This is a genomic window from Paenibacillus sp. FSL F4-0087 (assembly GCF_038020215.1).
GTDB lineage: Bacteria > Bacillota > Bacilli > Paenibacillales > Paenibacillaceae > Paenibacillus > Paenibacillus taichungensis.
This window is the reverse complement of the sequence record NZ_JBBODJ010000001.1, coordinates 4,037,006-4,267,691: the sequence shown is the minus strand read 5'-3', so window position 1 is coordinate 4,267,691 and position 230,686 is coordinate 4,037,006. Positions and strand designations below refer to the sequence as shown.

204 protein-coding genes, 11 tRNA genes, 3 rRNA genes, 1 pseudogene and 2 other annotated features (1 of these 221 only partly in view) are annotated in these 230,686 nt (G+C 47.6%); of the genes and pseudogenes, 23 read left to right on the top strand and 196 right to left on the bottom strand.

Annotated features, from left to right (window positions below; all coding sequences use genetic code 11):
• The 4 genes from MHB84_RS19675 to MHB84_RS19660 all read right to left on the bottom strand — a co-directional run.
• Positions 1 to 163: the 5' portion of an HAD family hydrolase gene (locus MHB84_RS19675; RefSeq protein WP_076287778.1), read on the bottom strand. Its footprint begins 623 nt before the window's first position; only the first 163 of its 786 coding nucleotides appear in the window; its start codon is at positions 161 to 163; the stop codon falls past the left edge of the window.
• 61 nt (positions 164 to 224) lie between these two features.
• Complete coding sequence (locus tag MHB84_RS19670; RefSeq protein WP_076287777.1) at positions 225 to 992, bottom strand: alpha/beta fold hydrolase; 768 nt, start codon at positions 990 to 992, stop codon at positions 225 to 227.
• 87 nt (positions 993 to 1,079) lie between these two features.
• Positions 1,080 to 1,745: a bifunctional 2-keto-4-hydroxyglutarate aldolase/2-keto-3-deoxy-6-phosphogluconate aldolase gene (locus MHB84_RS19665; RefSeq protein ID WP_063566860.1), complete on the bottom strand. Its 666-nt coding sequence runs from the start codon at positions 1,743 to 1,745 to the stop codon at positions 1,080 to 1,082.
• 86 nt (positions 1,746 to 1,831) lie between these two features.
• On the bottom strand, positions 1,832 to 2,797 hold the full coding sequence (locus MHB84_RS19660) for a sugar kinase (RefSeq protein WP_063566859.1): 966 nt from the start codon (positions 2,795 to 2,797) through the stop codon (positions 1,832 to 1,834).
• Between the two features lie 221 nt (positions 2,798 to 3,018).
• On the opposite strand from MHB84_RS19660, the gene MHB84_RS19655 reads away from it, so the two are divergent.
• From MHB84_RS19655 to ilvD, 3 genes and pseudogenes are all read left to right on the top strand, one after another.
• Positions 3,019 to 4,071 carry an acyltransferase family protein gene (locus MHB84_RS19655; protein ID WP_076287776.1) on the top strand — a complete coding sequence of 351 codons (1,053 nt, stop codon included), beginning with the start codon at positions 3,019 to 3,021 and terminating at the stop codon, positions 4,069 to 4,071.
• Positions 4,072 to 4,183: 112 nt separating this feature from the next.
• Positions 4,184 to 4,432: pseudogene (locus MHB84_RS19650) on the top strand (KGG domain-containing protein); the annotation flags it as partial.
• A gap of 317 nt (positions 4,433 to 4,749) precedes the next feature.
• A complete protein-coding gene (gene ilvD, locus MHB84_RS19645) occupies positions 4,750 to 6,435 on the top strand; it encodes a dihydroxy-acid dehydratase (RefSeq protein WP_076287775.1) in 1,686 nt (561 codons plus the stop codon).
• A 107-nt stretch (positions 6,436 to 6,542) separates the two neighbouring features.
• Here the strand turns inward: ilvD and MHB84_RS19640 are convergent, their stop codons facing one another.
• Positions 6,543 to 7,943, bottom strand: a complete 1,401-nt coding sequence (locus MHB84_RS19640) for a polysaccharide deacetylase family protein (RefSeq protein ID WP_076287774.1) — start codon at positions 7,941 to 7,943, stop codon at positions 6,543 to 6,545.
• A gap of 186 nt (positions 7,944 to 8,129) precedes the next feature.
• Between MHB84_RS19640 and MHB84_RS19635 the strand changes: the two genes are divergently transcribed.
• Positions 8,130 to 9,326, top strand: coding sequence for an AI-2E family transporter (locus tag MHB84_RS19635; RefSeq protein WP_076287773.1), 1,197 nt, complete (start codon positions 8,130 to 8,132; stop codon positions 9,324 to 9,326).
• On the opposite strand, the gene MHB84_RS19630 is transcribed toward MHB84_RS19635, so the two are convergent.
• The 15 genes from MHB84_RS19630 to cymR all read right to left on the bottom strand — a co-directional run bounded on the left by MHB84_RS19630 (position 9,305) and on the right by cymR (position 25,812).
• On the bottom strand, positions 9,305 to 11,113 hold the full coding sequence (locus MHB84_RS19630) for a peptidoglycan D,D-transpeptidase FtsI family protein (protein WP_076287772.1): 1,809 nt from the start codon (positions 11,111 to 11,113) through the stop codon (positions 9,305 to 9,307). The two genes, MHB84_RS19635 and MHB84_RS19630, sit on opposite strands and share 22 nt — an antisense overlap.
• Before the next feature lie 123 nt (positions 11,114 to 11,236).
• A complete protein-coding gene (locus MHB84_RS19625; protein WP_076287771.1) occupies positions 11,237 to 13,519 on the bottom strand; it encodes a methyl-accepting chemotaxis protein in 2,283 nt (760 codons plus the stop codon).
• Between the two features lie 235 nt (positions 13,520 to 13,754).
• Positions 13,755 to 15,083 carry a peptidase U32 family protein gene (locus MHB84_RS19620; RefSeq protein WP_076287770.1) on the bottom strand — a complete coding sequence of 443 codons (1,329 nt, stop codon included), beginning with the start codon at positions 15,081 to 15,083 and terminating at the stop codon, positions 13,755 to 13,757.
• A gap of 17 nt (positions 15,084 to 15,100) precedes the next feature.
• On the bottom strand, positions 15,101 to 16,030 hold the full coding sequence (locus tag MHB84_RS19615; protein WP_076287769.1) for a peptidase U32 family protein: 930 nt from the start codon (positions 16,028 to 16,030) through the stop codon (positions 15,101 to 15,103).
• A gap of 15 nt (positions 16,031 to 16,045) precedes the next feature.
• Positions 16,046 to 17,086, bottom strand: coding sequence for an endolytic transglycosylase MltG (gene mltG / locus MHB84_RS19610; RefSeq protein WP_256716733.1), 1,041 nt, complete (start codon positions 17,084 to 17,086; stop codon positions 16,046 to 16,048).
• A gap of 79 nt (positions 17,087 to 17,165) precedes the next feature.
• Complete coding sequence (locus tag MHB84_RS19605) at positions 17,166 to 17,480, bottom strand: DUF1292 domain-containing protein (protein ID WP_024633076.1); 315 nt, start codon at positions 17,478 to 17,480, stop codon at positions 17,166 to 17,168.
• A complete protein-coding gene (locus tag MHB84_RS19600; protein WP_024633075.1) occupies positions 17,481 to 17,780 on the bottom strand; it encodes a DUF1292 domain-containing protein in 300 nt (99 codons plus the stop codon).
• A gap of 12 nt (positions 17,781 to 17,792) precedes the next feature.
• On the bottom strand, positions 17,793 to 18,209 hold the full coding sequence (gene ruvX / locus MHB84_RS19595) for a Holliday junction resolvase RuvX (RefSeq protein WP_076287768.1): 417 nt from the start codon (positions 18,207 to 18,209) through the stop codon (positions 17,793 to 17,795).
• 125 nt (positions 18,210 to 18,334) lie between these two features.
• Positions 18,335 to 18,595, bottom strand: a complete 261-nt coding sequence (locus MHB84_RS19590; RefSeq protein WP_024633073.1) for an IreB family regulatory phosphoprotein — start codon at positions 18,593 to 18,595, stop codon at positions 18,335 to 18,337.
• A gap of 242 nt (positions 18,596 to 18,837) precedes the next feature.
• Positions 18,838 to 21,468, bottom strand: a complete 2,631-nt coding sequence (gene alaS / locus MHB84_RS19585; protein ID WP_076287767.1) for an alanine--tRNA ligase — start codon at positions 21,466 to 21,468, stop codon at positions 18,838 to 18,840.
• Between the two features lie 422 nt (positions 21,469 to 21,890).
• Entirely contained in the window at positions 21,891 to 22,958 is a 1,068-nt protein-coding gene (locus tag MHB84_RS19580) for an AI-2E family transporter (RefSeq protein WP_076287766.1), read from the bottom strand.
• Between the two features lie 252 nt (positions 22,959 to 23,210).
• Positions 23,211 to 23,420 carry a hypothetical protein gene (locus tag MHB84_RS19575; RefSeq protein ID WP_024633070.1) on the bottom strand — a complete coding sequence of 70 codons (210 nt, stop codon included), beginning with the start codon at positions 23,418 to 23,420 and terminating at the stop codon, positions 23,211 to 23,213.
• A 10-nt stretch (positions 23,421 to 23,430) separates the two neighbouring features.
• Positions 23,431 to 23,952 (bottom strand): PRC-barrel domain-containing protein, encoded by a 522-nt coding sequence (locus MHB84_RS19570; RefSeq protein ID WP_024633069.1) that lies wholly within the window; start codon positions 23,950 to 23,952, stop codon positions 23,431 to 23,433.
• A 164-nt stretch (positions 23,953 to 24,116) separates the two neighbouring features.
• Entirely contained in the window at positions 24,117 to 25,268 is a 1,152-nt protein-coding gene (locus MHB84_RS19565; RefSeq protein ID WP_076288261.1) for a cysteine desulfurase family protein, read from the bottom strand.
• 124 nt (positions 25,269 to 25,392) lie between these two features.
• On the bottom strand, positions 25,393 to 25,812 hold the full coding sequence (cymR, locus tag MHB84_RS19560) for a cysteine metabolism transcriptional regulator CymR (RefSeq protein ID WP_076287765.1): 420 nt from the start codon (positions 25,810 to 25,812) through the stop codon (positions 25,393 to 25,395).
• 323 nt (positions 25,813 to 26,135) lie between these two features.
• On the opposite strand from cymR, the gene mnmA reads away from it, so the two are divergent.
• Positions 26,136 to 27,257 (top strand): tRNA 2-thiouridine(34) synthase MnmA, encoded by a 1,122-nt coding sequence (gene mnmA / locus MHB84_RS19555; protein ID WP_076287764.1) that lies wholly within the window; start codon positions 26,136 to 26,138, stop codon positions 27,255 to 27,257.
• A 141-nt stretch (positions 27,258 to 27,398) separates the two neighbouring features.
• Here the strand turns inward: mnmA and crcB (MHB84_RS19550) are convergent, their stop codons facing one another.
• Genes crcB (MHB84_RS19550) through MHB84_RS19535 form a run of 4 tightly spaced genes read right to left on the bottom strand, consistent with a single transcriptional unit; the run spans position 27,399 to position 30,424 of the window.
• Positions 27,399 to 27,758: a fluoride efflux transporter CrcB gene (gene crcB, locus MHB84_RS19550; protein ID WP_076287763.1), complete on the bottom strand. Its 360-nt coding sequence runs from the start codon at positions 27,756 to 27,758 to the stop codon at positions 27,399 to 27,401.
• Complete coding sequence (crcB, locus tag MHB84_RS19545; RefSeq protein ID WP_076287762.1) at positions 27,755 to 28,156, bottom strand: fluoride efflux transporter CrcB; 402 nt, start codon at positions 28,154 to 28,156, stop codon at positions 27,755 to 27,757. The genes crcB (MHB84_RS19550) and crcB (MHB84_RS19545) overlap by 4 nt, the downstream gene beginning before the upstream one ends.
• A 28-nt stretch (positions 28,157 to 28,184) precedes the next feature.
• On the bottom strand, positions 28,185 to 29,492 hold the full coding sequence (locus MHB84_RS19540) for a replication-associated recombination protein A (RefSeq protein ID WP_076287761.1): 1,308 nt from the start codon (positions 29,490 to 29,492) through the stop codon (positions 28,185 to 28,187).
• Between the two features lie 53 nt (positions 29,493 to 29,545).
• The gene (locus MHB84_RS19535) at positions 29,546 to 30,424 is read right to left on the bottom strand and encodes a LysR family transcriptional regulator (RefSeq protein WP_076287760.1); all 879 of its coding nucleotides are present in this window, start codon (positions 30,422 to 30,424) and stop codon (positions 29,546 to 29,548) included.
• Positions 30,425 to 30,587: 163 nt separating this feature from the next.
• Here MHB84_RS19535 and MHB84_RS19530 point away from each other — a divergent pair, with 163 nt between their 5' ends.
• The gene (locus MHB84_RS19530; RefSeq protein WP_076288260.1) at positions 30,588 to 31,328 is read left to right on the top strand and encodes an SDR family NAD(P)-dependent oxidoreductase; all 741 of its coding nucleotides are present in this window, start codon (positions 30,588 to 30,590) and stop codon (positions 31,326 to 31,328) included.
• A 28-nt stretch (positions 31,329 to 31,356) separates the two neighbouring features.
• Positions 31,357 to 32,259 carry a DMT family transporter gene (locus MHB84_RS19525; RefSeq protein WP_076287759.1) on the top strand — a complete coding sequence of 301 codons (903 nt, stop codon included), beginning with the start codon at positions 31,357 to 31,359 and terminating at the stop codon, positions 32,257 to 32,259.
• A gap of 132 nt (positions 32,260 to 32,391) precedes the next feature.
• Here the strand turns inward: MHB84_RS19525 and MHB84_RS19520 are convergent, their stop codons facing one another.
• The 12 genes from MHB84_RS19520 to MHB84_RS19465 form a co-directional block, all read right to left on the bottom strand.
• Positions 32,392 to 34,578, bottom strand: a complete 2,187-nt coding sequence (locus MHB84_RS19520) for a HelD family protein (protein ID WP_076287758.1) — start codon at positions 34,576 to 34,578, stop codon at positions 32,392 to 32,394.
• Between the two features lie 175 nt (positions 34,579 to 34,753).
• Positions 34,754 to 36,547: an ABC transporter ATP-binding protein gene (locus MHB84_RS19515; RefSeq protein WP_076287757.1), complete on the bottom strand. Its 1,794-nt coding sequence runs from the start codon at positions 36,545 to 36,547 to the stop codon at positions 34,754 to 34,756.
• A 70-nt stretch (positions 36,548 to 36,617) separates the two neighbouring features.
• On the bottom strand, positions 36,618 to 37,916 hold the full coding sequence (locus MHB84_RS19510; protein WP_076287756.1) for an NCS2 family permease: 1,299 nt from the start codon (positions 37,914 to 37,916) through the stop codon (positions 36,618 to 36,620).
• Positions 37,917 to 38,260: 344 nt separating this feature from the next.
• A complete protein-coding gene (locus tag MHB84_RS19505; RefSeq protein WP_076287755.1) occupies positions 38,261 to 39,019 on the bottom strand; it encodes a tRNA threonylcarbamoyladenosine dehydratase in 759 nt (252 codons plus the stop codon).
• A gap of 18 nt (positions 39,020 to 39,037) precedes the next feature.
• Positions 39,038 to 40,816 (bottom strand): aspartate--tRNA ligase, encoded by a 1,779-nt coding sequence (gene aspS, locus MHB84_RS19500; RefSeq protein WP_063567716.1) that lies wholly within the window; start codon positions 40,814 to 40,816, stop codon positions 39,038 to 39,040.
• A 201-nt stretch (positions 40,817 to 41,017) separates the two neighbouring features.
• Positions 41,018 to 42,271: a histidine--tRNA ligase gene (hisS, locus tag MHB84_RS19495; protein ID WP_076287754.1), complete on the bottom strand. Its 1,254-nt coding sequence runs from the start codon at positions 42,269 to 42,271 to the stop codon at positions 41,018 to 41,020.
• A 606-nt stretch (positions 42,272 to 42,877) separates the two neighbouring features.
• Complete coding sequence (locus tag MHB84_RS19490) at positions 42,878 to 44,146, bottom strand: SEC-C metal-binding domain-containing protein (protein ID WP_076287753.1); 1,269 nt, start codon at positions 44,144 to 44,146, stop codon at positions 42,878 to 42,880.
• 616 nt (positions 44,147 to 44,762) lie between these two features.
• Positions 44,763 to 45,209, bottom strand: coding sequence for a hypothetical protein (locus tag MHB84_RS19485; RefSeq protein WP_076287752.1), 447 nt, complete (start codon positions 45,207 to 45,209; stop codon positions 44,763 to 44,765).
• Between the two features lie 114 nt (positions 45,210 to 45,323).
• Entirely contained in the window at positions 45,324 to 45,830 is a 507-nt protein-coding gene (locus MHB84_RS19480) for a type 1 glutamine amidotransferase domain-containing protein (protein ID WP_053779112.1), read from the bottom strand.
• 285 nt (positions 45,831 to 46,115) lie between these two features.
• A complete protein-coding gene (locus MHB84_RS19475; RefSeq protein WP_160319650.1) occupies positions 46,116 to 46,283 on the bottom strand; it encodes a hypothetical protein in 168 nt (55 codons plus the stop codon).
• 77 nt (positions 46,284 to 46,360) lie between these two features.
• The gene (gene dtd, locus MHB84_RS19470; RefSeq protein WP_076287751.1) at positions 46,361 to 46,822 is read right to left on the bottom strand and encodes a D-aminoacyl-tRNA deacylase; all 462 of its coding nucleotides are present in this window, start codon (positions 46,820 to 46,822) and stop codon (positions 46,361 to 46,363) included.
• 12 nt (positions 46,823 to 46,834) lie between these two features.
• Positions 46,835 to 49,018, bottom strand: a complete 2,184-nt coding sequence (locus MHB84_RS19465; protein ID WP_063567711.1) for a RelA/SpoT family protein — start codon at positions 49,016 to 49,018, stop codon at positions 46,835 to 46,837.
• A gap of 376 nt (positions 49,019 to 49,394) precedes the next feature.
• On the opposite strand from MHB84_RS19465, the gene uraA reads away from it, so the two are divergent.
• Positions 49,395 to 50,711 (top strand): uracil permease, encoded by a 1,317-nt coding sequence (gene uraA, locus MHB84_RS19460; RefSeq protein WP_076287750.1) that lies wholly within the window; start codon positions 49,395 to 49,397, stop codon positions 50,709 to 50,711.
• 195 nt (positions 50,712 to 50,906) lie between these two features.
• Here uraA and MHB84_RS19455 read toward each other — a convergent pair whose 3' ends face one another.
• The 6 genes from MHB84_RS19455 to MHB84_RS19430 form a co-directional block, all read right to left on the bottom strand.
• Entirely contained in the window at positions 50,907 to 51,419 is a 513-nt protein-coding gene (locus tag MHB84_RS19455) for an adenine phosphoribosyltransferase (RefSeq protein ID WP_024633046.1), read from the bottom strand.
• A 37-nt stretch (positions 51,420 to 51,456) separates the two neighbouring features.
• Complete coding sequence (recJ, locus tag MHB84_RS19450) at positions 51,457 to 53,865, bottom strand: single-stranded-DNA-specific exonuclease RecJ (RefSeq protein ID WP_076287749.1); 2,409 nt, start codon at positions 53,863 to 53,865, stop codon at positions 51,457 to 51,459.
• A 39-nt stretch (positions 53,866 to 53,904) separates the two neighbouring features.
• Positions 53,905 to 54,870, bottom strand: coding sequence for a cation diffusion facilitator family transporter (locus tag MHB84_RS19445; RefSeq protein ID WP_076287748.1), 966 nt, complete (start codon positions 54,868 to 54,870; stop codon positions 53,905 to 53,907).
• 74 nt (positions 54,871 to 54,944) lie between these two features.
• A complete protein-coding gene (secF, locus tag MHB84_RS19440) occupies positions 54,945 to 55,853 on the bottom strand; it encodes a protein translocase subunit SecF (protein WP_076287747.1) in 909 nt (302 codons plus the stop codon).
• Entirely contained in the window at positions 55,843 to 57,093 is a 1,251-nt protein-coding gene (secD, locus tag MHB84_RS19435) for a protein translocase subunit SecD (protein ID WP_076287746.1), read from the bottom strand. Before secD ends, secF begins: the two co-directional genes overlap by 11 nt.
• 90 nt (positions 57,094 to 57,183) lie before the next feature.
• Positions 57,184 to 57,423, bottom strand: a complete 240-nt coding sequence (locus MHB84_RS19430) for a post-transcriptional regulator (RefSeq protein WP_175383441.1) — start codon at positions 57,421 to 57,423, stop codon at positions 57,184 to 57,186.
• A 223-nt stretch (positions 57,424 to 57,646) separates the two neighbouring features.
• Here MHB84_RS19430 and spoVB point away from each other — a divergent pair, with 223 nt between their 5' ends.
• Positions 57,647 to 59,248, top strand: coding sequence for a stage V sporulation protein B (gene spoVB / locus MHB84_RS19425; RefSeq protein WP_076287745.1), 1,602 nt, complete (start codon positions 57,647 to 57,649; stop codon positions 59,246 to 59,248).
• Positions 59,249 to 59,251: 3 nt separating this feature from the next.
• Here the strand turns inward: spoVB and MHB84_RS19420 are convergent, their stop codons facing one another.
• A complete protein-coding gene (locus MHB84_RS19420; RefSeq protein WP_076288259.1) occupies positions 59,252 to 59,968 on the bottom strand; it encodes a DUF421 domain-containing protein in 717 nt (238 codons plus the stop codon).
• Positions 59,969 to 60,196: 228 nt separating this feature from the next.
• Here MHB84_RS19420 and MHB84_RS19415 point away from each other — a divergent pair, with 228 nt between their 5' ends.
• Positions 60,197 to 60,589, top strand: a complete 393-nt coding sequence (locus MHB84_RS19415; RefSeq protein WP_076287744.1) for a TIGR04086 family membrane protein — start codon at positions 60,197 to 60,199, stop codon at positions 60,587 to 60,589.
• Between the two features lie 132 nt (positions 60,590 to 60,721).
• Here the strand turns inward: MHB84_RS19415 and yajC are convergent, their stop codons facing one another.
• The 65 genes from yajC to MHB84_RS19090 all read right to left on the bottom strand — a co-directional run bounded on the left by yajC (position 60,722) and on the right by MHB84_RS19090 (position 126,103).
• Positions 60,722 to 61,033: a preprotein translocase subunit YajC gene (gene yajC / locus MHB84_RS19410; RefSeq protein WP_063567705.1), complete on the bottom strand. Its 312-nt coding sequence runs from the start codon at positions 61,031 to 61,033 to the stop codon at positions 60,722 to 60,724.
• Between the two features lie 67 nt (positions 61,034 to 61,100).
• On the bottom strand, positions 61,101 to 62,237 hold the full coding sequence (gene tgt, locus MHB84_RS19405) for a tRNA guanosine(34) transglycosylase Tgt (RefSeq protein WP_062325081.1): 1,137 nt from the start codon (positions 62,235 to 62,237) through the stop codon (positions 61,101 to 61,103).
• A 45-nt stretch (positions 62,238 to 62,282) separates the two neighbouring features.
• Positions 62,283 to 63,311, bottom strand: coding sequence for a tRNA preQ1(34) S-adenosylmethionine ribosyltransferase-isomerase QueA (gene queA / locus MHB84_RS19400; protein WP_076287743.1), 1,029 nt, complete (start codon positions 63,309 to 63,311; stop codon positions 62,283 to 62,285).
• 7 nt (positions 63,312 to 63,318) lie between these two features.
• A complete protein-coding gene (locus MHB84_RS19395) occupies positions 63,319 to 65,421 on the bottom strand; it encodes a SpoIID/LytB domain-containing protein (protein WP_076287742.1) in 2,103 nt (700 codons plus the stop codon).
• 51 nt (positions 65,422 to 65,472) lie between these two features.
• Positions 65,473 to 66,483 carry a Holliday junction branch migration DNA helicase RuvB gene (gene ruvB, locus MHB84_RS19390; protein ID WP_053779099.1) on the bottom strand — a complete coding sequence of 337 codons (1,011 nt, stop codon included), beginning with the start codon at positions 66,481 to 66,483 and terminating at the stop codon, positions 65,473 to 65,475.
• A 56-nt stretch (positions 66,484 to 66,539) separates the two neighbouring features.
• Positions 66,540 to 67,154 carry a Holliday junction branch migration protein RuvA gene (gene ruvA, locus MHB84_RS19385; protein WP_076287741.1) on the bottom strand — a complete coding sequence of 205 codons (615 nt, stop codon included), beginning with the start codon at positions 67,152 to 67,154 and terminating at the stop codon, positions 66,540 to 66,542.
• Entirely contained in the window at positions 67,151 to 67,654 is a 504-nt protein-coding gene (gene ruvC / locus MHB84_RS19380; RefSeq protein ID WP_053779097.1) for a crossover junction endodeoxyribonuclease RuvC, read from the bottom strand. Before ruvC ends, ruvA begins: the two co-directional genes overlap by 4 nt.
• Before the next feature lie 293 nt (positions 67,655 to 67,947).
• Positions 67,948 to 68,640 (bottom strand): BofC C-terminal domain-containing protein, encoded by a 693-nt coding sequence (locus MHB84_RS19375; protein WP_076287740.1) that lies wholly within the window; start codon positions 68,638 to 68,640, stop codon positions 67,948 to 67,950.
• 239 nt (positions 68,641 to 68,879) lie between these two features.
• Positions 68,880 to 68,953: transfer RNA gene (locus MHB84_RS19370), tRNA-Pro, on the bottom strand.
• 7 nt (positions 68,954 to 68,960) lie between these two features.
• Positions 68,961 to 69,039 (bottom strand) — tRNA-Leu (locus MHB84_RS19365).
• Between the two features lie 14 nt (positions 69,040 to 69,053).
• Positions 69,054 to 69,130, bottom strand: a tRNA-Arg gene (locus MHB84_RS19360).
• A gap of 6 nt (positions 69,131 to 69,136) precedes the next feature.
• Positions 69,137 to 69,211, bottom strand: a tRNA-Gly gene (locus tag MHB84_RS19355).
• 24 nt (positions 69,212 to 69,235) lie between these two features.
• Positions 69,236 to 69,313: transfer RNA gene (locus MHB84_RS19350), tRNA-Asp, on the bottom strand.
• A gap of 27 nt (positions 69,314 to 69,340) precedes the next feature.
• Positions 69,341 to 69,414, bottom strand: a tRNA-Met gene (locus MHB84_RS19345).
• 20 nt (positions 69,415 to 69,434) lie between these two features.
• Positions 69,435 to 69,510: transfer RNA gene (locus MHB84_RS19340), tRNA-Val, on the bottom strand.
• A 9-nt stretch (positions 69,511 to 69,519) separates the two neighbouring features.
• Positions 69,520 to 69,591 (bottom strand) — tRNA-Glu (locus MHB84_RS19335).
• Between the two features lie 4 nt (positions 69,592 to 69,595).
• Positions 69,596 to 69,671 (bottom strand) — tRNA-Asn (locus tag MHB84_RS19330).
• A gap of 84 nt (positions 69,672 to 69,755) precedes the next feature.
• A 5S ribosomal RNA gene (gene rrf, locus MHB84_RS19325) occupies positions 69,756 to 69,872 on the bottom strand.
• Between the two features lie 81 nt (positions 69,873 to 69,953).
• Positions 69,954 to 72,879, bottom strand: a 23S ribosomal RNA gene (locus MHB84_RS19320).
• 243 nt (positions 72,880 to 73,122) lie between these two features.
• Positions 73,123 to 74,674: ribosomal RNA gene (locus tag MHB84_RS19315) — 16S ribosomal RNA — on the bottom strand.
• Together the 16S, 23S and 5S rRNA genes with 9 tRNA genes alongside form the textbook arrangement of a ribosomal RNA operon.
• A gap of 507 nt (positions 74,675 to 75,181) precedes the next feature.
• Entirely contained in the window at positions 75,182 to 76,807 is a 1,626-nt protein-coding gene (locus MHB84_RS19310; protein WP_076290766.1) for a LysM peptidoglycan-binding domain-containing protein, read from the bottom strand.
• 194 nt (positions 76,808 to 77,001) lie between these two features.
• The gene (gene ilvE, locus MHB84_RS19305; RefSeq protein ID WP_076290954.1) at positions 77,002 to 77,886 is read right to left on the bottom strand and encodes a branched-chain-amino-acid transaminase; all 885 of its coding nucleotides are present in this window, start codon (positions 77,884 to 77,886) and stop codon (positions 77,002 to 77,004) included.
• 138 nt (positions 77,887 to 78,024) lie between these two features.
• Complete coding sequence (gene pheA / locus MHB84_RS19300; RefSeq protein ID WP_076290767.1) at positions 78,025 to 78,906, bottom strand: prephenate dehydratase; 882 nt, start codon at positions 78,904 to 78,906, stop codon at positions 78,025 to 78,027.
• Positions 78,903 to 79,871, bottom strand: coding sequence for a homoserine kinase (gene thrB, locus MHB84_RS19295; protein WP_076290768.1), 969 nt, complete (start codon positions 79,869 to 79,871; stop codon positions 78,903 to 78,905). Before thrB ends, pheA begins: the two co-directional genes overlap by 4 nt.
• Entirely contained in the window at positions 79,868 to 80,938 is a 1,071-nt protein-coding gene (gene thrC / locus MHB84_RS19290) for a threonine synthase (RefSeq protein ID WP_064635832.1), read from the bottom strand. Before thrC ends, thrB begins: the two co-directional genes overlap by 4 nt.
• Before the next feature lie 126 nt (positions 80,939 to 81,064).
• A complete protein-coding gene (locus MHB84_RS19285; protein WP_076290955.1) occupies positions 81,065 to 82,351 on the bottom strand; it encodes a homoserine dehydrogenase in 1,287 nt (428 codons plus the stop codon).
• Between the two features lie 94 nt (positions 82,352 to 82,445).
• Entirely contained in the window at positions 82,446 to 82,883 is a 438-nt protein-coding gene (locus tag MHB84_RS19280) for an ACT domain-containing protein (RefSeq protein WP_024633956.1), read from the bottom strand.
• Positions 82,884 to 83,116: 233 nt separating this feature from the next.
• Positions 83,117 to 84,427 (bottom strand): GTPase ObgE, encoded by a 1,311-nt coding sequence (gene obgE / locus MHB84_RS19275; protein ID WP_076290769.1) that lies wholly within the window; start codon positions 84,425 to 84,427, stop codon positions 83,117 to 83,119.
• 17 nt (positions 84,428 to 84,444) lie between these two features.
• Entirely contained in the window at positions 84,445 to 85,182 is a 738-nt protein-coding gene (locus MHB84_RS19270) for a Spo0B domain-containing protein (protein WP_063568125.1), read from the bottom strand.
• 151 nt (positions 85,183 to 85,333) lie between these two features.
• Entirely contained in the window at positions 85,334 to 85,645 is a 312-nt protein-coding gene (rpmA, locus tag MHB84_RS19265; protein ID WP_024633959.1) for a 50S ribosomal protein L27, read from the bottom strand.
• A gap of 23 nt (positions 85,646 to 85,668) precedes the next feature.
• Positions 85,669 to 85,998 carry a ribosomal-processing cysteine protease Prp gene (locus tag MHB84_RS19260; protein ID WP_076290770.1) on the bottom strand — a complete coding sequence of 110 codons (330 nt, stop codon included), beginning with the start codon at positions 85,996 to 85,998 and terminating at the stop codon, positions 85,669 to 85,671.
• A 13-nt stretch (positions 85,999 to 86,011) separates the two neighbouring features.
• The gene (gene rplU / locus MHB84_RS19255; protein ID WP_062328098.1) at positions 86,012 to 86,323 is read right to left on the bottom strand and encodes a 50S ribosomal protein L21; all 312 of its coding nucleotides are present in this window, start codon (positions 86,321 to 86,323) and stop codon (positions 86,012 to 86,014) included.
• A gap of 14 nt (positions 86,324 to 86,337) precedes the next feature.
• Positions 86,338 to 86,422, bottom strand: a sequence feature (ribosomal protein L21 leader region).
• A 56-nt stretch (positions 86,423 to 86,478) separates the two neighbouring features.
• Positions 86,479 to 87,729 (bottom strand): Rne/Rng family ribonuclease, encoded by a 1,251-nt coding sequence (locus MHB84_RS19250; protein ID WP_076290771.1) that lies wholly within the window; start codon positions 87,727 to 87,729, stop codon positions 86,479 to 86,481.
• Positions 87,730 to 87,833: 104 nt separating this feature from the next.
• Positions 87,834 to 88,694, bottom strand: coding sequence for a site-2 protease family protein (locus tag MHB84_RS19245; RefSeq protein WP_076290772.1), 861 nt, complete (start codon positions 88,692 to 88,694; stop codon positions 87,834 to 87,836).
• On the bottom strand, positions 88,687 to 89,571 hold the full coding sequence (locus tag MHB84_RS19240) for a M23 family metallopeptidase (protein ID WP_076290773.1): 885 nt from the start codon (positions 89,569 to 89,571) through the stop codon (positions 88,687 to 88,689). The genes MHB84_RS19245 and MHB84_RS19240 overlap by 8 nt, the downstream gene beginning before the upstream one ends.
• A 226-nt stretch (positions 89,572 to 89,797) precedes the next feature.
• Complete coding sequence (minD, locus tag MHB84_RS19235) at positions 89,798 to 90,592, bottom strand: septum site-determining protein MinD (protein WP_053783092.1); 795 nt, start codon at positions 90,590 to 90,592, stop codon at positions 89,798 to 89,800.
• Between the two features lie 3 nt (positions 90,593 to 90,595).
• Positions 90,596 to 91,258, bottom strand: a complete 663-nt coding sequence (gene minC, locus MHB84_RS19230) for a septum site-determining protein MinC (protein ID WP_076290774.1) — start codon at positions 91,256 to 91,258, stop codon at positions 90,596 to 90,598.
• Between the two features lie 73 nt (positions 91,259 to 91,331).
• Positions 91,332 to 91,865 (bottom strand): rod shape-determining protein MreD, encoded by a 534-nt coding sequence (locus tag MHB84_RS19225; RefSeq protein ID WP_076290775.1) that lies wholly within the window; start codon positions 91,863 to 91,865, stop codon positions 91,332 to 91,334.
• The gene (gene mreC, locus MHB84_RS19220; protein ID WP_076290776.1) at positions 91,865 to 92,737 is read right to left on the bottom strand and encodes a rod shape-determining protein MreC; all 873 of its coding nucleotides are present in this window, start codon (positions 92,735 to 92,737) and stop codon (positions 91,865 to 91,867) included. Before mreC ends, MHB84_RS19225 begins: the two co-directional genes overlap by 1 nt.
• A 188-nt stretch (positions 92,738 to 92,925) precedes the next feature.
• The gene (locus tag MHB84_RS19215; RefSeq protein WP_076290777.1) at positions 92,926 to 93,960 is read right to left on the bottom strand and encodes a rod shape-determining protein; all 1,035 of its coding nucleotides are present in this window, start codon (positions 93,958 to 93,960) and stop codon (positions 92,926 to 92,928) included.
• Positions 93,961 to 94,154: 194 nt separating this feature from the next.
• Complete coding sequence (radC, locus tag MHB84_RS19210) at positions 94,155 to 94,844, bottom strand: RadC family protein (protein ID WP_024633970.1); 690 nt, start codon at positions 94,842 to 94,844, stop codon at positions 94,155 to 94,157.
• A 35-nt stretch (positions 94,845 to 94,879) separates the two neighbouring features.
• Positions 94,880 to 95,491: a Maf family protein gene (locus MHB84_RS19205; protein ID WP_076290778.1), complete on the bottom strand. Its 612-nt coding sequence runs from the start codon at positions 95,489 to 95,491 to the stop codon at positions 94,880 to 94,882.
• Between the two features lie 93 nt (positions 95,492 to 95,584).
• Positions 95,585 to 95,827 carry a DUF4321 domain-containing protein gene (locus MHB84_RS19200; RefSeq protein WP_024633972.1) on the bottom strand — a complete coding sequence of 81 codons (243 nt, stop codon included), beginning with the start codon at positions 95,825 to 95,827 and terminating at the stop codon, positions 95,585 to 95,587.
• Positions 95,828 to 95,972: 145 nt separating this feature from the next.
• Entirely contained in the window at positions 95,973 to 97,169 is a 1,197-nt protein-coding gene (locus tag MHB84_RS19195; RefSeq protein ID WP_076290779.1) for an SPOR domain-containing protein, read from the bottom strand.
• Positions 97,170 to 97,288: 119 nt separating this feature from the next.
• Positions 97,289 to 98,608, bottom strand: a complete 1,320-nt coding sequence (gene murC, locus MHB84_RS19190; protein ID WP_256716891.1) for a UDP-N-acetylmuramate--L-alanine ligase — start codon at positions 98,606 to 98,608, stop codon at positions 97,289 to 97,291.
• 56 nt (positions 98,609 to 98,664) lie between these two features.
• The gene (locus MHB84_RS19185) at positions 98,665 to 100,041 is read right to left on the bottom strand and encodes a bifunctional folylpolyglutamate synthase/dihydrofolate synthase (RefSeq protein WP_076290781.1); all 1,377 of its coding nucleotides are present in this window, start codon (positions 100,039 to 100,041) and stop codon (positions 98,665 to 98,667) included.
• Between the two features lie 77 nt (positions 100,042 to 100,118).
• Positions 100,119 to 102,785: a valine--tRNA ligase gene (locus MHB84_RS19180; RefSeq protein WP_076290782.1), complete on the bottom strand. Its 2,667-nt coding sequence runs from the start codon at positions 102,783 to 102,785 to the stop codon at positions 100,119 to 100,121.
• Between the two features lie 58 nt (positions 102,786 to 102,843).
• Positions 102,844 to 103,123, bottom strand: a binding site (T-box leader).
• A 158-nt stretch (positions 103,124 to 103,281) separates the two neighbouring features.
• Entirely contained in the window at positions 103,282 to 104,757 is a 1,476-nt protein-coding gene (locus MHB84_RS19175; protein WP_076290783.1) for a LysM peptidoglycan-binding domain-containing protein, read from the bottom strand.
• Between the two features lie 136 nt (positions 104,758 to 104,893).
• Entirely contained in the window at positions 104,894 to 105,802 is a 909-nt protein-coding gene (locus MHB84_RS19170; protein WP_076290784.1) for an RluA family pseudouridine synthase, read from the bottom strand.
• Positions 105,799 to 107,103, bottom strand: coding sequence for a glutamate-1-semialdehyde 2,1-aminomutase (hemL, locus tag MHB84_RS19165; RefSeq protein WP_076290785.1), 1,305 nt, complete (start codon positions 107,101 to 107,103; stop codon positions 105,799 to 105,801). Before hemL ends, MHB84_RS19170 begins: the two co-directional genes overlap by 4 nt.
• A 112-nt stretch (positions 107,104 to 107,215) precedes the next feature.
• Positions 107,216 to 108,217 (bottom strand): porphobilinogen synthase, encoded by a 1,002-nt coding sequence (gene hemB, locus MHB84_RS19160; RefSeq protein ID WP_076290786.1) that lies wholly within the window; start codon positions 108,215 to 108,217, stop codon positions 107,216 to 107,218.
• Between the two features lie 107 nt (positions 108,218 to 108,324).
• Complete coding sequence (gene cobA / locus MHB84_RS19155) at positions 108,325 to 109,887, bottom strand: uroporphyrinogen-III C-methyltransferase (protein ID WP_076290787.1); 1,563 nt, start codon at positions 109,885 to 109,887, stop codon at positions 108,325 to 108,327.
• 4 nt (positions 109,888 to 109,891) lie between these two features.
• Positions 109,892 to 110,848, bottom strand: coding sequence for a hydroxymethylbilane synthase (gene hemC, locus MHB84_RS19150; RefSeq protein ID WP_076290788.1), 957 nt, complete (start codon positions 110,846 to 110,848; stop codon positions 109,892 to 109,894).
• 2 nt (positions 110,849 to 110,850) lie between these two features.
• Complete coding sequence (locus tag MHB84_RS19145) at positions 110,851 to 111,501, bottom strand: precorrin-2 dehydrogenase/sirohydrochlorin ferrochelatase family protein (protein WP_076290789.1); 651 nt, start codon at positions 111,499 to 111,501, stop codon at positions 110,851 to 110,853.
• A 5-nt stretch (positions 111,502 to 111,506) separates the two neighbouring features.
• A complete protein-coding gene (gene ccsA / locus MHB84_RS19140) occupies positions 111,507 to 112,334 on the bottom strand; it encodes a cytochrome c biogenesis protein CcsA (RefSeq protein WP_371121670.1) in 828 nt (275 codons plus the stop codon).
• Positions 112,335 to 112,348: 14 nt separating this feature from the next.
• Positions 112,349 to 113,737, bottom strand: a complete 1,389-nt coding sequence (gene hemA / locus MHB84_RS19135) for a glutamyl-tRNA reductase (RefSeq protein ID WP_076290790.1) — start codon at positions 113,735 to 113,737, stop codon at positions 112,349 to 112,351.
• Between the two features lie 576 nt (positions 113,738 to 114,313).
• Entirely contained in the window at positions 114,314 to 114,904 is a 591-nt protein-coding gene (locus MHB84_RS19130) for a non-ribosomal peptide synthetase module (RefSeq protein WP_076290791.1), read from the bottom strand.
• 266 nt (positions 114,905 to 115,170) lie between these two features.
• Complete coding sequence (gene yihA / locus MHB84_RS19125) at positions 115,171 to 115,824, bottom strand: ribosome biogenesis GTP-binding protein YihA/YsxC (protein ID WP_076290792.1); 654 nt, start codon at positions 115,822 to 115,824, stop codon at positions 115,171 to 115,173.
• Between the two features lie 156 nt (positions 115,825 to 115,980).
• Entirely contained in the window at positions 115,981 to 118,320 is a 2,340-nt protein-coding gene (gene lon, locus MHB84_RS19120) for an endopeptidase La (protein WP_076290793.1), read from the bottom strand.
• Between the two features lie 86 nt (positions 118,321 to 118,406).
• On the bottom strand, positions 118,407 to 120,161 hold the full coding sequence (gene lonB / locus MHB84_RS19115; protein WP_076290794.1) for an ATP-dependent protease LonB: 1,755 nt from the start codon (positions 120,159 to 120,161) through the stop codon (positions 118,407 to 118,409).
• Between the two features lie 169 nt (positions 120,162 to 120,330).
• On the bottom strand, positions 120,331 to 121,428 hold the full coding sequence (ispG, locus tag MHB84_RS19110) for a flavodoxin-dependent (E)-4-hydroxy-3-methylbut-2-enyl-diphosphate synthase (protein WP_076290795.1): 1,098 nt from the start codon (positions 121,426 to 121,428) through the stop codon (positions 120,331 to 120,333).
• Between the two features lie 123 nt (positions 121,429 to 121,551).
• On the bottom strand, positions 121,552 to 122,805 hold the full coding sequence (gene clpX / locus MHB84_RS19105) for an ATP-dependent protease ATP-binding subunit ClpX (RefSeq protein WP_063566713.1): 1,254 nt from the start codon (positions 122,803 to 122,805) through the stop codon (positions 121,552 to 121,554).
• A 12-nt stretch (positions 122,806 to 122,817) separates the two neighbouring features.
• Positions 122,818 to 123,408: an ATP-dependent Clp endopeptidase proteolytic subunit ClpP gene (gene clpP, locus MHB84_RS19100; RefSeq protein ID WP_024633993.1), complete on the bottom strand. Its 591-nt coding sequence runs from the start codon at positions 123,406 to 123,408 to the stop codon at positions 122,818 to 122,820.
• 376 nt (positions 123,409 to 123,784) lie between these two features.
• Positions 123,785 to 125,125 carry a trigger factor gene (gene tig, locus MHB84_RS19095; RefSeq protein WP_076290796.1) on the bottom strand — a complete coding sequence of 447 codons (1,341 nt, stop codon included), beginning with the start codon at positions 125,123 to 125,125 and terminating at the stop codon, positions 123,785 to 123,787.
• A 135-nt stretch (positions 125,126 to 125,260) separates the two neighbouring features.
• A complete protein-coding gene (locus MHB84_RS19090) occupies positions 125,261 to 126,103 on the bottom strand; it encodes a hypothetical protein (protein WP_076290956.1) in 843 nt (280 codons plus the stop codon).
• A 325-nt stretch (positions 126,104 to 126,428) separates the two neighbouring features.
• Here MHB84_RS19090 and MHB84_RS19085 point away from each other — a divergent pair.
• A tRNA-Arg gene (locus MHB84_RS19085) sits at positions 126,429 to 126,502 on the top strand.
• 294 nt (positions 126,503 to 126,796) lie between these two features.
• Positions 126,797 to 128,029, top strand: a complete 1,233-nt coding sequence (locus MHB84_RS19080; protein WP_076290797.1) for a CynX/NimT family MFS transporter — start codon at positions 126,797 to 126,799, stop codon at positions 128,027 to 128,029.
• Between the two features lie 241 nt (positions 128,030 to 128,270).
• Here the strand turns inward: MHB84_RS19080 and MHB84_RS19075 are convergent, their stop codons facing one another.
• The 3 genes from MHB84_RS19075 to MHB84_RS19065 form a co-directional block, all read right to left on the bottom strand.
• Positions 128,271 to 132,260, bottom strand: coding sequence for a S8 family serine peptidase (locus tag MHB84_RS19075; RefSeq protein ID WP_076290798.1), 3,990 nt, complete (start codon positions 132,258 to 132,260; stop codon positions 128,271 to 128,273).
• 382 nt (positions 132,261 to 132,642) lie between these two features.
• Positions 132,643 to 133,437 carry a class I SAM-dependent methyltransferase gene (locus MHB84_RS19070; protein WP_256716880.1) on the bottom strand — a complete coding sequence of 265 codons (795 nt, stop codon included), beginning with the start codon at positions 133,435 to 133,437 and terminating at the stop codon, positions 132,643 to 132,645.
• A 162-nt stretch (positions 133,438 to 133,599) separates the two neighbouring features.
• A tRNA-Arg gene (locus MHB84_RS19065) sits at positions 133,600 to 133,673 on the bottom strand.
• Positions 133,674 to 133,954: 281 nt separating this feature from the next.
• Between MHB84_RS19065 and MHB84_RS19060 the strand changes: the two genes are divergently transcribed.
• Positions 133,955 to 134,248, top strand: a complete 294-nt coding sequence (locus MHB84_RS19060) for a DUF4870 domain-containing protein (RefSeq protein WP_076290799.1) — start codon at positions 133,955 to 133,957, stop codon at positions 134,246 to 134,248.
• A 78-nt stretch (positions 134,249 to 134,326) separates the two neighbouring features.
• Here the strand turns inward: MHB84_RS19060 and MHB84_RS19055 are convergent, their stop codons facing one another.
• From MHB84_RS19055 to MHB84_RS19045, 3 genes are all read right to left on the bottom strand, one after another.
• On the bottom strand, positions 134,327 to 134,455 hold the full coding sequence (locus tag MHB84_RS19055) for a hypothetical protein (RefSeq protein ID WP_256336669.1): 129 nt from the start codon (positions 134,453 to 134,455) through the stop codon (positions 134,327 to 134,329).
• Positions 134,456 to 134,546: 91 nt separating this feature from the next.
• The gene (locus tag MHB84_RS19050) at positions 134,547 to 134,903 is read right to left on the bottom strand and encodes a hypothetical protein (RefSeq protein WP_053783121.1); all 357 of its coding nucleotides are present in this window, start codon (positions 134,901 to 134,903) and stop codon (positions 134,547 to 134,549) included.
• 25 nt (positions 134,904 to 134,928) lie between these two features.
• Complete coding sequence (locus tag MHB84_RS19045; protein ID WP_076290800.1) at positions 134,929 to 135,228, bottom strand: hypothetical protein; 300 nt, start codon at positions 135,226 to 135,228, stop codon at positions 134,929 to 134,931.
• 195 nt (positions 135,229 to 135,423) lie between these two features.
• Here MHB84_RS19045 and asnB point away from each other — a divergent pair, with 195 nt between their 5' ends.
• Entirely contained in the window at positions 135,424 to 137,268 is a 1,845-nt protein-coding gene (gene asnB / locus MHB84_RS19040; protein WP_076290801.1) for an asparagine synthase (glutamine-hydrolyzing), read from the top strand.
• A gap of 179 nt (positions 137,269 to 137,447) precedes the next feature.
• On the opposite strand, the gene MHB84_RS19035 is transcribed toward asnB, so the two are convergent.
• The 8 genes from MHB84_RS19035 to MHB84_RS19000 all read right to left on the bottom strand — a co-directional run bounded on the left by MHB84_RS19035 (position 137,448) and on the right by MHB84_RS19000 (position 145,698).
• Positions 137,448 to 138,311 (bottom strand): STM4011 family radical SAM protein, encoded by an 864-nt coding sequence (locus MHB84_RS19035; protein ID WP_076290802.1) that lies wholly within the window; start codon positions 138,309 to 138,311, stop codon positions 137,448 to 137,450.
• On the bottom strand, positions 138,308 to 139,705 hold the full coding sequence (locus MHB84_RS19030; RefSeq protein WP_076290803.1) for an STM4012 family radical SAM protein: 1,398 nt from the start codon (positions 139,703 to 139,705) through the stop codon (positions 138,308 to 138,310). Before MHB84_RS19030 ends, MHB84_RS19035 begins: the two co-directional genes overlap by 4 nt.
• Positions 139,706 to 139,758: 53 nt before the next feature.
• A complete protein-coding gene (locus MHB84_RS19025) occupies positions 139,759 to 140,544 on the bottom strand; it encodes an STM4013/SEN3800 family hydrolase (RefSeq protein ID WP_076290804.1) in 786 nt (261 codons plus the stop codon).
• Positions 140,537 to 141,901 (bottom strand): STM4014 family protein, encoded by a 1,365-nt coding sequence (locus tag MHB84_RS19020; protein WP_341143058.1) that lies wholly within the window; start codon positions 141,899 to 141,901, stop codon positions 140,537 to 140,539. The genes MHB84_RS19025 and MHB84_RS19020 overlap by 8 nt, the downstream gene beginning before the upstream one ends.
• Entirely contained in the window at positions 141,902 to 142,744 is an 843-nt protein-coding gene (locus MHB84_RS19015; RefSeq protein ID WP_076290805.1) for an STM4015 family protein, read from the bottom strand.
• 368 nt (positions 142,745 to 143,112) lie between these two features.
• Entirely contained in the window at positions 143,113 to 143,736 is a 624-nt protein-coding gene (locus MHB84_RS19010; RefSeq protein ID WP_076290806.1) for an XTP/dITP diphosphatase, read from the bottom strand.
• A 1-nt stretch (position 143,737) separates the two neighbouring features.
• Positions 143,738 to 144,496, bottom strand: a complete 759-nt coding sequence (gene rph, locus MHB84_RS19005) for a ribonuclease PH (RefSeq protein ID WP_053783129.1) — start codon at positions 144,494 to 144,496, stop codon at positions 143,738 to 143,740.
• Between the two features lie 146 nt (positions 144,497 to 144,642).
• Positions 144,643 to 145,698: a GerMN domain-containing protein gene (locus MHB84_RS19000; RefSeq protein WP_076290807.1), complete on the bottom strand. Its 1,056-nt coding sequence runs from the start codon at positions 145,696 to 145,698 to the stop codon at positions 144,643 to 144,645.
• A 214-nt stretch (positions 145,699 to 145,912) separates the two neighbouring features.
• On the opposite strand from MHB84_RS19000, the gene MHB84_RS18995 reads away from it, so the two are divergent.
• Positions 145,913 to 146,479: a phosphatidylglycerophosphatase A family protein gene (locus MHB84_RS18995; RefSeq protein ID WP_076290808.1), complete on the top strand. Its 567-nt coding sequence runs from the start codon at positions 145,913 to 145,915 to the stop codon at positions 146,477 to 146,479.
• A gap of 131 nt (positions 146,480 to 146,610) precedes the next feature.
• Here MHB84_RS18995 and MHB84_RS18990 read toward each other — a convergent pair whose 3' ends face one another.
• From MHB84_RS18990 to MHB84_RS18970, 5 genes are all read right to left on the bottom strand, one after another.
• The gene (locus MHB84_RS18990) at positions 146,611 to 147,264 is read right to left on the bottom strand and encodes a ferric reductase-like transmembrane domain-containing protein (protein WP_076290809.1); all 654 of its coding nucleotides are present in this window, start codon (positions 147,262 to 147,264) and stop codon (positions 146,611 to 146,613) included.
• 33 nt (positions 147,265 to 147,297) lie between these two features.
• A complete protein-coding gene (locus tag MHB84_RS18985) occupies positions 147,298 to 148,341 on the bottom strand; it encodes an FAD:protein FMN transferase (RefSeq protein WP_076290810.1) in 1,044 nt (347 codons plus the stop codon).
• Positions 148,338 to 148,733: a hypothetical protein gene (locus MHB84_RS18980; protein WP_076290811.1), complete on the bottom strand. Its 396-nt coding sequence runs from the start codon at positions 148,731 to 148,733 to the stop codon at positions 148,338 to 148,340. The genes MHB84_RS18985 and MHB84_RS18980 overlap by 4 nt, the downstream gene beginning before the upstream one ends.
• Before the next feature lie 168 nt (positions 148,734 to 148,901).
• Positions 148,902 to 149,891 (bottom strand): MBL fold metallo-hydrolase, encoded by a 990-nt coding sequence (locus MHB84_RS18975; protein ID WP_076290812.1) that lies wholly within the window; start codon positions 149,889 to 149,891, stop codon positions 148,902 to 148,904.
• 18 nt (positions 149,892 to 149,909) lie between these two features.
• Complete coding sequence (locus MHB84_RS18970) at positions 149,910 to 150,653, bottom strand: class I SAM-dependent methyltransferase (protein WP_076290813.1); 744 nt, start codon at positions 150,651 to 150,653, stop codon at positions 149,910 to 149,912.
• A gap of 315 nt (positions 150,654 to 150,968) precedes the next feature.
• Here MHB84_RS18970 and MHB84_RS18965 point away from each other — a divergent pair, with 315 nt between their 5' ends.
• Entirely contained in the window at positions 150,969 to 151,844 is an 876-nt protein-coding gene (locus tag MHB84_RS18965) for a DUF72 domain-containing protein (protein WP_076290814.1), read from the top strand.
• Between the two features lie 126 nt (positions 151,845 to 151,970).
• On the opposite strand, the gene MHB84_RS18960 is transcribed toward MHB84_RS18965, so the two are convergent.
• The 7 genes from MHB84_RS18960 to MHB84_RS18930 all read right to left on the bottom strand — a co-directional run bounded on the left by MHB84_RS18960 (position 151,971) and on the right by MHB84_RS18930 (position 164,753).
• Positions 151,971 to 154,148 carry a glycoside hydrolase family 88/105 protein gene (locus MHB84_RS18960; RefSeq protein ID WP_256716882.1) on the bottom strand — a complete coding sequence of 726 codons (2,178 nt, stop codon included), beginning with the start codon at positions 154,146 to 154,148 and terminating at the stop codon, positions 151,971 to 151,973.
• 56 nt (positions 154,149 to 154,204) lie between these two features.
• Positions 154,205 to 155,026: a polysaccharide deacetylase family protein gene (locus MHB84_RS18955; protein WP_076290816.1), complete on the bottom strand. Its 822-nt coding sequence runs from the start codon at positions 155,024 to 155,026 to the stop codon at positions 154,205 to 154,207.
• Between the two features lie 73 nt (positions 155,027 to 155,099).
• Positions 155,100 to 158,408 carry a glycosyl hydrolase gene (locus MHB84_RS18950; protein WP_076290817.1) on the bottom strand — a complete coding sequence of 1,103 codons (3,309 nt, stop codon included), beginning with the start codon at positions 158,406 to 158,408 and terminating at the stop codon, positions 155,100 to 155,102.
• 230 nt (positions 158,409 to 158,638) lie between these two features.
• Complete coding sequence (locus tag MHB84_RS18945; protein WP_076290818.1) at positions 158,639 to 160,144, bottom strand: extracellular solute-binding protein; 1,506 nt, start codon at positions 160,142 to 160,144, stop codon at positions 158,639 to 158,641.
• A gap of 18 nt (positions 160,145 to 160,162) precedes the next feature.
• Positions 160,163 to 161,050 carry a carbohydrate ABC transporter permease gene (locus MHB84_RS18940; protein ID WP_024632531.1) on the bottom strand — a complete coding sequence of 296 codons (888 nt, stop codon included), beginning with the start codon at positions 161,048 to 161,050 and terminating at the stop codon, positions 160,163 to 160,165.
• A gap of 39 nt (positions 161,051 to 161,089) precedes the next feature.
• Positions 161,090 to 162,019: an ABC transporter permease gene (locus MHB84_RS18935; RefSeq protein ID WP_076290959.1), complete on the bottom strand. Its 930-nt coding sequence runs from the start codon at positions 162,017 to 162,019 to the stop codon at positions 161,090 to 161,092.
• Between the two features lie 331 nt (positions 162,020 to 162,350).
• Positions 162,351 to 164,753, bottom strand: coding sequence for a helix-turn-helix domain-containing protein (locus MHB84_RS18930; protein ID WP_083679037.1), 2,403 nt, complete (start codon positions 164,751 to 164,753; stop codon positions 162,351 to 162,353).
• 230 nt (positions 164,754 to 164,983) lie between these two features.
• Here MHB84_RS18930 and MHB84_RS18925 point away from each other — a divergent pair, with 230 nt between their 5' ends.
• Positions 164,984 to 166,339 carry a dipeptidase gene (locus MHB84_RS18925; protein ID WP_076290820.1) on the top strand — a complete coding sequence of 452 codons (1,356 nt, stop codon included), beginning with the start codon at positions 164,984 to 164,986 and terminating at the stop codon, positions 166,337 to 166,339.
• Between the two features lie 30 nt (positions 166,340 to 166,369).
• On the opposite strand, the gene MHB84_RS18920 is transcribed toward MHB84_RS18925, so the two are convergent.
• The 5 genes from MHB84_RS18920 to MHB84_RS18900 all read right to left on the bottom strand — a co-directional run bounded on the left by MHB84_RS18920 (position 166,370) and on the right by MHB84_RS18900 (position 170,066).
• Positions 166,370 to 166,573: a hypothetical protein gene (locus MHB84_RS18920; protein ID WP_341143057.1), complete on the bottom strand. Its 204-nt coding sequence runs from the start codon at positions 166,571 to 166,573 to the stop codon at positions 166,370 to 166,372.
• 199 nt (positions 166,574 to 166,772) lie between these two features.
• Positions 166,773 to 167,144, bottom strand: a complete 372-nt coding sequence (locus tag MHB84_RS18915) for a hypothetical protein (protein ID WP_076290821.1) — start codon at positions 167,142 to 167,144, stop codon at positions 166,773 to 166,775.
• Between the two features lie 114 nt (positions 167,145 to 167,258).
• Positions 167,259 to 168,473: an N-acetylglucosamine-6-phosphate deacetylase gene (gene nagA, locus MHB84_RS18910; protein ID WP_076290822.1), complete on the bottom strand. Its 1,215-nt coding sequence runs from the start codon at positions 168,471 to 168,473 to the stop codon at positions 167,259 to 167,261.
• Positions 168,470 to 169,198 (bottom strand): glucosamine-6-phosphate deaminase, encoded by a 729-nt coding sequence (nagB, locus tag MHB84_RS18905; protein WP_076290823.1) that lies wholly within the window; start codon positions 169,196 to 169,198, stop codon positions 168,470 to 168,472. Before nagB ends, nagA begins: the two co-directional genes overlap by 4 nt.
• 4 nt (positions 169,199 to 169,202) lie before the next feature.
• Complete coding sequence (locus MHB84_RS18900; RefSeq protein WP_076290824.1) at positions 169,203 to 170,066, bottom strand: MurR/RpiR family transcriptional regulator; 864 nt, start codon at positions 170,064 to 170,066, stop codon at positions 169,203 to 169,205.
• Between the two features lie 243 nt (positions 170,067 to 170,309).
• Here MHB84_RS18900 and MHB84_RS18895 point away from each other — a divergent pair, with 243 nt between their 5' ends.
• Positions 170,310 to 170,663 carry a hypothetical protein gene (locus MHB84_RS18895; RefSeq protein WP_076290825.1) on the top strand — a complete coding sequence of 118 codons (354 nt, stop codon included), beginning with the start codon at positions 170,310 to 170,312 and terminating at the stop codon, positions 170,661 to 170,663.
• A gap of 510 nt (positions 170,664 to 171,173) precedes the next feature.
• Here the strand turns inward: MHB84_RS18895 and MHB84_RS18890 are convergent.
• From MHB84_RS18890 to MHB84_RS18865, 6 genes are all read right to left on the bottom strand, one after another.
• On the bottom strand, positions 171,174 to 171,398 hold the full coding sequence (locus MHB84_RS18890; RefSeq protein WP_017692532.1) for a helix-turn-helix domain-containing protein: 225 nt from the start codon (positions 171,396 to 171,398) through the stop codon (positions 171,174 to 171,176).
• A gap of 309 nt (positions 171,399 to 171,707) precedes the next feature.
• Positions 171,708 to 172,688: a YhcN/YlaJ family sporulation lipoprotein gene (locus MHB84_RS18885; RefSeq protein ID WP_076290827.1), complete on the bottom strand. Its 981-nt coding sequence runs from the start codon at positions 172,686 to 172,688 to the stop codon at positions 171,708 to 171,710.
• Between the two features lie 234 nt (positions 172,689 to 172,922).
• A complete protein-coding gene (locus MHB84_RS18880) occupies positions 172,923 to 173,948 on the bottom strand; it encodes a DUF4340 domain-containing protein (RefSeq protein WP_076290828.1) in 1,026 nt (341 codons plus the stop codon).
• Entirely contained in the window at positions 173,945 to 175,339 is a 1,395-nt protein-coding gene (locus tag MHB84_RS18875) for a GldG family protein (protein WP_076290829.1), read from the bottom strand. Before MHB84_RS18875 ends, MHB84_RS18880 begins: the two co-directional genes overlap by 4 nt.
• Before the next feature lie 4 nt (positions 175,340 to 175,343).
• Complete coding sequence (locus MHB84_RS18870; RefSeq protein WP_076290830.1) at positions 175,344 to 176,060, bottom strand: ABC transporter permease subunit; 717 nt, start codon at positions 176,058 to 176,060, stop codon at positions 175,344 to 175,346.
• Positions 176,057 to 177,187 (bottom strand): ATP-binding cassette domain-containing protein, encoded by a 1,131-nt coding sequence (locus tag MHB84_RS18865; RefSeq protein WP_083679039.1) that lies wholly within the window; start codon positions 177,185 to 177,187, stop codon positions 176,057 to 176,059. The genes MHB84_RS18870 and MHB84_RS18865 overlap by 4 nt, the downstream gene beginning before the upstream one ends.
• 239 nt (positions 177,188 to 177,426) lie before the next feature.
• Between MHB84_RS18865 and MHB84_RS18860 the strand changes: the two genes are divergently transcribed.
• On the top strand, positions 177,427 to 178,500 hold the full coding sequence (locus tag MHB84_RS18860) for a glycosyltransferase family 4 protein (RefSeq protein ID WP_175381168.1): 1,074 nt from the start codon (positions 177,427 to 177,429) through the stop codon (positions 178,498 to 178,500).
• Between the two features lie 75 nt (positions 178,501 to 178,575).
• Here the strand turns inward: MHB84_RS18860 and MHB84_RS18855 are convergent, their stop codons facing one another.
• Positions 178,576 to 180,063: a DHA2 family efflux MFS transporter permease subunit gene (locus MHB84_RS18855; protein WP_076290832.1), complete on the bottom strand. Its 1,488-nt coding sequence runs from the start codon at positions 180,061 to 180,063 to the stop codon at positions 178,576 to 178,578.
• Between the two features lie 262 nt (positions 180,064 to 180,325).
• On the bottom strand, positions 180,326 to 180,673 hold the full coding sequence (locus tag MHB84_RS18850; RefSeq protein WP_076290834.1) for a hypothetical protein: 348 nt from the start codon (positions 180,671 to 180,673) through the stop codon (positions 180,326 to 180,328).
• Between the two features lie 187 nt (positions 180,674 to 180,860).
• Here MHB84_RS18850 and MHB84_RS18845 point away from each other — a divergent pair, with 187 nt between their 5' ends.
• Entirely contained in the window at positions 180,861 to 182,099 is a 1,239-nt protein-coding gene (locus MHB84_RS18845) for a glycosyltransferase family 4 protein (protein WP_076290835.1), read from the top strand.
• Positions 182,096 to 182,269, top strand: coding sequence for a hypothetical protein (locus tag MHB84_RS18840; RefSeq protein WP_170867946.1), 174 nt, complete (start codon positions 182,096 to 182,098; stop codon positions 182,267 to 182,269). The genes MHB84_RS18845 and MHB84_RS18840 overlap by 4 nt, the downstream gene beginning before the upstream one ends.
• A 137-nt stretch (positions 182,270 to 182,406) precedes the next feature.
• Here MHB84_RS18840 and MHB84_RS18835 read toward each other — a convergent pair whose 3' ends face one another.
• The 19 genes from MHB84_RS18835 to MHB84_RS18745 form a co-directional block, all read right to left on the bottom strand.
• Positions 182,407 to 183,123, bottom strand: coding sequence for a glycosyltransferase (locus MHB84_RS18835; protein ID WP_076290836.1), 717 nt, complete (start codon positions 183,121 to 183,123; stop codon positions 182,407 to 182,409).
• A 230-nt stretch (positions 183,124 to 183,353) separates the two neighbouring features.
• Positions 183,354 to 184,070 (bottom strand): glycosyltransferase, encoded by a 717-nt coding sequence (locus MHB84_RS18830; RefSeq protein WP_076290837.1) that lies wholly within the window; start codon positions 184,068 to 184,070, stop codon positions 183,354 to 183,356.
• Positions 184,067 to 185,008, bottom strand: a complete 942-nt coding sequence (locus MHB84_RS18825) for an NAD-dependent epimerase/dehydratase family protein (protein ID WP_076290838.1) — start codon at positions 185,006 to 185,008, stop codon at positions 184,067 to 184,069. Before MHB84_RS18825 ends, MHB84_RS18830 begins: the two co-directional genes overlap by 4 nt.
• Positions 184,990 to 185,817: a dTDP-4-dehydrorhamnose reductase family protein gene (locus MHB84_RS18820; RefSeq protein WP_076290839.1), complete on the bottom strand. Its 828-nt coding sequence runs from the start codon at positions 185,815 to 185,817 to the stop codon at positions 184,990 to 184,992. Before MHB84_RS18820 ends, MHB84_RS18825 begins: the two co-directional genes overlap by 19 nt.
• Positions 185,814 to 186,800 (bottom strand): polysaccharide biosynthesis protein, encoded by a 987-nt coding sequence (locus MHB84_RS18815; RefSeq protein ID WP_076290840.1) that lies wholly within the window; start codon positions 186,798 to 186,800, stop codon positions 185,814 to 185,816. The genes MHB84_RS18820 and MHB84_RS18815 overlap by 4 nt, the downstream gene beginning before the upstream one ends.
• Positions 186,793 to 187,884, bottom strand: a complete 1,092-nt coding sequence (gene wecB, locus MHB84_RS18810) for a non-hydrolyzing UDP-N-acetylglucosamine 2-epimerase (protein WP_076290961.1) — start codon at positions 187,882 to 187,884, stop codon at positions 186,793 to 186,795. The genes MHB84_RS18815 and wecB overlap by 8 nt, the downstream gene beginning before the upstream one ends.
• Before the next feature lie 14 nt (positions 187,885 to 187,898).
• Complete coding sequence (locus tag MHB84_RS18805; protein ID WP_256716884.1) at positions 187,899 to 189,536, bottom strand: glycosyltransferase family 4 protein; 1,638 nt, start codon at positions 189,534 to 189,536, stop codon at positions 187,899 to 187,901.
• Between the two features lie 18 nt (positions 189,537 to 189,554).
• The gene (locus MHB84_RS18800) at positions 189,555 to 190,694 is read right to left on the bottom strand and encodes a CgeB family protein (protein WP_246317951.1); all 1,140 of its coding nucleotides are present in this window, start codon (positions 190,692 to 190,694) and stop codon (positions 189,555 to 189,557) included.
• 63 nt (positions 190,695 to 190,757) lie between these two features.
• A complete protein-coding gene (locus MHB84_RS18795) occupies positions 190,758 to 191,852 on the bottom strand; it encodes a CgeB family protein (protein WP_076290841.1) in 1,095 nt (364 codons plus the stop codon).
• 56 nt (positions 191,853 to 191,908) lie between these two features.
• Positions 191,909 to 192,088, bottom strand: coding sequence for a hypothetical protein (locus MHB84_RS18790; RefSeq protein ID WP_125477307.1), 180 nt, complete (start codon positions 192,086 to 192,088; stop codon positions 191,909 to 191,911).
• A gap of 22 nt (positions 192,089 to 192,110) precedes the next feature.
• Positions 192,111 to 192,452, bottom strand: coding sequence for a hypothetical protein (locus tag MHB84_RS18785; RefSeq protein ID WP_076290842.1), 342 nt, complete (start codon positions 192,450 to 192,452; stop codon positions 192,111 to 192,113).
• Position 192,453: 1 nt separating this feature from the next.
• Positions 192,454 to 192,753, bottom strand: a complete 300-nt coding sequence (locus MHB84_RS18780) for a hypothetical protein (protein WP_076290843.1) — start codon at positions 192,751 to 192,753, stop codon at positions 192,454 to 192,456.
• Positions 192,750 to 193,088 (bottom strand): restriction endonuclease subunit S, encoded by a 339-nt coding sequence (locus MHB84_RS18775; RefSeq protein ID WP_076290964.1) that lies wholly within the window; start codon positions 193,086 to 193,088, stop codon positions 192,750 to 192,752. The genes MHB84_RS18780 and MHB84_RS18775 overlap by 4 nt, the downstream gene beginning before the upstream one ends.
• Positions 193,089 to 193,111: 23 nt before the next feature.
• Positions 193,112 to 193,399, bottom strand: coding sequence for a hypothetical protein (locus tag MHB84_RS18770; protein ID WP_024632560.1), 288 nt, complete (start codon positions 193,397 to 193,399; stop codon positions 193,112 to 193,114).
• A 121-nt stretch (positions 193,400 to 193,520) separates the two neighbouring features.
• The gene (locus MHB84_RS18765; protein ID WP_064635771.1) at positions 193,521 to 194,273 is read right to left on the bottom strand and encodes an amino acid ABC transporter ATP-binding protein; all 753 of its coding nucleotides are present in this window, start codon (positions 194,271 to 194,273) and stop codon (positions 193,521 to 193,523) included.
• On the bottom strand, positions 194,270 to 194,980 hold the full coding sequence (locus MHB84_RS18760; RefSeq protein ID WP_076290844.1) for an amino acid ABC transporter permease: 711 nt from the start codon (positions 194,978 to 194,980) through the stop codon (positions 194,270 to 194,272). Before MHB84_RS18760 ends, MHB84_RS18765 begins: the two co-directional genes overlap by 4 nt.
• A 4-nt stretch (positions 194,981 to 194,984) precedes the next feature.
• Positions 194,985 to 195,728 (bottom strand): amino acid ABC transporter permease, encoded by a 744-nt coding sequence (locus tag MHB84_RS18755; RefSeq protein ID WP_076290845.1) that lies wholly within the window; start codon positions 195,726 to 195,728, stop codon positions 194,985 to 194,987.
• Between the two features lie 26 nt (positions 195,729 to 195,754).
• Positions 195,755 to 196,594 carry a transporter substrate-binding domain-containing protein gene (locus MHB84_RS18750; protein ID WP_076290846.1) on the bottom strand — a complete coding sequence of 280 codons (840 nt, stop codon included), beginning with the start codon at positions 196,592 to 196,594 and terminating at the stop codon, positions 195,755 to 195,757.
• 294 nt (positions 196,595 to 196,888) lie between these two features.
• Entirely contained in the window at positions 196,889 to 197,218 is a 330-nt protein-coding gene (locus MHB84_RS18745) for a hypothetical protein (protein ID WP_063566659.1), read from the bottom strand.
• A 265-nt stretch (positions 197,219 to 197,483) separates the two neighbouring features.
• On the opposite strand from MHB84_RS18745, the gene MHB84_RS18740 reads away from it, so the two are divergent.
• Positions 197,484 to 198,020 (top strand): GNAT family N-acetyltransferase, encoded by a 537-nt coding sequence (locus tag MHB84_RS18740; RefSeq protein WP_076290847.1) that lies wholly within the window; start codon positions 197,484 to 197,486, stop codon positions 198,018 to 198,020.
• A 143-nt stretch (positions 198,021 to 198,163) separates the two neighbouring features.
• On the opposite strand, the gene modB is transcribed toward MHB84_RS18740, so the two are convergent.
• Positions 198,164 to 198,847: a molybdate ABC transporter permease subunit gene (gene modB, locus MHB84_RS18735; protein WP_076290848.1), complete on the bottom strand. Its 684-nt coding sequence runs from the start codon at positions 198,845 to 198,847 to the stop codon at positions 198,164 to 198,166.
• The gene (gene modA, locus MHB84_RS18730) at positions 198,844 to 199,716 is read right to left on the bottom strand and encodes a molybdate ABC transporter substrate-binding protein (RefSeq protein ID WP_076290849.1); all 873 of its coding nucleotides are present in this window, start codon (positions 199,714 to 199,716) and stop codon (positions 198,844 to 198,846) included. The genes modB and modA overlap by 4 nt, the downstream gene beginning before the upstream one ends.
• Before the next feature lie 262 nt (positions 199,717 to 199,978).
• On the opposite strand from modA, the gene MHB84_RS18725 reads away from it, so the two are divergent.
• Entirely contained in the window at positions 199,979 to 201,037 is a 1,059-nt protein-coding gene (locus tag MHB84_RS18725) for a substrate-binding domain-containing protein (protein ID WP_076290965.1), read from the top strand.
• A 141-nt stretch (positions 201,038 to 201,178) separates the two neighbouring features.
• Here MHB84_RS18725 and folE2 read toward each other — a convergent pair whose 3' ends face one another.
• The 28 genes from folE2 to MHB84_RS18585 form a co-directional block, all read right to left on the bottom strand.
• Entirely contained in the window at positions 201,179 to 202,123 is a 945-nt protein-coding gene (gene folE2 / locus MHB84_RS18720; protein ID WP_076290850.1) for a GTP cyclohydrolase FolE2, read from the bottom strand.
• A 45-nt stretch (positions 202,124 to 202,168) separates the two neighbouring features.
• Positions 202,169 to 202,501, bottom strand: coding sequence for a DUF3024 domain-containing protein (locus MHB84_RS18715; RefSeq protein ID WP_076290851.1), 333 nt, complete (start codon positions 202,499 to 202,501; stop codon positions 202,169 to 202,171).
• A gap of 27 nt (positions 202,502 to 202,528) precedes the next feature.
• Positions 202,529 to 204,199 (bottom strand): nucleoside recognition domain-containing protein, encoded by a 1,671-nt coding sequence (locus MHB84_RS18710; protein ID WP_076290852.1) that lies wholly within the window; start codon positions 204,197 to 204,199, stop codon positions 202,529 to 202,531.
• Positions 204,193 to 205,329, bottom strand: coding sequence for an NAD(P)/FAD-dependent oxidoreductase (locus tag MHB84_RS18705; RefSeq protein ID WP_076290853.1), 1,137 nt, complete (start codon positions 205,327 to 205,329; stop codon positions 204,193 to 204,195). The genes MHB84_RS18710 and MHB84_RS18705 overlap by 7 nt, the downstream gene beginning before the upstream one ends.
• A 5-nt stretch (positions 205,330 to 205,334) precedes the next feature.
• Entirely contained in the window at positions 205,335 to 205,604 is a 270-nt protein-coding gene (gene rpsN / locus MHB84_RS18700; RefSeq protein ID WP_076290854.1) for a 30S ribosomal protein S14, read from the bottom strand.
• 31 nt (positions 205,605 to 205,635) lie between these two features.
• Positions 205,636 to 206,832 (bottom strand): GTP-binding protein, encoded by a 1,197-nt coding sequence (locus MHB84_RS18695; protein ID WP_076290855.1) that lies wholly within the window; start codon positions 206,830 to 206,832, stop codon positions 205,636 to 205,638.
• A 102-nt stretch (positions 206,833 to 206,934) separates the two neighbouring features.
• On the bottom strand, positions 206,935 to 208,149 hold the full coding sequence (gene cntE / locus MHB84_RS18690) for a staphylopine family metallophore export MFS transporter CntE (protein ID WP_076290856.1): 1,215 nt from the start codon (positions 208,147 to 208,149) through the stop codon (positions 206,935 to 206,937).
• Complete coding sequence (locus MHB84_RS18685; RefSeq protein ID WP_076290857.1) at positions 208,146 to 208,910, bottom strand: ABC transporter ATP-binding protein; 765 nt, start codon at positions 208,908 to 208,910, stop codon at positions 208,146 to 208,148. Before MHB84_RS18685 ends, cntE begins: the two co-directional genes overlap by 4 nt.
• A complete protein-coding gene (gene cntD / locus MHB84_RS18680) occupies positions 208,876 to 209,721 on the bottom strand; it encodes a staphylopine uptake ABC transporter ATP-binding protein CntD (protein ID WP_076290858.1) in 846 nt (281 codons plus the stop codon). Before cntD ends, MHB84_RS18685 begins: the two co-directional genes overlap by 35 nt.
• A complete protein-coding gene (cntC, locus tag MHB84_RS18675; RefSeq protein ID WP_076290859.1) occupies positions 209,702 to 210,589 on the bottom strand; it encodes a staphylopine uptake ABC transporter permease subunit CntC in 888 nt (295 codons plus the stop codon). Before cntC ends, cntD begins: the two co-directional genes overlap by 20 nt.
• Positions 210,589 to 211,521: a nickel/cobalt ABC transporter permease gene (gene opp1B / locus MHB84_RS18670; protein WP_076290860.1), complete on the bottom strand. Its 933-nt coding sequence runs from the start codon at positions 211,519 to 211,521 to the stop codon at positions 210,589 to 210,591. Before opp1B ends, cntC begins: the two co-directional genes overlap by 1 nt.
• 13 nt (positions 211,522 to 211,534) lie before the next feature.
• Complete coding sequence (gene cntA / locus MHB84_RS18665) at positions 211,535 to 213,124, bottom strand: staphylopine-dependent metal ABC transporter substrate-binding lipoprotein (RefSeq protein ID WP_076290966.1); 1,590 nt, start codon at positions 213,122 to 213,124, stop codon at positions 211,535 to 211,537.
• A 299-nt stretch (positions 213,125 to 213,423) separates the two neighbouring features.
• Positions 213,424 to 214,725, bottom strand: coding sequence for an opine metallophore biosynthesis dehydrogenase (locus MHB84_RS18660; RefSeq protein ID WP_076290861.1), 1,302 nt, complete (start codon positions 214,723 to 214,725; stop codon positions 213,424 to 213,426).
• Positions 214,726 to 214,755: 30 nt separating this feature from the next.
• A complete protein-coding gene (locus MHB84_RS18655) occupies positions 214,756 to 215,550 on the bottom strand; it encodes a nicotianamine synthase family protein (RefSeq protein WP_076290862.1) in 795 nt (264 codons plus the stop codon).
• 27 nt (positions 215,551 to 215,577) lie between these two features.
• Positions 215,578 to 216,411, bottom strand: a complete 834-nt coding sequence (locus MHB84_RS18650) for a diaminopimelate epimerase (protein WP_076290863.1) — start codon at positions 216,409 to 216,411, stop codon at positions 215,578 to 215,580.
• A gap of 470 nt (positions 216,412 to 216,881) precedes the next feature.
• Positions 216,882 to 217,145 carry a hypothetical protein gene (locus MHB84_RS18645; RefSeq protein ID WP_175381156.1) on the bottom strand — a complete coding sequence of 88 codons (264 nt, stop codon included), beginning with the start codon at positions 217,143 to 217,145 and terminating at the stop codon, positions 216,882 to 216,884.
• Between the two features lie 71 nt (positions 217,146 to 217,216).
• Positions 217,217 to 218,332 (bottom strand): amidohydrolase, encoded by a 1,116-nt coding sequence (locus MHB84_RS18640; protein WP_076290967.1) that lies wholly within the window; start codon positions 218,330 to 218,332, stop codon positions 217,217 to 217,219.
• 207 nt (positions 218,333 to 218,539) lie between these two features.
• Complete coding sequence (locus MHB84_RS18635) at positions 218,540 to 219,601, bottom strand: LLM class flavin-dependent oxidoreductase (protein ID WP_076290864.1); 1,062 nt, start codon at positions 219,599 to 219,601, stop codon at positions 218,540 to 218,542.
• Positions 219,602 to 219,671: 70 nt separating this feature from the next.
• Positions 219,672 to 220,544, bottom strand: a complete 873-nt coding sequence (locus MHB84_RS18630) for a LysR family transcriptional regulator (RefSeq protein WP_063566647.1) — start codon at positions 220,542 to 220,544, stop codon at positions 219,672 to 219,674.
• A gap of 67 nt (positions 220,545 to 220,611) precedes the next feature.
• Positions 220,612 to 221,160: an NADPH-dependent FMN reductase gene (gene ssuE / locus MHB84_RS18625; RefSeq protein ID WP_076290865.1), complete on the bottom strand. Its 549-nt coding sequence runs from the start codon at positions 221,158 to 221,160 to the stop codon at positions 220,612 to 220,614.
• 24 nt (positions 221,161 to 221,184) lie between these two features.
• Positions 221,185 to 222,102, bottom strand: coding sequence for an ABC transporter permease (locus MHB84_RS18620; protein WP_076290866.1), 918 nt, complete (start codon positions 222,100 to 222,102; stop codon positions 221,185 to 221,187).
• 54 nt (positions 222,103 to 222,156) lie between these two features.
• Positions 222,157 to 223,089: an ABC transporter permease gene (locus tag MHB84_RS18615; protein ID WP_062324145.1), complete on the bottom strand. Its 933-nt coding sequence runs from the start codon at positions 223,087 to 223,089 to the stop codon at positions 222,157 to 222,159.
• A gap of 42 nt (positions 223,090 to 223,131) precedes the next feature.
• Positions 223,132 to 224,775: an ABC transporter substrate-binding protein gene (locus MHB84_RS18610; RefSeq protein WP_076290867.1), complete on the bottom strand. Its 1,644-nt coding sequence runs from the start codon at positions 224,773 to 224,775 to the stop codon at positions 223,132 to 223,134.
• 199 nt (positions 224,776 to 224,974) lie between these two features.
• Positions 224,975 to 226,315, bottom strand: coding sequence for an LLM class flavin-dependent oxidoreductase (locus tag MHB84_RS18605; RefSeq protein WP_064635749.1), 1,341 nt, complete (start codon positions 226,313 to 226,315; stop codon positions 224,975 to 224,977).
• A 308-nt stretch (positions 226,316 to 226,623) separates the two neighbouring features.
• Entirely contained in the window at positions 226,624 to 226,899 is a 276-nt protein-coding gene (locus MHB84_RS18600) for a glutaredoxin family protein (RefSeq protein WP_063566643.1), read from the bottom strand.
• A gap of 201 nt (positions 226,900 to 227,100) precedes the next feature.
• Complete coding sequence (locus MHB84_RS18595; RefSeq protein WP_076290868.1) at positions 227,101 to 228,048, bottom strand: phosphotransferase family protein; 948 nt, start codon at positions 228,046 to 228,048, stop codon at positions 227,101 to 227,103.
• A gap of 217 nt (positions 228,049 to 228,265) precedes the next feature.
• Positions 228,266 to 229,831 (bottom strand): glycosyltransferase family 2 protein, encoded by a 1,566-nt coding sequence (locus MHB84_RS18590; protein ID WP_179087204.1) that lies wholly within the window; start codon positions 229,829 to 229,831, stop codon positions 228,266 to 228,268.
• 64 nt (positions 229,832 to 229,895) lie between these two features.
• Positions 229,896 to 230,657, bottom strand: coding sequence for a GT-D fold domain-containing protein (locus MHB84_RS18585; RefSeq protein ID WP_256716886.1), 762 nt, complete (start codon positions 230,655 to 230,657; stop codon positions 229,896 to 229,898).
• Positions 230,658 to 230,686 lie beyond the last annotated feature (29 nt).

Here is a 230,686-nt window from a genome sequence, read left to right as displayed (position 1 = left end):
CCGTGAACGAGGCACCAAGCTCTGACAGCTGTGATTCCAACTGATTCAGCAAAGACTCCGCCCAGGGTCCCCATAGCTGTAAGAAATCCAGCAGCGTTCCATCCTTATCAAAAAGAATGCCTCGGCAGGTAACTTGCTTACCACGGATTTGCAGCATGGACATACGTATCACCTCCAGTTTCCGTCTGCTATGGATTAGTCCCTTTCACCGTTGAACTTGCAGCCTACTTGATTGTATCCAGCCAACCTACAGTCGTTTTAACCGTTTGGGACAGCTGCTCCTCTTCACTTACCCCAGCTTCACCGTCACCGCTCTGGTGGCCATAGTCACCAAACTGCGAATGGTTACCACCTTCGATAGTGTAATACACCGTATCTTCTGGCAAATATGCCCGACCATTCTGATACTTTGTGGCATTCACCACTTCATCATTAGTACCCAGTATGGATAACGCGGGTATCCCCAGTGACTTCACACTGCCTTTTTCATCCGGATAAGATGCGAGGAAAAAGATGCCCTGAAGTGCATCTGGATGGGAAGCCGCATAACGTGCCGCCATCGATCCACCAAGAGAATGCCCTCCCATAACAAATTGTTCATCCGGATAGGCTGTAATAATATCATCTGCGAGATTCTGCTTGAGTACCGCCAGATTAACCGGCATTTTCGCAATAATAGTATGATGTCCTGCTGCCGCAAGCTCATGGGCAAGAGGTGCATAACTTTCCGGTTTAACCAGTCCACCTGGATAAAAAATAACACTCACCCCAACAGATTTGTCCGGCACAAAATCAATCCAGTTGTCTTTTTCAGTTACAGTCACCTGATTTGCAGTTTCCATGGCTGTCTGAGCCATCTCTTGTGGTCCATAAGGCGTAAACAGCTTCCAGGCCACAAACCCACACCCAATGACAATGAGCGCCAGAAGAACGAGCAGGAATTTCCCGATGCCCCTCTTCTTGCGCCCTGTATTATATCGGTTTCTCAACATTCATCACCTTTCTGCACTTCCGCAGGTGCCGCGGCTTGCAGAACGGGAGCCTTCATTCCTGAGGCTCCCCTTCTACATCATTCATCGCTATTCAGCCTTGGCCTTGCGGTATGCATCCATATATTGTTCCGCTTTGCGGCGAACATGACTCAAGTCCCCCGTCTTCACTGCTTCCGCTGTAAGGTCCGAGCCAATCCCTACAGCAACAGCGCCTCCCTTAATCCAGTCACCTAGATTGGACAAGGACACCCCACCGGTCGGCATAAAATTCGCTTGTGGCATAGGTCCCTTCATCGTTTTGATAATGGACGGATCGTAGAGATTACCCGGGAACAACTTCACAATATCCACGCCAAGTTCCAATGCACGTTGTACATCCGCAATGGTCATCACCCCTGGAAGAATCGGAATCCGGTACAGGTTGCAGATTTTCACAGTGTCCGGGTTCAGGGAAGGACCCACAACAAACTCGGCCCCTGACATAATCGCGGCACGCGCTGTCTGGGGTTCAAGCACCGTTCCAGCTCCAATAATGGCAAATTTCTCTGGATCTTGTGTGTTCCAATGGTATACACGGCTTAATTTCTCGATGGCTTTGAGGGCACTAGGCACAGTCATCGTAATCTCGATAATCTTGATGCCACCCGCGATGGCTTGTTCGGCCATGGCGATAACCTGATCAGCAGAATCTGCACGCAGAACCGCAACAACCCCACTGTCCGTTATTTTTTGTAGCAGCTGAAGCTTCTTCATTTCATTCTCTCCCTTGTCAATGTGGTTGTCTATTACAAGCCTTACATTAAAGAACGAAGATGAGACCTATATGATATCAGCAGCGACTAGCGCTCAACATGAGCTACATTGTTCAGCTTGGCCTCGACCTGCTCCCACGTCGGGAGCGCCTCCCAATCGCCAACAGCCTGTATTACCATGGAACCGGTCAAATTCCCGAGACGGGTCGCCTCCTGCGGAGAATATCCTTTGATAAGGCCGGACAAAAAGCCCGCACAGAATCCATCTCCTGCCCCAACCGTATCCAAGACATGATCTGCCTTGAAGTACGGAACTTCCGTTAGGGTACCATTCACCAATACGTAGGTCAAATCAGGGCCGCCCTTCACGATACAGACTGCATTCATCGCTGACAACCGCTCAAGTACTTTTTGATCATCTTCTTCGTTATACAGAAGTTTCATCTCATCCAGACCCGGCAAGAAATAATCCGCTTGCTCAGCCAGACGAAGCAGTACGGGACGAGCCTCTTCAGCTGACCACAGTTTAAGACGCAGATTAGGATCAAAACTCACTTTCACACCAGCCTGTTTGGCTATATGTATAGCAGCTTCAACAGTAGCAAGTCCCGACGCGCTTATTGCTGCGGTGATGCCTGTAACGTGAAGGATTTGCGCACCCGCGATATAATCCGTGTCCAGATCTTCAGGGGTAATCGCACTTGCAGCGGATAGCTTCCTATAATAGTGCACCGAGGCTTTCCCGGAAGCGTTCTCACGAATCATCAAACCGGTGGGCTCTTTGTCGCTCATCCTTGCTCTGGATACATCTACACCTTCACCACGAATAGCCTTCAAGATCATGTTACCGATCGGATCATTACCCAAGCGGCCAAACCATCCGCTGGTATGCCCTAGTCGGGATACACCAATCGCCAGATTACTCTCCGCGCCCCCAAATGATTTGTCTAATGTCGCTGCATATTCGAGACCTCTTGTATCCTTTGCTGTCAGCAAACCCATGCTTTCGCCAAACGTAACAATTTCCGGGCTAGGGCGGGTATTCGTCGACATGAATTCTCCCCTCCTTATATTTACAATTTCTCATCTTCTTTCCCCATTGTCAGCCTCTATGCAACCGTTGTCAATCCCGGAGCGTTCATTTTGTTGTCACAGCTTTGAGAAAGGATAGCGCTTTCTCATGTGAAATATATCACAATTAATGTTACACATTCATATTACCCTTATTACAGTACCAGATTGCAATCGCCAAGGGTTATCAGGGGGGCTACAACATGAACAAACCGACCATCATTCACGACGATCAGGATTCCTTTTTTTATAACTTACGCTTTATGCTCATTGTCTGTGTACTAGCGGGCAATGCTCTTGAACCAATCATTACACGTTTTGCAGGAGCAGAGGCTATGTTTCTGTGGATATATACGTTTCACATGCCGCTATTTGTATGGGTAACTGGCTACTTTGCCAGACATTCACTCAAAGGTACTTCTGGCCGCAATGTGCTTAAGCAAATTGCATTACAGTACCTGCTGTTTCAGTCTCTTTATGCAGTAATGGATTACACCGTATTCCACACACCGCATATGCGGTTGTCTTTCTTTGCACCTTATCTATTGCTCTGGTTTCTGGCAAGTCATTTCTGCTGGCGGCTGTTGCTTCGTCTTACACTCTCCTGGAAACCAATCTACAGATTACTCGGTGCCGTGATGCTGGGAGTATGTGCCGGATATTTGCCCATTGACGGTTTCTGGCTGAGCTTAAGCCGAACGTTTGTATTTCTTCCTTTCTTTGTTATCGGGTATGACTACGGAGCGTCCATCCGCTCCCATTTGCGATCCGGCTGGGGCCGAAGAATTGCAGCTACGTTATCTGCTGCTCTTCTTGGTTGGATTGGACTTGGAGGGCTCAACATTTCACCAGGCTGGTTACTGGGAAGCATGACATACGCAGAGCTTGGACATCATGAGTGGTTTGCAGGAATTTACCGACTTGGAATCTATGCACTTGAAATTGGATCAGGAGCATTATTTCTCGCATGGGTCCCTTCATTAACATCCAGATTGACTGATTTGGGACGACGCACTCTGTATGTGTTCCTTTTACATGGATTTCTCGTTCGCTTGGCGGTCTGGTCCGGGGTTTACAACTATATGGAGACCAGCTTGTACATTCCGGTAATTGTCTCCATTGCGTTATTGTTCGCTATAACGCTGGCCCACCCAGCCGTCCGTCATGCCTTTCGGCCACTCATTGAGCCAGATATTGCCCGCTTTCACTTCAATCGTCAGGGGGTATTAAAACGTTCAGCATCCTGGTTTAGATGAACTGTAATCCTGCTCCTTTTCATCAACATCGACTTGTTTCAGGCTGGAAATTATGTGGTAAGTAGGAATACGCGCTACAACAATCTACTTATGATATAAGGAGTGATTTGTAATGGCACGTCCACAGACGTCTGAACACAAAATGAGTCGCGAGGAAGCGGGTAGATTAGGTGGCAAGGCCACATCCAAAAAACATGATCGGAGCTTCTACCAAATGATAGGTAAAAAAGGTGGAGAAGCGACTTCAGATGCGCACGATTCTCAGTTCTATAAGGAAATTGGACGTAAGGGTGGAGAAGCAACTTCCGACACTCATAATAAAGAATTCTATCGGGAGATTGGCCGCAAAGGCGGGAGTAGTTAGCCAATCCCCATGGGTAGCGGTGAAAGATCACTTGAGGCAGTGCATCAAAATCAAGAAAGCTTCATTCCACTAATGGATTGAAGCTTCTTTCTATTGAATTGTAGAAATATGACGACGGTTGTGATAGACTCTATAGAAAAACCGGGTTGTTCACGGGTTTAAAGCAGCAAAGAACTTCACAAACTACGGGAAGCTCGAAACCAGTATCACTGGTCTATTTTTTTAGAGTACGGATGAAATTAAACGACAGATGCACTGCCATTTATATTTCCATTCATGTTGCTCAATATTATAAATTTGGGGGGAAATACACCATGTCAGCCAAGAAGATGCGTTCCGATATGATCAAAAAAGGTTTTGACCGTGCACCGCACCGCAGTTTGCTCCGCGCAGCGGGCGTTAAAGAAGAGGACTTTGGCAAACCATTTATTGCCGTTTGTAACTCTTACATCGATATCGTGCCCGGCCATGTCCACCTGCAGGAATTTGGTAAAATTGTAAAGGAAGCTATTCGTGAAGCCGGTGGCGTTCCATTCGAATTCAACACCATCGGAGTTGACGACGGAATCGCCATGGGACACATTGGTATGCGTTACTCGCTGCCAAGCCGTGACATTATCGCGGATTCCGTGGAAACCGTTGTATCTGCACACTGGTTCGACGGCATGGTATGTATCCCGAACTGTGACAAAATCACACCAGGCATGATGATGGGCGCACTCCGCTGTAATATCCCTACTGTGTTTGTCAGCGGCGGTCCAATGAAGGCAGGTCGTGACAGCAACGGTAAAGCTCTGTCCCTGACTTCCGTATTTGAAGGCGTAGGTGCTTATCAAGCTGGTAAAATCGATGACAAGAGCTTGCTTGAACTTGAACAGTTCGGCTGTCCAACATGTGGATCATGCTCCGGTATGTTTACCGCGAACTCCATGAACTGTCTGGCTGAAGCGATGGGACTGGCTATGCCAGGTAACGGAACCATCCTGGCTGTTGCTCCTGAGCGTCGTGAGTTTGTTAAACAATCTGCTAAACAACTGATGGAACTCATCAAAATGGATCTGAAACCACGCGATATCGTTACTGTAGAAGCCATCGACAATGCTTTTGCACTGGATATGGCTATGGGTGGTTCCACGAATACGGTACTTCATACATTGGCACTGGCTCATGAAGCAGGCATCGATTATCCAATCGAGCGAATCAATGAAGTTGCTAACCGCGTTCCTCACTTGGCCAAATTGGCACCTGCTTCCGATCTTCACATCGAAGATGTTCACAATGCGGGTGGCGTAAGTGCAGTTCTGAACGAATTGCTCAAGAAACCAGGTGCAATTCATGGCGACTGTATCACAGTAACAGGTAAAACGATCCGTGAGAACGTTGAAGGTCAGGAAATCCAAGATACAAATGTCATCCACCACCTGGATAACCCGCATTCCGAAAAAGGCGGCTTGGCTGTATTGTTTGGTAACCTTGCACCTCAAGGTGCCATCATCAAGGTTGGTGCTGTTGACGCTTCGGTTGGCGGCTATCACAAAGGTCCTGCTATTTGCTTCGACTCCCAGGAACAAGCGCTGGAAGGTATTGCGAACGGCAAAGTAAAAGAAGGACATGTTGTTGTTATCCGTTATGAAGGACCAAAAGGCGGACCAGGTATGCCTGAGATGCTCGCTCCTACTTCTCAGATCGTAGGTATGGGCCTTGGTGCCAAAGTAGGTCTGATCACCGACGGACGCTTCTCTGGGGCATCCCGCGGAATCAGTATCGGACATATCTCTCCGGAAGCTGCTGAAGGCGGTCCAATCGCTTTTGTTGAAGAAGGAGACATCATTGAACTTGATCTGAACAACCGCATCATTGAATTGCATATCAGTGACGAAGAATTCGAACGTCGTCGCGCAGGTTGGAAAGGCTTTGAGCCGAAAGTAAAAACCGGTTACCTCGCTCGTTATTCCAAACTGGTAACGAATGCAAGCAACGGCGGCGTACTGAGTATCTAATTCAAGTATGAGATATCCGGTGAATTTCTATATCGGAAACATAAATAAAGGGTTGCTCTTCAGCCGACTTCGGCGAAGGGCAACCCTTTTCTTTATTTATTTCGCATTCAGTTTCGTTCAGGTACAAAATCCTGTTCAGGAACCAACAATTCCTCTGAGGACTGTTCCACTGTCGCTGCTACCATTGCGTGCTGACCATATCGATCCAGCAGTACATCAAGCGGCATGGCAATCATTTTGGGAACCAATTGTTCGGATCGCTGCTTCAGACGTTTCGTTCCAGCCGGATGAATGACGCTTAGCAGAAGTTTCAGATATACTTTGGATGCAGAACTGAACGGACCAGGAGCTAACTCCCGAACCGTAAACCCAAATTTCTCCGGTCCCCGGTTAATCATACTCACACCGTATAGAGCCTTGGCTGAACGAAGTTCAGGTTCAAGTGCGACCTGCCGGGCCAAATCAGGAAGCTGCTGTTCCATGGCCCGAATCATGCGAATGGCCAGATGCATACTTGAGCGTGAAGTCATACCTAGATCGAAAAGCTTTTTATTATCAAAATGAAGTTCTATAACCGGATCTCCGTTACGAATCACATGACCGTCATTCATTTCAACCAATGCTCCATGATATACGCGGGAGCGGTAGTGTAACAATGGGTCCTCTGGCGATGCTGTATGCAAATGATATACCCAATGAAACAACTTCTCCCAGCCTAGCCATAACGCCACAACCATACGTTTCCAAGGTGATAAATGTGTTTGTGGTTGACCTGTACTTTTAGATTCGCTCACCGTAACGCCTCCCATCAACGTATCGATGCGTACACTGTGCAAATGCTGCCTGTTTGCTTCCTGCAATACGACTTCGAGCGCCTGAAGCATCTGCTCCGGCGCGTGTGCATCAGCGCCTAGAGTAGTCCCTCGATCATGCAGTAACATGACCTCTCCGCCCCTTAGCTCCTTCAACATCCGTTCCGTCAATTTCTCAACGCCCACACTGCTTCTCCAGTCCTCAAACATGGACGACCACAGAATAATACGGCGATCTTTTTTACTGAAGAAATCAAACAGATTCATAATGCCCCATGGTGGACGATAATAACAAGTTTTTACCCCCGTTACCCCTTGAATAATCTGACCTGTTCGTTGAATTTGATCTCGAACCGTACGCGGCCGCATCAACCAATTCGTTTTATGAATATAATTATGAATTCCGAGAAGATGACCTTCCTCATGTATACGCTGAATAAGCTCGGGATGACGGGCTGCATGCTCGCCGACTACAAAAAACGTTGCCTTTGCTTCATACTGACGCAGTAAATCAAGCAATCTGGGTGTGTATTCCGGGTCCGGCCCATCATCAAATGTTAAGGAAAACTCCGTCTCACTTCTCCCGCGCCTGAACACACGAAAACCGAAAAGTCTGCTAACTAAACTCGGAATAAAGGCGTAAAACGATGAAATGTACAATAACCACAGTAATATGCTCTGAAGTAAATTTGTCATGCTACAAACTCCCCGCTTCTCTTGCTGAATTACCGTGCCATAATATAGCACTAACCAAAATAAACCGCCTTTAATTTTATCATAATTCAGCCTTTTCTTGAATCCTCTTTTCCCAAAAAGATAGCTATCGTGTACAATAAATGCATCCTAATTTTTACCTTAATGACGTATAAAGGAGCCCTGCCCATGCTGCCGCTTTACAAAAAATACGGGCGCACCGTCTTTGACATTGCGCTACTCGTATTAACCGTGTACTTTATCATGTACGGTTTCAGTCGATTATATCAATTGGCTGCGCCAGTTTTTCTTTCATTTATAGTGTATTGGATGATCGAACCTCTGGCAAGATTTCTGCATCGCAAAGGATTGCCCAAAACCTTGGGTGCCGCCATTTCAGTGTTATTGTTTCTTGCAGTTATTGTTGCTGCCTTTTTTGGATTGGGATTAATTATCGTATCCCAAATTTCTAATTTGCAAGATAATTTCCCTTATTATATCGAGATGATTCAGCGTGAATTCACCAATCTGGTTTATTTCATCCAGGACAAGTCTGATGCCTTACCTGACGGAATAACCGATAAGGTTAATGACTATTTTGCTACACTGACCGGATTCCTCTCCAAATGGGTAACCAGCGGTGCGCAATTCGTCATCGGTTTTCTCAGTTCATTTTCTTCCTTTATTACTAATTTCGGGATTGCCATTATTCTCGCGTTCTTTCTCAGCATTGAAATTGAATCCTGGCGGAAATTTGCCCGGGCCAAAACGCCAAAAACGTTGAAGCTGGCTATTGATTTTATGCGTAATCATGTATTCAAGACGATCCGTTCGTATTTGAAGGCCCAGATGATTATGATGCTGATTACTTTTGTATTGATTTATGCAGGCTTGTTAATTCTGGGAACTGCCAATGCCTTCACCATCGCAGCCATCTGCGCCGTTTTTGACCTTGTACCTTTACTGGGTGTTCCAGTTATATTCATTCCGTGGATTGTGTATCTGTTCATTGTGGGGAATAGCAGCCTTGCGATTGGCCTAATTGTAGTTCTTGCTGTAACCATGCTGACACGCCAATTGCTGGAGCCCAAAATATCGGGTAATTCAATCGGAGTCTCTTCCGCTTACTTGATGCTTTCTTTTATGCTGATCTCGCTCTCCGTCTTTGGCCTAGCCGGTGTGGTATTGTCTCCGGTGCTGCTGATTCTGCTCAAAGAACTACTGCAACAAGGATATCTCCAGCAATGGATTCACTTGCCGAAGGATGAATTCGAATCTTCCCCATTAGTGATGGACACACCGGGTAGCACCACCTCTGGTATGAATGCTGAGCCTTCGGTGCAAGAACCTGCTCCTCCCGGTAATTATGAGGATTCAGCTAAATAGTCCATCACTTTTCTGAACATCGCCGTTGCTTGATGACGGCTACTTGGAGCAACGTTTTGGACAAGGACAGCTACAGCATATTTGGGATGTTCCGTAGGCCCATATCCGATAAACCATTGATGGTTACGTTTCTCTCCGCGCTGCTGTACCTGTGCTGTGCCTGACTTCCCTGCCACCTGCCACCGTGCATGTTGCAGGGATTTTCCCGTTCCGTCACTAACGACCTTCTTCATCCAAGATAACAGCTGATGCGCTGTAGCTGGAGAGATCCGTCCTGCTGAAGATGGTGAATCATGTATCGGCATATCCAGCATCGTATCGCCATCAGCATATCGGATACGCTGAACAAGGCGTGGAGCACTCACCTTGCCATCATGCAAGAGTGTAACGATCAGATTGGCCGCTTGTAATGGAGTCACCAGAACGTCCCGCTGACCGATAGCCGTCTGTACCTTGGCTCCTTCATCCTGAGGAGACACGGATGGCAGTCTCACTCTTCCTGCTTCCTCGTGATCAAAATGATGCAGTACCGACATACCTGCGACCTGCTTCCCCTCCCAGCCAACTGGACGCGCCAATCCCAAAGCATCCGCCGTACGTTCCAACTGCTCCATACTTAACCGACGAGCAGTTTCAGCAAAAACAATATTGCAGGATTCGGCAAATCCCTGCTCTAGATTCAATGTACCATGTCCATGCTCCTTCCAGCATGACAGACCATATTTCCCCCACTCACCACCACAATGGAAAGTCTCCCCTTTGGATACAGCGTGATATTCCAACGCTGCCGCTGCTGTAACGATTTTGAATATGGAACCCGGTACAGCCCCCTGCACGGCACGATTTGACCAAGCCGTTTGTTTGGGGTCCACATGCTGCGGATCATAGAACGGCGCCGAAACCATTGCACGTACGTCTGCATTGGCTGCATCCAGCACAACGATAGCTCCTTCCTTCATTCCGGACTTCTTCACAATCTGCTCTATCCCTTGCTGCACATCGATATTGATCGTCGTCTCTGCATGCAATGGATAGTGTGTATTGGAGGGGGCAATCACGCGTGGCTGGATATCCGGAATAACTTCTCCTGAACCTGTAACCATGCGTGTTAACAGGGTAGGCCCAATGCCCATCAATAGAGGCTCCAATGTTCTTTCCAACCCAGCTGCTCCAGATTTCATGGCAAAAGGCTGCTTCACCTCATTTTTGTGACCCGACTGCACATTCGAGAACCCAGGCTGTTCAGCAAGATAACCCAACCATTGCATGCCCGTAGCTGCTTGTCCATAACGTGTCATGAGAGGATACACACTCGCTCCGTCTGCCTTCAATTCACGTAGTCGGGCAACCTGAGAATCGGTCAACGTACTCGGCTGGTTGGCACCTGCTGTCCAGAAATGGGGTGCGTTTCCTTGACTCCATTCCTTTTGTAACGACTTCACATCAGTATGTAAGAGAGCCGCCAATTCATTAACTTCCGAATTTGCCATTGTGGATAGATATGCATGACTTGTTTGATCTGAATGCGGAAAAAGGACCAACCCCCATTCCAGCTTGCCTGTTAGGGGCTGCCCCTTATAATCGGTAAACTGTCCTCGTCCCGTATCCAGAACCACTCCACGCTCTCGCTGCAATACAGACATTTCACGAACGGTACGTTGAAATCCTGGCATCGTGCGGTTGATTTGAATGCCCTGAACCCAAGCCAAACGAATCATAAGCAAAATAAACAAACCCGTAAGAAGAATACATGTAATATAAATGCGCCGCTTCAGTTGTACATGCATCAGGACACCCCGTTCAGCGTTTTGGCATAGTATTCTTTATTCGGAATGGAATTATTCGGAAACAACAAGAAAACCTGTCCCTTATTAGGGACAGGCTTCTCAAATGAAGCAAACAGGTTCAAATTAGACTGTAAAGCGAGACAATGTATCTTTCAATTCTGTCGATACATTCTCTAGTTTTGCTGACAAATTCACCAGTTGGTTGCTGATATTTTGTTGTTCACTGCTCAAGGAGGCAACTTCCTGGGACGTTGCAGAAGATTGTTCAGCTACTGCGCTGACATTACTCATCGCTTCGGACAACGTACCTTGAGATTGATTCAAATCTCCGATTGAGCCAGTGACCATGCTCAGACTCTCAACAAAAGCACCCATTTGTTGCTGTACTGAAGCAAATATTACATTGGTATCTTTTACGGCATCCATCTGTTCCTTAAATAATGGATAAGCTGCAGACAGTTGATCTACCGTCTCATTCATTTCGGTCATAATCTTGTCTGTAATGTCGCCGACCATATCAATGGACTGTCTGGATTGTTCAGCCAACTGACGAACCTCATTTGCTACCACCATGAACCCGCGTCCAGCTGTACCAGCACGAGCGGCTTCAATTGTTGCATTCAAGGAGAGAATGTTCGTTTGTTTGGTAATATTCTGCATGACGTCAAGCACCTTCAGAACAGAGGATGTGCTCTCTTTCAAGGAATCCACCTTGTTTACCAACGCACCAATCATTTCTTCTGTCTTCTGTGTTTTGGTCATCAACTGGTTCAGATGCTGTGTACCTGTCTGACTGGATTTCTCTACATGGCGGGCTGAATCACCCATTTGTTCATTTGCGGCGACCACACTCTCCATCTGACGGGAGATATTGTCGGTCAATTCGTTTCCACGCTCCGCTTCTGTTGCCAAACTGCTTGCTCCACCTGCAATTTCTTCAGTGGCAACGGCAATCTCTGAAGCAGAGACTGCTGTTTTCTTGGATGCACTGCTTAGCTCAGAAGCAGTATCCAATACTTCCTGTGCAGATCGGTTGGTTTGCTCCACGAGTTTCGTAATTTGCTCCATCATCAGATTGAATGCAGCCGATAATTGGCCAATTTCATCCTGGGAGCTATAAGGTGTACGCACCTTGAGGTTCCCTTTTGCACCTTCTTGCATCAGATCTTTCAATTTGCCCATTGGGCGGGCAATCATGCGAACCATCCAAATACCGATCAGTATCGCAATAACGGCATCAATCAATGCCATCCACAAAGTCAGTGTAAGAATACCCTTGGCATCTTTCACCAGGATCGAAGTTGGAACCATCCCAATCAGTTTCCAATCGGATGTATCCATGGTGCTGTATGAAGCCAGCATATTGGTTGAATTTCCATCCACCGTATACTCCGTATTCGTGCTGCCGGATTTTTCTTTCAACTCTTTTATAAATGCCAAATCTGTATCTTTCCCTGTACGATCAGCAATCGTTGAAGCTACTACCTTGTTGTCTGGAGCAATGAGCTGGAGGACTGCGCCTTCACCCAAGTCAAGTGATTTCAATTGCTGCTCCAGAACCTCCAATTTCAATTCAATGATTAACACATAGGACTGGGTTGTCCCCTGCAGGTTCTTCATTGAACGGGCAATTCGGAACGTTGGTGTGCTGCCATCCTCTTTGACTTCCGTTGGAAGCCAGCGATATCCACCTGCTTGTACCAACTCGTCGTACCAGCTCTCATTCCGAATGTCGCCCATGGAAGAACTGCTGCTACCTGTGCCCATGGTAGACCTTGTTTCGTCTGTAGGCACAAGATAAATCGCTTCCATAGATTTATTCGTAAAAGCAATATTCGATAATTGTTTGTTAATGGAGCTTGAATTCACAAACGTATCATATGCTGACAAATTCTTATCAGACATTTTTTGAAGCAAAGACTGCATTTCCGGATCGAAGAAAATTTGTGTAGATGTGTCTACAAACCGTTCCAGGATAATGTCCATTTTTTGTTTGGTTTGTTCAATCGTTTCCTGATTTGATCGGGATGCATTCTTCTCAATCGTATCTTTGGCTTTAGCATAGGATAATAGACCTAAACCAATAACAAAAAACATGATTCCTACAAAAAAGACCAAAAACAGCTTAACGCCTACCGATTTAACCGGATTAGCCTTCTTAATCTGTGTAAACGTGGTTCCCCCAACATTTTTCCAGTTCTGCTTTTTCAATTGGGTTTTTGTCTTGTTCCACCCCGACTTCAGCTTACCTGAGTTCAATGTAAAAGACTTTTTGCTTGAAGCATCCCCTGTCTTACTTTTAACACCTTTTTCTTTCTTCACTTTCTGAACCTTCTCGGGCTTAACCTTCTCGGGTGTTGTCAACTCTTCCCCACTGTCCTTCTGCTTCTTTTGAACCAATCCCATTCACCTGCCAGTAATTTACTTGTTAGATTTTTCTTTCTCTCCCCTATAAATATGTAGTATTCGACAGCTTTCTCCTTTCCCCTTTCGTTTTTTCGAAATTTATTACAACTTTTTTCCTATTTTTCTATAAAAAAAAGACCCCCATATACCGATATACGGAGGTCGAATTTGTAAATTTTATAACACTATATTGTTAAAACATAATATTATTTTGTTAAAAACTAGGCATTTGAACCTACTTCTTTTTTCTCATCATATCAAAGTAGGACACAGGCTGATCCACCTTCATTTTTACACGCTGTAACGGGTGACGGGCTGCATCGATTACGTTGCCTTCTTCATCCTGCAATTCCCCAACCACCTGTTTGAAAAAGTGGCCTCCCGGACCGAAAAATTCGATCTCCTGTCCAGGTTTGAAATGATTGCGCTGTTGAATGGTCGCCATTCCTGTAGCCGCATCATAGTCCATAACCAATCCAGCAAAGTCAAAAGGTACCGCTTTTTCTTCCGGTTCATAGATGTGATCCTCATGATCCGGTGTATCATAGAAAAATCCGGTATTCAGTGGACGATTCGCTGCCTTATTCATTTCCTCTACCCACTCAGGCTTCAATACATAGTTCTCCGGGTCAGCCATATAAGAATCGATAGCCTGACGATATACGTTAACCACGGTAGCCACGTAGTGAATCGACTTCATGCGGCCTTCGATTTTGAAGCTATCCACACCAACATCAATCAGCTCAGGAATATGCCCAATCATACACAGATCCTTCGAACCCATGGAAAAAGAATTGTCCTGTTCCTGGAATAGGGGCAGCTGGTTCTCGCCCAATTTGAATGGTGCAGGTGCCTGCATTTGCATTTCTTCTTCGCTGACCCACACGGTATCTTCCCGGGCATCTTCAAAGAGATCATACTTCCAGCGGCAGGATTGGCAGCAGCCACCCCGGTTGGAGTCACGATCCGTAAAATGGTTGGACAACACACAACGTCCGGAATATGACGAACACATCGCTCCATGAATAAAGGCTTCGATCTCGATATCCACATTGGCTTTGATTTCTTCAATCTCCTCAAAGCTTGTCTCACGACCAAGAACGACGCGTGGAAGACCTTCATCCTTCCAGAACTTCACAGCTTGCCAGTTCAGAGTGGATTGTTGTGTACTCAAATGCACTTCCAGACCCGGTACTGCACGCTGAGCCACTTCAATAATTGCTGGATCTGCTACGATAATAGCTGCTATTCCTGCATCATACAAGTTTTGCAAATACGCTTGAATACCTTCGATATCTTCATTATGAGCATAAATATTGGTTGCCACGAAAACTTTGGCTCCATATTTTTTGGCGAATTCCACACCCTCGCGCATTTCTTCAAAGCTAAAGTTATCCGCGTTGGAACGCAATCCGTATGCCTGTCCACCGATATACACAGCATCCGCACCATAATGGATTGCAAATTTAAGTTTTTCCAGATTGCCCGCCGGAGCAAGCAACTCCGGTTTGTCCAGACGGTTACGTTTACCCGAGAACTTCCGCTGTACCGCCACTGTTTCCATGTTGTTCACCTCGTCTATTAATACACCTGTTCTTTATAGAAAAATCCAAACGACAATTCCCGTTCAGGGTCCTGCAATTGACGAACCTCGTCCAGCCATTCTTCACAAAATGCATAAGCATCGGCATCAGCCGCATAACTATCCAGAGCTATACGGTATGCACGTACAACAGCTTCGTTATACGCAAGTGGTTTTAACATGCCTTCGATTTTAAAGCTTTGTACCCCGGCCTCCATCAACAGATGAAGATCTTCGAGAATACAGATATCCTCGGAGCTCATAATGTGAGTTCCGTTTACATCTTCATAGATCGGGAACTTCTCATCCCGACGTTCGGCCTCGATCAGAAATAAACCACGCTCTTTACCCAAATGCCCTTCTACAGGACGCCCTTGATGGGACATATAACTTTGCACCAGACTCCGTTTGGAATGATAAATGTTCGTCATGCCATGCACCTGAACCTGGGCTTCTACCTTCAGAAATGGAACCATTTCCGTCAGCTCGTCCATATTCAACTCCCGAGCAAGCACAACACGACTCGCGCCTTTGGTTCCCCAGTAGTTGGCTGTTGCATAGTTGGTCGATGTCATCTCAGCGTTCCAGTGCAGCTGGATATGAGGAGCATGTTCCTTAATAGCGGCGAGCACAGATGGGTCGTTGAACTCCACCCCATGAACACCGATTTTACCCAGTGCTTGAACATATTCAGGTAATTCCTTTAACAACTCATTGGACATCAGATTGTTCATAGACACGTATACACGAGCCTGATGTTTCGCTGCAACGGCAACGACCTCTGCTGTTTCTTCCACACTGAAGCTGCCGGGAAGACGCATGCCGAAGCGATCATCCCCAATTAACAAAGCATCTGCTCCTGCTTGGAGCAGCACCTCTGCCTCTTTCACATTTGCCGCCGTAACGAGCAGTTCATGTTTCGTACTCATATACATCCCCTCCGCTTATTGCGCAGCCTTACTTTTGGCTATATTTTGCTGATGTTCCTTATACGTTTTGGCAAACAGATGTCCAGACGAGCCATCCTTTTTCGTCACATAGAACAGATACTCCGAAGCTTCCGGATTTAGCGCTGCCTCAATGGACGGAAGACTTGGACTGGCAATTGGACCTGGTGGCAACCCTTTGTTCAGATACGTATTATAGGGACTCTGTACCTTCAGATCCTTGAAAAACAACCGCTCCTTCGGCTTGTCGAGCAGATATTGCACGGTAGCATCAATCTCCAGCTTCATATCCTGATTAATCCGATTGTAGATTACCCCGGCAACCAGAGCACGTTCCTCATCCACTACAACTTCTTTTTCCACCAGTGACGCAATGGTCAGCAGTTCATGCAGGGGAAGGTTCTTCTCTTGGAGCTTGGCTTCCAAATCAGGAATGGAATTAATCTTGGTCTGAAATTCTTCCAACATCCGTTGCATCACATCATGCGTGGAACTTCCCTTTTTCAGCTCATACGTTTCCGGGAACAGATACCCTTCCAATACGTAGCGAAGTTCTTCATCCACTGGAATATTTTTGACGAAATCTACATCAAAGGCCGAAGGATCATTAGCCAGCTTGATGAATTCATCTCGATCTACGACATGCTCATAAGAAAGCTTACCCGCCATTTGCAAAACGGTATAACCCTCCGGAATCGTAAATTTCACCATTTCCTCAGGCACAACTTCACCGTTACTTAACTTATTAATAATCTCATCATATGACACACCTGGATTTAAGGAATATGTACCTGCCATAAAATTCGATCCTTGTTTCTTCCATTTCAGGTATCCCTTAAATGCTAAACCACTTCGAATCAGACCTTCCTGCTCCAACTGGTCGGCAATTTTGGAAGTTCCTGATCCGCTCTTGATCTCGAAAACGATCGGTTCTGTGGATGCTTGTACGGGACGCATCATGTTCCAGACATATACGCCAGCGCCTCCAGCAACAACCACGATGATAAGCAGAAAGACTAAAATCGCTTTTCCTTTCAAAAAAGACACAACTCCTTTACACAACCAAAAAGAGCGGACTTCTCCGCCCTTCCGGTTTCTTCAATTTGAAGCTGATCAATCAATCTTCGTCAATGGGGAGTGTACACTCATCATACAGTTCAGAGATGTTCTCCCATTCATCATCATCGTCAATCGTAACTAATTCCGGCATGATCTGGCCTTCACTTCCCGGTAAAACCCGCAGAAGTTCAACTTCGTCATAAGGACGTAATGAACTGCGGAGCACCGCATACTGTTGGCCCTTCACTTCAAACTCAGCCAGCAGGTCATACGGATGCGATTTACCGTTCTCTTCTTCCAGCTCAACGTGAGCACCAAAAGCCAGACGCAGCGAATCTGTCCATTTCAAGTCTTCGCGGCTGTATTCTGTCATTTAGTTCGCTTCCTCTTCATCTTCTGCAAGAAATGTATTAAACGTCTCCTCGACGATATCCCATTCGGCATCATCTTGGATGACGAAAAGTTTGATATCGTCGCCCTCTTCTTCATAACGGAATGCATAAACATCCGTCTCTCCATCTTCGGGTTCAACCGGAGCAACCATCATGTACTTGGCCTCCGAACCGTCCACTTCGAATTTCATGATGACTTCGAATTCCTCTTCATTACCCTCGTCATCCGCAATGTAAATAATCTCCGATTCTTCTTCCATACCCAGTTGATCTTCAGCCATTGTTGATCCCCCTCACCTTTTACTATTGGCATCCAAATAATTTTGCAAAATCAAGCTTGCGGCCATTTTGTCCACAACCTGCTTGCGTTTTTTGCGACTGACATCCGCTTCAAGCAACGTTCGTTCTGCTGCCATGGTTGTCAGTCGTTCATCCCAAAGGTGAACAGGTAAATTCAGTTCGCCCCGCAGGCGTTCGGCAAAAGCAATGCATATTTCACCACGCGGCCCTACGGTGCCGTTCATGTTTTTGGGAAGTCCGACAACAATCTCGCCGATCTCATGCTCACGCACAAGCTCCGCAATCCGAGCGAACTCACCTTCATCCCGGCGGCGTTCAAGTACTTCCAATCCCTGGGCAGTCCAACCGAAGGCGTCACTAGCGGCAACTCCGATTCTCCGGTCCCCATAGTCCAAACCTAATATTTTCATCCATGCTCTCCCATCCTCAAGCCTGCTCAGGTCGAACAATATTCGCCTTCTCAAGCTTCAGGCTGTCTTCTGTCGGTTCATTTCCCGCTGCCTGCATAGCTGCATCACAGCGGAAGCGGTGTACATTACCGGTGATTGGCCAGATAAGAACGAACAAGCTCTTCAATCAGCTCATCACGCTCTTTTTTACGGACCAGACTGCGTGCATTGTTGTGACGAGGGATGTATGCGGGGTCTCCAGAAATCAGATACCCGACAATCTGGTTAATAGGATTATACTCCTTATCCACCAGTGCATCATATACCGTGAGAAGAATCTCTTTGGAGGATGCTTCCTGCTCGTCGGCTTTCACATTAAATTTAACCGTCTTATCCATGGAGTCCATTGATGACACCTCGCTCCTGCATGAACATGGGGACCATGTCCTGCCGAATTGATTTCTGCTTATATAATAACATATTCTGACTGCCACAAGTAAACAAAGGATAAGCCAATTGTGTTTTTTGCTTGTCCTTTACTGGCTTCAGCATATTGCATCATTCGATTCCACTCGCTCTCGGGTACAAAATATAAACGAACAGAACCATTTCGATTTATATTTTGAAGATTGAAAGCCGCTCAATGGATTTATGCAATATGCCCGCTAACCAATGAAACCGCCAGTTTCAACGCTTCATCCAGCTTACTTGCATCCTTGCCTCCGGCTTGCGCCATATCAGGACGTCCGCCACCTCCGCCGCCGCAAACTGCCGCAACTTCCTTGACGATTTTACCTGCATGCAGCCCTTGTTTTACCTGTTCAGCAGGGACAGCTACAACGAAATTCACTTTGCCGTCAGCTGGAGCACCCAGTACGAGTACTGCATTCGGCAGTTTTACTTTTAATTCATCAGCCACTGTACGCAGTGCATCCATGTTCGGAGCATCCACACGAGCTGCAAGCAATTGTGTGTTTCCTGCTTGTACGACTTGATCTGTCAATGCGCCTGCTTCCATGGCACTCAGCTTGCTTTGCAGTGATTCAGTCTCTCTCGCTGCTTCTTTCAATTGCTGATTCAGACCTTCAATGCGTTTAGGTACATCCGCCACATTTGCTTTGAGCAGGGATGCGGATTGTTTGAGCAAATCAAGCTGACTTTCTACATACAGATACGCGCCACGGCCAGTAACAGCTTCGATCCGACGTACACCGGAGCCGATTCCGCTCTCGCTCACCAGCTTGAAGATACCGATCTCTGATGTATTATTTACGTGACAGCCGCCACAAAGTTCCAAACTATAATCTCCGACTTGTACCACACGTACGATATCGCCATATTTTTCACCGAACAATGCCATTGCGCCCATTTCTTTGGCTTCATCAATAGCTTTCAGTTCAATGTTTACGTTCAGACGATTCCAGATCTGTTCGTTTACCTGACGCTCGATCTCTGTTAATTCTTCCGGCGTAATGCTGCCGAAGTGCGAGAAGTCAAAACGCAAACGTTGAGGCTCTACGAGTGATCCTGCCTGATTTACATGTGTTCCAAGCACATCTTTGAGCGCTTTGTGCAGCAAATGGGTTGCGGTATGGTTTTTGATAATATCGCCGCGTTTGGACGCATCCACTTCAGCTTTAACCACATCACCTATACGCAGTTCACCGGACTCTACAGTCACCAAATGTACGTGTTGTCCCAGCGGAGCTTTGAACAGGCCTTGCACTTTCGCCGTTACACTTGCTCCGCGCAGCAAGCCCTGATCACTCACTTGTCCGCCACTTTCCGCATAGAACGGTGTCTTGTCAAGGATGACCTGGCATGTCTGTCCTTCGCTTACGGAGTCTACCAGTGCGTCACCAGCAACGATGGCTACCACTTTAGCTTCCGTCAACAGGTCATTATAACCAACAAACTCGCTTTTAACCGCCAGATCAGCAAGCGGTCCGCCTTGAACCTTCATGCTCTCGTTTTCCTGGCGTCCTGCACGACCAAGTTCACGCTGCTTCTGCATGGAAGCATCAAAACCTTCACGATCTACCGTCAAACCATGCTCTGCTGCATAATCTTCTGTCAGGTCAAACGGGAAACCGTACGTATCATACAGTTTGAACGCTTCAGGCCCGCTAATAACCGTACGTCCTTCGGACTTGGCTGTGCTGCTGATATCAGCCAGAATAGCCAGACCATCTGTGAGTGTTTCGTGGAAACGCTCTTCCTCGGTTTTGATCACTTTAGCGATAAACTCCTGTTTGTCCACGACTTCCGGATAGTACATCCCCATCACTTCACCAACAGTCGTTGTCAGTTCATACAGGAATGGACGGTCGAGTCCCAATACTTTTCCGTAACGTACGGCACGACGGAGCAAACGGCGAATGACATATCCGCGTCCTTCATTGCTTGGCAGAACGCCATCACCTACAGCAAAGGCAACGGTCCGAATGTGGTCGGCAATAACTTTCAGTGCAACGTCAATTTCTACGCTGTCATTATATTTCACACCGGCAAGTGCCGCTGTTCTCTGAATCATCGGTTGGAACAGGTCTGTGTCGAAGTTGGAATCCACATTTTGCAGAATCGAAGCAAAACGCTCCAAACCCGCACCTGTATCAATATTTTTGTTAGGAAGCGGTGTGTAGCTACCATCTTTGTTATGGTTGAACTGGGAGAATACCAGGTTCCACACTTCCAGATAACGTTCGTTTTCCCCACCTGGATACATTTCAGGATCATTCATGTCGTTGCCATAAGCTTCGCCGCGATCATAGAAGATTTCAGTACAAGGTCCACACGGGCCTTCGCCGATATCCCAGAAGTTTTCATCCAGTTTGATGATACGCTCAGCAGGCAAGCCTACTTTTTCGTTCCACAGTTTGAAGGCCTCTTCGTCTTCAGGGTATACCGTTACGGAGAGACGTTCCGGATCAAAACCGATCCACTCTTTGCTTGTGAGAAATTCCCATGCCCAAGTAATCGTCTCTTCCTTGAAGTAGTCTCCAATGGAGAAGTTACCGAGCATTTCGAAGAACGTATGGTGACGGCGAGTTTTACCGACATTTTCAATATCGTTGGTACGAATACATTTTTGGGAGTTGGCGAGACGCGGATTCTCCGGTTTCTCCCGACCGTCAAAATACGGTTTCAATGGTGCCATACCCGCATTGATCCACAGAAGGGATGGATCATTATGAGGTACAAGCGATGCGCTTGGCTCGATTTTGTGACCTTTACTTGCAAAAAACTCTATCCATTTGGACCGGATTTCACTGGCTTTCATACGGTGTGCCCCCAATTAATTATAATAGTCCGGTGCATATTCGCTCCGGGTTGTTAAAAAGTAAAAACAAACACAAAAAACGCCCCTGATAGTCAGGGACGATTATAATCGCGGTACCACCCTGGTTATTGCTGTTCATCCGCAGATGAAACAAACAATCTCCTCGTTGATGCGAAATAACGGTCGCTCCCGGCAGGGTTGTCCTGCACTCCGAAATCAGCTTTCCGCCGTTTCAACTTTCAAGACTCTTCCAGCCATCGGACTCAGATTACATCTGATCCGAAGAAGTCTATTCTCTGAGGAAAGGAACCCTCGGCGTACTTCATTTCATCATCGATTTCTTGTTCTAAACATACCCCTCCATTATATCGATATGCCTATATGGTGTCAACGCACCCTTTAGGACTAAACTGTTGCTACGATCAGTCCGTTCTTCGTTTGATGTAATAGGCAAAAAAGTGCTGCACAATGACTTTCAGAACAGCAAAGACTGGCACCGCCAGAATGAGACCCACTATGCCCGCCAGTTCGCCTCCCACAAGGAGCGCGAAGATAATCGACAACGGATGCAAATGCAGAGTCCTCCCTACCACTTGAGGGGAGATGACGTTGCTCTCCAGCACCTGACACAGTGTGTTCACAATGACAACGAAGAGCACCATTTTGAACGATACCGTAGACGCCATCACTACTGCTGGAGCAGCTCCAAGAAACGGCCCCAAATAAGGCACGATGTTAAATACAGCGACAATGCTTGCGAGCAGAAGCGCATAAGGCATATCAATGACGATGTAACCGATATAGGCAAAGATGCCCACAATCACACAGACGATAAACTGTCCGCGAATATAGTTTCCCAAGGCCGTATCAATCTCTTTCATAACCGAAACAATGGCCTTGCGCCGTGAGCGGGGCAGGTACGCCACAATCGTACGCTCGAACACCTCAAAATCTTTTAACATATAGAAAATGAGAAATGGCACGATAAACACATTGAACAACACATTAATGGTTGTCCCGATATTATCCATCAGCTTTGTAATCCCCTGGGTCAGCCGATCCTCCATCTGGAAAAACCAGCTGTTCATACCTGTGCGCACACTTGGCGGCATTAATTTGTGATCCATATTGTTCATCAGACTCTGGGCACGCATCGACAGCTCCGGCATATGCTCGTTCAGTTCCTCCAACTGTTCAATCAACACTGGAATGACATTCATCAGGATGACCCCGATACAGGTGAGGAAAAAAGCATAGATTAACAACACGGCAATGGTTCGAGGGACTTTGCGCCCTCCCAGCATGCTTACAATCGGATTGAGAACATAGGATATGATGAGAGCCACGATAAATGGTGCCAGCACTGTTTTCAGAAATCCATATATATGAAGCAGTAATGGCCGCAGCAGCCAGATAAAATACAGAATAATCAATCCGAGCAGCAGCCAGATGGCATAACGGAACAGCTTGTTTTTGGTTAATTGCTCCACTTGCATCTCTCCCTTTTGGACTGGCTCTGAAAGTCAGTATATGTAAGGAAGGGAATATTTATTAACGCACAAAAAAAAGCGCCCCCTTCATGATGAAGGAGACGCATCTTGTGATCAGGGTTAGCATATATTCATACAAGTTCCCTTGAACCACTATGTAACCGCAGCTATATACATCTGTCATCATTTCATGACAGCATTCAATGACAGTCTTTGTCATGAAAAAGCATATAGAAGAAGTTAAACTTCTTATTAAGAAGAAGCATGAAGATGAGGGAAGTCTTGCGGCAGCTCTTCCCCGAAGAAAAGATCATCGAGGGAACTGAGCGTGCCGTCTTCTTCCACTTGGTATACAGACATTTTCTCACCGTTCACTGTTAATTCGATAAAGCATCCCCAGCAATAAAACTGGTGGGAACCGATTTTCCCAATATCTTTGGAACTACAGTTTGGACATTTCATATTCATTCACCTATCCATTAACAGAATGAATGGCATTTTCCAAGCGCTGTTCACTCAGCGGCGGCACCATAATGGCACTTTCCCCAATAGACATATCGCTTGTACATGGCAGCCATTTGCGGCCCTCAATCAAATCGGACACAAAACCGTCCGTAATTTCAATCCCTATTATTGTATTTCCCAACTCCTGGTCAAAATAAACATCAGAGACACGTCCAAGCAGCAAACCTTCTTCGGTGAGCACGGACATCTCCTTCAATTTAGACTGGCCGAGGAGGTACGTGTGTTTTATGTCGTCGGCTCCCGTTTTGCGGACAGCCTGTTGATTACGGATCATGACGGCATCTTCGCCGTAGGCAACAATATCTTGCCACTGCACGATTTTGACATGACTGGTAAACAGGCCTTTGTTTTCAAGTTCAATGCCTTCAATTTTCCAATCGTCATTCACAATGAAATCCTGGATTTTACCGACCTGCTTCCCATCCTCAACGTCAAAAACGGCAAGTCCGATCATTTCCTGAAGCTTCATCGCAGGGTCCCCCTCATCTTCTTATCATTAAATAGTCGCGGCGCTATTGCTAGGTATGCCCAAAGTTGATGAGTGGCAATCAGACGCCGATCATCAAAACCGCTTCTATCCAACCGATGAAATGGAACTTCTTCCCTCCTTCTGTTCCATGTGCAAAGAGCCCCTTAGGCTCTATTACGCAGTCGCCCAAGAATGGTTCCAATTTTTTCGGCGGTTATCATGATTTCTTCCGTAGTATTACCCAACCCCCAGCTAAAACGAATCGCGGATTGCAAAAATGTCTCCGGCAACTTCATCGCTTTGAGTACATGGGATACTTCGAGGGAACCGGAAGTACATGCCGAACCGCTCGCAACTGCGATGCCGTCCATATCCAGATTCATGAGCATCGTCTCCGTTGATACTTCCGGAAAGCTGATGTTCAGGATATTAGGCAGCGTAAATTCCGGATGTCCATTGACGTGGAATTGTTCCAACCCTACATGCTGCTCCAATTGTTCCAGCAGTAATGATCGCAATGTCAGATCATGTTCAAGGCGTGCCTCCGCTTGTTCTCCTGATATTTTCAACGCCTCCGCAAAGCCAGTGATACCCGCTATATTCTCGGTACCTGCACGTCGTTGCCGTTCCTGAAGGCCACCATGAGATCTCGCTTCTAGGACAATTCCGCGCCGTACGTATAGTGCACCCACGCCTTGAGGGCCATTAATTTTATGAGCAGAGAAGCTGATCATATCCACAGGCAGTTCCTTGCAGGAAATTTCTTGGGTGCCAAGAGCCTGAACTGCATCGGTATGGAACAAAATATCATGTTGACGAGCCAGTTCACCAATTTCGCGGATAGGCTGAATCGTGCCCACTTCATTATTGGCGTACATCATGGTGATCAGCACTGTATCTGGCCGGATGGCATCTTTCAGCTCTTCCAGACGTATTCTTCCGTATTCATCTACAGGCAAATAGGTCACGTCATAGCCTTGTCGCTCCAGTTCCTGACAAGTATGCAGTACCGCATGATGTTCAATGGCTGTTGTAATAATGTGCCGTCCCCGTTCGTTTCTCGCTGAAACTGCGCCAAATATCGCCAGATTGTCACTTTCCGTGCCGCCTCCGGTAAATACGAGTTCATCTGGGAAACAACCCAAAGACGCCGCAATGACATCCCTTGCTCCACTGACGGTCCGTTTGGCTTCACGCCCAAAGGCATGGATACTTGATGCATTGCCATATTGCCCTGTCATAACTTTCATCATCGCTTCCGCGACTTGTGGGTGCATAGGTGTCGATGCGGCGTGATCCAAATATATTCTTTTCATTGATTTCACCCCGTTATATGTTGGACTTTCATATTTTTCAAACCATAAAGAAGCTTGTTGCACGGCTAAAGCCCCCAATATGGGGGCTTTAGTGTGTCGTCTGTGATGCTCATCATCAACTATTTTAGATATAGAACATGTAGGAGTCTTTTTGTTCTTGATCCTGGAATGTAATCAGATCCTTCAGCGTTGTTGAATCCAATACTTCTGCAATGCTGTCACGGATGCGCAACCACAAGTCGCGCTTCGCCGGATCATCTTCCTCTGTGAAATCCACTGGAGAGATTGGACCTTCCAGTACACGAATAACATCCCCTGCCGTTACGGTAGCAGGATCGCCTGCCAGAATGTAACCGCCGTAGGCGCCACGGATACTTTTGACCAGTCCTGCATTACGCAGGGGAGCGATCAATTGCTCCAGATAATGCTCCGAGAGCTGGTTGCGCTCGGCAATACTTTTCAAAGATGTCGGGCCTTCGCCTGTTCTGGCTGCCAGCTCCATCATGATTGTGAGCCCATAACGGCCCTTTGTCGATATTTTCAAAGGAGTCACCTCTTTCAATTTTCGAAAAAACAAGTTGTGAAACATAAAATAACAGGATGTGGTCCAAGACCGTCTTTCCAGGATCCGCCACAGCGGGATATGAAAAATACAGACCTAGTCCCTCTAATCCTCCGTATTCCGATCATAACCCTCAACTAATGTTAACATATCTGCATGCTTTATGGAAAAGAAAGATTGACGAAATTCCAAAATGTGCGCCTGTGGTGGACACTATCCAAAGTTGGCCGGGTGTATCGTAACTTGAGTCAGGTTATGCTAGAATAAGAAACGAAACACATTTATATAGAGAAATGGTGATAACGATGTCCAAAACAATTGAAAATACACGGGTCGTCGTTGGCATGTCCGGAGGTGTCGATTCTTCCGTCACCGCACTGCTGCTGAAGGAGCAGGGTTACGATGTCATCGGCATTTTCATGAAAAACTGGGATGACACGGACGAGTTCGGCCACTGTACCGCTGAAGAAGATTCAGAGGACGTACGCCGGGTTTGCGAACAGATCGGCATTCCTTACTACACTGTCAACTTCGAGAAAGAGTACTTTGATAAAGTATTTTCCTATTTCCTTGATGAATATAAGTCGGGTCGGACTCCGAATCCTGATGTCATGTGTAATCGTGAGATCAAATTCGGCGAATTCCTGAACAAAGCACTGGATCTCGGTGCTGACTATGTGGCTACAGGCCACTATGCTCGCCTCATTGAAGAAGATGGAACGTTCAAACTGCTGCGCGGTGTGGACAGTAACAAAGACCAAACGTACTTCCTCAATGCACTGAATCAGAACCAGCTGTCCAAAGCCATGTTCCCAATTGGTCATCTTCCTAAACCGGAAGTGCGCAAGATTGCAGAAGCAGCTGGCCTGTACACCGCGAAGAAAAAAGATAGCACAGGTGTCTGCTTCATCGGCGAGCGCAACTTTAAAGAGTTCCTGAGCAACTATCTTCCAGCCAAAGGTGGAGACATGGTTGATATTGCAACCGGAGAAGTGAAGGGCCGTCATGATGGTCTGATGTACTATACGCTTGGACAACGTCAAGGTCTCGGCATTGGCGGTTCCGGTAATGGTGAACCCTGGTTCGTGGCAGACAAGGATCTGGAGAAAAATCAACTGCTTGTCGTTCAAGGCGACGCACATGCAAGCCTGTATTCAACCGGTCTGACTGCAACAGGTGTAAACTGGATCGCAGGTGCAGCACACATGCCTAACGTACCATTCCGTTGTACCGCCAAATTCCGCTATCGTCAGCCGGATCAGGGTGTAACCCTGACATGGCAGGAAGATGGCAGCGTGGATGTACAGTTCGACCAACAGCAAAAAGCGATCACGCCTGGTCAAGCCGTTGTGTTTTATGATGGAGATGTATGTCTCGGCGGCGGAACGATCGATCAGGTTCAAAAAGTTCCTGTACCGGCGCTGTAATATTCAATAACAGAAATGAATCCATCCCCGTATGGATTTTGCACAATACCCTGTATTCCTATAACAAAAGCCATCTTTCATGTATACCATGACGGATGGCTTTTTTCCTTCTTTTTCCTGCAAAAAAATAATTATTTTCAATTATGCAGCCAGCCACACTCCTGTAAAAGAGGCCGCAACCCCCATCAGTACCGAACTTGTGACGTATATAACTGCTCTGAAGTAACGTTCCTGCCCCATCAGACCAAGGGTTTCATATCCAAACGTAGAGAATGTGGTATACGCTCCGCAAAATCCAGTACCCCCTATCACCCAGACTGCGTCTGGGATTGAAGCTGACTGATGCCAGCCATAGAGCAATCCAAGTAACAGAGAACCACTGATATTAATAACCCATGTCCCCCATGGGAAGGCCGTTCCGAGCGAACCGGATATCCATCGACCCAAACTGTAGCGAAGCACCGCACCTAGCATTCCTGCAAAACCAATCCAGATGATCATCGTGCAACACCATCCTGCGTCGGTTTACCCAGCATTCGCTCACCAACCTTAATCCCCAATGCACACAGTAATAACCCTGCGAGTAAACTCACAACGAGATATATAACAGCCTTACCCCACATTCCTCCTTCAGATAAACGGACCATATCGAGAGTAAAAGTGGAGAATGTGGTGAATGCCCCGGTAAACCCCGTTCCAATCGCAAGACGAAGTTGAGGCGTTATTTTACCTGGAACAGCTATGGTGAAGAACCAACCCAAAAACAGGCTCCCAATGGCATTGATCAGCAGCACTGCCCAAGGAAAGCCTTCATTGGCTGCTGGCATCCATAACTGTATCCCATATCGGCATAATGTACCCAAAATTCCGCCGATTCCAATATAGAATATTTCTTTCATTGTTCAAGCATCTCCCGGGTCATCGGTCTTACAGCTCTCTGCGCCGCTGCTGGTTCAGACGAATCTTCGATTCATTGCCTTGTTCTGTTGCTTCATAGAAAATGCGCCGTGAGAGCTGTTTCGGTAAATATTCCTGCTTCACATAATGGCCCGGATAATTGTGAGGGTATTGGTAGCCTTCATGCCCCAGCTTCACTGCACCGGAATAATGGGTATCCCTCAGATGAAGAGGGACCTCAGCCGATTTCACCTCATCGATGGCATTCATTGCTTTCGAGATCGCAGTATACACCGCATTGGACTTCGGACTTTCAACAGCAAACAGGATCGCTTGGGCAATGTTCAGCTTGGCTTCAGGCCAGCCATTATTGCGATAAGCATCCAGCGCCCCAATGGCCTGGGTCATCGCTTGCGGATTCGCAAGTCCAATATCTTCACTGCTCGCTGCAATCAGACGACGTATAAACGTCATCGGATCCATGCCCAGCTTCTCTACCGCATACAAAAACCAGAACAGTGCTGCATCACTGGAACCCCGGATGCTTTTATGAAATGCCGACAGTACATCATATTGTGTCGATTCATCTGCCTTCACAATCGGACGGCGTATGGATTCTTCAGCTACATCAAGTGTAATGTGAATCGAGCCATCCTTCTCTGGCGGAGTAGTCAGTGCAGCAAGTTCCAAGGCATTCAGCGCACGCCGAATATCGCCATTTGCCATCGTCGCAATATGCTCCAATGCCTCGTCATCTGCCTGCAGGTCCATGAATCCCAAACCTTTATCCACATCCACCAGTGCCCGGCGCATTGCAATCAGGGAATGCTCTTTGTTCAAAGACTCCAACTGAAATAGCGTGGAACGGCTCATCAAGGCCCCATTCACATAATGAAAGGGATTCTCTGTCGTAGCACCGATAAAAATAATCGTGCCCTTCTCTACTGCAGGCAGCAGTGCATCCTGACGTGAACTATTAAACCGGTGTACTTCATCAAGGAACAAAATGGTTTTTGTTCCATACAACTGCTTGTTCGTTTGCGCCTGCTCAATGACTTCACGTACATCTTTGACAGAAGCATCCACCGCATTCAGACGGACGAACTGTCCTTGGGTATGCTGGGAAATAATATGTGCCAGTGTTGTCTTGCCACATCCCGGAGGACCATAAAGCAAGATGGACGAGATCTGATCCGCTTCAATGGCGCGCCGAAGTAATTTTCCCGGTCCAATAATCTGCTCTTGCCCAATATATTCATCAAGCCGCTCTGGCCGCATACGGTCAGCAAGCAGTCTTGCTTGAGGTTCTGAATCTTGCTGAAACGAAAATAAATCCATTGCTCATCACTTCCTTAACGGATTGCCTTTACTTGTTCCTTATTAAATTCTGTTTAATCGCTATTCTCTATCATATCATACTCCCGCGGCAGCATACCCATAAATGCGCCAAGCGCACTGCTGACAAAGGCATCCTTGCGCGTAATAAAATGAGTCATCATACGATTCATGCCTACCGGGAGGGTGTGCTTGCGCAGTAATCCATTTTCAATCTGATTCCGAATGACGATTTCGGGTAACAGTGAAATTCCCATGCCGGATGTCACCCCGCTAATAATCGCTTCAAGGGTTCCAAATTCCATAATGACCGGACGGGTTACACCGCTAACCGATAACCATTCCTCCAAAATCTGTCGATACGAACATCCCATGCTGTAGACCAGAATCGGTTTACTGGTGAGTTCTTCGTCTTCCGGTCCCATCCCAGAGGAGACAACGAATAGTTCTTCATCGAATACGGGAGTAGAAGAAATATCAGGGTGATCACATGAACAACCGATAAACGCCCCTTCCAATTCATACCCAATAACCTGATCCATAAGCACTTGGGAGTTACCTGTAGTCAAAGATAAGGAGACAGCCGGATGCTGTTTATAATATTTGGAAAAAAGCTCAGGTAAACGGACCGCTGCGGCAGTTTGCGTGGAGCCTATGCGTAGTGGTCCGGAAGGTTCAATTGTAGAGCTCAACGCTTTACCTGCCTCATCGAGCAGGCCTACAATTTTATCCGCATACGTCAGTAACATCTCACCGGCTGGAGATAACGTCATCCCCCGATTATGACGGATAAATAGCAGTGTCCCTACTTCGGATTCCAGATGTCGTATCCTTGCTGTGACATTGGACTGCACGTAACCGAGGCGCTCCGCAGCTCTGGTCAGATTCCCTTCTTGTGCGACACATTGAAATATCCTTAAATCCCCACTCTCCATTGTAAACCTCCCAGCTATGACTATATCCATCCAGACATCATTCAAAATGATATCCAATCCATTAACAATCATTATACAGTATAGCTGCTTCGAGCTAAAATCGTGGTAATCAGAACACAGCAACTTACTACTCGCTGAGTTCACTTAAGGAGTGTTAATGATGATGAACTGGACGAACACCGTAGCTTTGGTAACCGGAGGTGGTACAGGTATAGGCCGAGCTACCAGTATACTGCTCGCTAATGTTGGAGCCACCGTCGCCGTTAATTACTCTCGCTCTCAAGAAGAGGCCGAAGAGACAGTACAACATATTCTGAATGCGGGAGGTCATGCTTTTGCAGTTCGGGCCAATGTTGCTTCCGATGCCGAGGTTCGTCAAATGGTGTCCTTGATCACTGAAAAAGTTGGACCGGTGACCGCACTCGTAAATAATGCCAGCATTACGCATCATATCCCAATGATGGATCTGGAATCCGTAACGGATGACATATGGAATGAACTATATGACGTCAATGTTAAAGGCATGTTTTACTGCGCACGAGCAGTAGCGAAAGGAATGCAGCAAGCAGGCCAAGGCACAATTGTTAACCTTGGCAGTATAGCTGGCAGCACAGGATCAGGGTCATCCCTTCCTTACGCAGTTTCCAAAGCAGCAGTACACGGTTTGACGAAGTCTTTGGCACATGCGCTATCCCCCGCTATTCGGGTTAACGCCATCATTCCGGGTGCAGTCGCGACCCGTTGGTGGGCTGGAAAGGAAGAACAGATGCATCGTCTGGGCGGTGAGTTATTATTGCAGCGAATAGCGGCAAGCGAAGATATTGCACATATGATATGCGCCGCGCTAGAGCAACCATCCATGACCGGACAACTGATTACAGTAGATAGTGGTCAGACGTTATGAGCACGGGAAGCAAAAGGGAGGAAGCCAGATGAAGTCTTTAAAATATACGTTCCTGATCCTCGTGACCACGCTCATCATGGGAACCTCGTTTCCCGTAGGCAAAATCGGTATGATGTATGCTCCTCCCTTTTTGTTAATGGGACTTCGCTATATATTGGCAGGAGCATTACTAGCGTGGATCACCAGAAAACGTCCCATGCCTGTGGGGTGGAAACAGTGGATGCAAATCGCCGTAATCGGTCTGTTCCAGTCGGCGGGAGTGATGGGCTGTGCCTACTACAGCATGAACTGGATTAGTTCGGGAGAATCCGCCATTATCACGTTTACGAATCCTTTGCTTGTCATCATCCTGAGTGCTGCTCTATATGGTGTGTCCTATCGTTTTAGCCAGTGGACCGGTGTGGCTCTCGGATTTGTCGGAGTGGCGTTAACCTTTGGATTCCATCTGAGTATGAGTCCTGGAACGTGGATTGGCTTTGGCGGCGCTGTCTCTTTTGCTGTATCTACGTTGCTCATTAAACGCTGGGGAGCTGCTCATGATACATTCGTACTTACCGCTTACCAAATGCTCGCTGGAGGCGCAGTACTGCTTCTACTGAGTGTGTTTACAGAGCAGCCTCATTTTATCGTAAATACAACATCCATCGTTGTCCTGGTATGGCTGACCATTTTCTGTTCCATCATTCAGTTCACCCTCTGGTTTTATTTGCTGCAAAACACAGATCCGGCCAAAACCAGTTCCTTTCTTTTTCTGGCGCCGCTGTTTGGACTGCTATCGAGCTTCGTTTTGTTGGAAGAGCATGTCGGCTGGATTGTGGGTGCAGGCGGTCTAATGATCTGCCTGGGCATTTTCCTGGTTAACCGTCATCCCGCCAGTCATAAGTCAGTTCTAGATAAACCGGGTTTGACCCAACGCACACCTACAAGTTGACCAGTAGAAGAATAACAGCGAAACTTTAGGTGAGCCACTCGATAATCATCATCTGAAAAGTACAAAAAAGAGCATGGTGCTTTAACAGCGCCATGCTCTTCCTATATTAATGCTATGTTCAACAATAAGGATTCAATCTGCTTCGCTGTCAGGCCAACCCTGAATGGCAACAGACTCGCCTTCCGGATTGTGGGTTGCAGCAGCATAGTCTGGCAATGAGCCGTCGTGGAATAACCACAGTTCGTGTAACGCCCGTGTACAGCCAACGTATAACAGTTTCGCATCACCCGCATTGGGCAAATAATGTTTCTCATCACTATCCGCTACGATAACTGCATCAAACTCCAACCCTTTCGACAAATAAACAGGTAAAACGGAGTGACCGCCTGTGTACTGTTTTTTGCCGCCGTCAATCAAGTTCAGATCCCAGCCTGCCGCTTGGAGCTCCTGATGAAGCTCCTTTGCCTCATGCAGGGTACGGGTCAGAATGGAAACTGTACGATAGTCTTTGACCGTTAAGAGCTTAAGAGCCTGTTCAAGGCTCGCTGTGCGCCCTTCAACCCCATAGGACAATGTCCGTACGGGATCACCACTCCGGAATACAGGAATCGCCGTTATGCCGCTCTTGACGCCCCGCTCCAGAATCGTATTGGCGTAATCTATAATTTCCATCGTCGAGCGATAACTCCGGGTCAGTGCAAAGTATGCATTCTGCTCCTCAGGAAACAGGGAACTCATCTCTTCCCACGCATGAACACCACGATACTCATGAATACCTTGGGACAGATCGCCCAGTATGGTGAAGGAATGCCCTTTGACAAACTGATCCAATAACGCCACATGAAAAGGAGAAAAGTCCTGCGCTTCATCAATGACGACGTGATCGAAGCGCTCGGAGCCGTCAATATCATGAACCAAGGTATGAATGTACACCAATGCAGGCAAATCCTCTTCACGGATGATATCCTGCTTCAGATCTGCAGCCGTTTGCTTCATCACCAATTTGGGAATAAGACCGCTGAGCGAGGCAGGTACCGAACCGCCTTTAACAACCTTGAACAGTTGTTTGTAAAGCGTAAGTGGTTCATATTGAGGCCATTTTTTGGCATAAGCCTTCTCACGGGTTGCCGCTTTCTTTTTACGCTCTTTGCGAACAGCTTCCGGGCAAGGTTTCTTGAGTTCCATCTCAATCCAGCGGTGAATACGCGCCATAACCCGCTCTTTGCGTTTCGCCAGCGGATAATGTTTGTACTCTTCCCCAAACCAGTTCTCAATCTCGGCTTTGCTGAGCACTGCACCATCCCATGGACTGAAGTCCATATCAGGTACGGATTCCTCTTCCATCCCGGATAGCCACTCCCGGATCAGTTCCATGAAGCGGATCGAGCCTTTGTAACGCCCAGGCACATCATCATTGAGCTCAGGACGTGCATCCGGCGTTTCAAACCAGGTGTTCAATGTCTCCGACGTGTCTGCCAAAGGTAGGTCCAGCCCCAGCAGGTTCATCGCCCAATCCGGGAATGTACGCTGCTGAATGTCCCCTACACCGAGCTCCGGGAGTACATCCGATATGTAATCCAGGAACATATGGTTGGGTGCGAAAATAACCATTTTCTCTGCAGATACCTGCTCCTTGTACTGATACAGCAAGAAGGCAAGGCGATGCAGTGCGACGGTTGTTTTACCCGAACCGGCCACACCCTGAATAATCAATGCGGTGTTTCTTGCCGCACGAATGATCTGATCCTGCTCCGCCTGAATGGTAGATACGATATCACGGAGTTTGTTATCTTTGTTCTCACCCAATCGATACACGAGGAATTCATCCGATACGGCTGGCTGGTCACTGTCCCGATTGTACGTATCTGCCACACGTTCCAATATACGCTGCCGAATGACAACGTTTCGTTTCAGATAAACCAGGCCCTCAATGAGTCCTTCCGGGGCTTCATACGTTGCGGAGGCTTCCCCTCCGGTAAATGAGTAAAACAGGCTTGCGACAGGAGCACGCCAATCGATGACGAGCGGATGCTCTCCCACCTCTTCGCGGTCTACGCCGATTTTGCCAATATACAGCGGTTTCCGTGCACCACTGCCTTGTTCTTCGAAATCCAAGCGTCCGAAATAGGGTTGCTGCGCGCTCTTGGACAAGGCGGTGCGGCGTTCTTCACGTCCGGCCTCCAGCACTTGCTCTGTGAAGTCGTGGCCGGTGTATACCGGAATGTTCTGCAGCCGTTCCAGCTGACTGTCCACTTCCTTCATCGTTCGCTCTAACCTGTACTCTTCTTCTTGATAGGCACTTTGAAAGCTGTCTGACATGTTTCAGTTACCTCCTAAGAATATGTTTTTCTGCATAGTCAATCACTGACGACACAAAAGGATACCCACTATATCATATTGATGTACAAAAAGCTACAGTAACCCGGATAGCCAAATGAAAGAAACCGCTGTTCTTGTTCGCAAAGAACAGAAGAACAACGGTCACCCTTTTACATCATTCCGGTTCAGAATCCGGCTTCCCATCCTGTGCTACAAACTGTTTCTGTGCCAGTTCACGGTATACCCGATGGTTGCTAATTAGCTCCGCATGGGTTCCAGTTCCCGTCACATGTCCCTGCTCCAGAACAACAATCTGATCAGAGTCGACGACGGTGGACAATCGGTGTGCAATGACTACCGTCGTTCGTCCTTCCATCAGATTGGACAGGGCTTGCTGCACTTCATGTTCGGAGGTGCTGTCCAGACTGGACGTCGCTTCATCCAGCATCAGAATATCCGGGCTGCGCAGCAGGGCCCGAGCAATAGCGATCCGTTGGCGTTGACCACCAGAGAGCTTGATCCCGCGTTCTCCCACTTCCGTATCGTAGCCCTTAGGCAGTTTATCAATAAAAGCTGAGGAATACGCCATTTCTGCCGCGTGTCTAATTTCATCCATACTCGCCTCACGGCCCAGCCCGTATGTCATGTTTTCCTTAATCGTGCCCGCCATCAGAGGGCTCTCCTGTGATACATATCCAATCTTGCTTCGCCAAGAGGCTAATGAATAATCGGTTATGGCTTGTCCGCCATACGATATACTGCCCGACTCTGGAAGATAGAACTGCTCCAACAGGGAGAACAGCGTTGATTTCCCACTGCCACTTGGTCCAACAATGGCCGTTACTTTACGGGCTGGAACAGTCAGATTAATCCCATGCAGTACCTCTTCCCCTGTTACATAAGAGAAGTGCAAGTTATTAAATGTAATCGTCTCATTGCCCTTGGGAGCAATTGCTGTGCTATGACGAGGTTCTTCTTCATGTGCCAGAATAGCCTGAATCCGTTCTGTCGCACCTACAACCTTTTGCAGACGTGAATACAGTGTCGTAAATTGGCCCATCGGCATAATCACCTGGAACAACAACAGAATGAAGGCGACCAGTTCACCCGGAGACAGTAAGCCAGAAGCCACCCGCATACCGCCAACACCCAGAATTACAACCAGTACAGCCGTCATGACAAACGTAAAGAGTGGACCGATCAACGCCAAAATCCGCGCTTCCTGTAGTCCAAAAGCAAACATCTTCCCAATACGAGAATCGCCTGCTTCCGCCTCCTGTTTCTCTGTACCATAAGCTTTCACCAAACGAATCTCGCCAATAACTTGGCTGAGCACCGAAGTAAGCCCTGCCATTTCGTCCTGCTGCTTTTTGGAGATTTTGTACATTTTACGACCAACAGGCAACAGGATCAGCAACGTTAGCGGCACCAGACTCAGAATAATGAGTGACATGACCCAGTCCAGATAGAAAAGCAACGCTACTCCGCCCACAACCGCAACGATATTGGATACAAAAGAAACGAGATAATCCGCAATTAGCGTCATAATCTGACTTGTATCATTCGTGATTCGACTCATCGTATCACCCGTACGATTCCGGTCGAAATATGGCATCGGCAAGGATAATACCTTGTTCCACAGCTTCGTTCGCAATGTCGCAACCACTCGTTGACCCGCATAGTTCAACATATAGATGCTGATGCCTGAAGCGATGGCCTGAATAACAAATGCCCCCAGCAGCAGGAAAATAACGGATTTGTTCAGCGCAGACATCGTAAGCCCATCAATCAGGCCTTTGGTCATCAGCGGGACAATCAGTCCGGCTGTCGTCTGAATGAGTGTCAGGATCAACGCTATGATTAGAATAAGCTTCGGTGGATTTGTGGCAGCTATCAGCTTCACAAAATCCTTGAATCCTTTTTTTCCTATTTTCGATTCAGCTTGACCTGTCTGTTGTTGCTCTTCCATTACCGTTCCCCCGTTCTCCCCTTGTTCACCAGAGATCATACGTATGAACTTACATTACGTTTCCTGTCTTTTACAATATCCCATGCAGCACAAAATTGGCCAAAAACAGGATGGCAATGCCGTACATGACTTTAGGTACCTGTTTGCCCTGACCCGCAGCGAGCTTCGCCACCGGATACGCAATGAATCCAAATGCCATACCGTCCACGATGCTATACGTAAATGGAATCATGACCATAATCAGAAAAGCCGGAAAAGCTTCCGTGAAATCACTGAAATCCATATCCTTCACACTTTGTACCATCAAGCCGCCAATAATGATCAAAATCGGTGCAATAGCACTGTCCGGAATATAACCCAACAGTGGAATAAAGAAGAACGTTGCACCAAAAAACACTGCGGTAACCAGTGGAGTCAAACCTGTACGACCACCCGCCGCTATGCCCGCAGTTGTCTCCGCCGCAGCTACAGGAGGACTACTTCCGAATACACCTGCCAATACGGTACTGATGGATAATGCACGTAAGCTCCCCTTGAACCGCTGGGGACGACCAATAAGATGAGTCTGAGCTGTAATCAGTCCAATATTTTCAAATACAACAATTAGCAGCAACAGGAATACTGCAATCCAGAACGCCAAATCCGCCAGCTTCACCAAAGAAAGCTCTCCAAACAAGCCGCCATATTGACGTAATGCTTCTAGTGCTGACACCGGCTCACCAGGATTTACGGCACCGAGTACATATGCAAGACCTGTCCCTGCAAGAATGCTGATCAGGAGTCCGCCCTGTACATTGCGTATAAATAAAATCAAGGCGATCACAAGAGTAACACAAGCAGTGATAACTCCCGGATCATTAAAATGTCCGATCGCCACAAACGTGGTCTGGTGTGCGATGACGATTCCGCTTTTTTGCAGACCGATGAACGTCAGGAACAAACCAATCCCCACCGTAATGCCATGCTGCAGGTTTTTCGGAATGGCCTCACTAATCATTTTATATAACGATGTAAAAGCTACGACTGCAAACAGCACACCTGTGACAGATACAACCGCCAAGGCTTCCTGCCAGCTCAATTTCATCGAATGTACGAGTGTATAAGTGAAAAATGCATTGATGCCCATGCCAGGTACAACGATAATCGGCGACTTACCGCCAAATGCCATCAGCAAACAACCTGCAATGGACGTCAGCAGAGTACCCACCATAGCCGCCTGTAGCGGCATTCCGGCATCAGCCAGAATTGTTGCATTGACCATTACGATATATACCACGGCAAAATAGGAAATGGCTCCCGCCACAATTTCCTTTTTCCACTGGTCCCCCGGCTCCATGCCAAGACGTCTGGTCATCCATCCTTGTTTCATTCGTTCCGTTCCCCTCTCTCTATGTAAGCCGAACAAAAGTATTTACACTCTACCACTACACGGACAGAACAACCTTCCGATGCAGCTTTCTTTCAGAAAGCTTTTAGGCGCACGCTTCGCTTCTCCAGTTTTTTTCTGTCCTCTTCGTTCTTGTGTAAATCTTATATTCATCTTATATAGCTGCGATTTCTCTATGTATTTACCATCATTTCGCACAGCACCACATATCATACACGCTTTTGGGATTGAAGTACATCACGTAACCCTGACATTTGTTAAGGTTTGCGCATGCAAAAAAAAGCGCAGGTACCTTGTCGGCACCTACGCTTTTCATTCACAACAGATTACTGCTGCTTATTCTCTGCAATTTCGATCAGTTCCTTGACGGCCACACTGACCATGATCAGTCCGGCTACCGGAGGAACAAAGGCGTTACTCGCTGGCGGCTGTTTGGCCTTGCGAATCTCCGGCGCATTCTCAGGAACGATTTTTTGCGTTACATCTGCGCGCGGTTTCAATGGTTCTTCGGTGGAGAAGACCACTTTCACACCTTTTTTGATGCCTTCTTTCCGCAGTTTTGTGCGGACAACACGGGCAATCGGGTCCATGGTCGTTTTCGAAATATCCGCAACCTGGAATTTCGTCGGGTCCATTTTGTTCGCTGCACCCATGCTGGAGATCACCGGAATCTTCCGTTTCAGGCATTCCTTGATGAGGTGGATTTTGTAAATGATCGTATCCGAAGCATCCAACACATAATCCAGCTCATACTTGAACAATTCCTCATACGTTTCTTCCGTGTAAAACATATTCAGCGCAATTGCATCGCACTCTGGATTGATAAGCTTCACCCGCTCTACCATCAGATCTGCTTTTTTCTGCCCAACGGTCGTGGTCAAAGCATGAATCTGCCGATTGATGTTGGTGATGTCCACCACGTCTTTATCAATCAGAATGATACGTCCAACACCGCTACGGGCAAGAGCTTCTACTGCAATACCGCCCACGCCGCCGATGCCGAGCACAGCTACTGTACTATTTTTCAAAGCATTCAGACCTTCAGGTCCGATTGCCAGTTCTGTTCTTGAAAATTGATGGAGCATTGAGAATCGATGCCTCCTTTATTTCTTTTCCGCCACCGGTTTACGGGCTACGCGGATGTGAAGTTGTTCCAATTGGGAGTTATCCACTTCAGAAGGTGCATTCATGAGCAGATCCGTTGCACTTGCCGTTTTCGGGAAGGCAATCGTTTCACGCAGATTCGTGCGACCTGCCAGCAGCATCACCAGACGGTCGAGACCAAAAGCGATTCCGCCGTGTGGTGGCGTTCCATATTCAAATGCTTCGAGCAGATATCCGAATTTCTCGTTGGCTACTTCCGGAGAAAGTCCCAGAGCAGCGAACATTTTTTCTTGAACATCACGTTTGTAAATACGCATCGAACCGCCGCCCACTTCATAACCATTCAGAACGAGGTCATAGGCTTGAGCGCGAATAGCACCCGGATCTGTATCAAAAAGATGTACATCTTCGTCTTTAGGACGTGTGAATGGATGGTGTTCTGCTACATAACGTTTGGCATCTTCATCGTACCCGAGCAATGGGAAGTCCACAACCCATGCAAATTTGAATTTGCTGTCATCGATCAAGCCCAGTTGACGACCGATTTTCAGACGAAGTGCGCCCAGTACATCTGCAACCACTTTTTTGGTGTCAGCAGAGAAGAGCAACAAGTCGCCTTCTTCAGCGCCAGTACGTTCTTTGACTGCTTCGATCTCTTCTGGCGTAAAGAACTTCACGATTGGTCCTTTGAACTCGCCATCTTTTACTTGAATCCATGCCAATCCTTTTGCACCGTAACGCGCTGCGAATGGTCCGAGATCATCGATTTCTTTACGGCTCCATGTACCACAGCCTTTGGCGTTCAATACTTTCACTTCTCCACCTTTTTCAATGACAGAAGCAAATACTTTCACACCACTGTTCGCTACGATATCGTTCATTTCAACCAGTTCCATGCCAAAGCGCAGATCCGGTTTGTCTGAACCGTATTTGCCCATAGCATCTGCATACGTAATCCGTTGGAAAGGCAGTTCCAGCTCAATACCTTTCGTTTCACGCAGCAATTTGGCCATCAGTTCTTCCATCATTGGCAGCAGGTCATCCTGTTGCAGGAAGGAAGTCTCAATGTCGACTTGGGTGAATTCCGGTTGACGGTCCGCACGCAAATCTTCATCACGGAAACAACGAGCGATCTGATAGTAACGCTCAAGTCCGCCGACCATCAGCAATTGTTTGTAAATTTGCGGTGATTGCGGCAGGGCGAAGAATTCACCTTCATGCACACGGCTTGGTACGAGATAATCACGTGCACCTTCCGGGGAGCTCTTGGTCAGGATTGGTGTTTCTACTTCAACGAATTCTTCTCCATCCAGATAATCACGGAACACTTTGGATGCTTTGGAACGCAATTTCAATGTTTCAAACATTTCCGGACGACGCAAGTCCAGGTAACGATATTTCAAACGAAGGGACTCGTCGACTTCCACACCATCTTCGATGAAGAATGGAGGAGTTTTTGCCGCGTTCAGTACTTCAATCTCGGTAATTTGCACTTCGATTTCGCCTGTAGGCAAGTTTTTGTTTACGGTCTCTTCGTCACGTTTAACCACTTTACCAGTTACTGCGATAACGTACTCGCTCCGCACTCTGTCAGCGATTTGCAATGCTTCGCCAGAGTAAGCCGGGTTGAAAACAACTTGTACAATTCCGCTGCGGTCACGCAGATCGATAAACAGTACGCCCCCCAGGTCACGGCGGGTCTGTACCCAGCCGTTCAATGTTACGGTCTCACCGATGTGTGCGGGTGTTAAGGCGCCGCAATGATGACTTCTTTTCATAACCAAACTCCTCTTATGTGAATTTCCGTTCTGTATGGGCGGGCAGAGCCCGCTTTTCAACAGTGCGGTTGCGTGAAGACGATTTTATTCGAAAAGGCATGTTACCTCCGACTCACCAACTTCCGATTAAACGGAAACATTGGTGAACTTCAGTAATTTTGCCGGATCAATTGTTGCTATTTTAGAGTTTCAAACTCGTGCTTATTTACTTTCGCGTATAGCAGATACCAGATCATCCAGCTTCACGGTTTGTTGTTCACCTGTATCCATGGACTTCAGGGCAATTTCCCCGCGCTCCAGCTCATCATCACCCAGAATGGCAGTGTAACGGGCTTTGAATCGGTCAGCAGATTTCATCTGAGCTTTCATCTTGCGACCGAGATAGTCGCGTTCACCGGACAGACCGGATTGACGAAGCTTAAACAGCTGACGGTTGACTTCACGATCGGCAGCTTCACCGAGAGCAACAAAATACACATCCAGTGGAGCAAGGGAACTAACATCAATGTTCTGGTGTTCCAGAATCAGTTGAATACGCTCCAGACCGATACCAAAACCAATACCAGGCTGATCCGGTCCACCGATATCTCCAACGAGGCCATTGTATCTGCCGCCACCGCCGACTGTATCAATCGCCCCAATACCTTGGGCTTTCAGTTCAAAAGCAGTCAATGTGTAGTAATCCAATCCGCGTACCAGACGATTGTTCACCGCGTAATCTACGCCAAAATCATCCAGATACTCTTTCAGCTTGGCAAAGTGGTTCAATGATTCTTCATCCAGACTATCCAGTATGGACGGTGCCCCTACGAATTTGTCCTGATCAACTTTGCAGTCGAGCACACGCAGCGGATTACGTTCCATCCGGGATTGGCAGTCCTTGCACAGGCTGTCCTTCATCGGTCTGAGGAATCCAAGCAATTTTTCGCGATATTCTGCACGGCTAGTTGGGTTACCCACCGAGTTGATCTCGACTTTGACATCTTTCAATCCCAGTTCTACACACAGTTGATACCCAAGCGCAATGACTTCAGCATCAATCGCTGGATCAAGGGCTCCGATAGCTTCTACACCGAACTGGTGGAACTGACGCTGGCGACCTGCTTGCGGACGTTCATAACGGAACATCGGACCGATGTAATAGAGCTTGCTCACATCCGGTTCGCCATAAATTTTATTTTCCACATAAGCGCGGACAACACCCGCTGTACCCTCCGGACGAAGGGTCATGCTGCGGTCGCCTTTATCATTGAAGGTGTACATTTCTTTTTCAACAATATCGGTTGTTTCCCCAACGCCTCGTACAAATAAAGAAGTCTGTTCGAAGATCGGTGTGCGGATCTCGCGGTAATTAAAACGGCGACACAGATCACGTGCTTTTTCCTCTACGAACTGCCACTTTTCCACAACACCAGGCAGCAAGTCCTGCGTTCCAGTCGGTTTTTGAAAAGCCATCTTTCATCCCTCCAGCATCTATTTTACTCTGTATAACAAAAAAATCCCTCGCCCTGTCGCTGTATAAACAGCAAACAAAGGGACGAGGGATTGTGTTTACACATTCACCCGTGGTACCACCCACATTCCGGAATCCCTGACACTTTAGCCGTTCAGGTGATCATGTGATGATCTAAGATTGCTCCAGGCAATCCGATCAAACAAATCATTCCGCTCTACGTATAACGCACGCCCTGCGCAGGCCAGCTAATGACAATCAGATATAAATCCAATGTGTTCGCTGTCTGTTCTCGGGGAAGTCATTCGTCCGCTCATCAAGAGAATCCTTACAGCCAAGGGATTCCTCTCTGTTCATGTGGGCACGGAGTACTTGGTCCCGTCATCAAATCATCAAGTTATATGATTACATGTTATTATATAACGTTTAAAGTTAATTTATTTTCTGATTGTAATGAACCGCAGTGCTAAAGTCAAGGGTTAACACAAAAAGATAGCATTAGAAAAAAATTCTCACATGCCGTACGAGATGCGGAGTCCACAGAAATCAAAGCTAATAGAAGCTGGATTCATCAAATGAATTCCAACTTCTATTGTTTTCTTATATCTCTATTGTTTCAGCATCCACTTCAGCAAATCCGGCACATTCGCCCATAGACGGGAGTGTATAATGACATATTCAATCGCTTCGTCAGAATTGCCCATTCCGACAAAATCAGGGAGGTTATGCGGCAGCCGCTTCAAACCCAGCAGATAATCAGGCACATGTTTGTTCACACCCTGGGCCACACGGTACAGCCTTTTGAGCTGGGAGGTGATTCCGCTCCTCTTATACTCCAGAATGATCTTGTCATAGGCAAAGGCGGCTGTGGCGTCACCTTTCCCATACTTCTCCATCAGTTGCTCTGCCTGCTCCAATTGGTTGCTGTACAAATACACAGCAGCGAGCAGGTAACGCGCTCCGGTATTGTCTTCCGTATTAAGCTCCAAAATATGCTCCAGGATTTGTGCCGCTTCTTTGGCATCTCCACCAAACCAGCAGGATTCGGCGTAGCTTTTGCATATCCTGATATATGGACGAGTCTCATGAAGCGCCCAAAAGTTACCCTTATTCTTCTCAAAAAACAGTTCGCCCAGTTCGTGTTCGCCAGCAGCGATTCCGGCCTTGAGGTAAGCTCGTGCATCAGACTCATTGTCCGATTCCTCAGCCAGAATACGATATGCATCAGAGCTGTCAGAATACATCTCCAGGGCCGTTTTCGCCAGCTGTATTCTGCGTTTGGAAGAACTGGATTCCATCGCCTTATGTAGCAGAGCCTGCGCTTTGTCCTTCGATGTGCCTGGGCTGTTCAGAATCATCAGCTCGTCCGTTTCGCCACCCATGCCGTATTCTTCGATGTACTCGAACATCTCCTTAACCTTTCGGGAGATCGTTGATGTCGTCACCTCATATTTACCTGACAGCTCAGCCTTTGAGACATTGAAGCCGTACTCCTCGGACAACAAATACTCGATTGCGGCGCAGAACGAGCCAGTCTTCTTGACAGTAGGGCGGGTCTGACGGGAATAGCCATTCCATAGCACCAGAGCTTCCAATATCAGCTCCCGCTCGTAATGGTTCCTCATGTTCTCAATAAGCTCCAGGGCCAGCTGTTCGTGAGCCGGATGCTCCCATTTCAGTTCGCTCGCCACCATCTTTTTCAGCTTGGTCAGGGTCAGTTTGCTCTCAGGCTGAATCGAGGCTTCCTGAACTGGTTGCTCCGTTGATATCAGCCCCAGTATGGATTCTACCGCAGAAGGCTCCTTGCCCAGACAGCATTTCTTATATTTTTTCCCGCTTCCGCACGGGCATAAATCATTTCTTCCAACCTTACTCAAAACTAATTCCCCCTTAAATCTGTCACTAGCCATTTGCATGAGAATACTGTTGCTTTAGCACTATAGGTGTCAATTCTCCTACAAGGCATTCTATATAATTTACAATTTCCAGCATCAAGCAGAAACGGTTGCCCCGCTCTTATATAAGGGCGGGGTCGTTCAGCGAGTATATGTTCATCTGGAATATGACGATCACTCTGGCTATGAATTCCTCACACTCTTTATCATAGGATTGGATTCGCCTGAACCCAATCGTTGGAAGCTTGATTTACCGTCCATTGTAGCCCAACTATGAAAACAAATCGCTTTAAAATACTTAAACCCATTTCTCTATTCTATCAAAAATTTAAATAAGGGGTAAGCTTCGCCCAAAACATATAAATTTTCATCTCAAAAAAAAAAACCTGCACACGGTGTGCAGGCTCAAAGGATATATAAAAAAAGGGGGTCATGTGTGTTATTATAAACGGGCTATGTTAAAGGCTTATGTAACTAATATTACAGTAGTATTACAAAAATGATAGCGCTTTATAATTTGTTGTTTTCTCCATTATTAAAGCCCCTGCAGAGTGTCCTGACATGGAAGTCAGACCCCGCAAGGGCTTCATACTACGTATTAATTCAATTCTTCCACATAAGCTTGGTTGGAACGAAGTTTATGAACGATTTCCTCATAATCCTCATCCCTTACTTTGGCAGACAAAACATAATGCAGATCGTCATAATCAGCCGAGGACACATCCGCCGCATCCAACATATCGCCATCCTCATTGACATTATCTCGGGTACCTCTCTCGGTATCACGATCTACATTGCTGACGACCGGGATTACATTTTCGCTGGCGGGAACCCCAGGTGCTGCACCCACACCCATGGCTCCATTGGTTCCTACGCCACCCGCTGTGTTATAAGGCACCAGAGGTACCATAATCCGTTTGTCTCTGCCAACCGCGCTATCCAGTTGCCCTACTTCCAAATGCTCTGTACGGAACGTCTGAAGTGAGGTTCTTGCCCCCTCTGCCTCGTCCTCGGTCCGAAAATACGCCTGAATATGTTTTGTCATGTCAAACCCTCCTTTATCGGAATAAATGCTTGGTGAAACTAAAACTTAGAAGCTTTGAGCTTCAATCTACATTTTAATCAATAATCACATTAACGTACGGCCCGTCCCAAGTCATTAAATGACTTTTAACAACTCGCGGACAAATGCCGGTTCATCGGCAGGCGTACGGGATGTAATATAATTGCCATCTACTACAGCTTCATGATCCTTGAATTCTGCCCCTGCGTTCACCATATCATCCTTGAGCGGTGGATAGGATGTAATCGTACGGCCTTTCAACAAATTCGCACTTGCCAGAATTTGCGGGCCGTGACAGATCGCAGCGATTGGTTTCTTCGCACTATTGATCTCCGTTACGAATTTCAGGATATGTGCGTCTGTACGTAAATTTTCAGGAGAAGATCCACCTGGAATGACAACTGCGTCGTAATCTGAAGCCGAAACCTCAGCGATCGCTTTGTCCGAAGTATAGGAGGCTTTACCACCTTTACCTTTCAGCGTCTCTCCTGCTTTCAAGCCGATAATTTCCACGTCGTGTCCGGCTTTTTTCACCTCATCATATGGAACCTGCATTTCCGAATCTTCAAAATCATTCGCCAATAAAAAAGCAACTTTACTCATAACGTATGTTCTCCTTTCCGTGTTCGAAATTTCTTGAAATCGGGTATTCGCAGAAATTGTTGGTGTACATTTCTTGTTCATTGCCCGTAATAAATACTGAACCTGGCACGCCATCGTGCCTCGTTCTGTTATTACCCTAACCAGAGCCGTTTATAACATGACGAACCTGTATTATTTTGACTATGATCAGACCATCCGATTCATCAACAGTTAAGCTCCATGACAAAAAAAGCCCTGATTCGATCATCGAATCAAGACTTTTCATTCATTACAAATGGTCAGCACTCAGTCACGCGGAAGACGGCTCTGTTCCCCTTTGTCCGAATCCTGAAGGGCCCAGATCGTTGTTGCACACTCGGCAGCAGCGCGGGCAAGTTTCAGAGACTCATACAGGTTTCCAGGCAGAAGCAGAGGTTCTATTCGGGAGCGTGTTTCCTTGACGGATTGGCGCATAATGGTTGGGATACTCCTTTGATCATCTTATGTTAATGAACCGAATTATCCCTCATTATGGCCTGTTCCCCAATCAATTATGCATGCGTTTCTTGACGAATAGGGCTTTCGAGCATTAAAGTTACGGGTCCCCAATTCGTGAAAGTCACATCCATCATCGCTCCGAAACGTCCGGTTTCCACCTGAATTCCTTTATCACGTAACAGCTGATTAAACGTTTCATACAACAATTCTGCCGCTTCAGGTCTGGCTGCAGCTGCAAAGCTTGGGCGTTTTCCTTTACGACAATCTCCGTACAATGTAAATTGTGAGACAGATAATACAGCCCCGCCCACATCGATCAGACTAAGATTCATCTTTTCCTGCTCATCCTCAAAGATTCGAAGTCCAGCGATTTTGTCTGCCAAATATATAGCATCCTTCTCCGTGTCCTCATGTGTAATTCCCACAAGCAACATCAACCCGGATTCAATTCTCCCCGTCAGCTCGTCTCCAACGGTCACCTGAGCCTCTTTACAGCGTTGTACAAGCACCCTCATCTTACAGGCTCCTTACTGCATAATCCGATGCACAGAATAGACATCTTTCACCCGTTTGATCCGTTCCACAACCGAATGCAGATGCTCCGTATTACGAATCAGAATTGTAACGTGCACCAATGCTAATTTATTTTTATCTGTACGTCCGGTGACGGCAGATATATTGGTTTTACTTTCGGAAACAGCCTGAAGCACTTCATTGAGCAAGCCGTTGCGATCATGACCCGTAATCTCAATATCCACACTGTAGTTGGCTTCAATATTCTCTTCCCACTCGACTTCAATGACGCGAGCTGCTTCTTCCCCATCCGTACTGGAAGGAATATTTGGACAGTCCGTTCGATGCACCGAAACCCCACGTCCACGTGTAACATACCCGATAATAGCATCCCCTGGTACAGGGTTACAGCAGCGCGCAAAACGAACAAGCAAATTGTCTATACCTTTGACACGAATGCCATTCGTCGGACGGTTTTTGCGTTCAGGTGCAGGCTTCAGCTCACGCATCTCGGAGTTCAGCTCAAGCAAGCTGGATTCTTCCTGCTCCTTGCGAAGTTTCTCCGTTGCTTTGGTCACGATCTGTGCAGCCGTAATGCCACCGAATCCAACAGCTGCGAGCATATCTTCAATATCATTGAAGGCATACTTTTTGGCTGCTTCCTGCAACTTATCGTCTGTCATCCAAGCAGATGGATCAAGTCCCATGCGCTTGAGTTCACGTTCACAACTGTCGCGTCCTTTTTCAACGTTTTCTTCCCGCCGTTCCTTCTTGAACCATTGCTTGATCTTCGCTCGTGCGTGAGAGGATTTTGCAATTTTAAGCCAGTCCTGACTCGGTCCGTAAGAATGTTTGGACGTCAAAATTTCAATGATATCACCCGTTTTGAGATGATAATCGAGTGGAACGATACGACCATTTACTTTGGCACCAATCGTCCGATTACCCACCTCTGTATGGATTCTATATGCAAAATCCAATGGAACAGATCCAGTAGGCAATTCGATAACTTCCCCTTTTGGCGTGAATACAAAGACCAGATCCGAGAAGAAATCCATTTTAAGCGATTCTACAAATTCAGACGCATCCTGCGCTTCATTTTGAAGTTCAAGAATCTCGCGGAAGAACGTAATTTTATCTTCAAAATTATTTCCGTTTCCGTTCGCAGCGCCTTCCTTGTAGGCCCAGTGAGCAGCAATACCGAATTCAGCGGTGCGGTGCATATCCCATGTCCGGATTTGGACTTCAGTCGGTTCCCCATTCGGACCTACGACTGTGGTATGCAGCGATTGATACATGTTCGCCTTCGGCATCGCGATATAGTCCTTGAAACGTCCAGGCATTGGTTTCCATAACGTGTGTATAATGCCGAGGGTAGCATAACAATCCTTGATGTTATCCACAATAATACGAATCGCAAGCAGATCATAAATCTCGTTAAACTGTTTGTTTTTCGTTGTCATTTTTTTGAACACGCTGTAGATGTGCTTAGGACGTCCCGACAGATCTGCCTGAATTCCCATCTCATCCAGCTTGCTTGTAATACCGTCCATAACCGTATCAATATATTGCTCACGTTCCGCACGCTTCTTGTGCATCAGGTTTGCAATCCGGTAATATTGCTGCGGATTCAAATAACGGAGGGCGATGTCCTCCATTTCCCATTTGATCGCAGAGATACCCAGACGGTTCGCAATCGGACAGAAAATCTCCAACGTTTCATATGAAATACGGCGCTGGCTTTCTTCCGACTGAAACTTGAGTGTCCGCATATTATGCAGACGGTCAGCCAATTTGATCACGATGACACGGATGTCCTGCGCCATGGCGATGAACATTTTGCGGTAGTTCTCGTTCTGCTGTTCTTCCTTGGAGCGGAACTGAATACGTTCCAGCTTCGTCAAGCCGTCAACAAGCATGGCACACGTATTGCCGAAATGATTGCGGATTTCTTCAAGTGAAACCGTAGTATCTTCTACTACATCATGAAGAAGCGCTGCAATTATGGAGATGGTGTCCATCTGCATGTTTACAACAATATCGGCAACCGCAAGCGGATGCAGAATATACGGTTCTCCCGATTTTCGCGTCTGTCCATGGTGGGCCTGATCAGCAAATTCGTAAGCTTCTCGTATGCGCACCAGATCGGGTTCTTTGATATATGCCCCGGCCTTCTCGAGTAATTGCTCTATGCCCATTCTGATCTGTTCCGTGTCCTTTCTATACAAAATGGAACCCGTGACATAATATCAACACAGGTTCCCCGTAAAAGTAATTTCCTATAATTATGACGCTTCGCCCGTTTCCCGTCAACTACTGACGAATAAGAGCACATATCCAATTTTTTTATACGTTATGTGCCATTCCCGAAAGATGTTGCCCGATATTCAACAGAGGTCGGAAATCCTCCTCATTTATTATGTATTATTACCGTTATTTGCCGAAATAGAAGGATCCATTCGCAAAATAAAAATGGTTTAGCAGTGCTTAGTGGAAAAATGTTATTGCTAAATGAAGAGAAACTCTGTACTATATTGAAGATTTGTGTTTCGGAAAAAAGGAGATGAACATTCATTGCAACGTGAAATTCAGGTTAATCAAAAAATGCCGCTTGGCTCAGGATCGCTGCTGAGTCTCCAGCATTTGTTCGCCATGTTTGGCAGTACGGTACTCGTGCCGAACCTGTTCGGTGTCGATCCAAGTATGATCTTGCTTATGAACGGTATTGGAACATTGCTGTACATACTCATGTGTAAAGGAAAGATTCCGGCCTATCTTGGGTCAAGCTTTGCTTTTATCGCACCTGTTTCTTCCGTGTTAATCGCACACCCTGATAACGGATACTCCATGGCACTTGGAGCGTTCATCGTAACAGGCGTTGTTTTCTGCATTGTAGCTCTTATCATCAAGTATGCGGGGACAGGTTGGATTAACGTGGTATTCCCGCCAGCGGTTATGGGTGCTATTGTTGCCCTAATCGGTCTCGAACTTGTACCTGTGGCAGCAGGAATGGCTGGTCTGATCAATTCAAACCCTGCTGAGAACCCAGACTGGGTACCTCAAGCCAAACCAATTATTTTAGCCATGGTTACTCTTGGTATCACTGTTATTGGTGCAGTAACCTTCCGTGGGTTCCCCAAGATCATTCACATTCTAATCGGGATTGTATCCGGTTACGGGCTTGGGTACTTTATGGGTGAGGTAAAAACCGAGAATATAGTGAACGCTGACTTTATCTCGCTGCCTACTGTAACGACACCGACATTTGACTGGTCTGTCATCTTTACCATTTTGCCTGTCGCCCTTGTTGTCATTGTTGAACACATCGGACATCTGCTTGTAACGAGCAGCATTGTGGGCAAAGATCTATCCAAGGACCCAGGTCTGCATCGCTCCCTGCTTGGGAACGGCGTTTCAACTATTCTTTCCGGTTTTGTAGGATCCACACCGAATACAACTTATGGTGAGAATATTGGTGTTATGGCTCTGACACGGGTTTACTCGACGTATGTTATTGGCGGCGCTGCCGTTATCGCGATCGTGCTTTCGTTCTCAGGTACGTTCTCGGCACTTATAGCTAACATTCCCGTTCCGGTTATGGGTGGTGTGTCTTTGCTTCTGTTCGGAGTAATTGCGGCATCTGGTTTGCGTATTCTGGTCGAACAGAAAGTGGATTTTGCCAAACCTACCAACTTGTTGCTAACTACCCTTGTACTCGTCATCGGACTCAGTGGTACTGAGATCACATTTTATGGTATTCATCTCAAGGGAATGGCTCTGGCAACCATCGTCGGAATTCTGCTGAGCTTGTTGTTTAAATTATTTGAAGTACTGGGTTGGTCGAATGATCAAACGGAGAAACAGCCTTTAACCGAGAAAACTCCGGATTGATTTCTTGCCGACTAATTTTGAACGAACAATGTTTATTCATTCTTCATCTTATACATCGTACAATGCAAAAAGCCTGCTCTCTAACCTTAACGGGTTGAGGGACAGGCTTTTTTGTAAATAGTTAATGCTGTATATTATTTCCCGGGAAACGGGAGATCCAGTTCACATGATTTAACAGCAATAAATGCCAGAATTCTAGTAGTTCATCAATGTAAATACATCAATACCCGGCAATTTTGCACGTCCATTTAAATCAGACAGCTCAATCAGGAATGCTGCACCTACAATCTTGCCACCCAATTGTTCAATCAGGTTAATGGAGGTAGCAATAGTTCCGCCTGTCGCCAGCAGATCATCCGCAATCAGGACATTTTGTCCTTTTTCGATCGCATCTGTATGCATAGCAAGCGTATCTTTGCCATATTCAAGATCATAACCGACTTCGATCGTCTCTCCAGGCAATTTTCCACTTTTACGGATCGGAGCAAAACCGACACCCAGAGCGTACGCCAGAGGAGCGCCCACAACGAATCCACGTGCTTCAGGTCCAGCAATAACGTCAATTTTGAGATCCGAAACCATTACTTTCAGCTCATTGATCGCCTTGCGGTACATTTCTCCATCCTTCAACAATGTCGTAATGTCTTTGAAGCTGATTCCCGGTTGTGGAAAGTCAGGAATGACACGAATATAATCTTTAAAATCCAAAATAATCTCCTCCTAAAATAAATAGCACAACTTCTATCTAAGATACGCCCTTCATCCGGGATATCATCCATTGTGTCAGTTGAGGGGTCGATGCATCCAGCATCACCTGCTCTGTCTCGGCCATGCTCTCCAGCGCCTGATATTGACGCGAAGCGGTTAGCTCACGCTTGGGTGGGTTATCCACAAACACAATCTTTCCAGCTTCTCGGGTTATGAACGATAACTCCTCAAAAACATCCAACATCATAGTAATCATGCGCGGCGAGCAGCCACACTGACGACTGAGCACAGGAGTGATCTCTTGTTCCTCCACGGGTTCAGCTCTCCATTTGGACACCAGCATATAAATACGCTTGAAGAGTTCTCTGGAAGGCATCTGAAGGCGATCTCGGCGGTTGCCTGATCCGTGCAGAAGGATGATATTCTCGGCTCCGCTGAATAAAGCCAGCATTGCATCAAGTTGTTCCGGGGTTTCCGGCGTATCAAACACAAATAACGTCCGGACCTGTTCCTGCCCATAATGCTGCGCGGCAGCATTGCACGGAAACAAACCGACCTTTCTATCATATACCCAAAGGCACGGTTCATACAATGAATTTCCCTCGGAAACATTCGTTTCTTTCCGAACGATGGCACCAATTGAGCCTGACTTGTATCGCAAATGTATTTCAAGTGAACTCAAGAACTGCTTCATCGCGTTCAGAGGCTCCGTACTACCTCGCAAATCAAAAACTTGCGCATGTGGAACCTGAATATCCTGCAGCATTAATTGTGGTTTCCTCATCCCGTTCCACTCATTTACAGACAACTCGCCCATAACATCAATGATGGAGCCTGGAGGCAGAAACTCAGCCAATGCTCCTTTGCCAAAAGCGACCGTCTCCAATTGCAGGCCATCCTGCTCCAAAACCAGTTTCAGATGACGTTTTTCTCGTCCCATCGTCCGTGTTTCTTTTACAGTCACATTGCGCAATACAAAACGTGGAGATGGATTACTCATGCCAAACGGCTGGAGTCTGTCGATCTCTTGAATGACCTGCAATGGTACATCACTGATTCTGCATTCGTCATCTGCAAGACGATGGGGCACAAAGTCCTCCTCTGTCAGTACGGATGCCGCAAACTCATTCAGTCCGGCTTCCAGCTCTTTAAGTTGATCACGATGAAGGCTCATGCCTGCTGCAGCTGGATGACCACCATAATGGTCCATCGTGTGTTTGCAAGCAGTTAATGCCTCATAGATGTCCAGACCCTCTATGGAGCGTGCTGAGCCTTTACAAGCGCCACTCTCCGGGTCAATGCCCAGGATAAGCGTTGGCCGATAATACCGTTCAAGTAACTTGGAAGCAACAATACCTACAACTCCAACATTCCAGCCTTCTCCCGCCAAAACGATGACATCCGGCACTGCTCCGGAATTAAGCTGGATTTTCTGCTCCAACTGGGTTGTCGCTTCCAGAAGTATGCCCTCAACAACCTGTTGCCTTTCACGATTCAGCAAGTCCAGTTGGCCTGCCAACGTGTGTGCCTCATCCAGATCCTCGGTTGTAAGCAGCGATACGGCTCTGCCAGCATGATCCAGACGTCCGCTTGCATTAATACGCGGAGCCATGGCAAAGGCAATATTGATTGAGGTGACCTGAGTTTGATCCACACCACTAATTTCAAGCAGGGCACTAATACCAGGCAGACGTGTACCTCGCATGGACTCAACACCATAACTAACGATAACCCGGTTCTCGCCTTCCAAAGGCATCAAATCGGCAACCGTACCAATAGCGGCAATTTCCATCCATTCTCCAGGCACTTCTCCAATCAATGCCTGAGCCAGCTTCAACGCTACACCCGCACCAGCTAACCCTTTAAAAGGGTAAGGACAGTCCGGAAGCTTGGGATTAATAAGCGTATAAGCCTCAGGCAAAACTTCAGGTGGTTCATGGTGATCCGTCACAATGACTTCCATTCCCAGTGTTGCAGCATAAGCAATCTGCTCTACCGCACTGATTCCGGTATCAACCGTAATCACCAGCGTGACTCCTTGTTGATGAGCCCAATCTAAGGCATGATTGTGTAACCCGTAACCTTCATTGGAACGATGAGGGATATAAATATCATAAGAAGCACCAAGATAACGCATCAGATGGATCATCAGGGATGTACTGGATACTCCGTCCGCATCGTAGTCCCCATATATTAAAATGTGTTCTTCACGCTCAATAGCCAGCTGGATTCGGGGCACAGCTTCTTTCATGCCTAGAAGCAGATAAGGATCATGCATCTGATTCAGATCAGGATGCAGAAATTGTTCTGCCTCTGATTCATTATGAACCCCTCGACTGACCAGCAAACGTCCAACAAGTGATGAAACGGAAAGCGCCTGCGAGAGTCCCGCAGCCGCCTCCAAATCGATATTCGGTGTGTTCCACCGGTATTGCGAATAAAGCAATGATAACGCTCCTTTCCTGATCTACTGGACCAAGCTTCATTACTGAATTAATGTCGCTTCAGGATCTGGCAGTTCATGATTGGATTTATAAGGATATCCAGGATCATAAGGTACAGCCTGGATCTGTACTTCTTTCACATGACTGAAACGAGTTAAGAGAAGTGTCTTCGCCCGATTCGCAATCTCTTGTGCCTCAAGCACGGAAATTCTAGGGTTCACACTAATGACCAGTTCAATTGTAACATCATGTTCCTGTTCACGTGCTACCAGATGTTCAATCGTAATAATGCCATATACACGCTGCACCGTCTCTTTGAAGTCAAGTGCTTCTTCCTGTTCCAATTCCTGAACAAGTGAACCATATACGGTATCCACAATCATTCTGTAGCCTTTGTGAAGCACAAAACAGGAAGCGATCAATGCAGCTGCGGGATCCATATATCGAAGAATACTCCACCCCATCGTTTCTCCTGTCATGGAACCTACAATACCGACCAAGACGATAAGCGAACAGTAGAGTGCACGACGATGCTGCTGTGCATAAGCTAGAGCCTGCGATTGATTTCGTTTACGGAAATATCGGTATTGATATTGAAAGATTGCTTCTTTCACAGCTAATGCTGCAAAAGCTACCACAAGTGCATGAGTATATTTCTCAAGCGATTCTGGTACATCTCCGGACAGACTACCCAAAGCGGAGATGGCGATCTGCAAACCTCCCATAAGGATAAGCACAGATAATAATACCGAAATTCCAGGTCTCGCGATACGTGAATGTTCCTTTGACCGCTCCCTACGAGCCTTTCTTTTTGTTTGTACAGACTTCGAGGGAAAGAGGCCGGACAATGAAGAAGCAGCTTCTGAAGCAGAGTGCAGGCCGTCTGCAAGCAACGATTTGCTGTTTGCCATATAACCGAACCCAGCCTTAATTACTGCAAGTGTCAAATTCCCGGCGATCCCGCTCCACGTGGCAGCGTGAACAGAAGGGAAACGTTCTCTGGTCATGGCGATGCCCCCCTTAATACTCTACCTAAAGTTGCAAAACCGCGCCTGGCAGACGCGGCTTCACAATACAATGTTTAGTTGGATGCTTTGACAGCTGCTTTAGGTTTCTCTGTTTGTTTACCTTTGAGCGCCAGCCACAATGGAGCGGCGATATAGATCGAAGAATATGCACCGAACAATGTTCCGATGACCATAGCAAGTGAGAACATGCGAATGGATTCTCCACCAAAAATAAACAAGCAGAGCGAAGCGACAAACACGGTGAATGTTGTATTCAGGGAACGTGTCATCGTTTGGGCCAAACTGCGGTTGACTACTTCACGCAAATCGGCTTTCGAAGTCTTTTTAGCAAAACGCATATTCTCTCGAATCCGGTCGAAGATAACGATTGTATCATTGATCGAGAATCCGACAATGGTCAGTACAGCCGTAATGAAGGTCAAATTCACTTCCAGTCGGAAGATCGAGAACACACTAATCACTACAAATGCATCATGGAAGAGCGCAATTACAGCAGCCAAACCAAACCGCCATTCAAATCGGATGGCTACATAGATCATAATCCCGATACTTGCGATAAGAACCGCGTATATGGCATTGCGTTCAAGTTCTTTAGCCATCTCCGGGTCAACCGTGTTGACTTCATAAGAAGCGGTTGTATCCAGCTTGGTGAACTCTTGCTTAAACTTACTTTCCTGAGTTTCATCCAGTACGTTCGAGAAACGAACGTTAACCCGATCAGCACCAGGTGTAATATGAACATCTTTTGTGTCAACACCAAGATCACTAACAATGGGCTTAATTTGTTCCGTTGTGATGGCTTTAGACACCGTAATATCTACATTAGAACCCGAACGGAAATCTACCGCATAATTCAATCCCAGGGCCAAAATACTGATGATCCCTGCAATCGTCAGAATGATGGAAAAGGCATAGGCAATTTTACTGCCTTTAACATAATCAAAATTCCAATTAAAGCGCACGAATTTCACTCTCCTTCACTCCGAAGTACTTAGGCTTCTTCAACACGTTAGCCCGCACAAGCAGGGTCAACAGGAAGCGGGAGAAGAAAATATTCGTGATAATGCTGGTCACGATGTCAAAAATCAGCACGAGTGCGAAACCTTTAACCGCACCTGTACCCATGAAGAACATAACTGAAGCGGCAATGATCGTTGTGATGTTGGAGTCGATAATTGTACGGAAGGAATGTTTACCTCCTGCTTTAACCGAAGACAATATCGACTTGCCACTGCGCATTTCTTCCTTGATCCGCTCGTACGTGATGATGTTGGCATCCACGGCCATCCCTATACCCAGGATAAATGCCGCGATACCCGGAAGGGTAAGTACGAATTCTCCCATATAGAAGATTGCAAGTACCAGCCATGTATGTGTAATCAGGGCAAAGCTCGCAATAATCCCCGGAATACGGTACAGACCAATCATGAACACCAGGATAATCACGGAACCAATTAATCCCGCTTTAATCGTCTGGTCCAGAGATAGTTTACCAAGCGTTGCACCAACGCTTTGAGAGTACTTCTCTGTCAGTTTCAACGGCAACGCGCCCAAATTAATGGTATCGCGAAGCTGATTGGCTTCCTCACGTGAGTAGTTACCCGTGATCTGTGCAGAGCCATCACTCAGCTGCTGCTGCACGGTTGGAGCGGATAACAGCTGATCATCCAGATAGATGGCCAAGGGTTGTCCAATCAAACGTTTGGTAATTTCAGCAAACTTCGCTTTGTCTTTAACCTGGATATCGATCATCGGTGCGTTCAACTGGCTGAATACTACTTTGGCACCATTCTCCACGAACTCATTTCCCCGAAGCTCGATTTTCGTGTATTCGCCTTCTTTGTCATTCTCAGCTTTACTGCGGAAGGTCATGACAGCAGGTTCTTTCATTTTGGCTCTGACTTCAGCCTCGTCGGTAACCCCGGCCAGCTTCAAACGGATCCGGTTTGTTCCTTCAGTTGTTACTTCCGGCTCGCTTGTTCCGAGCGCATTGGCACGGCTCTCCAGACTTTTTGCTGTTTGCACCAAAGATGCTTTGGTGACTTGTTGTCCTTGTTCCAGCGGCTCTGCTTCATATAAGATCTCGTAGCCTCCTTTTAAATCGAGGCCCAAGCGTATATTTTTGAGCAGCCCTGGACTTGTGCCCAACATTACTCCTGCGGTCACAAGCACGACCAAAATGAAACTGACGATTCTTTTCATGCCGTTCCTAGATCCCCTTTCGTTCTCAATATTCCCATTATAGCGATGCCGTAAAAAGCAGTCAATTTCCAACAAAAAAGATCCCTTTCGCTAGAAAGAGGACCCCCGGTATGCAGACACGGTCATAAAGTTCATAAAGCTTGTTGCTTTCAGTGACAATATGTCGTTCACCAGTTGGTGAAGCGGTGGAATGCCCTGCTTTTCATATTTATGACTGATGCAATTCCAGACATCTTTGCTGGTGACATATTCGTAACCGACAAGCCTTAGTTCCTCTGCTTTGCTACGGCAGAGCATCTCTATAGACTGTTCCAACTCCACATCATTCATTTCTTCCAACGGGGAGCCTCCCTTCATACATCCAAGCCTTTATGCGGCATCAATATTACATCATTCGACTTTACCCGATCATATTCCTTCTTGCTGGTGATGGATCTTTTTGTTAATCGTGTCCAAGTTGTCATGAGAAGATATTGGACTGGCATAGGATGAAGAACGACGGCTTTGTCCCGTTTATGAATATCTGTACTCCAACCGGGAAAGAGGGGTAGTCTTGAAGAAACAGACATTTATCCAGGGAGCCATGATCCTGCTCGCCGCAGGCATCATTAATCGGATTCTCGGGTTCATCCCGCGCATTGCGCTGCCACGGGTTATCGGTGCAGAAGGAGTTGGCATCTACCAACTGAGCTATCCCTTTTTCATCGTACTCGTCACATTAATCACTGGCGGTATTCCATTGGCTGTAGCCAAGCTCGTAGCCGAAGCGGATACAGGTGCCAACCGTTATTCACCCCAGCGAATTCTTCAAATCAGCCTGAGCTTCACACTGACCCTTGGCGTTGTGTTTATGTTTTTGTGCATTATCTTCGCTCCATGGGTCACCCGTTATGTGCTGACCGATGAGAGGGTCTATCACACGTTTGTCAGCATGAGCCCTATGATTGCCATCATCGCCGTATCTGCAGTCTACAGAGGATATTTCCAGGGAAAGCAAAACATGATGCCTACGGCTGTTTCATCTATCGTAGAAACGGTCATTCGTATTATCTGTGTGATCTGGTTTTCCTGGCTCCTCTTACCCCGAGGAATTGCTCAAGCTGCTGCAGGAGCCATGCTTGGAGCACTCGTCGGAGAATTCGTCGGTATGCTTGTATTACTATGGAACTATGCTAGGCAGAAGAAATATATGGATCAACATCTGCCCATACTCGAATCTCCAATCGAACCCAAACCTGCTATTTCAAAAAACTCAATTGGCTCAGAACCTGGACTTCTTCGTCGTTTACTCGCGATCTCTGTACCTGTAACTGCCGGGCGATTAGTTGGTTCCCTCTCCTATCTCGCTGAGACGATTGTAACCGCACAGAGTCTAGCTATTGCAGGTATCTCCAAAGGGCTCGCCACGGCCCAGTATGGTGCATTACAAGGCATGATTATACCGCTACTTCTACTGCCGGGAGCATTAACGTCCTCGCTAGCCACGTCACTTGTCCCTTCATTGTCTGAGGCCTCGGCTCAAGGTGACCGTGCGCTCATACATAAACGGATGCATCAGGCGCTGCGGCTAGCACTTGTAACAGGTGCTCCATTTTCTGTTTTTATGTATGTGCTTGCCGAACCGATGTGTCTTGTTCTGTATAATGATGCATCGATTGGAAGCATGCTTAAGCTCATGGCTCCTTTTGCTTTGTTTATCTACATTCAAGCTCCTCTTCAAGCCGCCCTTCAAGCATTGGATCGTCCGGGAAAGGCACTGCTCAATACATTTATTGGTGCTGTCATCAAAATCACATTGATTTTGGTACTCGCCTCCCGACCAGAATACGGTATATTTGGTGCGGTGATTGCCATTTGTGTGAATTCAACGGTCGTTACCCTTTTACATGCAAGAAGTGTACGCAACCTTTTACAGTTCCGTTTCAAGGTAATGGATTGGGTCAAAACGGGCACTGGTATGGTTATCATGGGCGCCGCTACTCTGGTCATATATGAACAGACTGCATCTTTGCTTCCATTTTGGATCAGAATGCTTCTCGCGCCCCTTGTTGGTCTAATCGTTTATTTCATTGTTATGGGCTGGACCAAAATGATTGATTTTCACGATCTTTCCCGTGCTCCCATTATTGGTTCCTGGTTTAAACGTCGTTCTTAGACGTCAGTTATCTTTGTCATCTTTGGAACTTACATAAACTTTCTCGTTATGATCGATGGAACAGATAAACACATCTTTGAAGTCCGTAATACCTTTTTGCTGGATCTGATTTTTAAGCCAAAATCTCGTTTTCTGAATCAGTTCAAGGTTCTGATCCTGAACTTTGCCATCCATGATCAAAGGCAATGGCAGCCCTTCATATTTGATATTTTCAAACCCATCTATTTTATTTTTTCTTGCTTTTTGTTTGGAATTAAATCCTGTCGAACCAGTACCTGATGAGCCGCTATTACCGTCTGAAGAACTCTGCCCTTTTGAAAAAACAGTCAGCTTGCCTGTCGTCTCCAATATGGCGAAGTCAACTTCACCAATGCTGTCTACATTCTGTTCGCGAAGTTGCTGCAGCAAATCGTCCAGATTGTAACGCTGCTTGCGCATCTCATCTCGATGCAATTTACCTTTGGAAATTAACACGGTCGGCTTGCCATCAATCATCAGCCGCAGCTTCCGGCTCTTGAGACTGAGAAAAGCTATGGCAATCTGTACTACCAGTACCGTCAGCATCGGTACAATACCATGGAATAACGGCTTATTGATATCTTCGATGACAAATGCCGCAATTTCTGCAAGCATGATAGATACGACCAAATCAAACATGGACAGCTTTCCAATCTCACGTTTACCCATGATCCGGATAGAAGCATAAACAATAAAATACATGAGTATGGTTCGAAAAATATGTGCTCCGACATCTGAGAAATTCACAACAGGGTTCCTCCTTCGGATCTGAATTTTATACAGGTACCTGAAGCGTAATCCCTATTTTGACCTGAAGCTTACATGCTCATGCAAATATAAACTGTTCATTTAATGGAAAATTCAGTTCATAAGTAGGAAGGCTTGACCATACACTGTATTAATTTCAAACTTGTACAAGGGGGTTGCTTCATGCAGTTGATTCGCCGAATGGTTTCATTTCGAATGTCTAACCCAGTTCTTTCGGGCCTCTGTCATGCTTTTGTGTGGATGATGTTAGGCGCACTGATCCTATCCTTCTTTCTCTGGATGACCGGAATGCGGGAACAGGATCTTTCCCTGTATACTTATGTTGTCCATGGCTTGTCTTTACTGGTTGGTGGATTTGTATCTGGCAAGAGGTCAGGTGAGCGAGGCTGGTACCACGGAGGTATTACCGGAATCGTCTACGGACTAATCGTATTGCTGATTGGGTTTCTGGCACTTGATGCCTCATTCAATTGGAAAGACAGTCTGCAGCTTGCAAGTGCATTCCTGATTTCTGCACTAGGCGGCATATTTGGAGTCAACACACGAAGATCATAGAAGATCGGGGTGTAACGGTTATAAGTAAAAAAGAAAAAGAGAACCGGGTCTCCAAAGAGATCCAGTTCTCTGATAGTGAAAAATACGCTGCAAACGTACTCATAGCCTTACAGGCTTTTAAACATCTATGGTCTATTCAGCCGTTTCACGTGCAACTGCACTGCTAATTGCATTACGATCGAATGTCAGTTTAGTAACATCGTTTACACGCAATACAACCACATCGTCTGTGATTTCAGCAATCGTTCCGTGAAGACCGCCGATTGTAACAATTTTATCGCCTTTTTTCAATTGTCCTAACATGGAATTACGTTGCTTTTGTTTTTTGTTCTGTGGACGAATCATCAAGAAGTAAAAAATTGCAACCATGAGTACCAAAGGTACAATCAAAGATACAATTCCACCGCCAGCATTAGCGGTTGTAGCTGGTAATGCTTGGAACATTCAAACTCCCCCTTATCGACTATACGTACAGATAATACTTGTTACTTCGGTTCCGCAAAAAACCTGATCAGAAACCTTTGTCATTGTCATGAAGACCATATTGATCGAAAAATTCATCCCGGAAATCAAGCAAACGATCTTCCATTATGGCTTTACGCACATTGCGCATCAAATTCTGCAAGAAATGAAGATTGTGGATGGTCGTCAAACGTAAGCCAAACGTTTCATCCGCTTTGATTAAATGACGCAAATAGGCTCTTGAATAGTTACGACAAGTATAGCAATCACATTCAGGGTCTAGTGGCCCAAAATCGGTTGCAAACTTGGCATTACGAACTACCAGACGTCCTTGGCTGGTCATCGTTGTTCCGTTACGGGCAATTCGGGTAGGCAAAACACAATCGAACATGTCCACTCCGCGAATCGATCCCTCAATCAATGCATCGGGTGAACCTACACCCATTAAATAGCGTGGTTTATTGGACGGCAACAAAGGAACGGTGTAATCCAATACGCCATACATCAAATGTTTCGGTTCTCCAACACTCAGTCCACCAATAGCATAACCCGGGAAATCCATGGAAGTCAAATCTGCCGCGCTTTGGCGACGAAGATCTTCATGCATGCCTCCCTGTACGATGGCAAACAGCCCTTGATCATTCGGACGAGCATGACTTTCCAGACAACGTTCTGCCCAGCGGCTCGTTCTTTCAAGTGATTTTTTTACATATTCATACTCAGCCGGATACGGCGGACACTCATCAAATGCCATCATAATATCGGAGCCCAGTGCATTCTGGATTTCCATTGCCACTTCAGGCGAGAGGAATTTTTTATCTCCGTTTAGATGGGAGCGGAAGTTAACGCCTTCCTCCGTAATTTTGCGCATCTCACTCAGAGAAAACACTTGGAACCCGCCACTGTCAGTCAAAATCGGGCGATCCCAGTTCATAAATTTGTGCAGGCCGCCTGCCTGACGAATAATTTCATGTCCGGGTCTCAGAAACAGGTGGTACGTGTTGCTCAAAATGATCTGAGCATCCATTTCTTTCAACTCTTCGGGACTCATCGTCTTCACCGTCGCCTGTGTTCCTACAGGCATAAAGGTTGGTGTCTCAATAATACCGTGAGGTGTATGTACACGTCCCAAACGGGCTCCGGATTGTTTACAGGTTTTGATATGTTCGTACGTAATTGCTGCCATTGGTTTTAATCATCCTCTAAAAATTAATCGTAATACCTTCACTTCTCAATAAATCAACATAGCATCGCCAAAGCTGAAGAAACGGTACTGTTCTTTAATTGCTTCCTCATATGCATGCATGATTTGTTCTCTACCCGCAAGCGCACTGACCAGCATGACCAATGTGGATTTGGGAAGATGAAAATTCGTAAGCATCCCGTCGATCACTTTGAACGTATATCCCGGATAGATAAAGATTTTGGTCCAGCCGCTGCTTTCTTGCAACTGCCCGTCTTCAAACTTGCTTCCAACCGTTTCAAGTGTTCGACAACTTGTCGTTCCTACAGCAAATATACGGTTGCCACGTTTTTTCGTTTCATTAATTAGATCCGCTGTCTCTTGTGACAAAGAGTAATATTCCTCATGCATAACATGCTCTTCAACTTTGTCAACTGACATAGGCCGAAATGTTCCGAGTCCAACGTGAAGCGTGATGAAAGCTACATTAACGCCTTTATCCCGAATCCGATTCAGCAGTTCTTCTGTAAAATGTAATCCTGCTGTCGGCGCAGCGGCGGATCCTTCATGTTTCGCATATACCGTTTGATACCTTTCACGGTCATCCAGCGTCTCTCTGATATAAGGAGGCAGCGGCATTTCACCCAGACGATCCAGAATCTCTTGAAAGATTCCATCATAGGAGAACGTAAGCAAACGCGCACCCATTTCGCCTTCCTCATCAATGACTGCCTTGATCTCGTCACTAAAAACGATGACCGAACCAGCTTTCAGCTTCTTGCCTGGTTTAACCAGAGCTTCCCAACGATCGCCCTCTACGTTTTTGAGCAGAAGTACTTCCGCCTTTGCCCCGGTGTCCTCTTTGGTTCCAAACAAACGCGCTGGAAGAACACGTGTATCATTCAGCACCAGTGTATCTCCAGGCTGAAGGAAGTCGATAATATCAGGAAACGTGTGATGGTTAACCTCACCATTTTCCTTATTTAAGGTAAGCAGCCGGGACGCCGTGCGGTCAAGCAGTGGCGTCTGTGCAATTAATTGCTCCGGCAATTCAAAATCATATAAGTTCACATTCATATTAGATTCATTCCTTAACAATAGTCACATTTTGATAATAGTGTTTCAATATTGCCTGGTAATCATACCCTTCATCTGCCATACCTTTGGCACCCCATTGGGACAAGCCTAATCCGTGCCCATTACCCTGACCGATGATCATGAAGCTTTGGCCCTGAGTTACAGCTCGAGCTTGACCATCACCACTCATAACCACAAGTGCATTACTGGATGAAGTTCCTGTGCCCGAGGCAGATAGTACAGCAGCACCCTGTGAGCCGGTTTTACTTGCTGTTTTGCCGTCAGCGCCTAATACAGTATAACTTCCGGTCCCTGCAATATCAAATAAAGTACTAGGTAATCCACCTAAAGCAGAGCGGTAGGTATCTGCATATTTTACCGTCATAGGCTGGCCGTTGGCTGTAACTTCAAGTGCTCTTCCTGATGGCCCGCGCTTGGTCACTTCGAGCGTTGAGATCGAAGATGGAACAGTTGAAGTCGTTTTACCCTGTAGGGTTTTAACCAACTGGGCTGACGTGAATGGTCCTCTTACCCAAGCATAATCATTGGACTGCGGCACTTTGGCCAGAACAACAGCTTCGTTGCCTGGATTTATTTTCGCTACCGGTTCAACATTGGATTGAATTAACGGAACGGGACGCACATTGGTATTTTGGGCAGTAACCGTCACTTTGGCTAAACCCGCATCTGTTTTGGTCGTTAATTCTTTTACATTATCCTCGCGGATATATCCGCTGACTCCTGTACTCAACAGCACATGATACCATGTCTGTAATCCAGCTTGGGCTGATGTATCTCCCTGGCTGTCCACATTACTGAACACATCCCCGCCTCCATTCCATACTTCGGATGGATGTGCAGTCTGTCCGCCTGCATTGGAAGAGAATACGGCTTCTACGATTTTACCACCGCTCTTGATGACTTCTCCAGAGGTGGCGTCAACCGCACTGGAGACTTTATCATTCTCTGAACCCATTCCGTTGTAAGCCTGACTGAGCGTGGTATCCACAACATTGGCAATTTTAAAACGATCTCCCTGTTGAAGCGCATAAGAGCGAGCAGCGACAGCTTGTACTTTCAGCGCTTCTGCTGGCCAGGATGAATACACTTCTGCACCAACAACAGAGTATAAATATTGCTCCAGTGGAACTACATTAACCAAAGCCAAATCGCCGTTTACAATGCTAATTTCCATGTCACCGCGATACGTCCGTCCGGAACGTTCCACCACTTTGATTCCACTGCCGTCTCCTTGTACAAAGGCTTTAGCTTCACTGCGGACAATAGTGTAATGCGGGGCTACTTTAAGTGTATCCGTGCTTAACCCAGCATCCTGGCGGATGATAAGAGCAGCACTATTACTGTTTACCGGTGATAGACTTACTCCTGGAACACTGGCCTCCACACTCTTCTTGAATGCAGACAAATCAGCTTCTGATGAGGCCTCACCCACCCATACAGCATAGCCTTGACTGCCTCCATCCAGTTGAAGCACCGTATAGGAACTAACTCCTGCCGATGCAAAAGATGCTTGTGCCGCTTCGGCCTCTTGAAGTGAACTGTATACTCCTGCAGACAGACGCTTGCTGCCTGTTACCGCTGGTTTTTGTCCGCCTAGTTGGGCTGCAGCCACTTTTTGTACACGGGCTACCGCTTGACCAGCCAACGCTTCTGTTGCATAGTTTCCTGTGTAGAGCTGATAGGTCGCTTTACCATTTAAAGAAGTTGTAAACAACAACGGTTTATCACTAGTGGCCTGCAACAATTTTGCGGCTGCTGCCGCCGTTTTGAAATCCCCTGTTTCCAACACTTTGACGCGGAATCCGTCCGCACTGAAACGGATTTGTCCTGCCGGAAGAGTTATACTTGCCCCGCGCTCCGAACCGATATTCCATTTCCCACTCGACTCAAGCGTAATCAGTGGTGTAGTCGATTTATACGTACTTCCCAGGTTCGCAAACATAGCAACCCGGATTATCTGCCCATCACTTTCAGCGGCATAAACCGGCACTTGCAGGCATCCTACCGTCAGCAGAGCTGCGGCCAATACCTTCAAACGCCGACTCCACTTCTTTGTTTGTGTTGCTTTCACGATCAGTCTCCTCTCCATGTTTGTCCCAAGTTGTATATTAAGATGAATCTCACTGATATATAATCAAAATTATTTGGCGTCTCTCGGTGGAACTGGCAAGCCCAGATGATGATAGGCCAGGTCCGTTACAATTCTGCCCCTCGGTGTGCGTTGAAGCATGCCAATCTGCAATAGATACGGCTCGTAGACATCCTCAATGGTCTGACTCTCCTCACCAATCGTAGCGGCAATCGTATCCAGACCCACAGGGCCTCCCCGGAAACTGTTAATCATTGATTTGAGCATCTTGTGATCGATCTCGTCCAGACCACGCGGATCAATCTGAAGACGTTGCAGCGCTTCTTCCGCTAGAGCCTGTGTGATAATACCATCACCCCGTACCTGGGCAAAGTCACGCACTCTTTTCAGCAATCGATTGGCAATCCTCGGTGTCCCACGGGAGCGCAATGCGATCTCTTCTGCTGCATTACCAACAATCTCCACCCCTAGAATCTCTGAGGCCCGTGAGACGATGTAGGCCAGCTCATCCACCGTGTAGAACTCCAGCCGACTGATAACACCAAACCGATCTCTCAGAGGCGCAGACAGCAAACCTGCACGGGTTGTAGCACCAATCAGCGTAAAGGATGGCAGATCAAGACGTACGGAGCGGGCACTTGGGCCTTTTCCGATCATAATATCCAACGCGAAGTCTTCCATGGCGGGATACATCACTTCTTCTACCGTCCGATGAAGGCGATGAATTTCGTCAATAAACAGGACATCCCCTTCTTGCAGGTTTGTAAGCAATGCAGCTAGATCACCTGGGCGTTCAATCGCAGGTCCCGATGTTGTGCGTAAGTTAACACCCAATTCATTGGCAATGATATTGGCAAGTGTTGTTTTACCAAGTCCAGGCGGTCCATATAACAACACATGATCGAGCGCCTCATTACGCATCTTAGCCGCTTCAATGTATATTTTCAAATTCTCCTTGACCTGGTTTTGCCCGATATATTCATTTAAATACCGAGGACGAAGACTAAGCTCCACAGCTTGATCCTCCATCATCAGGTTCGCGGAAATAATCCGGTCATCCATGTTCATCCCTACCTTTTTTATGCGGTTTACTGCTCTATTATAGAGGCAAAATTAATTTATCCCGTAAACAGCATTTGCAGTGCCCGTTTCATCAACACATCAACAGAATCGGCCGAAGTAACATCTTTCTTCAGTTTGAGCCAAACTTTATCCAGTTCACTGTCGGTATACCCCAGCGCTTTAAGTCCTTCACGAGCCTCATCCCAGGCAGAGCCGCTTCCTGCTTCTTCCGAAGGAGGAGCAAACAAACCTGTTGCATACGTGGCAGCACCGAAACCATCCAATTTGTCCTTAAGGTCCAGTATCATGCGCTGCGCTGTTTTCTTACCAATCCCCGGCAGTTTGGTCAGGAACGTTAGATTCTCTTGATATATGGCCGTCACGACATGGTCCGGCGTACCGCCAGCGAGTATACCCAGAGCAACTTTGGGTCCAATACCTGATACCTCGATCAGCTTGCGAAATAACTTCTGTTCCTCACGAGTAGCAAAGCCAAACAGCAACATCGCATCTTCACGTACATGGTGATGGGTATACACCATAATTTCGCCTTCTTGCTTCGCAAATGCAAAAGGATTCGGACAGAATACACGATAACCAACGCCATGCACATCAAGCACAATATATTCATTCTCCAGATGTACGAACTGTCCTCTTAGAAAATCAATCATTTTCGCAATACCTCATTCAACTTGGAATTTAATGTATATGAGTGTGCATGACACACTGCTACAGCCAAAGCATCTGCTACGTCATCCGGCTTCGGGATCACCTGTAAACGCAAAAACATTTTGACCATCTCCTGCACTTGCCGCTTTTCCGCTTTTCCGTATCCCACAATCGCCTGCTTAATCTGCATCGGCGTATACTCGGCTATAGGCAGTCCCTTCTGGGCAGCAGCCAGTACCATGACACCTCTAGCCTGACTTACAGACATCGCTGTTGTGACGTTACGATTGAAAAAAAGTTTCTCCAGCGCTACTGCGTCCGGTTTATATTTATCAATCAGCTGTACCATACCCTCATATACATGAAGCAGCCGTTCCTCTTCAGGGGTGTGAGCTTCTGTCTGAATACAGCCATATTGTACAGGTGTTACCTTACTGCCGATTTTATCCACAAAACCAAAACCGACAATCGCAATCCCCGGGTCAATTCCCAAAAAACGCAAATCCATCTCTCCCTTACAAAAGCGAACATATGTATCGTTCATTTCATTATAACAAAAGATAGACCCTACGGCAGGAAAAACTTTGTCCTTTCATATACTCGCCTGAATTCGTGTATAACCTACAATCGCAATCTCCTATATTCAGGTGTTTCAGTCATGGAACGACAAAAAGGACATCTTTCGATGTCCTTCGGTTCACTTCGTATGTTGTATAATCTGCGAATCCTACGATTAGGAACTTCTCCTCTAGGCGATGTAAACAAATAAATTTCAATGCAGATCAGCCTGTTTTTTTATCCGCCATTACGGATTTCTTTATTGGCCTCATCTACCGCATAATCGCTGAACGTAGAGATTACACTATCATACTCATCCTTGTCCTGGATACGAATACCTTGCTGCAACTGCTCCAACACACCTTCAGGCAATGATGTCTCCAACGTGCCTACGTCCATTTGAAAAAAAGTACGGATGACTTTCTCTTCTGTGGGCCGTCCTTCATACAGGTTAAGATTACCCACAGCATCTATGCTAATATATGCCTGCTCTTTACATAATGGAGAAAGATCATCCACATGTTGCTTAATGTGTAAAACTTCTGCCGATTCAACTTGAGCATCCCAATCCGGATGTTGAACGAGCAGCATCTTCAATTGAGGAATCGCCATCTTACCTAATTGTTCCGTCTCTACCCCACAGATATATTGCGTCTCCAATACAACACTCGTTAAACGGTCCGGATCAGGCCCAAGTTGTTCCATCAAAGTCTGAATTTCTTGCTCAGACCTTTGTTCACTCGCAGCAGGCCCCATTACAGATACAGCCTCACTGAAATTGGTCGTGAGTAAACGCTCGATCGCAGAAGAAATCGGCAAACCACTGTAAGCCAGTATAGCTACAGCAACTAACGCTGAAGTCATCCACACTGTTCTTTTCCAACGGCGCCAGCGTCTCTTGAATTGTTTTTTGAAGTTAAACGTGTTCACATGAACCCCTTCTATCACTTTTTAAACCTATTGTGACCGAAAGCACTGGGCTTTATGCAAAATTAACCTAAGGCACCAGCAATACGCCACGCTTGAGCCTAATAAGATGAAAGCTATATTTATTCCTTATTAAAGGTTGTCATGAATTAAGAGGTCATGATTGCTTAAAACACAATCAACTTTTAGACATAAATAAAAAGACGGACTATCTATAAATAGATAATCCGTCTTTTTTGAGATCGGGATGACACGATTTGAACATGCGACCCCCTGGTCCCAAACCAGGTGCTCTACCAAGCTGAGCTACATCCCGTTATATATACCGGCGAGAGGACTCGAACCTCCACGGTTTCCCACTCGATTTTGAGTCGAGCGCGTCTGCCATTCCGCCACGCCGGCGTATGAAGTTGTAATGGCGCGCCCTGAGAGATTCGAACTCCCGGCCTTTTGATTCGTAGTCAAACGCTCTATCCAGCTGAGCTAAGGGCGCAAATATTGGAGCGGAAGACGGGAATCGAACCCGCGACCCTCGCCTTGGCAAGGCGATGCTCTACCGCTGAGCCACTTCCGCATACGGTATTAATAAATATAAAAATGGCGGAACCGACGGGATTCGAACCCGCGATCTCCTGCGTGACAGGCAGGCATGTTAGGCCAACTACACCACGGTTCCAGATCACTTTCTTGATAGAAAGTATAATTGCGGGGGCAGGATTTGAACCTGCGGCCTTCGGGTTATGAGCCCGACGAGCTACCGGGCTGCTCCACCCCGCGTCGTTATTCAAAAAATGATATGGTGGAGGCTGAGGGGATCGAACCCCCGACCCTCTGCTTGTAAGGCAGATGCTCTCCCAGCTGAGCTAAGCCTCCATGTATAAATGACCCGTAGGGGATTCGAACCCCTGTTACCTCCGTGAAAGGGAGGTGTCTTAACCCCTTGACCAACGGGCCTTAATGGCTCCCCGAACAGGGCTCGAACCTGTGACAACTCGATTAACAGTCGAGTGCTCTACCAACTGAGCTATCAGGGAATACTAAGCATCTGCAGTGCAAATGCAATTCATCGTACAACATCAACATACAAAATCTGTTTTCTATGTAAGATGAAAGAGTTCGCTTGGCGGCGTCCTACTCTCCCAGGACCCTGCGGTCCAAGTACCATCGGCGCTAGAGGGCTTAACGGTCGTGTTCGGGATGGGTACGTGTGGAACCCCTCCGCCATCGCCACCAAACGCATAGCTTAGCTTACATCTCAGAGTTTGTTCTCTGAAAACTAGATCCGAAACGAAATGTGCGATTTAAAACTTGCATATTTGGATAAGCCCTCGACCGATTAGTACTGGTCAGCTCCATGCATTGCTGCACTTCCACCCCCAGCCTATCTACCTCGTCGTCTTCAAGGGGTCTTACATACTGGGAAATCTCATCTTGAGGGGGGCTTCACGCTTAGATGCTTTCAGCGCTTATCCCTTCCGTACATAGCTACCCAGCGGTGCTCCTGGCGGAACAACTGGTACACCAGCGGTACGTCCATCCCGGTCCTCTCGTACTAAGGACAGCTCCTCTCAAATTTCCTACGCCCACGACAGATAGGGACCGAACTGTCTCACGACGTTCTGAACCCAGCTCGCGTACCGCTTTAATGGGCGAACAGCCCAACCCTTGGGACCTACTTCAGCCCCAGGATGCGATGAGCCGACATCGAGGTGCCAAACCTCCCCGTCGATGTGGACTCTTGGGGGAGATAAGCCTGTTATCCCCAGGGTAGCTTTTATCCGTTGAGCGATGGCCCTTCCATGCGGTACCACCGGATCACTAAGCCCGACTTTCGTCCCTGCTCGACTTGTAGGTCTCGCAGTCAAGCTCCCTTATGCCTTTGCACTCTTCGAATGATTTCCAACCATTCTGAGGGAACCTTTGGGCGCCTCCGTTACTCTTTAGGAGGCGACCGCCCCAGTCAAACTGCCCACCTGACACTGTCCCCGCACCGGATTACGGTACCAGGTTAGAACCTAGATACGATCAGGGTGGTATCCCAACGGTGCCTCCACAGAAGCTTGCGCTCCTGCTTCAAAGGCTCCCACCTATCCTGTACAGATCGTACCCAAATTCAATATCAAGCTGCAGTAAAGCTCCATGGGGTCTTTCCGTCTTGTCGCGGGTAACCTGCATCTTCACAGGTATTAAAATTTCACCGGATCTCTCGTTGAGACAGCGCCCAAGTCGTTACGCCATTCGTGCGGGTCAGAATTTACCTGACAAGGAATTTCGCTACCTTAGGACCGTTATAGTTACGGCCGCCGTTTACTGGGGCTTCGGTTCACAGCTTCGGATTGCTCCTAACCGCTCCCCTTAACCTTCCAGCACCGGGCAGGCGTCAGCCCGTATACTTCGCCTTACGGCTTCGCACAGACCTGTGTTTTTGCTAAACAGTCGCTTGGGCCTTTTCACTGCGGCCCCCTCGTGCTATTCACACTACCGGGGCACCCCTTCTCCCGAAGTTACGGGGTCATTTTGCCGAGTTCCTTAACGAGAGTTCTTCCGCGCGCCTTAGAATTCTCTTCTCGCCTACCTGTGTCGGTTTGCGGTACGGGCACCATCACCTGGCTAGAGGCTTTTCTTGGCAGTGTGAGATCATGACCTTCGCTACTATAATTTTCGCTCCCCATCACAGTCTAGCCTTACGATGTGCGGATTTGCCTACACATCAGCCTCACTGCTTAGACGGACATCCATCAGTCCGCGTCACTACCCTGCTGCGTCCCCCCATTGCTCATAACGGCTTACGGTGGTACAGGAATTTCGACCTGTTGTCCTTCGACTACGCCTTTCGGCCTCGCCTTAGGTCCCGACTTACCCTGAGCGGACGAGCCTTCCTCAGGAACCCTTAGGCTTTCGGCGGATCAGATTCTCACTGATCTTTTCGTTACTCATACCGGCATTCTCACTTGTATAATGTCCAGCGCTCCTTACGGTACACCTTCAACCCTTATACAACGCTCCCCTACCCCTGATGCAAAGCATCAAGCCATAGCTTCGGTGGTGTGTTTAGCCCCGTTACATTTTCGGCGCAGAGTCACTCGACCAGTGAGCTATTACGCACTCTTTCAATGGTGGCTGCTTCTAAGCCAACATCCTGGTTGTCTGTGCAACTCCACATCCTTTCCCACTTAACACACACTTGGGGACCTTAGCTGATGGTCTGGGCTGTTTCCCTTTTGACAATGGATCTTAGCACTCACTGTCTGACTCCCGGAAGTAAGTCTATGGCATTCGGAGTTTGACTGAGCTTGGTAACCCTTGCGGGCCCCGCACCCAATCAGTGCTCTACCTCCACGACTCTGTTTTCCGAGGCTAGCCCTAAAGCTATTTCGGGGAGAACCAGCTATCTCCGAGTTCGATTGGAATTTCTCCGCTACCCCCACCTCATCCCCGCACTTTTCAACGTGCGTGGGTTCGGGCCTCCAGTGCGTGTTACCGCACCTTCACCCTGGACAGGGGTAGATCACCCGGTTTCGGGTCTACGTCCACGTACTATGTCGCCCTATTCAGACTCGCTTTCGCTGCGGCTCCGGCTCTTCACCTTAACCTTGCACGGGAACGTAACTCGCCGGTTCATTCTACAAAAGGCACGCCATCACCCCTAAAACGGGCTCTGACTTTTTGTAAGCACACGGTTTCAGGTTCTATTTCACTCCCCTTCCGGGGTGCTTTTCACCTTTCCCTCACGGTACTGCTTCACTATCGGTCGCTAGGAAGTATTTAGCCTTGGCAGATGGTCCTGCCGGATTCATACGGGGTTTCACGTGCCCCGCACTACTCGGGATACATCTCGGAGAGAACCAACTTTCAAGTACAGGGCTTTTACCTTCTTTGGCGGGCCTTTCCAGACCTCTTCGTTTAACCGGTTCCTTTGTAACTCCATGTGAGATGTCCCACAACCCCAAAGAGCAAGCTCTCTGGTTTGGGCTTCTCCGCGTTCGCTCGCCGCTACTGACGGAATCACTATTGTTTTCTCTTCCTCAAGGTACTTAGATGTTTCAGTTCCCCTGGTATGCCTCTACATAACCTATGTATTCAGTTATGAGTAACTGGAAATTACCCCAGCTGGGTTTCCCCATTCGGACACCCCCGGATCAAAGCTTGCTTACAGCTCCCCGAGGCAGTTTCGTTGTTCGCCACGTCCTTCATCGGCTCCTAGCGCCTAGGCATCCTCCGTGTGCTCTTAGTAGCTTAACCAATTGCTCAGATGAGCAAATGCAATCTACCGTTTTTATTGAAACTTGTTTAACACAAGTTCAGCTTAAAAAGGAATGTTCTAATTCGCAATTTTCGTTTCGATATCTAGTTTTCAAAGAACAAGCTCCATGCAAAAGCAAGCTGTTTGAGAGTTTGAGCTCTCAAAACTGAGCAACGAGTGAGTAGTTTTTGCAGCTAAGCTGCGGTTTTGAATGTTTCCACTCGGGAAACGATTCTCCATAGAAAGGAGGTGATCCAGCCGCACCTTCCGATACGGCTACCTTGTTACGACTTCACCCCAATCATCTATCCCACCTTCGGCGGCTGGCTCCTTGCGGTTACCCCACCGACTTCGGGTGTTATAAACTCTCGTGGTGTGACGGGCGGTGTGTACAAGACCCGGGAACGTATTCACCGCGGCATGCTGATCCGCGATTACTAGCAATTCCGACTTCATGCAGGCGAGTTGCAGCCTGCAATCCGAACTGAGACCGGCTTTTTAGGATTCGTTCCACCTCGCGGCTTCACAGCCCGTTGTACCGGCCATTGTAGTACGTGTGTAGCCCAGGTCATAAGGGGCATGATGATTTGACGTCATCCCCACCTTCCTCCGGTTTGTCACCGGCAGTCACCTTAGAGTGCCCATCCGAAATGCTGGCAACTAAGATCAAGGGTTGCGCTCGTTGCGGGACTTAACCCAACATCTCACGACACGAGCTGACGACAACCATGCACCACCTGTCTCCTCTGTCCCGAAGGAAAGGTACATCTCTGTACCGGTCAGAGGGATGTCAAGACCTGGTAAGGTTCTTCGCGTTGCTTCGAATTAAACCACATACTCCACTGCTTGTGCGGGTCCCCGTCAATTCCTTTGAGTTTCAGTCTTGCGACCGTACTCCCCAGGCGGAGTGCTTAATGTGTTAACTTCGGCACCAAGGGTATCGAAACCCCTAACACCTAGCACTCATCGTTTACGGCGTGGACTACCAGGGTATCTAATCCTGTTTGCTCCCCACGCTTTCGCGCCTCAGCGTCAGTTACAGCCCAGAGAGTCGCCTTCGCCACTGGTGTTCCTCCACATATCTACGCATTTCACCGCTACACGTGGAATTCCACTCTCCTCTTCTGCACTCAAGTCACCCAGTTTCCAGTGCGATCCGGGGTTGAGCCCCGGGATTAAACACCAGACTTAAATGACCGCCTGCGCGCGCTTTACGCCCAATAATTCCGGACAACGCTTGCCCCCTACGTATTACCGCGGCTGCTGGCACGTAGTTAGCCGGGGCTTTCTTCTCAGGTACCGTCACCTTGAGAGCAGTTACTCTCCCAAGCGTTCTTCCCTGGCAACAGAGCTTTACGATCCGAAAACCTTCATCACTCACGCGGCATTGCTCCGTCAGGCTTTCGCCCATTGCGGAAGATTCCCTACTGCTGCCTCCCGTAGGAGTCTGGGCCGTGTCTCAGTCCCAGTGTGGCCGATCACCCTCTCAGGTCGGCTACGCATCGTCGCCTTGGTGAGCCGTTACCCCACCAACTAGCTAATGCGCCGCAGGCCCATCCCCAAGTGACAGATTGCTCCGTCTTTCCAGTTCTCTTCAGGAGAAGAAAACAACTATTCGGTATTAGCTACCGTTTCCGGTAGTTGTCCCAAACTTGAGGGCAGGTTGCCTACGTGTTACTCACCCGTCCGCCGCTAACTATCAGAGAAGCAAGCTTCTCATCAAGTCCGCTCGACTTGCATGTATTAGGCATGCCGCCAGCGTTCGTCCTGAGCCAGGATCAAACTCTCCAATAAAGTATTGAAAAGAGCGATAAGCTCATTTTGAAACTGACGAGATTAAAAATCTCATTTATTTTGCTTCAAAATCATACAGTCCGAAGACGTGTACCGATTTCTCAGCGTCGATCTTGCAAGCAAGATCGTTACTCACTCGTTGTTCAGTTTTCAAAGATCAAACTTGTTTGTGTTACTCTTTTCGTTGTCAGCGCTGTGTTTCAGCGGCGACTTAAATAATATATCATACTGATGAAACCAATGCAATAGTTTTTTCAAAAAAACTTTTAATAGATTCTAAGCCCCCAGTGCCCCCACTAAAAACTTTAGCGAATTTGGAGCTCTATTCCCCCAACAATCCCGTCCACATTAAGAGTTTTCTTTCTTGATATCTACTAAAGAACCTTACAAGCGTGACACTTCCATACTGCATTAGGATTACCCTACTCTCCATACAAAAACTCAAAAGGCCGGCTCTTCTCAGAGTCGACCTTTTGAAGATTTACGGTTTTCCGTTACTTTACAGTGTTATTGCTGTATCCAGGGATTTCTACGCTTTTTGTTGTCAGAACTACGTTTAGTGGTTATCCCTGTGCGTTCTCTTGATTGTTTCCCGGATACAGATACTTTAGATTTAGCTTTGGCAGCAGGTTTGGCTGTTCTGCGTTTCGCAGTTCCTGTTTTGGCTGCTTGTTTGGGCTTCGCATCCAGATTGAACTCAGTCTCACTCTCTGTAGAAGACTGGCTTAAGTTAGCCTCGTCACGTCCACCCTTTTTGCCTTCCCCCTTACCTTGTGGAGGATACAGTTCACCAAATGCACCTAATGGAGACGGCGGCACCATGTTCTGAGTAGGGTATGGATTTTGATAGGCATACTCCAATGGCTGATTAGGCATCATGGATGTGGTCATTTCAGGTTGCATCCCATAAGGATTGTATGTGCCCCACGCTGGGTTCTGGTAGTTATGTGAGGGATGTGCGTATTGATGGTTGGGCATGTGATGGTTGCCACATCCACATGGCGGGTACGGAAGCATAGAGTAGGGAGAAATATGAGGCGGTTGGTGGTTCATATGCTCATTGGCTGCAAATGGAGGGTATGGGCTGTTCACTTGACCTGATGGAGCGATCGGATATGAGTTGTTCTGCATCTCAGCAGATACGTTCGGCATAACGTTGTTATGATTATACTCCGTGCCGGTCCAAGGCATGTTGGATGTATGACCTATGGAGTACGGACTCACTTCAGGTATACCTGGGAATGTAGCATTGTCGTTCGCCCCAGCCGTATACATGTTTTGTGGAGTAGTGTATACCTCTTGTGCAGGTACAGGAACTTGGGCATATGGATGCTCGGCAGGAGCATGCAGCATTTTACTACCGCAACCACATGGAGCTTTGGTCGCAGGAGCTACTTCTGTAGGCCATTCCGTGTTGTTAGGTATTACAGGTAAAGGCAGGACTTCAGGTGAGATATTAGGCATCGTATACGTCGGCGCTTCAGTTATCGGTTTTAATTGCACTTCGGATTTGGTATTTTCTTTCTTCTGAGCTTCCTTCTGCGGCTTCTCTTCAGGAATTTCAGGTAACTGTGGTAACACTTCCACTTCTGGCTTGATATTAGGTAGGACCGGATTTGCAGGTACAGGAGCCGGAACCGCATTGGAGACTTCCGGTACAGGTGCTGGTACAGGCACTGGGACTACTGGTACGACTGGAGCCGTTTCTTCTTTAACTCCCGTGTATTCCTTCCCTTCAGGAGACAGCTTCTCATGAGCAACATTGGGTGATGTACCATTTTCTGAAGCCGTGTTCCCTGGTGCATTCGCAGATGGAATGTACACGGTCTCCCCTACAAGAAGAGCATTAGGATTTTTCAATTGTGGGTTCGCATTGATCATATCTTTCAACGGAACTCCCCAAGCCTGTGACAACTTCCATAATGAATCGCCTTGCTGGACTTTATGACTGTGCAACACGCCTTCTGGCTTTGGTGTTACAGGCTCCGCAGGAATTTTGACCTTCATGCCGATCTCCAACTTGTCAGGATTTGAAATTTGCGGATTAGCTGCGATAATTTTGTCCAACGCTACATTATATTTTTGGGACAGCAGATATAATGTGTCGCCTTTTTTCACCATGTGTATTTTCACTTGGAACTAACCTCCTAGACGTGATACTTGGGCAGTGCATCCGCCCATACCGTTACTACATCCTATGCAGAAATTGGGCCAATGACATCAACTAAGCAAAAAAAATCCTCCTCGCCCTAAAAACCGCATACTTCAGGTATGCTGAGTTTCTGAGACAAGAAGGACTTCCTGCTTCCCTATTCAGTTCGTTCCAATTAATCTTCCCAAACTTTGTAACCATCTTTGTCGACAATTTGACGGAATGCTTCCAGCAGCCTCAAGGTTACAGGACCTGCAACACCCGTTCCAATCGTTCTGCCGTCCACCTCATAAGCAGCAATAACTTCTGCAGCTGTTCCAGTGAAAAAGACTTCGTCGGCAATGTACACATCATGTAGCGTAAATGGAACTTCTTTTAATTCAAGATCCAGCTCACCGCACAGATCGATAATGGCCTGACGTGTAATTCCCTCTAATGCACCAAGATAACAAGGTGGCGTATAAACTACACCATTTTTGATGATGAAGATGTTATCACTTGAACCCTCAGTAACGTAACCTTGGGAATTCAGCATAATCGCTTCACCAGCACCTGAATAGTTAGACTGAATTTTAACAAGAATGTTGTTCAGATAGTTCAATGATTTAATCTTTGGATTCAATGCGTCCGGGATGTTACGGCGCTGGGATACAGACACGGCTTTTAGCCCAGTAAGATACGCTTCCTCCGGATAGATCGCCAGTTGCTCTACAATGATGATTACGGACGCTTTAGGGCAGCGCAGCGGATCAAGACCCAAGTTACCAGGTCCACGTGAAACGATCAGACGAATATAACCGTTACGCATATCATTGCGACGGACCGTTTCAGCCATCACTTCCAGCATCTCATCATAAGACAGTGGAATGTTCAGACTGATGGATTTAGCTGAATCGTACAAACGATCCAAATGCGCTTTGCATCTGAAAATGTTACCGTTATAAATCCGAATACCTTCGAAAATACCGTCTCCATACAAAAATCCATGATCATATACCGAAACGGTTGCGTTCTCTTTGGTCACATATTGACCGTCCAAATAAATCCATTGTTCTGACACCGATGACTGCACCTCCATAAAATTTCCATTCCTAGATTCCGAAACTACATTTATCTCGTTCATTGTACAACAAATGACAAGCTATTTCTTGCTCATTTACCCAGTCTTATGACAACCTTCAACAATATACGTCCTGATTCAGGTCGTTTTCAACGAAGGATATGTATAACACGGATAGCTGCCAAGAATACGTACCTGACAATTCAAAGCCTCAATCTCAGCCATGGCTGCGGTAAGCAATACCGAATCTGCACTTTCCTCAACATCAATGTAAAAATAATAACTCCCCAACCTTTTCTTCGTTGGACGAGATTCCAGTCGGGTCAGGTTCAGCTTCCGCCAGGCAAAAGCCGACAACACCTGATGTAATGCACCCGGTGCATCTTCAGGCAATGTAACAAGCAAACTGGTTTTTACATGATCAGGCTCTCGTGGTATCTGAACAGGTTCATGACCTATTAGCACAAAACGAGTATAGTTGTTGTCATGGTCGGTAACCCGTTCAGCCATAATGTCCAAACCGTGCTTCTGTGCAGCCAGCCTGGTGCCAATCGCGACCCAGCCTTTGCCAGGGTTTTTTTTCACAATTTCTACAGCTTCCGCTGTACTGTTTACACCCTCAAGGTCTGCTCCAGGTGAATGTAAGCGAATAAAATTCTGGCACTGCGGAATCGCTACAGGATGGGACATGATCTTTGTAATTTTCCCGAAATCATATTCACCACTCTCTGCCCTGAACTCGGAGCCATGTCCAATGACATTCTGGATGGATGGATAAACCCATTCTGCTTGCATCGGAATATCAACTTCGTTAACCAGCCAGTCCATATGCAAACTAACGGAGCCTTCAATCGTATTCTCAATGGGTATGACACTGTACTGGGACTTCCCACTATCCGTAGCCCGGAAAACATCAGAAATCAGCTTGGAATGAAGCAATTCCAAAGGCTCCCCATTAAACAGAAAATCTACTGCTTCATGGGAAACTGAACCTTCAGGTAATACTGCAATTCGTTTCATGCGTTAACTTCCCCTTTAACTCTGTCCATAAAAGGACTTTCATCTTGATCAGGCAGTACGGTAACACCGTCCAGATCCGGATCCAACCACAATGCAGAAGCAGTGATGCCTTCACGGTTCATTGTGTCTATCAAATATTGCTCCAGTTCGAGCTTACGAGTATCATGACGATCTACCAACGTCAAAACGGTAGGTCCGGCTCCACTCAATGCAGCCCCCAGGGCTCCATGACTGACTGCATGTTCAAGGATTTCAGCCATACCAGGTACCAAAGATGCCCTGTAGGGTTGATGAATCCGATCAGACATCGCCTTTTGAATCATGTCCAATCTCCCACTTGCCAAAGCTGCAACGAGCAAGGATGATCTGCTTATGTTGTGAATGACATCAGACTTGTCAAACTGCTGTGGAATTACATTTCTTGCTTTCGAAGTGGACAACTCGAAGTCCGGTACGATGACCAACGTCTGCAAGTCCTGATGCGGCTCAATGCGAATATGGTCTACCCGACTGCCATCCCACGCTGCTGTAATGATACCTCCATATAGGGAAGCTCCTACATTATCCGGATGTTTCTCCAGCGACGTAGCCATGTCCAGAAGTTTGGCATCAGATAAAGGAGTGCCTATTAAAGCATTAGCAGCAGCCAACGCGCCCACGATGGCGGATGCACTGCTTCCCAGTCCCCGAGTAAGCGGAATATCGGAATACATGGAAATCTCCAACTCCGGCACGGAGATTCCGGCTTCGTTGAAGACCATCTGCGCGACTTCATATAACAAATTGGATTTATCTGTTGGCAAACCCGTCAGATGATCTCCATGTAAATGGAATGTTGTCTGCTCAGCCGGTTTCATCTCAAGCCATGCATACAGAGACAATGCCATGCCCAGGGTATCAAACCCTGGACCCAGATTGGCTGTACTTGCAGGTACCTTAACAGTTACCCTTTGCTTCAAACTCATACGGATTGTTGCTCCAATTGTGCAATTGCCGCCATAACCGCTTCTTCAGAATCTTCCACAACAAGTGGTTCAGTCGCTACCGTTTTGATTGCAATATTAGGGTCTTTTAGACCATGTCCTGTCAGAACACAAACCACAGTCTCTCCACCTTTAAAGTATCCTTCACTCTTCAGTTTGTATACACCAGCAACGGAAGCAGCGGATGCAGGTTCAGCAAAAATCCCTTCACGAGCGGCGATCGTACGATATGCTGTCAGAATTTCTTCATCAGTTACATAATTAATCTGTCCGCCAGACTCTTCAGCTGCAGCTACAGCTGTTTTCCAACTTGCAGGATTACCAATTCGAATAGCCGTTGCTACGGTTTCAGGCTCAAGGATCGGTTCACCTTTGACAATTGCCATTGCGCCTTCCGCTTCAAAACCAACCATACGTGGCAGGGAGTTCGATTTGCCTGCTTCTTTATACTCTTTAAACCCTTTCCAGTAAGCCGAGATGTTCCCTGCGTTGCCCACTGGAATGGCAAGTACATCAGGTGCTTGACCAAGCTGTTCAATGACTTCAAACGCAGCCGTTTTCTGTCCTTCAATCCGGAACGGATTCACGGAGTTCACGAGCGTAATTGGATGCTTGGCTGTAATTTCACGCACAATTTCCAATGCACGGTCAAAGTTGCCATTAATCGCAATAACTTTAGCTCCATATATCATAGCCTGAGCTAGTTTACCCAGCGCAATGTTGTTATTCGGGATCAAAACAATACAATTCAGACCAGCACGAGCCGCATAGGCTGCTGCAGCCGCTGAAGTGTTACCTGTCGATGCACACATGATCGTGCGGCTACCTTCTTCCATCGCTTTAGCAACAGCCATAACCATTCCGCGATCTTTAAATGAACCAGTCGGATTCAGACCTTCATATTTGAAATATAAATTCAATCCAAGCTCCTCAGACAAATTCTCCGCATGAACCAGGGGCGTGTTTCCTTCATGAAGCGTAAGCAGGGGCGTGTTTTCATTAACCGGAAGGTGCTCTCTATACGTTTGCAGTAATCCTTGATATCTCATTGTGGGTAAACTCCTTTGTCGTTAATAATCCGAATATGATTAATATGATTGCATACCTCAATATGGTTAGGCGTGTATCTTAAACTTAGCTTAGACCTGAAATTCAAACCGGAATTTGGGGGCGAGTTATCCTTCTACCCGGTACACACTCTTAATGCGACGAATGACAGCAAGTGATTCAAAGTGTTTCAATACTTTATCCATACTTGCCTTGCTAGCGTTATGCGTAACAATGATGATCTCAGCATCTGGGTTGTGTTCGTTCGGCTGTTGCACAACTGAAGCCAGGCTGACTTCGTATTCAGCGAAGATTTGGGTAATTTGCGCCAGTACCCCTGCCTTGTCATCCACATGCAGCAAAATAAAGTTTTTCGACATAATGTGTTCGTCACTTTGCAGACGCTTCTGTTTATAAGGCACAATCGCTTTGAGACCATTCACACCCAGCTTCAGGTTTTTGATCACAGCCACGATATCCGCTACTACAGAAGTTGCCGTCGGAAGCTCGCCTGCACCCGCACCGTAGAACATCGTCTCACCTACAGCTTCGCCATGTACATACACTGCGTTGAACACGCCATTGACGGAAGCAATTGGATGATTCTGTCTTACCATCGTCGGCTGAACACTTATGGTGATCTCATCATCTCGACGATCTGCGATACCCAGCAGTTTCATTTCATAACCAAGTCTTTTGGCATACGTAATATCTTCACGGGTTACGGAAGTAATCCCCCTAACGGTCACATCTTTCAGTTCCACATTGGTTCGGAAGCCCAAAGTACCCAGAATCGCCATTTTGCGAGCTGCATCGAGTCCTTCGACATCCGAAGTTGGATCGGTTTCTGCATATCCGAGTGCTTGAGCCTCTGCCAGAACCTCTTCATATGAGGCACCTTCCTGGCTCATTTTGGTCAAAATAAAGTTCGTTGTTCCGTTCACTATCCCCATAATGCGGGTAATCCGGTCGGATGAGAAACCTTCAATCAACGTGCGGATGATCGGAATGCCACCAGCCACACTCGCTTCGTAGAATACATCACATTGCTTTTCCTGTGCCTTGGCCAAGATCTCGGAACCATGCAAAGCCATTAAATCCTTGTTCGCGGTTACGATATGCTTGCCCCGCTCCAGTGCTTCAAGGATGTACTCTTTGGTCTGATCAATGCCGCCCATAACTTCCACGATAACATCTATATCTGGGTGACGAATGACTTCCCAAGGATCTTCAGTGAGCTTGGCACGGTCTACAGCAATGACACGATCCTTCTCCGTATTCTTCACTGCAATCTTCTCAATAACGATCGGTGATCCAACCTGACTGCTCAGATCCTCCTGATTTCCTTCCACGATGCGAACGACCCCAGTACCCACCGTGCCCAGACCCAACAGTCCCACTTTTACTGGTTTCACTAACGATCTACCCCCAATGTCTTTTTCTCCTTCACCCCTGAACGATTTAACCATACATAGATCTTATTCCTAAACGTTTTACGTTAACGTCTAATTAGCCTTGGCCAACAATGCGCGTGCGTCGAACTCCGGGCATATCCTGCATCCGATCGAGCATTTCTCCGATTTCCCCATGAAGATGTGATGTCTCCACTGAAATGACGACATTGGCTCTTCCCTGGAGCGGGATACTCTGATTAATGGTTAGCACATTGGCTCCATAACCAGCTACATGTCCGAGCACACGAGACAATATTCCTGACTGATGCTCCAAATCAATGGAGATCGTTACAATTCGCTCCCGTTCAAGCTGATTGATCAAATGGATGCCATCCTTGTACTTATAAAAAGCGCTCCGGCTTAATCCAACCTGTTCAACCGCCTCATGGACTGTTTTGACATCCCCGGAAGCTAGCAGTTCTTTTACCTGCATGGTCTTCACCACAGCCTCTGGCAAAATGTCTTCCCGTACTAAGTAATAGCGTTCATTCACAGAACGTCCTCTCCTCAAAGACTCATGTATTCATATAGTGGACATTATATAGGATCTATCTCAAAAGGGCAATACCTCACATGTCTATTTTTGAAAAACTATTCCTAACAGTATACAAGTTTATCCCACGTGCAGGTAAGGAAATATAAAAAAAACGCAGAGCAGCGGGTTATCTCCCACTACTCTGCGTATATGTTTTAAGCCTTTATATTCGTAAAGGTTGCACTTCTATCTTAATAGTAGCTGCTACCTTCCACAAATTCGAACTCAAAGTCGCCAATGCGCACAATGGTGCCTTCTTCAGCTCCGCGTTTACGAAGTTCCGCATCCACACCCATATGACGCAATGTACGCGCCAGTTTGAGAATCGCTTCATGCGAATTCAGCTGCATCCGTTTCATCATACGTTCAATCTTGGCACTTTCGACAACGAAGATTTCATTCTCCCGTACAATACGGAAGCCATCGTCCTCTTTTTTGTCCAAGCTGTATACTTTGCGTTCAGATAAGTCAGCAACTTCTTCAACCATTGGCTCGTCCGGAATTTGATCCAGCAGATCAGCCGCACGATACAGGAGCTCTTGAATCCCTTTCCGTGTCAGGGACGAAATAGGCATAACTTCAATATCCGGTTGAACTTCACGAGCCTTCTGCAAAAACTCTTCCAGATTAGCCTCGGAATCCGGCATGTCCATTTTATTCGCTGCTACAACTTGTGGTCTCTCAGCGAGGACAGGATTGTACAATTTGAGTTCCTCGTTGATTTTCTGCCAGTCTTCGAACGGATCACGTCCTTCTGAACCAGACATATCAACGACATGAACGATAATGCGTGTACGTTCTACGTGACGCAAGAACTCATGTCCAAGCCCAATACCTTCGTGGGCACCTTCAATCAGGCCCGGCAAGTCGGCCATAACAAAGCTGCGACCTTCACCCACACCAACAACACCCAGGTTAGGAGTAATGGTTGTAAAATGATATGCTCCAATCTTTGGCTTGGCTGCCGAAACAACAGACAACAGTGTGGATTTCCCGACACTTGGGAAACCAACCAAACCGACATCTGCCATGACCTTAAGCTCAAGTACGATGTAACGTTCTTGACCTTCTTCTCCATTTTCGGCCAGTTCTGGCGCTGGATTGTTAGGCGTGGCAAAACGAATGTTTCCCCGTCCGCCCCGTCCGCCACGAGCAACAACAACCTGTTGACCATGACGCGTCAAATCAGCCAGTACTTCTCCACTGTCTTCATCCAAAATGACGGTTCCAGGTGGAATACGTACAATCATGTTCTCAGCGTTCGCGCCATGCTGACTTTTATTACGTCCCTTCTCACCACGAGGGGCCTTGAAGTGACGCTGGTAACGGAAATCCATCAACGTACGCAGACCTTCATCCACACGGAAAATGATGTCAGCTCCTCTGCCTCCATCACCCCCGGCAGGTCCGCCGTTCGGTACATACTTCTCACGACGAAACGAAATAATTCCGTCCCCTCCGTCTCCGGCTTTCACATAAATCTTCGCTTTATCTACAAACATTGGTTAACCCCTTCTTCCTATATTCCGCAAGGCATTCTGAATTGTATAAACGTATCCTCAGACGGAAGCTGCTCCGTTCTGACTTTTTTTCCTTTGAGTACGGCATTGAGCTGCCGCAATGTTTCCGGATCGGGTGTTTGATCCCCATCCAGCCGGACAACCACATCTCCGTGATCCTGTCCGAAGTTCAAGGTCAGTTTGCGAACCTCTCCCCAAGACGACCGGCCGCCGCCATATTGATAGGCTCGAATCGCATCGGCAATCGCCCCCGTAAGCGACTCGCCATCCTCGGGAGAGACCAGAGCACTAAGCTGCAACTCTTCCTCTACGACCACATGCAATTCCAGAGCGACTCCACTGGTCCGGAAAGATTGAAGATAAAATACGAGTGAAGGAATACCCAATCTGGAGATTCGGCTTTCTTCGTTAACCCGCTCTACTATTCTTTCCACACATTGCACTGATTTATCAAGTTTGCCCAGTCTAAGATATCCATACAATACCTGAAGATCGTTCATCCAATCATGCCTATGATGATTTAATGATGCAATTGCTGTCTTTTCCATAGATTGTATGATGGTTCTGCGTTCCGCCTCTGCCTGTCTCTTCATCACATTCACAGAAACAAAAAGCACCGCGACGGACCACAATGCGTATACAGCAATTGAAATAATCACTGGATACAGCATAACGAAAACCAAAGGAATCAGAAGTGAACATGCCGCAATCCAGGGCACTCTTTTCCAAGATTTCATGGCTTCTCCCCGTTCTACAAAACTCGGTTGGTTTAAACCCCACCGTAACCAAGTATAACATGTCTTTTCTGCCAGTTCATTATCGAATAACCTATAAATACAAAAAGCCTCCGGCAAAAATGCCGAAGGCTCCTTAGGCGGAATGCCGATATTATGCTTCTACTGCAGCTGCTACTGGAGCAACATTCACAGGGTAGATGCTTACTTTTTTACGATCGCGTCCCCAACGTTCGAATTTCACAACGCCGTCAACTTTCGCAAACAAAGTGTCATCTTTACCGATACCCACGTTAGTACCTGGGTGAATTTTCGTTCCGCGTTGGCGAACGAGAATGCTACCACCAGTTACTGTTTGTCCGTCAGCACGTTTAACACCAAGGCGTTGTGCGTTACTGTCACGACCATTCTTCGTGGAACCTACACCTTTTTTCGATGCGAATAACTGAAGATTTAATTTCAACATGATTGGTTGTCCTCCTTCTTTAATTATTTGACTTGCTCTATCTGAATATACTTTCCGTATGACTCTGCAATATCAGTGAGCATAAGCACCATGGATTCGAGTAGCAATTGTACCTGGGACCAAGTTCCGTCTTTCTCCAGCACCGGTAAAGAAGCGCTTAAAAAGCCATTCTTCATCTTGGCGTCCATTTCGACACCAGTCAGTGTTTCAATCGAGTTCACCGTACCCACTGTAACAGCGGATACCCCGGCACATACGATGTCTTCTCCTCGCTTGGCAAAATTAGCATGCCCTTTGATGGAGAAACGCTCGATGCTCCCGTCATCATTACGAAAGATTTGAACGATAATCACTTATCGCACCTTCTTACGCTTTGATTGCTTCGATAGTTACTTTTGTATACGGTTGACGGTGACCTTGCTTCACATGGTAGTTCTTTTTAGGTTTGTATTTGTATACAACAACCTTTTGTCCTTTGCCATGTTTCTCCACTTTAGCCGTTACAGTTGCTCCGGAAACCAATGGTGTACCTGCTGTCAAACCTTGATCGTTAGATACAGCCAGGACACGGTCGAACGTTACGCTTTCGCCATCGTTCGCAGTCAATTTCTCGATGAACAGAACATCGCCCTCTTGGACTTTGTACTGTTTGCCACCTGTTTCAATAATTGCGTACATTTGCCTTGCACCTCCTCATGTCTCAGACTCGCCCGGTCTCAGGTGACAGTGTCCTTGCGGAACTGTTCTTGTACCCGGCCAGTGCGGTTACAGCATGTGCAAGACCAATAGGCTAAACACATACCTGATGATTATACCACCAACCATACTAAAAATCAATGCAACGGCGAAATATATCTTTTGCCTGTCCCATGACAGGAAGAACACGGCTCCACGTAAGGGAGCGTGCTCTCTTCTCGTACCTTCTTACGGGTAAGTTCGAGCAACCCCAGCTTGGTCCAACCCATCACAAAAGCCTTGGTTCGATCCTTCTTGAGTTCATTTTCCAGCGTTGCCGCAACTTCATGCCGATTCATCGCTTCCTCCATATCAATGAAGTCCACAATAATCATGCCGCCGATATCCCGAAGACGCATTAAACGGGCGATCTCAACCGCTGCCTGCATGTTCGTTTCCGTTACGGTCTCTTCCAGACTGTCACCGCCTGCTCCCGTGTACTTGCCTGTATTGACATCGACTACAGTGAGCGCCTCGGTATGATCAATGACAATATAGCCGCCACCAGGCAGCCATACCTTACGGGCGAAATCCCTGTTCAACTGCTCCTGCACTCTATAAGCAGCAAAAATTGATTCTTCTCCCCTGTACACCTGTACTTTAGGTTGATGGCCTGGACAGATTTCCTCCAGCAAAGCACTCAATTCACGGGCTTGTGCTTCATTATCCGTTATGACTTCATCACTGCCAGGCGTATACACATCACGAATGATCCGCTGAACCATACTGTGGTCTCGATGCAGCAGGCTTGGTGAAGGCAAACTATCCGCTTTTTCACGAATCAGACGCCATTGCTCACGTAATGTTTCCAGGTCGGCCTGAATAGCTTCCCTCTGTTCCTCTGCGGATACGGTTCGTATGATAAGCCCCTCTTCGTTCCGTCTCAGCTGTTCACCCAACGTTTTGAGGCGGGATCGATCACCCTCACGGGCAATTTTTTTGGAGACGGCCACATAATCCGCTAAAGGCATGTAGACAAGCCAGCGGCCCGGCAGCGAATAATGAGTCGTCACCCGGGCTCCCTTGCTTCCTACTGGCTCCTTCAGGACCTGGACGATTACATCCTGACCTGGACGAAGCAGCTCCGAAATTGAAGGCTTCACTTTGGGTTGTTTCTCCAGATTGGGATGCAACACATCGTCCACATACAGAAAAGCATTCTTTTTCTGACCGATATCCACAAAAGCAGCTTGCATACCTGGTAACACGTTCACTACCCGTCCTTTGAAATACGAACCCAGCAGTCCACGCTCGCGTGTACGCTCTGCCATGAATTCTACAGCTTTGCCTTCTTCCAGAAGCGCCATTTGCATGAGGTTATGTTCATTATGTACAATCATTTGTTTCATGGCTTCACCTCTAGAAGACAATTCAATTCATCCACATCCATTCTGTATCTTTGCATACTCATTGTACATGTATTAACCCAATTCAGGACATATCCACCAAGATGCTACAACTTATCCGTGTCTTGTTTGAAATAAGAACCGATGATTCGCTGCTCGGGCAAAACAGCCATGATTCTTCCCTGTCTATTCATCACATATATCATATGGTATCTTTCTCTCTTTAATAGACGCAAAATAGTCTCCAAAGGTTTCGCCGGAAATGAGATAATCGGCTGCGCCAAACTACCTGTAGCTGCATGTCGGGTGAATGCACTTTCACGATTCATTAGAAATCGGATAAAACGGTATGGAATATTTCGGTAATCCGTCACATTGGAATAGAACAGAAAAATTCCGACCAACAGAATATTTAAAGGCAGCCCGTAATCACCGGTAAACCACCGACCGATGGCAACCAAGATAACCCCTGCACTACACAGAATGCTGATTCTGTAAGTCCACATCAATGTCGTATAGTAGGGAGCAGCAAGACTAACGAGTGCCTGTACAATTTTACCGCCATCCAGCGGCAACACCGGTAGCAGGTTAAATAGGGCAATCAGCAGATTCCCCTGTATAATATAATCCAAAAAAAGCGGGTCTCCCAGGTTCCCGTACTTCAGCAACAAAACAACTCCAACCATGAGCATATTTTGAAAGGGACCTGCCAAAGCGATAATAATCTCCCGGCGGGCTGTAATATTCCCGGCATCTTCAATAACGGCGACGCCGCCAAAAGGAAGCATCTGTATCGAAAGGACACGGCAGCCCAGAAGGGCTGCCGCTGCAGCATGTCCACATTCATGAATAAAAACGATGGCAAACAACGTAATGAGTTCAATAAAGTTCCCGGTCAGCAGGGAAGCCATCATGATAATCACAAAAAAAGGATGAAACGAGATACGTACACCCCACAACCTAATCAAGGGCAACCACTTCCGCAGGGTCCACGTACTGCTCGCCCTCTTTTACAGCGAAATACAATGTGGCAGGTTGATCATTTCCAGTCTTCTTTAGGCTGCCGACCGCATCACCCGCTTCTACCCAATCATTCACCTGGACTTCACTTTCGTTCAAACGTCCGTATATGGCTGTGACTTGACCAGAGTGCTGAATTACAACCGTTGTCCCATTTTCCGGATCATCCAATACTTGAAGTACTCGTCCCGCATCTGAACTGACTACTTGAACAAGTCCCGTACCGCCAGCTTCGGGAACAATCTCAATGCCTTTCATGCTCAGTGCAAAAGGCTGAACGACGGTTCCCGAGATCGGTTTGCCGAGCAGGTGTCGAATACCTGAGCTGTTCACAGGATCGGTGGTATGTCCAAGAACAGGCAGGAATGATGGTGTTCCGCCAAAATGCCGTTCGTACCAGGCAGCAGCATAGGCAAAATCCATGTCCCGATGCAGCATATCGGCTATTACGGTTTTGGCAGGTGTCGTCCACGAAGTGTTCAACTGAAACAATCCCCAGACACCGCCAAATAATAAAATGCTAACCACCGTTCGTCCCACGAATGACTTCATCAGATTAAAACGCGGATGACCGCCAGGACCATAATGTCCGTTCTCTTTTTTCCACAGCCATTCCGGATCTCTTTCCGGTTCTGCCAACGAAGATCTTGCCGTTCGGAGATTTTCTTGTATATCCATAGACGAGAAGGGATTACGTTGCGAAGATGTACGCTTGTCGAATACCGAGCCCGATTCTCGCTGCTGCATCATTTCTTCCGTAGCCCCATCCATTAACCGCCGAATGCGTTCTTCTCTTCTCTGCTTGATTCTGAGTTTCGTATTCATGGAATGTCCTCCCGCCGAGGCTTGTTTACTACATCCTATGAGGGGCTCGTTCATAATATGAACAAGCTTCGGTTGGAAGCAAAAATAACCCCACAACGTGGAGTCCTCCTGTGAAGTACATATCCTGTTCTAAACAAGACGCCTTTAATAAAATGCTCCATAATATTCAAAAAGCCGGGCTTGAGGGCCACGGCTATCATACATGAATGTGATGAGAAAGAGCGAGTTAACCCATTCCAAAGAACTTCTTAAAACGTGTGAAAGCACCTTTTTTTTGCTCCAATTGCATCAGAGGAACGGTGTCTCCCAGAATACGACGGGCAATATTACGATAGGCAATGGCCGCAAGTGAATCCGGATTCATTACTGTGGGCTCTCCCGAGTTGGCTGCCTTAATGACAAGTTCATCATCAGGAACGATCCCGATCAGATCAATATTAAGTACTTGTAAAATACCGTCAATGTCGAGCATGTCGCCTGATTTGACCATATTGTTGCGGATACGGTTCACAACCAATTTTGGTGATTGAATGTGCGAACTCTCCAGCAAACCAATGACACGGTCCGCATCACGCACAGCCGCATTTTCTGGTGTAGTGACCACAATCGCCTGGTCAGCTCCTGCAACCGCATTTTTGAACCCCTGCTCAATTCCGGCTGGACAATCAATAATGACGTATTCAAAATCTTTTTTCAATTCGAGAATAATGTCCTTCACCTGTTCTGGTGACACAGAGTTCTTATCTCTCGTTTGTGCTGCAGGCAGCATATATAATTCTTCAAAACGTTTATCTTTGACCAAAGCCTGATTCAGTCGGCAGCGGCCGTCTGCAACGTCGCACAGATCATAAATGATCCGGTTTTCGAGTCCCATCACGACATCCAGATTGCGAAGGCCGATATCGGTATCTACCAGACAAACCTTTTTACCGAGCAGCGCCAGCGCTGTCCCGATGTTTGCCGAGGTGGTTGTTTTACCAACGCCGCCTTTACCCGAAGTGATCACGATCGCCTCTCCCATGAGCTACACTCCTTTAAACACATTAAAATCTCGGCGCAACCGAACGATATTGCTCATCTTGTCGATCTGCATCTGATTGTCCTGTAAATAAGCAAATTCCATACCGGTCTCTCGGCTCTCCCACTCATCGGGAGGACGGCTGATGATGTCAGCGATCCGCAGCTGCGTTGGTGCAAACACCGAAGCAGCAATGATCGAGTCTTCGTCCCCACCAATTCCAGCGTGAGCCATGCCTCTGAGTGAACCCAAAACATATATATCTCCGGTACACGTTACTGTGCCCCCCGGATTGATATCACCAAGAAACAGTAGATTCCCTTCATGATGAAGCACCTGACCCGAACGTACCATACCACACATAGTTACAATTGGCGGCGGCCCTTTAACCTCTGGTTTAAGGGCCGGTGAGTCTATGGAACGAATGAGCAAATTCCCTTTTTGTTTCAATATATCAAGAATTGCTTCTTTCTGGTTCTCCGTCACTTCCCGGTTGCCCAGTTTGATATCCACATGAACTATCGGTCCGGTCAAAATATTTTGATGGCTGTGTTCCAGCTTATAGCGGAGCTCGTAGAGCAATTCCTCGAATTCACATTGATCGTCCAACAGGAAAACCAGGCCGTCTCGGATGCCTTTAATCGTTACGTGATTCGATTTTACCGTCATAAGCCTGTCCCTCCCATCTCATTACATTTCGTGCCCGGGTCCCCAAGTTCCTGCTTCTCACTCCATAAATGTATCAAGAAGCTTCTTGTGCTTTGCTCTTTCTCTTACCAATTCGCTCCAGTTGTTTCCGAAGAGGAACATAAATGATCAGCGCGAACACAAAATGAATGAACAAGTTGGGAATCATGTATTCAAGCAGTGCCCAGTCAAATGTCACATGATTGAGTTGGAAGAGCTTGTACAGAAAGAATAACATGGTGTCATTCAGCAGACTTCCCAAAAGGACGACGGAAACCATAACCGGCAGTGGTGCGCGCGGCGCTTGAAAAATAAGTCCCATCATATATGCCGATAATCCCATCGAGAATCCGTATGGTCCAATCATTTCGCCGTAAAATACGACATCGTGCAAGAGTCCAAATAATATGCCAAGCACCAACGCCGTGTGCCGATGATGATATACAGCAATAAACAAAATCACGATATAGACCAGGTTGGCAGAAATACGCATTTGCCAAGCCGAAGGAATGAGCAGCGGAAGGATCGTTCCTTCAACAATGAACAAAATGAACAGTAACAGGAATAAGACTTGCTTGCGCGTTATCATTATTCTTTTACCTCAGGTGGGATAATCACAATCAGCTCTTTCCAGTCCAGAAAGCTTGCATATGGCTTAATAATCGCAGTCCGTGTCAAGCCATATTCCCCAACTTCAACCTTCTGCACTTCTCCGATACGCATGTACTTTGGAAAATTGTTGATAATCCCGGAGGAGATGATTTCATCACCCTTTTTGATATCTGAATCTTCCGAGATCTTGGTCATTTTGAGCATGCCGGTCTTTGGATCATAACTCTCAATCATACCAAACACTTTTTCTTTACCAACCGCTGTAGCTGCAATGGCATTGGAAGTAGGATCATTAGCATCCATGGATGTTAACAGGTTAACGGTTGACGTGTATGAACTGACATGACTGACAACCCCAACCAGCCCCTCTTGCGAAGTGACAGCCATTCCAGCCTTAATTCCCGCATTTTCACCAATGTCGATATTAATCGTTCTGCTGTTCGGGTCAGAGTTAGCACTGATGACCTGAGCAATTCGTGAACCGTAGTTATACCGATTCTTTTGTTCTTCGGTAAAATTGAGCGCTTTCTGGAGCTGTTCATTCACCTGCTCCATATCATTGTATTTCAGCCGATCCCGGGTATAGTGACCCATCGCAATACGAAGCTCTTCATTTTCTTGATATACCGTACGCATGTTCGCCAAATCTTTGAAAAAGCCCGCTACAGAAGAAGCGGGCTTGTAAAATACGTATTGTACAAATCCGACTGAATCCTTCAGGAATTTCTCCGGCCAGGATAGAGCGGTTCGCGGACCGAGCGTAAAGCCCATTAACGCGATAAATGTAACAAGGCCCACCAGCAAAACAAAAAGTCTTTTGTTACCCAGCAGTTTAAACAGTTCGACCACCCTCTAACATCCATTATTCTCTTCCGAGCCATGCCCGGCGGGGAGACTGTCAGACTTATAGTCCCATCGAGAATATCAGCTGATTCTCCCCGGGTATGCGGGTAATAGCTCTCCCGGGGTTAACCGGGTCCTCTTCGTTGATATCATGCTCCTTGGTCGTGAAGCGAACCAAGCAAAGCGTATATCAATTAACGTTTGGAACGAACTGCCGAACTGCTTCTGCTCTTGAACAAATGAATATTCTCAAGCGCTTTACCTGTTCCGATTGCAACGCAATCGAGCGGGTTCTCTGCTACGATAACAGGCATTCCTGTCTCACCAGCAAGCAGCTTGTCCAGATTGCGAAGCAATGCGCCGCCACCTGTGAGAACAATACCACGGTCCATAATATCTGCTGCCAGCTCAGGAGGACATTTCTCCAAGGTTACTTTTACAGCTTCAACAATGGCATTCACCGTATCCGCCAGAGCTTCGCTGATTTCATCCGAAGTAATCGTAATCGTCTTCGGCAAGCCTGTAACGAGGTCGCGTCCACGAATTTCCATTGTTTCCACTTGCTCAAGCGGCATAGCTGATCCAATATCCATCTTCAACTGCTCCGATGTACGTTCACCGATCATCAAATTATACTGGCGTTTAATGTATTGAATCACGGATTCATCCATCTCGTCACCCGCTACACGAACCGAACGGCTTGTTACAATACCACCAAGAGAGATGACAGCCACTTCCGTTGTACCACCACCAATATCGACAACCATACTACCCGTTGGTTCCCATACAGGCAGATCTGCACCAATGGCAGCTGCAAAAGGCTCTTCAATTGTATAGGCTTCACGTGCTCCAGCCTGTTTGGTTGCATCTTCAACCGCGCGTTGTTCTACTGCAGTAATCCCCGATGGTACACATACCATCACATTAGGATGACGTTGGAACATGGAGCGTTGTTTCTGCGCCTCACGGATGAAATATTTGATCATCGTTGCCGTTGTATCGAAATCGGCAATAACGCCGTCTTTCATTGGACGAATGGCACGAATGTTACCTGGTGTACGTCCAATCATTTTTTTGGCAGATTCACCTACTGCCTCAATGCTTTTTGTATCTGTCCGTATAGCGACAACCGAAGGTTCGCGCACCACAATTCCTTTTCCACGTACATAAACCAGCGTATTCGCTGTCCCCAAATCAATACCCAAATCTTTCGTAAAACCACCAAACATGACGTAATCTCCTTTTCTGCCTCATATAGCCGCCCCAGTGAATCAAGAGCGTTTCATTTTCATTCCCACCATAGTGGTGGAGCTAATATTCGCATTTGTTTTGTGTTGCATTGTTTTGCATTAGTAAAGTGAACCTATCTTCTACGGACAACGCCGTCAACATTCATAGGAAAACATCAACGCCAACCATTATATTATACTAAGCCCTTCTCCTTCAAACTTACGTACGTTCCATCTCCGATAATAATGTGATCCAGCACATCTATGCCAACAATTGCACCGGCCTCGATCAGTCTTTTGGTTATTTGGATGTCCTCTGGACTAGGCGTAGGATCACCACTGGGATGGTTGTGTGCGCACACAATAGAGGCGCTGCTGCATTTGATGGCAGCCCGGAACACTTCACGCGGATGAACAATCGAAGCGTTAAGGCTACCCATGGAGAGTGTTTCCTGGGCAATAATGTGGTTTTTGCTATTTAGGAAAAGACACACAAAGTGTTCTTTCTGCAAGTAACGCAGTTGTTCAGTAAGGATGTCGGCCGCATCACGAGGGGTACGAATTGAAGTTGACTGTGTAAGTCTGCTCTTCGCAATTCGATGACCAAGCTCAATGCTGGCTTTCAGCTGTACAGCCTTGGCCATGCCGATTCCCTTCATCGCAGTCAATTCTTCCAGGCTCAAATCCATCAACGAGCGAATTCCACCCGCTTCGGTCAGAATCCGCTGTGCCATATGCACTGCGGATTCCTGTCTTGTACCAGTTCGAAGTAAGATCGCCAGCAATTCAGCATGGCTTAAGGCGCCCGCCCCGTATTCCATCATGCGTTCTCTCGGGCGTTCTTCCTGGGGGATGTCGCGCATCATATATTGAGGCGACTCCATATATTCCCTCTTTTCAGATCGTCAATTGCGGAATTTCATGTACGTGGCAGTACATGTACGCCGAATCCATCCAGCATATCGCTAAGCAAGGACAATGGTAGGCCCACCACATTGAAATAACATCCTTCAACACGTTCTACCAACGAAGCACCAATGCCCTGAATGGCATATGATCCTGCCTTGTCCGAAGGCTCTCCAGTCTGAACATACGCACGAATCGTAGCTTCAGACAGTTCCTTCATCGTTACATCGGTCTGCCGGTACTGAACCATGGATTGTCCATTACTTGCATCGATACAAGCTACTCCCGTGAAAACACGGTGTACACGCCCCTGTAGACGAGATAACATTCGTTCAGCGTCCGCTTCGTCTACGGGTTTACCAAGAATATCACCGTCCAGAACGACAACAGTGTCACTACCAACAATAACAGCATCCTGTTCACGGCCTTCCAGCCCGCGATAAACGGCAAGCGCCTTACGCATCGCAAGCTCCTGTACCGTCTGTTCGGGAGTCCATTCCGGGGGTGTATCTTCATCAGCGTGACTTGGTATTACTTCAAAAGCTAGATGGAGTGATGCGATCAGTTCTTTACGCCGCGGCGAGGTGGAAGCCAGAATAATGCGACGCTGTTGTGTTTTATCCAAAATAACCGGCCCCTTATGCTACGGCGACATCCTGTCGGATCACGCTAGTAGATATCATTTTTTTTAGTTTCTTCGTCAAAATTCGTCATTCTCCTATAACCTGCGATACAGCCATACAGCAGCAATAATACCGATCAGACTCAGGAGGCTCATTTGAAATTGAAGTGAAATATCATAACTGATAATATCCAGATCAGCCTGCGGCGACCAACGAATGGTCGTGGCTTTCGTTAGAAAGGCAACGGCCTTTACAGGCTGCAGTGCCTTGGCGATCCACGCACCGGCCAGCCAGCCGAGCAGTAAAAACAGCAATAACATGCCGAAGTTTTTTTTCATCGGTGATCTTCCCTCGCCATTTTTTGACACCCACATTATTATACGGGGTTTTGTACGTCAATACAAACACAAATCCGGCAAGGGGAACTATTTCCAGTTCCTTGCCGGATAGGTATTTCAAGGCCGTGTTATGGGAAAGTGGTAATTACTGTTTTATCGCTTCAAGCCATTTTTTTTGCTGTAATACATATTCCATCAGATCGGACTGTACAGACCACATATGCACATTAGCCGGATTTTTGTTGTATTCGGCAATTGCCGTTACCGCACTCGCCATCGATTTTTCCATCGCGGATACATAGGGTTGTACGTCTGCACTCAAACCTGGTGCAATACTATTCAAACCGGTCAGCCAGAGCTGATGCTGATTTTGTAATGAGGTCATCGTTTCGGTTGAAACGGCTTCAGGAACGGACTGACCAAGTTGCTGGATCGAAAGGGTAGACAGTTGTTCAACCAAAGCCGCCCCGCTTGCGAAGAAATGCTGTACATCCTCTGCTTTTCCGCCGAATACTGCCGGGTTCACTTCAGGATTGACAATTTCCTTGACGTACAGCTCCACACCTTCGGCCTTAAGCCTTGAGCTGAGCAGCTTGGCCTCCTCACGGTCAGCCGAAATGCCTGCATATACCCGATTACCATCCTCCGGATCGGAGCCTGCCGCTATGCCTGCCTGGGACAGCTCCACCTTCGCCTGTTCTGCGCGTTCAGGAGAACTGAATACACCATATTGCAGTGCATAGTAGCTGCCGCCTGTAGTTGTTGCCTGAATCTGCTGTTCCGAACCTGCCACTCCCTGCTGACCTGTTACAGTCGATACCGCCTGATTGGCGGGGATCTTGCTCCCAGGATCCACGGCCCCTTCCCGATTAAAAAAAGAAAGAATAACCATGCCGAAGAGGGCCCCGGTTACAAGTGCACCCGTTACTGAACCAATCATTTTCCAGCCCCTCGGGGGACGATTTCGCTTATAAGAGTGTTCACTATTTGCAAGCCAATCATGGCCTCCATAATTCTCGTCCGACCTGTTCTCGTCCTCATCTTCGGGATACGCAGTTAGATGATTATAACTGTATCCAGGCTCATCGAGTTTCGAATCTTTGTCCGTTCTTTGGTAAGGTTCAGGTACAGTGGAGCCTGTCAGCATCGTCTCTCCCCAGTCACCGGGAATATCCTCTGGTGTCCATGAAGGCGCTGTATTCAACTGCGTTGGTGTTGGTGTTGGACTGTGCGGAATTTCTTCACTCAAAGCTGCAAATGTGCTGGATGTGGGTATCCCCTTGTTTTCAGGCTTGTCCGACTCGTTATCCCCAAAGCGAAACGTCATTCTAGCATTGCTCACCCCGTACCCTCTCCTTTGTCCCATTTATAACAGCTATATGCGGAGAGAATCTGAAACATTCCATTTCATGCAAAAAACCGCCTGCTTCGCAATGAAGTCAGACGGTTTTACAATTGTAATTAATTCAACCCTTTGGCAAGTGTATCGCCAACTTTCCAGATATCACCTGCACCCATCGTGAGCACAAGATCGCCTGGCTGAAGACGGTTCTGCAAATCTGCAACAACTTCTTCCTTTGTCGGCAGATAACGCGCAGAAGCATTGCTGTTTTGAACAATGAGTTCAACCAGTCTAGCCGAGTGAACACCTTCAATCTGTTTTTCACCCGCAGGGGAATAGATATCGGTAATGAGAACCTCATCCGCTTCTGCAAAGGCACGACTGAACGCATCAAGCAGGAAGAACGTACGTGTGTAACGCTGAGGCTGGAATACCGCAATAATACGTTTCCCCGTTGCTTTGGCCGCACTGATTGTAGCCTCAATTTCAGTCGGGTGATGAGCATAGTCATCAATAATCAACATATCACGTGCTTCACCCAGCACCTGGAATCTGCGTTTCGCTCCATGGAACTGGATAATAGCGGCTGTAATTTTCTCAAATGGAATACCTGCTTCGAGACAGGTAATAACCGTAGCCATGGCATTATAAACGTTATGTTTACCTGGGACTGACAACTCCACCGTACCCAGCACATTGCCCTGATGGCTCATCGTGAAGGAAATTCGGCGGTCGCCAAGCACGATATCTGTTGCCGTATAATCAGCAGCATAATCAATGCCGTATGTGGTTACCCGTGATTTCAGCTCAGGCAAAATGGCTTGAACATTCTCGTCGTCAGCACACACAATGGCCGTGCCTTCTGGACGAATCTGACTCAGGAACTGCACATAAGCCTTTTTGAGTTCCTCAAAATCACTGTTGTAGTTCTCAAGATGATCTGCTTCAATATTCGTTACAATACCGAGCCAAGGGTGATACTGCAAAAATGAACCGTCGCTCTCGTCTGCCTCGGCAACGACCCAGTCGCCTTGGCCTGCCTTGGCGTTGGTCCCCACGTTCATGATTTCCCCGCCAATGATGTATGTCGGGTCTGTATCACATTTATCCATAACAAGTGCAATCATGGATGACGTGGTTGTTTTGCCATGAGCACCGGCTACAGCCACACCTTTGCGCTCGTTCAGCAAACGTGCGAGCATCTGGGCGCGATGCAGAATCGGGATGTTCAACTTTTCAGCTGCCACCCGTTCCACATTATCAGCTGGAGCTGCCGTAGAGTAGACAACCAGGTCTGCCCCATTTACGTGCTCTGCCGTATGTCCGATATATATTTTCGCTCCCTTGGCTGCCAGCTTCTCGGTCAACTCCTGTGAAGCGACATCCGATCCGGTAACGGTGTACCCCATCTCAAGCATAACTCTCGCGATGGCACTCATGCCATATCCGCCAATCCCTATAAAATGAACGTGTTCCGATGTATTTAACAAAACTTTCACCAACCTTTTTCAGAATCGGTTTGATGCAAAAGGGCTGCCCGCACATCTGCAATCAGGTACAATGTGCCGGACACCACCCCCAGATCTTCCGCTTCCGTCCGTGACTTCAATAGATCAAGTGCCTTTGCCCATTCGGGCTCGACGATGATTTCCAGCTCCGGTTTCGCAATGGCGGGACGTACCCGTTCGACGAGCTGCAGCAATTTGGCTGCATCCATTTTGCGTCGGAAATCTGGCTCGGTCAGGATCAGCGTATCCACTAGTGGCAGTATATGCTGCAAATACGCTTCGTGATGCTTATTCGCCAGCATGCCCATCATCAAAATTAACTTGTTGTGAGGATATACGTCGATAATGCTCTTGGCCAGCGATTCGGCCCCCTCCGGATTATGTGCACCATCCAGAATAATGCGGGGCTGATCAACCACTTTCTCGAACCGTCCTGCCCAGAAGGCATGTTCCAGTCCAAGCGCAATATCTTCATCATCCAGCATAAATGCCATGTATTGGCGAAGCAACTCCAGTACCATAAGTGCGCCCGCTGCATTGTCGCATTGATGTACACCCTGCATGCGAATACGAGCGTCCAGATCACGGAACGGTCCTGTAAAATGAAAAGATTGTCCGTTCTCATCACTGTCCAGTCTATGATAGGAGAAACGATCTCCCGCCAGATACACGGTTGAACGCAGCCGCTCTGCCGTCTCCTGGATCACCTTCACAGCCTCTGGCTGCGTGGCACAGGTAACAACGGGTACCCCCGCCTTAATAATACCTGCCTTCTCTCCAGCAATCGCCTCAATCGTATCTCCCAGTACATCCGTATGGTCCATACCGATATTAGTAATGACCGATACCACGGGTGTAACAATATTCGTTACGTCCATCCTTCCCCCGAGCCCTGTCTCCCATACCACAATGTCCGGGTAGCACTCTTCCGCATAATACAGAAGGGCGATTGCTGTAGACACCTCAAACATCGTAGGTGATCCAAGGGGAGTTGAAGCCATCTCTTGAACCAATGGATAAAGCCGGTTTGAAAGTTTGAGCAACGTTTCTTCCGGGATATCCTCACCGTTGTACTGAAAACGGTTTGTGAATTTGGTGATATAAGGGGATGTAAACGTTCCAACATCATATCCCGCCTGAAGAAGCACTGACGTCAAAAAAGCGCAAGTCGAACCTTTGCCGTTCGTTCCCGCGACATGAATAAATTTGAGACGCTGGTGAGGATTGCCCAGCAATGACATCAATCCCTCGATTCGTTCCAATCCAGGTCGGATGCCAAAAGGAATAAGGCCATTGATCCAGTTCACAGCCTCGTCATAGGTAAGTAAAGGAGATGCTATTTCTGTCCCGTTAAGTTCCGTCATATGATTCACCTTTAGTTTGAGTTTGGTTGAAAAAAGCGGCCGGATGGCGCAGAAGCACTCCATCCGACCCGAATATATTAACCTTTCAGTTCCTTGATTCGTGCAATCACCTTATCCCGTTTATCGGAATAGTCCGCTTGCTTGGCGCGCTCTTCTTCAATAACTTTGGCAGGAGCCTTGGCAACAAAGCCTTCGTTCGCCAACTTTTTCTCCACACGGAGTACTTCGCCCTCAAGGTTCTGCAACTCTTTCTCCAGACGAGCCACTTCCTGATCAATATCAATAAGACCCGCCAGCGGCAAGTACAGCTCAGCCCCAGTAATGATAGCAGTCATTGCTTTATCCGGTGAGCTCAGATCCAGGCCGCTGTCGAACTCGGACGTATTACAGAAACGTTTGATGTAATGGCTGTTGCGTTCAATGATGCTGGATGTCTCTGCGTTGTTCGCTTTCACCATTAATTCAATTTTCTTGCTCATTGGTACGTTTACTTCTGCACGGATGTTTCGCACTGCACGAATGGTATCCATAAGCAGGTTCATCTCGGCAACCGCTTCTGGGTTCTCCAACGCAGGGTCATACACCGGCCAGGAAGCCAACGTAATCGTCTCGCCTTCATGCGGCAGATGCTGCCAGATCTCTTCCGAAATGTACGGCATGAACGGATGAATTAGGCGCATAGTCTGATCCAGCACATAAGCAAGCACCGATTGTGTTTTCTTCTTGGCAACCGGATCTTCCCCATAGAAGGACAACTTCGCAAATTCAATATACCAGTCACACAGGTCATCCCAAATAAAGTTATACAGCAAACGGCCTGTTTCTCCAAATTCATATGCTTCGATTAGACGCGTAATATCACGAGAAGTTTCGTTCAGGCGGTGCAAAATCCAGTAATCCGCTGTTCCAAGGTCTCCACTAATATCACGATCTTCATAGGTGAACCCTTCCAGATTCATCAAAGCGAAGCGCGATGCATTCCAGATTTTATTGGCAAAGTTACGAGCCTGTTCAACCCGCTCCCAGCGGAAACGGAGATCCTGACCCGGAGTGCTGCTTGTAGAGATCATGTAACGCATTGCATCTGCACCATATTTCTCAATCACATCCAACGGATCAACACCATTGCCTAGCGATTTGGACATCTTCCGTCCGTCTGCATCACGAACAAGACCGTGCATCAGCACATCCTTGAACGGAACCTCTTCCGTGAACTCCAGAGCGGTAAAGATCATACGCGCCACCCAGAAATAAATAATGTCATACCCTGTTACGAGTACACTTGTTGGGTAATAACGTTTCAGATCTTCCGTATCTTCCGGCCAGCCTAATGTAGAGAATGGCCATAATGCGGAGCTGAACCATGTATCCAGAACGTCTTCATCCTGTCTCAGCTTACGTCCAGCGTATTCTGGCAATGTTGTCGGATCTTCAGCAGATACAATAACTTCTCCAGTCTCCTCGTCGTACCAGGCAGGAATACGATGACCCCACCACAATTGACGAGAGATACACCAGTCACGAACATTCTCGATCCAGTTCAGATACGTTTTCTCAAAACGATCCGGAACAAAATGAACCCCTTCACCGCTTTGTTGCTTCTCAATCGCTTTTTCCGCGAGTGGCTTCATCTCAACAAACCACTGTGTCGACAAATACGGCTCAACGACAGCTCCTGTACGTTCGCTGTGTCCAACCTGATGCGTATGATCCTCGATGTTGATCAATACGCCCTGTTCTTGCAGGTCGGCAACAATCTGCTTACGGCAGTCGCTGCGATCCAGTCCCTGATATTTGCCTGCTTCGGCATTCATCGTACCCGTCTCATCCATCACCGTAATCTGTGGCAGATCATGACGAAGGCCCACTTCGAAGTCATTCGGATCATGAGCAGGCGTAATTTTCACGGCGCCGCTTCCGAAATCTTTATCCACATACTCATCTGCAATAACCGGAATTTCGCGTCCGATAATAGGCAGAACAAGCACCTTGCCAATCATATCTGCGTAACGCTCATCCTTCGGATGAACAGCAACTGCCGTATCTCCCAGCATCGTTTCCGGGCGAGTTGTCGCTACTGTAACATACCCACTTCCGTCTTTGAGCGGATAACGCAGATGGTACAAGTGACCCTGAACTTCTTTATATTCAACCTCAATGTCGGACAGTGCAGTCCGGTTCACCGGGTCCCAGTTAATAATTCGTTTGCCTCGATAAATGAGGCCTTTTTCATACAGTTGAACAAACACTTTACGTACAGCCTGGGATAGACCTTCGTCCAGTGTAAAACGTTCACGTGAGTAATCGAGCGACAAGCCCATTTTGCCCCATTGCTGACGAATGGTTGTTGCGTATTGATCCTTCCAGTCCCATACCTTCTCCAAGAACTTTTCGCGTCCCAGATCATAACGAGTCTGACCTTCTTCACGCAATTTCTGCTCTACTTTAGTTTGTGTAGCAATACCTGCATGGTCAGATCCCGGCAGCCACAGTGCATCATAGCCCTGCATCCGCTTGGTACGAATCAGAATATCCTGCAGTGTAAAATCGAGCGCATGCCCGATATGGAGCATTCCGGTTACGTTCGGGGGTGGAATTACAATCGTATAAGGTTCAGCATCTTTACGCTGACCCGCCTTAAAATATCCATTTTCCATCCAAGTGGAATACCATTTTTGTTCCGCAGCTTTCGGATCATATGTGGTTGGCATTTCTGTTGCAGCTGAATTTTTTTGTTCAGACATGTGTCATTCCTCCGTTACTTATTCATCATCGCCAAAAAACAAAAAAACCTTTCATCCATCAAAGGACGAAAGGTTAGCTTTCGCGGTACCACCTTTGTTTCACGCAGATAGAAAGATAAACTACCCCTTCTATACTTACGTGACACTTCAAGCAGATAACGGCTGCGACCGGCCCATCCTACCTTAGGAATGAATGATACTAAAGTTACTCATCCCTTGTATTCAAACAGGCAACTCCCGGGCGACTTCGATCAGTTGGTTCCTACGGAATTTCCCAGCGCTACAATTCCGCTCTCTGAAAGGTCATACTGTCTACTACTCCCGATCCACGTTGTTCTTCAAAAAACCTAAACACATCATACCCTGCCCGTGCCCGATAGTCAACCTGACAACAGCGGAAAAAGCGCGCTGCAATGCAGGTTGAGGGCAGACAAAGCAAAAACCCGCCATCCTCAAGGGATCACGGGTCGAAATGGTCATTAAACCTGCCTACAGGTTAAGGGATATATAGAATCTGTCCTTCTTCCACAACCTGTTCGGAAAGACGATTATACAACTGGAGCTCTCGGGTACTTAACTGATATCGGTCTGCAATGGTATCGAGCGTCTCTTCACGCTGTACAATGCATAACTTTACTTTACGGAACGGGGTCTGGTCGACAATGGTGCCGAGAAACAGGTTCTTCCACTCGACATCTTCAGGCTGATATGCTTCTTCCTGCAGGACTCCAGCAAGTGCCTCTTGCTCTCGTTCTGCCTCCGCCTCCCGTGTTACTCTGCCAGAGGATAACAAGGAGGAGATGCCTACGCCCTCTTCCTGTTTGAGTGCAGATTCTCTCTTGCTGCCAAAAGCAACCTTAAGCTCCGGCTTGTCTTCCGTCTCAGCCACAGGTTCAGGGATAAACGATTCTTTTTCAGCGGGCTCATTCGTCTCTACCGCTTCAAGAGGAGGTCTGTCTTCCTCCGAAATTTCCGATTCAGACGCTGCAAAGACATCCTGCCAGTTCTCTGACTGCGAACTTGCCGGAACATCTGCAACTGCGTGCTCCTCCTGCTTTGGTTCAGATCGAGCAGATTCAAAATGCCATACGTCCGGTGCTGCCAGTTCATCCGAATGCTGCAGTTCCAGTTTGGAATCGGCCTGCTCCGAATTCCTTAAGTTCGTATGTAAGGTCTCGACGGAAGGCTCGGACCAAACAGACTGCTCTTCAGCCAGAGGAAGCAAAGGCTCCGATTCAGGGTAAGAAGCCAACCTGTCGGCTGTCTCCGCCAAAAAAGACGAAACTGGAGAAGGCGTATCGGACAACACATTCGCTTGCGCTTCATCCTCCTTGTCCCTCAAGGACGAGGACTCTTCGTTTTCAGCTACTATTTTGCTTTGCTCCGCGTTCCCATCCCCTTGCTGCCAGGACTGAAACGGTTCGGAAGAAGCTTGAAATAGATGTTCCTGCTGCAGCTCCTCTTCGCTCCGTTGAAGCAGATACTCCTGAGCAAAAGCATTGGGATAGCTGCCTGTCTGCTCTGTTTCAGCGGAACGGTCGCCCTGCTGAGGGTCGGGCGAATGTACAACGGTAAACTCATCTGCTGACCAGACCTGCGGTTCCTCCACGGGAAAGCCCTCAATACCGCGAAGTGACAATACCCCTGTAATGTTTAGACTTCGGTTGGATAACAAATCGACATCAAAATTTTCGATCTCAATGGAAATATCCTCAAGCGATCTTACCCGGTTCAGGGGTACCGTGATCTCCACCGGAATAAAATGTTTGAGTTCCTCCGAGATCTCGTTCTCTCCCCGATACGCACCTGTTAGCAAAAGATGGCCTCGCAATGTTGCATGATCATCCTGACCTATCACCTGAATGCGGGGATATAACTCAATTTCCTCCAGTTCCTCAATTGCAGGGACTCCCTCTGACAAATGAACGCGCTCATAAATATCGAACCGCAAACCATAAGGTTGATTCAACAAAGGTGGCGTCCTCCTTTCGGCATATGTTCACCATGATCCTTCTCATGGGACTGATCCATGGTCCAAATCCTTCGTTACCCCATCTATATGCCTTGAATGAGATGAGCATGCCACCTTTTATGCAAACCTTCCCAGTTTATTGGTCCTTGCCTTTACGTTGTGCCAGTTGTTCGAAATCCTGTGGCCAAGGGTCTGCCACTTCAATTCGTGCCCCTGTCAGTGGATGACTAAAAATCAGTGTCTCACCGTGGAGCGCCTGCCGACCAATAGAATCCCTTCTGCCTCCGTATAACTCATCTCCAACGAGGGGATGTCCCACATAACTTAAATGCACCCGAATCTGGTGTGTGCGCCCTGTATCCAGTGTCAGCCTGATAAGGGTCGCCCTATCCCATACCTCCACGATCTCTACGTGAGTTACAGCGTCCTGCCCACCTTCAGAGACACGTCTGCGCTGCTTGTGATGCCTGTCCTTCCCAATCGGAGCATCAATCCTATTCAGCTCCGTGGATATCTTACCGCCTGCAATGGCGACATAATGCCGTCCAATGTCTTTACGCCGCATGGCTTCATCCAGTTTGGTGAGAGCAAAAGCATTTTTGGCATATAAAACAGGCCCAGTTGTGTCCTCATCCAGACGGTGAACATGGCGTACATTCGCCTGAACCCCATTCATTTCGTAATAGGAGGCCACCGCGTGATCCAGCGTAATTGCTTGATCCGTCCGGCTTCCATCGGGATGAAGCTTCATTCCGGCCGGTTTGTGCACAACCAGACAGAAGTCATCTTCATACAGGACATCGATATCCGCCCAACGCGGTTCAACATCGATCGGCTGAGACGCAAAAAGGGCCAGCCGAAGCCGGTCCCCTGCGAGTTGTATGCCCTGGTTGGTCTTTAGCTGACGCAACATTTTTTCTGGTAACTGAAGCTCAGACAAGAGCCATTGTTCTGCAGCCGTTTGCCTGTCTGAACTGCCTGTCACCGCTTTGCCTGGCATCAGCTCAAGCCATTCCCCACGGCGTTTCCAACTTTTAATGGTCATAGTGATTGAAGAGCCTTACGGTTCGCCTCAATCGTATCGTCAATATCCTGCTCCGTATGCACGCCAGAGACAAACATACCTTCGTATTGGGAAGGAGCAACACTTACACCCTGATCAATCATGGCCGCAAAGTAACGACGGAATTGATCCAGATTGCTTTCTTTGGCAATATCATAATTTGTAACTGGAACTGCACTGAAAAATGGACATACCATCGAACCAACACGGTTAATTGTTATGGCTACGCCGGTCTCCGCTGCATTCTTTTCAAACCCAGCCTGCAAGCGTGCAGACAATGTCTCCAGACGATCATAGACCTCCGGTGTCAACAATTTGAGTGTGGTATAACCTGCTGCCATAGCCAGCGGATTACCGCTCAGTGTACCTGCTTGATAGATTGGTCCGGTCGGAGCAATCTGTTCCATCAGATCACGTCTGCCGCCATAAGCGCCCACCGGAAGCCCGCCACCGATCACTTTACCCAGACAAGTCAGGTCAGGTGTAACGCCATATCGTCCCTGTGCACAGTTCAACCCTACACGGAAACCAGTCATGACTTCGTCAAAAATGAGCAAACTGCCGTATTGCGACGTCAAATTGCGCAGGCCTTCAAGGAAACCCGAAACGGGTGGTACAACTCCCATATTACCTGCAACAGGTTCCACAATGACGGCGGCCAGTTCTTCACCATAACGTTCAAAAGCAAGCTTCACCGACTCCAGGTCATTGTATGGGACCGTAATCGTATTTATAGCCACACCTTCAGGAACACCCGGGCTGTCAGGCAGACCCAGTGTTGCTACACCAGATCCTGCTTTGATCAATAAGCTGTCGGCATGCCCGTGGTATGATCCTTCAAACTTCAAAATTTTACTGCGTCCGGTTACACCACGTGCCAGCCGAATCGCACTCATGGTTGCTTCCGTACCGGAATTCACCATTCGTACAATATCGATCGAAGGCACACGCTCACAGACGAGTTTAGCCATCTCTGTCTCCAGCAGTGTTGGCGCACCAAAACTTGTTCCTTTAAGGGCTGTCTCACGCAAAGCTTCTACAACGTCAGGATGCGCATGTCCCATAATAAGCGGACCCCAGGATCCCACATAATCAATAAAAACATTGCCATCAATATCATAAATTTTGGAGCCTTCTCCGCGCTCTGCATAGATTGGGGTAAGCCCGACCGATTTGAACGCCCGAACGGGACTGTTCACACCCCCAGGTATGTACTGCTTGGCTTCTTCAAATGCGCTGCGTGAGCGCTCATCATTGCGACGAGTTCCTTGTTGTGCAGTCATGAACATCCTCCTTAGTGATGAGGCCCCTCCATACCTATTAGAGGAGCCTATTATATAATTTTGATAAACCATAATCCGCTTTGTTCGTCCTTGCTGTTATGGGAGCAAGCTATTATTTCTCGGCCAACCAGCGTGAAGCATCTTTTCCGTAGTACGTAATAATCATATCTGCACCCGCACGTTTCATACTCAGCAGAATTTCCATGGCCACTTTTTTCTCATCAATCCAGCCTTGAATCGCCGCTGCCTTCACCATGGCATATTCTCCACTTACGTTGTAAGCAACCAGTGGAAGATCGAATTGGTCCTTGATCGTACGCATGACATCCAGATAGGACAGTGAAGGTTTCACCATCAACATGTCCGCTCCTTCAAGCACATCGGTTTCGGCTTCACGCAATGCTTCACGAGCGTTCGCCGGGTCCATCTGATACGACTTGCGATCTCCGAATTGTGGCGTGGAATCCGCAGCTTCGCGGAATGGACCATAGAATGCCGACGCATATTTTACGGAGTAGGACATAATCGGAATATGACTAAAACCATTCTCATCCAGTCCGGCACGGATCGCTTGGACAAATCCATCCATCATGTTGGATGGTGCAATGATGTCCGCTCCAGCTTTGGCCTGGGATACCGCTGTTTTCACGAGCAGCTCCAGTGATTCGTCATTGAGAACATCTCCGCAAATGTGACCGTCCAATTCCACGGTGTGCACCATACCACAATGACCGTGATCCGTGAATTCGCACAGACAGGTATCAGCCACAACGAGCAGCTCAGGATACCAGGACTTAATCAGCTTCGTTGCTTCCTGTACAATGCCATCTTCTGCAAATCCAGACGAACCAACACTGTCTTTGGTTTCGGGAATACCGAATAAGAGCACAGCTGGAATACCCAGATCGGCAATCTCCTTCACTTCTTCCTGCAGACGATCCAGCGAGAAGCGGAATACGCCTGGCATCGATTTGATTTCAGATTTTACATTTTCACCATAAGTAACATAGATAGGTTGGATAAAGTCATCCACAGTTAAATGGGTCTCTCTCACCATATTGCGGATACCTGTGGATTGACGTAAACGGCGATGCCGCACAATTGGAAAACTCATACGTGTGAAACCTCCCTGAATAGTGATGTGGAGCAAAAAGCGAAGCGCGCCGGTATCGTAACGAATTCAGCACGCTTCATCTATCGATTGCGGTTCAATTTATATGTTTAACGGGGAAATGCAGCTTCTGTGGCAGGCTTTCGTTTCCACTCAGACAACACAGAAATCAGACTCTCAATGGTTGCTTCTTCAGCCATCATTGTGACCTTCAAGCCTGCTGCTTCTGCCGTCTTCGCTGTAACAGGCCCGATACATGCAACCTCTACATTTTCCAATAAAGGCAAGGGGTCCTGCAATCCCATCCGTTTCAGAATGCTCATAAAATTGGTGACGGTAGATGAACTTGTGAAGGTCATCGCATGAATGCCGCCCTCTTCAAGCAGCTTCAGCAGTTCATCGTCATCCTCGCCAGCCAGAATGGTGTCATAGATAATCGCCTCGGTAACCAGAAGTCCTCGTTCCCTTAACTGTTCAGGCAACCAGGAGCGTGCGAGATCTCCATGCGGTAAAAGAACCCTTTGCCCTTCCTTCAGTTCACTTTCAAAAGCTTCAAGCATACCTTCGGCCTGAAATGGTCCTTGGATGACTTCCGCAACGATACCATATCTACGCAAAGCATCCCCAGTTGAAGGCCCCACCGCCGCAACTCTCGCTTGATGAATGGAGCGAATATCTTTCCCCTGTTGCTGCAAATGACGGAAGAAGAATTCCACCCCGTTTACACTCGTGAAAAATACCCAGTCAAACGTATTTAACGCACCAAAGGCCTGTTTGACACTTTCCTGTGCCGACTCCCCTGATGGCATCACGGTCTCAATTACCGGAAACTCGTAAGGTTCACCGCCAAGTTCCTCGATCCGGTTCACCAATTCACTAGCCTGACTGCGTGCCCGCGTTACCAAAATGCGTTTGCCAAACAGCGGCAGTGCTTCCGCCCATTTCAACTGTTCGCGCTGGTTCACCACCTCACCAACTACAATGACAGCGGGTGGTTGAAAATTCGCAGCGATGACTTTTGCTTCGATATCTTCAAGCGTACCTGTGATCGTATCTTGCTCTGCTCTTGTGCCCCAGCGAATCAATGCCACTGGTGTTTGCGCCGGGCGTCCGTGACGAATCAACTGTTCGCTGATATATCCAATTTTGGATACGCCCATCATAAATACCAGTGTACCTGTTGCATTCGTCACTTTATCCCAATGAATACTGCGGTCAAGCTTGTCCGGACTCTCATGCCCCGTAATGATGGAAATAGAGGAAGCATAGTCGCGGTGGGTCACAGGTATTCCAGCGTAAGCAGGTACACTTATTGCTGAGGTTACACCAGGTACGATTTCAAAAGGAACGTCGTTTTTGCGCAGCAGATCAGCCTCTTCACCCACGCGTCCGAATATCGTCGGGTCTCCCCCTTTAAGCCGGACCACAACTTTGCCTTCCAGTGCGAGATCAACCAGCAGCTGGTTGATTTCTTCCTGCTTCATCGTATGTCGATCCGGCCGTTTACCCACATATATCTTAACCGCGCCGGGCTTCATTTGTTTGAGTAATCTTGGACTAGCCAACCGATCGTAAACAACAGCATCCGCTCGACCGATCGATTCCCAGCCTTTTACCGTAATCAGCTTGGCGTCACCTGGACCTGCACCAACCAAAAAGACCTTCCCCACCATGTCTTCATCCCCTAACTTCTGCCAGTATCTGCTCTGCTCCCCGTTCAATCAATCTCCAAGCCACTTCTTCTCCAAGACGAACCGGATCTTTGCCCGTCATCGCTTCTTTAAGAATCAGTCCACCGTCTGGCGTACCGACCATACCTGTTAATTGTAACGTGTTTTGTCCATTCGGGGAATCTGCATCTTGCTGTGGCACCCATACGGCATGAGCTCCAATCGGAACCTGACAGCCCCCATTCAACACACTAAGGAAGCGACGTTCAGCCAACACAGGAAATGCGGTTTCCGGATCGTTATACAACTGCAACAGATGGAGCAGTTCGGCATCATCTTCACGGCATTCAATGCCGAGCGCACCCTGACCAACTGCGGGAAGACAAGCTTCCTCTGACAGATACTCCGTAATCCGATCCTGCCAGCCCATTCGATACAAACCAGCGGCAGCCAAAATAATAGCGTCCAAACCTTCTGTCTCCAGCTTGCGCAGACGGGAATCAATATTGCCACGAAGCGATTCGAGTTTCAAATCCGGACGGTATGCTTTCAGTTGACTGGATCGACGCAGACTGCTCGTCCCCACTCTTGCACCTTCTGGCAATTGATCCAATGTGAGTCCACCATTCGAAATCAGTGCATCACGAGGATCCGCACGACGCGGAACAGCCCCGTTCGTCAACCCTTCGGGCAGCTCAGAAGGCATATCCTTCATGCTATGAACAGCCATATCAATCGTGCGATCCATCATCGCCTGTTCAATCTCTTTGACAAATAGTCCTTTGCCTCCGACTTTGGACAGGGTTACGTCGAGAATCAAATCTCCTTTTGTAACAATTTTATGTACTTCAAAATCAAAAGCTAATCCTTCCCGTTCACAAATATCACGTAAATCTTGAATTACATGGCCTGTCTGGGTCAAAGCAAGTGCGCTTTGTCTGCTTCCCACTTTAATTGTCCGCATGTCTACACGTCCTCCTGATTATGGGATATCCAGTCCCCAATTTGTTCTTCGGTCCACCACTCAAACTGACCTGTACGGATCTTTTCCAGCACATCCATTTCGGTTAAACGACGAAGTAATTTAGCTCTGACACCTGAAGAATATACACGCGCCTTTACTTCCATCCTCATCTGATACAAAAATTCAATATATGTCTCGTACTCATCTCCGAATTGCTGCTCCAAGGTGTCACGAATTTCTGCTGCGGCCACGGGTCCTGCCCCAGCGGTTGATATCGCAATGCTCAGTCTTCCACGCCTGACCACACTTGGTGTAATAAAGGTGCTACGCTCAGAAGATATGGCGTCATTAACCAGTATACCCGCATCTTCAGCTTCTTGGACAACAGCTGTGTTCACTTCACTATGGTCCGTTGCTGCATATACGAGAAAGGCCCCCCGCAAATCTCCATTGCGGTAGGACCGGGCCAGCCATTGAATTCGGGAATCATGATGCAATTGTTGTAACGTTGGCGTAACTTCCGGACTAATCACCTTGATTTGCGCTTCCGCATGAAGCAAACCTTTTATTTTCCGTTCAGCAACACGTCCGCCTCCAACCACGCAGCAAGATTTCCCTGATATATCCACAAATATTGGCGTGTACCGTTCCATCCCCTTCACTCTCCCGTCCAACGATGAAACGCTGAATACGCATTGGATAAAAAACTGATAATGACAAAGCCGTATCCGATCAGCGTCCATCTCGCCATAATAACTGTGGAAAACTGTTTTCTTCTCTTAAAGACGAAATATCCCACATAGATCGCTATGGCCAGTCCCGTTGCAATAACCTTGAGATCCAAGAGCAGGCTCCAGCGCGTTTCAGCTACAATGGACAATACCGCGAGCATGATAGAAACACCAAGAAGTGGTGTGCCTATCAGTGTAGCCCCATCCATATATTTGCCGATCACTTCGAGGCTCGGCAGACGGCGTACGGTATCATTCCATTTCTTATTCTTCAGCTTACGGTGCAAGAACAGATATAACATTGCAAATACAGCACCCACCGTCAGAGCCGCAAAACCAAGATTGGCCAACGTAATATGCATAATAAGCAATCCATGCACAGTCTGCCAGTTATGCAGAGATATCTCACCTGCTGTAAACCACAATCGGTTCAACACCGTAACGGAGAAACCTACCACGTTCAGCAATAAAATGACAAATTCGGAACGCTGAATACGAGTCATTACGAGAGACATCAACACAATACTAAATGAAAAGATAAACAAAAAATCAAACGTGGTGTAGATTGGAAAATGCCCTTCAGTTAACATGCGTAAAATGACATGGAACACCTGAAGTGCCCACACTACAACAAGAAACCCTGTGCCTGTCCGCTTCGCCCCCGCATTGCGTCGAATGCAGTCCGAGAAATAGAACAGTAGGCTCAGGGCATACATATAGATTAAAGCTTCATAGATTTGTTCAGCTAGGGTCAAGCTGCCCACCCGCCTTATACGCCTGCCGGAGCATAAGCCGGCACGGGGTCTTGCCGGGAATCGTTAAGATGAACGGCATCCGGTTTGCGCAGAGCCGTGGCATCACTCTGACTTACTTTCTCAGCGGCCACCTCTACTGCATCCTCCAGAGCAAAGATCTGAGTAAACATGCGCAGCGCTTCATCACCGTGCTTGGTACCCGCCATTTCCTTAATCCGGTTAATCGGATCTGTCGTCATTTGATTGACGATGCTTTTCGTCAGACGGCGGATAACTTTACGTTGATGTTCATCCAGTTCAGGCAATTTATTAAACAGACTATCCATCGTCTCTTCATGAATGGAAGCACCTTTTTCCTGCAATGCCCGAATGACAGGACGAACGCCCAAGGTTTTGAGCCATTGATAATAATCTTCCATCTCAAGTTCAATCATTTTCTCGATCTTAGCAGCTTCTACCTTACGCATCTCCAGATTGCTCTCCACGATTCCTTCCAAATCATCAATATCATAAAGGAATACATTGGATAACTCGCCGATTGCCGGATCAATATCCCGTGGAACAGCAATATCAATGAGGAACAGTGGACGCGATTGACGACGCTTCATGCTCTCCCGAACAACAGTGGCATCCAGTACATATCTTTCGGCCCCCGTCGAACTGATGACAATATCAACCTCGTTCAGTCGTTCTAGTGCCTGTTCCATCGTACAAGGGGTCCCCCGAAACTTCGCTGCCAATTCCTCAGCACGCGCAAGTGTCCGATTCGCCACAATGACTTCGGAGGCTCCGTTGGTATACAGGTGTTTTACTGTAAGTTCACTCATTTTGCCGGCACCCAGAATCAGCACCTTCTTATCCGTGAACATACCAAAGATACGCTTGCCTAGTTCTACAGCAGCATAACTTACAGATACCGCACTCTCTCCAATCGAAGTCTCCGAATGTGCCCGTTTGCCCAATGTAACAGCCTGTTTGAACAGCATGTTAAACCAGGTCCCCGTAGCTTTCTCTTCCTGTGCTTTGAAAAAAGCCTGTTTCACCTGTCCAAGAATCTGAGTCTCGCCAATAACCATTGAGTCCAGCCCACAAATGACACGGAACAAATGGCGCATGGCTTGATCATCTTCATATATATATAAGTGTTGCGTAAATTCTTCCCGCGGAACATTAAACCATTGTTCCATGAACGTCCGAATAAAATAACCACACATGTGAAGACGGTCTACCACAACATACAACTCGGTACGGTTACATGTGGCTACGATTACACCTTCCAATACACTCTTGGTCAGCTTGAGCTGCTGCAGCGCTTCAGACAAGTCCTTTTCTGCAAATGTGAATCGTTCCCTAACCTCTACAGGCGCCGTGCGATAATTCAAACCAACGACAACGATGTGCATTGCAAGTTCACCTGCCTAATAAATTTCCAATCAAAGTGTTTTCTACATATGTTCATCCATTTATGATTGACATGGTTAATTATATCACACATCCATAGTATGACTGGGCCATTTTTATGAAATGTTTATGAAATCCCCATGTAAATCATCTTATGCATTGTCATTTATTGTAGTGTCTCACCAATCTTCACCGTTATGCGTTAAATACTTGTTTTAATGATAAAGATTCAGGAAAATCCCATATAAAACAAATAGCCATGGATGGCTCCATGACTATTCAGGTTTGGGATGATCTTCGTTCCATCCCGATATGTGAACATTATTCATGCTGTCGAATTAAATCATGTATAACATTTCATTTGGTTTCATTTCTGGTAACTCCATTTGCAATTCGAGATTAAAAATAACATCTATCCAAAGGGAATGCAACCCCTTTTAGGAAGATCAAAAAATAAAAGATTCGTGTCCATCAAGCTCCCAAAATCAAGAAATCCCCTTTCGCTTCTGCCTGGAATATGCCAGATCAGAGCATTAGGGGATGGTTAGTTAGATACTTGTATAATTCACTCTTTTGAGTCAGTAGGCTTCAAGCTCAAACAGCCGTTTCTGGTGGCGCGCAAGCTTTTCATCAATCTGCTGAACTTGATCAGAAGTAGATGCATCCAATCTTGAATCGAGTAACGAATCAACCTCGGCGTATAACCTGTTTATCTCGCGTTCAATATCTCGAGCCTGGAACACACGTTGCAATTCAAGCAACGTATTTTTGTATTCGTAGATGACACGGGTATTCTCGCCGGTCTGCTCCACAATTTTACGGACAACGCCCTGAGTATAAACATACGTCATGGTGAACTCCTCATAAATGCGATGAACAACGCCATCACCCTTAAAGGTCATAAAGAGCTTCCGAACTACGTTCGTCAGATAATGGTTTACCAGGCGGCAAGATAACTCACAGATGTAAAACCCTTCCCTACGGTCAAAAGGGAAATGAACTTCTTCTCCACTCACATCCACGAGCACAATTTCCTGGCAGCCATTCTCCATCACCTTCACTCGTTGATGAATCCGGCCATCTTCTGTCATGCGTAAAAACTGATGCATCTGGGGTTCTGACAATTTCAAAGTGGCTTTAACATACTCTGTGGCTAATCGCTGAGCCATAAAATCTCCTCAATTCTTTCCCGATTGTTTTGTCTTCCTGCACTTGTGGCAGTGATCTCAAAATTCTTCAGGTCGGCAAGGCCGCTACTTTGGTACTGTTGGCACAAATGCACCTATACTCATTATACACTACCGTATAGCTATTTCGCCCCAAAATAAAACAATGAATGTTCACGAAAATCCATAAAATATGGATTAATCCTTGATCGAATCAAAGATCCACCCCAGTTGCTCGCTTTCCTGCATCAAAATGGCGTAATCCCCGGTTATCCGTTAATTTCGTTGTCTTCGTGATTTTTCTCAGCCTGTGACTCTTCTTCCACTGTTTCTTGACCGATTCCGGCAAAGCGAGTGATGATCTCCCATAACTCTTCTTTACCTAAACCTTCTTCCGATGAAAACGGTACAAACAGATCGCCAGGACGAAGATCCAAAGCTTCTTTGATGACTTTAATATGTTTGGCTCTACGCGTTTTTGGAATCTTGTCCATCTTCGTCGCAACCACTACCAGAGGCAAGCCATGATGGCGGAGCCACTCATTCATCATCTTGTCATCCTTGGACGGCTCATGTCTCATATCCACCATCTGCATGACCAGTTTCAATTCCTCGCGTCCCAACAAGTACTTCTCCATCATTTTGCCCCAGGCAAAGCGTTGCTCTTTGGAAACTTTAGCGTAGCCATATCCCGGGAAATCGACGAAGTAGAGATCCTGATTGATCTTATAATAGTTCAGTTGCTGTGTCTTACCAGGGGTAGAACTTGTCCGCGCCAAGTTTTTGCGATTAATCAAACGGTTGATCAAAGATGATTTCCCTACATTGGACCGCCCCGCCAAGGCAATCTCGGGCAGGCCGTCCTCGGGGTATTGTTCAGGCCGAACGGCACTGATAATAAATTCGGATTGATTTACTTTCATAATGTATCTGTCCTCTCTTTAACTCCTGTGCTCTTACTTAGAGCTGCTGTTGGTATTATGCCATGGATTGTTCTATCATACCAAAAAAACCGTTCCAGCGGACGCCAAAGCTTCCGCAGAACGGTTTACTCTTCATACGATCCCTCGTTTAACGGACTACAGGTGAATTCCTGCCTGTTCCACAAGCGCATGTTGCAGCACCTGATCCATATGAGCTACAGGAACAAATTCCACATCTTCTTTGATGCTGTCTGGAATATCCCGCAGGTCCCGTTCGTTATCCTTGGGCAATAATATTTTTTTGTAACCGGCACGGTGAGCCGCCAGTGATTTTTCCTTAAGTCCGCCGATCGGCAACACACGACCACGAAGCGTTATTTCGCCAGTCATGGCAATGTCCTTGGAGACATGTTTGTTTGTTAGAGCAGAGATCAACGCAGTTGCCATCGTAATTCCGGCAGATGGTCCATCCTTCGGAATGGCTCCTTCCGGAACGTGGATATGGATATCGTTCTTCTCGTGGAAGTCGGACGGAATGCCAAGCTGTGCAGCTTTTGATCGGGTGTAGCTGAATGCCGCCTGAGCCGATTCCTTCATGACATCGCCCAGTTTACCTGTCAACGTCAATTTCCCCGTACCAGGTACAACGGTAACCTCGATCACGAGGGTATCTCCACCCACTTCAGTCCACGCTAGTCCCGTCACCGTACCAATCTGATCTTCCAGTTCGGCCATACCATAGCGGAATTTACCCGGACCAAGGTAATCCTTCACTTCATCTGGTGTAATGTTAATCTGACCTTCTACACCAGACACGATGTTTTTGGCCGCTTTCCGACACAACGAAGCCATCTGCTGTTCCAGATTGCGTACGCCGGACTCTCGTGTATATTCACGAATGACACGCAGCAAGCTGTCATCCCCGATATTCAGCTGATCTTCTTCCAGGCCATGGTCCTGTTTCTGTTTCGGCAGCAAATAGTTTTTGGCGATTTGCAGCTTCTCCAGTTCGGTATATCCCGGAATATTGAGCATCTCCATCCGGTCCAGAAGCGGACGCGGAATGTTATGCACTGTGTTGGCAGTTGTAATAAACATAACGTTAGATAAGTCAAACGGCAACTCTACAAAGTGATCACTGAACGTGTTGTTCTGTTCGGGATCAAGAACTTCGAGCAATGCTGCGGAAGGGTCTCCGCGGAAGTCCGAAGCCATTTTATCGATCTCATCCAGCAGGAACACCGGATTGAGTGAACCCGCCGTCTTCATGCCCTGAATGATACGTCCTGGCATTGCACCCACATAGGTGCGACGATGACCGCGAATTTCTGCTTCATCTCGCACGCCCCCCAGCGATATTCTGACGAATTCGCGTCCAAGAGATCTGGCGATAGAGCGGGCAAGTGACGTTTTCCCGACCCCTGGAGGTCCAACCAGACAGAGGATCGGTCCTTTTAGCTTTTTCACCAGCTTCTGAACAGCCAGATATTCAAGTACACGTTCTTTCGGTTTTTCCAAACCGTAGTGATCTGCATTTAGCACATCTTCAGCCTTTTGAATATCCAGATCGTCGGCTGTCATCTGCGTCCAAGGCAGTCCGAGCAGCCAATCCACATAGTTGCGGATAACGCCGCCTTCGGCAGAACTTGATGGCATTTTCTCCAGACGATCAATTTCTTTCTCAACCTTTTCCTTCACCTTGTCCGGCAAGTCAAGAGCCTCCATTTGATTTCGGAGTTCCTCAACTTCCCCGGCACGGCCTTCTTTCTCACCCAGCTCTTTTTGAATCGCCTTCATCTGCTCACGCAGATAATATTCTTTCTGGGTTTTCTCCATCTGTTTCTTCACGCGCTGACTGATCTTACGTTCAAGCTCCAGCACTTCCCGCTCATTGTTCAGGATGTCCAGCAGCTTCTCCAGCCGTTCACGAACGTCGATGGTCTCCAAAATCTCCTGTTTGTCCTTGATCTTCAAAGACAGGTGACTGGTGATAACATCGGCCAAGCGCCCTGGTTCTTCAATATCGGACACAGCCGCAAGTGTCTCAGGTGTAACTTTTTTGGACAGATTAATATAATTTTCGAACTGGTTCAGAACTGTACGCATCAGCGCATCCGTTTCCGGATGACTGTTCTCCTCTTCAGGAAGCTCTTGAGCCAGAACCTCATAGTATTCCTCGTTGTCCGTATATTCAATGATTTCAGCCCGTTCCAAGCCTTCCACAAGTACACGAATCGTCCCGTTTGGAAGTTTCAGCATCTGTCTGACCTTGGCAACGGTTCCGATTCTGAAAATGTCCTCTTGTGTTGGTTCTTCAATATTTACCTCGGCTTGGGAACATAGGAGAATCAAATGTTCTTCTACCATCGCTTTTTCTAAAGCCTTGACCGATTTCTCCCGGCCCACATCGAGATGCAGTACCATACTCGGGTAGACGAGAAGTCCTCTTAAAGGCAGTAAAGGAAAACGACGACCTTTCGCTTTGCTCGGTCCCATCGCTTTCGCACCTCCAATGGCTCTCAGGTTGTAGTCATTCATTATTCTATCAAATGTTCACATAAAAAACCAATGAAGGGAAGCGCTTAGCAGCTTCCCGAATCTGTAACCTGTCCTGGACGGGGCAAGTCAGCACGTAAATAGGATGCGGATGCCGGTGGGAAAATCTCCGGTGCCGGTGTCGCTGTCTCCTCCGCAAGGTTGATTTGTTTGGCTTGCTCCTCATTGGGCACCCAGTCAAATACTTCTCGGAATACGTCTTCAACAGTATCGACCGGGATAACACGTAAGCCATCCAGATTTTCAAAGATAGACTGCCAGTTCTCTGCCGGAATAATGACCGTCTTCGCACCCGCCTGGAATGCAGCCTCCACTTTGGCGAGTACACCGCCGATCGGTTTTACCCGGCCATGAATACTGATCTCGCCAGTCATCGCTGTCTCATGGTCAATCGGACGCCCCTGGATGGCTGATGTAATGGCTGTCGCCATAGCAATCCCGGCAGAAGGGCCATCAATTGGCGTTCCACCTGGAAAGTTGACGTGTAAATCATAATCGTTAGGACGAATACCCATGGCCTTTAATACGGTTAACACATTTTCAACCGAGCCTTTAGCCATGCTTTTTCGCCGGAGTGTGCGCGAACCGCCTCCAATCTCTTCTTCATCCACAACTCCCGTGATGTTAATTCGTCCCTGATCTCGAAGAGCCGGAACAGCGGATACTTCGATCTCCAGAATGGTGCCCATATTCGGTCCATATACGGCCAAGCCATTCACAAAACCGATCTGCGGCCGCAAAGGCACCTTGCGATCTGGTCGGGGCTGAATCTGGCTGCTGCCAGCGACCCATTCCACATCCGAAGCCTGCAGCGTTTCACGTTTTTCAGTCAAAGCCAGCCCCGCAGCGAGCTGAATGATATTCACCGCTTCACGACCATTGGTTGCATAGCGCTTAACCACATCCACTGCTTCTGGACACGGACTGAATCCGATTTTCTGAACGGCATCTTCCGCGATTTGCCCAATCTCTTCGGGCAGCAATGGACGGAAATAGACCTCCATGCACCGCGAGCGCAAGGCTGGAGGCAGTTCATGGGGCGAACGGGTCGTCGCTCCGACCAGACGAAAATCGGCTGGCAGACCATTTTGGAAAATATCGTGGATATAAGCAGGAGTATGCGTGTCTTCTGAGTTATAGTACGCACTTTCCAAAAAGACCTTGCGGTCCTCCAACACTTTCAGCAGTTTATTCATCTGGATGGAATGCAATTCACCAATCTCATCAATAAAAAGCATCCCTCCATGCGCTTTGGTAACGGCACCGGGTTTCGGCTGAGGAATACCAGCTACGCCCATCGCTCCTGCTCCCTGATAGATCGGATCATGCACTGAACCAATCAATGGGTCAGCAATACCACGTTCATCAAAACGCGCCGTCGTGGCGTCGAGTTCCGTGAATTTGGCATCGGCCTTGAAGGGAGATGACGGATTCTTTTTGGCTTCTTCCAAAACCACCCTTGCCGCAGCTGTTTTACCTACCCCTGGAGGTCCATATATAATGACATGCTGAGGATTAGCACTGCATAGTGCGGCTTTAAGGGCGCGAAGTCCGTCTTTTTGCCCTACAATGTCATTAATGGTTGCCGGACGTGTCTTCTCTGACAGGGGCTTGGTGAGTGAAATGGAGCGTAACTTCCGCAGCTTCTCCAGTTCCTTGCGGGATTCACGCTCAACCGCACCGCGATTCGTTTTCTGCCCACGAAGCAAATTCCAGAAATACAAACCGATCACCACACCAAAAAATAACTGAATCATCATTATGACCATACCAAATTCCATGTCTCAACATCCTCCTGTTCTATCCCTATTCTCATATGAGATCATGCTAATACTTGGTAGTATAGCCTTTTCACCGAGACGTAAACGGGTGATCGGGAAATTGTATGTTTGAGAACAAAAAACAGCCCGTCAATGATGACGGACTGTTACATAACGATATATAAATCAATCAGTGCGAGCGACCAGGAATAACGCCTGTCGTTTCATAGGACTCCACGATTTTGTCGATCTCTTTTTTCAATTCCTCAACCATAATTTCTTCCGGAACTTTACGGATCATTTTACCATGACGGAACAACAAACCTTCTCCACGTGCACCGGCAATACCGATATCCGCTTCCTTGGCTTCACCCGGACCGTTAACGGCACAACCCAACACCGATACTTTGATCGGCACCTTGAGTTTGGAGATATACTCTTCCACTTCATTCGCAATGGAGAACAGATCGATATCCAAACGCCCACAGGTAGGACAGGAAATCAGCGTAGCTGCATTGGAAATTAGACCAAAGGTTTTGAGCAGGTCACGAGCGACCTTGATTTCCTCAACCGGGTCTGCACTAAGCGATATCCGCATCGTCGAACCAATACCCATCGATAACAAGGCACCCATACCGGCAGAACTTTTAATTGTACCCGAGAACAATGTACCCGCCTCGGTAATCCCCAGATGCAACGGATACGGAATGATTTGAGCTGCTTTGGTGTACGCCTCAATCGCCATCGGCACATCCGATGCTTTGAGAGACACGATGATATCATGGAAATCCAATTCTTCCAAAATACCAATGTGATAAAGTGCACTTTCTACCATAGCATCAGCTGTTGGGTAACCATATTTCTCAAGCAAATGGTTTTCCAGAGATCCTGCGTTTACCCCGATTCGAATCGGAATACCCTTCTCTTTACAAGCTTTGACGACTTCCTCTACTTTTGCACGTTTACCGATATTGCCGGGATTAATCCGTACTTTATCGATGCCGTTCTCAATCGCAAGGAGCGCCAGTTTATAATTAAAATGGATGTCCGCTACGAGCGGAATATTAATCCGTTTTTTGATTTCCTTGATGGCTGCTGCAGCTTCCTCATTGTTCACTGTTACACGCACCACTTGGCATCCTGCTTCTTCCAAACGCAAAATCTCTGCCACGGTCGCTTCAACGTCTGCCGTTTTCGTTGTACACATGCTCTGGATGATGACTTCGTTGCTGCCACCAATCGTTAAGTTACCCACTTTTACGGGTCGTGTATCTTGTCTTAAAAACATGAGTGATTTCTCTCCCCACAACGTCAAAGCTCCACCCTGACAGAGACATGAATTCGCCTTCTGCCAGGAGTGGAGAACTGACAAGTCTATATTTCAGTGTTGAAACGGAATATTAACCTTTAGTTAGGCACTTTCTTCCTGCTTGTCGTCCTTGGATTGGCTTAGTTCAGGCACGACTCTCTTCTCAACGACTTCTTCGGTAATGACACAGTTCGTAACATCATCACGGGAAGGTACTTCGTACATAATCTCAAGCATAATGCCCTCGATGATTGCGCGCAGACCACGTGCACCCGTGTTACGTTTAATGGCTTCCTTCGCAATCGCCAGTAATGCTCCTGGTTCAAATACCAAATTCACATTATCCAGTTCAAGCAATTTTTGGTATTGTTTCGTAAGCGCATTTTTTGGCTCGGACAGAATCCGTACCAATGTATCTTCGTCCAGAGGCTCCAAAGTGGAGATAACTGGCAAACGGCCTACAAACTCCGGAATCAGACCGAATTTCAGCAAGTCTTCCGGCAATACCATACCCAGATATTCACCTGGTTTAAGATCTTTTTGTTCCGCAACGGTGTTAAAGCCGATGACTTTTTTACCGATTCGGCGTTTGATCATTTGCTCGAGACCATCGAAGGCACCGCCACAAATAAACAAGATGTTGGTGGTATCAATCTGGATGAATTCCTGATGTGGATGCTTACGACCACCTTGTGGCGGTACAGAAGCTACAGTTCCTTCCAGGATTTTCAGGAGCGCTTGTTGAACACCTTCACCCGATACATCACGTGTAATGGATGGGTTCTCGGATTTACGCGCTACTTTATCAATTTCATCGATATAAATAATGCCGCGCTCTGCTTTTTCCACATCATAATCAGCAGCTTGAATCAGCTTGAGCAGAATGTTCTCTACATCTTCGCCGACATAACCTGCTTCAGTCAATGAAGTTGCATCAGCAATAGCAAAAGGAACATTAAGGATTTTGGCCATCGTTTGCGCAAGCAACGTTTTACCAGAACCCGTAGGTCCTAACAGCAAAATGTTACTTTTTTGCAATTCAACGTCCTCAATCTTGCTTTGTGTGTTGATCCGTTTATAGTGATTGTAAACCGCTACAGACAAAGACTTCTTCGCCTGATCCTGTCCAATGACGTACTGGTCAAGAATGTCGCGGATTTCTTTCGGTTTTGGAATATCTTTGAGGTCCAGTTCTTCGTCATGACCGAGCTCTTCCTCTACGATTTCAGTGCACAGTTCGATACATTCATCACAAATGTAAACGCCCGGTCCAGCGACCAGCTTGCGCACCTGTTCCTGAGATTTACCGCAAAAAGAGCATTTCAATTGCCCTTTCTCATCGTTAAATTTAAACATGAAACCACCCCTTTAGGAATTGATCGGTCTGCTGAGCACCTGGTCAATAATGCCGTACGTTTTGGCTTCTTCAGCACTCATGAAAAAGTCACGGTCTGTGTCCCGCTCGATTTTCTCAAGGGGTTGACCTGTACGATCGACGTATATTTGATTCAGTTTCTGACGTGTTTTAATAATCCATTCTGCGTGAATTTTGATATCCGCAGCCTGTCCTTGAACGCCGCCAAGCGGCTGATGAATCATCACTTCGCTGTTAGTCAGCGCATATCGTTTGCCAGGAGCACCGGCTGTCAGCAATAACGAGCCCATGCTTGCTGCCATACCTACGCAAATGGTCGATACATCCGGCTTGATATATTGCATCGTATCGTATATACCCATCCCTGCGGTGACAGAACCACCAGGTGAATTAATGTACAAGCTGATATCCTTCTCAGGATCGTCGGCTGCCAAAAACAAAAGCTGCGCTATGACAAGATTGGCTACATCGTCATCAATCGCACTGGTTAAAAAGATAATGCGATCCTTCAGCAAACGCGAATATATATCGTAAGACCGCTCGCCTCGATTGGTTTGTTCAACAACCATTGGCACCAGACTCATGAGACCAACCTCTTTTCTACATGTAATTAGACATAGGCTACCTGTAAAGCAAACCCAAATTCATTCTAACACGTTCCTGTGACAATGTCATTTTTCACAAGTGGTGTCAAGACAGAGTGAGTTTACTTTTTTGCCTGATCATATTTAACCATGTTTTCTATGTATGTGCAAATCGGAGCAATCCTATGCCGTTTCACCTTTTTTTATTTGCAGGAGAACCATAGGACGTTGAATGTGCATAACCAATGCCACAACGAAATCCATCCATATTATTACTGAATCCTCTATAAAATGGATGCCATAATTTAAAAATAAGGCACGCAATGATTCACGTGCCTTATCGTTTATTCAGCTGTTCATTACATAACAGCTTGTCTTATTTTTCGTCAGCTTCTGCAGCAACTTCTTCAGCTGGAGCTTCAACAGCTTCAACAACTTTGCTGTTCTCAACGAGAACATCGATCGTTTTACGCAGTTTCACTTCGTCACGAAGGCTGTCCAGGGAACCATTACCCTCGAGAATGCCACGAATCTCTTCAGCAGGACGCTTGTAAGACTCAGCCATTTTTTCAAGTTCTTGGTTAACTTCTTCGTCAGACACTTCGATGTTTTCCGCTTTACCAACTGCTTCAAGAACCAGGTTGTTACGAACACGTTTGGAAGCATCTTCCTGCATTTGTCCTCTCAGGTCAGCTTGTGTTTGACCAGAGAAGCTCAGGAACATTTCCAGGTTCATACCTTGGTTGCGCAGACGGTTGTCGAAATCACGCATCATGTTTTGTACTTCGCTGTCGATCATTGCAGAAGGAATATCCACTTCAGCATTTTCAGCCACTTTTTCTACAACAGCATTTTCTTGAGCTGCTTTGGCTTCATCTGCTTTGCGGGATTCCAATTGCGTTTTCAGGTCAGCTTTGTACTCTTCAAGCGTATCGAATTCGCTAACATCTTTTGCAAACTCGTCATCCAGTTCAGGAAGTTGTTTACGTTTGATTTCATGTACTTTCACTTTGAATACCGCTTTTTTGCCAGCCAGTTCAGCTGCATGGTAGCTCTCTGGGAAAGTTACTTCAACGTCTTTGAAGTCGCCTGTGGAAAGACCCACAACCTGCTCTTCAAATCCTGGGATGAATGTGTTGGAACCAAGTTCCAGGGAATAACGCTCAGCTTGTCCGCCTTCGAACGGTACACCATCAACGGAACCGTCAAAGTCGATTACAGCAACGTCGCCGTTTTGTGCAGCGCCTTCGTCGATAACAACGAGTTCTGCGTGACGTTGTTGAAGACGCTCGAGCTCTTCAGTCACTTCTACATCCGTTACTTCATGTTTGGCTACAGCAACTTCAACGCCTTTGTAGTCACCCAGTGTAACTTCAGGTTTAACGGTTACTTTCGCTTTGAACTTGAATACTTGTCCTTTAGCGAATTGCTCGACGTCTACGTCAGGACGATCAACCGGGAAGATATCCGTTTGGTCGATTGCTTCTGTGTAAGCTTCAGGAAGCAAAATGTCAATTGCTTCTTGATACAAGCTTTCCACACCAAAACGAGCTTCGAAGATCGAACGTGGAACTTTACCTTTACGGAATCCAGGTACGTTTGCTTGTTTAACTACTTTATTAAAAGCTTTGTCGAGTGCTGCAGTTACACGATCTGCACCCACTTCAACCTCAAGAACCCCAAGGTTCTTCTCTATCTTTTCCCAAGTTGCTTTCATTGTATACTTTCCCCTCCAAAATTCGCATGTTCACGTAGGCAATCACGTACAAAATAACCATTTTAGTATAAACAAGATTAGATTCTTTTTCAAGGGGAATCCCTTGATACGGTTTGAGGAAAACGTTTCCGGGTCCTATTGACCATCCAAACCGGCAGAAACAAACTGCTTCATCGATCGATATGCTTGCTCCAGACGAAAGCGCATCGCCCCTGTCACAGCATACATTGAGCGAGTATTTTCCTCGTCATGCGAACCGCCCAGACTGTCTGCAACGGTCATATGTAGAGCAGCTGCCCATATATCTGTCATGGAATCATTTTCTTCCAGCATGGACAGGTAATCACGGGTTCCGTACACGGCCATGACATATTGAATCCATAGTTCTTGTGCAAAATAAAAGAGCGTAGGTTCATGAACCTCCGTCTGATCTGCCACTCTTTCAAGAATCTGAACGATCTGAATCGGGAAATCCTCAGGTCTCAGCGGAACCGTATCAATCTCCACTTCAACCGGCTCTTCCCCACGAGTAAACGCAATAATGCCTTGAACACCTCGGCGGCGTAATGTCTGAAGCACACGGAACTGAAGTAAAGGATGCAGCGTCTTGTCTTTGAGCCAACCGGTAAGCGAATCATCAATTTCTGGCCGCTCGAGATATGCAAGCTGCTCCAGCGCCAGCATCGTTTGTTCAGATAAAGGTTCCTCCATCACGGTACGAAGCAGTTTATCCGCATAGCCGTCATCCTGCTCAAGCTTGGATCGGGCATGTTGACGTGCCATGTCCTCTTCGCTGATTTCCTCTTCCTCACGCTCTTCACGAACCTCGGGTAAATCTTCCCCGTAATGAGGGAATGCAGCTTCAAGCCATTCGAGCAGGGCTCGCCATTCGTCGTAATGCCGTTCTTCCTGCCCTTGGCATTGCAGCAAAAAGCGAAGCAGGTCCATCGCTTCACCATATCGTTCATTTTCTAGCATAACCGTCAATTGAATCTGGTAATAGTCCAGCGTCTTAGGAAACAGCACGATATTGTTACTGTGCTCGGTTTCCGGGGTCGTGGATTCCTTAATAGGAGCACCTCCTCTGTATCCTGAATCTCCAGTCGCAATCAACCATAGATAGATGTATATTAAACGAAAGTCGATCTATTTTTTGAGTTCTTCTGATATTCTAACATAACCTTAATTATAATGAAAAAAACGTTACTGCCGCCAAATATCATATACGAAAAATATATTAAAATAAAATGTTTGATATTCATCTTTATTTATGATAAAATCAATTTTGCTTGAAAAATTTCATGTCTCAGTAGCTCAGCTGGATAGAGCAACGCCCTTCTAAGGCGTCGGTCGGGGGTTCGAATCCCTCCTGGGACGTAATTAAAGAAATGCTTCCTTCGGGAAGCATTTTTTTGCGTTCTGGGGATGAGAACCCCGATGGTTCGTCGGAGCATAAGCTTCGGTAGGATTACTTCGCAGTCTCGACTGCAAGGAGAGTATCCCTCCTGGGACGTAATTAAAGAAATGCTTCCTTCGGGAAGCATTTTTTTGTTTTCTATGGATGATTGAATACGTTAATCGGCTGATGTTGACACGGGATGTTATGCTTGTTTATGTATATGTATGTATCAAAGTATACATATTAGACAAATAAACTATAGGAGATTTACCATGCCATCATCTTTACGTCAAAACTCACCTGACCGCTCTGCAGTCGATAATTCATCGTCAGTATCCATGAAACTTGGGCTCTTGCTGGCAGGCATTATCGTTATCGCAGCAACAATGCGTTCACCTATTACGGCAACAGGTCCCATTGTGGAACTGATCCGTACAGATACAGGAATAAGTCATACATTGGCAGGCTTACTCACCTCTCTTCCTTTGCTTGCCTTCGCGGCAATCTCTCCGTTCGCTCCACAATTGGCGCGAAGATTCGGACTAGAAACCGCTCTGTTAACTGCCATAATCCTCGTGACCATAGGCGTATCCCTCCGGTTTATGCCCTCTGTACCCGTTCTCTTTGCAGGAACAGCGATCCTTGGATGTGGCATTGCCCTGAGCAACGTATTGCTGCCCAGTCTAATCAAAAGGGATTTCCCATTGCGAGTGGGGCTCGTTACCGGACTTTATTCTGTGTCCATGAATATATGGGGCGCTATCGCCTCAGGAATCAGCGTTCCTGCGGCAGGCTTAACCTCCATGGGTTGGCATGCTTCACTCGGCATGTGGGCTATACTGTCCATTTTGGCCCTCATTCTCTGGCTGCCTCACGTCCGTTCTGGACGTCGCGGCGAAGTTTACGTGGCTTCGAAAACGGAAGCGAAGCCGGTTCGCCTTATTACATCTTCCTTAGCCTGGTATGTCACATTGTTCATGGGACTGCAATCTTTAATTTTTTACACTACAATTACCTGGCTGCCAGAGGTTCTATCTGATCAGGGTTTCAGTTCCTCTTCAGCGGGCTGGATGTTATCCCTGATGCAAATGGTTAGTGTTCCGGTAACGTTCATCGTTCCCATTCTGGCTGGACGAATGAAAGATCAACGTGGGCTGACAGCAATTACAGGTTCATGTCTGATTCTGGGGTACGCATTCCTTTTGAGCGGCATCTCCTCTCTCGTAACCGTCGGTGTTGCTTTGGCCGGCGTTGGAGCCGGGGCTTCGTTCGGACTTGTAACCATGTTTTTTGTACTGCGTACGTCTGATGCAAGACAGGCTGCGGGACTTTCAGGTATGGCTCAATCCTTTGGGTATATGCTGGCAGCCGTCGGGCCGTTGCTGTTCGGCGTGCTTCATGATTGGACACAAGGATGGACCCTTCCCTTGCTGGTACAGGTTCTCCTCGCCATTGTATTACTGATAGCAGGTATAAAAGCCAGCAAGAATCGAGTGATCGGTTAGATTAATTTACGCTCCCCTTATGAGTGACAGGCTAACAAAACCTGTCTCCATGAGGGGAGCATTTTATTATTAGCGGACTTTCATGCGAACTATATTCAATTTACAACTAACAGGACAATAAGCAGTTATCCATTCACTCAACAGAGAAAAAACAAAATAAAACGGTCTCCATCCCGCGAGGATTAGGATGAAGACCGCTTATGTGAAAAACAATTGCTTCAATAAATAAGTGCCGAAGAGTTTATTTCACTTTTACCGTGATCTTATCAGTGCTGGTGACACCCGCTGCGTTGAGTAACTCAGCCCGGTAAGTATACGTGCCCGAAGTGCGTCCAGTCAGCGAAGTAACGGCACTTTGCGCATTAGGCGTAACCGCATTGAGTGCTTGGGTATCGATCAACTTATCATTTTCGTAGAGGCGATACTCAGTAGCATTGGTTCCCCACCACAAGTTCATAGTTACCTTATAATTACCGTCGCCATCCCAGTTATCTTGAGAGAGAACTGCTTTGCCTGGCGATGCGTTGGTAACCTTGACTGTCAGTGTCTGACTCCGCGTGGTCCCTTTGTCGTTCGTTAGCTCAGCTACGTACGTATAGGTGCCGTTGGCTTTGCCTGTGATCTTCGTTTGGGCAAACTGTGCCAGAGGCGCATTGTAGGTCAACTTCTGCGTATCGATCAAAACCCCGTCCTCATAAAGCTTGTAGCTGGTGGCGTTCTCGCCCCACCACAGGTTCATGGTAACGATATATGAGCCTTCGCTCAGGCCATTACCAACCCAATTATTATGAGACAACACAGGTGTGCCAGGCGCTTTGACAGCTGGAGTTTCCGGCTCAGTCTCCTTGGATTTCAGACTCAGTGCCGTTGTGGCTTTACCAGAAAGCCCTTGTTGGTCTTTTACCGTAAGTTCAACGGCATATTCACCTGCTTGGATGCCTTCTAAAGGAAGAGTGAAACTACCATCAGGTTTTACTTCAAATACACCCTCCTTGTATATCGAACCATCCTCTTTTTTCAGGACATACGTTGCTTTTAAGGCAGCCGCTGGGTCAAACTCAATATTCCAGTTCTCTTTAAGTGAAGGAGCAACACGGAAGTACAAGTCATCCACACTGCCGTTAATGACAGCAGATTCATCTTGCTTGAATTCCAACTTATCTGGTGCTGTTACAACAGGCGCTGCTTTTTTCACCAAAAATGGAGAAGTATCTTCGATATACGTTTTGCCATCAACACCGATTGTAGTGATGTCAACCGTATAAAGACCATCTGGAATAGTTGTTACCTCGTCGGTAGTGTAGTCTGCATACTGTCCATCCCAAGCTAGATTATATCTTGTGTTGGCAGCAAAATTGTAGTAGTTCCCAAAAATAGATCCAATATATCCATCTCCATAATAGCCCCCATCCGGGTTAAGGCCATCAAAGATCTCAATAAGGGCAAAATTCATGGGATTGTAGAATTCCATAGCTACATTGAGTGTATCCAGCGTACCATCAGACTTCAATGGATAATGGAACGGGTTCTTCTCTGTACCATATACAGTCTCAATGTATTTAACGCCTGCCAGGGTAAGGTTGAAATGTGCGACATATGGAACACTGAATGTGTCCGTTCCATTAGACAACTGAAGGTATCCTTGCGCTTCTGTTACCGCAGTAACACCTTTTGGAACTGTAATAGTAACCTGTAACTCTTCCTCACCATTCAGTGTAAAAGAGCTCTTGTCCACCGCAACGGATACACCAGGGATTGTACGTGTCGGATTCACGCTTACAGTGTAGTTTCCACCGCTGCCATTCAGCGACTCCACTTTGATCGTTTTGCTGACGATTTTTTCGTCCGTGCTGAGGAAGTTGCCAAAATTCACACTACCTGTAACATTTGGTTTCTCTACAGCCACGCCATTCTCTGTGTATTTCGTTACATCCAATACTTTAACAAATGCAGCAGGATCAATCGTTTTCACCGCTTGAATACGCCCTGCACCTTGATCAAACACATCGTAATTGGTTGTGTCGAGCACTTTACCATTGTTCATGAGTGCTACTTTAATATCAAATGGTGTCCAGTCACTGTGCTTCTCAATCAACAGGGCAACTAGTCCGGCAACATGAGGCGTGGCCATACTTGTACCTGATTTACGATCATAAGCCTGTGAATAATCTGCTTCAGGCTCGTCCTTGCCATAGGCAGGAACAGTAGACAGAATGCTGGTACCCGGTGCAACTATATCCGGTTTGATATCCAGAGTCACCTTGGCTGGTCCGCGGGAGCTGGATGGATTCATTTCATCTCCAGCCGTTTGACCTTTAACGAAGTCACTGAAACTCACTTCAACGCTTTGACCAGCATCCAGCTCAGCCTTGATACTTTCTCCATCTTCCTTCGACATGCTCAAGGTTGGAATAAGTTCAAAATTATCTCCCAAACTCACACCGATCGGGCCTGGAATATTGTTATATACGATAATAGCAACTGCACCAGAAGCTTTGGCATTGGCTACTTTCTCTACAAATGCCAGCTCACCGCGCTGTACAAAAGCCACTTTGCCTGTAAAATCCTTGCCTTCAAAGTCGGTCGGTTTACCCAACCCTGCGAATAAAAGATCATATTGATCCGTCAAAACCGATTCCGGATCGGCTGAAAGACTCCAGCCCATTACATCAAGTCGGTACACCGACTCAGTAACAGCCAATGGATTTTGTTCCGTTTCAGTTGGAGCAATCGCAGGCTCTTCTTTCACAGGTGCAACCTCTGGAGAGGTTTCGACTGGTTCCGAAGGCGAGGCTGGCTGAACACCCTCTTCTGATTGGCTGGCTTCCACATCTAAAGCTGTATCATCGTCAGATGCTGATTCAGACAATGCAGCTTCGTTTGTTGATGAAGCTTCATCACCTGTCACATCTTCCGGTGTGGTTGATGGTTCACCTTGAGCCGGAACTTCAGGAGTATCCGTACCCGGTGCTGTACCCAGTTCAGGAGACGGCTCAACTTCAGGGACAGGTTGTTCTTCAGGAAGCGTACCTTCACCTTCCTCACCAATCCAGAAATGCGTGTTGGCTGTTATACTCTGGCTAGGCCCTGTGGAGTTACCTACAGTGATTGCCATAGCAGATGCTCCTGGAGAACCTAATGTATAACGATTCGGACCATCATTTCCGCTTGCCACAACTGCAGTCACGCCAGACAGCATGGCATTATTCAGTGCAACTGAAGTGATATAACTTGGATCATTGGCAGCGTTACCCAACGAGAGATTGATTACGTCCATGCCATCGGCAACGGAACGGTCAATTCCACCAAGCACCCATGAAGTTTGACCACTTCCGTAGGGCCCAAGCACACGATAGGCATAGATGTCAGCTTCGGGTGCAACCCCGACAATGCCGTAGTCCCCTGCTTCACGAGCAGCAATGGTACCGGCTACGTGAGTACCGTGGGATGTGTAATAGGCGCTTCCATTCGCATTAAATTCAGGTGCGCCAGATCCTTTCCATTCTTCACGTGTTGTCTCATAAGGATCATTGTCATTTTCAACGAAATCCCATCCACCTTTGTAGGCGTCTTGCAAATTAGGATGTTCATAATCGATTCCTGTATCAATAACACCAACTTTGACGCCTTTTCCTTTGTATCCCAGATTCCATACTTCAGGGGCGCCAATAAATGGTGCGGTATCTTTCATATAAGGATTCACTTCATCAGTTTCCGGGGCTACGTTAATTTCAAGGTCAGGGTATACACTGACAACGCCCGGTATGCGAAGCAATTGCCCCAATTGGTTACCCTTAAGTTCAATGGCTACACCATTCAGAGCATATGCGTAATTTTCCAATACTTCGTGTTTGATTTTATTCTGAGTGAGGCTATGTACAAATGACTGTTGTTGTTGCTCGACTTGATTCACAGCCTTTGTTTCCATAGAGGAGGTAAAAGATTTTCCTGAGAGGGTAGATTCGCCTTGCGCAACAGCAACTGGTTTATTGGAGAGCTCAACAATTACTCTTGTATTCTCCCCTCCAAGACCTTCCAGGCTCTTGTCCAAAAATGGATCTGCTGCAAGCTTGCCTTCCCGCTGGGCAAGAATTTCTCGCCATTGTTTGGCTTCGGCCTTGCTTAGCGAATTCTCAAGCTGTACACCTACAGGAGCGGCTCCGGCCGCTGGCATGATGATAGAAAAAGTCATCAGGATACTTAACAATATAGATATCAATCGTTTATTCAAGGCTATGCCCCTCCTTCTCAATATGAAAGTACCTCACCAATCGCTTGGGTCCTGCAATGACAAGTACTGCAATACCTGTGACAACTCACCGCCCTATCTGCAAGTAGATTGACCCTTGGTAAATTATTCTACTAAAATAGCACATTTACCTTCTAAATAATTACAAATATGATATAAAAATTACTTATATGGTTCTTGAGTAAGAGAAAAATGTGAAATTGTATTTATTTGTCGATTTAATAATTCAATTTATAAATACAACATAGGAAAAAAGGCCAAGAGTCTCTTCATTCTGAAAGAGATTCCCAGCCTATTTGTGATCGATGAATTTCATGAAAAATATATTATTAATTCATTTAACAGTTACACATCTTTTGCTTATTTAACATCCCGGCTTCACTGCTTCAATTCGAAGACGCTTATAATCGGCATAAATTGCATCTTCTTTCCAGAGCTTCGGCACAACGATATGGCTAGTTTCACGACAGATTTTCTGAATTTGCTCCTGACTCAAACCTTCAAAATAGTCCCCTCCAAAATGAGCCAACCAGCCCTCTATACCCTGTTCACCATCCGCCAATCTGGTAGGACGGTCATAGTGATAGGCCTGTCGCACCAAAAATCCGCATTGTTCCAAAATGTTGCTATATTGCCCGATCGTCGGGAAATACCAAGGGTTGCGCTCTGATCCACGAATGCCAGTGTGTCGCTCAAACACTTCCTCTAATGCATCTACAATGATCTGTACATTGCCTTTGCCACCGAACTCCGCTATAAAACGTCCCCCAGGCTTCAAAGACTTCCATACACTATCCACTACAAGTCGAGGACTTCGCATCCAATGCAGAGCTGCATTGGAAAAGACGGCATCATAGAGCTTGTTCGTCGCAAACTGATGTCCGTCACCCTCCATAAACTCGATATTGGGGAACTTCTCTTTTGCACGACGAATCATGTCCGGTGATGCATCCATGCCAACTACCTCAGCCTGCGTTACAGAAATTTCGTACGTCAAATCCCCCGTTCCACATCCCAAGTCAAGGATATACTCCCCTTTTTGAGGTTGAAGCCATGAGATTAAACTTTTGCCGTAACCTGATACAAAAGCCAGTTTGTTGTCATACTCATCTGCTTGCCATTGATTAATCGATTGCATGGATACCACCATCGCTTTCATGATTGATATCTTCATTGTGTCACAAGATGGTTTATTATTTAAATATATAAATTCTATACATTTGATAGTTTATACCTATAAACAATTACCAACCTCCGACGATCCATCGGGGTTCTCATCCCCTGTACGCGAAAAAGCTTCCCGAAGGAAGCTTTTTTCTAACGTCCCAGGAGGGATTCGAACCCCCGACCGACGGCTTAGAAGGCCGTTGCTCTATCCTGCTGAGCTACTGAGACAAATATGTATAATAAAAATACCGCGCGATTCCTATTATACTCTGATTTCTATATTTTTCAATAGTTTTATAAAAAAATTAATAATTGCATCATTCCACATGGCTTAAACGTATTATTTTCATACTCAACACAGGTACAGAATATGAATGCTTTAAGCAGGCAATATTGAGGATACCAAGCTCAGTGCATGTAAAATGGGCAGACATATTCATGATGAGACTTGCTGGGTAATCATTTGCATACATACATTCAATTGAACCAAATAAAGGAGAGAAACCGCTATGAGACAACTTTTATCAGCATTATCCTATTTTAGTATTTTCTTCGCACCGTTCTTGTTTCCCATCATCATTTGGATTGTAGCCAAAGACAACTATATTGAGGGCCATGCGAAACGAGCCTTATTCTCGCATATATTCCCGTTTTTTGCGGCAATCCCGCTACTTTATTTCTTCGTTACCGCCCACAGTCTGGGTTCCGCTGTCGGATTTGTAATACTCTTCTTTGTTATTTATGCATTAAGTTTTGTGTACAATATCGTCAAAGGCATTCAAGTGCTGCGTGAATATGCCTAACTACAAGCTCCACAACCAAGTTAAAATAAACATTCAAAAACCCGCCTTTCAAAAGAAGGGCGGGTTTCTGCATTCCGGTTACTTGTTTCCCTGACGCCACGGATTTCTCTGGGCAGGACGCTTGCTGTTAATGGCGAGCACTTCCTCGGCAAACTCGGTATGATGCGCATAAAGGTTCCCTTTGTTTTTCTTGAACTTGGAAGCCATTGCTGTCACCTCCCCGGAACTTGTATATAGTATGGCTCCGGGTAATTTCACTTATCCTTTGCAGCTATCGGCATTTGTTGGAACGACCGCCTTAACCTTGCCCCACCAAATAGCGTTGAAGTGTCGGTCCCAGTAATCCAAAAGCAAGTAACTCACTCTGAAACCGGGCTTTATCTTCCCCTGCTGCAATGCCTTCACTGTTCTCAAACGCCGTTTCCGTGGCATCTTCAAATGCTGTATGCATATTGTTATTGTACCAATCCAGGACTGCATCCGAATGATTGCGTACAATCCGAACGACTTCAAGCGAATTCCCTGGCTGGGTAGCCGCAACGTATACAAGTAAAGACGGATCACCCGTATTTCCAGGCTGTACTTCAACTTCTGCACAAGACAATCCATCCACTTCGGTTAATCTGCGTATTTTGGCATCCTGAATAGCATACATTTGTTATCTCGCTCCTTTGTCCATTTCATGTACTTTGTTCAATCTGGTATCGGGTCTCTGGTGTTCCTAGGCGATAAATCTCCCGATACACCTGCTGTAACACAGCTTCATATGCACGGTTTACAGAATCCTCTGGCGTATCTGGCCAAGGGAATACCATTCCTGGAAAGGCCTCTTCCTCTTTTTCCTGCATCAGATTAAGCAGTCCCAGTAATTGTTCCGCCTCCTGAGGCGTCGCCTGGATCACCCATTCATACGACGTTACGTGCGGGTCCGGAATAACGGAGCGCCCCATGACAGATACATAATAGGTCATACTGTCCATTTGCAAGTTCTCTCCTTCACAGGCATGTTGAGGCCGTTGTCCCTAGATATAGTTTCCGAAGAGGACAGACATTTTATGCCTGCTTTCGGCATATATTTGTTACGACTTCTGACGAAAAAGACAACATTTGCTGGCTGTTAGCGACTCAAGCAGCCATACGGATGAATGACTCGACTAAGAAAGGATGAACAAACCATGTGCGGTATAACCGGCTTCATACAGTGGAATCGGGATTTGACCCAGGAATCAGAGCTGCTGGTCCGGATGACGGACAGCTTGTCGAACCGGGGGCCCGACGCTTCAGGTACATGGATCTCCAATCCTTGTGCGTTCGGACATCGGCGTCTCAGCGTTATGGACCCGGAGAACGGGGCACAGCCCATGCATGCGTTACAGGGAGACACCTCCTATACCGTCGTGTATAACGGAGAACTATACAATGCACCCGAGTTGAAAAAGGAATTGCTCCAGCGCGGACACCATTTCCGCACACAATGTGATACGGAAGTGCTGCTCGCCTCTTATATTGAGTGGGGACCGGCCTGCGTTGACCGGTTTAACGGAATTTTTGCTTTTGCCATATGGGATGGCGGACGCGAACAGGTTTTTATCGCCCGTGATCGGCTGGGTGTCAAACCCCTGTTCTACAGTCATGCAAAGGATGCACTCGTATTTGGCTCAGAACCCAAAGCACTGCTCATCCACCCGGATGTTGAAGCTGCGGTAGGCCCTGAAGGCTTGGCAGAAGTATTTATTGTCGGTCCTGCCCGGACACCTGGACACGGCGTATACTCCTCCCTTAACGAACTTAAACCTGCGCATGCGCTTATCTACAACCGAAACGGGATTAAAACCTATGCTTACTGGAAGCTGGAAAGTCAGAATCACGAACATAATTTGGAAGAGACAGCTGCCGAAGTACGCAGACTGCTACAAGATACATTAGAACGGCAGCTAGCTTCAGACGTCCCGGTCTGCTCCCTTTTGTCGGGAGGATTGGATTCAAGTGCTCTATCTGCGTTAGCGGTGGATTATTATAACCGTACAGGTCAAGGTCAGGTCAGCACGTATTCTGTAGACTATGTGGATAATGCAAAGCATTTTCAGGCCCATTCCTTCCAACCTGGTGCAGATGGTCCATGGATTAAGCGTATGGTAGATGAACTGAAGACAGACCATCACTGGATTGAGATTGAAAATGGCGAACTGGTTCATGCACTGACCCAGGCGATGCTTGTGCGGGATTTGCCGGGGATGGCGGATGTAGACTCCTCCCTCTATCTGTTCTGTAAAGAAATCAAAAAAGGAGCCACCGTTGCCATTTCAGGCGAAGCAGCGGATGAAGTATTTGGCGGTTATCCATGGTTCCATCGGGAAGAAATGCTGAACTCCGGTACATTCCCATGGTCTGTTGCGCCTGATATGCGAGCAGGATTGTTATCCCCGGACATTCGGGAATGGATCAGGCCTCTCGACTACCTCGCGGACCGCTACTCGGATGCTGTGGCTGAAGTGCCTTTACTCGATGGGGAGACCGGTAAGGCAGCCCAAATGCGAGTCATGTCCTATCTGAACATCACCCGGTTCATGCCTACACTACTGGATCGGAAAGATCGGATGAGTATGGGAGCTGGGCTTGAAGTTCGGGTACCTTACTGTGATCACCGTTTGATTCAATATGTGTTTAACGTGCCATGGGACATGAAAATGACAGGCGGACGGGAAAAAGGCATTCTGCGTAAAGCGCTGGAAGGTGTGCTGCCTGACGATGTGTTGTACCGGAAAAAGAGTCCGTACCCGAAAACACATAACCCGCAGTATCTTGCTGCCGTTAAACAGCAGGTGCTTGATATTCTGGATGACGCCAGCTCACCGATCTTGCCATTAATCGACAAAGATCAAATTCGCAAATTGGCCTCCTCACCGGATGCTTCATCGAACCTGCCCTGGTTTGGACAGTTAATGTCGGGTCCACAGTTGTTTGCTTATCTGACACAGATTAACTCGTGGTTGCGTACGTACAAAGTGGCAATAAGATAAATAAGGCTATTTTTTCATTCGTAAAAGGGTGCCGATGAACAGCATAATAGCTGTTCATCAGGCACCCCTTCGTCGTACACGACTAAATTATGGTATGGCTATACATCATCCCACTTTAAAATATCAAGTGACTGCTGCAATTCTTCAGTAACCTCTTCCTGCACTTCTTGTTGACATATCTATTGATTAATCAGAACCGGATTACGTTCAAGCAATCCACTGCCAAAGATATCTCTGAACGGAGAATCCTCCATATGAATATAACCGATGTAACAGCCACACTTCTTCATGCCACATGGCCGATCTGCGGCCAAAGCCTGCAAACCATCGCGGTATAGATGTCCAATAATTCGACGGTCCTTGTAACACCTTTTTACATGCCCTGACCCTTGCACATAAAATACCTCCGAACCAGCGGAACAACGCTTACCCAGACTCTCATAATCCCGCAGGTTCCCTTCAAACAGTGGATCAATGGATCGTAAAAAGTCGACCTCTTCCACGCTATAATATTTGGGTCGATCTTTAAATGCATTGATCCACATATACACCCCATCGGGTAAAGCCTGCCTCATCGATTCAATAGCAGGGAATGCACTGCGCAATCCAACTGTCCCCACACTAAAAGCAAGTCCCATCTCACGTAAAGTCAAACATTGTTTGACGAAGGAAGACTCTTTCGTCTCACGTGGGTGATAGGTCGCCCAGAAAGCCGCTTTATCTCGGTTCAATTCACGGGCCCAGTCCAGTTTGACAGATAGGTTGGTTTGGACTGCAATTTTGTCCACATGTGGCATATGCGATAGCTCAATCATCGCTTCACGATACCAACGTCTTACCAGAGCTTCTCCATACGGGTTAAAGAAAATCGAAAATTGATGACCAGCACTCTCCTGATCCCTCACCCAATTCACAAATTGACGCAGTTGTTGTTCATCCACTTCCAACGTCTCCTTGGAATCTACCGTTTTGCTAAACGGACAATATGGACAGTCGTAATTACAGGACGACAGCTTCCCCCGATAATACAAGGTTGCTCTCATGAGAATACAAACCCTTCCATTTGTTCACGAACCTCAGCGGAGATGAGCCAATCTCCAATAGCATCCGAGTAGCCCAATCCCTCTTCTGTCAGACGCAGCACCTGGTTACCCTTATCGTCCTGCTCAAGCTCAGCCATGCCCTCAGACAACAGTTCACTCAACCATCCGTAGTCTGACAGGACTTCCGTTCCGAATCGTTGATCATAATCCGAAAGCGCCAATCCTTCCCGATGCAGCAGAGCTTTCAGAATAAAACGGCGCTTCTGCTCCTCCCGGCTGAGTACAATACCGTAATCGGCCACATCATAACGCTCGGTTGCCACATAATCGGCGATGATGCTCTGTGTGGCCTTATAACTAACACCATACTTGGAAGCATAGTGTACTTCACTAGTATAAGAGCGTGCACCGCAACCGAGACCAACCATGCCTTCCTCCTGACAGCTGTAGGGTAGAAGCTCTTTGCTTCCAGAAGATGATTGTTCTTTGGCAAATCTGCGCATGGAATACTGGACATAGCCTCTGCTTTTTAAAGTCTCACGCGCAGCCTTATACAGCTCCATCCGAATATCCGGTCCCTGACGTTGTATATCATCCGGTTTCACAATGGTATTCTCGCGGGTGTACAGTGGGTAAATGAAAATCTCACCCGGTTCATATGAAAGGACACGTTCCAGCGAATACAGCCATGATTCCACCGTTTGTCCTGGCAGACCATAGATTAGGTCCAGATTCAACAGAGGGAATTCATACCGTGTAAGCTTCTCAAGCGCGCGCTCCACTTCCTGTGGTTTTTGCGGACGGTAAATGGCTGAGGCTTCGGCTTCAATAAAACTTTGGATGCCCATGCTTACCCGGTCCACACTTCGCTCCTTCATGATCGCCAATTTGGCTTCCGTCACGGTATCCGGTGATGTTTCTACCGAGATCGAAGCTTGCGTCGGATCGAGTCCCATCACCTGTTCAGCAATATCAAACAAACGGTTCAACTGAATTTCATTTAATAATGTGGGCGTCCCACCACCGATGGCAAACCTCGAATAGGGTCTGCGTGATGTGAGTGGTGCCCACTGTTTGGCTTGCCGTTCCAGCGCATCCACATAACGCACATGGGTGTCATTACGACGATCCGGCAGCGTGAACAGGTTACAGAATCCGCAACGAGCGGCACAAAACGGAATGTGCATATATAAAAAATACGTATCGGTATTCTCACGTTCCCACAATGGACCGAGCGGTAAAGGCGGGTTCAACTCCCGATATGCGGTCTTATGGGGATAGGAATATAAATAAGAGCGATAGGGTGAAGCAAGTACTTCTCTGAGACCTGAAGCTGTGTTGGATCCGGACTGTGCGGAATGACCTGCTGTCGTATGTTGAGATTGATCGTCCATCGGTTTCCTCCCTGTATCCGGTGTGTAGTTATTGATAATATGAATTATTTGTTCTATAAAATAAATTCACGGTAAGGCACATTCCAGACAACATCATGCGCGAGCCTATGCCCCTGATAGCCATCCTCACCATACGCTGTGCCATGATCGGAAAAAGCTAAACAAAACGTAGGCCTTGAACGCTGCCTCATTGCATCAAACAATGGCCCAAGGGCCTTGTCCACATACCGAAGCGCTGCACGCTGTGTTTCTACCGAGTCCTCTCTTGCACCCTCCACAAAATAGCGATTGGGCCCATGGATGGCAGACACATTCAGGAACAAAAACAGCTTCTCATCTGGTGCACTTTGCTCCAGCAGCTTCAAGGCATGCTGAACCTGATGCTCAGTCGATTTGGGGTTGGTTACCCCAAAATTCATCCGCCAGTAACTCTGTTGAAAATAACCTGGCAGCACTTTGGCGAGCGGATTTTTCTTGGTGAAGAAAATGACCCCACCTATACAAATTGTACGATATCCTTCAGCTGCAAAACCGGATACGATATCCGGTGTGTCGAACAGCCACGTATGCGGATGCGTCTTTAATCCGGTATTCCGGGAATGAAAAAGCCGCACGTGGGATGCTTTGTTTGTATTAGCAGGTGTAGGCATGAAGCCACCAAAAAAAGCATGATGTGCCGCATAGGTAAAACTTCCCGGAGTATGACGCTTCTCCCAAGGACCCGTACCGCACAGGTTGGGGCAATTCTGTTCCTCCAGCTTGGCTACGTCATACCTTAACGTGTCCAATGTAATCATTAATAGATCATGGGAGCCTACGATGGTGTTCATATCAGTCATAGTTGTAAGGCTCCTTTCGCAAAAGTTCCATTTCCCATTCATAGGTTCCAAGTCCGTTATGCTGCACTCTGTACAACAAATCTCCGAACGGATTCACATCCAAAATATAGGCACGCGGCTCAGTATCTCCACTGAGCATTACATCAATCCCGGCAGACCATGAGTTGGGGAAGGCAGCCATTGCTGCTTTCGCTGCCGTCTGAACTACATTCATCTGCTGTTCATCCAGCCCTGCTTCTGCGGGAAGCAACCGCTCATTGCGCAAATGCAGATTGGTGATTGGTGTCTGACTAAGCCGTACGATGGCATGACCTGCTTGTCCACCTGCCACAAGCTGGCGTATATCAAACACGCTTGAACCCAGGGACGCTTTTGCCATCCAACGTTCAATCTGGGCCCCCTCAGCACACAGCCAATCCATAAGCGCAGAAATCTCTGAAGTATGTGTGTACCTGCGCAACCGGCCCTCATTATAAAAATTGATCTTTCCCTGAATCCGTTCCATTCCCACAGTGGTTATGGCAATTTCAGCACCCGTTCGCGGATTAATTTGGTAGGCAACAACGCCTGAAGCACCGGAGCCACACGCAAGCTTCACGAAAACGCGATTCATACCCGCTGTTTTCATCGCTGTACGCAGGTCCGCATAATTGCGGATCGGCTCCGAAGGTTGGAGTGTTGGGGGAACGTGAACGCTATGAGCAGATAGATGCTGCTGGCATTTCCTTTTATCAAACATAATCGCAATGTCATCGGGATCATTCATGAACCGGGCATTAGGCCAATATTCCAGAGCTTCCTGACGAATTCGTTCCAAACAGGCTTTCCAACCACGAAACCATTGGTTGGGCGCGTAGATCCGCCCCCACTCCTGTTCAAGAGTGAGTGTCTGTTCTGCCGGAATCATTCTCGCAGAAAGGCCATCGATTAACGAAGATACATCATTCACAGCTCCAAGAAAGAGCAGCTCACGCTCTACTTCCCATTCCTCACCAGGGGCATCCAGTCGAATAAGAGGTATACTATTCACGCCATGAACTGAATCATGATTCTCATATAACATCGATGCTGGTGAAGATATCCACGGCTCTCCCTGCATGCACGTAGTCCCTCGCCCTTCCAGACATTGCTGTACGGCATCCACCATGGTTCCGCCCCGTCTCCAAGTCTTTAGTAAATGCGCATAAGGCAACACAAATGCAGGTTGTAAGCCAATACGCTGTCTTGCCTTCTGTAATCCAAGGGTACGGCGATTATTCGGGTTTCCAATTAACAATAACGGCTGCTCCAGAGTCATATCCGAATCCTTAACTGGGCTTTGCAAATTTTCTTCCATTTCCGTCATGCCTGACATCATTTATTCCGTTAACGACGGGTAACGCCAGTCATCTTCATCACTCTGTTGTTGCTCGCTAACATCTACAGATATACCGGAACGTTTCCAACGAATGAGCATTTCGTCTGTCATATAGTGGTAACTGAGATTGAGATGTTTCAGTTCTTTGATCTTGTCACTGGCAAGCAGCGCCTCAGACCCTTCATCAGACAACGTGCCCTCTGACAGATCCAGGATTTCAAGTTGATCCAGAATTGGCGCCTCAGCTGCAGCTTTCGCAATCTCATCCTGAATTTCACTGTCTTTCAGACCCAGGTATACGAGCTTTGGAAATAAACCCTGTTCCAAAAGTGGAAGTACATCTTGAAGTGAACCGTCGAATCCATAATTATCCACGCCCAGATACAGCTCAAGCTTACGCAATTCAGGCAATTTAGCCCGGGCAATTGAAGCTAACACACTTTTGGGAAGACCACCGCAAATAATGATTAATTCTTCAAGTTTGGCATGTTCGATGGGTTCCAGACTTAGTCCGCTACTGCCCTTCACTGTGAATGACTTCAATTCAGGGAAAGCAACCAATAGTGGTGTGAGATCCGTCTGAATAATCCATGATACTTCGCATTCTTCAAAGCCCATATCTCCGATAAACAGTTTCTTCAAAGAAGGAAAGCTTGGAGCCAGCTCGATGAGCGCGCCCATAAATTCTTCCGGCGAATTTTCATAGGCCTGCCCCCAGTCTCCAATAATCAGACTCTCCAGCGAACCAGCCTCCGGTTTGGCAGCCAGTTCCCTGATCAGTGTTTCCATACGAATACCGTCCTCATAATCATCATAAGACACCGTAAGCTTCACTTCTTGCATAAGCAAATCCCCTCCGTTTGAGTTCATTGATGATTCGTTAACTTGAATGTTAACGCATACGGTACAAGACTTGCAACTTCTTCCAACCCCGGTCCTAATACTCTGCTCAAACGTGAAATCTCTGCATTTTTTATATAGGTACAAGAACGTACGTTCCGATATTTTCGCTGAAAAAAGCGGGATTTATTTTGGGTCCCCTGCACTGGCTTTATTAACATCGGCTCCACTCCATAAAAATAAAAAAACGTTAATGGTCGGTGAAGCATTCCACAGGAATGACTCTTACCTTCCACTAACGCTTTGATATTTAAGCAAGGCAATAATTCACCTTATACATTCATAATCATATGAGCCGATTCGTTTGAATCTCAGTCTTTCAGGCTGGATACGAGTGCTCTCAGGGCATGGCCCCGGTGACTGATCGCCTGCTTTTGCTCCAGCGTAAGCTCGGCCATCGTCATCTCGTATTCAGGCACATAGAAAAGTGGGTCATATCCAAAACCGCCTGCACCGGCTGCTTGAGCAGTGATCCAGCCTTCAGCCGTACCTTCCGCTTCGTACTTGTGTCCGGTTGCGGGATCATACAGCACCAATGCACAGACGAAACTTGCCGGACTCAAAAGCGGTTGCTCCGTATCCTCACCGGATTTGAGCGATTCCAGCGCCTCAAGCAATTTGGCATTGTTCTTCGCATCGGTTGCACCCTCGCCTGCATATCTCGCAGAATACACTCCCGGGTCACCATCCAGCAGATCCACGCACAATCCCGAATCGTCAGCCAGGACAGGCAAGCCAAGAGCATCGCCCACCGTTTTGGCTTTCTTCCAGGCATTCTCTGCAAAGGTTACGCCATCTTCAACGACATCCGGCAGCTCTGGATAGTCAAACATACTTTTGACCTCTTTGCCCAGCGGAGCGAATGCATGAGCGAATTCACGTACTTTCCCTGCATTACGGGTTGCGACAATGATAATTGGGCTATCCAGACTCATGTTAGGCTTCTCCTAATCCACGAGCACCAATCTTGAGTGCAATGGGACCGAGAACTTCTTTCTGACGCTCAATCATCTCCAGAATGCCCTGCTCACCCAGCTCCAGCATCGCGTTCAGTTCACGACGATCAAATGGTGCTTCTTCACCTGTTCCCTGAAGCTCCACATATTTCCCGCCGCCTGTCATCACGAGGTTCATATCTACCTTGGCTTTGGAATCTTCATCATAGTTCAGATCCAGCACCGGCTGTTCTCCAACTACACCCACACTAACCGCTGCAATGAAATCCGTAATCGGGAATACTTGCAATTTATGCTGTTGGGCAATTTTGTTCACCGCGAGCGCCAGAGCTACAAACGAACCGGTAATGGACGTTGTGCGTGTACCGCCGTCAGCTTGGATTACATCACAGTCCAGTGTAATCGTACGTTCACCAAGAGCCTGCAAGTTAACGACCGAGCGCAGTGCCCGGCCAATCAGACGCTGAATTTCCATGGTGCGTCCAGTCAATTTGCCGCGGTTCGCTTCACGCTGATTACGGGTATGTGTTGCACGTGGCAGCATGGAGTATTCAGCCGTTACCCAGCCTTTACCCTGCCCTTTCATAAAGGGAGGAACACGTTCCTCCACCGTAGCTGTACAAATAACCTTGGTATCTCCCACTTCAATCAGTACAGAACCTTCGGCGTATTTATTCGTGTTAATTGTTAAATTCATCGGGCGCAGCTGGTCGCTGGTTCGTCCGTTAGATCTCATCATTTCTGCCTCCTACGACTTAAGCATCCTGTAATGTCGAGCTTGTTCACACTTTTACTAATCCCTTCTATTTTACCAAAGAGTTCACTTAAAAGCATCCTGTCCACCAAAGAGTTCTGTCAACCGTACATCAGACCGCTTATTGTGACTTAAATTGGAATTTCATTGATATATTCAGGCTTCGATACTGGGGCACTGTAATCCCGATTATCATCACTCATGACTGTCTTTTGCCCATTCCATTCGATCTGGACTTTAGCTTCCTTGCCTGCTGTGTTCTCGGCCGTAGTCAATACGACGGATTGCAGCAGTTCACTTGGCACGACATCTCCCTCAGTGAACATATCGTCTTTGAGTGCAACTGTTACGGTTCCATCCTCAGACGTTTTGACCGATTGCAGCTGCGTTCCGCCTGTCATAACCTCTTCCAGCTCGCCGCCTTTGGCTGGTCCCTTGATCAGTTCATTCAGCGCCGCCTGCACCCGGTCTCCACCTGGTGTCACAAGACGCGTAACCGGGACATAATATTGAATGCCTGCTGGCGAAGCGGCTGAGAAATAAACCGTTACCGGGCTGCTGTTAGTCGTGAATGTATCACCCAAATCGAGATTGATACCCACCGCCCGATTCAACGGTTCCGGCAATGGCATGCTGTTTACTGGCATTTGCGTTAACTTTTTGCCGTCTACCCATATCTGTACGTTCTGCACATCCGGTGTACCCGTGAGTGTCCAGGTAACTGCCTCCAGCATTTTGCGCTCGTTCTTGGCATCATACTTGGCAAAATTGCCGGAGAACTCCACGACTGCTAGTTTATCATCCGGATGAATCGTTACGTTCTGAACAACGGTACCCTGCGGGAGAACGCCCTGAAATCCTTCAGGCAACATCCCTGCATATGGACCACCCGTCACAAGTGTATCCAAGGCTGTTTTGGGACTGCTAACGTCCGTGCCTGACGGGAGTGTCATGGATACCGGAGCCAGCAAACCTTGTTGATCCTGCAGATACACGGTTGTAAGTGGCAGCTTGGCAAGTGATCCATTGCCTTCAGCCGCCTGAATCATGGCCGCTTCCTGAATCGGCGGCGGTGGATCAATAGCCTCGGAGGACTGTGCCCCAAACATGCCACATCCGGATAACACCACAGGAATACTCAACAGCGCAGCTGCAGAAGCTGTACGCAAATAACGGATCTTACTCATGATCACGTTCCCCCTCATCATTTTTACAGTTTGTACTACCATGTATACGAGCCTTTGCCCAAAAAATAACTACTTTTTAAACAAGCTCACCATGCATAAAGCTGAAAACTGGCCTTCCATCCCCGTCGAAGGATAGCAAAGAAACCCAAAACGGTTAATAACGTATTAGGATATAAGTATAGGGACATTGCTAACTTCAGAGGAGGAATCGCCCATGGAACATCCGGAGCAAGAAAAAATCCCTTACAGCCTGAATAGCCGAAAAGTGGCTGAGGCAACGAGGGAATGGCTGCACAAGCGGGGCGTTACGATCCCTGAGATCGCAGAACTGGTCATGATGCTACAGAAAAAGTATTACCCAGGTCTTACGATGGAAGAATGTATCGACAATGTGGAGAAAGTATTACGCAAACGTGAGGTGCAGAACGCAGTCCTGACAGGCATTCAACTGGACTTGCTGGCAGAGCAAGGCAAACTCATTTCTCCTTTGCAGGAGATGATAGAAAATGATGAAGGATTATATGGCGTGGATGAGATTCTCGCATTCTCTATCGTCAACGTATACGGCAGTATCGGATTTACGAACTACGGTTATGTAGACAAGCTCAAACCCGGTGTGCTTGAACGTTTGAACGACAAGAGCCTTGGGCCTGTGCATACGTTTCTGGATGATATTGTGGGGGCTATCGCTTCAGCAGCCAGCAGCCGGATTGCGCATCGCAAACAATCGGAGCTTGAAGAAGCTTTGGGAGAAAAACCTGTCAGCGATGATATCGTATAATTTGCATGTGTAATAGGAGTTGGAAATGAACGAACCAAGTAAATTCAACAATCAGACTTCTTCTGATCATGACAAAAAGGCGGCCAAAAAGGCCGCTTTTTTTGTGTTGATTCACTTATTTTTGTAGTACGTTATTTCAGATGCTCCTGTCTTCCGGCTACCGCCAAACGATACACCTCAGCCCATTTCTGTTCCGCTGCTGGCTTAGGCTGTACACGACTGGGTCCAATTGTAATTTCGGGGCCTTTGCGTTCTCGCAGCATGCCACGAAGTACCGTAATACCAAGAATGCTCAAGCCAGTAAACACATACATCAGACGAAAAATCACATTGCCTGAATCAGAACCGGTAACCATGCCATGGAACAGTAAACCGATGAATACGGGATAAGACAACATATGGAACATAAACCACCATTTGCGGCCAAGCTTGTTACGCAAATCACTGGATAGCAGTACGATCACCAAACCATAAAAGGATAATGTGCCCAGTCCGCTGCCGATCGGATGTACTGAAGCCGTAAACGGAATGAGAAGTTCACTCCAGGTGAATGGACTATAGTGATCAATATATAGGGTTAACGCATGCACAAGTCCAAGTCCAAAGGCGAGCCAGGTCGTACGGGTATGCCATTTAAACATGGCCGCTTTAGGTTTGCCTTTAGCCATGGGCATCCCTTGGGCAATCCCCAGAAACACACCGGCAAAGAGCAGCAAGTAAGCGGCGATCCCACTAATTCGAATGATATTCCACGTTGGCAGGTAATCTACAATCCATTGCGCCATAACCGGCTCCCCCACATCTGATAGACTTGTCGTTTATATAAGACTGAAGCGGTGATCCGGATCAAAACCAGGCCAGCGTTCAGCGAGCGTATCGGTATTTCCTCTAAAATAAGTGCTCCCATCCCTGGTCATCCACAGGACGTCATGACGATCGTAATGACGGTTTAACCAACCTACTGCATCGGCACTTCCCAAAATACAGACGGTCTTGGCAATAATCTCACATTGCGAGGCATGCTGGCCCAGAACTGTACACTGCAGCACATCCGTATCTGCTGGCTCCATCGTCCGGGGATCAATTAAGTGATGTGAAAGGCTTCCGTCCGTATTCTGCCACTGTCTCCGTCCCACTCCTGAAGTGGCAATTGCACCTTTCCTCAATTGAATATTCCCTATCAGATTTCGCTCCTCCTGATAAGGATCGGTGACTTGCACGGACCACATCGGATGAAGTGTTGTCCCCCATGCCTGAATGTCTCCACCTGCATTAATTAATCCGGCCGAAATATGAAGTGTACGTTGCAGCCAATCGGCGATACGCTCAACGGCCCAACCCTTAACAATGCCCCCAAGGTCCAGCTCAGTTCCAGGGTCCTTATGAACCATTCGGCTGCCTTCCCATTGAATCCAACGTGGGCGGCTATAGTCATATTCGTCTCTCAGCATATCTGTTGTATCCGATGGTCGGATGTCCAATCTGCGTTCGGTTCCAGATTGCTGAAGCTCTCTTTGTTGCAGCTGCTCGAAACTGACATCGTAACCCGAAGCCCGCAGAGCCTGAGAGATACCTGGCTGAAAAATCCCTTCCGTCTGTCCAATATAACCGTATGCCAAACTTAACACTTCATCCATTGCTGCGGAGATTGGCATCCATCCTGTGCAACAATTCAGACGATTCAATTCACTGTCTGCCACAAATCGGCTGAAACGCTGTTCCTGCGCTTCGAACCAATTCTTCACCAAGGCTGCCGCATGCTCAGCCTCTTCCCGTCCTGCGGCTAACTGAACTTCCACGTCCGTGTTCATCGCCCGGAAGCGGAACTTAAGAAGACGGGAGACTTGCTCCGTGCGGCTCATGATGCACCCGTGCGTGACTGATAATTGCCACGGCTATATCTGGAGTCTGTATCCTGATTGCTGTTCTGATCTGTTATCCAGCCACCCGACGACCTGCCTTGATTCGAACCGATGGCAGTGCTTCCATCAGTCGTTTCCTCATCCAGGCTATAGCCCTCATTGGACGATGCATCGGAATGGTTATCTGTGTTGTTCGTCCATTCGTCCATGACATCATCCTGAGCATCTATCTGGGTGGAAGCTGTACTGCTTATATCGGTACCATTAGCCGCCGCATAAGCGACATCAAAGGCATCAGAAGTTCTTACATATTGAAAGAGTGCAGCCACGGTCAACGTTGCTACCGCTGAGGCTTGCCATTTTCTCCATTGATTTCGTTTTTTCCTAGTCATCGCTCTTCCCTGCTTTCTCTGGCGAAGTTCATGCATTTATCATAGAAGTGCTGCCTTAAAAGAAGATGAATGAACGGTTAAGAAAGACTAAAGCTTTCATTTATTTGAGTCGTTACACGCAAAAAAAGACTCTGAACAGGCAGTTCTCCTGGTCAAAGTCTTGTAATCCTAAGTATTTTCGATAAAAAAGAATACTCCGTCGGGCTGCTGCTCCTGTATAATATGCTCTCGCCGGATCAATTCTTGCAGATGCGCCAAAGTTTCGCTCATCGCAAAACGAAGCTGATGTGTTCCCAATCGGTCACCAAACATAAACACACAGATATCATACGCATTCGTCGGTGCTTCCCGGATTCGCTCCATCAGTTTCTGAAGGCGCTCTTCATGATGAGTGAGCAGATGAACCGTTCGATCGGCAAAATGGCCAAACGGATTCCGATGCCCTGGATATGCCACTCCTACATCCAATGCCCCCAGTCGATGCAGTCCTTCCATATAAGACAATAAAGGCTGATCGTCACTTCCCGGCTGCAGGCTAATATTCGGTGAGATCTGCGGCAATACGGCATCTCCACACAAGATCTCCCTGGAATCCGGCGCATAGAAGGATAGATGTCCTGGCGCGTGTCCACCTGTTTCTACAGCAAGCCACTTTTTCCCGCCCATAACCAGCCAATCTCCATCTTCAATCGGTGTCACTACCGGAAGTGGCGTAATCTGTGAGATAAATCCCTCCATATGTTCACGTATCTGCTGCGTCTTGTCTTCCGGCATTCCATGGCGACCATAATATTCAGGCAACACTGTATTGATGGTTGCCTCCGTTCCCCACATGTAATCCGCTTCCTGGCGGGATCGTGTGGACATTCGAACAGGCACATCCGTTTGTTGCTGTATCCAGCCAGACAACCCCAGATGATCGGGGTGATGGTGGGTCAGTACAATCTGACTAATATCCTGAAAAGTTAAATTGAAATCTGCGAGTGCTTCGTGCCACTCCTGTTCCGTCTCAGTACTGCGTGGTCCCGGGTCAACTATCGTTATTGTTCCATCCGGTTCATAGAGCACATAGCTGTTCACCCAACGTAGAGGAAAAGCCATAGTAATCTTGACACGATGCATGCCTACTGGCATGGAAATGGATTCCGTTCGCTTCATTAATATTCTCCTCCAACTCTACTGCTCCGGCCGATGACCGACAAAAATCATCCGCGGCGACGTCTGCTCATCGTACTTCTCTTCATCATAACCACCGTGTACCTGATCCACCATGAGTCCTGCCTCGTGAAGCAGATCACGTAGTTGTTCGCGAGTATACAGCTTGACGCGTTCCTGATAGATTCGTGGTTTTTGGCCCGATGCGGTATCGGTGATGTGAATTTCTTTTTGCACAAATCCATCCTGGATCTTGCGAAACTCCTCAATATTCTGTCCTTCGCTTTCACGTGTTGAATGCTGCACCAGATGACGAGTCACATAAGCCGTGTTCATAAAATCAATAATATAGCTGCCGCCTGGCTTCAGCATCCGATGAATGGCGCGTAACACTCTTAGTTGCTCTCCATCCTCTCGGAAATAACCAAATGAGGTAAATAGATTGACAACGGCGTCAAATCCGCCTTTCAGTGGAAGCTCACGCATATCGGCATGATACCACTCAACACGATGTTCGGTGTCCATATTGCGTGCTTCACGCAGAAGCACATCAGACAGGTCGATTCCGGTCACCTGGAAACCAGCATCTGCAAGGGCCAGAGAATGTCGGCCCATACCACAGCAAAGGTCAAGTACCTTTGACTTTGGCTGAAGCTTTAACCAATTGATCATTTTATGTACTTCCTGATATGCACCTTGCACATCCCGATGTTTGTACACAAGAAGGTAGTCTTCTCCAAAACTCTTTTCATACCATTCCGTCATTACGTATCGCCCTCCACATGGTCACTGGCCCAACTATCCGTAATACGCTGTTCTATCAGCCGGATCATATCTCTATAGCTTTTAGCCATTGTATCGTCTTTATCCTTCAAACTCAAAAATTTCCAAGGATCGTCCACATTGAACGGCCGGAAAGCACACGATATAATGTTAAACATAGTCAGGCCAACGCGAATCGGTTAACTATACATAGAGATTGTTCACAAACCAGTATGACGTTTTTCTCACTTCATAGACGTACATGAGACGATTGAAATATAACGCTAACATAAGAAGAAGCAGCAGGAGGTGTTATTTATGATTCGGATTGGACTTACGGGCTGGGGAGATCAGGAAGATTTGTACCCGAACCGTACCAAAGCGAAAGACAAGCTCCGTCTGTATGGACAATATTTTACGACCGTGGAGGTAGACAGTTCCTTCTACGCCGTTCAGCCTCGGGACCGGATGGCACGCTGGGCAGCGGAAACGCCGGACTCCTTTGCTTTTATCGTCAAAGCCTATCAGGGGATGACAGGACATCTGCGGGGAAAACCCTATTTCACAAGCACCTCGGAGATGTATAAGGCTTTTCGCGAATCCCTGGAGCCTGTCATGGAAGCAGGCAAGATGCAAGCGGCCTTGTTTCAGTACCCGCCGTGGTTTGAATGCAATCGGGACAACGTCAATGAACTGCGTGAAGTAAAACTAAGAATGGAAGGCATCCCTTGTGCCCTCGAATTTCGTCATCGCAGCTGGTATGAAGAGGGCATGCGCGAACGAACGCTGGCATTTCTGAAGGAACAGGGCTGGATTCACAGCGTCTGTGATGAACCTCAAGCGGGGCCAGGATCTATCCCTATCGTACCTGAGGCTACCGATCCCGAAATGACGCTGGTACGTATGCATGGGCGCAATGTATCAGGCTGGCATCAGAATGGTGCACCCAATTGGCGTGAGACCCGTTATCTGTATCGCTACAACCAGGAAGAGCTGCTGGAGTGGAAAGGTTATTTGGAGCAATTGCAAGAGCAGAGCAAAGATGTGTATGTGATTTTCAACAACAACTCGGGCGGCGACGCGGCTGCTAATGCACAGATGATGATGAAGCTGCTGGAGCAACCCGTGAAGCCCTTCCCTGACCGTACGGAGCCGGAGGAGGAAGAGGGACCGGAGCAATTGGAGCTGTTTTAACAACACGTTTAATTTGTAATCTGAATTGATTATTTCCATTCATAACGAAAAAAGCGGCACGCCCTTAAGGCGTGCCGCTTTTATTTCTTGTTAGGTTGTACGCAGATGAACAACATGGTTGCTGCACTAGCGTTGTGCAGCTGTAACCGAAGAATCTATAGACGGCTCGCAGAGCTGCTGGTTCATTTTATACGCCTCAATCCCAGCCAGGAGCACAATGCCGATACCGTGCGTATCGTTCAGAATCCATCCCAAATCATCCCGGTAATAGAGTGCGGTAAAGGAGTAACCGGAACCCCGGCATACACCGTAGACGTTGCCTTTATAATCAATGGACAGATGGGTCATGCCCTCCCATCCTTTGCGCACCGCATCCAGGTAGGCCTCTGGCTGCTCCAGCCAGCCTTCACGAATACCGCGGGCATAAGCGTAGATGAACATCGACGTGCAGGAGGTTTCTTCATATGAATCCGGGCGGTTCAGCACCTGATGCCAGAGTCCATTTTCACCTTGCAGCGCCAGATACCCCTGACATAAATCCCGGTAGAAGCTCAGCAGTTCTGGCCGTTTGACGTGATCACTTGGCAGAATCGTCAGTAGTTCGGTTAGCGAAAATAGAACCCATCCGTTCCCGCGCCCCCATGGTATACCTGTCGCCCGTCCACGCACAAAATCATACACATGGGACATGATCTGGTGTTCGGGAATATACAGATATTTGCGAAACATCAGGAACTGGTTGATTGCATCCTCCCAATAAGAAGTATCTCCCGTTAACTGGCCGTACCGCATCAGGAAAGGTGTGCTCATATACAGATCATCACACCACATCGTTTCCTGGCGCATCTCCCCGCTGCCACGAACACGGTAAAAGGCCCCGTCTTCCAGACGTTCCTGTTCATCCGTAATATAGCTCGCAATACGATCTGCGGTATCCCTGCCTCCACGAATGTCGCCGAGTTCCATCGCTGCCAGCAAAGTAGATCCAAACGAACCGCAATCATCCAGACTGTCGATTGCAGACAGCTGATTATTGATTCCCGCGGCGCCGTACCCTTCCCGATCCCACAGACCGTAACGGTCAAACGACGTACTCAGGCCGATATGGTCCCGCACATACTGAACATAGTCGTCACGTCCCAACTCCTGTCCAATCTGAAGAAGTCCAAGCAGGGTAACACCGAGTGGATAATTCCATTTGCCATAATGGGTATTTTCCAAATAGGGCCGGACACTCGTTTCAGGTAGATCAACATGCCAGTATACACCTTGGGCTCCATCATCAAATACAGTATCTGTTACCACGATGTCTTGGGGAGATGGTTCAGAGCCTGGGGAAAATCCACCCGTATACAGCCACGCATCGGGACATCCTGCAACCGGATGAGGTGGTCTTAATCTCCATCCCGTTGCAATGGAATCCTTCGCATCTTCCAAGGTGAATCCCCACAACTTGCACCCAGCCTTGGTTTCACCTTTCGCTACCAGATCAGATGGACCGTAGCGGCGAGGCAGTTCAATGCGGAAATTGCCGCTTTGCCCAGCGGAATATATTTCCTTGCCATCAACATACAGGGTGAGGGGACCTTCATGTTTCCCTTGCAAAAGAACAGGTGACGATCCCGGTTGGATCACATCCAGTTTGGACCATGCGTACGCAACAGCAGGCTGCTCTGTCCCAAAGATTCTGGCGAAAGCTCCAGCGTTCTGTTCCCCTTCTGTCCAGTCCCTGCGCGGATACCAGGAGAGGCCCGTTTCTGCTTCAGTCATGCCATCACGAGGGAGTGATGATAAAGGTTCATCGACTGGTTCGGAGTACAACCAGCCCTCCTGACCTTGGCGATCCACACCTGGTGTGAGGAAGTGAAGCGGAAAGTTTTTAAATGAGGCTGTTCCGTAAATCCCGCCGAATCCCACCTCTGTTTTTACAAAACAAAGCAATACATCGTTCCAGCCATAGTTCACGGAGATTGGAATCTGGGTTCTGCGCTCGGGAAATAACTCCTGCAACAGCTCCGATTTGAAAATCTCTTCTCCGTTCACATAGACCGTCACCGGACTATAACAGTTCAGTCCCGTATTTAGCGTGGCCTCCTGCTGGCTCCACAACTTGCCCCATACGTACACATACTGTCCTGCACGAGCCTCTTTCCACTTGGCATCCAGATTCAGATCATAACGATAATCCCCAAGTCTTCGGAAGCCTTCACGATGGTACGCTCGGAACAGAAAGGAGTGTTTCGGATGGTCCCCAATATAACGCTGTGCCACGGTAGTCAAAATATCCGGAATTGAATCATACACCTTGCCTGCAATCGCCTCGTTCTCATGAAAATAACGAATGATCGTCAGCTCCCTTCCTATACCTTGATTCGTTCGGTTAGTCGCAATGTCTCGCCAGCCTTCACTTCAACCACCTGCTGATCCGCTGTAAACCAGATGGAGATGGCCGATGGGTTATGGATAATCGATCGGTCTGCTGAACACTCCAGACGTTTGACCGCTTTCCAGTATGCAATCACTTCGATGTTCGTTGCGTACCAGATGTCGTCCCGGCCGCCAATCTTCTCAGCAAACTGCTCTATAATCTGCCAATTGTCGTTATCATTGAATTCGTAGCTGTGACCCCATACATATAACAAGAGTGGCGTACCTGTCTTCGTATGCTGGATAAATCGTTCGGCATGGGCCGCCAAATCCTGGTTATGGTGGCAGGTTGGATGCCATTCAAGCGGCCGCTCAGGCAGTGTGTACCTGCCATGGGATTCAACCGTGCGTGCATAATCGATGCCAAGCCATTCGAGCTTGGTGCTGAGTGAACGGTCATAACCGCCATTCGGATAGCCCATACCTCTTACCGGATAACCGACAAGCTGTTCCAGCGATCTCCGATCTTCCATGATCTCTTCGGTCAGCAGCTCATCCGGAACATAGGGCAATGTGGGATGGGTGACCGTATGCACAGCCACTTCATGCCCGGCATACAACTTCGCAACTTCTGTCGTCTCAATTCGGCCAGGCTTACTCAGCGTACCGGAATTCAGATTGAATGTGCCCCGCAGCCCATGCTGATTGAAAATTTCCACCAGTCTGCGATCATGAACCACACCATCGTCATAACTGAACGTCAACGCCTTCATCACGCCACCCGGGTAGCGGTCAAACTGGATACGATGCCCCATCTTTTTACTCCTCCCATTTCAACTGCTTATCCTTCTATCACCATAAGGAATAAATCCGTTTATCTTGTAAGGCTTATTCTTCAGCTGATATATGACCGGCTTCCTGCAAACTGTGGCTGCCCGAGTCAAAATACGTACCTTCCAGCAGTCCAATTAGTGTATTGGTAACTCGTACTTCAATATCGTTATCCCCTGCTCGCAGCCACGAGGCTTCTCCCGTCCAGCGATATGGAGACCAGCATCGAACGCCCAGAGTGTGACCATTCACCCGTACCTCGACCACATCCTGCACCTGCCAATCATTGAATTCCAGTTCAAAGGACGCAACCTCTTCAGCAGACTGATCCAGCCAGAAGCTTCGTTTGTAACTCATCTCTCCTGCAAAATGGGGATAAAACGGCTGTGGCTCAGGCCCAATTCGGCTCGACGTATCCGGCTCACGAACGAGAGAGACCATGCCTTCATGATGAAATTCCACGCCAAATCGCCCTTGCAGATATAGTGGATCAACGATACCTTCTTCATCCCTCATGACCTGTACGGTAACGGTCATTTCATTCAGACCATTGCGCAACAATTCTGTTATATTGCAGCCAATATTATGGTGATCAGTAATTTCAATCGGCTCAAATTGATCAGGTCCGATCTGTTTTCCGTTGATTTCCATGGTCCAGTCACCTGATATCGCTGCCCTGTCCATGAATAACAGACATTCTGCCAATGCCGTTCTTAGCTCAAATGTAGTCGTATACTTGCACTGGATTGGATAGGCAACGGATGCTTTCTTCGGTGTACCAAATACCTGATTAAACTGGAGCGGCAGATGATGGTTCTCCGACAATTCAGCCGCCTGGTCAATAAACGGTTTGACTGCAGCATGATTACGTTCAATAATTTCACCGTTGTCATTGGAAGCTGTTACGTTGAACTGTCCCATTCGAAGTGTGTTGGACTGCACGGTTTCCAGACGCCATGGCCCTTCCGAAGAAAGCTGAATGGTATGGGGTGCGTTCTCAGTCTTAGTAACTAAACGATTCCCCTCTGATGCCTCTTGAGCATGTTGTAAAGTTAGCCTCACCGCATGTGCTTCATAGGGAGCAAGCTTTAACGAAATGCACCACTCGCCACCACTGCTGGTAAACGGCAATAATTCTCGCTGTCCTGTCTCCAGATTGAGCCGTTCCGCCAGCAGAGTTGTACCCGCTGAAAGATCCAAATCCGTCCATAACCGCTTGGCTACTATTTTCAATTGCCCTTCAAGTTGTTGTCCTTCCTGGTTGGACAAAAAGATCATAAACTCTCCGTCCGATAATTGACGGGTCTGCATAAGCAGCGACGCACTTTCTTCTTCCATGATCCAACAGATCGGTTCGGGTAGTACATGATCCAGCAGCAGGGAGATCAGTTCCAAGGAGAAGTCATCCCCGCGACCTGTTCCAGCAGGTAGAAAATAAGCATTCCCCTGTCCCTGCTGCCACATCAATTCGCTGCTCTCATGACCTGTTTCTTCCGCATTGCCCCAATATGCCTCGTGCGGCTGTTTTCCTGCGCCAAAGAACTGGGCGGCCTCATTTCCTGCAGGGCTTCCTGGCTGGATGGCTACATGCGGAGGCATGCCTACCGATATGACTGTCCCCCCCTGTTCTACGAACAGCTTCACCTGCTGCCAGGCTGCTGCCTCCAGGTTCAGCATCGGCGGAAGAATCAGTACCTCATAACGTGCAACGCCAATCTGAATCGTACCCTCGTTCAGTACAGCTTCGGCTAACAGCTCGGGGTCCAGATGATCATAGTCACGTCTGTTTTCGAGCAGATGCGAGGTGATCCGCATCCAATCGTTCGTGAGACGATCCAGCTTCGCCCGTTCTGCTTCGTCTTCTCCGCCATATTCGAATCCGTGAAGCGGATTGCCCATCAGGCTCCAGAACGTGGTCGTTGGATCAAGCACAGCAATACGAATGTCCGCAGTCCCGGTGCTCATCAGATAGCTTAAACGTCCCGTGTAATCTCCCAGCTGCCGGAAATGGCGCCAATACGGGTTCTGTATAAACTGGGATGGCGGTGCATCATGCTTGGCAAGTCCGCCGATGGTATAGAAAAAGGCGTGGAAGTTAAAAAAGTTGGTGCCCATGGCTGCCATCCGGTCAATCATCCATTTGGCATCCTGTAAGGTCATCGACCAGCCTACACTGTGGAAACACTCAATCAGATTACGGCTTCGGCCAAGCTGTCTGGCAAGCGAGCTGACCATCTTCGGATTGTCGCGCATTTTTTTGCCATACCGTTCCAGAATCCAGGATAAGGGGCGTCCGATTTTCTCATGTGCAGAATCTCCACCTGGCATATGACTGAACAACTGCGTGGTCATCCGTACCCCGGGCACTTCTGCCGCATACTGAATCCCTGCCTCTTCACACCAGTCATGTACCTGTTTGTGATACGACTCTCTGAGCAGCAGATGTAGCGACTGATAATAGTCATACCGGATACGTTCTGCGTCTGGGACATCGCCATGCAGCAGAGCAGGTAGGGACTCGATCAGACTGTAACCACAGCGTTCGCTAAAAAATCGGGGAAGCTGTGGAGACCAAGGAATACGCCCAAGCGGCGCAATTTCATCAGAGAACATGCCTTTGATTACGCTTTCAAACTGTTCTCCAACGGCTTCCTTATACCGTTCGTGGGTCAGTTCAATAAAACGGCTCATCGCTTCTTTGTGACAAGGGTCTACAAAGTTGCCGTAATATTTGAAATCATCCATCTCTTCTTCCTGAAATATAATCACGTCCCATTCCCCAGCGGGAGCTTTCCATAACAGGCGAAAGGCCGTTCGGTATGTAAAAAACCGCTTGCGATTATACGACGTGAGTCCTGTCTCCTGATATACCTGATCAGTCTGGATATTGCCGATGTTACTGCGCAAATCAATGGATTCATGCCACAATCGTTTGCCCTGCGCATCCTTGGGTATTGCCTTCGCCACTAAAAATCGACCCCACGGCAACTCATGATCCACTGTTTCTCCGCCATGAACACAAATCTGCTGATGTACAAGCTGGCGCTGCTTCGCCTCAGGAAAATCAAGTGTCACCTCACCGCCGGCCATCCCGCTTGGATAGGGATACTCGTCATATAACCATACCTGCATGCCGCAGGCGGCCGCCGCTTCCACTGCAATCCGTACCTTGTCAAACCATGCTTCGGACAGATAGGGAATCTCTAGCCCCTGACGTGGACAGATGAAAAAACCACCTACGCCCTGTGCAGACATTTCGGCTATTTGCCGTTTGATTTGCCCTTCTTCCATATCCCCATTCCAAAACCAAAAGGGATGAACCCGGTACTGCGCCTCGGGATTTTCAAATGCATCCCTGTTCCACATGTCGCTTCCTCCCTGTATGTGCAAGAGTGGTCGTCCATTTACCGATAACGTTCATTTAAGTTCAAATAGGTTTGTTTCGCAATGATTATACATCAAAATCCAAAGACTGGAAGCTATAATTCACAAAAAAAGAGGAAGATGGTTTTAATTGTTCTGAATTATGCATATACGGAAATGCCCGGCTGCACCTTTGCACTACAAGCAAGGCTGCCGGGCTCTGGAACATCAAACTACTTCAGTGCAGCGTACAGCTCATTCACTTCTTTGACATAGTCGTCGCCGCCACTGCTTTTCCACAATGCAACAGCATCCTGGAAGCCTTTTTCATCAATTTGCCCCACGATGAATTTGATACGGGCATCATTGATGATGTTATCCAGCTGTGGTCCTTTCTGGGCATACACATCGGAAATCAGTGGTTCGCCAGGATTAGCAATGACGATTTCCTCATTGGCTTTCTGCACCTGTGCAACCTTTTCGCGAACAGGTGTCTGCTGCACACGAAGTGTTTTGTCCTCTGGAATAAACATGAGGATCTGATTCAGACCCTGTACATCTCTCAGCGCCAGTTTGTCAGTGGTCGGAATGACGTAACCCTCTTTTTTCTCATACTGCTTGCCTTCCAGACCGTTCCCTAGCAGCGCCTGCAATTCAGGCTCATTCAGTTGATCCAGGAAACTCAGCACCTTTTTCAGATCTTCTTCCGTTTTGACACTGCTTTTGGAAATAGCAATCATGCCGGAATAGCCGGATGTTGGCATATCGCGCAATCCCTTTGGACCTTCCATCGCTTGAAGTACATCCACATGTCCAGTCGCTGACGGATCTTTCTCCAGTATCTTCTGATCCATCCGCTGTGCGTTATCCGCTACATCCACCATGACACCCGCTTGCCCGTTAACAAAAGGATCAGGAAGTTTCGTCGCATCCATCACGGCAAAGTCCTTGTTGACCAGACCTTCGCTATAGATTTGGCGGAAAAATTTCAGAGCTTCCATATATTCTGGAGTCTCATGTGCCGGTATTAAACCTCCGTTACCATCATCGCCCCATTTGTTGGGTGCACCAAACCAAATCTGCATGTTATCCCAAGGGCCCGTGAATTTGCTCGCCACCAGACCGTAGGTATCGTCTTTACCGTTGCCGTCTGGATCATCCTTCGTGAACGCTTTCAATACATTGTAGAACTCGTCAATGGTCTTTGGCTCTTCCAGACCGAGCTTCTCCAGCCAATCCTTGCGGATCGTGACTCCGTTACGTCCCAGAGCACGTGCGCGGTAGATGCCATAGGTTTTGCCATCGATAGAAGCATTGTTAGTGATAATTTCATTCATCTTGCTCAGGTTCGGATAGTCTTTCAAATAAGGTCCAAGCTCCCAGAAAGCTCCGGTACGAGCCGCATTAATAAAACTTGGGGACTTACCAAGCACAACCATAACATCGGGCAGCTTGCCCGAGGCCAGCGTGATATTGAATTTGTCCTCATAAGAGCTGCTCGGTACCCATTGCAAATTCACGTCCACCTTGGTCAATTCTTCAAGCTTCTGAACCACAGGGCTGTTATCGGGCGGATTCTCCGCTTCAAAGTTCGGAAGCATAATCGTGATCTGATCCGTGCCTCCCGCAGCTGTTCCTGAACCTGCTTTGTCCGTGGAGCAAGCTCCCAGAACCGTACTCAGTACCAATGATGCAGAGAGTAGCAATGCACCTTTTTTGAATCCCGTCTTTTGTCCCATACGTTCTCCCCCTTGGCTTTAGCCTTTGATTGAACCTAACATGACACCCTTGGCAAAATGCTTCTGCAAAAACGGATAAACCAGCAAAATCGGAATAGTACCTACGACGATAACTGCCATTTTGATCGACTGCTCTGGTGGTTGTACAAAATTAGGGTCCATGTTCGCCATATCTCCGACACTGGCTTGCGAGAGCAATACGATCTGTCTCAGCATGACTTGCAATGGCCATTTGTCACTGTCGGAGATGTACAGGAGTGCCGAGAAAAAGTTATTCCAGTGCCCTACGGCGTAGAATAACGCAAATGTGGCAATCACCGGTTTGGATAATGGCAGAACAATTCGCCACAGTACCCCTAGATCCGAACAGCCGTCGATGCGGGCCGCTTCCTCCAGCCCTGGCGGCATTTGTTGAAAGAAGTTTTTGACAACAATTAAGTTAAAAGCGCTGATCGCGCCAGGAAGCATGAGGGCCCAGTAGGAATCCAGCAGTCCAAGTCCACGAATGACGAGATAGGTCGGGATCATCCCGCCGCCGAACAGCATGGAGAAAATCACCATGTTCATCATGACATTCCGGCCCCAGAAGTCACTTCGGGACAGCGGGTAAGCCATCGTCAGCGTGAAGAAGAGATTGACCAATGTACCTGCAACCGTAACAAATATTGAAACCCCTATACTGCGGAAGATGGTGGACGAGGAAAAAATATACTCATACGCACTGAATGAAAACACCTTCGGAATAAGGAAAAAACTGCGTTCGGTAATCTCTGCTTCGGTCGCGAATGAATTTCCTATAATATACAGGAAAGGAAGGACGGTTAATATGCCCAGAATCCCCAGCATGACGTAATTGAAAATATCAAATACTCTGCCGGCAGGGCTGTTGTATAGACGGCTGTTCATGGGCGATTTCCTCCTTATCAATGGATGACGTACATGCTCTTAATAGATTCCGGGATGCCCGAATTTCTTGGCCAGTTTGTTGCTGCCCAGCACCAGAATAATTCCGACCACAGACTTGAATAACCCAACCGCGGTACTGTAACTGAATGCACCTTGCGTAATCCCGACGGTGTATACATACGTATCAAATACATCTGCCACATCACGATTCAGCGAGTTGGTCATCAGATAGATCTGTTCAAAACCGGTATCCAGAAAGTTCCCCAGCCTGAGAATGAGCAAGATGACAATGGTTGTGCGAATCGCTGGAAGCGTGATATGCCACATGCGTCGTAATCGTCCTGCACCATCCACAATCGAAGCTTCATACTGCTCTGTATCCACACCTGCCAATGCCGCCAGGAAGATAATCGTTCCCCAGCCCATCTCTTTCCACATCATCTGAATAATAATGAGCGGACGGAATGACCCCGGACTTGCCAATACATCGATCGGTTTGCCTGTGATCCAGGAGATCAGGTCATAGAGTACCCCACCTTGTGGAGTCAGGAATACATAAGTGATACTCGCGATAATGACCATGGAAACAAAGTGAGGTACATAGACCAGCGTCTGAATCGTTCTTTTGAAGAAAGCGACCCGGATTTCATTGAGTAACAAAGCGATAATAATCGGTGCCGGGAAAAAGAATATAAGATCATATAGGGCAAGGACGAGCGTATTCCTCAGCAATCGGAAAAAGTCTGGATTGGAGAAGAAATTCATAAAGTTCTCCATGCCCACCCATTGACTGTCGCGAATACCCAGAAAAGGCTGATAGTCCTGGAAGGCAATAACGATGCCCCACATGGGCAAGTATTTAAAAATGACAAAGTACAAAAATCCGGGAAGCACAAGCACGTACAGCCATTTATTTCGTTTGATCTGCCTCTTCCAGTTGGACTCCCGCTTCATCGGCAATGCGGCCATTTCCACTTGAGCTGCTGTAGCGCCATTTCCATTCCAGTCCGTCTTCCCGTTCATAATGTCTCCCCTCCCTATTTATGTAAGCGTTATCAATTGACCTGTTACTCAGACTATACAGCTGCCTTGTTTCCGGCAACCTTCATTTTTTGCATGGTTGTGCAAAGTGGTCCGAAAGCCCGCTATAACGCCATTCCTCCTTCAATTTGGATATATTTTGGCAGAGGTTATTGCACATTTTTGCAGCATTATCCTTCTTTGTTTCCGAGATAAAACATGAAAAACCGGAGTCCCATGAATCGGGATTCCGGTCAATGATGAATTCTTATGAACAGGTTTATTTACCTAGCCATTGATCCCGATACTGGCTCGGCGTTAAGCCTTCCTGTTTCTTGAAAATCCGATTAAAGTAACTGTGCTGGTATCCAACAGAGCCTGCGATATCATTGATTTTCATCGTGGTCTCACGCAGCAATTGCTTCGCCGCATCCATTCGTACTCGTGTTAAATAATCAATGAAATTCATGCCCGATACTTGCTTGAATGCCTTGCTTAATGCATAAGGGGTCATCTGCTCCGCATCTGCACAGCTTTCCAGGGAAAGTTCGTTTCTATAATTCTCATCAATAAACAACATCGTACGTTCCACGACCTGCTTCATCGGCTCCTGGGAACGCATCTCGATCTCCTGCACATATGGCAGCAATACTTCTCCGATCATCCATTTCATCATTTGTGCTGGTTCGCGAATCGTAGATAAGCGCTCATACATGTTGCAGCCACCAAACAGCTTGTAAGGCGTTACCCCAGTCTGCAGCATCATATGCTGAATACTTCCCAGCAATTGAAGCATCATCTGCTGCACCTGGAATTCGGAACTGCCTGCTCGGGTGATCTCGGCCATAAATTGCTCCAGTACGCGCTCAGCCTCATTTTTCTTCCCAAGTCTGATCGCCTGAAGGATCTCACGTTCCAGCCCCAATGGGTACGAGGCTTCTTCCTTTCTGCGGAAACATTGCTCATCCTCCAGATCAAGAATCTGGCTCCCGTCTTCCACGCTGCGATAGGCAACCGCCTGCTCCATCTCCATGAATAATCCCGGCAATTCCTGAGGAGACGCGGCCGGACGGCTCACCATCACGGTCACGTTCATTCTCAATGTCTGACCAATGACCTCCACCAATTCCTGACCCCATAACAATGCTTGTGACTTCACAGGCTCGTCGTCAGGTGCAATCACAAGCATGGCTGAAGACAGGTCGTGAAAGTTCATTACACTAATTTGACTAAAATAATTTTTGGCAACTTCTTCAATGATATTAACCGCCGCAAAGGTAACCAGCCCCGTGTCCTGGCTCCCAAATCTCCCCTGCAGCTGGGCATAGCCCGTAAAATACATCTGAAGCAGCAAAAACTGCTGGTCGTCCACCTCAAACCCAAGATTCCTCATCCGCTGCTGAAGATCCTGCTCATTATAGGCATACAGATGCCCCTGCACCAGTTGTAATACAAAACTATCCCGCAAATGGGGAAGCTGCTCCTGCAATTGCCGGTGGGCGGTCAGGCTCTGCGAGGTCAATTCGTTCCACTGTTGTTCCAGCAGCTGGAATTCATCCAGCCTGGTGTCTGTTGTCGCTTCATTCCTGCCTGGCGTCAATAAATGGAGCATCCTTGCTACGGGAGTATATATTCTGCGTGAAGCAAACCAGGATAATAGCAACCCCAGGACAAGACTGCCGGCACTTGCAATGACGATGATTTTGGACACGAGCTTCACCGGCGAGGTCACCGATGTCAGCGGAGCTGCGGAGACATATGTCCAGTCCGAATCAATTCGACTCAGTGATCCATAGGACACGGAATAGGTCTCGTCCTCATATTTGAACAGGAATGAATGGTTGTCTGCATGCAGGGTTACCTCTTCTTTGAGCTGCTGCTCAAAAGCAAAGTCAGCCTTCCCTGCAACCGGATTACCGGTAAGCAGTGTATTGCCCTGCTGGTCCATGAGGAACGTTAACCCTTCATCATAAGGAGTAAGCGTTTTCAATAAACTGGCGACTTTCTCATTATCCAGCGTAATGATCAGCGCACCAAATGGATTAATGCTTTCACCCGGAATCTTATGTACAAGAACCATTGCATTACCCGGATCGGTATGCAGTATACTATCATTCGTTTGAGGTGCTTTATCACTGCTTTGGCTCGCAATCCAGTCTGTCCAATACACATGGTTCCCCATCGTCAGATAGCGGTCGTAGGCCTGTATTTTTGCATCATCCTTCAACTCGTTATAATCCCGGTTAAACAAAATCGGTTTCGGTTCCTGTAAATATAGCTGCGCGGATTTGATGAGCGGATGAGAGCCTTGCAATACGTAAAGCGTGGTAACAATTTCCTGGGTTTCGTTGAAATAATACACAAAATCCAGCGTTCGCAGCGCATTGCCAAACCTGGGTTCAAAAGCCCAATGGGACAAGGTCATCTCCAGATAAGCGAGTTGGTCGTCCACGTTGCGCGCCCGGTTCTCAATCTGGCTTTGGTGCATCTGATTAAATTCATTTTCCATCCGGCCAACGACCAACTGGTACATCACGATGCCTGTAATCAGTCCGGGAATGCTGGCAATCAGCAAAATAAGCATCAAACTATTTCGATAAAAACGCCCTTTATGTCGTCCTGTGGTTAACCCTGGCCAACGCGTGAGTCTGCTGGAGGGTCTTCCCTTCCTAACTGGTTCCATTAGCGCTCACCTGCCTGTTTGCGTAAGGTCTGACTGTCATGGGAACTCCCTCAACTCCCCTGCGGAATGGTTTACATGAGAATATATGGATGAAATCCGTTTCTTGTATTATACGCATAATTTCCAGGGGAATGAAACGGTATGTATCAGATCATTTTTTAACCAATGTTTTATTAACGCATCAAAATGGATTACAATAGGGTAAAGCAAAACATGAAGGAGGCCTTTTAATGAAGGAACAAACTTATTTTCAAGAAAATAGAGAGAAACACCTGGCAGAATTGAATGAATGGTTGTCCATTCCAAGTATTTCAGCCATTTCGACGCATAAAGAGGATATTAACCGTGCAGCACAATGGGCTGCAGATGCACTCACTCGTGCAGGTATGGAAAATGTAGAGGTTATTCCAACAGCGGGACATCCGATTGTATATGCAGATCACCTGCATGCACCCGGCAAACCTACTGCACTGATCTATGGACACTATGATGTACAACCTGTCGATCCGCTTAACCTGTGGGAAACACCTCCATTCGAACCTACCGTTCGTGATGGCAAACTGTTTGCACGTGGTGCTACGGATGACAAAGGACAAATCTTCTTACATATCAAAGCGGTTGAAGCACTGCTTGCCGAAAACAAGGAACTTCCCGTTAATGTGAAATTCTGCATCGAAGGCGAAGAGGAAATCTCCAGCCCGAACCTGCCGATCTATCTGAATGACAATACAGACAAGCTGCGTGCAGACATGGTACTAATCTCGGATACGTCCCTGCTCGAAAAAGGAAAACCCGCGATCTCTACAGGTCTGCGTGGTCTTTGCTCACTCGAAGTGGATCTGAACACAGCCAATACTGACCTGCACTCTGGTTCATTTGGAGGCGGTGTACCGAACGCACTGCACGCATTGGTATCCCTGCTCGCTTCGCTGCATGATGAGCAAGGCCGCGTAAGCGTAGATGGTTTCTATGATGGCGTTCTGCCGCTTTCTCCTGAGATGAGAGAAGAGTTCGTGAAGCAAGGCTTCAATGAAGAACAGCTTCGTCAAGACCTCGGTCTGGAGCAATTGTACGGGGAAGAAAGCTACTCGTTCGTGGAACGTGTTGGCGCACGTCCAACGCTAGAACTGAATGGCGTATGGGGCGGATTCCAAGGTGAAGGCACCAAAACCGTTATTCCGAAGGAAGCTCATGCCAAAATTACATGCCGCCTTGTTGCGGATCAAGATCCACAGCAGGTGCTGGACCGTATCGAAGCACATCTGCGCGCTCATGTTCAACAAGGCGCAACGCTACATGTGAAACAGATTGAGAAAGCCTTTGCGTTCAACACTGATCCATCTGATCCAGTACTGCAAAAAGCAGCTGATGCCTATGAACAAGTGTACGGCGTTCGTGCCCTGTTTACGAAAGATGGCGGCTCCATTCCGATCGTGGAGAAACTTTCACGCGTGCTTGGTATTCCGGCTGTTATGATGGGCTTCGGTTTGCCAGATGAGAATCTGCATGCACCGAATGAGCATTTCAACCTGGAGAATTTTGATAAAGGGTTGTTGACAATTGTTCAGTTTTTGAAGAGTTTGTAAAGTTTAGTTCATTTCAAAAATAAGTGCTGGTCAGCGTGCGAAGTGGCCGTTACGGATACGAATCGTTCTTTCGATCGCTGTTATCCCCGGATTTCTTTGATTCCCTTTTGACAAAGGTGAAATCCGGGGATAGCATATGCTTCCGAAGTAGCTTTCTTGCAGAAAGCTTTTAGGCGAACGCTTCGCTTCTTCAGAATCGATTTCGTCTCCTTCACTACTTTGCAGCTTTTCCATGCCTTATTTTAAGATTGAACCTACTTTACAAATGAAGGATAGTAGGTAGATATATAGATAGATAAAAGGGGTGTGCCGTCTATATTCATGACGGCACGCCCCTTTTATAATTGGTGCGACAGATTCGTTAGCGTTGTGACTAGAAGAAGTATACAAACTTCCGGAGACATCCTCTAGATTTTAATCCTGTATCCTCTACTTATGAGCGAAACGTTGTGAAATTTAACATATGCACAAGCTGCATCATATGCGTGATTTCCTGCTGGACTCCGGAGGTGTCTGTGCCAGCCATCGCTAGATTGGCCCGCAGCGTTCTACGGGTGTTCAGCATACCGTCAATTAACTTCATGACCGTGTTGCGTCCACGGTGATCCACAATCATATACTTTTTGCGTGCATCCAGCTCCACCCATACGATATTGCTGAATGAGGTGAACAGGTGTCTACGGTACTGCTCCATATCGGTCTCATTGTAGTGCTCGCCATAAAAGGCATAATATCCGTGTACGTGCAGCTTTTCCGCCAGCTCTGTGATGAACGGGTCGAATTCGAGCATAGCGTTACGTTCCATGTTTCACGCCTCCGTAATGCGTGATCCGCAGATCCCGGCTTTTTTGAGATCTATTTTAACACATTACGCAAGCTATTGCCTGTTGAGGCACACGACAACACTACAAATGTAGAATTAACCGCCGATTCGTCTTCCCTTGACCCACACTTCCTCAATTTTCAAATCACCATTCAACAAAACGACGTCCGCCTGTTTGCCTTTAGCAAAGGAACCCGTGCGGTGATCAATGCCGAGCAGACGTGCCGGCGTCAGGCTGGCTGCGCGTGAAGCTGCATTCAGATTCAAGCCTACTTCCTGTACCAGATAGCGGAAACCACGAATCATCGTGAGCGTGCTTCCTGCCAGTGCGCCTCCGTCTTTCAAACGTGCCACACCTTTCGTAACAATCACAGGCAGATCGCCAATTTTGTATTCACCATCATCCAGCCCGGTAGCAGACATCGCGTCTGTGATTAACACAAGCTGATCTGCTTGTTCTTTCAGTTGAGCCAAAATAGACATCGCCGCCGGATGCACATGGATACCGTCTGCAATGACCTCTGCACTGATGCGGGAATCACTAAGCACTGCGCCGGCAGCTCCAGGATTGCGGTGATGCAGCGGTGTCATCGCATTGAATGTATGCACGGCATGGTGCAGCCCGGCTTCGACCGCAAGCTGTACTTCTTCATACGTCGCATCTGTATGTCCTAATGCCGCTGTAATTCGCTGCTCACGCAGCCACGAAATGACTTCGAGCGCTCCCTCACGTTCCGGCGCCAGGGTAACTTGACGAATCAGGCCCGGATATTGTTTTTCCCACGCCTCAAGCCAGGACACATTAGGCAACACGATATGATCCGGGTTTTGTGCGCCGGGCCACTTAGGACTGAAAAACGGGCCTTCCAGATGTACACCTTCCAACTGTGCAAAAGGCATGTCACCGGATCGATAACTATCCACTTCAGACAATACCCGATCGAGACTGTCTTTGGGCGCTGTCATGGACGTTGCGAGCATTGCAGTAGTTCCCTGTGTGCTGTGGAATGAAGTGATTTTATCCAATACTTCCTTACTTGCGTCCATAAAATCTTCTCCATTACCACCATGTACGTGGATATCTATAAATCCAGGCACAATGACGCCATGTTTGGAAACAGGCACAGATACGGCTTCACGGCGAATCTGTTCAGATAGTCCCTCGGGTGCGCCAGCATAGAGGATTTTCCCTTCTGTCCAGACGAGTACACCATCCTCCATTACACCATCGGGCAGTACGATTTTACCTCGAAGAAGGGAGATGGTTTTTTCACTCTCTTGTTCATGTTTCTCCGTATGTTCTAGGCTCATTTCACCAACCTCCCGGCAGCACGGTCCAGCAATACCACCACATTGGGATGACATTGCAGCAGCGAAGCGGGACATTGTGTTGTAATCGGCCCCATAAAGGCTTCACGAATAATTTCGGCTTTCTCCTCACCACGGGCGATCAGCAGGATTTGTTTGGCTTTTAGTATCGTACCTACACCCATCGTAATGGCTTGAGTCGGAACCTCATCAATATGATTAAAAAAGCGGGCGTTTGCTTTTCTTGTCTCTTCTTTGAGATCCACCACATGTGTCCGCCCCGTGAGCTCGGTTCCGGGTTCATTGAAGCCAATGTGGCCATTATGCCCAATACCCAACAGTTGCAGATCTACTGGTCCACGATCATCAATCCGTTGTTCATAGGAAACACATTCCTCACCCAAATCCGAAGCCTGTCCATTCGGCACCTGGGTTCTGGCGAGATCAATATCAATATGTGAAAACAATTGTTCATTCATAAAGCTGCGATAGCTTTCGCGATGATCTACAGGAAGACCGACATATTCATCCAGATTGAAGGAAGATGCCTGCGCAAAGCTGACCAGACCTTTTTGATACATAGCAATAAGCTGTTTATAGATACCCACAGGAGAACTTCCAGTCGCAAGCCCCAGTACAGCCCGGGGTTTCGTCTGTAGCAAACTGGCAATCACACCTGCACCCGTTGCGTTCAAATCTTCTTCATTTTCAAAAATACGTATATTCATCTTCTTAGGCACCTCCGTTATGTTGAACTCGATAAGACTGTACATTGTGATACGATTGTTCCAATTTGGGGATAAAACGGTCAAAGTCGGCACTAACCATGCCCGTGAACAGAATATCGACGACATGCAGCAGTGCAATACGTGAAGCCATATCCCCGCGCCTCATGCCTTCTTCCAACGAGGACGTAAAGAGCGGAATATCCGACACCGCCGCGAGTTTGTTATTGCCATAGGATGTCAGTGAAATGGTAGAAGCTCCCGCCTGTTTGGCACAATGCAAGGCATCGATCGTCTCCGGCGTTTCACCCGAATAAGATACCGCCATCGCCACATCTCCCTCACCCAGTGAAGAAGCCGACGTAATTTGCATATGTGAATCCGAGAAGGCAGTACAGCTTTTGCCGATCCGCACTAGTTTCTGGTAGAAATCCTGCGTAACAATGGAAGAGGTTGCGACACCGTAGAGATCAATACGACGGGCATGACATAGTAACTGAACTGCATGCTCCAGCCTTCCTAGATCCAGCAAACGGGTGGTGTCCGCAATGGATGCAAGATGATTGGCTTCAATGGCTTCCACAATTTTGGATAAAGGATTACCTGCCACGATATCCTGATAAGCTGTTTCATTGGTGGAATGGGACAATTCTGCGGCCAGCTTCATTTTGAAATCAGGAAAACCTTTGAAATGGAATGATTTGCAAAAGCGGGTTACCGTAGCCGCACTTGTTCCGCTTTGCTGTGCAAGATGGTTAATGGTCCAGCCAGGAATATCAGATGGGGACTGTAAAATCACCTCTGCAATTCGTCGTTCCTGAGACGGAAGTTCATACAGCTCTTGCTGCAACGCATGTAGTATGGCTGCCATGGGCTCTCCTTTTATGAAAATTATTTTTATTAATTCATTATAAATAAAGAAAATCATTTTTATATTTTCATTTTAATCAATACGTTGTTGCAAATCAAGAGGATTTTAACCATGTATTCACGGTATGTATGATAAATTTTTTAAAAATGCATCTTCTTGATTACGGAGTGGGATTCCGCTTATATTGGAGATAAACCTTGAAGTGAATGTGGACATTTCATTTCTAAGGAAGGAGTACACTTGATGAATCGACGACAACGTCAAAAAATGATTCCTTCCACCTGGATTATTGCCATAAAACAGACCGAAGCTCATAAATACTATGTCCTCTATGGCATTGACTGGAAGCGTGGAGCGCGACTGAGCTGGGAAGGTTGGAATAACCTCGCAGACTTGCTGCAGTTTCATATTCCAATCAAACGTAAAACTGGCGGTTCAAAATCTTCCTTCCAACCTGCTGCCAAAATTGCAAAAAAAGCACTCTATCTGCATTTAGATGAAACACAATACGGTGAATTGGAGCAGCTCTTCTATCAGCCTTTTTCAAAGAAACAATGGAGATCCTTTATTGAGGTGCATTCCAATAACCATATGTAGGTGAACCCTTATGCCATATACGATTACGGTTGTGATTCCTATCACGCTCTGCCCGTAGCAATCTGTACCCTTGGAATTTCTGCGGGCTGAGCCTTTTCCCAAGGGAGCGTGATGATCCATGAAATCTCAGCAAAGAAATCAAGCCTATTACAGGCATCACAGAAAGCGTGTTATTCAACGAAAAAAACAGCTTGCTGTACGATACGGTTGGTCCTACAAGTTCGAAGGTATTTTTGCAAAAGGGAAAATACATTGTTCCTGCTGGTGGTGCTGCGAAAAGACAAAGCGGCTAGGCTATCCTAAATCCGAGCTAAGCAGAATAGCGGACTGCACTCAGCAGCTTCTGAATTCAGACTTCTGAGAATGACTATTTAAAACAAGCGATTCCTTCATTTTAGGAATTCGCTTGTTTTTGCTTTCCACCTAAAACAAAAAAGTCTTTCCCCATTCTTCATGATGAAGAATAGAAAAAGACTTTCATGCTGCTTCAATCAACTGTGCAGTATCGCGTCAGATCTTCAGTTCTCCGAGCTTAATCAGCTCGACAACTGCTTGCGAACGACCCTTAACATTGAGTTTTTGCATCACATTCGAAATATGGTTGCGCACCGTTTTCTCGCTGATGAATAACTGCCCTGCGATGTCACGCGTCGTTTTGTCCTGAACCAGTAATTCGAATACTTCGCGTTCACGGTGGGTCAACAGAAATTTGCTTTTATGATCGATACCCTTCAATGTTCACCCCTCCTTGCCTGGGTTGTGTTGGTGTAACAAGGTTAAGGGGATACAGTCAACTCATCTTATGTAAGGTCAAGGGCGTTGGTTCAGTTTTATCAAAAAAATGGGCAGTGAATTGCAATTTGAATGAATAATCACTATGAAGGTCACAAACGTAGTAATCTGAAATCGTCAATTGGGACTAAGTATCATATGGGCATACTATGAATCATCTTCTTAATCGTTATTATCAATATTCCTTTTAAAAAAACATGCCCTCGCGACTAATGTTAACCATCAGCGCAAAGGCATATTGTTCAATCTAAATTACTGATTCATGCGATTCATCATGCCGTCTTTGTTGTTACGATTCATGATGCCATCATCAAGCACGCCGTCTCGGTGATTTGTGTTCAACGCATTCGTTGGGAAAATACGTTCAACCATCGATTGGAACGTGTTAATCATGCCGCTAACCGGTTTGCCGTTACGGATATCTGTGGCGTAGCTCTCCACATGTTGTACAAAGTCCGGGTTAGCTGATACGTATACGTTCTCCACGTGAGGTGCAAATTGTTTGATTTTCGCCGAGATTTTGGATTTAATCTCTTCGGAGGTGTTATCATCCGTGCTATCAATACGCGATGTTTCACTCTTCATTCCGTAGCGACCTTCGCTCATTGTACGTGGACCTTCTGTGATTGTACGTGCATTGCCACTGTTGGTTAGACCACGCATCATTCCATACGATCCAGTTCCCATGGTTCCATAGATGCTGCGGTCATTGCCCATGTGGCTGCGATCCGTAGCTGCATCCGTGTTCAATCCCGGAGCTATGCCGCTGGTGCTGTATGGAGACATGGTTCCATTACCACCATTTACACGCAAACCGCCCATATCCTGACCCATGCTTTCTGTACGCATAGTGCCATTTGCACGGTTACGCAAAGATTTGCTTTCCAATTTGCCAGTGTGACCATCTGTCAAACGGACTGCAACATATGCGTTACGATCAGTCAGCATAACACTTGCGGACTTTACTTCCTTCATTTCTGAAATACGTTTAGCCAGCTCGTCACTTGATTTCAGGTCAGTGACGTTATGCGTCCGATAGCTTTTCGCACGAATACCATCCATCCCATTGGACTCAACACCATAACGGTTGATGCCTTTCACTTCGTGACGAACACTTTGGGTATGCAGATTGTTATCTTTTGTGCTCGTTCCACATCCCGTCAATCCAGCCATTACGAAGATTGCAGTAGACAAAGATAAGCTGATTGCTGTCGCCTTTTTGGCTGCTGGCATGTCTCATCCTCCAATTATGTTGGTTTTGGTCACAAGGATAGGATGCTCTTCTGTACAATGCGATATGCTGAAAGGATATGGAACATTAGCCTCCTTTATCTGGGCTCAAACGATTTCTTTATTACATAAAAAATAAAAAAGCGATGCTTGCACAAAGTGCAGCACCGCTCCATATAACCTTCGATTTCCTGTTCTAGTGTGAACCTTCATTATCATGTTGAAGGAGCCATTCACTTAATTGGATGTGGAGGAGGAATTCGCATCAGCATCAGCATTATCTTCACTCGAAGATGATGTTACATCTGATTCTGATTTTTTGATCGAATTCGGAAACTGCTCTGCTTCCTTCAGACTAGCTGCATCCATTGGATAGGCCCACTGACCGTCCGGCGTGACTACCCAGATCTGATCCGGTTCTGATGGAATAGTAAGCCCTCGGTACACATCCGTAACAGCTTCTCCATTAACCTTCTGCTCAACGGATAAAGTAAAGCGTGGCACGCTTCCCTTCAGTTCAGAAGCTTTGCGCACATCGTCAGCTGTGGACAGGTTTTTGATTTTGCCAATCAGAGATACAGCATCTGTAGCTTCAATCGCTTCACCATTAAGCGTCCACGTCTGATCTGCCGCACCCTCATCTGACGAAGATTTGAGCATCCAGGTGGCTGCTTCGCCTTCCCATTCCAGTGTAATGACATTCGTTTCATCCAGATTAAACGGAGTCGTATCCAGCAGATCCTGCCGTGATAATTCTATATTGCTGATGGATTCCGTCTGTACAGCTACAACAGGTCCGGAGTCTACCCGCACATAACGAGCGTCATCAGCTGGCAGCTGGCCACCGATGCTCAGTTTGATCTCACGGTTATCGTTTAGCTGGATATCGAGCAACGTTGCATCTGAACCCAATCCATACTTATCGAGGTCCTTCGGCTCCTTCTCTACAACCAGTTCCTGATCCGCACCACTTAAGGCATCAAGCCAGCTGCTAACCGTATACCCGTTCAAAGGATAGGCCTTGGGTTCCACCATACTCCATACACCATTCTTTAGTTCCAATTGTGAAGATGAGGGTTTTGAAGCACCTGATGTGTCTGTATTGTTATCATGAATCGTGATCGACTGTATATCGGCAGACTTTATACCGAGCAACTTGACCTTCTCCGCTTCCTCTTCACGAAAATAATTTTGACTGGCCGCATAGACCCACCCGATAATCAAGACCAATAAGACTAAAATCGTTGGGACCCATTTTTTCATACACGTCTGCGCCTCCACCATAAGAGTACACCTATCATAACAAAGATGAGCGGGAATGCGACAATCGCCACGAAGAAAATGGTTCTGGCTTGTTGACCATCCAGATACGCCGTTTGATAACCGGATTGCACCCGTGGCCGAATCGTTACTCCATCTTCTTTTTCACTTAAATAGTTGACGGTATTCAAAATAAAATCTCGGTTACCACCGTTCACTATTTCCGAGTCCTGCATGAAAATGGATGATCCCAGAATTACAGCCTTCGGTTTGCCATCTGTTGTATCCGCTGCATATCCAAGCTCAACAGGACCTTGTACATCCTGATCCGGATCGTTGGTTGTTTCGTTTTGCAATAAACCTGCAATGTTCGTCTCGCCATAACTGTCATTCGATGAATGAATGAGCGGCGACAAGGTGTATTTATCCTGCTCTTTGCTTGTCAAAGCAATGGACAAGGATAACATCGGATACAGTTTGCTTTCTGACAGTTTATCCGTGATGGCATGTGTGCCATACTCCGGCACGACCCACAGTGGGCCCATGGTGCTGGCCTGCTGATTGTCCACCATGACTGCATGCTCATCCGCCACACCATAATCCGTCATGAGTGCATCGATATTTTTCCAAGTCAACTTCATGTCTTCGTGAAAACCGAGGGATAACAGCAATTTACCTCCGTTACTCAGATATGTGCGAATAGCTTTCAGTTCAGTATCACTAATATCCCGCTGTGGCCCAATAATTGCGAGTACGTCCGCATCTTCTGGAACCTGACCTGCCTGATTCAGCTGAAGTTCTTCTGTCGTGATATTATTCTGTTCCAAAGATGAGCGCAGCGTAGTCAGTTGATCCAGGCCAAGCTCCTCATGTCCTGTCAGGAAGACCATTTTGTGCATCTCCGTTGAAGACAGATTCATTAGCGCTTGTGTCAACTTTTCCTCACCTGTGAACTGGTACGATCCATCGCTTCCATCCCCGACAGCCGTAAACAGACTGGCGATATCAATGACTTTATATTGATCGCCCTGCTCTAATACAATGGAACTTCCTGTGATACCATATTTGGAGGCCAGCGTAGGCTCCTGCGTCAGATTATATTGCTTCATCGTCAGTTTGCTGTTGCGTTTCGTATATTCCTGAACCATATCCGATACTTCCCGGTTCAAGACCGTATTATTCGCATTTTCGACGGTTAACACCAGAATGTTGACGTCTTCCTTTACATTTTTGATCGCGGTAAGAGACTGGTCAGACAAGGTATATTGTTTATTCGAGGTCAGATCCAGTTGGAACCCGCCAAGCGAATTCAGAAACAGGGTCAGCAAAATAAAGATGCCAATCACCGCTACAGACAGCACGGTACTGTTGGTATGACTCAACCATTTTTTCATCTTCTCACCTCCACCGCTTCCGTTCCACAATTTGAATGCTTAACAGCAGAAACACACCTGAGAGCGTCACGTAATACAATATATCTGGGCCGCTAAGTACACCCTTCGTGAAGCTGTCAAACCGGTTCGTCAACGCAAACGGGTCCAGCCATTGTTGTAACGCAGATCCGGAATTGCCTGCAAATGAATCAAGCATCCACAATACGAGCAAAATAATAAAACCGGCTACCGCAGACACCATCTGGTGCTGAGATAACGTGGAAGCAAACAATCCAATCGCCATCATGCTTCCGCCCAGGAAAAAGAGACCCAGTGCAGACAACCATACGGATGTCAGATCCAGTTCACCAAAGAAGGACATAATAAACGGGTAAACGAGACTGCACAGAATAAGTACAACAAGAATGGCGAGTGACGCCAAATATTTACCGAAAATAATTTCGGTCACCCGTGCAGGTGAAGTCAACAACAATTCGTCCGTGCCCTGCCGGAATTCCTCTGCCACCAGACGCATCGTCAGCAACGGCACCACAAATAGCAGCATGGATAACGTGTCCCCCAGCACCAGACGATAATCTACAATGCTTGGCTGGTAATACACAAAGCTGGAATAGAACAGCAAACTTGTCATCAGTACATATACGGCAAAAGCGAAATACGAGGTCGGTGACAGGAAATATGCCTGCAGTTCTTTATTGCAAACCGCCATCATTCGTCTCATTTGGAACCCTCCCCTGTGTGGGAATCAGATGAAGTGCTCTCGGAACTAGTCGATTGCTTCAGATCTGACGTCGTGCCCAAATTGGCCTCTTCATCTGTCGCATGATTGGCGAGCTGCACTTTATCAGTTTCAGTCTCCTGTGTTGCCAGTTCCACTTCGGATTCCGTTTCCGTTGTGGTAAGCTTCAGGAAAATTTGTTCCAGACTAAGATTTTCTTTCTTCATCTCCAGGATCGGCAAGCCTGCACCAGACAAAAGGTAGAATAGTTCCTCCCGGAAATCTTCGGAAGATTCGCCGGTAAGCAGCATTTTAACCGTATCAGCAGAACCATTGGATGCCTGTCCATCCGCTGCTTGAATGACTTCGCTCCGTACCTCCTCCCATGGTGTCAGCACATTATGTAATTGCTGCTCTGTTGCCTTCACTTCAATAGATACCTTAAACTGATCCCCCATTGCTGAGCCAAAATGCTGCGGTGAACCATCCAATACGAGCTGACCCTGATTAATAATCAACATCCGATTACAAAGCGTGCTCACTTCCGGCAAAATATGTGTACTGAGCAGCACTGTATGATTCTCACCTAGTTCACGGATCAGATCCCGTATCTCCATAATCTGATTTGGATCGAGTCCTGAAGTCGGCTCATCCAGCACGAGCAGATCCGGTTTGTGAATAATGGCTCCAGCCAGACCCAGACGCTGCTTGTACCCTTTGGACAGTCCGCGAACCAATTGCTTTTCGCGACCTTGAAGACCCAGCCTGCTGACCATCTCACTGATCCGCAATTTCACTTCACGGGTCGGGACATCCCTCAGATTAGCGACGAACTTCAAATACGACTGTACCGTCATATCTGGATAAAGCGGCGGTGTTTCCGGCAGATAGCCGATCTTGGAACGAACGTTTCTGCCCTGATCGTGCACTGATATGCCATCCACTGCAATGGAGCCTGCCGTAGGATGCAAATAGCCCGTAATCATTCGCATCGTTGTGGTTTTTCCGGCACCATTCGGTCCCAAAAATCCAACAATCTCACCGCGCTCCATTGTGAAATCCAGTTGATGCACGCCGCGCCGCCCATCAAATACTTTGCTGACCTGTTTCACTTCGAGCACATCATTCATCCTTTCCCGTTAAAATACCCGTGTGCCATCATCGCTTTCTTCAGATGGTCAACACGGGAAGTTCCTTGTATCTTACGTGTTGTATCCTAAATGCAGCTTAATGTCACTTAAAAGAGAGCTTAAAAATATGTGTCTAAAATGTGAACATCACTTCATTCACCCACACCCTGCACTCTGAGGCAACGTACCTTACAGTACAGGGGCATGAGCACCTGCACAAAAGTCAGAGGGTGAACCGTGTGAAAGTACTATTCACATTTTTTGTTCCAAGCGGCGGTGTGGATACTTTAAACCGATTGCGTACAGCCGTTCTGCAACGCCATGGCATCGAAGCGCATGTATTGTATCTGTACCCTGGCTCGGGAATGCAGAACAATACCAGCACGCCGGTCTTCACCGCTTCCAGTGATGAGGAAATTCACAGTTTGATTCATCATCATCGTTATGATGCCATTATTGTTACCTCCGATATTGCCATGCCGGGCAGATTAAGAGCCCTCGGGTATAAAGGACGCATTATCTATGAAGCACAGGGACTCGGTACGCGTGAACAGGCTATGGAAACCATTCAGATGGGAGTACCTTATCTTCAAGCCCACTGTAATGCTGCGGTCATTCCTCCAACAGATCATTTACTGGAGCTGTTCATTCATATGTGCCCTTGGCTTCACCGGTTTGTCATTCCCAATATGCTGGATACCAATACCTTTGCCCCAATTTCGGTGGATACTCCTCCCTATCCGGTACTTGCATGGGTAGGAAGGCTCGAACACAATAAAAACTGGCGGGAGTATTTGATGATATCCAGCGAAATCATTAAAAAAATTCCAAAAGCCAGACTATGGTTTTTCCATGATCCGACCTTGGCTAATCCGGAGGACGAGGTCATGTTCCGTCACATGCTTGCAGAATACGGGCTTGAAGATCGGATTGGCATCTTTATCAACGTGCCCCATTCCCAGATGCCTACATTCTACTCCATGGTTGCAGCTTCCGGGGGTATCATGCTGTCCACATCCCTACTTGAAGGCTTTGGATACGCCGTTGCTGAAGCCATCAGCTGCGGATGCCCGGTTCTCAGTACCGATTCGGATGGCGTAAGGTCCTTTATTACTCATAACCGAACAGGAAAATTCTATCCGATAGGCAACGTGAAAACCGCTGTATCTGAAGCGGTAGACCTTATGCGCAACAAAAAGCTGCGGGAATATATACGCATTCAAGGCAGACAGCATATGGCCATCTCCTTCTCCCCTGACCGATACGCCACTTCATTTCGGGAAATGATGACTGCCTTGAGCATTTTCTTTTAAACAAAACAAAAAGGCAGTTCAGAAAGATGCTCTGAACTGCCTAAACATTAAATTCATGAAATCAGATTATAAGAATTAGTGTCCCATCATCATTGCAGGATCAGGCTGATCCCCTGTTTGAAGGGATTCTTCCTCCATCCGTTTTGGTTTGCGCAGGATCAGACTAAGCAGGCATCCAAACAAGGCAATACACGCTGCCAGGAAGAAGGTATCGTTGAAACCAGCCACTAAGCCATTCACCACACTTGTAGCATCAGTAGCTCCAGCTGTATTGCTTGCAATATGGGAGGTCAGGAATCCGGTCAAGCCGGCAACTGCAAAGGACACAACCACTTGTTGTGCAGCAGCAGTAAGCGGGGTAACCCGACCTACCAGCTTACGTGGAGCAGCATTCAGTACATGCGTATTGAGTGGCATCATGGAGAAACCCATACCCAATCCCATCATGACAAGGCTAAGAATGATCAGGCCAAGGCCCGTTTCCGCCGTAATCGATGACAGAATAAACAGTGCACCCGAGATGATACCCAGACCCACGAAAGCGAGTGGTCTTGCACCAATTTTATCAAACAAACGTCCACCAAGCGGCATACCCACACCCGAAGCCAGCGCCTGCGGGAGCAGAATGAGCCCTGTTTCCAATGCAGTATAGCCTTTAATTTGTTGCAGATAAAGTGGAATCAAAATCATTGCACCAAATAAAGCGACTTGTGATACCCATGCCAGAATAATACCCCGTGTGAAATCAGATGATTTGAACACCCGAAGTTCCAACAGCGGATTTTTGTGACGAAGCTCCACGATAACGAATAAGATCAGCGCTACGCCTCCGACAATCACACCTGTCAGTGTTGTTGCAGACGTCCAGCTTGTTCCGCCTTCACTTACACCGTATGCGAGCATCGAGAATGCGATTGGTGCCAGAATCATACCAAGCAGATCAAGCGCAGGCGTGCGTCCACGATCCGTATCCGGCAGGAATTTGATACATAGAATAAACGCGGCAATACCAATCGGCAGATTGATCAGGAAGATCCAGTGCCAGCTGAATGACTCAATGAACCAGCCGGATAATACCGGACCCAGCGCAGGGGCCAACAGCATCGGAATCCCGAGCATACCCATGATAGAACCTCTTCTTTCAGGAGGAGCCAGACGGAATACCATCGCCATACCAATCGGCGCAACCATACCTCCGCCAAGCCCTTGGATGATACGGTAAATAATCAATTGTTCAGGAGATTGCGCAATCGAACACAAGACTGAACCCAGAGTAAACATCGCGATCGTGAACAGAAATACTCTTTTGGCACCAAATCGGTCGGTCAACCATCCCGCCAGCGGAATGACGGCTGACAAGGCCAACGTATATCCTGTAACCGTCCATTGAATGGTCTTCAAATCGGTCTCAAAATATTGAACCAGATTCGGAATTGCCACGTTAACCACCGTGCTGTCCAAGATGACCATAATCATCCCAACAATAATAGCCAGTAGCGGCAGAATAATCGTTTTAATTGAGAACTCCGCCGGGTCCTGGGGCACTGCTGTTTGTTGTTTCACTCTCTCCACTCTCTTTTCCGGCCTGGAGGCATTATCTTTGTATGTGTCTCTCCATCGGCCTTATATTCACGACGTTTCAAACCCTTGTTTTAAACCGTCGTTTTAAACTTTTGTTTAAGCATAGGTTAATTCTAATGAAAATACCTTTGCTGTCAAGCTATTTTTTATTGGATAACGAATCACGTATGTATGCCAAAAAATGGACCAGGTTTTCTCCTGCCCCACCCCATTGGTTAATCGATGCTCATTATGGTGACCTTTGCTAATCTGCCAATTTGATCATCTGATGCTCCGAAAGTATACCCAAGGTCTGGCCTTGGTCACTTCTGCAGTATATTCGAATAACCAGATGACTTGGTATAGAACTGTTGCTAATGATGCGCAGTTCGCACGGATCGGATGAGACCGCGAGATTATGAATAATGTGATTTCCTGTGTCAGCCCCAATCCGGCAAAGATAGCGATACAACTCCCCACGGGTGTGACTGATTCCTCCGACAAAGATATCCACATCGTCATTTCCCACAAATGACAATTCAATGTCCATATATCTCACCGGTACAACGGTTTGCAGCAAGTTTTCGTGAATCTCCAGTACATATGCGGCCACGGTATATCCCTCCTCTAAAGCAGAGTTGAACCTTTCTCTAGATATGGTATGCCTGCTCTCGTCCATTGCTATTTGCAATCACCCATTTTAATTAATTCCAACGAAATGCCCACCCTTTTGTCTGCTTTTTTTCATAAACTAACAGGATAGAAGATCGGCCTGTACAGGCCGTGACAAGGAGGTACCTATGAGAGTTCTGCTCGTGACTTATTGGGAGCTTACACAGATGGGTGGAATATGGACATATGTGAAACAGCTGGCTGACAGGCTGATGGCTCTTGGCGTAGAGGTGGATATTATGGGCACCAACGGAGCCAAAAATGAAGTGTACATTCGCAATCTCAATCGTTCCTTCTCCAAAGATAAGGTATGGCCCATGCTTCAAGCCAAGCTTAATCCGACAGATTTGCCTCAATTCACTGCCGATTCTCTCGTGGCTTATTATGAATTGAACAGGTATGCCTTTGAGATGGGAGCTGCCTATCTCGGCGTTGATCATTATGATGTCATCCATGCGCAGGACCCGGTAGCAGCAGTTGCAATGAGACGTATATTAAACCGCAACACACCCATGGTAACGAGTTATCACGGGGCGCTTGCGCGCGAAGCCTTTTACGATGCTCAGAACTCTAACGCGAAGCTCACACTTCCCGAATACTTGCAATCCAAACGCGGACGTTACTTTCTGTCACTGGAAGAGCGAAGCGCTGAACAATCCCAGCTTATTCTGGTCTCCAGCCATTGGATTAAGAGCACACTTACGGACCTCCATGTTCCCGAGTCCAAATTTCGAATTATTCCTTATGCTGTAGATATTCCGGCCTACCGTGCCCAAGCAGCAGTCAAGTTCCGTCAGAGGAAGACAGCGGGCAAAAAAGTGATCGCCTTTACGGGCAGACTGGAGCACATCAAAGGGGTTCATATTCTGGTCAAAGCACTCTCCAGCCTTAAGAAGAATCGCTCGGATTGGGTCTGCTGGATTGCTGGGGAAGGCAATCTGATGGAGGATTTGCGCTCCCTAGCCAATGATCTTGGGGTAGGTGCTGACATCGTTTTCTGGGGGAAACTCGACAACATCCCTTCATTCCTACGCCATGCTGACATTTATGTACAGCCCAGCTTGCAGGATACGCAGCCTTTCTCGGTTACAGAGGCTCAGCTCGCCGGATTGCCTGTCATTGTCAGCGGTACGGCAGGCATGCCTGAGATGGTGCAGCCTGAACATACTGGTTGGGTCGTTCCACCACAGGATGTCGAAGCCCTTAGTGCACTGTTAAATGCCCTTCTGCAGGATGATGCTACCCGTGCAAAGGTAGGAGCAGCAGCCAAAGCATGGGCTGAACAACATCGTTCACTGGAGGAGATGGGGTTGCGCACGCTGCATGTCTATCAGGAAGCCATTCAGTTGGGAGGTCAGAGAATATGACACTGCTCGTCCCTAGTGATTTGTATAATCGTTGGTTCTCCACCCCTGTGTCGACGACGCATATCGAGGTGGATTACGCTGTAATGAACGAATTAATGAGGAAGCTGCCCAAAGGATACGTTTTTCCTGATCCGGCAACCATGCACATACTCACTTCCGAAAAAAATTAGAGTCAAGTAACTATACAAACAGGAACAAACAAGAGGATATTCGTTCATGCCGTAATCACTTTACGGCAACCGAATACCCTCTTTTTCTTGTGGTTCACTAGCTAGCTATTCGTGGTTTCTTCCATCACTTGTCACATCTACTTCCAGTAACCGCCAACCTGCAGCAGATTGAGTAATACGGGCCGATGCTTCGCTTGAACAAGTTCCATCTCGGCTTTCAATACCTCAAAGTGTTTCTTGGTTCCCATTGATTCATGAACCCGATAACACATCAGTGGCTCATTGTAATAGAACAGCTCATAGAGCGGAAACAGTCTCAGCCACATCTCATAGTCATGCGTGTAGCGAAAATCGGTGTCAAACATGCCGAACTTTCGAAATGCATCCATCTCAAGCATCACCGTGCAACCGTTGATTGGGCAACCTTCGGTCAGCACCTGAAGCATCTCCAGACGACTCCCTACTTCTGGTCTCACCGTGTCCATCCATTCGCTGTTCGCATCTACATAATGATAGGCACCGTGACAGAACGAAGCCTTGACGTCAAGCATGAACTTCAGTTGTTTCTCTACCCGGTCCAGCAACATCACATCATCGGAGCTGAGCCAGACAAAGTAATCACCTGTCGCCTGTTTGATTCCCTCGTTTAACGCGGTTGCTGTTCCACCATTCTCTTTTCGAATATAGTGAATGCGATCCATGAATGGTTGCAGCCGCTCCACATGCTTCGTAGAGCCGTCATCCACCACAATGACCTCAATATGCGGATACGTCTGGTGAATGGCGCTGTGAACAGCCTGCTCGATATACGCACAATTATAAAAAGGAATGACAATTGATACCTTGGGCTCCATTCGGTCCTCCCCTTTCTCCGCGTGAATATTACCATTCTCCCTATTATATGAGGATAGATCCGTTAGGTATCGGGCATCTGTTGCATAACGACTCATAAATTACGTATATGAGCATTTTGCATTAATCCAAAGAGTGGCTTTCCATCAGTAAGATTCTGATAGAAATGCATATAAATAAAGAGGGCGTTATTCGGCCAACTTGCGGCCTCCATAACCCCCACCAAAGTTCTTTATCCCCCCATGGCAGCAATCCGCTGCAACAAAGGCTCCCGATATCTGGACCATACCATGGAGGCCTCCCGACCGATGGCATCCGCATGGCGTACTGTCCCCATTCCCCCATGCCGTCGATATGCCGTAAGCGATTCGTTCAGATATGGAAACCGATGGCCGTTCAGCAAAATACGCATCCATAGATCCAAATCATGCGTATAAGGCAACAGTTCATTGAACAGACCCACCCCACTAAAGAGATCCTTGCGAATCATCACAGTACAGCCGTTCACCGGATTGCCGTATACGAAGAGGCGCAGCCACTCCGGTTCGGCCACCGGTTCTGCTCCCCCGTTTAACTTGGTCACCGCTGAATGCTCATTAATGTAATTAAAGTTGGTATGTGAGATGAGCACATTCTCCCGTTGCATAAATTCAACCTGATGACGAATCTTATCCGGATATAAGAGGTCATCCGAACTCAGCCAGGCGACATAGTCCCCGGAGGCATGACGGATGCCGTGATTCAGAGCTGAAGCTGTGCCGCCATTACTTTTGCCCAGAACATTAATGTATGGAAGATAAGGCTGAAGCAGATCCGCATGCCGGGTGGAGCCATCGTTGACGATAATGATTTCCACATCGGGATACGTCTGGTTCATCGCACTTTGAATCGCTTGAGGCACATATGGACAATTGTAAAACGGAATGACAATGGACACTCTTGGATTCATCCAGTGGACCTCCCTTGCTGAGTACGAACATCGCTCAGAATGTCCTGAAGAGATTGGGCAAAAGGAATCAGTGGCTGCCAGCCCAACTTGCGCAGCAGTGACATCTCCTCCTGCTCTCCAGCGCCGTCCGGACCAGAAGAAGCTCCGTCCCAGCGTACGGGTACTTTCGCTTCAGTCATGGTCAGCAGCGTATCCGCTATTTCACCCAGGCTTCTCTCTTTGCCCGATACGACGGGGTAAACGGTGCCTGACGTACCCTGAACAAGCAAGGTTGCGTAGGCCCGAACCGCATCCCGTACATCCAGAAAATCACGGGTATTATCCCGGCCAGATAGACGGAAAGGCTCCGTTTTACCTTCCTGTTCACAGGCGACAACATGACGTGCCAGCAGCGAACATATCCCTGTTGAAGGACCTGCACCGATCAGATTGCCCGGCTCTGCCAGCATAATTTGCTGTCCAAAGAGGGACATCCACGACAGCGACACCATCTCCTCCAGTGCTTTGCTGAGACTGTACGGGTGGGGAGGGTGCGGAGGCCGACCGGGTTCAGGTGTGTATTTTAACCGGGAACCTACAATAACGGTCCGTGCCGCTGGGCAGCTCCGGAGAGCATCTAGCAGATACAGTACAGCCATCACATTGGTCTCCAATACTAGTAGCGGATCGGACCAGGACTCCGGCACCGAATTTTTGCCTGCGAGATGCAAGGCATAGTCCGGTTTCACCTCGTCAATCAAATGACGAACTTGCTGTTTATCATTCAGATCACAGACATGCACAGCTACACCATCGCCGAACAAATGCACTTCGACTCGCCTGACCACCGCTGTAACTACTGCACCAGCTGCCCGGAAATAAGCGACCGCATGCCGTCCGGTAAAACCGGACGCACCTGTGATCAGCACCTTTTTGCCTGTCAGCTCTGCTCCATCCATAATGCCAGCTCCTTCAGCATTGTAGAATAATCCGGAAGGTCTGTCTTCACGTCCTCACGTGTGGACACCAGCGTACGATCCTGCACTACGCTATCATCCGGTACGACAACAACATCCTGCTTATTCCATGTCTGTTGGAACAGGAGAAGCAGATCATGCTTGCTGACAGGTTTCGGATGAGCCAAATGAATCAGACCGCTAAGCGGGGACGACAGATAATGATCTACCCATTTGGCCAATTCAAGGGTGGTTACCCCATTCCAGAAGACACGTGTATATCCGCCAACTTCCCCTGTAGTGGACATGAACCAATGCATCAGACCGATGCCACCCTTCCGAATTTCAGGTCCAATAATGGACGTGCGAATCGTCAGATGTCCAGCATCCTGAACTTCACCCAATGCTTTTGTGATTGCATAGGCAGATGTTCCATCGGTAACATCATCCTCTCGGTACGCCCCTCGATCCCCACTAAACACACAATCTGTACTGATGTGAATTAGGCGTGCGCCGATCGTGTCGGCAACCCGCCGCAAACGATGTGGCAGAAATCCATTAATGTGATAAGCGGTAATTTTGTCTTCATCTGCAAAGCTGTTCAAAACACCCACTGCGTTAATGATGACATCCGGATGCACCACCTCCACCAGACGGTCGACCATAAAGCAGTCATTTACATCCAACAGAAGACCATTAGGGTCCGATACATCACGGGTCGTGTAGAAAACGCTATGCACGCCTTGACGGCGGAAATAGTCGACCAAAATATGGCCGGCCATTCCGTTCCCCCCAAGTATCAGCAGCTTCATGACAGAAATCCTCCGCGTTGCAGAATGTCACGAATCTCCTGTTTGGTCATTAGCTGATGCTCAGAACTGAAGCTGCTGAAGGATACTGGAGGACAATTCGTATAATGCTCCTTCAACCCCGGTATGCCGAGTGTAGGCAAGATCACCAGATATTGCTCATCGTATACAACGGTTGTCATGCTCTCGAATTCACTCATCAGTATTTCATGAATCTTCTCGCCTGGCCGGGTGCCACGCTCCACAATGGACACATTCTCCACACCTGAATCCTCAATCAACACTTCAGCGAGATCCACAATTTTGCACGTCGGCATGGTCATAACAAAAATCTCGCCACCCACGCTTTCCACCGATGCTTTGAAAAGCAAGGTGATGGCATCTTTCAAGGTCAGAAAGAACCGCGTCATGTTCATGTCGGTAATGGAAACTTGACCTTTCTGACGAATCTGATTTTTGAACAAATGCACAACACTGCCATTCGTTCCAAGTACATTGCCACCACGTACAGTGACAAATCGCGTATTGCTGTGGAGCAGATTGGCGTATACGATCAACTTCTCTCCGATCGCCTTAGTCATGCCGTAGAAATTGGATGGATTAGCGGCCTTGTCGGTCGAGATGTAAATGACTTTTTCCACATTATTTTCAATTGCAGCTTCGATGACATTTTGTGTGCCGATCACATTGGTTTTGAGTGCTTCGTAGGGTTGATCTTCACACACTGGAACATGCTTGAGCGCTGCGAGATGAAACACATAATCCACCTGTTGACAGGCAACCGTCAACGCTTCCTTGTCTCGAATATCACCAATGCGAAAATGAAGACGCGGGTCTTCGAATTCACGGCTCATCGCCACTTGGCTGGACTCATTCCGGGAGTATACAATAATCTCCTTGGGCTGCTGGGGCAACAGTTGAGCCACAAGTTCATAACCCCATGATCCCGTACCGCCAGTTACGAGTATACGCTTATTTTCAAACATGCATTTTCCCTCCAAGCAGAAATTTGACCACTTTACTGGATACATCGGTTGCTTTGTAGCCTTGTGGACAATCCCAGTCGTTTGACATTTCGATCATTACTTTCACACAGCCCGCAATACGCTCCGCATCCAGACCTGAGACCACGTTGCTGCCGCAATCCACCGTCTCCGGTCGTTCTGTTGTGCGACGCATGGTTACCGTAGGCACACCCATAATGCAGCACTCCTCCTGTACGGTACCACTGTCCGTAAGTGCACAGCGTGCATGTCGTTCCAGCATCACGAAGTCGAAAAAACCGAATGGTTCGTGAAATTCCACCAGCGGGTGCATCTCCAGTTGCAGATGCTCGGCAATTCGAATAGCCGTTCGAGGGTGAATGCTGCATATGACTCGCATGGCATGTTCTTCAGCAACCTGGTTCAAACCTTTCATGATCTCCAGCAAATGAGGAGGGTGATCAACATTCTCTGCCCGATGGGCCGTAACCAAAAAATATTGCCCGGACTTCAGCTTCAATTTTTTCAATATTTTGCTGGTACTCACCTGTGTGTCGTAGTGACGCATCACTTCATAGATCGGATTGCCTGTCAGCACAATTCGTCGACTGGGAACCCCTTCACTAACCAAATGTTTCTTGCTCTGTTCGGTATAAGGCATATTAATGGTTGAAATGGCGTCGATGACCCGGCGATTTTTCTCCTCAGGCACATCCAGATCAAAACATCGGTTGCCCGCTTCCATATGAATGACGGGTATGCCCATCCGTTCAGCCAACACAGCACATAATGCACTGTTCGTATCGCCGAGCAGCAGCACTTTATCCGGTTGCTCCTGATTTAATAAATCTTCCATTTGCGTAAACATCGAGGATAACTGCCGACCCAACGAGGCCGCTTCATCCTGAAGGACGTAGTCCGGCGCCCGCAAGCCCATTTCCTTGAAGAAAAGACCGCTGAGACTTTCCGTGAAGTTCTGCCCCGTGTGTACCAGAATATGTTTGGACGCGTACTGGTCCAGCTTGGAAATGATCAGGCTGAGCCGTATGATTTCAGGTCGCGTCCCCAGCACCGTCATGATCTTCATCGTAATCCCTGCCTTCATCGTCTATTGGATAATCTCCGGCGTACCCGGCTTCGTCTGGCTTTGCCAGGAGCACGTTTGCGAGCAGTCGGTTGCCCCACGCGTACACGTTTCTTTTTACGCGCCTTCAGCTTCCTTCTACCTGTTCCCGTCACCCGTTTCGTTCTGTCATGAACCCCACTGCGATGGGATAATCGCTGGTGACGGCTCCGTCCCGTTCTGCCGTTTGATCGGGTGTCTGTTGCTTCATGGACAAGTTGACCTATCGCAAGCGGAGGTAACGGTGAGAGCGGCAACGTCTGGATCACATTCAGTGGAAATAAAAGTGCCCGAACTGTAGCTGGTTCCAGAACCAGCACGGTTCGCAATTGCCCCTCGCCCCATGCGTACACTGGACCATTCGGAGGCTGAATATACGGAAACCATCCGGGAAAACGCGTTAACCACTGTGTCACCATCGTATGCAACTTTGCCCTGTAGGTTTCAATACCATAGAGCCTTTCCGCTTCTGTCCGATTGCGCCATCCGGTGTCGGAAGCCAGTTCAGGATCATTCAACAACGTTGTGGCCAGCGTGAACAGCGCTTGAGTATCACCCGGCGGAGCCAGAAATGCACCACTGCCTACCGATTCCAGCAATTCCTTCAATCCGCCCTGGGCAAATGCGATAACCGGTTTGGCAAAATAAAGCCCCTCCAGCGCGGTCATTCCGAATCCTTCTTTGACCATACTCGGGATAACAACGATATCCATAGCCGTATAGGCCAGTGATACGTTCTCTTCAAACGGCGTAAAGGTAAATCTCCGATAATAGCCGGATTTTTTCACCCGTGATACACATTCGTCATAGTACTTTTTGTCCGCTGATGTACCAATGATCCAGAAACGGCAGCGTGGATGGGTTTCGCACAATTGCAGAGCCATATCCACAAAAGGTTTCAGACCTTTGGCATCATATATAAAGGAAGAGATGTAACCAATGCAGATCTGTGATGGCTTGAAACCAAGCTCTTTGCGTTTGCGTTCCCTTAAGTGCACCCATCGATCTGGAGCTGGCAGAGACGGATCACAGGTTGGGGAAATCACGGTGAGTTTGTCGCTCATGCCCGCTTGTTTGAATGGGGTTATTGCCGTTTCGGAAATGCCTATGATCCAATCCGAGTAACGACCAATCATCTGTACAGCCTCGTTTGTATGTTCATTCTCCTGAATAATTTCGGTAATCTTCCAGATAACCGGAATTTGCAGAGACTTTGCTGCTACAGCTGGCATCACGTTGACACAGGTATTCGTTAACACCAGTTCAGGCGCAGTCTCCCGGATAAGGGAGACCACATCCTGATAGGCTGGTGATTGGCGAAGCTGTTCTGCATCCGTTGCGATTCCCCGGTAAGGTGTGTACACACCGTGAAGCATCGGCAGGAAACATATTTTGACCTGAATACCGAACCTCCGCGCAAATCCGGCGAGCTTACCTTCCTGAGGCACGACAAGTACACAATCGAAGATGGTACCCATTTCCCTCATAAAATGAAGCAGCAGCTTCTCCGCCCCCGTAATGCTGCGGGTGTTGCACACATGGGAAAACAACATGAGTTTGGGTTTAGTCGCCATGGCTGCACGGACCCTGAATACGAATGTCAGGGTGCTGTGCACACCTCCTTCCGGACAGGATTAAGGGAATATAATACTCAGCAGTTCGTTGATTCTTTTTCCATACGTGTGATCCTTTAATGTCCGTTCCAGCCCTCGAAGTGCAATCTCACGGCGCTCTTTCTCATGAGTGAGATAGTATTCAACCTTATCAAGCAGCTCCTGAGGGGAAGAGTAGGTCTCGATTTCTACACCTGGTTTATAGAAACGTGCCAGATCATCCCGTGCATCGGTCAATTGAAGGGTCGTCGAAGCCGCAATTTCAAATGTTCTCGGATTCGGAGAGGCTGGTGGAATTTTAACATGGTTGTTATTGACGGAATCGTCTTCGTGGGAACGGTGAAGGTTGATGACAATTTTAGTGCCGTTATAAACATCGTTCGTTTCCTGAGGACTCATCCAGCGACCCAATTCAATCTTCTCACCGTAAGCAGCATAGTCAGGCAGACGGTCCCACCAGATGCCATTAAACACAGTATTGTGTGACATCAGCTGTGCCATGATCGGATTAAAGAAATACACCCGGTTCCAGTAAGCCGAACCGATAAAGCTGACTTCCCGGTGGAGTGAAGACGGCGTTGTAATTGGGAAGTAGTGGTTGGTAAAGGCAGCAAACGGCAGGTAGTGTACTGAAGGGCAACCATTCTGCCGATACAGATCCACACAGTTCAGTTCCAAGGTGAACACATGGTCGAAATGCTGCACTGTCTCAAGCGTCATATCCGTATAGTACGGATCATCGGTAAGCCAGATCGCCGTCCGAATGCCTGCTTGCCGAATTGCATCCAGATGCTCCATTGGAATATCCATGCCATCCAACACAAGCACAAGATCAGGCCGGGTTTGCAATGCAATTTCCGATACAGGCTGGCGTGGATCGGAAAGAGTTACCTGAGCAACCATGCCCTGTAATGTGGCCATGATTGCCTCATCCAGTGGAGAGTACGGGAAACCTTTACCTGAAGATACGTAAAGGACGTGGATCTGTCGAAAAGGCAATGGTTCCTGTGCACAATTGACTATATAGTTGGCACGGCCGCGAAGATATCCTTCTTCCTTACCCGCATCATATCCGGCATGTTGCCCGTTTTTGCGTGCTTGGTCAGCCAGACTGAGCACTGGTGCATGAGACTTTCTCGTTTTACGGTGTTTGAGAGACATACCGCCACTCCTTTTATTTTTGGGATAGGATTCTCTAACTCTTGCTGTTCTGCAGAAAGTGATTTACACGTGTTCCAGCAGCTGAGCAATACGACGAGTGAACGTATGCTGGTTCAGTGTGGTAAGCAGACCACGCCAAGCTAGGGCTCGCCGTTCCTCTTCATGGTGCAGATAATATTTGATTTTGTGCTGAAGTTCAGCCGCGGTTGTAAAGGTCTCGATGTCATATCCAGGCCGGTAGTAGCGTGGCAGATCATTGCGTGCATCCGTTATCTGCATCGTGCCACAGGCGCTGATCTCATACGTCCGCGGATTAATGGAATGACCTTGAAGATGATGCGTATTGCGATTGTCTTCCCCATTCTCGCAAGTCCGGTGAACGTTAATCACGATTTTGGCGCCATTGTAATAATCCACTGTTGCTCCCGGATCAATCCAGCCCTCATGGATAAATTGGCCCATGATGTCGAAGCGTTTCAGCCGGTTCCACTGACTGCCGGCAATGAATACCTTTTTGTCCGCCAGAAAAGGAGCCAGCTCGTCGAACAGTGCAATTCGATTCCAGAATCCGGTACCGATAAAACAAATGTCATACTGATGCTGCGGCCCCGTACGCCTTGGCTGAAACATCCCCGGGTTCACTGCCAGTGGCATATAGACCACCCGACCCGCTCCATGTGCAGTATAGAACGGCACAGCCGCTTCCTCATGCGTGAACACAACATCATAATGCTGGCAAATGCTTGTCGTATCTTCGGTAAAATAAGGGTCATCCACAAACCATACTGCTGTTCGAATTCCCAGTCCCCTTATACCATTCACCTGTTCCAGATGATCGGGGGGAAATACGTGTAGTCCATTCATGACCAGCACCAGATCGGGCCTGTGCTGGCTGGCTTCCTGCAGCATGTTTGCCGGCGATCCGACAACACATTCACGAACAGATTGCTGCAAGGCTCCAATGACGCCTTCATCGATGGCATCGAATCCTTGCGGAATGTACAGCACTTTCATATTCCGCACGGTCGGCTCAAACATCTGCACTCGCTCCATCATGGCCTGACAGCCGCCAAATCTGCAGCCTTCTGCATACCCGCCACGGTAAGCCGTCTCCGCTTCTGTAGGCGGCCGGTGTCGTCGTTTTGCCACATCCTTCACCCTGTCTTCCTTCAGGAGATCCCACTTTCAGATTCTCCCCGAGATTGGTGTTCCCTCTAAAGGATATGCCCCGGGGTCAGATGCATCATGGACGGGTGTCCTGCAAGGCGCAAAATTGGCGTCTGCCCTCCACATCCGCCTGCACGGGCATGTCCGCTTTTGCGGCGATACAAATAACCCGGAGGGATCCGTCCCCCCGGGCAATCGTCATACACTGGACATGCATCTATAGTCATCCGAAAATGCACACCTACTCTGTTACTGTGCTTTGTAAGCCAACTGATGTCCGTCCTCGAATCCCTTGGCGAAACCCGCGTTGAATCCCTCGTTGTACGCCTCGTTGTACCCCTGGCTGTACGCGCTGTCCGGGTTCGGATCGGTAGGGGTAGCCGGGACGAACGGTTGCGCCGGCTTCACACTCCGGTGCCGTCGTACCGCACGTTTCTTTTTTTTGAGCCACGCACTGCGTCCTTTGAGGGTACGTTTGTGCAGTACACGTTTGCCTTTGACCGCACGTAGTTTACGGATTTTACGCAGACGGGCCCCGCGAGCAAGCAGAGCTCTTTTGGTTCTCAGACGTATTTTTTTCTTCTTTAACATGTCAACATTCCTCCTGTATGTTCCGGACCATGCGTATCGCATATCCAGGGTCTTTGAGCCATGGCACACCAGGCTCCCCATGCTGGATTCGGGCCAATTGAATCCCCGTAACCATCCGGGACATCTCTTCTTGATAACGGCTCAGCAAACGAATGTTCTCGGCCAGACTGCGGGCGGATACTTCCGAGTGGGCAGACACGCTGGCCACACTGTCCAGAATGCGGGCGAGCGCCTGCTGACTGTGTGCAATGGACTCAATGAGGGACAGTTTCGCTTCCTGCTCACGCCGCAACAGACTCATTTTCCGAGATCCCCCATATCCATACCGCCAAACATGCCACCGTCCATGCCGCCTTCTTCACTATCGTTCTGTACCATGATGGCCTTCAGGTTGTTGCATAATCCGGTTTCCATTCGGGTCAATCCTTCCAGTATTTCCACCAGCTGATCATGCATTTTGAGTGGCTCTGCCACCTGATCGCTATGCGTCAGAAAAGCCTCACCATTCAAATGATTTAACGCCCAGTTCCTTACCTTCTCGGCTTCAATCGCCTTGGCCTCCAAAATCAGGGCAATATTCCACTGCATCTTGGCTGCTGCGTCCAGCATCAGTATGAGACTTTGTTCTCTGCTCATGTCCATTCACCCGCCTTCCGGGCTTATTCTTCCTCTTGATCCGCCATTTCCCGCATCACCTGGGTCAGCGTTTCGGCTACGGCTTCTTCCAGGTCTGCCAGGCCTCCCAAATAGGAGATGATGCTTTTGTTGATTTGTCCCGAGCTGTCCAGCAGACCGTCAACGCCATCCAGCTCCGGTTCGATATCCGGCAAATGATTGATGATTTCAGACATGCGCACAGCGACTTGACGTTTGGCATCCAGTACACGCGCAACCTGCTGGTGAGAATGTGCAATATGTGTGAGTATTTCATCGATTTTGCTCTGCATGGTCCTCCTCCTTACCGTCACGGCCTGCTTCACCCATAGAAAAACCCGGCCTATCAGCATTTGCCTGCTACAGCATATGCCGGGCCGGGATCGTCAGTTACTCCAGCTTGCGCCTATATCGTCAGATGACATAACTCCAATCGGAAGAATATCGACTGAGGAATTGGCGGGTACGTTCCTGTTTGGGCCGCACAAACACTTCCTCCGGTGTGCCTTCTTCCACTACGGAACCCCCATCCATGAATACAACTCGATTTGCCACCTCACGGGCAAAACCCATTTCATGGGTGACAACAATCATGGTGATGCCTTCCTGGGCAATCGATCGAATGACCGACAGCACCTCACCTACAAGTTCAGGATCAAGCGCAGAGGTTGGTTCATCGAACAGAATTACCTCTGGATTCAGTGCCAGCGCCCGAGCAATGCCTACCCGCTGCTGTTGGCCACCTGACAGCATGCTGGGATACTCATTAATTTTGGCAGACAGACCCACTTGTTCAAGTACACGCAAGGCTCGTTCACGAGCATCTGCTTTGGACATTTTCTGGGCAATGATTAACCCTTCCGTTACGTTATCCAGCACCGTTTTATGTTTGAACAGGTTATAATGCTGGAACACCATTGCCGTTTTTCGCCGCAACTGCACAATGTCATGTTTGCGGGCATGCTTACAGTCTACGGTTAACCCGCTGATCTGTACCTTGCCCTCATCGGCACGTTCAAGAAAATTTACACAGCGCAGCAATGTCGTTTTGCCGGATCCGCTCGGTCCAAGAATGGCAACAACATCCCCCTGCTCCACAGTCAGATCAATACCTTTCAACACTTCCTGCTGACCAAAAGATTTGTGTATATTCGTCAGTGATATCATGACACCCCTCCTTTGCTGTACACGGCAACTTTGCGTTCCAGCAAAGCTGTAATTCGTTCGGCAATTACCGTCAGACCCCAGTAGATCAATGCGGCAGCAATGAAAGCCTCCAGGAATTTCAGACTGACTGAAGCCACTACATCCGCTTTGCCGAGAATATCCATCTGTGACACGGTAAATGCAAGAGTTGATCCATGCAGGAAACCAACAAACATGCTGCACAGATTCGGTAGAACCGCACCAACAGCCTGAGGTAAAATAATGCGTCTCAACGCCTGGGAGGTACTCATGCCCACGGCATGTGCAGCTTCCATCTGCCCGGTATCCACCGCCAGAATGCCGGAACGGATAATCTCAGACATATAAGCTCCCGCAGTTAACGAGAAGGCGAATAGCACAAACACCAGAATCGGAATGGAAGACGACTGAAAGGCCCAGCCGTAACGGGCTGCAAGCTTGTCGATGATCAGCGGAATCCCGTAATAGATTAGAAACAAGTGCATCAGCATCGGTGTCCCCCGGAAAAACGAGACATAGAAATCAGCGATTCGGTAGACCCAGGGAACTTTATAGATTCGAATTAAAGCCGTGACCAGACCAACGCCAAAGCCTGCGATCAACGGTACAATCGTAATGACGAGTGTCAGTGGCAATGCCTTTAGAATCTGGAAAAAAGATGTGTAGATAAAGTTGAAATCAATAGACATTCGCTCACCCCGCTATTCGTTTCAGGCGTTCAGCTCTTACCGCTGGCCCACGGACTTCTTTCTTACGTTCGTGACGCTGGAGTCTGCGTTCAGCGACAGCAAATCCTTTTTCAAGTACCAGCACAATAACATAGTAGACAACCGACAGACTGATATACACTTCAAGTGCATGCGATGTAGCCGAGATCAGCGTTTGCCCCCTGCCCACCATATCCATAACCCCAATCGAAAATGCAAGTGACGTATCCTTTAACGAGCCAATCAACGTATTTGCCATATTCGGAAAAGCAACAATGAGTGCCTGCGGAACCACAATCCGCCGAAACGACTGAAACGTGGTCAAGCCCGCCGCATAAGCTGCTTCCGTCTGTCCCTTGTCCACACTGCGTACAGCTCCGCGAAAGATTTCCGCAAAGGACGCTGCATCACTTAACGCATAAGTCACGATGACAAATACCAGCGGATCAGTCCTGGACAGATCGACTCCTATAGGCTTGAGCAATTCAGGTAATCCGTAGTAGACCAGAAACAACTTGATGAGAATCGGTGTGCCCCGCATGAAAGAGACGTACAGGGTCGCGAGCTGGCTCAGCACCGGAATCCGGTATAACCTCGGAACCGCCAGAAGCACACCGCCCACCAGACCGAGCACAATGGAACCACCCAGTACAATCAGTGTAATATGCAAATATCGCAGCAGTTCAGGGACGAAATCCAGAACCAATGACAGATCGAATGATTTACCCATAACCGTCGCTCACCTTTCTCAACGAACTATTCCTCAACCGTGTAATCGGCTCCCAGCCACTCTGTGCTCAATTTGCTCAATGTTCCATCTTCCTTGATTGATTTGAGCGCTTCATCAATTTTCGTTTTGAGTTCTTCCTCATCCTTGTTCAGAATGAAATACACTTTGGAGTTGGACAGAGCCTCTCCGACAGTCTTTAACTGTGCATTCACCACTTTATTCTGATAATCGATGGCAAACTGCGTGCTGATGGTTGCATCCACCCGACCTGTTTTGATTTGGGTATTCGTATCTTCCCCTGCTCCGGAATACACAATGTCGATGGCGTTCCCGTTCGCTGCATTCCATTTCTCAGCCAGTACAGCCGCATTACTCGTAGCGCCAACAATCAGTTTTTTACCTTTCAGATCCTCGATGGATTTTACATCCTGGTTTTTCTCGCTCACAACGATTTTATTAGGAAAAATGTTATATGCCTCATCATTAAAAAGGAACTTGGCCTGTCTCTCTTCATTCACTTCCATCTGGTGAGCGATCAGGTCTATTTTCTTCGTTTCAAGACTGAGCAGCAGGTTTTTGAATTCCATCGTACTGAACTCGAATTCATATTCTGGCAATCGTTTATCAATCTCGCGGATCAGTTCTACATCGTATCCCGTCAGCTTGCCATTCTCATCAATAAAGCAAACATTCGGGAATTGAGTGCCTGTACCCACTATGATCTTCTTCACTTTATCTTGACCGGACGCAGATGCGGAATCCGATTCATTCGATGCATTGCCTGAACTGCAACCCGCCAGTACCGCCAACATAGTAATGAACAGCAATGCTGTCCGAAATTTCTGAATCCCCCATTGATTAACCATTCCCGATCTCCTCCACAGGCTGTCATTTCAGCCAATATGATGTGTACTCCCATTCCTCATCTTCGATTTAACTAACCATTCACACTTGTATAGTCGGAATTAGGTTGAACAAAGAATAGCATCGTATATCATACCTAGGCAATATGTATGTTAATAGGACATCCTGATAACGTTATAGAACTTCTCTATGCTTCACCAATCCCTACATCAAAAAATAAACCAAAAGAAGCGATCCTCCAACGGGGTTGGGGATCGCTTCTTCAATTGCAGATCACATTAAATTCTAATACGCATCTATCTGCGACTAGCCCATTTAATTTTGCGAGCTACTTCTATACGCTGCAGTTGCAACAGTCCGATTCGTTCTTCAAACTTCTTGCGTTCATCCGTTGAATGGGCCGCGTGAATCTGGTGGCAGAGACCTGTCAGTTTACTGTTGATATAATCAAATCTCATCCATAATTCTTCTTCAGGTGTGCGCTGCTCCGCTTCCGGCTGAAATATTTTGAGCTGGTGGATAAGGGACTGCTGCCATTCCTGATCCTCGATTTGGATGGCAAAATGCAAAAGATCCAGATAGTCGTCGATTTGCAACGATATACCGCAATCAGGTTTCGTATTCATTAGTCGTCTCTCCTTATTTCAGTTCTTGGCTGGAATCAGTTAGTTCTATTTTACAGGATAGAGCATGGTTTAGGCGAGTCCTGAAACGAGTAAAATTGGAAAAAGTTTTGTCATTTTTACATATAGAAGCTTTCGATGGACTTATAGACAGATCTGATTCGAGAATTATATTCCAACCATGAATTTCATGATAAAATAACACCAAAATATTAAACCAACTTAACAGGTTGGAATAGTTAATTTTCATAGAAGGGATTGATCGATCATGACCGAACAATACCGATTGGCTACGCTTGAAGATGCTGAACAATTGCAGGCTGTTACCGTTGATGCCTATGAGACAATTCGGGCTCTGAACATTCCTTTTCCAGCCGGACACGCTACACTGGAAGTCATCCAGAATAATATTGTACAGCATGAATGCTACATTCTTGAAAAAGGGGGAGAAATCATTGCCACGGTTACCCTTGATCGAGCTGAAGATGTACAGCGGCAAGCTATCAGTCCTTATCCTTTTATCCGCTGGTTCGCGGTAAGTCCGGACCATAAAAGCCAGGGTTATGGCTCTAAACTATTGGATTGGGTTGAGCAAAATATCATTCTACAGAAGCTTGATGCTCCTGCCGTATTTCTGGCAACGGCGACCCGCCATCCCTGGCTTGCTCCCATGTATGAACGGCGGGGATATGAACCCTTCCATCACAAAACGGTACAGACACCTGAACGGCAGGAAGAGATTGTATTTATGATCAAAACGCTCGACCCTTCCCGTTATGAGACGCCTTCTGTTCAAACATGCTGAACAAATAGCGGCTTGGATGAACGTAAACATACATGATATACGATATACGTGGCCTGTGTAAATGAAAACCCGCTCCGAGGAAAGGTTCCTTGAGCGGGTTTTTAAATGCTAATCCTTATCGCTTTCACTTTAAATAGCCCACATCATGCCTTCCCGTCGCGCGGCTGTCGGGTTAAGAGCAGCATGATAAACGAAATGATAATAATAGAGCAGGTCCACATCCAGGCCATCGTCTGATTGCCCGAATCCACAGCAACATAGATCGCAGTGGGTACGGTTTGCGTTTTGCCCGGAATATTACCTGCGATCATGAGCGTGGCCCCGAATTCCCCCAGTGCACGAGCGAAACCCAGGATAAAAGCTGTCATCAACGCTCTCCCTGCAAGCGGAAGTGAGATATAACGAAATACCTGCCGTTCATTCGCTCCGATGGAGCGGCCTGCATCTTCCAGATCCCGATCAATCCCGCTAAAGCCGGATTTCATCGTCTGATATACCAATGGGAAAGCAACCACTACCGAGGCAATCACGGCAGCCCACCAAGAGAAAATGACAGGTGCGGAGAAGATGGCTTCAATCCACTGTCCGAGCAGGCTCTTACGCCCCAGTAACACGAGCAATATAAATCCGACCACGGTCGGCGGAAGCACGAGCGGAAGCATAAATGCCGTTTCCAGAACAATTTTGCCACGGAACGAGGTACGCGACATCTTCCAGGCCACAGCGATGCCAAACACTGCTGCGATCACACTGGACAACAGCGCAACTTGAAGGGATAGACGAACCGGTGGCCAGAATACCGCCCAGTCTATTGCGCTCACATTCATTCCAGAATGGAGAACCCGTACTTGGCAAATACATCAAGCACTTCAGGCGTTTGCAAATACGTGTAGAATTGTTCTGCTTCTGTCCGGTGCTTCGTACCTTCAATAATCCCTACTGGATAATTGGCTGGTGTATAGCTGTTCTTGTCCACTTCAAATGCAATTTTCACCTGATCAGAAGTGAGTGCATCCGTTTTGTACACAAACCCCGCATCCGCATTGCCTGTTTCTACATATTGCAGAACCTGTCTGACGTCCTTGCCTTGTACAAGCTTACCCTCCAACTGATCCCATAGTTTGGCATTGGTCAATGCTTCCTTCGCATAGGTTCCAGCAGGTACACTTTCCGGTATACCAATCGCTACGGTCTTGATGGAATCCGCCGTCAGATCCTTCTCGCTTGATACGGTATCTGAACGATCCGCTGGAATAATGGCTACCAATGAATTTTGCAGTAAATTCTTCTGATCACCGGATGCAATCAATTTCTCATCCACGAGCGCGTTCATATTTTTGGTCGCAGCTGATACAAAAACATCTGCTGGCGCGCCTTGTTCAATCTGCTGTTGCAATGCACCGGATGCGCCAAAGTTGAAGTTAAGCTCTACATTGGGATTCGCGGCTTCAAAATTCGTTTCAATTTCCTTCATGGCATCCGTGAGACTGGCTGCCGCTGAGATCGTTAGCTCCACCTTTTCCTGAGGATCTGTTGCCCCAGCCGTTGAACTCTCACCTGATGTCGCTGGTGTTGAACCGGTTTGTTCCATTGCTGTGGATGTATCCTTACTGTCCGTACTTGCACCGCAACCGGCCAATACAAGAGCCAGTCCAAGTGACATACTCCCCAACACATATCCAATACTCTTTTTCATCTACTTCTCCCCCGATGTTATGTTTAGTTATAACTAGATATAATTAATTATATTTCATTATACATAAGATCATTGAAATAGGAAGGTAGTCTTTGGCGCACTCGTTGAAAGCCAAACCATCAATAGCTGAATTGTGGTGGGCGAGTTTTTCCCCTCTGGCTGTTAATGGTATAGTACAAGAGACCCCCGCGTTTATCCGGGATGATGAGCGTTGATGAACGAAACGTTATATGATCTGCACCTTGAAGGAGGATCTTCACTGATGACGGAGGAGCAATCCTATACCACCGAAGAAATATCCAAGCTACTCAAAATATCAAAACTGACGGTCTACGATCTAATCAAAAAGGGAGACCTCGTCGCTTATCGCGTCGGCAAACAAATGCGAGTTGACGCCACCGATCTGGAGGCTTATAAACAGCGTTCCAAGCAGCTTCAATCGCCAGCGCACCGGGCCGCTGTGGATTCAGTTCCCCCCTCTGAATCTTATTCCGGGACGGGAAGTGATCCGACCAATCATACCGTTCATTCCGCTGCAAGTGCTACTCCTCTATCCAGAGAGACATTCCCAGCTTCAAGCTCCATGACGGGCAACCCTTTGTCAGCGCATTCGGCCCGTCATCTGGTCATTACGGGACAAGATGTTAGCCTCGATATTCTCATGCGATATATGGAAAAACAAACACGGGATATTCGTCCACTGCGTTCGTTCATGGGCAGTCTCGACGGCTTGATCTCCATGTACCGCGGGGAATCGGATCTGGTCAGCACCCATCTGCTGGATGGAGATACAGGAGAGTATAATCTGCCCTACATTCGCAAAATCCTGATTGGCTGGTCGTATGTCGTCGTGAATCTGCTAACACGGCCTGCCGGGTTGTATGTACAACGAGGTAACCCGCGGGGCTTGCAGAACTGGACAGATCTGAAGCAGCCTGAACTGCGATTGGCTAACCGTGAGAAAGGTTCGGGTGCACGTGTATTGCTGGATGAACAATTGCGTCTGCATGGTATCGCTACTTCACATCTGATTGGGTATGACGTGGAAGAAACCAGTCATATGGGTGTAGCTGCCAAGGTCAGTTCCGGTGAAGCCGATGTAGGAATCGGCAGCGAAAAGGCCGCACGACTTGTCGGTCAGGTTGATTTTATTCCACTTGTTCAGGAACGTTATGATCTGGTAATGCTGAAGAAACAAGGGAACGAAGCGTGGATCGAATCGGTACTGCGTATTCTGCAATCACCCGCATTCAGGCAGGAACTGCAATCATTTGAAGGATATGATGTATCGCGAACGGGTGAAATTTTGTATGAAGTCTAGCGTAATGGCACTTGGATTGCTCATAGGATCGCAAAAAAACAGAAGAACCGCCGCTGAAGCTCTGACGGTGGTTCTTCTGTTTACTCTTCATTTTGTAATGTGATATAAAATGAAATGAATTCCTTAGCCCTCATACTATCGTTATCTCGACTTGTCATATACGATACGAGCTACGGCATCATGCTGATGAATGGACTCTTCATTTTTGCAATCTACCTTAAATTTATTTACCCAATGCTTCTCATACAGATCTGCCGCCACCAGCCTGACGATGTCTTCCACAAACCGCGGGTTCTCATATGCACGTTCCGTGACCCGTTTCTCATCAGGCCTTTTGAGTATGGGGTAAAGACAGCTACTTGCATTGGATTCGGCCACATTTAGCAGTTCTTCCTTCCAATAGCCCGGTAGCGCGTCTCCCGGGTTGGCTTGTACCTGGATACGTAATAACCCCCGCTGGTTGTGCGCGCTATATTCGCTGATCTCCTTCGAACATGGGCATAACGTCGTGACCTGTATATGTAAACCTGTTCTCAGAACAGGGGATTTTCCAGCTTCCCAGATGACATGAACCGTAGCCAAAGAATGATTTAGTCCAGACAAATCGGTTACGGGGGCGGTTCTTTCGTAGAACCAGGGATAGGTCACTTTCAGCTCTGCCTTCGCCTGATTCATCTGTTCGGCCATCCGCTGCGTCAGCGCAACCAGATCCGGAATCCGGTCACTTAACCCTTCTCCGCGACTGTGCTGAAGCTGCTCCATCAAGCGGCTCATGTTAATGCCTTTTGATTCGCGATCCAGCGAAGTCGTCAGCCGGAACGTTCCGATGCTGGACAATCGAACGGGATCTTTGGCCGAAATGACATCCAAAGGATACTTCACCTGATCAATACCAACTTGCTGTAGCTCAAATAGAAAATCATTTTTGCTATTCTGCAAATCTTGCATGTCTTCTTTCCGTACAGGCTTATCTCCCTGTATCGGATCAACGGAGCCGAATAACCGCAAGCGCTCGGCTTTATCCGGCATGATAAAAGAATCGTTCACTACTCGGCTAATCCTGTTATTCTGTTGTACCTTTTGCATTGCAAACCCTCCTTCCAGCACATATTTGCGTTAAAAACCGCGCGTTCAGCGCCAGAACAGACCCGCTTCGTCCCGCTCAACCTGCTCCAGCAGATCTTCAAAATCAGGACAAGGCTCAATAACGTCTACCACATTCCAGCTACTGTGTTCGTCTTTGGCATATACCTTCCAATTATTCTCTTCCCAGTAAAATCGGGCAATATGCAGTTTGTCCCACTGATATCGTTCTTCAGCGGGCCTTTCCTCGGTCAAAATCAGTTCATTATCATTCATCTCATACGTTAATTTCACCATGGTGCGCAGTAGTGCCGGGACCTTCTCATGGATATAACCGTTCATCACCGATTGAATTCTCCGAATGGTAAACGAGTCCAGCATGGAGATCACACCCTTTCATCAACATCGTTATGCAATCCAGTTCCATAGCCATGCCAGTATAAATGCACTGCCCAGTGATGTTACGAGCTGTTTGCCTGCCAGTTGCATGCCAAAGACTGTTCCCAACTCCTTGCGAATGGTCCACATCGTCACCAGACATGCCGTTAACGTGGAAGCCAGGTACACAAGAATAAACAGCTGCCCGCCGCTCAAGTCTTCAACGAAGGAACCCTGATCCTGATTCAGCACCAACAACCCGTCTTTTCGCAAAATGGAAAACAGAATGCCGCCCGCGGCATCGCCCGGCAGATGAAAGATCGCAAGTGCCGGCGTCAACGCGCCAGTCAGGGCAGACAGTGCCCCTGTCTGCTCCAGCAACATGGCCACCACACAAATAGCGATAAAAATAGGCATCGCCTGCACGAGAAACTGTTTCATGACAGACCGAACACGCCAGCTTACAGAGTGCCATGATGGCTTTTGCAGAAATGTACGGTTGGCATGTAACGGGAGCGTGTCATCCAGCCGATTTCGATTCCACAGACGTGTATGCAGTGCGCCTGCAAGTACCAGTACAAGCATATAAGGAAAGAACAGCCACGGCTTGCCGCCGGAACTGAATATGGATAGAGAAGCTCCAATCTGGTAGCTACATGCAGAACCGAAGGAGATCATTGAAACACAGGCCTTTCGTGTACAGGAGCTGCATGTACGGCTCTGGAACACAGCCACAACATTGCATCCAAAACCACTGAGGACTGGAATCAGATCTTTGCCGTTCAAGCCGATTTTGCGCATCCACCCATCCAGCGAGTCAGTAATCCGATCTTTCAGTCCACTTTCCTCCGTCACTGCCACACTAACCCCAATCAGGAATACGACCGGAAATGCCCATATAAACGAATACAAGCCCAGACTAATCATGCCGTAATCTCCGAGCATTATCGCCTGCAGCGGGCTCCATAATCTCGCAGTCATGCGATGGAGCGGTTCAAGAATCCAGGCATCTGCGAGCGGTTGTATCCAGCCGGAGAACAGATAGGCCACATACACTGGTGCTGCAAATAATAATACCAATGCAGCCAAAGCCACAAAACGTCCCCAAACCGTATGCTCAAACATCGTAGTCTGCGGTTCAATCACAGAGGATTCAGGAGGTGATGCGAGCTCAGGATGCCTCTTCATGGATCTGGCGGCAACAATCGCACGGCATATCAGGTCTTGAGCGTTTCCATCCATTTCCCTTGTATTGAGCGGCAGAACGGAAATGCCCAAACCTTTACGGTAATAGTTAACCTGAGCCGATAATTCGGGACCACATTTGTCGGCAAACGTAAGCACCAATACAGCATTTTTGCTTGTGACATCCAGCATACCGAGCAGTAAAGGCAGTTCCTGCACCACATCCGTGCCGCGGATGACCAAGATTACTGTGTCACCAGCTGCGAGCTGTTTTAACGTCAGCATGGTCGTTACGCTATCATCCTTCATCCGGATACCGGGTGTATCGAGCAATTCAAGCTGGTGCTCAAGCAACTCCGCTCTGCGGATTGTTACCGTGGAGCCCCGTACATTAGATTCCTCGCCTGTATCTCTACCCGTAAGTCCCCGAAACAGAGCCGATTTGCCCGCGGATTCGAAGCCAACCAGCACCACTTTACGAAGTTCTTCGGGTTGCTCCACAACCGAATTCAGCATGTGCAGTCTTCACCGCAGCAGGACAGATCATCAAGAAACATGCCTTCTTTGCGATAGGTTTCCAGTGGAGCCAGATCCAGCCCAAGTCTCTCACCCATGGCCTGGGCCACAACCGCAAAGCGCTGTCTGAATTTATAAATGAAGCAAAATTGGAGTTGACCATGCATGACCTGTGGTCCAGTAATAAACAGTCCGGTGGCAATCGTCGATTCATCCGCCGCTCCCAATTGTAGCTGACCTTCCTTGTTGCGCTCGACGAGATTTTCAATCAGTTGCAAACTGCTGCGGAACCCGGTCGCCAGAATAGGAGCCTGACCCGTCTTAAGCAAGTGGGACTCTCCGGAATCGTTCTCGCAATAGAGAACATAACCGCCCGTTTCATCCGGTTCAATCCACTTGACCTCATAACCTTGCATCATGTGTATTCGCTTATCCATCATCGCCGCGCGCAGGCGATCCTTCGTATAGGGGCTTAGTTCCACACTGGGATCACTGCTCCCCTTGGCGAGTCCTCGTCCATTACGGTCAATTACCGTTACGTTTTTCCCCAGTTTACTCAGGTGAATGGCTGCATCCACACCGCTCTCATAGCCACCAACGATGACACATTCTTCTCCTTGAACCAACGTCCAGCTGGAAAATAAGCTGCTGTGCACACCATACTCAGCCCCAGGAAACAGGTCCAGTCTCGGATATTGAAATTCACCTGCTGCCCAGATGACATAACGTGTGCGCATTTGTCCAATGGATGTCACGACCTGGAAGCCATTCTCCTCCGGAATAACCTCCGTGACGTCTACCCCCGTTTGCACAGGCAATTTCTTGAACTGGCTCACCACCTGCAAATACTTCGCATACTCCAGCCCTGTTGGATGTTCTGTTCCCAGTGTATACGCCGGAGACGTGTTCAAAGCTACAGCGTTCAGATCCATCATGCCATAGGCATTGCTGGTGAACGAAGGGGTGATCAGACGCATTTCCTCCGGCCACGCCAGAAAAGTTGCCCCCACCTCACTGCGTTCCAGCACGGTAAAACGTGGCATCCCCATATCCTGCAGGACAGAGGCCATGCCGATCCCGGCTGGCCCCCCTCCAACAATTACACAATCATAATCATATGGATCATGCATGGGGCTTACCAGCTTGACTTCGTGACACCCGGAATTTGCCCTTGATGAGCCAGCTCACGGAACACAATACGCGATACCTTGTACTTGCGCAAATATCCTCTTGGGCGGCCTGTCAGTTCACACCGATTTTTCAATCGGGTCGGCGAAGCATTGCGCGGCAGTTTCTGCAGTGCTTCATAATCCCCTTTTTCTTTCAGTTCCCGGCGCAGCTCTGCATATTTGGCTACGATTGCCTGACGTTGTTTCTCACGTACCACTTTTGATTTTTTGGCCATGGATTACAGCTCCTTTGTATGAGTTAAATTTCTATACGACTTCAACTGGCCAAGGCAGGGGATTGTCAAAATGCCCCCAGTCGGCCTGCATTTCTTCATCACTGAGCAGGCATTGGTCGAGTTCATCTTCAATAATGGTGCGCTCCATTTCAATCCCGATCATGACCAGCTCAGTCTGACGGTCTCCCCACTGCGCATCCCATTTCTCCAGTACATCTGGCTCTGTACGCAAAATTTCTTCCTTGTCCGCTTCCGGTAAAGCCGCAACCCAATGTCCTGCGGGGCCAAACTGAATCGACGATCCCGCCTGACTCAGACTTGCAGCCACATCTCCTTCAGCCGCGAGCCAGACCAGCCCTTTGGCACGCACCACTTCTTCCGGCCAGTAGCTCATGAATTCAGCTAGACGAGAAGGATGAAATGGTTTCCGACGACGATACACGAAGGAACCAATACCGTATTCCTCGGTCTCCGGTGTATGTGACTCCTTCTCCAGTTCCTGAATCCACCCGGCGGACATGCTTGCTTTCTCGAAGTTGAAGAGACCTGTATTCAAAATTTCAGACGGGTTGACTTGACCGTTCACAATCCGAATGATTTTGGCATTAGGCTGAAGTTTGCGGATGACACCTTCAAGCTTGTTCAGCTCCACGTCATCGACCAGATCACATTTGTTCAGCAGCAGAACATCACAAGTCTCAATCTGATCAATCAGCAGGTCCACAACATCGCGGGTATCTTCCTCACCTGTGGCCTGGTTCCGATCCAGCAGGCTCTGCCCTGAGGCAAAATCATGCCAGAATCGATGCGCATCCACGACGGTTACCAGACAATCCAGCTTCGCCAGACTTGTCAGATCAATACCCGATTCCTCGTCGGCATATGTAAAGGTCTGCGCTACCGGAACAGGTTCACTTATGCCTGTGGATTCAATCAGGATATAATCAAACCTGCCTTCATTCACCAGCTTCTCAATCTCCTGCAGCAGATCATCCCGCAAAGTGCAGCAGATGCAGCCATTGGACAGCTCCACCAGCTTTTCTTCGGTGCGCGACAATGTCGCCTCACCCTTCACCAGAGCGGCATCGATGTTGACCTCGCTCATGTCATTAACGATGACGGCGACCTTGAGCCCCTGGCGGTTGTGCAGTACGTGATTAAGAACGGTTGTTTTACCTGAACCGAGGTAACCGCTAAGAACAGTTACCGGAACCCGCTTTTGTGTCATGTGTATCTACTCCTTATGGTGTGGTCCGTATAACTCTGACCTTAATAGTAATTATTACGATTAACAACAATGACTATAATCCTGTTGAAGGATGTTGTCAAATCATTTTTGCTTTTCTCGTGCGATCACAGACACATCTGTGACTGGTTTTCTTCGTTCATAGGAAAAAGCTATCATTACCGCCCCTAAGATAGCACAAATCATGTACATAAACGAATAGGAGAATAGATCAGCGAGCGGTCCCATCAACACACCACCCAGAGATACGCCTAGATCTGCTGTCGCTATGAATAAACCGATTAACACATTCCGATTCAACTGCGGTAGCACAAAGGATAAATAGGTAGTTAACGTTGGATAGAGAATGGATTGAGCGATACCCATCAAGATGGCCCCCACATACAAAAGGGCAGCTCCTCCTGTGATTGCCCAGCTTACACATAGTGCGGCTATTGCCAACAGCAGCATCGTTCCCATGATAAAAGGTGCATGCCATTTGCCATCGGAGGGGATTTTTTTACGTAACAACATCCGGGCGATCACAACAGTTCCTGCCTGAAGCATCAGATAGACACCCGCATTGCCGCTTGGCAATTGACTGGTGTACAGGGGAATAAAGGTCGTGATGGCACCAAATACAACGGAAGCACTTAGCATCAGTACACTGCATCTAAACAAGAATGGATTTTGTACCAACTGACGGAAGGATTCAAACATGCTTACGTTCTGCACCGATGAATTCTCAACAGGATGTTGCTCATTGCTCTTGTCCATTTTGGCGGTATACCCGAAGACGCCTGTACAGATAGCAATACCGATCAGAACGACTGTAAAATAGTCCATGCCGCCTGTCTGCCAGATCCCTAGCGCCAAGACAGGTCCCACAATGCCTGGAATATAACTGAACAACGAATAATAGGATATGCCCTGAGAACGGTCTTTCTCCGGCAGGGCATCAATAATGCCAATCTGAAGCGCCATGGAAAAGAAAGCAGTGGATACCCCCTGTAAAATACGAGCGACCAAATAACCTCCAAGCCCTGTAAACGTGTATAGAATAAGGGCAAAACCATTAATAATCAGAATAAAACGAAGTACTTTGATCGGTCCACGCTTTTGAATGATATGACCTGCCCATGGCCTGAAAAACATGGTCGTGAACATATAGGCACCCATAATCAGCCCGATGGTTGTACTACTCGCCCCCAAGGATTCACCCTGTAAAGGAATAATGACATTAAGAATTGCATTTGCACTAAAATACAGAAGAACCAGGATGTACAAACGCAGAAACGGCCATGACATCGCTCCACTCATCCCTGGTCCTCCTCCTGAAACGTAATTAAATAGGTTAATAATCTCCTAGCATAATCGGACTGAACATCCTTCAGCTGCTCAATAGGCACCATTTCCTCAATCTGACCATCCCTGAAAATAATAACTCTGTCGCAAATATAGGCTGCCGCCTGAATATCATGCGTAATGAAAACGTAGCTCATCTGATAGAATTGCTTCAATTCTTTTAACAATCGCAGCACCTGAATCTGCACAGACACGTCCAGAGAACTGATCGCTTCATCGAATACAATGCATCGGGGTTCAGTAGATATGGCTCTCGCAATACATACTCTCTGAGCCTCTCCACCGGATAATTCATGCGGATATTTGAGCCTGTAGGACGAGTCTAATCCCACTTGATGCAACAATGTATCCACCCTGCTTTGCATATCCGCTTCCACTTTTTTATGAGCTTTCAAAGGCTCCATAATGGCTTCCTCCACCGTGAGAAATGGATTAATGGAGGACGTATAATTTTGAAATACGGCACTGATGCTTCCCCTTCTCACGCGGCGATCATTCACGTTTTTCCCCTCAAATAAAATACGCCCGCGATCAGGCTTCTCGATGCCCAGAATCAAACGTCCCAGCGTAGACTTGCCACTCCCACTTTCGCCGATGATGCCGAGACATTCGCCATGCTGGCATTCAAATGCAACTTTTTTCAATATCTTCTGTCTTTGTTTGGAGAATAATCCGCCTTGTTTATAGGACCTTTCGATCCCATCCACCTTGAGCATCTGCATCCCCTCCCTGCATCAATTTCCTGAAATGATTGCTCAGCTCCAACCGGGTGGAAACCAAATATTGAGTATAGGCATGCTTCGGCTTCTTAAAAACAGACCGAATAGGCCCACTTTCGACAATGGCACCGTCTTTCATGACCATCACTTCATCTGCAATCTTCTGGACCACACCGAGGTCATGGGATATAAACAACATGGAACAACCCATTCGTTCGCGTAATTTAATCAATTGTTCAACCACCTCATATTGAGAGATCGTATCCAATGCCGTTGTGGGTTCATCCGCAATGATCAGATCCGGCTCCAACACAAGTGCCAATGCAATCATAATGCGCTGCAACATGCCACCTGATAGCTGATGTGGATATTGATTCAGGATTTCCTGCGGATTCTTTAACATGACACTTTCCATGGCGCTAATGATCTTCCGTTCGCTTTCTTTGTTATTCCAGTCGAAATGCGTCTGTAGCGTCTCCCGGATATGCACACCGATTACACAAGAAGGGTCAAATGCGCTCATGCCATTTTGCAGAATCATGCACAGGTTTTTTCCTCTTCTTCGTCTCATCTCTTGTTCAGAAAGCTGGTTCACGTCCTCACCTTTGAAGAGAATTGTTCCGGACTGGCGAATCCAGGGTTTATTCAAACGCATAATAGACCTGCATGTGACGGACTTACCACTTCCGCTTTCTCCGACAATGGCCAGACAGCTTCCCTGTTTGACCTGAAATGAACTGTTATGAATAATGACCTTGTCCGTATTGGCGTCCCAGATCTTCAAATGTTTAACCTCTACTATATTCATAAACGGCTTTTCCCACCTCTTTTTTACAAAGCTTACCTTGGGAAGTCATTAATTTGGGGTCCAACGCGACCTGAAGTGCATCCGATAAAAAATTAAAGGCCGACACCACGATTACGATGGCTAGTCCAGGTGCCAGCATTAACTCTGGTCTGGAGAACATGACTTCCCTTGTCTCATTCAACATCATCCCCCATTCGGCATGAGGGGCCTGGATTCCCAAACCCAGAAAAGAAAGTCCTGAGATCTGCAGCATCATCGAACACATGGAACCACTAGCAATCACCGCTACATCGGCAAATGTAACCGGAACAATATGCTTGGTTATAATTCTAAAGCTGCCGATACCAGAGGCCTTGGCGAATTTCACATATTCCATTTCGGAGAACTGCATCACGGAGGTTCGAATGACGCGGGCAAACCACGCCCATTTCATGACCACAAACGCGATCAGAATATGTTCAAGTCCCGCACCCAAAATACCGACCACTGCCAGTGTCATGACGTATCCCGGGAAAGACAGCATGATATCACAAAGTCTCATGATCCAGGCATCTGTCTTCCCCTTGAAGTACCCTGCGATAAATCCGACGACAGCTCCGACCAGAACAGATATCATCAAGGCTACTAAAACCCATAGAACACTGGGGCGAATTCCATAAATGAGTCTGGATAACACACATCTGCCCAAATGATCATTTCCTAACCAATAACTCCAGGAGGAGGTAGCATATCGAAGGTTCATATTTACTTCCTCCGGGTCATGGGGTGCGCACAATGGGGCAAATATGCCCATAGCAACAATGATCACAATAACAACAAGCGATGTCATCGCAAGCTTGTCTTTGCTCAAATTTTTTAATAATCGCATCAGAGATCCTTTCTTAATCGGGGATTCATCGCCGCATTGATCACGTCAGAAATTGTATTAAACAGCACAAAGGTTACGGCCAAAATAAGAACATACGCCTGAATAATCGGGAAATCCCGATTGAGGATGGACCGCACGCTTAATCTTCCGAGTCCCGGCCAGGCAAACACATTTTCAATCACAACCGTGCTGCCGAGCACAATGGGGATCGCCATGCAAAATATGGATACCGCTACTTGCAGCGAATTACGTAAAATATGCAGGGTCACCTTCCGCTCACTTAAGCCGTTTGCCCTTCCATAGAGCACGTAATCCTCATTCATGTTGCTTAGCATCGAACTCCGGACCGTTCTAAAATAAATACCTGTATAACTCACCGTAATCACAACCACTGGCAGAATATAACTCTTCAACGAATCCATTCCGCTCGTAGGCAACAAGTCCAGCTTGACGGAAAAAGTCCAGATCATGATGGCTGCGAGCCAATAAGATGGCATTGCGGTCAGGACAAATGAGAGGCCTCTGACCGATTTATCGACGGCTTTCCCTTCTCTCATGGCGCAGATCACACCCAACAGGATGGAGAATCCAATAATGAACACCGATGATACCAGCGTTAATTTTAATGTGTTCAGGAATGCTGGACCAACCAAGGACCACACCGGTTCACCGGATACATACGAGCTACCAAAATCAAACTGCATACAGGCAATCAACCAATTCACATACTGAATGATGAATGGTCTATCGAACCCCAATGCTTCATTCGTTTGGGCGATTAATTCATCCGTGATCTGAGGAACCTCCTGTGCCTGTAATACAACTACAGCGGGATCCAGGGGCGAAAGGTTAATGAGAACAAACGTTATCAATGAAATGACAAATAGCAAGGGTATGGCGAGCAATATCCGTTTGACTATATAACTTCCCATATCCATCCCCGCTCTATTTAAATTTCATTTGCTCAAATGGCAATTCATATTGAGTCTGTTTGAATGTGATTCCGTCCAGATTTTTGGGAGCCACGACAGTAACCCGCCCATTGGTAATCGGAATAAACACCGCTTCATCATGAACCATTTTCATAATGTCGGCGTACAGGGATTGGCGGGATTCCTCATCTGTAGAGACCATGACTTCATCAATTTTGTTATATAGTTCATCCGCCTGGGCTATGCCGCTTGTTGTGTGTTTATAGGCGGAATCCGAAGTAAACGCAGAGATGGTGCTCTGTGGATCGTACGCCAGTCCCCAGGTTTGATTGAACAGCAGATCATATTCCCCGGTTGCCCTTCTGTTCGCAATGGAAGTGGATTCCTCACCGACAATATCCAGCTGAATGCCCAATCCTTTTAAGGCATGCTGGATCAATTCTGCCTGTGTTTTTTGCGAAGATGAATTGCTGTCATAATACAATGTCAGAGCTAGTTGCTGGCCGTTCTTTGCTCTCACAGCCTTGCCCTCTGCTAATGTCCATCCTGCCTTCTCCAAAAGCTCTTTTGCAGTCTCCGGGCTATACTCCCGTTTTTTCAATTCAACATCCGCATAGTTCACATTGGACGAGAATAAGGTGTCCGCTACGGTCTGGGTTCCGTTAAAAATGTCATTGCTGATCGTTTCCCGATCAATGGCAACCCATATCGCTTCACGAACAGCCGTTTCGTGGACAGGGTTATCCACTTTGCTGCTATTGGCTACGATCATATTTGTATTCATCGCTTCACTTCGGATCACTTGAAAATCACCCGAGTCAGCCAACTGATTCATGGCTTCAACATCAATGCTGTCCGCACCCCGATCATCGGTGAATATAAAGTTGATTTCGCCCTTCTGTAATGCCAGTAATGTCGTTTCGCCTGCTGGGAGAACCTTGGACGTGATTTTATGGATCATAGGTGCGCCGCCCCAGTATTCTTCATTGGCTTCAAATGTCGCATTCTCATCGATTTTATGTCCTGTCAGCTTGTAGGGCCCTGTGCCGTGATAGCCGCTTACCCCATCCTTTGTGCCACCATTCGTAAAATCTTTGGGTGATATAAATACATACGGTCTGGTCATGGACAGCTCCACCAGAGCTGGATAATAGGGCTCGGAAAGCACCAGTTCAAATGTGTATTCATCCATGACTTTTGTACTTACGATTTTGGTGGAGAGCTTAATCCAGGCATGTTTTTCAGCATTCGCCTGAACCGCATCAATATTTTGTTTGACCGCCTCCGCGTTAAACGGTTCACCATCATGGAATTTCACACCCTGTCGCAAATGGAACGTATACGTTTTCCCGTCTTCGGCAATATCCCATGATTCTGCCAATAATGGCTTGATTCCATCGACCGTGTTTTCAACCAAGGATTCGTAAACCATCCCTTGTGCGGGCATGGAACCGGTGTATAAATGAGGATTCATATCATTAATATCCTTGGCGGATGCATAAATGAGTTCAGACTTCACCTCGCTTTTCGCTGACTCCGTTGTTGTTCCCCCATCCTGCCCACATCCTGCGAGCGCGGTAATGACAGACAATAACAGCAACATTAAACCTAAAGCACTACCCTTTTTCACAACATTTCCTCCTGATCATGAAAGATATATATAAGTTAACTTCAAAAATGTTACATCGTGCTACTCCGATTGCAGTACCATCTTCCGACCGCTCTTATCCCCAGATTTTTTTGATTCCCTTATATAAAAGGAGAAATCTGGGGATAAAGGCGCAGCGTAGGCTTCCGATGCAGCTTTCTTTCAGAAAGCTTGTAGCTTCGCTTCTTCAGATTGGTTCTGCACTCTCCGTTAAGATGTAAAATTCAGGTTCACTTGTATAGATTGAGATGTAATTAAACCGTGCTGTTCGCCAGCCCTGTGCAGATCATCCGAATGTCTTCATTGAAGGTTTGAACAACAAATGCTTCGGATAGATCCTGATCCGGGTGAGCCCGAGCGACTTCTTGAATCTTCGCCTCATAAGTTTCAATAAACGAATCGATGGTTGGGCAGCTTACCTGTAAATGTCTCGCAATGCCCTGAATGATTTTGATGCGATAATAATCCTCCTTGGGCATTCTGGGAATGTCCAACGCTCCATCCTGATTGACAAATATCTTCCTGAAGGGAACAGCCGAAAAGTCAAAATACTTGCCCTCCGGGTTGGGCTCCGAAAAGGGATCAATCAACAACGAGGTGTACCGTATGTATAATAAGTACTCTTGATGAATGTCCTGCAACTGATTGAAATTCTCTATATCGTGACGTGATAAACTCTCCAAACGTACCGGATAATTATCATCCGTCATGAATTGAAGCAGATTAACACCCTGGATACGGAGCCTATCCGTGATTTTCATCATTTCGTTCCACTGTGTCCGCATGTCCCGAATCAAATATTGGGTTACAGGACCTTCGGGGTAGATTTTATATACATATTTCCGAGTGTCTGACGCTCCGAAGATAGCGTCCAATGAAAAGTCATTCATGAATAATGGCGGGTGCACATATAAAGAAATATTTCTTGTTTCCGCCTCGAGTGCAGATGGCATAACTTCCAGCGCAATGCCCAATTGCTCGTACATCCTACAAAGTCCGTCCACATGTTCAGAAGGAGATGAAGTAGAACCGATATAGACCTTTTTCTTGACTCCAGTTGTAATGACATGATTGGACGGTTGGTCAGTCATCCATCGGGTATCCCCCAAATAGGTAGAGAAGCTGATCACTTCCGTATCCGCATACAGCTGCTTCATATAATGGCTTACCAGCAGGTTGGAGCCAAAGGTTGGAGAAACCAAAATAATGTATTTTACTTGTTTGATGAAGTTATTCTTCATTTGCTTCAATACATCGACATAAGCATCCGTTGTCACAGCGAAGATGAGCGTATCCCATTCGCCTTCAATGGTCTCGTATCCCTTAAACACCTGATCGACGAAGCATTCACCTGCCAACGTTCGATGCTTTTCATTTTGAATGCTTGCTCCAATGAATCCGTTACTTTGCCGAACTGCTTCATAAAAAAATTCTGAGCGCACCGATTCTCTTCCCGCTATGCCTACGGTGCAATTGAATTGCTTTTTGAGCAATACTGCCAGCTGAATGGATGCAGGGCCTGTTCCGAGCAACAGCACTCGTTGAAATCCGCTCATATGTACCTCTCTTTCCCAAGCTCAAGTGAGCTATGCTTTTTGGTATAATGCAATATCGAACACATCATCCGGACGCAGAATATTGTCGACCATTTTCCACTTGCTGCTGTCGGTTTCTCTCAGTGGATAGTTAAACAATGACTTTAACTGGTTACCGTATCTCATCGCCACCACCACATGATCATTCGTCAATGCGTGCAATTGATCGAGCAGATCATATTTATTGGCAACCGTGGAACTGAAAATGATATGTGTTGCTTTTCTCGTAAAAGCAAGGTCCTGCACCAATGTTTGCTCCAAATGGATGTTCAAGCCCGCACCCAGCTTCTCCACAACCTGCTGCCCGAGTGTAATAGCTTCTGCATCAATATCGATGCCAACCACCTCTGCCCCTGTTCGCTTGGCAATAAACAAAGGTGTCATGGGAAATGACCCCGAGCCTACCAGCAGCACTTTGGAGTCCGAGGTGACATGAAAGCTGCCAAACTCTTTTTCAATACATTCTTCTATATTTCTGAAATAATCCGCGATTTCCACATCTCCGTCTTGCAGCTTCAATGCGCGATATTTCTCCATGACCGCCACACACCGTGCAGATTTATCTCGCAGATCAAGGACCAGCTGGTGCATGCTACCTGATTCCTCTTGAGCGAGTTGTTCCCAGATTCGTTCATTTTGCTTGTCCGTTATAAACGTGGAATAGTCATCAATTAAAGCCTCCAGCTCTGAGCTATGCTGAACCGTATGATCATATCTGCCTGCCAACTCATCGAATTTCTCAGAAAATTCACTCAAGCATGTTTGAAAATCAATCAATGTCTCCATTCCTTTTCCTCCTCTAACTCGTCATAATCATGCATCTATAAATGCTTTGCCCTGGGCCACGATTCCAACCGATCCTTCGATCGTAATTCGTTCAAGCTCTGCTCCATTCCACTCAGCCATCACTTTAATCGCACCACCAGGCTGCTTGATATGCTGAACGATTTCCTTTTGCCTGCTCCATGCCAGATAGGCTCCCACCGAGGCTGTACCTGAACCGCACCCCCTTTCCCAGATCAGACTATCCAGCTGTGGGACAAATATGAGCGGTGCCAGCTCCTCCGATTGGGAGTTGTATAATAAAATGCCAATCAGCTTATCTCCCAAGGTTAAGCCTAATAATCGCGCCAGCGCTTGTGCCCTCTTTCTCATCGTTTCATCAAACGCTTCCACTTCGACGACGATATGGATGAACTCCCGATACCGCACGATCACCATATCCATATCGATTCCCTCATACTTTACGGTTCGTTGTTCAATCTGCTCAGGTATGGGCATCGTGACTTGGCAAAAATATTCATTCTGCTGCTGCTTCACCTGACACCTGATTAATCGATCTGTCCCGGAAACTTCCAAGATGATTTCTGTGAAATCGGTGGATTTCAACTCGTTCTCGGACGCGATATACGCAGCCAAGGCCATGCAAGCATTCCCGCAGAACTCTCCACCGGCCATTTCCAAATGGGCAGCCGCCTCCGGTTTATCCGATCCGCCAATAAACCCCACTTGTTCAGCGTATACGTTGTCATAGGACATAATTTGGGCGGCGATGTGTGAATATCTCTCAGCTGGATGATTCGTCTTCACCAGAACCGTCATATTTTGCGTAGGATTAAACTTGATAAAATCAATCTCCTGTTTCATCGCAGCCGCTACTCCTATTCTTGTGATGGAATTAAGCCTGAGCTCACTTAGCTATATAAATTGAACTAAAGAAGATTTACACTTGCCACTCCGATGACAGAACAACCTTCCGATCGCTGTTATCCCCAGATTTTTTTGATTCCCTTTTTCAAAGGGGAAAATCCGGGGATAAAGGCGAGGTGTATGCTTGCGATGCTGCTTTCTTTCAGAAAGCTTTTAGCTCCGCTTCTTCAAGTTTTTTCTGTCCTCTACGTTCATGTAAATGTGTATATAATTTATAAAAATAATTTTAATAGTAATAATTACGATTAACAGTCGAGAAAAATATAGCACATCCCACTTGGGAGCGTCAACAAATATTTCCATATCAAAAAGTGAGCATTGTGACTGTAATTTCATGCGTAAACGGGAAGGGATCTGACGTATTTGCGTCAACTCAATTTAGCCCAACGTTTGCAATTAGAGATACATCAGTGACGATTAAAAGGCATAACGGATGCCAGCAATGCTTTTGCATATTCATTCTTTGCGTCCGAGAGACAATTCCGTTCAAGCTCCTCCACGATCGTTCCCCGATACAGAAAAAGTACCCGATCACACCGATTCGCCACGGCCTGAAGATCTTGTGCAACAAAGAGATAGATCATGTTCATTTCATACTGAAGAGCACGAAGCAGTTCGAGAATCTGAGCCTGAACGAAAACAGCAAAAAACGGCCACCTGATTGAGGTCACCGTTTTTTGCGTCCATTCGCTATTGTATTATTAATTAATCATTATTCGCGCATTTACGTAGCAGTTATCGCTTATCCTCCGTTGGACTGCAACTTCTGCAGTGACTCTTCAGCCAGCGCTGCCAGAAGATGTGCGCCAAGCGGCAGCGCCCGTTCGTCCACATCGAATGCAGGATGATGCCATTCGTGCGGACCTGACGTTCCGAGGAAGAGGAACAGTCCCGGAACCTCCTTTTGGTAAAAGGAAAAATCTTCGCCAGCCGGGGAAGGGATCGGTCGAATACTGTTCAACCCAACCTCACTCGCGACCTGCTCAGCCGCAGCAGCCAATGAGGCATCATTGACTACGGCAGGTGGTCCCTGAATCCAGCGCACAGTAGCCCGTGTACCATAGGCTGCTGCGACACCGGCAACCACCTGGTTGAAACGTTCGCGAATCCGGGCACGCACCTTCTCGTCAAAGGTACGCACGGTGCCGTCCAATATGGCTTCTTCGGGAATGACGTTCCAGGCGGTGCCGCTGTTAATTTTGGTCACACTGATCACGGCACTCTCCTGTGCTCCAACATTACGACTCACGATAGCCTGTAATGCAGTCACAATATGAGATGCCACTACAATCGGGTCAATGCCCGCTTCCGGCACTGCCGCATGAGTTCCGACACCCTCCACTTTAACCACAAAACCATCTGCCGCTGCGAGCAGCGCTCCTTCACGAATACCTACCGTACCGACCTGCAGATCCGGTTTGTTATGCAATCCAAAAATAGACTGAACTTCGGATAGCGCTCCGCTCTGAATAACCTGCCGTGCCCCCGTCGCCTTCTCCTCCGAAGGCTGGAAAATCAAACGAACTTTGCCCGGCAGCCGGGACTCTCGCTGTTTCAACAATCGTGCGGCACCGATCAGAATGGCGGTGTGTGCATCATGACCACAGGCGTGCATCCGGCCAGCGACTTGCGAAGCATACTCCAGCTTTGTTTCTTCCTGGATCGGTAGCGCATCAATATCTGCGCGTAATGCCACGACCGGGCCATCGTCCAGCCCAATTTCAGCGATAAGGCCCGTTCGCAGTGAATATTCATCTGCAATCCGTACCCCTTCCTCCACCAGCCAGCCTCGAATGGCTTCTGTCGTTTCCCGTTCCTCTCCGGATAGCTCGGGGTTACGATGCAAATGTCGCCGAATCGCGGTTAAGTGCTCTGCGAATCCTGCATCCTGCCCAACGTAAAGTTCATGCTTGCGGCTCTGTTCTTCTTGCTCTGCCTGTTGCTCAGGCTGTTTCAGATCACTGCTCACGATATTGCCTCCTTTTATCATCGTATGTGCCATGTAAGATGGGTTAATATAATACACGGGTCACTTCAACAGGTATGCTCTATATCATATATATGCCTAACCGATCACCGCTTGCGCAGGTGTCGACTCATGTGCAAATTCGCCCAGTCCCTGCTCATCCAGCGCCTCACGCAATAATTCAAATGAACGAATGCGTTTGGCAAAATCACATGTGGCTGTGGTAACAATCAGTTCATCCACGGCAAAATCCTGCTGGAATTTCACCAGAGCCGAACCAACCGTTTCCTTCGTACCTCTCGTCACACTTGGCTCCAGAATCTCGATCCGATACTTCTCGTTCGATTGCCGTCCGAATTCTTCCGCCTGCTCAACGGAACCAACCGTCAATACCTTGCCATTCTCCAGATGGATCTTGACTAGCATATGTTCACTTGCCAGTCCTTCGGCTTCTTCCGCACTCTCCGCCACAATCAGTGATATAGCGAGGATGGCATATGGCTCCCGTCCAAGTGAGCGGTCGAATTGTTCCCTGTAAGTTCGCAGAGCCTCCAGAGCAACCTCCGTATTGCTATTAATAAACAATGAAAATACATAAGGCAGTCCCAATTCTGCCGCCATGCCTGCGCTATCGATACTTGCTCCAAGCACGTATAGCTCGGCAGGATTTTCGGATACCGGTGCAGCGCTTAAGCCGGCCAAAGGATGTGTTTCATCTTCATGCGGTTCATTATGGATGAACTGCTTTACCTGATTAATTTTCTCCTTCAGTGAAGCGGCCTCCTGAATCCCTTGCTGTAGTGCCTGCGTGGAGCGGGGCAATCCTCCCGGTGCACGTCCAATACCCAGATCAATTCTCCCCGGACCAAGCGCAGAAAGCACATTGAAGTTCTCGGCCACTTTGTAAGGACTATAATGTTGCAGCATCACCCCGCCAGAACCGAGACGAATCCGCTCTGTATGCGCCAGCAAGTGGGAAATGAGCACTTCCGGTGAGGAGCCGGCAACATGACCTGAATCATGATGTTCCGATACCCAGAAACGATGAAATCCAAGCTGTTCAGCCCGCTGAACCAATTCAATCGTATGCCGAAAAGCATCAATCGGCGTCTCCCCTTCATAGATCGGGGTTTGATCCAATATGCCAACACGAATACCCATCCTATTCTCCTCCTTCGATCATGCCGAACCTGACTGAATAAACCCTTCCTGGCTTCCATAATGACTCTATCTATAGCTGCCGCAACAGTTCCCCGAAAGGCTCTGCAAAAGGCGAATGTTCTTCTTTTAACGTAACGACGCTGATCTGCAATGATACACCTGCAACCTCATGTACCTGAATGGGGAACAACTCCTGATCCTGCACTTCCTTTTGCACTGTCAGACCTGGGAGAAACGCAATACCTGCTCCTTGCTTCACCAGCTTCTTCGCCGTTTCCGAATTATCAACGTGATATGTAATATCCGGCGGGTGCTCCAGCGAGTCAAAGGCCCGGTGTATGCGCAGCCAGTCCAGTGAACCACATTCAAAAAAGACCAGCTGCTCATTCCTGATCGCCTCCATGCTGACATGCCCGCGTTCAATAAATGGATGGCCTTTGTACACGTATAGCTGGATTGGATCTTCATAAAAAGCAACTGTACGGATCGCCGGGTGCATGACCTTCCGCACAAAAGCAAGATCGATTTCCTGACCCAGCAGCTTGGCGACGAGTTGGTCCGTCGTCGCTGTAGTCAGTTTGATGTTCACCTCAGGGTAAGCTTCCTTGATTTTGGGCAGAAAGTCGGGAATGACATAGTTGGATACGGATACCGTACTGCCAAGTCGAAGTGCATCGGGCGTCGTACGGCGTTGCTGTATCTTCTGTCTGCCCTTTTGAATCACTTGCAGTACCTGCTGGGCGTAGGGAAGGAACTTTCTCCCCTCTTCCGTGAGCACAATCTGTTTGCCAAGACGGTCAAACAATTTGCAGCCGAGTTCACGTTCAAGGGACTGAATACGAGCGGTGACAGAAGGTTGGGACAAAAAGAGTACCTCGGCAGCCTTATTGAAGCTTCCGTAATGATTGATATATACAAATGCTTCAATGTTCTCAATATTCATAAGCGCCCCCCGAATCCACGTCCGCAGACGTTATCTATATCTATTTATCCAATGAATTTACTTGGTTTTATGATATCGTAATACCATTCTTTTCCAGAGTCAATATCAATTCTTCCAGGGAACGATCCAATCTTGTAGTGATGTCCGCCGAAAGCACATATTTTCCGTCATCAAGTCGATCAATTCCCTGATCAACTGCATATACTCCGCCGAGAATATGTCTTCCGCCAAGTGCTGCCAGAACAGGCTTCAATGCATAATCGATGGCGAGCAGATGGGCAATCGAGCCGCCGATGACTAATGGAAGAGCCAGCTTGCCTCGCAGTCCTTCCTGTGGAATCAGATCCAGGAACAGCTTCAGCACGCCAGAGTACGATGCTTTGTATACCGGTGTTGCCACGATGACTGCATCCGCGGCTTCAACAACAGCGAGCGCATCCCGAATGAATGAGCTATCGAACTTGGCCTGCACCAGATCTTCCGCTGGCAGGTCGGCTACATGAATCACCTCAACGGTAATGCCTGCCTCTCTTAATTTATTGCTGCTGTAATCCGTAAGGCCTGTCAGACGCGAACGTTTGGAAGGCGATCCGGCAATAATAACGACATGTGACATCATGATTCCTCCTTGGAATAGCGGTCAAGCCGCTCCATTTACTTTGGGGTCCAGCCGATCGCGGATATCGTCTCCAATCAGATTAACCGCCAGTACAAACATGGTAATTGCCAGTCCCGGGAAGGTACAGATCCACCAGGCAACCGTCAGATAACCTCTCCCTTGAGAGAGCAACGCTCCCCAGTCGGGAATTTCCTTCAACACGCCAAGTCCGAGAAAGCTGAGCCCGGAGCCAGTCAGAATGGAGGTACCCACGCCCAGCGTCGCCATAACCAGCAAAGGTGACAACGAATGAGGCAGTACGTGCTTCCAGAAAATACGGGCATTGGAGCCCCCAAGTGAACGTGTAGCTGTAATAAAAGGCAAACCTTTAACGGACATGACCTGCCCACGCATCACCCGTGCATACCCCGGAATGGAGGATACCGCAACAGCCAGTGCAATGTTAAGCAGTCCAGGCCCCAACGCTGCCGCGACGGATAATGCCAGTAACACACCTGGAACAGCCATCAGAATATCGACGGCTCGCATGGTGATTGTATCCAAAACCCCTCCGGCATAGCCGGCAATAATGCCAAGAGCACTGCCCACAAGACCACCCACCAGCACCGAGGCAAATCCAATCAGCAGTGAATCCCTGCTGCCATGCACAACCACACTGAAGATATCCCTGCCAAAATAATCGGTCCCAAACAGGTGCGCAGCAGAGGGAGCCTGCAGGATGGCATCCGTCATCATCTGAGTTGGATCATAAGGAGCAATCCATCCCGGCACGATTGCACAAGTGACGGTAAACACCACGACCAGCAAAGCTGCATAAAAGAATAAACGGGATACCGCGAATGAGACGCGGTGACGCAGGGGACGGCGACTCCAGAGGCGTAAACGCCCTGTTCTGGCCGTCCAACCTTTTTCATCACCCACCAATGGTTTCATGCTCATAAGACTCCTCCTTCCTCACTACGCGTTCAGATGACTCAGACTGTTCCACCCGTCTCACGTTCGGACTGCACGCCTAACTCTGGGATCAATGTACGCATAAGAGATATCCACCAGTAAATTCAACACGACATAAATAATTGCTGTGAAAAAGACTACGCCCTGCACAACAGGCAGGTCTTTGGCCATCAATGCATCCGCGATGATTCTGCCGATACCCTGTCTGGAAAAGACCGTCTCCACCACGACGGTTCCTGCAAGCAAATCACCAATCAACATGCCGATGACCGTCACCGCAGGAATCAGTGCATTACGCAGCGCATGACCGTACATGATGGTCCGCTGTGAAAGACCTTTTGCTCGTAATGCCACGATAAACGGTTCGTTCACCACTTCCAGCATGCTGTTACGTACCATACGTACGATGAAACCTGCACCGACGAGACCCAATGTTGCAGCAGGAAGCACCAATGAACTGAATCCGTCGGAGCCCATCGCCGGGAACCAGCCGAGCTGAACCGAGAACAACAGGATCAACAGAATGCCGGTCCAGAAGGTCGGCATGGAGATGCCAAACAATCCAACAAGCCGGGCGATAAAATCAATCACGCCATTACGATGAATGGCAGACAGTACGCCGAGCGTAATGCCAATGGTTATCGCAATGATTGAGCTGAGCGCGGTCAGCGCCAGTGTGGCAGGGAAATGTTCCAGAATTTTGGGCAGCACCGGGTCGGAATTAATCATGGATTTGCCGAAATCCCCACGCAGCATGTCTCCGAAATAGTTGGCAAACTGGATATAAAACGGCTGATCCAGACCGAGCTGAACCCGCAGGTTCTGAATCATCTCGGGTGTTGCCGATGACGGGTCCAGCATAAGCAGGACCGGATCACCCGGCAGCAGATACATGATGCAGTACACCAGCACCGAAGCTCCCAAAATAACCAGAAGCGATGTAGCAAGTCTTGTCAGTATCGTTTGAACCATACCGGGTCGTCTCCTTCCTGTCTGCATAATTGACGTTTCGTGTTATGGCTGAATCCGAACATCATTGAACAACGGATACCCAAGTGAATCAAACTTGATACCCTGCACCGACTTGGATGCAGCCACCGTATAAGGGAACACATAGATCGGTAGAATTACAGCCTGCTCGATCAGATATTGTTGAATCTGATTATAGATATCCACGCGTTTATCCTGATCAGTCTCCACCGCTCCCTGTTCGAGCAGTTTATCGATCTTCGGATCAGATAAACCGGATAATGTCGGACGTTCACCTTCTGCACTCGTATGATAGAAGGCATAGAGTGCATTCGGATCAGAATTGACCTGGCTGTTGCCATAGAGATCATAATCCCAGTTCTGATAGATGACCGTAGCAACGTCCTTCGTAATTTCAACCTCAACAGCTATACCCACCTGCTTGAGCTGCTGCTGAATAATCGCTGCAATGTCATTACGTTTCTCCCGGTTCGGCGAACCGTCCACATAATGCAGAGTCAGCTTCTTACCATCTTTTTCACGAATGCCATCTGCTCCCTTGATCCAACCTTGCTCATCAAGCAGCTGATTGGCCTTGTTGATATCCGGATTGATACTTCCTTCCAGAGAAGCATTATAACCGAGGATTCCCGGAGACAGCGCAGACCACGCTCGTTCGTAGTTGCCCAGATACAGTGTCTTCACGATGGATTCCACATCAACTGCAGATTGCACCGCCTGTCTGACTTTCACATCATCCCAAGGCGCTTTGCGCAGATTGAAGAAGAGGGTATATGGCAAACCAACGGTATTGGCCTGCAACAATTGCTGGTTCGGATCGTTCTTCAGGGCTGCAATATTTTGCGGCGGAACGGTCTCGGCGGCAAGCACCTGCTTACTCTGTACACTACCGATGCGCGTTGCTTCTTCCGGTACAATTTTGAACGTAATCGTATCAATATGAGGAGCACCTTCATTTTCAACGGTTGCAGGAGCCCAGTTGTAATCCTTGTTTTTGGCGACAACGATATCCGCATTTTCATCCCATTTCACGAAAGTATACGGACCAGTCCCCACTGGATTTTTACCCAGTTGATCGCCATACTTTTTGGCGGCCGTAGGAGATACAATCCCCAGCAGGGCCTGACTCAAGTTACCGAGAAAAGCTTGCGAAGGCTGTTCCAGATTCACCTTGATGGTGTATTCATCAATAACCTCCGAGGAGCTATAAGGTCTAATCAGGGCAAGGGAATTGGCGGCTTTGGTTGCCGGATCGATCACCCGATCCAGATTGAACTTCACGGCTTCCGCGTTAAATGGTGTTCCATCATGGAACTTCACATCTTCACGCAGTTTGAACGTATAACTTTTGCCATCCTCCGATACACTCCACTCCTTGGCGAGCCAAGGTTTGATGGAGCCATCCGGCAGCTGTACCACCAGATTGTCATAGATCGTTCGAATCGCACGTACGGTTACGGCAAGGCCACTTCGATGCGGGTCCAGCGTATCCGGCGATGTGGCAAGTGCGTAGGTCAGGTTCCCACCTTCTGCTTGCCCAGCCGCCTGCTCCCCACCGGAAGCCTGAACTGCACTGTTCGAGTTACCTGCCGCTCCGCAACCGGATAATACCAGTACCAATACTGCCGCCAATGCCATATATTTCATCCATGAGATAGACCTGTTCATATAGCTTCCCCCTCTGTGTATACAGGTGTCATTGATTCATTGATTTAATGATTTAATGAATCATAGATTTTTTTATCAACATAACCTATCCGTTAACTTGGTTTTGCAGCATCATTCGGCACTTTCCGCATATGCAATCCGAATAGTTTATCCAGACGCCTCATTCCTTGACTGTGCCGAATTTCAGCTTCCCAGTTTCTTAAGCCTCGGTTCCCACTTGCTCCCGGGCAGCCGTGTAACGATTCACGGGAATTTGCACACCGAGATTGCCACGCAATGTGTCATGTTCGTATTCGGTGCGATAGATACCACGCTCTTGCAGAATCGGAACAACCAGTTCTACGAAATCGGCCAATCCACTTGGCAGTTCGGAATGAATAATGAATCCATCCGCCGCTTCGGCTTCGAACCATTCCTGGATCTTGTCAGCCACCTGCTCCGGTGTGCCAAGGAATTTGCTCTTCGGTGTAGCTGCCCGCAGGGCTACTTCACGCAGCGTCAATCCTTGCTCTTTGGCATCCCGCTTTATTTTGTCCGTACCACTGCGGAAGCTGTTGCTGCCAATGCCATTCAATTCAGGGAATGGTTCATCCAGCGGATATTGGGAGAAGTCATGATGCTCGAAGAAACGTCCCAGGTAGTCCAGCGCTTTATCGATAGTGACCAGGCTGGCAATCTCCTGATATTTCTGTTCTGCTTCTTCTTCTGTCCGTCCAATGATTGGATTGATCCCTGGCAAAATGACGATATCCTGTGTGGAACGTCCGTAGGTTGTTGCGCGGGTTTTGACATCTTTGTAGAAGGCCTGTGCATCCTCAATTGAATCATGTCCTGTAAAAACAGCATCCGCTTCTTTGGCAGCAAGGGTCTTGCCATCTTCTGAAGAACCTGCCTGGAAAATAACCGGCTGCCCCTGCTTTGAACGTGCAATGTTAAGTGGGCCCTGTACGGAGAAGAACTCTCCTTCATGATTGAGTGTGTGCAGCTTGGATGGATCGAAGAAAACGCCGCTTTCTTTGTCTCTTACAAAGGCATCATCTTCCCACGAATCCCACAAGCCCTTGGTCACCTGCAAATATTCGGTTGCAATCCGGTAACGTTCCGGGTGGGTAGGATGGTTGCTTTTACTGTAGTTTTTGGCTGAACCTTCAAGCGGGGATGTAACCACATTCCAGCCAGCGCGGCCGTTACTAATCAGATCAAGGGAACCGAACTGTCTGGCAACTGTGAATGGATCACTATAGGAGGTGGAAAGTGTTCCAACCAGACCAATCCGTGACGTAATGGCGGCCAGGGCGGACAACAAGCTGATTGGCTCAAATCGATTTAAGAAGTGAGGTATGGATTTCTCGGTAATATAAAGACCGTCAGCGATAAAAACGAGATCGAATTTGCCTTCTTCTGCCTTCAACGTCTGGCGTTTGTAAAATTCAAAATTCACACTGGCATCCGATTGAATCTCCGGATGTCTCCAAGTCGTCATGCTGCCTCCGACACCGTGGACAATCGCTCCAAATTTCAAACTGCGCTGAGCCGTCATATTACATTCCGCCTTCCTTGGATTAGGATATATCAAGAAATCTCTAAAGTCCGATCTGATACGGATAACGAAAGAAGAAAATTCAAAAGTTAACTATTCCTATGAGTTTGGTCAGCTTTAATTTCACAAATCTTATCACTGCCCCGCACATCGGTCAACAGCGTTGCTTATAGAACTTTTCTATATAAGGATTGGATATCTAAATAAGAGGATGGATTAGAGCTTATAAAAGTCTCCGACTGCTGCACACTGATATGACAGCCTTTAGCAGCCGGAAACTGCTTTATCAAGAGATCCGCCACGTCCGGTCAGACTGCTGCTTCATCGGGCTGGGCGAGAAGTTCCGCCAGTTTCTCCAAATCAGGCTCCAGCAATGCTTCATACTTGCCGTCTCCACCCACCTCAATGACTGGTACATGTCGAATGCCATATTTGGCTTCAAGCACGTCCCTCAGCACATCGTTGCCTTGCACTTCGATGTTCTCAAAAGGCTGGTTGCGGGCCGTTAGGAATGCCTTAACCTCCCCGCAGAAATGACAGCCTGTTTTGCTCCAGAGCACTACTTTTTTCGATGTAGAAGACATCGGCATACCTCCTGATTGTTTCATTGTCAGATCAGGGATGGATCACCACCCAGACCATTAATTCCTATCTGTTAAATAAGAATTATGGCTATAAATGTACTCCTCACCTCTTCAAGCGTCAATGGATCTTCCAATAGAATAAACCTATAAGAACATAGAAAGATTAAATTTAAAATTTGAAAAGAGCGCTTCAAGAGCTCTCTAATTCCTGAACCTATCACTAACCATGTTAAAGACCTGTTTGGCAGAACTGGCATAATCGTTAACCTGGTCCGGCCGTTTATCCATAGCCCATCGGAGGGTATCAAAGGCTTTTAACAGCAATACATGCCTCGCCAGATCCAGTTCCTCCACACTCATTCCGTATCCTTCCGAGAACGCTTTCAATTGTTCCGCATCAGGGTCTTCATCACGGAGCTGACACCGCATCAGATGGATGACATCTCCATAGGGCACAACCGTAACTTCGGCACTCCCCCAATCGAGCAGTATCAACTGACCTGTCGGATGAACCATCGTATTTTTTAATGAAATATCACCATGACATAAACCGAATCGGAACTTTTCATCTTGCAATTGCTCGAACCATTGTCGTACAATCCCCAATTCACTCTTCTTAATTACGCCCAACTCAAGCAACGGATCACGCTCTGTCAAACTATCGATGTTATACTGCACATATCCTTTCCAGCTGCCATCTGATCCTGGATGAGGCGGAGAATGGAATGTACCCTGAATGGGATCAATCAGCTCCTCGCCAAAACCGGCCACTTGAATGGAATGTATACGTCTCGCATATTCACCGAGCTTCCTCCAGATGTCAGTCGGGGCTATTTTACTATCCAATCCGTTATCCCCCTCGACAAACGTTTGAATCATATATGCCACCTCATCCTTAACCCCAACGGACAATGTAGATGGCCCTGGAATACCCGTTGCGGCTGCCTGCTCAATACACCATTTCTCTTTGATAAAGGTAGGATAATTAACCTTGTTGTTCATGCGGACCACGACTTTATGACGTTCCGTCTCAACCAAGCACACCTGATTCACAAAACCTTTTCCGATAATCGGGTATGAGGATCTCACTTGTTCCTGAAGAAACTCACCAGCAATAGTTTGGGCTTGTACTACCATGGTGTCTTTCATCGTGTATTCCCCCTATCTCGGTATACTTAAATATGCTTTAGAAAATTGAATTGGTCATAGTGTAGAAGTAAATCGCTAATCTTTCAATCGTTACATCTCATGATTCGTGATATATGTAAAGTTCGGATGCGGAAAGATGTGTAGCGTTACGATACGCCGTACATCATATTCCGCATCATGCTGTCGTGCCGATATACATGGCAGCCGAACCCGGTCATTACAAATCTTCGTTCAAGAGCTGGGGAGGAGCAATAATGGGCCAGCCTTCTTCGATCGTACGCAATTGGTTCGCAGATACATGAACGATATGCCCAGACTGCACTCCCCACCGTTCCGCAGCATAAGGGGTTGCAAACCTCCTGCGTTTACTGCCACTAATCTGGTACCATATATCCCGCTCATTCGTCGCGGCAACAATCATACCTTCCTCCAGTGCATCGCGGTTGCTCTGAACGGGTTGAGCGTGAACATGACTTCTTTCCAGGGGCCAGCCTTGTACCTCACCCGCAGATATCAGTGGCTCACCTTCAGGTGCCCCGAGCAGATCCGGTTTCGCAACCAGAACGGGAGAAATGCCGCGTGGAACGGGGATGTTCAGCTTGCGTCGCTGTCCACGCATCAGTCGATAGACATCGCCCTTGATATCAGAGATGTAACATCCCTCCGGGTAAAAGTCCGTGCTGCGTCTCAGCTTATGTGTTACATCGCTGCTGCCCTTGGTGGAAATGCGCTGTCGCAGATCGGGGGAATCTGACTTGCTCTGGGTCGTCTTGTTTTTGTTTTCCTGCTGACTGGTCGACACCTTGGCATACAGCGAGAGCCGGGAAGTATCGGCAACCAGCGCATGAGGATCTCCCCATTTTTGTGTATAAAACTGTTCGTTATCCTTATTCACGACTTCATAATCCTGCTCTCCCAGCGCCTTCATGCTTACACTTCCGTAGTGATGTATGAAGGCATCCCCGGCCACCCCCAGCCTGTATCCCGCTAGCTTCGCTCGGATGATCCAGTCGTCATCTTCAAAATTGCCCACGGCGTAACCTTCATCAAGATAACCTACCCGCTCCAGCAATTCCCGTGAGAACAGCCAGCAAAATCCGACCAGCCTTTCGGTCTCTCGATGTTTCGTGGCATCCGGGCGATTATGTCGAGCAGCAAACGACCACATATCCTCCACTTCCCTGTACGGGACTTCAATCTGCTGATCTCCACCAATGTAATTCGTAACCGGACCCACAACTCCCATCTCGGGATGACTGTCCAGACAGGTCATCATGTTTTCCAGCCAGCCCGGGGTGACCAGTATATCGTTGTTCAGCACGACGATATGTCGCCCCCTCGCCATCATCAGTCCATGATTCACACCGCCAGCGAAACCACGATTCTTATCCAGCGCAGCGACCCTTACCATGCCACCTTTGCGAAGCATGGCTTCCGCCGTGCCATCCTTTGACGCGTTATCCACAACAATAATTTCAAAGGGGGCCGGGGTATGCTTTTCAATACTGGACACACATTGCAAGACATATTCGCGCTGGTTATACGTCGGAATAACAATGCTTACGCCTTCGAATACCAGCCCGAATGAGCTTTCCCCCTGTCGCACGCCCTCATCGTAGCCTCTATGGTAGCCCTGCTTATACAGTTTTGCGTTCTTGGCTGCCCGTTTACCTGAGCCTTGGCGTCTAATCTTCCCACCACTCCGGCTTCGAGCTGCATGCAAAACAACGGTTTCGGATGACGATGCTTTCCGCTGTTTTGAACGTTTGCCTGATGTGCTCATGTTGCTTCCTCCATTTCTCCTCATCCAAATGCGCGTTACGATGAACGTCGCACCAGATCGTCCATTAGAGATGAAGCTCTCCTGTAACCAATTTGTCAGCCAAATGTCCAAAATCTATGGCAACCCGACCCAGCTCACCAGCGATTCGGCGACACAGAATGACGGCCGGAATTCCCGCAGCTACCAGAGCGATATCGAACGAATGCTCCGCAGTTTGCTGCATCACTCTCGGGATATCCGCAACTCCCTCCACTGTACCTATGATGCCTGTGACATGAACGCCGCGGCCGATCAATAACGCCCCAAGCTCCACAGCCTGGCTTCCAATCAGCAGCACCCGACGCCCCTGTACCACAGGCAACAACAGACCCGAATGATGCAGGCTGTAGTTAATCGTGGAACTGGTCAGATTCAGACGGGACCAATCAATGCCGAAATGGCGTAACACTGGAAATAACAGCCCCTGAAAAGTAGGCGCACGCGAGATGGGAACACCGATCCAATCAGCGCCGCGAATGGCTTCCGCGAGCTCAGCGCGGATGTCCGGGGTGGAGCGTGGCACCCCTGCATAAGGCAGAAACGGTGCCAGCTCCTGCACTTGCTCGCCTGGCAGCACCGTATCGGCTGCCAAGGTTAGCAGTTCGCCATCTCCGAGGCGAACGACGGACAGGGGGCGCTGCGCATCCAGCGCCCCCTGGATATGGCCAGCCATCTCATGAGGGCTGGCCAGCCGGGTTAGGGTGGGCGCATATTGGCGGAATCCCGCCTCGATCAGATCTGCCGCCACGGCAGGCAGAATATGATCAGGCGGGATGTGCTGCGCCACCAGCGCCTCCCCGCCCGCGAACACGCCGT

Bases quoted from the DNA above. Each gene is read 5' to 3' on its own strand.
- MHB84_RS18615 (WP_062324145.1), bottom strand. From the start codon at position 223,089: ATGGTTCAAACGATACTGACAAGACTTGCTACATCGCTTCTGGTTATT.
- MHB84_RS19145 (WP_076290789.1), bottom strand. From the start codon at position 111,501: ATGGAACGGTACACGCCAATATTTGTGGATATATCAGGGAAATCTTGC.
- pheA (WP_076290767.1), bottom strand. From the start codon at position 78,906: ATGAAACGAATTGCAGTATTACCTGAAGGTTCAGTTTCCCATGAAGCA.
- MHB84_RS18705 (WP_076290853.1), bottom strand. From the start codon at position 205,329: ATGCATGATCCATATGATTATGATTGTGTAATTGTTGGAGGGGGGCCA.
- ruvB (WP_053779099.1), bottom strand. From the start codon at position 66,483: ATGGATGACCGGATTATTTCCGCGAACCTGATGATGGAGGATCAAGCT.
- ruvA (WP_076287741.1), bottom strand. From the start codon at position 67,154: ATGATTGATTTTCTAAGAGGACAGTTCGTACATCTGGAGAATGAATAT.
- hemC (WP_076290788.1), bottom strand. From the start codon at position 110,848: ATGCGGACAATTAAAGTGGGAAGCAGACAAAGCGCACTTGCTTTGACC.
- MHB84_RS19620 (WP_076287770.1), bottom strand. From the start codon at position 15,083: ATGGAAACAGTGGCGGTACAGCGGAAGTTCTCGGGTAAACGTAACCGT.
- alaS (WP_076287767.1), bottom strand. From the start codon at position 21,468: ATGAAAGCCAGTGAAATCCGGTCCAAATGGATAGAGTTTTTTGCAAGT.
- MHB84_RS18790 (WP_125477307.1), bottom strand. From the start codon at position 192,088: ATGACTATAGATGCATGTCCAGTGTATGACGATTGCCCGGGGGGACGG.
- MHB84_RS18775 (WP_076290964.1), bottom strand. From the start codon at position 193,088: ATGAGCAGAGAACAAAGTCTCATACTGATGCTGGACGCAGCAGCCAAG.
- MHB84_RS18895 (WP_076290825.1), top strand. From the start codon at position 170,310: ATGAATCGACGACAACGTCAAAAAATGATTCCTTCCACCTGGATTATT.
- MHB84_RS18715 (WP_076290851.1), bottom strand. From the start codon at position 202,501: ATGCTGGACTCGTTTACCATTCGGAGAATTCAATCGGTGATGAACGGT.
- MHB84_RS19615 (WP_076287769.1), bottom strand. From the start codon at position 16,030: ATGAGTACGAAACATGAACTGCTCGTTACGGCGGCAAATGTGAAAGAG.
- MHB84_RS19030 (WP_076290803.1), bottom strand. From the start codon at position 139,705: ATGGACGATCAATCTCAACATACGACAGCAGGTCATTCCGCACAGTCC.
- clpP (WP_024633993.1), bottom strand. From the start codon at position 123,408: ATGAGTCTGGTGCCAATGGTTGTTGAACAAACCAATCGAGGCGAGCGG.
- tgt (WP_062325081.1), bottom strand. From the start codon at position 62,237: ATGGCAGCAATTACGTACGAACATATCAAAACCTGTAAACAATCCGGA.
- MHB84_RS19090 (WP_076290956.1), bottom strand. From the start codon at position 126,103: ATGCTAGAAAATGAACGATATGGTGAAGCGATGGACCTGCTTCGCTTT.
- MHB84_RS19665 (WP_063566860.1), bottom strand. From the start codon at position 1,745: ATGAAGAAGCTTCAGCTGCTACAAAAAATAACGGACAGTGGGGTTGTT.
- murC (WP_256716891.1), bottom strand. From the start codon at position 98,608: ATGAGTGCCATCGCGAGAGTTATGCTTGAGATGGGGTACACCGTTACC.
- MHB84_RS18595 (WP_076290868.1), bottom strand. From the start codon at position 228,048: ATGAAAGACACCATGGTAGTACAAGCCCAAACTATTGCTGGTGAGTTT.
- queA (WP_076287743.1), bottom strand. From the start codon at position 63,311: ATGAATGTGAACTTATATGATTTTGAATTGCCGGAGCAATTAATTGCA.
- mnmA (WP_076287764.1), top strand. From the start codon at position 26,136: ATGTCCAAAACAATTGAAAATACACGGGTCGTCGTTGGCATGTCCGGA.
- ispG (WP_076290795.1), bottom strand. From the start codon at position 121,428: ATGTTTTTAAGACAAGATACACGACCCGTAAAAGTGGGTAACTTAACG.
- MHB84_RS19480 (WP_053779112.1), bottom strand. From the start codon at position 45,830: ATGAGTAAAGTTGCTTTTTTATTGGCGAATGATTTTGAAGATTCGGAA.
- MHB84_RS19185 (WP_076290781.1), bottom strand. From the start codon at position 100,041: ATGACGGAACTTAACGGGACAGAAATAGCATCTCCTTTACTTACCTAT.
- MHB84_RS18660 (WP_076290861.1), bottom strand. From the start codon at position 214,725: ATGAGCGGATTTCAACGAGTGCTGTTGCTCGGAACAGGCCCTGCATCC.
- MHB84_RS19535 (WP_076287760.1), bottom strand. From the start codon at position 30,424: ATGGAGAGTGGGGATTTAAGGATATTTCAATGTGTCGCACAAGAAGGG.
- rph (WP_053783129.1), bottom strand. From the start codon at position 144,496: ATGATGAGATCTAACGGACGAACCAGCGACCAGCTGCGCCCGATGAAT.
- MHB84_RS18725 (WP_076290965.1), top strand. From the start codon at position 199,979: ATGACGGAGGAGCAATCCTATACCACCGAAGAAATATCCAAGCTACTC.
- MHB84_RS18605 (WP_064635749.1), bottom strand. From the start codon at position 226,315: ATGACGGCTCAGCGCAGTTTGAAATTTGGAGCGATTGTCCACGGTGTC.
- MHB84_RS19035 (WP_076290802.1), bottom strand. From the start codon at position 138,311: ATGAGAGCAACCTTGTATTATCGGGGGAAGCTGTCGTCCTGTAATTAC.
- MHB84_RS18590 (WP_179087204.1), bottom strand. From the start codon at position 229,831: ATGAGCACATCAGGCAAACGTTCAAAACAGCGGAAAGCATCGTCATCC.
- lonB (WP_076290794.1), bottom strand. From the start codon at position 120,161: ATGGAATTTGGTATGGTCATAATGATGATTCAGTTATTTTTTGGTGTG.
- MHB84_RS19520 (WP_076287758.1), bottom strand. From the start codon at position 34,578: ATGTCAGACAGCTTTCAAAGTGCCTATCAAGAAGAAGAGTACAGGTTA.
- MHB84_RS18750 (WP_076290846.1), bottom strand. From the start codon at position 196,594: ATGGTTAATCAATGGGGGATTCAGAAATTTCGGACAGCATTGCTGTTC.
- MHB84_RS19060 (WP_076290799.1), top strand. From the start codon at position 133,955: ATGAGACAACTTTTATCAGCATTATCCTATTTTAGTATTTTCTTCGCA.
- MHB84_RS18620 (WP_076290866.1), bottom strand. From the start codon at position 222,102: ATGAGCATGAAACCATTGGTGGGTGATGAAAAAGGTTGGACGGCCAGA.
- MHB84_RS19020 (WP_341143058.1), bottom strand. From the start codon at position 141,901: ATGATGTCAGGCATGACGGAAATGGAAGAAAATTTGCAAAGCCCAGTT.
- MHB84_RS18935 (WP_076290959.1), bottom strand. From the start codon at position 162,019: ATGGCCGCATTGCCGATGAAGCGGGAGTCCAACTGGAAGAGGCAGATC.
- MHB84_RS19430 (WP_175383441.1), bottom strand. From the start codon at position 57,423: ATGAATGATGTGGAGTTGGAACAGTCTATAGAGATGCTCTGCCGTAGC.
- MHB84_RS19010 (WP_076290806.1), bottom strand. From the start codon at position 143,736: ATGAGTCTGGATAGCCCAATTATCATTGTCGCAACCCGTAATGCAGGG.
- MHB84_RS18995 (WP_076290808.1), top strand. From the start codon at position 145,913: ATGGAACATCCGGAGCAAGAAAAAATCCCTTACAGCCTGAATAGCCGA.
- MHB84_RS19505 (WP_076287755.1), bottom strand. From the start codon at position 39,019: ATGCTCCATCAATTTTCAAGAACAGAACTGGCAATCGGACCTGAAGGT.
- MHB84_RS19170 (WP_076290784.1), bottom strand. From the start codon at position 105,802: ATGACCATTAAAAGTTGGAAACGCCGTGGGGAATGGCTTGAGCTGATG.
- cntD (WP_076290858.1), bottom strand. From the start codon at position 209,721: ATGAATATAGTAGAGGTTAAACATTTGAAGATCTGGGACGCCAATACG.
- MHB84_RS19395 (WP_076287742.1), bottom strand. From the start codon at position 65,421: ATGGAGAGGAGACTGATCGTGAAAGCAACACAAACAAAGAAGTGGAGT.
- MHB84_RS18880 (WP_076290828.1), bottom strand. From the start codon at position 173,948: ATGAAAAAATGGGTCCCAACGATTTTAGTCTTATTGGTCTTGATTATC.
- asnB (WP_076290801.1), top strand. From the start codon at position 135,424: ATGTGCGGTATAACCGGCTTCATACAGTGGAATCGGGATTTGACCCAG.
- secD (WP_076287746.1), bottom strand. From the start codon at position 57,093: ATGAAAAGAATCGTCAGTTTCATTTTGGTCGTGCTTGTGACCGCAGGA.
- ruvX (WP_076287768.1), bottom strand. From the start codon at position 18,209: ATGAAAATATTAGGTTTGGACTATGGGGACCGGAGAATCGGAGTTGCC.
- MHB84_RS18770 (WP_024632560.1), bottom strand. From the start codon at position 193,399: ATGCAGAGCAAAATCGATGAAATACTCACACATATTGCACATTCTCAC.
- ilvD (WP_076287775.1), top strand. From the start codon at position 4,750: ATGTCAGCCAAGAAGATGCGTTCCGATATGATCAAAAAAGGTTTTGAC.
- MHB84_RS18610 (WP_076290867.1), bottom strand. From the start codon at position 224,775: ATGAACAGGTCTATCTCATGGATGAAATATATGGCATTGGCGGCAGTA.
- MHB84_RS19530 (WP_076288260.1), top strand. From the start codon at position 30,588: ATGAACTGGACGAACACCGTAGCTTTGGTAACCGGAGGTGGTACAGGT.
- MHB84_RS19045 (WP_076290800.1), bottom strand. From the start codon at position 135,228: ATGGACAGTATGACCTATTATGTATCTGTCATGGGGCGCTCCGTTATT.
- hemB (WP_076290786.1), bottom strand. From the start codon at position 108,217: ATGAGTTTTCCAATTGTGCGGCATCGCCGTTTACGTCAATCCACAGGT.
- MHB84_RS18875 (WP_076290829.1), bottom strand. From the start codon at position 175,339: ATGAAAAAATGGTTGAGTCATACCAACAGTACCGTGCTGTCTGTAGCG.
- cntE (WP_076290856.1), bottom strand. From the start codon at position 208,149: ATGAGTGGAGCGATGTCATGGCCGTTTCTGCGTTTGTACATCCTGGTT.
- MHB84_RS18950 (WP_076290817.1), bottom strand. From the start codon at position 158,408: ATGTGGAACAGGGATGCATTTGAAAATCCCGAGGCGCAGTACCGGGTT.
- MHB84_RS19415 (WP_076287744.1), top strand. From the start codon at position 60,197: ATGCAGTTGATTCGCCGAATGGTTTCATTTCGAATGTCTAACCCAGTT.
- MHB84_RS18835 (WP_076290836.1), bottom strand. From the start codon at position 183,123: ATGGAGCCCAAGGTATCAATTGTCATTCCTTTTTATAATTGTGCGTAT.
- MHB84_RS18685 (WP_076290857.1), bottom strand. From the start codon at position 208,910: ATGCTCAAGGTGGATGGGATCGAAAGGTCCTATAAACAAGGCGGATTA.
- MHB84_RS18930 (WP_083679037.1), bottom strand. From the start codon at position 164,753: ATGGAACCAGTTAGGAAGGGAAGACCCTCCAGCAGACTCACGCGTTGG.
- MHB84_RS19420 (WP_076288259.1), bottom strand. From the start codon at position 59,968: ATGTATTTTATTGTTTATGCTTCTATCCGGATCATGGGTAAACGTGAG.
- MHB84_RS19515 (WP_076287757.1), bottom strand. From the start codon at position 36,547: ATGGAAGAGCAACAACAGACAGGTCAAGCTGAATCGAAAATAGGAAAA.
- MHB84_RS19215 (WP_076290777.1), bottom strand. From the start codon at position 93,960: ATGTTTGGTGGTTTTACGAAAGATTTGGGTATTGATTTGGGGACAGCG.
- MHB84_RS18925 (WP_076290820.1), top strand. From the start codon at position 164,984: ATGAAGGAACAAACTTATTTTCAAGAAAATAGAGAGAAACACCTGGCA.
- yihA (WP_076290792.1), bottom strand. From the start codon at position 115,824: ATGAAAGTAAATCAATCCGAATTTATTATCAGTGCCGTTCGGCCTGAA.
- minD (WP_053783092.1), bottom strand. From the start codon at position 90,592: ATGGGAGAGGCGATCGTGATCACTTCGGGTAAAGGCGGCGTTGGTAAA.
- MHB84_RS18780 (WP_076290843.1), bottom strand. From the start codon at position 192,753: ATGAGTCTGTTGCGGCGTGAGCAGGAAGCGAAACTGTCCCTCATTGAG.
- MHB84_RS19445 (WP_076287748.1), bottom strand. From the start codon at position 54,870: ATGACCAGAGAACGTTTCCCTTCTGTTCACGCTGCCACGTGGAGCGGG.
- MHB84_RS18600 (WP_063566643.1), bottom strand. From the start codon at position 226,899: ATGTCTTCTACATCGAAAAAAGTAGTGCTCTGGAGCAAAACAGGCTGT.
- MHB84_RS18800 (WP_246317951.1), bottom strand. From the start codon at position 190,694: ATGTCTCTCAAACACCGTAAAACGAGAAAGTCTCATGCACCAGTGCTC.
- modB (WP_076290848.1), bottom strand. From the start codon at position 198,847: ATGAATGTGAGCGCAATAGACTGGGCGGTATTCTGGCCACCGGTTCGT.
- MHB84_RS19510 (WP_076287756.1), bottom strand. From the start codon at position 37,916: ATGAAACAAGGATGGATGACCAGACGTCTTGGCATGGAGCCGGGGGAC.
- MHB84_RS18980 (WP_076290811.1), bottom strand. From the start codon at position 148,733: ATGACTAGGAAAAAACGAAATCAATGGAGAAAATGGCAAGCCTCAGCG.
- hemL (WP_076290785.1), bottom strand. From the start codon at position 107,103: ATGACTGCACAACAAGGAACTCGTCGCAATGATGAGCGCTCACGCAGC.
- MHB84_RS18760 (WP_076290844.1), bottom strand. From the start codon at position 194,980: ATGTCTATTGATTTCAACTTTATCTACACATCTTTTTTCCAGATTCTA.
- nagA (WP_076290822.1), bottom strand. From the start codon at position 168,473: ATGAGCCTAGAACATACGGAGAAACATGAACAAGAGAGTGAAAAAACC.
- cntA (WP_076290966.1), bottom strand. From the start codon at position 213,124: ATGTTGCTGTTATTGTCTGTCATTACCGCGCTCGCAGGATGTGGGCAG.
- radC (WP_024633970.1), bottom strand. From the start codon at position 94,844: ATGGAGTCGCCTCAATATATGATGCGCGACATCCCCCAGGAAGAACGC.
- ssuE (WP_076290865.1), bottom strand. From the start codon at position 221,160: ATGTCACATGTCGTTATTATTGCCGGATCGCCTTCCAAACGTTCGCGT.
- thrB (WP_076290768.1), bottom strand. From the start codon at position 79,871: ATGAGTTTGAAGCAAAGGGTAACTGTTAAGGTACCTGCAAGTACAGCC.
- yajC (WP_063567705.1), bottom strand. From the start codon at position 61,033: ATGTTCCAAGCATTACCAGCTACAACCGCTAATGCTGGCGGTGGAATT.
- cobA (WP_076290787.1), bottom strand. From the start codon at position 109,887: ATGGTGGGGAAGGTCTTTTTGGTTGGTGCAGGTCCAGGTGACGCCAAG.
- MHB84_RS18825 (WP_076290838.1), bottom strand. From the start codon at position 185,008: ATGGATGGAGCAGAGCTGACAGGCAAAAAGGTGCTGATCACAGGTGCG.
- MHB84_RS18635 (WP_076290864.1), bottom strand. From the start codon at position 219,601: ATGGGTATTCGTGTTGGCATATTGGATCAAACCCCGATCTATGAAGGG.
- dtd (WP_076287751.1), bottom strand. From the start codon at position 46,822: ATGAGGGTGCTTGTACAACGCTGTAAAGAGGCTCAGGTGACCGTTGGA.
- MHB84_RS19270 (WP_063568125.1), bottom strand. From the start codon at position 85,182: ATGAAATCTTGGAAAAGAGTGCCCTGGATTGCGGCATGTTCACTTCTG.
- MHB84_RS18920 (WP_341143057.1), bottom strand. From the start codon at position 166,573: ATGGAAAAGCTGCAAAGTAGTGAAGGAGACGAAATCGATTCTGAAGAA.
- cntC (WP_076290859.1), bottom strand. From the start codon at position 210,589: ATGCGATTATTAAAAAATTTGAGCAAAGACAAGCTTGCGATGACATCG.
- MHB84_RS18900 (WP_076290824.1), bottom strand. From the start codon at position 170,066: ATGGCAGCCATACTACATGCGTTGCAGCAAGAGCTGTATGAACTTCCG.
- MHB84_RS19475 (WP_160319650.1), bottom strand. From the start codon at position 46,283: ATGCGCCAATCCGTCAAGGAAACACGCTCCCGAATAGAACCTCTGCTT.
- opp1B (WP_076290860.1), bottom strand. From the start codon at position 211,521: ATGGGAAGTTATATAGTCAAACGGATATTGCTCGCCATACCCTTGCTA.
- MHB84_RS18740 (WP_076290847.1), top strand. From the start codon at position 197,484: ATGACCGAACAATACCGATTGGCTACGCTTGAAGATGCTGAACAATTG.
- MHB84_RS18815 (WP_076290840.1), bottom strand. From the start codon at position 186,800: ATGTTTGAAAATAAGCGTATACTCGTAACTGGCGGTACGGGATCATGG.
- MHB84_RS19080 (WP_076290797.1), top strand. From the start codon at position 126,797: ATGCCATCATCTTTACGTCAAAACTCACCTGACCGCTCTGCAGTCGAT.
- lon (WP_076290793.1), bottom strand. From the start codon at position 118,320: ATGGGACCGAGCAAAGCGAAAGGTCGTCGTTTTCCTTTACTGCCTTTA.
- MHB84_RS18785 (WP_076290842.1), bottom strand. From the start codon at position 192,452: ATGTTAAAGAAGAAAAAAATACGTCTGAGAACCAAAAGAGCTCTGCTT.
- MHB84_RS18695 (WP_076290855.1), bottom strand. From the start codon at position 206,832: ATGACACAAAAGCGGGTTCCGGTAACTGTTCTTAGCGGTTACCTCGGT.
- MHB84_RS19630 (WP_076287772.1), bottom strand. From the start codon at position 11,113: ATGCATGTACAACTGAAGCGGCGCATTTATATTACATGTATTCTTCTT.
- crcB (WP_076287762.1), bottom strand. From the start codon at position 28,156: ATGAAAGAAATATTCTATATTGGAATCGGCGGAATTTTGGGTACATTA.
- MHB84_RS18650 (WP_076290863.1), bottom strand. From the start codon at position 216,411: ATGAAACAGGAGATTGATTTTATCAAGTTTAATCCTACGCAAAATATG.
- MHB84_RS19540 (WP_076287761.1), bottom strand. From the start codon at position 29,492: ATGGATTTATTTTCGTTTCAGCAAGATTCAGAACCTCAAGCAAGACTG.
- MHB84_RS18655 (WP_076290862.1), bottom strand. From the start codon at position 215,550: ATGGAGACATTGATTGATTTTCAAACATGCTTGAGTGAATTTTCTGAG.
- MHB84_RS18865 (WP_083679039.1), bottom strand. From the start codon at position 177,187: ATGAATGATGTGCTCGAAGTGAAACAGGTCAGCAAAGTATTTGATGGG.
- rpsN (WP_076290854.1), bottom strand. From the start codon at position 205,604: ATGGCCAAAAAATCAAAAGTGGTACGTGAGAAACAACGTCAGGCAATC.
- MHB84_RS19485 (WP_076287752.1), bottom strand. From the start codon at position 45,209: ATGACAAAACATATTCAGGCGTATTTTCGGACCGAGGACGAGGCAGAG.
- MHB84_RS18840 (WP_170867946.1), top strand. From the start codon at position 182,096: ATGACACTGCTCGTCCCTAGTGATTTGTATAATCGTTGGTTCTCCACC.
- MHB84_RS18915 (WP_076290821.1), bottom strand. From the start codon at position 167,144: ATGGAACGTAACGCTATGCTCGAATTCGACCCGTTCATCACAGAGCTG.
- MHB84_RS18985 (WP_076290810.1), bottom strand. From the start codon at position 148,341: ATGAGCCGCACGGAGCAAGTCTCCCGTCTTCTTAAGTTCCGCTTCCGG.
- aspS (WP_063567716.1), bottom strand. From the start codon at position 40,816: ATGAAAAGAAGTCATCATTGCGGCGCCTTAACACCCGCACACATCGGT.
- MHB84_RS18940 (WP_024632531.1), bottom strand. From the start codon at position 161,050: ATGAACAGCCGTCTATACAACAGCCCTGCCGGCAGAGTATTTGATATT.
- MHB84_RS19635 (WP_076287773.1), top strand. From the start codon at position 8,130: ATGCTGCCGCTTTACAAAAAATACGGGCGCACCGTCTTTGACATTGCG.
- MHB84_RS19600 (WP_024633075.1), bottom strand. From the start codon at position 17,780: ATGGCTGAAGATCAACTGGGTATGGAAGAAGAATCGGAGATTATTTAC.
- MHB84_RS19655 (WP_076287776.1), top strand. From the start codon at position 3,019: ATGAACAAACCGACCATCATTCACGACGATCAGGATTCCTTTTTTTAT.
- MHB84_RS19565 (WP_076288261.1), bottom strand. From the start codon at position 25,268: ATGAAAAGAATATATTTGGATCACGCCGCATCGACACCTATGCACCCA.
- MHB84_RS19050 (WP_053783121.1), bottom strand. From the start codon at position 134,903: ATGTATGCTATTCAGGATGCCAAAATACGCAGATTAACCGAAGTGGAT.
- MHB84_RS18965 (WP_076290814.1), top strand. From the start codon at position 150,969: ATGATTCGGATTGGACTTACGGGCTGGGGAGATCAGGAAGATTTGTAC.
- MHB84_RS18745 (WP_063566659.1), bottom strand. From the start codon at position 197,218: ATGAATACGAAACCTGATTGCGGTATATCGTTGCAAATCGACGACTAT.
- MHB84_RS19525 (WP_076287759.1), top strand. From the start codon at position 31,357: ATGAAGTCTTTAAAATATACGTTCCTGATCCTCGTGACCACGCTCATC.
- crcB (WP_076287763.1), bottom strand. From the start codon at position 27,758: ATGATCATCTGGATTGGTTTTGCAGGAATGCTAGGTGCGGTGCTTCGC.
- nagB (WP_076290823.1), bottom strand. From the start codon at position 169,198: ATGAATATACGTATTTTTGAAAATGAAGAAGATTTGAACGCAACGGGT.
- thrC (WP_064635832.1), bottom strand. From the start codon at position 80,938: ATGAGATATCAAGGATTACTGCAAACGTATAGAGAGCACCTTCCGGTT.
- MHB84_RS19625 (WP_076287771.1), bottom strand. From the start codon at position 13,519: ATGGGATTGGTTCAAAAGAAGCAGAAGGACAGTGGGGAAGAGTTGACA.
- rpmA (WP_024633959.1), bottom strand. From the start codon at position 85,645: ATGTTGAAATTAAATCTTCAGTTATTCGCATCGAAAAAAGGTGTAGGT.
- MHB84_RS18970 (WP_076290813.1), bottom strand. From the start codon at position 150,653: ATGACGGAATGGTATGAAAAGAGTTTTGGAGAAGACTACCTTCTTGTG.
- MHB84_RS18975 (WP_076290812.1), bottom strand. From the start codon at position 149,891: ATGAAGCGAACGGAATCCATTTCCATGCCAGTAGGCATGCATCGTGTC.
- obgE (WP_076290769.1), bottom strand. From the start codon at position 84,427: ATGTTTGTAGATAAAGCGAAGATTTATGTGAAAGCCGGAGACGGAGGG.
- folE2 (WP_076290850.1), bottom strand. From the start codon at position 202,123: ATGCAAAAGGTACAACAGAATAACAGGATTAGCCGAGTAGTGAACGAT.
- clpX (WP_063566713.1), bottom strand. From the start codon at position 122,805: ATGTTTAAATTTAACGATGAGAAAGGGCAATTGAAATGCTCTTTTTGC.
- MHB84_RS18945 (WP_076290818.1), bottom strand. From the start codon at position 160,144: ATGGGACAAAAGACGGGATTCAAAAAAGGTGCATTGCTACTCTCTGCA.
- MHB84_RS19130 (WP_076290791.1), bottom strand. From the start codon at position 114,904: ATGGCTCAGCGATTAGCCACAGAGTATGTTAAAGCCACTTTGAAATTG.
- MHB84_RS19670 (WP_076287777.1), bottom strand. From the start codon at position 992: ATGTTGAGAAACCGATATAATACAGGGCGCAAGAAGAGGGGCATCGGG.
- MHB84_RS19660 (WP_063566859.1), bottom strand. From the start codon at position 2,797: ATGTCGACGAATACCCGCCCTAGCCCGGAAATTGTTACGTTTGGCGAA.
- rplU (WP_062328098.1), bottom strand. From the start codon at position 86,323: ATGTACGCAATTATTGAAACAGGTGGCAAACAGTACAAAGTCCAAGAG.
- MHB84_RS19180 (WP_076290782.1), bottom strand. From the start codon at position 102,785: ATGTCTGAACAAAAAAATTCAGCTGCAACAGAAATGCCAACCACATAT.
- MHB84_RS18630 (WP_063566647.1), bottom strand. From the start codon at position 220,544: ATGAATATTGAGAACATTGAAGCATTTGTATATATCAATCATTACGGA.
- hemA (WP_076290790.1), bottom strand. From the start codon at position 113,737: ATGCACATCGTTGTCGTTGGTTTGAATTATCGCACGGCGCCTGTAGAG.
- wecB (WP_076290961.1), bottom strand. From the start codon at position 187,884: ATGAAGATCATGACGGTGCTGGGGACGCGACCTGAAATCATACGGCTC.
- MHB84_RS19605 (WP_024633076.1), bottom strand. From the start codon at position 17,480: ATGACAGAATACAGCCGCGAAGACTTGAAATGGACAGATTCGCTGCGT.
- MHB84_RS18990 (WP_076290809.1), bottom strand. From the start codon at position 147,264: ATGGCGCAATGGATTGTAGATTACCTGCCAACGTGGAATATCATTCGA.
- MHB84_RS19225 (WP_076290775.1), bottom strand. From the start codon at position 91,865: ATGATAACGCGCAAGCAAGTCTTATTCCTGTTACTGTTCATTTTGTTC.
- MHB84_RS18765 (WP_064635771.1), bottom strand. From the start codon at position 194,273: ATGATATCACTGACGAATATACACAAATCTTTTGGTCAGCAGGAAGTG.
- hisS (WP_076287754.1), bottom strand. From the start codon at position 42,271: ATGGCTTTTCAAAAACCGACTGGAACGCAGGACTTGCTGCCTGGTGTT.
- modA (WP_076290849.1), bottom strand. From the start codon at position 199,716: ATGAAAAAGAGTATTGGATATGTGTTGGGGAGTATGTCACTTGGACTG.
- MHB84_RS18870 (WP_076290830.1), bottom strand. From the start codon at position 176,060: ATGAGACGAATGATGGCGGTTTGCAATAAAGAACTGCAGGCATATTTC.
- MHB84_RS19640 (WP_076287774.1), bottom strand. From the start codon at position 7,943: ATGACAAATTTACTTCAGAGCATATTACTGTGGTTATTGTACATTTCA.
- MHB84_RS18710 (WP_076290852.1), bottom strand. From the start codon at position 204,199: ATGCTGAATTCGGTTGTGGAGCAACCCGAAGAACTTCGTAAAGTGGTG.
- MHB84_RS19015 (WP_076290805.1), bottom strand. From the start codon at position 142,744: ATGCAAGAAGTGAAGCTTACGGTGTCTTATGATGATTATGAGGACGGT.
- MHB84_RS19200 (WP_024633972.1), bottom strand. From the start codon at position 95,827: ATGAAAAAAAACTTCGGCATGTTATTGCTGTTTTTACTGCTCGGCTGG.
- MHB84_RS19590 (WP_024633073.1), bottom strand. From the start codon at position 18,595: ATGGACTCCATGGATAAGACGGTTAAATTTAATGTGAAAGCCGACGAG.
- tig (WP_076290796.1), bottom strand. From the start codon at position 125,125: ATGAAAGCAACTTGGGAAAAGATAGAGAAGAACCTTGGGGTTCTTGAG.
- MHB84_RS18845 (WP_076290835.1), top strand. From the start codon at position 180,861: ATGAGAGTTCTGCTCGTGACTTATTGGGAGCTTACACAGATGGGTGGA.
- MHB84_RS18885 (WP_076290827.1), bottom strand. From the start codon at position 172,688: ATGCCAGCAGCCAAAAAGGCGACAGCAATCAGCTTATCTTTGTCTACT.
- MHB84_RS18755 (WP_076290845.1), bottom strand. From the start codon at position 195,728: ATGGGTAAATCATTCGATCTGTCATTGGTTCTGGATTTCGTCCCTGAA.
- minC (WP_076290774.1), bottom strand. From the start codon at position 91,258: ATGACGGTAAAATCGAATCACGTAACGATTAAAGGCATCCGAGACGGC.
- MHB84_RS18820 (WP_076290839.1), bottom strand. From the start codon at position 185,817: ATGAAGCTGCTGATACTTGGGGGGAACGGAATGGCCGGCCATATTTTG.
- MHB84_RS19025 (WP_076290804.1), bottom strand. From the start codon at position 140,544: ATGACTGATATGAACACCATCGTAGGCTCCCATGATCTATTAATGATT.
- MHB84_RS19465 (WP_063567711.1), bottom strand. From the start codon at position 49,018: ATGGGCATAGAGCAATTACTCGAGAAGGCCGGGGCATATATCAAAGAA.
- MHB84_RS19000 (WP_076290807.1), bottom strand. From the start codon at position 145,698: ATGAGTAAGATCCGTTATTTGCGTACAGCTTCTGCAGCTGCGCTGTTG.
- MHB84_RS18955 (WP_076290816.1), bottom strand. From the start codon at position 155,026: ATGGGGCATCGTATCCAGTTTGACCGCTACCCGGGTGGCGTGATGAAG.
- MHB84_RS19240 (WP_076290773.1), bottom strand. From the start codon at position 89,571: ATGAATACGAAACTCAGAATCAAGCAGAGAAGAGAAGAACGCATTCGG.
- MHB84_RS19570 (WP_024633069.1), bottom strand. From the start codon at position 23,952: ATGAAGCTTCAGGAAATGATCGGACTTGCCGTTTTTGACGTTGAGGAT.
- MHB84_RS19250 (WP_076290771.1), bottom strand. From the start codon at position 87,729: ATGAAACAAATGATTGTACATAATGAACATAACCTCATGCAAATGGCG.
- MHB84_RS19575 (WP_024633070.1), bottom strand. From the start codon at position 23,420: ATGAAATGTCCAAACTGTAGTTCCAAAGATATTGGGAAAATCGGTTCC.
- MHB84_RS19055 (WP_256336669.1), bottom strand. From the start codon at position 134,455: ATGGCTTCCAAGTTCAAGAAAAACAAAGGGAACCTTTATGCGCATCAT.
- MHB84_RS19070 (WP_256716880.1), bottom strand. From the start codon at position 133,437: ATGAAAGCGATGGTGGTATCCATGCAATCGATTAATCAATGGCAAGCA.
- MHB84_RS18830 (WP_076290837.1), bottom strand. From the start codon at position 184,070: ATGAATCCAAGAGTGTCCATTGTCATTCCGTTTTACAATTGTCCATAT.